222 protein-coding genes, 1 tRNA gene, 4 pseudogenes and 2 riboswitches (2 of these 229 cut by a window edge) are annotated in these 222535 nt (G+C 66.7%); of the genes and pseudogenes, 110 read left to right on the top strand and 117 right to left on the bottom strand.

Annotated features, from left to right (window positions below; all coding sequences use genetic code 11):
* On the bottom strand, positions 1–149 hold the 5' end (the start) of the coding sequence (locus NIBR502771_RS05130) for a DUF3662 and FHA domain-containing protein (protein WP_141158779.1). It extends 592 nt beyond the left edge of the window; 149 of the gene's 741 nt are visible here — the first part of the coding sequence; the start codon lies at positions 147–149; the stop codon falls past the left edge of the window.
* A 395-nt stretch (positions 150–544) separates the two neighbouring features.
* Here NIBR502771_RS05130 and NIBR502771_RS05125 point away from each other — a divergent pair.
* Positions 545–627: transfer RNA gene (locus NIBR502771_RS05125), tRNA-Leu, on the top strand.
* A 107-nt stretch (positions 628–734) separates the two neighbouring features.
* Here the strand turns inward: NIBR502771_RS05125 and NIBR502771_RS05120 are convergent.
* The 4 genes from NIBR502771_RS05120 to NIBR502771_RS05105 form a co-directional block, all read right to left on the bottom strand.
* Entirely contained in the window at positions 735–1466 is a 732-nt protein-coding gene (locus NIBR502771_RS05120) for a FadR/GntR family transcriptional regulator (RefSeq protein WP_141158778.1), read from the bottom strand.
* A 23-nt stretch (positions 1467–1489) separates the two neighbouring features.
* Entirely contained in the window at positions 1490–2617 is a 1128-nt protein-coding gene (locus NIBR502771_RS05115; RefSeq protein ID WP_141158777.1) for a mandelate racemase/muconate lactonizing enzyme family protein, read from the bottom strand.
* Between the two features lie 93 nt (positions 2618–2710).
* On the bottom strand, positions 2711–3934 hold the full coding sequence (locus NIBR502771_RS05110; RefSeq protein WP_246839817.1) for an MFS transporter: 1224 nt from the start codon (positions 3932–3934) through the stop codon (positions 2711–2713).
* A gap of 111 nt (positions 3935–4045) precedes the next feature.
* Positions 4046–4774: a TetR/AcrR family transcriptional regulator gene (locus tag NIBR502771_RS05105; protein WP_246839816.1), complete on the bottom strand. Its 729-nt coding sequence runs from the start codon at positions 4772–4774 to the stop codon at positions 4046–4048.
* Between the two features lie 137 nt (positions 4775–4911).
* Between NIBR502771_RS05105 and NIBR502771_RS05100 the strand changes: the two genes are divergently transcribed.
* Positions 4912–6303 carry an NAD(P)/FAD-dependent oxidoreductase gene (locus tag NIBR502771_RS05100; RefSeq protein WP_141161421.1) on the top strand — a complete coding sequence of 464 codons (1392 nt, stop codon included), beginning with the start codon at positions 4912–4914 and terminating at the stop codon, positions 6301–6303.
* 66 nt (positions 6304–6369) lie between these two features.
* Positions 6370–6852, top strand: a complete 483-nt coding sequence (locus tag NIBR502771_RS05095; protein ID WP_141158775.1) for a pyridoxamine 5'-phosphate oxidase family protein — start codon at positions 6370–6372, stop codon at positions 6850–6852.
* A gap of 21 nt (positions 6853–6873) precedes the next feature.
* Here NIBR502771_RS05095 and NIBR502771_RS05090 read toward each other — a convergent pair whose 3' ends face one another.
* Positions 6874–7482, bottom strand: coding sequence for a hypothetical protein (locus tag NIBR502771_RS05090; RefSeq protein WP_141158774.1), 609 nt, complete (start codon positions 7480–7482; stop codon positions 6874–6876).
* A gap of 60 nt (positions 7483–7542) precedes the next feature.
* Positions 7543–8169, bottom strand: a complete 627-nt coding sequence (locus NIBR502771_RS05085; RefSeq protein WP_141158773.1) for a hypothetical protein — start codon at positions 8167–8169, stop codon at positions 7543–7545.
* A 161-nt stretch (positions 8170–8330) separates the two neighbouring features.
* On the opposite strand from NIBR502771_RS05085, the gene NIBR502771_RS05080 reads away from it, so the two are divergent.
* Complete coding sequence (locus NIBR502771_RS05080) at positions 8331–8711, top strand: VOC family protein (protein WP_141158772.1); 381 nt, start codon at positions 8331–8333, stop codon at positions 8709–8711.
* 11 nt (positions 8712–8722) lie between these two features.
* Here the strand turns inward: NIBR502771_RS05080 and NIBR502771_RS05075 are convergent, their stop codons facing one another.
* A complete protein-coding gene (locus NIBR502771_RS05075; RefSeq protein WP_141158771.1) occupies positions 8723–9124 on the bottom strand; it encodes a DUF5997 family protein in 402 nt (133 codons plus the stop codon).
* On the opposite strand from NIBR502771_RS05075, the gene NIBR502771_RS05070 reads away from it, so the two are divergent.
* Entirely contained in the window at positions 9087–9908 is an 822-nt protein-coding gene (locus NIBR502771_RS05070; protein ID WP_246839815.1) for a LysR family substrate-binding domain-containing protein, read from the top strand. The genes NIBR502771_RS05075 and NIBR502771_RS05070 overlap by 38 nt on opposite strands.
* Before the next feature lie 106 nt (positions 9909–10014).
* Here the strand turns inward: NIBR502771_RS05070 and NIBR502771_RS05065 are convergent, their stop codons facing one another.
* Genes NIBR502771_RS05065 through NIBR502771_RS05055 form a run of 3 tightly spaced genes read right to left on the bottom strand, consistent with a single transcriptional unit; the run spans position 10015 to position 12004 of the window.
* Complete coding sequence (locus NIBR502771_RS05065) at positions 10015–10677, bottom strand: DUF3618 domain-containing protein (RefSeq protein WP_141158770.1); 663 nt, start codon at positions 10675–10677, stop codon at positions 10015–10017.
* Positions 10674–11105 carry a phage holin family protein gene (locus NIBR502771_RS05060; protein WP_141158388.1) on the bottom strand — a complete coding sequence of 144 codons (432 nt, stop codon included), beginning with the start codon at positions 11103–11105 and terminating at the stop codon, positions 10674–10676. The genes NIBR502771_RS05065 and NIBR502771_RS05060 overlap by 4 nt, the downstream gene beginning before the upstream one ends.
* On the bottom strand, positions 11105–12004 hold the full coding sequence (locus NIBR502771_RS05055) for a hypothetical protein (RefSeq protein ID WP_141158769.1): 900 nt from the start codon (positions 12002–12004) through the stop codon (positions 11105–11107). The genes NIBR502771_RS05060 and NIBR502771_RS05055 overlap by 1 nt, the downstream gene beginning before the upstream one ends.
* A gap of 273 nt (positions 12005–12277) precedes the next feature.
* Between NIBR502771_RS05055 and NIBR502771_RS05050 the strand changes: the two genes are divergently transcribed.
* Positions 12278–12811, top strand: a complete 534-nt coding sequence (locus tag NIBR502771_RS05050) for a MarR family winged helix-turn-helix transcriptional regulator (protein ID WP_141158768.1) — start codon at positions 12278–12280, stop codon at positions 12809–12811.
* 33 nt (positions 12812–12844) lie between these two features.
* Here NIBR502771_RS05050 and NIBR502771_RS05045 read toward each other — a convergent pair whose 3' ends face one another.
* The 7 genes from NIBR502771_RS05045 to rsgA form a co-directional block, all read right to left on the bottom strand.
* On the bottom strand, positions 12845–13186 hold the full coding sequence (locus NIBR502771_RS05045; protein ID WP_141158767.1) for a hypothetical protein: 342 nt from the start codon (positions 13184–13186) through the stop codon (positions 12845–12847).
* A gap of 22 nt (positions 13187–13208) precedes the next feature.
* Entirely contained in the window at positions 13209–14459 is a 1251-nt protein-coding gene (locus tag NIBR502771_RS05040; RefSeq protein WP_141161419.1) for a D-arabinono-1,4-lactone oxidase, read from the bottom strand.
* A 101-nt stretch (positions 14460–14560) separates the two neighbouring features.
* Positions 14561–15394, bottom strand: coding sequence for a pentapeptide repeat-containing protein (locus tag NIBR502771_RS05035; RefSeq protein WP_141158766.1), 834 nt, complete (start codon positions 15392–15394; stop codon positions 14561–14563).
* 32 nt (positions 15395–15426) lie between these two features.
* On the bottom strand, positions 15427–17193 hold the full coding sequence (locus NIBR502771_RS05030; RefSeq protein ID WP_141158765.1) for an amidase: 1767 nt from the start codon (positions 17191–17193) through the stop codon (positions 15427–15429).
* A complete protein-coding gene (locus NIBR502771_RS05025; protein WP_141158764.1) occupies positions 17190–18290 on the bottom strand; it encodes an agmatine/peptidylarginine deiminase in 1101 nt (366 codons plus the stop codon). The genes NIBR502771_RS05030 and NIBR502771_RS05025 overlap by 4 nt, the downstream gene beginning before the upstream one ends.
* A gap of 42 nt (positions 18291–18332) precedes the next feature.
* On the bottom strand, positions 18333–19049 hold the full coding sequence (locus NIBR502771_RS05020; RefSeq protein ID WP_141158763.1) for an alpha/beta fold hydrolase: 717 nt from the start codon (positions 19047–19049) through the stop codon (positions 18333–18335).
* Between the two features lie 44 nt (positions 19050–19093).
* On the bottom strand, positions 19094–20257 hold the full coding sequence (rsgA, locus tag NIBR502771_RS05015) for a ribosome small subunit-dependent GTPase A (RefSeq protein ID WP_141158762.1): 1164 nt from the start codon (positions 20255–20257) through the stop codon (positions 19094–19096).
* A 372-nt stretch (positions 20258–20629) separates the two neighbouring features.
* On the opposite strand from rsgA, the gene NIBR502771_RS05010 reads away from it, so the two are divergent.
* A complete protein-coding gene (locus NIBR502771_RS05010; protein WP_141158761.1) occupies positions 20630–21781 on the top strand; it encodes a diguanylate cyclase in 1152 nt (383 codons plus the stop codon).
* 36 nt (positions 21782–21817) lie between these two features.
* Here NIBR502771_RS05010 and NIBR502771_RS05005 read toward each other — a convergent pair whose 3' ends face one another.
* The 7 genes from NIBR502771_RS05005 to NIBR502771_RS04975 are packed head-to-tail and all read right to left on the bottom strand — an operon-like array spanning position 21818 to position 29058.
* Complete coding sequence (locus NIBR502771_RS05005; protein WP_210411328.1) at positions 21818–22933, bottom strand: Gfo/Idh/MocA family protein; 1116 nt, start codon at positions 22931–22933, stop codon at positions 21818–21820.
* Positions 22918–23616 (bottom strand): ThuA domain-containing protein, encoded by a 699-nt coding sequence (locus NIBR502771_RS05000; protein WP_141158759.1) that lies wholly within the window; start codon positions 23614–23616, stop codon positions 22918–22920. The genes NIBR502771_RS05005 and NIBR502771_RS05000 overlap by 16 nt, the downstream gene beginning before the upstream one ends.
* A 48-nt stretch (positions 23617–23664) precedes the next feature.
* A complete protein-coding gene (locus NIBR502771_RS04995) occupies positions 23665–24669 on the bottom strand; it encodes a sugar phosphate isomerase/epimerase (protein ID WP_141158758.1) in 1005 nt (334 codons plus the stop codon).
* 51 nt (positions 24670–24720) lie between these two features.
* On the bottom strand, positions 24721–25911 hold the full coding sequence (locus tag NIBR502771_RS04990) for a Gfo/Idh/MocA family protein (protein WP_141158757.1): 1191 nt from the start codon (positions 25909–25911) through the stop codon (positions 24721–24723).
* Between the two features lie 13 nt (positions 25912–25924).
* Complete coding sequence (locus NIBR502771_RS04985; protein WP_141158756.1) at positions 25925–26830, bottom strand: carbohydrate ABC transporter permease; 906 nt, start codon at positions 26828–26830, stop codon at positions 25925–25927.
* Positions 26830–27732, bottom strand: a complete 903-nt coding sequence (locus NIBR502771_RS04980) for a carbohydrate ABC transporter permease (RefSeq protein ID WP_141158755.1) — start codon at positions 27730–27732, stop codon at positions 26830–26832. Before NIBR502771_RS04980 ends, NIBR502771_RS04985 begins: the two co-directional genes overlap by 1 nt.
* A 6-nt stretch (positions 27733–27738) precedes the next feature.
* Positions 27739–29058 (bottom strand): ABC transporter substrate-binding protein, encoded by a 1320-nt coding sequence (locus NIBR502771_RS04975; protein WP_141158754.1) that lies wholly within the window; start codon positions 29056–29058, stop codon positions 27739–27741.
* A 296-nt stretch (positions 29059–29354) separates the two neighbouring features.
* On the opposite strand from NIBR502771_RS04975, the gene NIBR502771_RS04970 reads away from it, so the two are divergent.
* Entirely contained in the window at positions 29355–30395 is a 1041-nt protein-coding gene (locus tag NIBR502771_RS04970; RefSeq protein WP_141158753.1) for a LacI family DNA-binding transcriptional regulator, read from the top strand.
* A 12-nt stretch (positions 30396–30407) separates the two neighbouring features.
* Here the strand turns inward: NIBR502771_RS04970 and NIBR502771_RS04965 are convergent, their stop codons facing one another.
* Positions 30408–30812, bottom strand: a complete 405-nt coding sequence (locus NIBR502771_RS04965) for a DUF1003 domain-containing protein (protein ID WP_141158752.1) — start codon at positions 30810–30812, stop codon at positions 30408–30410.
* Positions 30813–30860: 48 nt separating this feature from the next.
* Positions 30861–32360, bottom strand: coding sequence for a SulP family inorganic anion transporter (locus NIBR502771_RS04960; RefSeq protein WP_141158751.1), 1500 nt, complete (start codon positions 32358–32360; stop codon positions 30861–30863).
* Positions 32361–32619: 259 nt separating this feature from the next.
* Between NIBR502771_RS04960 and mptB the strand changes: the two genes are divergently transcribed.
* Positions 32620–34245, top strand: coding sequence for a polyprenol phosphomannose-dependent alpha 1,6 mannosyltransferase MptB (gene mptB / locus NIBR502771_RS04955; protein ID WP_141158750.1), 1626 nt, complete (start codon positions 32620–32622; stop codon positions 34243–34245).
* Positions 34246–34269: 24 nt separating this feature from the next.
* On the opposite strand, the gene NIBR502771_RS04950 is transcribed toward mptB, so the two are convergent.
* Positions 34270–35526 carry a glycosyltransferase 87 family protein gene (locus NIBR502771_RS04950; RefSeq protein WP_141158749.1) on the bottom strand — a complete coding sequence of 419 codons (1257 nt, stop codon included), beginning with the start codon at positions 35524–35526 and terminating at the stop codon, positions 34270–34272.
* 28 nt (positions 35527–35554) lie between these two features.
* Positions 35555–36808, bottom strand: coding sequence for a glycosyltransferase family 87 protein (locus NIBR502771_RS04945; RefSeq protein WP_246839814.1), 1254 nt, complete (start codon positions 36806–36808; stop codon positions 35555–35557).
* 398 nt (positions 36809–37206) lie between these two features.
* Here NIBR502771_RS04945 and NIBR502771_RS04940 point away from each other — a divergent pair, with 398 nt between their 5' ends.
* Positions 37207–37407 carry a hypothetical protein gene (locus NIBR502771_RS04940; protein ID WP_141158747.1) on the top strand — a complete coding sequence of 67 codons (201 nt, stop codon included), beginning with the start codon at positions 37207–37209 and terminating at the stop codon, positions 37405–37407.
* Positions 37408–37502: 95 nt separating this feature from the next.
* On the opposite strand, the gene NIBR502771_RS04935 is transcribed toward NIBR502771_RS04940, so the two are convergent.
* The gene (locus NIBR502771_RS04935; RefSeq protein ID WP_141158746.1) at positions 37503–37763 is read right to left on the bottom strand and encodes a DUF3072 domain-containing protein; all 261 of its coding nucleotides are present in this window, start codon (positions 37761–37763) and stop codon (positions 37503–37505) included.
* A gap of 137 nt (positions 37764–37900) precedes the next feature.
* On the opposite strand from NIBR502771_RS04935, the gene NIBR502771_RS04930 reads away from it, so the two are divergent.
* The 4 genes from NIBR502771_RS04930 (at position 37901) to NIBR502771_RS04915 (ending at position 42312) form a co-directional block, all read left to right on the top strand.
* A complete protein-coding gene (locus NIBR502771_RS04930; RefSeq protein WP_141158745.1) occupies positions 37901–38773 on the top strand; it encodes an NAD(P)-dependent oxidoreductase in 873 nt (290 codons plus the stop codon).
* 198 nt (positions 38774–38971) lie between these two features.
* The gene (locus NIBR502771_RS04925; protein WP_141158744.1) at positions 38972–40348 is read left to right on the top strand and encodes an MFS transporter; all 1377 of its coding nucleotides are present in this window, start codon (positions 38972–38974) and stop codon (positions 40346–40348) included.
* Between the two features lie 129 nt (positions 40349–40477).
* Positions 40478–41143 (top strand): GntR family transcriptional regulator, encoded by a 666-nt coding sequence (locus tag NIBR502771_RS04920; RefSeq protein WP_141158743.1) that lies wholly within the window; start codon positions 40478–40480, stop codon positions 41141–41143.
* Positions 41140–42312 carry an MFS transporter gene (locus NIBR502771_RS04915; protein ID WP_141158742.1) on the top strand — a complete coding sequence of 391 codons (1173 nt, stop codon included), beginning with the start codon at positions 41140–41142 and terminating at the stop codon, positions 42310–42312. The genes NIBR502771_RS04920 and NIBR502771_RS04915 overlap by 4 nt, the downstream gene beginning before the upstream one ends.
* A gap of 148 nt (positions 42313–42460) precedes the next feature.
* On the opposite strand, the gene NIBR502771_RS04910 is transcribed toward NIBR502771_RS04915, so the two are convergent.
* A complete protein-coding gene (locus tag NIBR502771_RS04910) occupies positions 42461–43261 on the bottom strand; it encodes an IclR family transcriptional regulator (RefSeq protein WP_141158741.1) in 801 nt (266 codons plus the stop codon).
* A 120-nt stretch (positions 43262–43381) separates the two neighbouring features.
* Between NIBR502771_RS04910 and NIBR502771_RS04905 the strand changes: the two genes are divergently transcribed.
* From NIBR502771_RS04905 to NIBR502771_RS04870, 8 genes are all read left to right on the top strand, one after another.
* Positions 43382–43885 carry a tripartite tricarboxylate transporter TctB family protein gene (locus NIBR502771_RS04905; protein ID WP_141158740.1) on the top strand — a complete coding sequence of 168 codons (504 nt, stop codon included), beginning with the start codon at positions 43382–43384 and terminating at the stop codon, positions 43883–43885.
* A gap of 2 nt (positions 43886–43887) precedes the next feature.
* Positions 43888–45390: a tripartite tricarboxylate transporter permease gene (locus NIBR502771_RS04900; protein WP_141158739.1), complete on the top strand. Its 1503-nt coding sequence runs from the start codon at positions 43888–43890 to the stop codon at positions 45388–45390.
* Between the two features lie 51 nt (positions 45391–45441).
* Positions 45442–46449 (top strand): tripartite tricarboxylate transporter substrate binding protein, encoded by a 1008-nt coding sequence (locus NIBR502771_RS04895; RefSeq protein ID WP_141158738.1) that lies wholly within the window; start codon positions 45442–45444, stop codon positions 46447–46449.
* A gap of 25 nt (positions 46450–46474) precedes the next feature.
* On the top strand, positions 46475–47101 hold the full coding sequence (locus NIBR502771_RS04890; RefSeq protein ID WP_141158737.1) for a methyltransferase: 627 nt from the start codon (positions 46475–46477) through the stop codon (positions 47099–47101).
* A 44-nt stretch (positions 47102–47145) separates the two neighbouring features.
* Positions 47146–47925: an NAD(P)-dependent oxidoreductase gene (locus NIBR502771_RS04885; protein WP_141158736.1), complete on the top strand. Its 780-nt coding sequence runs from the start codon at positions 47146–47148 to the stop codon at positions 47923–47925.
* A gap of 79 nt (positions 47926–48004) precedes the next feature.
* Positions 48005–49342: a TRAP transporter large permease subunit gene (locus NIBR502771_RS04880; RefSeq protein ID WP_141158735.1), complete on the top strand. Its 1338-nt coding sequence runs from the start codon at positions 48005–48007 to the stop codon at positions 49340–49342.
* 9 nt (positions 49343–49351) lie between these two features.
* The gene (locus NIBR502771_RS04875) at positions 49352–49609 is read left to right on the top strand and encodes a hypothetical protein (RefSeq protein WP_141158734.1); all 258 of its coding nucleotides are present in this window, start codon (positions 49352–49354) and stop codon (positions 49607–49609) included.
* Entirely contained in the window at positions 49606–50586 is a 981-nt protein-coding gene (locus NIBR502771_RS04870; protein ID WP_141158733.1) for a cyclase family protein, read from the top strand. The genes NIBR502771_RS04875 and NIBR502771_RS04870 overlap by 4 nt, the downstream gene beginning before the upstream one ends.
* Positions 50587–50751: 165 nt before the next feature.
* On the opposite strand, the gene NIBR502771_RS04865 is transcribed toward NIBR502771_RS04870, so the two are convergent.
* Positions 50752–51324: an MOSC domain-containing protein gene (locus tag NIBR502771_RS04865; protein WP_141161418.1), complete on the bottom strand. Its 573-nt coding sequence runs from the start codon at positions 51322–51324 to the stop codon at positions 50752–50754.
* Positions 51325–51385: 61 nt separating this feature from the next.
* On the opposite strand from NIBR502771_RS04865, the gene NIBR502771_RS04860 reads away from it, so the two are divergent.
* Positions 51386–52360: an alpha/beta hydrolase gene (locus NIBR502771_RS04860; protein WP_141158732.1), complete on the top strand. Its 975-nt coding sequence runs from the start codon at positions 51386–51388 to the stop codon at positions 52358–52360.
* Between the two features lie 19 nt (positions 52361–52379).
* Here the strand turns inward: NIBR502771_RS04860 and NIBR502771_RS04855 are convergent, their stop codons facing one another.
* The 3 genes from NIBR502771_RS04855 to NIBR502771_RS04845 form a co-directional block, all read right to left on the bottom strand.
* Positions 52380–54749 (bottom strand): excinuclease ABC subunit UvrA, encoded by a 2370-nt coding sequence (locus tag NIBR502771_RS04855; RefSeq protein WP_141161417.1) that lies wholly within the window; start codon positions 54747–54749, stop codon positions 52380–52382.
* A gap of 111 nt (positions 54750–54860) precedes the next feature.
* Positions 54861–55280, bottom strand: a complete 420-nt coding sequence (locus NIBR502771_RS04850) for a VOC family protein (protein ID WP_141158731.1) — start codon at positions 55278–55280, stop codon at positions 54861–54863.
* Entirely contained in the window at positions 55277–55726 is a 450-nt protein-coding gene (locus tag NIBR502771_RS04845; RefSeq protein ID WP_141158730.1) for a helix-turn-helix transcriptional regulator, read from the bottom strand. The genes NIBR502771_RS04850 and NIBR502771_RS04845 overlap by 4 nt, the downstream gene beginning before the upstream one ends.
* A gap of 221 nt (positions 55727–55947) precedes the next feature.
* Between NIBR502771_RS04845 and NIBR502771_RS04840 the strand changes: the two genes are divergently transcribed.
* Positions 55948–56337 (top strand): YgjV family protein, encoded by a 390-nt coding sequence (locus tag NIBR502771_RS04840; protein WP_141161416.1) that lies wholly within the window; start codon positions 55948–55950, stop codon positions 56335–56337.
* 123 nt (positions 56338–56460) lie between these two features.
* Here the strand turns inward: NIBR502771_RS04840 and NIBR502771_RS20935 are convergent.
* The 6 genes and pseudogenes from NIBR502771_RS20935 to NIBR502771_RS04810 all read right to left on the bottom strand — a co-directional run.
* Positions 56461–56808: pseudogene (locus NIBR502771_RS20935) on the bottom strand (ANTAR domain-containing protein); the annotation flags it as partial.
* Between the two features lie 245 nt (positions 56809–57053).
* Entirely contained in the window at positions 57054–57926 is an 873-nt protein-coding gene (locus tag NIBR502771_RS04830) for an NAD(P)-dependent oxidoreductase (protein WP_210411390.1), read from the bottom strand.
* Between the two features lie 65 nt (positions 57927–57991).
* Entirely contained in the window at positions 57992–59341 is a 1350-nt protein-coding gene (locus tag NIBR502771_RS04825) for an MFS transporter (RefSeq protein WP_141158728.1), read from the bottom strand.
* A 158-nt stretch (positions 59342–59499) separates the two neighbouring features.
* Positions 59500–60297: an IclR family transcriptional regulator gene (locus NIBR502771_RS04820; RefSeq protein ID WP_141158727.1), complete on the bottom strand. Its 798-nt coding sequence runs from the start codon at positions 60295–60297 to the stop codon at positions 59500–59502.
* Positions 60298–60388: 91 nt separating this feature from the next.
* Entirely contained in the window at positions 60389–61126 is a 738-nt protein-coding gene (locus NIBR502771_RS04815) for a fumarylacetoacetate hydrolase family protein (protein WP_141158726.1), read from the bottom strand.
* A gap of 14 nt (positions 61127–61140) precedes the next feature.
* Entirely contained in the window at positions 61141–62193 is a 1053-nt protein-coding gene (locus NIBR502771_RS04810) for a D-2-hydroxyacid dehydrogenase (protein ID WP_141158725.1), read from the bottom strand.
* Between the two features lie 478 nt (positions 62194–62671).
* On the opposite strand from NIBR502771_RS04810, the gene NIBR502771_RS04805 reads away from it, so the two are divergent.
* Entirely contained in the window at positions 62672–62893 is a 222-nt protein-coding gene (locus NIBR502771_RS04805) for a DUF3188 domain-containing protein (protein ID WP_141158724.1), read from the top strand.
* 747 nt (positions 62894–63640) lie between these two features.
* Here the strand turns inward: NIBR502771_RS04805 and NIBR502771_RS20665 are convergent.
* From NIBR502771_RS20665 to NIBR502771_RS04795, 3 genes are all read right to left on the bottom strand, one after another.
* Positions 63641–63811, bottom strand: a complete 171-nt coding sequence (locus NIBR502771_RS20665) for a hypothetical protein (RefSeq protein WP_168225716.1) — start codon at positions 63809–63811, stop codon at positions 63641–63643.
* A 184-nt stretch (positions 63812–63995) separates the two neighbouring features.
* Positions 63996–64559, bottom strand: coding sequence for a TlpA disulfide reductase family protein (locus NIBR502771_RS04800; protein ID WP_141161415.1), 564 nt, complete (start codon positions 64557–64559; stop codon positions 63996–63998).
* Positions 64560–64651: 92 nt separating this feature from the next.
* The gene (locus NIBR502771_RS04795; protein ID WP_141158723.1) at positions 64652–65401 is read right to left on the bottom strand and encodes a cytochrome c biogenesis CcdA family protein; all 750 of its coding nucleotides are present in this window, start codon (positions 65399–65401) and stop codon (positions 64652–64654) included.
* A 155-nt stretch (positions 65402–65556) separates the two neighbouring features.
* Here NIBR502771_RS04795 and NIBR502771_RS04790 point away from each other — a divergent pair, with 155 nt between their 5' ends.
* From NIBR502771_RS04790 to NIBR502771_RS04770, 5 genes are all read left to right on the top strand, one after another.
* Positions 65557–65943 (top strand): helix-turn-helix transcriptional regulator, encoded by a 387-nt coding sequence (locus tag NIBR502771_RS04790; protein WP_141158722.1) that lies wholly within the window; start codon positions 65557–65559, stop codon positions 65941–65943.
* Positions 65940–67895: a cation-translocating P-type ATPase gene (locus NIBR502771_RS04785; RefSeq protein WP_141158721.1), complete on the top strand. Its 1956-nt coding sequence runs from the start codon at positions 65940–65942 to the stop codon at positions 67893–67895. Before NIBR502771_RS04790 ends, NIBR502771_RS04785 begins: the two co-directional genes overlap by 4 nt.
* Positions 67892–68401, top strand: coding sequence for a signal peptidase II (gene lspA / locus NIBR502771_RS04780; protein ID WP_141158720.1), 510 nt, complete (start codon positions 67892–67894; stop codon positions 68399–68401). The genes NIBR502771_RS04785 and lspA overlap by 4 nt, the downstream gene beginning before the upstream one ends.
* Positions 68402–68659: 258 nt before the next feature.
* Positions 68660–68855: riboswitch (cyclic di-AMP (ydaO/yuaA leader) on the top strand.
* A 3-nt stretch (positions 68856–68858) separates the two neighbouring features.
* On the top strand, positions 68859–69629 hold the full coding sequence (locus NIBR502771_RS04775; protein WP_141158719.1) for an NlpC/P60 family protein: 771 nt from the start codon (positions 68859–68861) through the stop codon (positions 69627–69629).
* Positions 69630–69862: 233 nt separating this feature from the next.
* Positions 69863–70333, top strand: coding sequence for a hypothetical protein (locus NIBR502771_RS04770; RefSeq protein WP_141158718.1), 471 nt, complete (start codon positions 69863–69865; stop codon positions 70331–70333).
* A gap of 73 nt (positions 70334–70406) precedes the next feature.
* Here the strand turns inward: NIBR502771_RS04770 and NIBR502771_RS04765 are convergent, their stop codons facing one another.
* The 7 genes from NIBR502771_RS04765 to NIBR502771_RS21200 all read right to left on the bottom strand — a co-directional run bounded on the left by NIBR502771_RS04765 (position 70407) and on the right by NIBR502771_RS21200 (position 75914).
* The gene (locus NIBR502771_RS04765; RefSeq protein WP_141158717.1) at positions 70407–71033 is read right to left on the bottom strand and encodes a copper resistance CopC family protein; all 627 of its coding nucleotides are present in this window, start codon (positions 71031–71033) and stop codon (positions 70407–70409) included.
* Between the two features lie 80 nt (positions 71034–71113).
* Complete coding sequence (locus NIBR502771_RS04760) at positions 71114–71707, bottom strand: hypothetical protein (protein WP_141158716.1); 594 nt, start codon at positions 71705–71707, stop codon at positions 71114–71116.
* A 78-nt stretch (positions 71708–71785) separates the two neighbouring features.
* Positions 71786–72478 (bottom strand): thioredoxin domain-containing protein, encoded by a 693-nt coding sequence (locus tag NIBR502771_RS04755; protein WP_141158715.1) that lies wholly within the window; start codon positions 72476–72478, stop codon positions 71786–71788.
* On the bottom strand, positions 72479–73399 hold the full coding sequence (locus tag NIBR502771_RS04750; protein WP_141158714.1) for a cation diffusion facilitator family transporter: 921 nt from the start codon (positions 73397–73399) through the stop codon (positions 72479–72481). It lies immediately after the preceding gene.
* Entirely contained in the window at positions 73396–73773 is a 378-nt protein-coding gene (locus NIBR502771_RS04745; RefSeq protein ID WP_141161414.1) for a helix-turn-helix transcriptional regulator, read from the bottom strand. Before NIBR502771_RS04745 ends, NIBR502771_RS04750 begins: the two co-directional genes overlap by 4 nt.
* A 54-nt stretch (positions 73774–73827) precedes the next feature.
* A complete protein-coding gene (locus NIBR502771_RS21205; protein ID WP_371706622.1) occupies positions 73828–74715 on the bottom strand; it encodes a cytochrome c oxidase assembly protein in 888 nt (295 codons plus the stop codon).
* A gap of 77 nt (positions 74716–74792) precedes the next feature.
* On the bottom strand, positions 74793–75914 hold the full coding sequence (locus tag NIBR502771_RS21200) for a copper resistance D family protein (protein ID WP_371706621.1): 1122 nt from the start codon (positions 75912–75914) through the stop codon (positions 74793–74795).
* Between the two features lie 217 nt (positions 75915–76131).
* On the opposite strand from NIBR502771_RS21200, the pseudogene NIBR502771_RS04735 reads away from it, so the two are divergent.
* The 7 genes and pseudogenes from NIBR502771_RS04735 to NIBR502771_RS04705 all read left to right on the top strand — a co-directional run bounded on the left by NIBR502771_RS04735 (position 76132) and on the right by NIBR502771_RS04705 (position 81858).
* A pseudogene (locus tag NIBR502771_RS04735) lies at positions 76132–76552 on the top strand (ArsR/SmtB family transcription factor).
* Positions 76553–76594: 42 nt separating this feature from the next.
* The gene (locus NIBR502771_RS04730) at positions 76595–77563 is read left to right on the top strand and encodes a cytochrome c oxidase assembly protein (RefSeq protein WP_141158713.1); all 969 of its coding nucleotides are present in this window, start codon (positions 76595–76597) and stop codon (positions 77561–77563) included.
* Positions 77564–77744: 181 nt separating this feature from the next.
* Positions 77745–77917: riboswitch (cyclic di-AMP (ydaO/yuaA leader) on the top strand.
* 4 nt (positions 77918–77921) lie between these two features.
* Positions 77922–78746 carry a peptidoglycan DD-metalloendopeptidase family protein gene (locus NIBR502771_RS04725; protein WP_246839813.1) on the top strand — a complete coding sequence of 275 codons (825 nt, stop codon included), beginning with the start codon at positions 77922–77924 and terminating at the stop codon, positions 78744–78746.
* Between the two features lie 5 nt (positions 78747–78751).
* Positions 78752–79423: a DUF305 domain-containing protein gene (locus NIBR502771_RS04720; RefSeq protein ID WP_141161412.1), complete on the top strand. Its 672-nt coding sequence runs from the start codon at positions 78752–78754 to the stop codon at positions 79421–79423.
* Positions 79424–79449: 26 nt separating this feature from the next.
* Positions 79450–80085 carry a DUF3105 domain-containing protein gene (locus tag NIBR502771_RS04715; RefSeq protein ID WP_141158712.1) on the top strand — a complete coding sequence of 212 codons (636 nt, stop codon included), beginning with the start codon at positions 79450–79452 and terminating at the stop codon, positions 80083–80085.
* A 28-nt stretch (positions 80086–80113) separates the two neighbouring features.
* Positions 80114–80962, top strand: coding sequence for an SURF1 family protein (locus NIBR502771_RS04710; RefSeq protein WP_141158711.1), 849 nt, complete (start codon positions 80114–80116; stop codon positions 80960–80962).
* A gap of 209 nt (positions 80963–81171) precedes the next feature.
* A complete protein-coding gene (locus NIBR502771_RS04705) occupies positions 81172–81858 on the top strand; it encodes a metal-dependent transcriptional regulator (protein ID WP_141158710.1) in 687 nt (228 codons plus the stop codon).
* Positions 81859–81889: 31 nt separating this feature from the next.
* Here the strand turns inward: NIBR502771_RS04705 and NIBR502771_RS04700 are convergent.
* Positions 81890–82138: pseudogene (locus NIBR502771_RS04700) on the bottom strand (divalent metal cation transporter); the annotation flags it as partial.
* A gap of 192 nt (positions 82139–82330) precedes the next feature.
* On the opposite strand from NIBR502771_RS04700, the gene istA (NIBR502771_RS04695) reads away from it, so the two are divergent.
* The 4 genes from istA (NIBR502771_RS04695) to istB (NIBR502771_RS04680) all read left to right on the top strand — a co-directional run bounded on the left by istA (NIBR502771_RS04695) (position 82331) and on the right by istB (NIBR502771_RS04680) (position 87441).
* A complete protein-coding gene (istA, locus tag NIBR502771_RS04695; protein WP_246839715.1) occupies positions 82331–83863 on the top strand; it encodes an IS21 family transposase in 1533 nt (510 codons plus the stop codon).
* A complete protein-coding gene (gene istB, locus NIBR502771_RS04690) occupies positions 83860–84648 on the top strand; it encodes an IS21-like element helper ATPase IstB (RefSeq protein ID WP_141157922.1) in 789 nt (262 codons plus the stop codon). Before istA (NIBR502771_RS04695) ends, istB (NIBR502771_RS04690) begins: the two co-directional genes overlap by 4 nt.
* A gap of 292 nt (positions 84649–84940) precedes the next feature.
* Positions 84941–86626, top strand: a complete 1686-nt coding sequence (gene istA, locus NIBR502771_RS04685) for an IS21 family transposase (RefSeq protein WP_141161411.1) — start codon at positions 84941–84943, stop codon at positions 86624–86626.
* On the top strand, positions 86623–87441 hold the full coding sequence (istB, locus tag NIBR502771_RS04680) for an IS21-like element helper ATPase IstB (RefSeq protein ID WP_141158709.1): 819 nt from the start codon (positions 86623–86625) through the stop codon (positions 87439–87441). Before istA (NIBR502771_RS04685) ends, istB (NIBR502771_RS04680) begins: the two co-directional genes overlap by 4 nt.
* A gap of 55 nt (positions 87442–87496) precedes the next feature.
* Here istB (NIBR502771_RS04680) and NIBR502771_RS04675 read toward each other — a convergent pair whose 3' ends face one another.
* Both NIBR502771_RS04675 and NIBR502771_RS04670 read right to left on the bottom strand, forming a co-directional pair.
* The gene (locus NIBR502771_RS04675) at positions 87497–87982 is read right to left on the bottom strand and encodes a GNAT family N-acetyltransferase (RefSeq protein WP_141161410.1); all 486 of its coding nucleotides are present in this window, start codon (positions 87980–87982) and stop codon (positions 87497–87499) included.
* Between the two features lie 23 nt (positions 87983–88005).
* A complete protein-coding gene (locus NIBR502771_RS04670; RefSeq protein WP_141158708.1) occupies positions 88006–88356 on the bottom strand; it encodes a metalloregulator ArsR/SmtB family transcription factor in 351 nt (116 codons plus the stop codon).
* Positions 88357–88557: 201 nt separating this feature from the next.
* Between NIBR502771_RS04670 and arsB the strand changes: the two genes are divergently transcribed.
* From arsB to NIBR502771_RS21195, 8 genes are all read left to right on the top strand, one after another.
* Entirely contained in the window at positions 88558–89553 is a 996-nt protein-coding gene (gene arsB, locus NIBR502771_RS04665) for an ACR3 family arsenite efflux transporter (protein ID WP_246839884.1), read from the top strand.
* 57 nt (positions 89554–89610) lie between these two features.
* On the top strand, positions 89611–90285 hold the full coding sequence (locus NIBR502771_RS04660; RefSeq protein WP_141158706.1) for a helix-turn-helix domain-containing protein: 675 nt from the start codon (positions 89611–89613) through the stop codon (positions 90283–90285).
* 125 nt (positions 90286–90410) lie between these two features.
* Entirely contained in the window at positions 90411–90833 is a 423-nt protein-coding gene (locus NIBR502771_RS04655; protein WP_141158705.1) for an arsenate reductase ArsC, read from the top strand.
* A 34-nt stretch (positions 90834–90867) separates the two neighbouring features.
* Entirely contained in the window at positions 90868–91857 is a 990-nt protein-coding gene (trxB, locus tag NIBR502771_RS04650; RefSeq protein WP_141158704.1) for a thioredoxin-disulfide reductase, read from the top strand.
* 180 nt (positions 91858–92037) lie between these two features.
* Entirely contained in the window at positions 92038–93429 is a 1392-nt protein-coding gene (locus tag NIBR502771_RS04645) for an FAD-dependent oxidoreductase (protein ID WP_141158703.1), read from the top strand.
* A gap of 61 nt (positions 93430–93490) precedes the next feature.
* Positions 93491–94147: an arsenate reductase ArsC gene (locus NIBR502771_RS04640; RefSeq protein WP_141158702.1), complete on the top strand. Its 657-nt coding sequence runs from the start codon at positions 93491–93493 to the stop codon at positions 94145–94147.
* Positions 94147–94563 carry a low molecular weight phosphatase family protein gene (locus tag NIBR502771_RS04635; protein WP_141158701.1) on the top strand — a complete coding sequence of 139 codons (417 nt, stop codon included), beginning with the start codon at positions 94147–94149 and terminating at the stop codon, positions 94561–94563. Before NIBR502771_RS04640 ends, NIBR502771_RS04635 begins: the two co-directional genes overlap by 1 nt.
* A 238-nt stretch (positions 94564–94801) precedes the next feature.
* The gene (locus NIBR502771_RS21195; protein ID WP_371706620.1) at positions 94802–95032 is read left to right on the top strand and encodes a helix-turn-helix domain-containing protein; all 231 of its coding nucleotides are present in this window, start codon (positions 94802–94804) and stop codon (positions 95030–95032) included.
* Between the two features lie 173 nt (positions 95033–95205).
* On the opposite strand, the gene NIBR502771_RS04625 is transcribed toward NIBR502771_RS21195, so the two are convergent.
* The 3 genes from NIBR502771_RS04625 to NIBR502771_RS04615 form a co-directional block, all read right to left on the bottom strand.
* Positions 95206–96444: an IS256 family transposase gene (locus NIBR502771_RS04625; RefSeq protein WP_371706652.1), complete on the bottom strand. Its 1239-nt coding sequence runs from the start codon at positions 96442–96444 to the stop codon at positions 95206–95208.
* 155 nt (positions 96445–96599) lie between these two features.
* Complete coding sequence (locus NIBR502771_RS04620; RefSeq protein WP_141158698.1) at positions 96600–97256, bottom strand: flavin reductase family protein; 657 nt, start codon at positions 97254–97256, stop codon at positions 96600–96602.
* Positions 97253–98695, bottom strand: a complete 1443-nt coding sequence (locus tag NIBR502771_RS04615) for a cytosine permease (RefSeq protein ID WP_141158697.1) — start codon at positions 98693–98695, stop codon at positions 97253–97255. The genes NIBR502771_RS04620 and NIBR502771_RS04615 overlap by 4 nt, the downstream gene beginning before the upstream one ends.
* A gap of 104 nt (positions 98696–98799) precedes the next feature.
* On the opposite strand from NIBR502771_RS04615, the gene NIBR502771_RS04610 reads away from it, so the two are divergent.
* The gene (locus NIBR502771_RS04610) at positions 98800–99453 is read left to right on the top strand and encodes a GntR family transcriptional regulator (RefSeq protein ID WP_141158696.1); all 654 of its coding nucleotides are present in this window, start codon (positions 98800–98802) and stop codon (positions 99451–99453) included.
* Here the strand turns inward: NIBR502771_RS04610 and NIBR502771_RS21190 are convergent.
* The 4 genes from NIBR502771_RS21190 to NIBR502771_RS04590 all read right to left on the bottom strand — a co-directional run bounded on the left by NIBR502771_RS21190 (position 99392) and on the right by NIBR502771_RS04590 (position 103102).
* Entirely contained in the window at positions 99392–99853 is a 462-nt protein-coding gene (locus tag NIBR502771_RS21190; RefSeq protein WP_371706651.1) for a hypothetical protein, read from the bottom strand. The genes NIBR502771_RS04610 and NIBR502771_RS21190 overlap by 62 nt on opposite strands.
* Positions 99854–99986: 133 nt before the next feature.
* Positions 99987–100964: a hypothetical protein gene (locus NIBR502771_RS04600; protein WP_246839883.1), complete on the bottom strand. Its 978-nt coding sequence runs from the start codon at positions 100962–100964 to the stop codon at positions 99987–99989.
* 7 nt (positions 100965–100971) lie between these two features.
* Positions 100972–102078 (bottom strand): GTP pyrophosphokinase family protein, encoded by a 1107-nt coding sequence (locus NIBR502771_RS04595; RefSeq protein WP_141158694.1) that lies wholly within the window; start codon positions 102076–102078, stop codon positions 100972–100974.
* A gap of 34 nt (positions 102079–102112) precedes the next feature.
* Positions 102113–103102, bottom strand: a complete 990-nt coding sequence (locus tag NIBR502771_RS04590) for a LacI family DNA-binding transcriptional regulator (RefSeq protein WP_371706650.1) — start codon at positions 103100–103102, stop codon at positions 102113–102115.
* Between the two features lie 269 nt (positions 103103–103371).
* Here NIBR502771_RS04590 and NIBR502771_RS04585 point away from each other — a divergent pair, with 269 nt between their 5' ends.
* From NIBR502771_RS04585 to NIBR502771_RS04575, 3 genes are read left to right on the top strand one after another with little or no spacing between them, the layout of a single operon-like run.
* Positions 103372–104493, top strand: coding sequence for a nucleoside hydrolase (locus tag NIBR502771_RS04585; RefSeq protein ID WP_210411326.1), 1122 nt, complete (start codon positions 103372–103374; stop codon positions 104491–104493).
* A gap of 15 nt (positions 104494–104508) precedes the next feature.
* Positions 104509–105924: an MFS transporter gene (locus NIBR502771_RS04580; protein ID WP_210411324.1), complete on the top strand. Its 1416-nt coding sequence runs from the start codon at positions 104509–104511 to the stop codon at positions 105922–105924.
* The gene (locus NIBR502771_RS04575; RefSeq protein ID WP_141158691.1) at positions 105921–106892 is read left to right on the top strand and encodes a ribokinase; all 972 of its coding nucleotides are present in this window, start codon (positions 105921–105923) and stop codon (positions 106890–106892) included. Before NIBR502771_RS04580 ends, NIBR502771_RS04575 begins: the two co-directional genes overlap by 4 nt.
* A gap of 60 nt (positions 106893–106952) precedes the next feature.
* Here NIBR502771_RS04575 and NIBR502771_RS04570 read toward each other — a convergent pair whose 3' ends face one another.
* The 5 genes from NIBR502771_RS04570 to NIBR502771_RS04550 form a co-directional block, all read right to left on the bottom strand.
* Positions 106953–108035, bottom strand: coding sequence for a LacI family DNA-binding transcriptional regulator (locus NIBR502771_RS04570; RefSeq protein WP_141158690.1), 1083 nt, complete (start codon positions 108033–108035; stop codon positions 106953–106955).
* Entirely contained in the window at positions 108032–108769 is a 738-nt protein-coding gene (locus NIBR502771_RS04565) for an SDR family NAD(P)-dependent oxidoreductase (protein ID WP_141158689.1), read from the bottom strand. Before NIBR502771_RS04565 ends, NIBR502771_RS04570 begins: the two co-directional genes overlap by 4 nt.
* A gap of 48 nt (positions 108770–108817) precedes the next feature.
* Positions 108818–109129 (bottom strand): hypothetical protein, encoded by a 312-nt coding sequence (locus tag NIBR502771_RS04560; protein WP_141158688.1) that lies wholly within the window; start codon positions 109127–109129, stop codon positions 108818–108820.
* An 82-nt stretch (positions 109130–109211) separates the two neighbouring features.
* Positions 109212–110150 carry a hypothetical protein gene (locus tag NIBR502771_RS04555; protein WP_141158687.1) on the bottom strand — a complete coding sequence of 313 codons (939 nt, stop codon included), beginning with the start codon at positions 110148–110150 and terminating at the stop codon, positions 109212–109214.
* 112 nt (positions 110151–110262) lie between these two features.
* Positions 110263–110916: a cyclodeaminase/cyclohydrolase family protein gene (locus tag NIBR502771_RS04550; RefSeq protein ID WP_141158686.1), complete on the bottom strand. Its 654-nt coding sequence runs from the start codon at positions 110914–110916 to the stop codon at positions 110263–110265.
* A 135-nt stretch (positions 110917–111051) separates the two neighbouring features.
* Here NIBR502771_RS04550 and NIBR502771_RS04545 point away from each other — a divergent pair, with 135 nt between their 5' ends.
* Positions 111052–111843, top strand: a complete 792-nt coding sequence (locus NIBR502771_RS04545; RefSeq protein ID WP_141158685.1) for an alpha/beta hydrolase — start codon at positions 111052–111054, stop codon at positions 111841–111843.
* Positions 111844–111885: 42 nt separating this feature from the next.
* The gene (locus NIBR502771_RS04540) at positions 111886–112827 is read left to right on the top strand and encodes a carbohydrate kinase (protein WP_141158684.1); all 942 of its coding nucleotides are present in this window, start codon (positions 111886–111888) and stop codon (positions 112825–112827) included.
* A 25-nt stretch (positions 112828–112852) separates the two neighbouring features.
* Here NIBR502771_RS04540 and NIBR502771_RS04535 read toward each other — a convergent pair whose 3' ends face one another.
* Positions 112853–113683: a ThuA domain-containing protein gene (locus NIBR502771_RS04535; RefSeq protein ID WP_246839812.1), complete on the bottom strand. Its 831-nt coding sequence runs from the start codon at positions 113681–113683 to the stop codon at positions 112853–112855.
* Between the two features lie 150 nt (positions 113684–113833).
* On the opposite strand from NIBR502771_RS04535, the gene NIBR502771_RS04530 reads away from it, so the two are divergent.
* From NIBR502771_RS04530 to NIBR502771_RS04455, 16 genes are all read left to right on the top strand, one after another.
* A complete protein-coding gene (locus NIBR502771_RS04530; protein ID WP_141158682.1) occupies positions 113834–115126 on the top strand; it encodes a DUF6379 domain-containing protein in 1293 nt (430 codons plus the stop codon).
* A gap of 30 nt (positions 115127–115156) precedes the next feature.
* Positions 115157–116656 carry a DUF6379 domain-containing protein gene (locus NIBR502771_RS04525; protein ID WP_141158681.1) on the top strand — a complete coding sequence of 500 codons (1500 nt, stop codon included), beginning with the start codon at positions 115157–115159 and terminating at the stop codon, positions 116654–116656.
* 141 nt (positions 116657–116797) lie between these two features.
* On the top strand, positions 116798–118012 hold the full coding sequence (locus tag NIBR502771_RS04520) for an ATP-binding protein (protein ID WP_141158680.1): 1215 nt from the start codon (positions 116798–116800) through the stop codon (positions 118010–118012).
* 226 nt (positions 118013–118238) lie between these two features.
* Positions 118239–119537, top strand: a complete 1299-nt coding sequence (locus NIBR502771_RS04515) for an ABC transporter substrate-binding protein (RefSeq protein ID WP_141158679.1) — start codon at positions 118239–118241, stop codon at positions 119535–119537.
* A gap of 54 nt (positions 119538–119591) precedes the next feature.
* Positions 119592–120551: a carbohydrate ABC transporter permease gene (locus tag NIBR502771_RS04510; protein WP_141158678.1), complete on the top strand. Its 960-nt coding sequence runs from the start codon at positions 119592–119594 to the stop codon at positions 120549–120551.
* A gap of 3 nt (positions 120552–120554) precedes the next feature.
* On the top strand, positions 120555–121391 hold the full coding sequence (locus NIBR502771_RS04505; RefSeq protein ID WP_141158677.1) for a carbohydrate ABC transporter permease: 837 nt from the start codon (positions 120555–120557) through the stop codon (positions 121389–121391).
* Positions 121392–121396: 5 nt separating this feature from the next.
* Complete coding sequence (locus tag NIBR502771_RS04500) at positions 121397–121768, top strand: nuclear transport factor 2 family protein (RefSeq protein WP_141158676.1); 372 nt, start codon at positions 121397–121399, stop codon at positions 121766–121768.
* A 33-nt stretch (positions 121769–121801) separates the two neighbouring features.
* Positions 121802–122578: a TIM barrel protein gene (locus tag NIBR502771_RS04495; protein WP_141158675.1), complete on the top strand. Its 777-nt coding sequence runs from the start codon at positions 121802–121804 to the stop codon at positions 122576–122578.
* Positions 122575–124134, top strand: coding sequence for a GMC oxidoreductase (locus tag NIBR502771_RS04490; RefSeq protein ID WP_141158674.1), 1560 nt, complete (start codon positions 122575–122577; stop codon positions 124132–124134). Before NIBR502771_RS04495 ends, NIBR502771_RS04490 begins: the two co-directional genes overlap by 4 nt.
* Positions 124135–124198: 64 nt before the next feature.
* Positions 124199–124594 carry a DUF6379 domain-containing protein gene (locus NIBR502771_RS04485; protein WP_109044134.1) on the top strand — a complete coding sequence of 132 codons (396 nt, stop codon included), beginning with the start codon at positions 124199–124201 and terminating at the stop codon, positions 124592–124594.
* Positions 124591–125694, top strand: coding sequence for a sugar phosphate isomerase/epimerase (locus NIBR502771_RS04480; protein WP_141158673.1), 1104 nt, complete (start codon positions 124591–124593; stop codon positions 125692–125694). The genes NIBR502771_RS04485 and NIBR502771_RS04480 overlap by 4 nt, the downstream gene beginning before the upstream one ends.
* A 20-nt stretch (positions 125695–125714) precedes the next feature.
* A complete protein-coding gene (locus NIBR502771_RS04475) occupies positions 125715–126740 on the top strand; it encodes a sugar phosphate isomerase/epimerase (RefSeq protein ID WP_141158672.1) in 1026 nt (341 codons plus the stop codon).
* A 10-nt stretch (positions 126741–126750) separates the two neighbouring features.
* Positions 126751–127521: a nuclear transport factor 2 family protein gene (locus NIBR502771_RS04470; RefSeq protein WP_141158671.1), complete on the top strand. Its 771-nt coding sequence runs from the start codon at positions 126751–126753 to the stop codon at positions 127519–127521.
* A gap of 9 nt (positions 127522–127530) precedes the next feature.
* Entirely contained in the window at positions 127531–127929 is a 399-nt protein-coding gene (locus NIBR502771_RS04465; RefSeq protein WP_141158670.1) for a DUF6379 domain-containing protein, read from the top strand.
* Complete coding sequence (locus NIBR502771_RS04460) at positions 127926–129113, top strand: Gfo/Idh/MocA family protein (protein WP_210411323.1); 1188 nt, start codon at positions 127926–127928, stop codon at positions 129111–129113. The genes NIBR502771_RS04465 and NIBR502771_RS04460 overlap by 4 nt, the downstream gene beginning before the upstream one ends.
* Positions 129114–129126: 13 nt before the next feature.
* Positions 129127–130131 (top strand): sugar phosphate isomerase/epimerase, encoded by a 1005-nt coding sequence (locus tag NIBR502771_RS04455; RefSeq protein WP_109044129.1) that lies wholly within the window; start codon positions 129127–129129, stop codon positions 130129–130131.
* A 63-nt stretch (positions 130132–130194) separates the two neighbouring features.
* Here the strand turns inward: NIBR502771_RS04455 and NIBR502771_RS04450 are convergent, their stop codons facing one another.
* Entirely contained in the window at positions 130195–131184 is a 990-nt protein-coding gene (locus NIBR502771_RS04450; RefSeq protein WP_141158669.1) for a restriction endonuclease subunit R, read from the bottom strand.
* A gap of 154 nt (positions 131185–131338) precedes the next feature.
* Between NIBR502771_RS04450 and NIBR502771_RS04445 the strand changes: the two genes are divergently transcribed.
* Positions 131339–131668 carry a hypothetical protein gene (locus tag NIBR502771_RS04445; RefSeq protein ID WP_246839811.1) on the top strand — a complete coding sequence of 110 codons (330 nt, stop codon included), beginning with the start codon at positions 131339–131341 and terminating at the stop codon, positions 131666–131668.
* Positions 131669–131695: 27 nt separating this feature from the next.
* Here NIBR502771_RS04445 and NIBR502771_RS04440 read toward each other — a convergent pair whose 3' ends face one another.
* Positions 131696–132958, bottom strand: coding sequence for an ROK family protein (locus NIBR502771_RS04440; RefSeq protein ID WP_141158667.1), 1263 nt, complete (start codon positions 132956–132958; stop codon positions 131696–131698).
* 106 nt (positions 132959–133064) lie between these two features.
* Here NIBR502771_RS04440 and NIBR502771_RS04435 point away from each other — a divergent pair, with 106 nt between their 5' ends.
* The 6 genes from NIBR502771_RS04435 to NIBR502771_RS04410 all read left to right on the top strand — a co-directional run bounded on the left by NIBR502771_RS04435 (position 133065) and on the right by NIBR502771_RS04410 (position 140031).
* Entirely contained in the window at positions 133065–134105 is a 1041-nt protein-coding gene (locus NIBR502771_RS04435) for a Gfo/Idh/MocA family protein (RefSeq protein ID WP_141158666.1), read from the top strand.
* Positions 134105–134911 carry a hypothetical protein gene (locus NIBR502771_RS04430; RefSeq protein WP_141158665.1) on the top strand — a complete coding sequence of 269 codons (807 nt, stop codon included), beginning with the start codon at positions 134105–134107 and terminating at the stop codon, positions 134909–134911. Before NIBR502771_RS04435 ends, NIBR502771_RS04430 begins: the two co-directional genes overlap by 1 nt.
* Before the next feature lie 158 nt (positions 134912–135069).
* Positions 135070–136563, top strand: coding sequence for an MFS transporter (locus NIBR502771_RS04425; protein WP_141158664.1), 1494 nt, complete (start codon positions 135070–135072; stop codon positions 136561–136563).
* Between the two features lie 16 nt (positions 136564–136579).
* A complete protein-coding gene (locus NIBR502771_RS04420; RefSeq protein WP_141158663.1) occupies positions 136580–138145 on the top strand; it encodes a GMC oxidoreductase in 1566 nt (521 codons plus the stop codon).
* A gap of 73 nt (positions 138146–138218) precedes the next feature.
* On the top strand, positions 138219–139175 hold the full coding sequence (locus NIBR502771_RS04415; protein WP_141158662.1) for a LysR family transcriptional regulator: 957 nt from the start codon (positions 138219–138221) through the stop codon (positions 139173–139175).
* 73 nt (positions 139176–139248) lie between these two features.
* The gene (locus tag NIBR502771_RS04410) at positions 139249–140031 is read left to right on the top strand and encodes an SDR family NAD(P)-dependent oxidoreductase (RefSeq protein ID WP_141158661.1); all 783 of its coding nucleotides are present in this window, start codon (positions 139249–139251) and stop codon (positions 140029–140031) included.
* A 63-nt stretch (positions 140032–140094) separates the two neighbouring features.
* Here NIBR502771_RS04410 and NIBR502771_RS04405 read toward each other — a convergent pair whose 3' ends face one another.
* From NIBR502771_RS04405 to NIBR502771_RS04365, 9 genes are all read right to left on the bottom strand, one after another.
* Positions 140095–141090: a Gfo/Idh/MocA family protein gene (locus NIBR502771_RS04405; protein ID WP_141158660.1), complete on the bottom strand. Its 996-nt coding sequence runs from the start codon at positions 141088–141090 to the stop codon at positions 140095–140097.
* Between the two features lie 13 nt (positions 141091–141103).
* Positions 141104–142105: a fumarylacetoacetate hydrolase family protein gene (locus NIBR502771_RS04400; protein WP_141158659.1), complete on the bottom strand. Its 1002-nt coding sequence runs from the start codon at positions 142103–142105 to the stop codon at positions 141104–141106.
* 11 nt (positions 142106–142116) lie between these two features.
* Positions 142117–143190, bottom strand: coding sequence for an amidohydrolase family protein (locus NIBR502771_RS04395; RefSeq protein ID WP_141158658.1), 1074 nt, complete (start codon positions 143188–143190; stop codon positions 142117–142119).
* Positions 143187–144311: an FAD-dependent oxidoreductase gene (locus tag NIBR502771_RS04390; RefSeq protein ID WP_141158657.1), complete on the bottom strand. Its 1125-nt coding sequence runs from the start codon at positions 144309–144311 to the stop codon at positions 143187–143189. The genes NIBR502771_RS04395 and NIBR502771_RS04390 overlap by 4 nt, the downstream gene beginning before the upstream one ends.
* A gap of 54 nt (positions 144312–144365) precedes the next feature.
* Positions 144366–145397 (bottom strand): cyclase family protein, encoded by a 1032-nt coding sequence (locus tag NIBR502771_RS04385; RefSeq protein ID WP_141158656.1) that lies wholly within the window; start codon positions 145395–145397, stop codon positions 144366–144368.
* Entirely contained in the window at positions 145394–146356 is a 963-nt protein-coding gene (locus NIBR502771_RS04380) for a fumarylacetoacetate hydrolase family protein (RefSeq protein WP_141158655.1), read from the bottom strand. The genes NIBR502771_RS04385 and NIBR502771_RS04380 overlap by 4 nt, the downstream gene beginning before the upstream one ends.
* A 4-nt stretch (positions 146357–146360) precedes the next feature.
* Positions 146361–147380 carry a VOC family protein gene (locus NIBR502771_RS04375; protein ID WP_141158654.1) on the bottom strand — a complete coding sequence of 340 codons (1020 nt, stop codon included), beginning with the start codon at positions 147378–147380 and terminating at the stop codon, positions 146361–146363.
* A 132-nt stretch (positions 147381–147512) separates the two neighbouring features.
* Entirely contained in the window at positions 147513–148295 is a 783-nt protein-coding gene (locus NIBR502771_RS04370) for a matrixin family metalloprotease (protein WP_246839810.1), read from the bottom strand.
* Between the two features lie 389 nt (positions 148296–148684).
* A complete protein-coding gene (locus NIBR502771_RS04365; RefSeq protein ID WP_141158653.1) occupies positions 148685–149863 on the bottom strand; it encodes an ABC transporter substrate-binding protein in 1179 nt (392 codons plus the stop codon).
* Between the two features lie 385 nt (positions 149864–150248).
* Between NIBR502771_RS04365 and NIBR502771_RS04360 the strand changes: the two genes are divergently transcribed.
* Complete coding sequence (locus NIBR502771_RS04360) at positions 150249–150395, top strand: lmo0937 family membrane protein (RefSeq protein ID WP_141158652.1); 147 nt, start codon at positions 150249–150251, stop codon at positions 150393–150395.
* A gap of 51 nt (positions 150396–150446) precedes the next feature.
* Here NIBR502771_RS04360 and NIBR502771_RS04355 read toward each other — a convergent pair.
* A pseudogene (locus tag NIBR502771_RS04355) lies at positions 150447–151726 on the bottom strand (Y-family DNA polymerase).
* A 26-nt stretch (positions 151727–151752) separates the two neighbouring features.
* Positions 151753–152184 (bottom strand): LexA family transcriptional regulator, encoded by a 432-nt coding sequence (locus NIBR502771_RS04350; RefSeq protein WP_141158651.1) that lies wholly within the window; start codon positions 152182–152184, stop codon positions 151753–151755.
* Between the two features lie 153 nt (positions 152185–152337).
* Here NIBR502771_RS04350 and NIBR502771_RS04345 point away from each other — a divergent pair, with 153 nt between their 5' ends.
* The 4 genes from NIBR502771_RS04345 (at position 152338) to NIBR502771_RS04330 (ending at position 154803) form a co-directional block, all read left to right on the top strand.
* Positions 152338–153156, top strand: a complete 819-nt coding sequence (locus NIBR502771_RS04345; protein ID WP_141158650.1) for an HAD family hydrolase — start codon at positions 152338–152340, stop codon at positions 153154–153156.
* A gap of 122 nt (positions 153157–153278) precedes the next feature.
* Positions 153279–153542, top strand: a complete 264-nt coding sequence (locus NIBR502771_RS04340; RefSeq protein ID WP_141158649.1) for a hypothetical protein — start codon at positions 153279–153281, stop codon at positions 153540–153542.
* A gap of 41 nt (positions 153543–153583) precedes the next feature.
* Positions 153584–154420 (top strand): glycerophosphodiester phosphodiesterase, encoded by an 837-nt coding sequence (locus tag NIBR502771_RS04335; RefSeq protein ID WP_371706619.1) that lies wholly within the window; start codon positions 153584–153586, stop codon positions 154418–154420.
* A 146-nt stretch (positions 154421–154566) separates the two neighbouring features.
* Complete coding sequence (locus tag NIBR502771_RS04330) at positions 154567–154803, top strand: DUF6480 family protein (RefSeq protein WP_141158648.1); 237 nt, start codon at positions 154567–154569, stop codon at positions 154801–154803.
* A gap of 63 nt (positions 154804–154866) precedes the next feature.
* Here NIBR502771_RS04330 and NIBR502771_RS04325 read toward each other — a convergent pair whose 3' ends face one another.
* From NIBR502771_RS04325 to NIBR502771_RS04315, 3 genes are all read right to left on the bottom strand, one after another.
* Positions 154867–155931 carry an EAL domain-containing protein gene (locus NIBR502771_RS04325; protein WP_246839809.1) on the bottom strand — a complete coding sequence of 355 codons (1065 nt, stop codon included), beginning with the start codon at positions 155929–155931 and terminating at the stop codon, positions 154867–154869.
* A gap of 170 nt (positions 155932–156101) precedes the next feature.
* Positions 156102–157652, bottom strand: coding sequence for a bifunctional diguanylate cyclase/phosphodiesterase (locus tag NIBR502771_RS04320; RefSeq protein WP_141158647.1), 1551 nt, complete (start codon positions 157650–157652; stop codon positions 156102–156104).
* 20 nt (positions 157653–157672) lie between these two features.
* On the bottom strand, positions 157673–159316 hold the full coding sequence (locus NIBR502771_RS04315; RefSeq protein WP_141158646.1) for an ATP-binding protein: 1644 nt from the start codon (positions 159314–159316) through the stop codon (positions 157673–157675).
* Between the two features lie 217 nt (positions 159317–159533).
* Between NIBR502771_RS04315 and NIBR502771_RS04310 the strand changes: the two genes are divergently transcribed.
* The 4 genes from NIBR502771_RS04310 to NIBR502771_RS04295 all read left to right on the top strand — a co-directional run bounded on the left by NIBR502771_RS04310 (position 159534) and on the right by NIBR502771_RS04295 (position 163164).
* The gene (locus tag NIBR502771_RS04310; protein ID WP_141161404.1) at positions 159534–160310 is read left to right on the top strand and encodes a class I SAM-dependent methyltransferase; all 777 of its coding nucleotides are present in this window, start codon (positions 159534–159536) and stop codon (positions 160308–160310) included.
* A 370-nt stretch (positions 160311–160680) separates the two neighbouring features.
* On the top strand, positions 160681–161133 hold the full coding sequence (locus NIBR502771_RS04305) for a hypothetical protein (protein WP_141158645.1): 453 nt from the start codon (positions 160681–160683) through the stop codon (positions 161131–161133).
* A gap of 19 nt (positions 161134–161152) precedes the next feature.
* On the top strand, positions 161153–161962 hold the full coding sequence (locus tag NIBR502771_RS04300; protein WP_141158644.1) for an SDR family oxidoreductase: 810 nt from the start codon (positions 161153–161155) through the stop codon (positions 161960–161962).
* Positions 161963–162039: 77 nt separating this feature from the next.
* Positions 162040–163164 carry a glycerate kinase gene (locus NIBR502771_RS04295; protein WP_141158643.1) on the top strand — a complete coding sequence of 375 codons (1125 nt, stop codon included), beginning with the start codon at positions 162040–162042 and terminating at the stop codon, positions 163162–163164.
* A gap of 21 nt (positions 163165–163185) precedes the next feature.
* Here NIBR502771_RS04295 and NIBR502771_RS04290 read toward each other — a convergent pair whose 3' ends face one another.
* Both NIBR502771_RS04290 and NIBR502771_RS04285 read right to left on the bottom strand, forming a co-directional pair.
* Positions 163186–163848, bottom strand: a complete 663-nt coding sequence (locus tag NIBR502771_RS04290) for a DUF6766 family protein (protein WP_141158642.1) — start codon at positions 163846–163848, stop codon at positions 163186–163188.
* Positions 163849–163851: 3 nt separating this feature from the next.
* Positions 163852–164373, bottom strand: a complete 522-nt coding sequence (locus NIBR502771_RS04285; protein WP_141158641.1) for a DUF6328 family protein — start codon at positions 164371–164373, stop codon at positions 163852–163854.
* A gap of 150 nt (positions 164374–164523) precedes the next feature.
* Here NIBR502771_RS04285 and NIBR502771_RS04280 point away from each other — a divergent pair, with 150 nt between their 5' ends.
* Together NIBR502771_RS04280 and NIBR502771_RS04275 are read left to right on the top strand one after the other, a co-directional pair.
* The gene (locus tag NIBR502771_RS04280; protein WP_141158640.1) at positions 164524–164901 is read left to right on the top strand and encodes a hypothetical protein; all 378 of its coding nucleotides are present in this window, start codon (positions 164524–164526) and stop codon (positions 164899–164901) included.
* Between the two features lie 172 nt (positions 164902–165073).
* Positions 165074–165952, top strand: a complete 879-nt coding sequence (locus tag NIBR502771_RS04275; protein WP_141158639.1) for a glycosyltransferase family 2 protein — start codon at positions 165074–165076, stop codon at positions 165950–165952.
* Here NIBR502771_RS04275 and NIBR502771_RS04270 read toward each other — a convergent pair.
* From NIBR502771_RS04270 to NIBR502771_RS04225, 10 genes are all read right to left on the bottom strand, one after another.
* Entirely contained in the window at positions 165949–166827 is an 879-nt protein-coding gene (locus NIBR502771_RS04270) for a biopolymer transporter Tol (RefSeq protein ID WP_246839808.1), read from the bottom strand. The two genes, NIBR502771_RS04275 and NIBR502771_RS04270, sit on opposite strands and share 4 nt — an antisense overlap.
* 37 nt (positions 166828–166864) lie before the next feature.
* Positions 166865–167866, bottom strand: coding sequence for a sugar phosphate isomerase/epimerase (locus NIBR502771_RS04265; RefSeq protein WP_141158637.1), 1002 nt, complete (start codon positions 167864–167866; stop codon positions 166865–166867).
* A 41-nt stretch (positions 167867–167907) separates the two neighbouring features.
* Positions 167908–169074 (bottom strand): Gfo/Idh/MocA family protein, encoded by a 1167-nt coding sequence (locus NIBR502771_RS04260; protein ID WP_141158636.1) that lies wholly within the window; start codon positions 169072–169074, stop codon positions 167908–167910.
* A gap of 19 nt (positions 169075–169093) precedes the next feature.
* Complete coding sequence (locus tag NIBR502771_RS04255; RefSeq protein WP_141158635.1) at positions 169094–170221, bottom strand: Gfo/Idh/MocA family protein; 1128 nt, start codon at positions 170219–170221, stop codon at positions 169094–169096.
* Positions 170218–170970, bottom strand: coding sequence for a sugar phosphate isomerase/epimerase (locus tag NIBR502771_RS04250; RefSeq protein ID WP_141158634.1), 753 nt, complete (start codon positions 170968–170970; stop codon positions 170218–170220). The genes NIBR502771_RS04255 and NIBR502771_RS04250 overlap by 4 nt, the downstream gene beginning before the upstream one ends.
* Positions 170971–171011: 41 nt before the next feature.
* On the bottom strand, positions 171012–171905 hold the full coding sequence (locus NIBR502771_RS04245; RefSeq protein ID WP_018762699.1) for a carbohydrate ABC transporter permease: 894 nt from the start codon (positions 171903–171905) through the stop codon (positions 171012–171014).
* Positions 171905–172867, bottom strand: a complete 963-nt coding sequence (locus NIBR502771_RS04240) for a carbohydrate ABC transporter permease (protein ID WP_141158633.1) — start codon at positions 172865–172867, stop codon at positions 171905–171907. The genes NIBR502771_RS04245 and NIBR502771_RS04240 overlap by 1 nt, the downstream gene beginning before the upstream one ends.
* 9 nt (positions 172868–172876) lie before the next feature.
* The gene (locus NIBR502771_RS04235; RefSeq protein WP_141158632.1) at positions 172877–174205 is read right to left on the bottom strand and encodes an ABC transporter substrate-binding protein; all 1329 of its coding nucleotides are present in this window, start codon (positions 174203–174205) and stop codon (positions 172877–172879) included.
* A 113-nt stretch (positions 174206–174318) separates the two neighbouring features.
* Positions 174319–175140, bottom strand: coding sequence for a hypothetical protein (locus NIBR502771_RS04230; protein WP_141158631.1), 822 nt, complete (start codon positions 175138–175140; stop codon positions 174319–174321).
* Positions 175137–176225 carry a Gfo/Idh/MocA family protein gene (locus NIBR502771_RS04225; protein WP_371706618.1) on the bottom strand — a complete coding sequence of 363 codons (1089 nt, stop codon included), beginning with the start codon at positions 176223–176225 and terminating at the stop codon, positions 175137–175139. Before NIBR502771_RS04225 ends, NIBR502771_RS04230 begins: the two co-directional genes overlap by 4 nt.
* 196 nt (positions 176226–176421) lie before the next feature.
* On the opposite strand from NIBR502771_RS04225, the gene NIBR502771_RS04220 reads away from it, so the two are divergent.
* Positions 176422–177639, top strand: a complete 1218-nt coding sequence (locus tag NIBR502771_RS04220; RefSeq protein ID WP_141158630.1) for an ROK family transcriptional regulator — start codon at positions 176422–176424, stop codon at positions 177637–177639.
* A 35-nt stretch (positions 177640–177674) separates the two neighbouring features.
* Here NIBR502771_RS04220 and treS read toward each other — a convergent pair whose 3' ends face one another.
* The 5 genes from treS to NIBR502771_RS04195 form a co-directional block, all read right to left on the bottom strand.
* Positions 177675–179954 (bottom strand): maltose alpha-D-glucosyltransferase, encoded by a 2280-nt coding sequence (treS, locus tag NIBR502771_RS04215; protein ID WP_141158629.1) that lies wholly within the window; start codon positions 179952–179954, stop codon positions 177675–177677.
* A 112-nt stretch (positions 179955–180066) separates the two neighbouring features.
* The gene (locus tag NIBR502771_RS04210; RefSeq protein ID WP_141158628.1) at positions 180067–181266 is read right to left on the bottom strand and encodes a glycerate kinase; all 1200 of its coding nucleotides are present in this window, start codon (positions 181264–181266) and stop codon (positions 180067–180069) included.
* Between the two features lies 1 nt (position 181267).
* The gene (gene dctA, locus NIBR502771_RS04205; protein WP_246839807.1) at positions 181268–182716 is read right to left on the bottom strand and encodes a C4-dicarboxylate transporter DctA; all 1449 of its coding nucleotides are present in this window, start codon (positions 182714–182716) and stop codon (positions 181268–181270) included.
* Positions 182717–182854: 138 nt separating this feature from the next.
* Positions 182855–183952, bottom strand: a complete 1098-nt coding sequence (locus NIBR502771_RS04200) for a tartrate dehydrogenase (protein WP_141158627.1) — start codon at positions 183950–183952, stop codon at positions 182855–182857.
* 154 nt (positions 183953–184106) lie between these two features.
* Positions 184107–184991: a LysR family transcriptional regulator gene (locus NIBR502771_RS04195; protein ID WP_141158626.1), complete on the bottom strand. Its 885-nt coding sequence runs from the start codon at positions 184989–184991 to the stop codon at positions 184107–184109.
* Positions 184992–185177: 186 nt separating this feature from the next.
* Between NIBR502771_RS04195 and NIBR502771_RS04190 the strand changes: the two genes are divergently transcribed.
* A complete protein-coding gene (locus tag NIBR502771_RS04190; RefSeq protein ID WP_141158625.1) occupies positions 185178–186065 on the top strand; it encodes a GAF domain-containing protein in 888 nt (295 codons plus the stop codon).
* Entirely contained in the window at positions 186062–186967 is a 906-nt protein-coding gene (locus NIBR502771_RS04185; protein WP_141158624.1) for an SGNH/GDSL hydrolase family protein, read from the top strand. The genes NIBR502771_RS04190 and NIBR502771_RS04185 overlap by 4 nt, the downstream gene beginning before the upstream one ends.
* Here the strand turns inward: NIBR502771_RS04185 and NIBR502771_RS04180 are convergent.
* Both NIBR502771_RS04180 and NIBR502771_RS04175 read right to left on the bottom strand, forming a co-directional pair.
* Positions 186964–187452, bottom strand: coding sequence for a hypothetical protein (locus tag NIBR502771_RS04180; RefSeq protein ID WP_246839806.1), 489 nt, complete (start codon positions 187450–187452; stop codon positions 186964–186966). The genes NIBR502771_RS04185 and NIBR502771_RS04180 overlap by 4 nt on opposite strands.
* Before the next feature lie 74 nt (positions 187453–187526).
* Entirely contained in the window at positions 187527–188879 is a 1353-nt protein-coding gene (locus tag NIBR502771_RS04175) for a uracil-xanthine permease family protein (RefSeq protein ID WP_141158623.1), read from the bottom strand.
* Between the two features lie 202 nt (positions 188880–189081).
* Here NIBR502771_RS04175 and NIBR502771_RS04170 point away from each other — a divergent pair, with 202 nt between their 5' ends.
* Positions 189082–189687: a malonic semialdehyde reductase gene (locus tag NIBR502771_RS04170; protein ID WP_141158622.1), complete on the top strand. Its 606-nt coding sequence runs from the start codon at positions 189082–189084 to the stop codon at positions 189685–189687.
* A 121-nt stretch (positions 189688–189808) separates the two neighbouring features.
* Positions 189809–190324, top strand: coding sequence for a 2'-5' RNA ligase family protein (locus tag NIBR502771_RS04165; protein ID WP_141158621.1), 516 nt, complete (start codon positions 189809–189811; stop codon positions 190322–190324).
* Here the strand turns inward: NIBR502771_RS04165 and pgm are convergent.
* Positions 190321–191973, bottom strand: coding sequence for a phosphoglucomutase (alpha-D-glucose-1,6-bisphosphate-dependent) (gene pgm, locus NIBR502771_RS04160; protein WP_141158620.1), 1653 nt, complete (start codon positions 191971–191973; stop codon positions 190321–190323). The two genes, NIBR502771_RS04165 and pgm, sit on opposite strands and share 4 nt — an antisense overlap.
* 232 nt (positions 191974–192205) lie before the next feature.
* Here pgm and NIBR502771_RS04155 point away from each other — a divergent pair, with 232 nt between their 5' ends.
* Positions 192206–193123 (top strand): nuclease-related domain-containing protein, encoded by a 918-nt coding sequence (locus tag NIBR502771_RS04155; RefSeq protein WP_141158619.1) that lies wholly within the window; start codon positions 192206–192208, stop codon positions 193121–193123.
* Here NIBR502771_RS04155 and NIBR502771_RS04150 read toward each other — a convergent pair.
* Positions 193083–194009, bottom strand: a complete 927-nt coding sequence (locus NIBR502771_RS04150; protein ID WP_141158618.1) for a LysR family transcriptional regulator ArgP — start codon at positions 194007–194009, stop codon at positions 193083–193085. The two genes, NIBR502771_RS04155 and NIBR502771_RS04150, sit on opposite strands and share 41 nt — an antisense overlap.
* Positions 194010–194078: 69 nt before the next feature.
* On the opposite strand from NIBR502771_RS04150, the gene NIBR502771_RS04145 reads away from it, so the two are divergent.
* Together NIBR502771_RS04145 and NIBR502771_RS04140 are read left to right on the top strand one after the other, a co-directional pair.
* Entirely contained in the window at positions 194079–194675 is a 597-nt protein-coding gene (locus NIBR502771_RS04145) for a LysE/ArgO family amino acid transporter (RefSeq protein ID WP_246839805.1), read from the top strand.
* A 34-nt stretch (positions 194676–194709) separates the two neighbouring features.
* The gene (locus NIBR502771_RS04140; RefSeq protein WP_141158617.1) at positions 194710–195219 is read left to right on the top strand and encodes a DUF4190 domain-containing protein; all 510 of its coding nucleotides are present in this window, start codon (positions 194710–194712) and stop codon (positions 195217–195219) included.
* A 92-nt stretch (positions 195220–195311) separates the two neighbouring features.
* Here the strand turns inward: NIBR502771_RS04140 and NIBR502771_RS04135 are convergent, their stop codons facing one another.
* On the bottom strand, positions 195312–196715 hold the full coding sequence (locus NIBR502771_RS04135; protein ID WP_141158616.1) for a cytosine permease: 1404 nt from the start codon (positions 196713–196715) through the stop codon (positions 195312–195314).
* Between the two features lie 48 nt (positions 196716–196763).
* The gene (locus NIBR502771_RS04130; protein ID WP_141158615.1) at positions 196764–197462 is read right to left on the bottom strand and encodes a FadR/GntR family transcriptional regulator; all 699 of its coding nucleotides are present in this window, start codon (positions 197460–197462) and stop codon (positions 196764–196766) included.
* A gap of 131 nt (positions 197463–197593) precedes the next feature.
* Here NIBR502771_RS04130 and NIBR502771_RS04125 point away from each other — a divergent pair, with 131 nt between their 5' ends.
* Genes NIBR502771_RS04125 through NIBR502771_RS04115 form a run of 3 tightly spaced genes read left to right on the top strand, consistent with a single transcriptional unit; the run spans position 197594 to position 201735 of the window.
* Entirely contained in the window at positions 197594–198964 is a 1371-nt protein-coding gene (locus NIBR502771_RS04125; protein WP_141158614.1) for an SLC13 family permease, read from the top strand.
* Between the two features lie 46 nt (positions 198965–199010).
* Positions 199011–200219 (top strand): CaiB/BaiF CoA-transferase family protein, encoded by a 1209-nt coding sequence (locus NIBR502771_RS04120; RefSeq protein ID WP_141158613.1) that lies wholly within the window; start codon positions 199011–199013, stop codon positions 200217–200219.
* A 1-nt stretch (position 200220) separates the two neighbouring features.
* Entirely contained in the window at positions 200221–201735 is a 1515-nt protein-coding gene (locus NIBR502771_RS04115; protein ID WP_141158612.1) for a carboxyl transferase domain-containing protein, read from the top strand.
* A 94-nt stretch (positions 201736–201829) separates the two neighbouring features.
* On the opposite strand, the gene NIBR502771_RS04110 is transcribed toward NIBR502771_RS04115, so the two are convergent.
* From NIBR502771_RS04110 to NIBR502771_RS04095, 4 genes are all read right to left on the bottom strand, one after another.
* On the bottom strand, positions 201830–202288 hold the full coding sequence (locus NIBR502771_RS04110; protein WP_141158611.1) for a lipopolysaccharide assembly LapA domain-containing protein: 459 nt from the start codon (positions 202286–202288) through the stop codon (positions 201830–201832).
* A 198-nt stretch (positions 202289–202486) separates the two neighbouring features.
* On the bottom strand, positions 202487–202696 hold the full coding sequence (locus NIBR502771_RS04105) for a hypothetical protein (protein ID WP_141158610.1): 210 nt from the start codon (positions 202694–202696) through the stop codon (positions 202487–202489).
* 127 nt (positions 202697–202823) lie between these two features.
* Positions 202824–203048 carry a hypothetical protein gene (locus NIBR502771_RS04100; protein ID WP_141158609.1) on the bottom strand — a complete coding sequence of 75 codons (225 nt, stop codon included), beginning with the start codon at positions 203046–203048 and terminating at the stop codon, positions 202824–202826.
* A gap of 128 nt (positions 203049–203176) precedes the next feature.
* Positions 203177–204583, bottom strand: a complete 1407-nt coding sequence (locus NIBR502771_RS04095) for an amidase (RefSeq protein WP_141158608.1) — start codon at positions 204581–204583, stop codon at positions 203177–203179.
* 206 nt (positions 204584–204789) lie between these two features.
* On the opposite strand from NIBR502771_RS04095, the gene NIBR502771_RS04090 reads away from it, so the two are divergent.
* The 3 genes from NIBR502771_RS04090 (at position 204790) to NIBR502771_RS04080 (ending at position 206407) form a co-directional block, all read left to right on the top strand.
* Positions 204790–205116: a rhodanese-like domain-containing protein gene (locus NIBR502771_RS04090; protein WP_141158607.1), complete on the top strand. Its 327-nt coding sequence runs from the start codon at positions 204790–204792 to the stop codon at positions 205114–205116.
* Positions 205116–206087 (top strand): prephenate dehydratase, encoded by a 972-nt coding sequence (gene pheA, locus NIBR502771_RS04085; RefSeq protein ID WP_246839804.1) that lies wholly within the window; start codon positions 205116–205118, stop codon positions 206085–206087. The genes NIBR502771_RS04090 and pheA overlap by 1 nt, the downstream gene beginning before the upstream one ends.
* A gap of 95 nt (positions 206088–206182) precedes the next feature.
* Positions 206183–206407 carry a hypothetical protein gene (locus NIBR502771_RS04080; RefSeq protein ID WP_141158605.1) on the top strand — a complete coding sequence of 75 codons (225 nt, stop codon included), beginning with the start codon at positions 206183–206185 and terminating at the stop codon, positions 206405–206407.
* A gap of 52 nt (positions 206408–206459) precedes the next feature.
* Here the strand turns inward: NIBR502771_RS04080 and NIBR502771_RS04075 are convergent, their stop codons facing one another.
* Positions 206460–207557, bottom strand: a complete 1098-nt coding sequence (locus NIBR502771_RS04075; RefSeq protein WP_141158604.1) for a diacylglycerol kinase family protein — start codon at positions 207555–207557, stop codon at positions 206460–206462.
* An 88-nt stretch (positions 207558–207645) separates the two neighbouring features.
* Here NIBR502771_RS04075 and serS point away from each other — a divergent pair, with 88 nt between their 5' ends.
* The 3 genes from serS (at position 207646) to NIBR502771_RS04060 (ending at position 210684) form a co-directional block, all read left to right on the top strand.
* Complete coding sequence (gene serS / locus NIBR502771_RS04070; protein WP_141158603.1) at positions 207646–208926, top strand: serine--tRNA ligase; 1281 nt, start codon at positions 207646–207648, stop codon at positions 208924–208926.
* Between the two features lie 224 nt (positions 208927–209150).
* Positions 209151–210038 (top strand): HAD family hydrolase, encoded by an 888-nt coding sequence (locus NIBR502771_RS04065; RefSeq protein WP_141158602.1) that lies wholly within the window; start codon positions 209151–209153, stop codon positions 210036–210038.
* Positions 210039–210099: 61 nt separating this feature from the next.
* Positions 210100–210684 carry a histidine phosphatase family protein gene (locus tag NIBR502771_RS04060; RefSeq protein WP_141158601.1) on the top strand — a complete coding sequence of 195 codons (585 nt, stop codon included), beginning with the start codon at positions 210100–210102 and terminating at the stop codon, positions 210682–210684.
* Between the two features lie 44 nt (positions 210685–210728).
* Here the strand turns inward: NIBR502771_RS04060 and NIBR502771_RS04055 are convergent, their stop codons facing one another.
* A complete protein-coding gene (locus tag NIBR502771_RS04055; protein WP_141158600.1) occupies positions 210729–211349 on the bottom strand; it encodes a MarR family transcriptional regulator in 621 nt (206 codons plus the stop codon).
* 152 nt (positions 211350–211501) lie between these two features.
* Complete coding sequence (locus tag NIBR502771_RS04050; RefSeq protein WP_141158599.1) at positions 211502–213730, bottom strand: catalase; 2229 nt, start codon at positions 213728–213730, stop codon at positions 211502–211504.
* A gap of 187 nt (positions 213731–213917) precedes the next feature.
* Here NIBR502771_RS04050 and NIBR502771_RS04045 point away from each other — a divergent pair, with 187 nt between their 5' ends.
* Positions 213918–216356, top strand: a complete 2439-nt coding sequence (locus NIBR502771_RS04045) for a phosphoketolase (RefSeq protein ID WP_141158598.1) — start codon at positions 213918–213920, stop codon at positions 216354–216356.
* 4 nt (positions 216357–216360) lie between these two features.
* On the opposite strand, the gene NIBR502771_RS04040 is transcribed toward NIBR502771_RS04045, so the two are convergent.
* The 3 genes from NIBR502771_RS04040 to NIBR502771_RS04030 form a co-directional block, all read right to left on the bottom strand.
* Entirely contained in the window at positions 216361–217113 is a 753-nt protein-coding gene (locus tag NIBR502771_RS04040; RefSeq protein WP_141158597.1) for a DUF429 domain-containing protein, read from the bottom strand.
* Positions 217114–217119: 6 nt separating this feature from the next.
* The gene (locus NIBR502771_RS04035) at positions 217120–218463 is read right to left on the bottom strand and encodes a carboxylesterase family protein (RefSeq protein WP_141158596.1); all 1344 of its coding nucleotides are present in this window, start codon (positions 218461–218463) and stop codon (positions 217120–217122) included.
* Between the two features lie 113 nt (positions 218464–218576).
* Positions 218577–219065, bottom strand: coding sequence for an inorganic diphosphatase (locus NIBR502771_RS04030; protein ID WP_018762663.1), 489 nt, complete (start codon positions 219063–219065; stop codon positions 218577–218579).
* 156 nt (positions 219066–219221) lie between these two features.
* Between NIBR502771_RS04030 and NIBR502771_RS04025 the strand changes: the two genes are divergently transcribed.
* A complete protein-coding gene (locus tag NIBR502771_RS04025) occupies positions 219222–220718 on the top strand; it encodes a D-alanyl-D-alanine carboxypeptidase/D-alanyl-D-alanine-endopeptidase (protein WP_210411321.1) in 1497 nt (498 codons plus the stop codon).
* A gap of 7 nt (positions 220719–220725) precedes the next feature.
* On the opposite strand, the gene NIBR502771_RS04020 is transcribed toward NIBR502771_RS04025, so the two are convergent.
* Entirely contained in the window at positions 220726–220929 is a 204-nt protein-coding gene (locus NIBR502771_RS04020; protein WP_141158595.1) for a hypothetical protein, read from the bottom strand.
* Between the two features lie 173 nt (positions 220930–221102).
* On the opposite strand from NIBR502771_RS04020, the gene NIBR502771_RS04015 reads away from it, so the two are divergent.
* A complete protein-coding gene (locus NIBR502771_RS04015) occupies positions 221103–222284 on the top strand; it encodes a zinc-dependent metalloprotease (protein ID WP_141158594.1) in 1182 nt (393 codons plus the stop codon).
* Between the two features lie 108 nt (positions 222285–222392).
* Positions 222393–222535 carry the 5' end (the start) of a tRNA lysidine(34) synthetase TilS gene (gene tilS / locus NIBR502771_RS04010; RefSeq protein WP_210411389.1) on the top strand. The gene runs 931 nt beyond the window's last position, so only the first 143 of its 1074 coding nucleotides appear in the window; the start codon lies at positions 222393–222395; its stop codon lies off the right edge, out of view.

Genomic DNA, 222535 nt, shown 5'->3' with positions numbered 1-222535 from the left:
CCGGCGGCCACGGTGAGGGCCTTGTGGTCCACCTCGCGGCGGAGCCGGCTGGCGATCTCCACCGGCTCGACCTGGGCTTTGGAACCGGTGGAGAAGACGCCGCGGACGGCCTTTTCAATGCCACGTTCAACCTTGTCCAGCAGGCCCATGGTGCTTCTCCTTTCCCCCCGGCTCCGGGGCAGTAGTTGTTGCCGGCCATCATCTGCGGGGCAGTCCACCGCTGCACGGGGATGCCCGCCGGAAGTGGCCACTCCTACATCCGATACTAATGGCCAGCCCTGCGAATGACCTTAATCAACAACGGCCGGGCGCCGGCAAAAGTTCGGAAGGGTGGTTGTCCTTGGCGGCTGTGAGGCGGCCATCCCGGTGCGGTTGCCGTCCGGAAATTACCTGCTTCCACGCGTATTAATTGCGGCCCAGGTGGCTTATGGGAGGGCGCCGTTCGGCCGATTGGTAATTTGCGGCATCTGTCCGTTATGCTTGATCTCGCTGCTTTTACGAGGCGCGGAACGGGAAACCGAAACGGCCGAGTGGAGGAAATTGCGCGCGAGTGGCGGAACGGCAGACGCGCTGGCTTCAGGTGCCAGTGTCCGAAAGGGCGTGGGGGTTCAAATCCCCCCTCGCGCACGCAACAGAAGAGCCCCGGTCTTAGGACCGGGGCTCTTCTGCGTTCCTGGCCAATCATGGGCTGGTTCGCGGATCCGTCCCTATATAGACCGGATGCGCGAACAACCCTAGGAATCCGACGGCGAAGCGTCCTGCCGTGTGGACAGGCGTGCCGAAGCCTTGAACCGGCGTCGTGAGTTGGCCAGGTGGCTGCGCATCGCTGCCGCCGCGGCAGCTTCGTCGCCATCGGTGATCGCCTCAAGGATGGACCGGTGCTCCTGGACCACCTGGTCGAAATGGTCCCGGGCGTAATGCTCGACGCCGGTCATCAGGCGGGTCCGCGGCATGGCAATCATTGTTTGCCCCAGCGCAGCCAGGCAATCGGAGTAATAGGGGTTGCCGGAGGCTGCCGCCACCGCCCGGTGGAATTCGAAATCCGATTTCATGGCATGGGCGGGGTGGCCTGCGCTTTCGGTGAAGGCCTCCAGTGCCGTGCCGACCGCCCGCAGCTGCCTGTCCGTACGGTTCCGGGCAGCCAGGGCGGCCGCTTCGGTCTCAACACCCATACGGAAAGCCAGCAGGTGCAGCCTGTCCTCCGTGGTGGCCACAGGCCGGACACCCGGCACTGCCAGCGGGCCGTCCGACGGCGGCGTGAGCGCGAAGCTGCCCCGTCCCCGTTCGGTTTCCACGAGACCTTCGGCCTGGAGGCGCGTCAGGGCTGCGCGGACTACCGTCCGGCTAACGCCGAACTCACTGATCAGGGTGTTTTCACTGGGCAGCTTCCCACCCGGCTGGATCACGCCGTCAACGATGCGGGTGCGAAGGTCAGCGGCGAGGTCCGCGGTGAGGTTCCGGCTCATGGCTCAAGGTTACGGCGTCGGGGTTAGGCGCCGAATTCCACGCTCTCAGTGGTCCAGGCACGGGCCTGCCCGCTGAGGGTGACGCCGAGGCCGGGGCGGTCCGGGACGATCATGCGCCCGTCCTTGGTTTCGAGGCGCTCGTTGAACAGCGGATCCAACCAGTCGAAGTGCTCCACCCACGGCTCGCGCGGATAGGCAGCAGCAAGGTGCAAATGGATTTCCATGGCGAAGTGCGGGGCCAGCCCCAGGCCGCGCTCATCCGCCAGGGCAGCAAGGCGGAGGAACTGGGTGATGCCGCCGACGCGGGGGGCATCCGGCTGGATGATGTCACAGCCGTCGGCGGCAATGAGGCCCTTGTGTTCGGCCACGGACGCGAGCATCTCGCCGGTGGCGATGGGAGTGTCCAGCACCTGTGCCAGGTGGGCATGGCCCTCAAAGTCGTAGGCGTCCAGGGGCTCCTCGATCCAGATGAGGTTGAACTCCTCGAGCCTGCGGCCCATGCGCAGGGCCGTGGCGCGGTCCCACTGCTGGTTGGCGTCCACCATCAGCGGGACATCCCAGCCGATGTGTTCCCGGATGCCGGCCACGCGGCGGAGGTCCTCGGCAGAATCGGGCAGGCCCACCTTGATTTTGATGCCGCCGATGCCTTCCTCGATGGACTGCGTGGCGCGTGCTTTGACCTCGTCCAGGGTGGCGTTCAGGAAACCGCCCGAGGTGTTGTAGGTCCGCACGGAGTCCCGGTAGGAGCCGAGGAACTTTGCCAGCGGCAGGCCGGCGCGCCTCGCTTTGAGATCGTACAAAGCGATGTCGACGGCGGCGAGGGCCTGGGTGGCGACGCCTGAGCGTCCCACGGATGCGCCTGCCCAAAGCAGCTTGGTATAGATCCTGGCGATGTCATTCGGGTCTTCCCCGATGAGGCCTTCGGCAACTTCCTTGGCATGCGCATACTGGGCCGGTCCGCCGGCCCGCTTGGAGTAGCTGAAGCCAATCCCTGAATGGCCCAGTTCGCTGGTGATCTCGGCGAACAGGAAGACCACCTCAGTCATGGGCTTCTGCCGGCCGGTGAAGACCTTGGCGTCACTGATGGGAACGGCGAGGGGGAGTCGGGCGGTGGACAGCTTCACGTGCCGGATCAGGTCGACAGTGCTCATGGATTCTCCTAGTGGCGGCGCGGGGCTCCTTCGCCCACCAACAAAGGATACAAGTACAAAACTTGTATTACAAGAAGTGCCGAATGGGCCAGGTCAGGCCTTCGGAGCCGTCCCACGCGACAGTCCAATGAGGATGAGCGCCGCGAAAGCCGCGACGGCGCAGATGCCGAACACGCCCTGGTATCCAAGGCCGAGGCCCGGGCCGGCCGCGATGATCACACCGGAGACAATCGCTCCGATGCGCCTGGTGTTGGTGAACAAACCGGACGCGAGCCCGGGCCCAGGGATAAGGTCCTGGAACAAGGTCAGTCCAATGCCTGCAACGGTTCCAAAGAACCAAGCGTTGAGCGGTTGGACGGCGATCAGCAGCACGGGTCCCGTCAATACGGTCATGGCAGCGTAATAGGCCACGCCGGCGACGCAGCCGGTCGCGAGGATTGCCTGGCTTGAGAACCGGCGGCTCAGCCTTCCGATAATAAGCAGTGCAGGAATCTCCAGCAGGGCGGAGATTCCCAGCGCGACGCCTGACCATATCAGCGGGAGCCCGAGGCGTTCGGTGACGAAGAGGCTCATGACCGATACCGCAGCACTGTTGGTCGCCTGGAGTGCCACGAAGCCGCTGACAATGAGGACAACGGCCGTGCGGCTGACCGGTTGCCCGGTGGCGTGGAGCGTGGGATCCGGGTCCGGATCCATACTCTTTGCTGCGCGTCGCTTGGCGATCATGCCCGCGGTGGTGGCCATGTTGAGGAAGGCGATGACAGCCAGCACCGGAAGGATCGCACGGTTTCCCAGGGCGGCCATGATGAAGGTGGCCAGCGGCGGCCCCGCTACCCAGGCGAAGGACACGATGGCGCGCGTGTTGATCACCTCGGAAGGGGCAGCCTTGGCATGCTTCATATCGGCGAACAGGAGGGACACTCCGACGCCCGCGGGACCGCCGAGGACGACGAGGGCTACCACCGCAACCGGGAGGGCTGTGGTTATGGCGAGGGTTCCGGCGAGGGCCAGGGTAAGGGCTCCACACACCAGGAGGGGCCGGAGGTAGTCCTTCCTCCTGTCGGCCCACGACGGTATGCCCAGCGCCGCGACGAACCCACTGGCGTTGTACACGCCGAGGACCCATCCGACATCGGCCGGGCCGGCGTCGTACAAACCGACGAGCAACAGTGCGAGGACGGGGTTCAGCAGAGCGAATTGCAGGCCCCAGCACAGCGCGGCGGACGACGTCAGCAGCGGAGTGGCGGCGGCAGGCGCAGTGGATGCCACGCCCCGCTGCGCATGGGGCCCGGCCGGTTGGTCTTGTCCTGTCCGCACGTCTTCTCCTATTTTGGCGAAACGTTCCTTCGCCCCACGCCATAGTAGGAAGGTGCGGCCCCACGAGGGAGGGAATGCTGATACCTGCCTCGGCGCGCCAAATCGTGCATCTCAGCGGCGCAGCGCGGCCAGACCGGAGACCAGTGCGTCCAAGCCCAGTTGAAAGGCGGTATCCGCCTGCCGGCCATGGTCGCGGTGGCCGGCTTCGGGGTGGCTGGAGGACTCCCGGGGCGCCCCCGACGAGCTTTGGACGGCGGCAGTGAAGTACGGCGTGGAACCGGCCATGGACCCGGAATCGAAGATGTCCTCCGGGGCCGTAACGTCGTACGCAGAGCCGAAAATAAAGGACTCCAGCGCCACTATGGCAGGAATGATGCGCTCCTGCGGGAATCCGGCGTCCGAAAAACCCTTGCTGACGGTCTCGTACATGGCGAGGGTCTGCGGGGCGTCTGTTACCGGCAGCACTGCAATGACCGGAATGAGCGGAGTGTGTTCGGCGAAGACGTCCCGATAGCTCCATGCCCAGGTATGAACGGCATCTTCCCAGCTGCCGCCCTCAAAGCCTGAGACGTCCACCAGCGACATCAGGTGATCCTCCACCAACAGCAGCACGTCCTGTTTGGATGCCACGTGGTTGTAGAGGGCGGAGGGTGCCACATCCAGCACCCTGGCGAGGGCGGCCATGGTCAGTCCGTCGTATCCCTTGCGTCCGACCAGCTCCAGCGCGGCCGTTGTGATCCCTGCCTTGTCCAGCACTGCCGCCGAGGGCCGGCCCGCCCGCCTCCTCGGCGCTCCGCCATTGCTGGTGGAGCGCCCCTGTGCGGCTGATACTGCCGGCATTCCTGCCCTTTCCGTCGTCGTCCCCTGCATTATTCCATTCAGCACTTCCCCTGCCGGCAGGCACGGGCTATAGTTCCTACTAAATGAATGGCATTCATTTAATGGTCCCCGTCACCTGGGGCCGCAGAGAGGACATCATGCTGAACCTGAACCGCGACGTTGTGGTCGTTGGAGCCGGGCCGTCCGGACTCACCGCCGCCCGCGAACTGAAGAAGGCCGGACTCACGGTCGCCGTGCTTGAGGCCCGCGACAGGGTGGGCGGCCGCACCTGGACCGACACCGTGAACGGAGCCATGCTCGAGATCGGCGGCCAGTGGGTCTCCCCGGACCAGACCGCCCTCCTGGAACTGCTCCAGGAACTGGGCCTGGAGACCTACCCGCGCTACCGCGAAGGCGAATCCATCTACATCGGCGCGGACGGCACACCCGTGCGCTACACGGGTGACACCTTTCCCGTGGACCCGGACACCGCCGTCGAAATGGACCAGCTGGTGGCACTGCTGGATGGCCTCGCCGCGGAGGTTGGACCCACGCAACCATGGGCCCACCCCAAGGCGCGTGAACTGGACACGATCTCCTTCCATCACTGGCTCCGCCAGAACTCGGCCAACGAGGAAGCCTGCAGGAACATTGGCCTGTTCATCGCCGGCGGAATGCTCACCAAGCCGGCACACTCCTTCTCTGCCCTGCAGGCGGTCCTGATGGCCGCTTCGGCCGGATCCTTCACCCACCTGACTGACGAGGATTTCATCCTGGACCGCCGCGTGGTTGGCGGGATGCAGCAGGTGTCCCTGCTGCAGGCGCAGGAACTGGGTGACGACGTCGTACTCAGTTCGCCGGTCCGCACCATCAATTGGGAGCCGGATGCGGACGGCGGCCACCGCGTCACCGTCGAATCGGACCGTGCCACGGTCAACGCCCGCTTCGTCATCATGGCCGTGCCGCCCAACCTTTACTCCCGCGTCTCCTTCAACCCGCCGCTGCCGCGCCGGCAGCACCAAATGCACCAGCACCAGTCCCTGGGCCTGGTCATCAAGGTGCACGCCGTCTACAGCACTCCGTTCTGGCGGGAAAAGGGACTCTCCGGCACCGGCTTCGGCGCGGATGCCCTGGTCCAGGAGGTGTACGACAATACGAACTTCGATGACCAGCGGGGCACCCTGGTGGGCTTCGTGTCCGATGAAAAGGCCGATGCCGTTTTCGAGTTGAGCGCAGAGGACCGCAGGAAGGCCATCCTGGAATCCATTGCGGGCTACCTGGGCGAGGAGGCCCTCACTCCTGACGTCTACTACGAGTCCGACTGGGGCTCCGAGGAATGGACCCGTGGCGCCTACGCCGCCAGCTATGACCTTGGAGGGCTCCACCGCTACGGCAGGGATCAGCATGCCCCGGTCGGCCCGATCTACTGGTCCTCGTCGGACCTTGCGGCGGAAGGCTACCAGCACGTGGACGGCGCCATCCGCATGGGCCGCATCACGGCCGCGCGCATCGCCGAGGTGGCCAAAGTTCCGGTGGCATCCGGCTGGTAAATAAGCATGCTTACTAATAGGCTGGCGGCGGGGACTTTCCCCTACTTTCGACGAACGAGGTGAGGCATGACTGACGCGCAGAGCATCAGCAAGGTTACTGAGATCATCAACGATTCCAAGATCGGTATGGTCACCACCATCAACGAAGAAGGCGCCCTCGTCAGCCGCCCGCTGGCCGTCCAGGAGGTTAAGGACGACGGCGACATGTGGTTCTTCACCGGGCTCGGCACCTCGCAGGTTGCCCATGTCCGGGCTGATCCCCGCGTCAACGTCGCCTTCGGCAAGAACACCGAATGGGTTTCCGTTGCAGGGACCGCCGAGGTGGTCACCGACCGCGCCAAGATCCACGAGATGTGGAACCAGGTTGTCGAAGCATGGTTCCCGGACGGTCCGGACACCCCCGAGGTCTGCCTCCTCCGGGTGGACTCGGATTCGGCGGAGTACTGGACCAGTCCGGGCGGCACTGCCGCAACGGTCCTGCAGTGGGTCAAGTCCAAGGTGACGAACAGCCGCATGAGCGTTGGCGAAAGCGGCACCGTGGAGCTGTAACGCCGGCTTTGGGCGGGGCGGCTACTGCTGCTCCGCCCTTTTCAATGCCTTTAGGACGGCCGGCAGCAGCACGTCATTGCGTCCCCACACGGGATCCAGGATCTCCACGTACCAGGAATCAGCGAGCAGGAGGGCCAGCGAATCGTTGGTCTCCCCGGCCCAATCCTGGATCTGCCCGTCCGTCACGGGATTCTCGCTGGAGCCCAGCACCGTGGCGATCTCCGTTCCCGCAACGGTCACCGCAATGGCGGCGCTGCTTGCTTCGCCAGGGGCGTGGGCAACGGTGACCAGTTCAGTCCGGGTGGACAGCGCCAGCAAGCCGCGCGCGGTTTCGGCGCCGCAGAATCCGGTCACGTACTGGCGCTGCGCGGCACCATCGCCAAGGATGCCCGGCTGGGACTCCTTGGTGAACAGCCCGTTGCGGTTCAGCTCCGCCAGCGCGGCGGCGATGGGTTTGGTCTCTGCGTCAAAGACTGCGGCGAAATGTCCAGGCTGGTATGAACTTCCACCTTCCAGCCACCGGGCCGTCAGCTCACCGGCAGCCGCCAGCGTGGTGGCTTGGCGCCAGACTCCCCGGTCCTCCAGGAGCCGGCCGTACTGGTCATGGGCAGGCAGTTCCTCAGGCTTCATCCTGGGATGCTATCGCCGGGCCTCGGAAGCAATCCAACCCCTTCGACACAGCAGTTAACGTCAGCCGGCCCGCTCGGCCGGCCGGGCTGCAGGAATTCCGGCCGCCTGCTCGGCCGCTGCCAGCGAGGCGGCCAGGCTTCCGACGGCGGCCGGGTAGCCCGTGTGCGAGGCTGTCCGCAGCTGGTCCGCGGTCCGCATGGCCTTGATCAGTGCGGACGTTTCCGGCAGCCGTACGTCGGTCAGGGCCGGATAGTCGATGCTAAAGCCGGGATCCAGTTCGTAACGCTGCCACCGGTGCATCAGCTCCTCATGCTGGATCCGGGCCGCTTGATGGGCGGAGAGCCGCTCCCTTTGCTCCCTTCGGCCCGCGCGCCACGCCAGGATCCGGGGGCTGCCCCGGTATGCGGCGATGCCGGAGGCGCCCGCTGCCGCGGCCAGCACCAATCCCGCCCATGGCGACACCAGGGCCGGGATCACGAGCGCAGGAAGGGCAACGGAGGACCCGAGGAAAAGGTCCCAAAACTGCTGGTCGGGCACCTGCGCTGCGTCGCTTGCAGGCGCCAGGGACCGGCGTCGTACAACGAACACGGTGGCTGCGACGGTGGCAACCAGCACCGGACCGCACAGCAGGACCGCCCATGCACCGTGAAGCAGCCCCTGGTTCAGGGACTCCGCCAAGATCGACATCCTGTACCTCCCGCGCCCGCCATTCCCCACTAAGCCATGGCCCCGGCCGGAAAGCCCGGGCTGGTCTTTCCATTGGACCGTCTTCCGGGCACAGCGTCAATGGCTGCGAAAGGGGGGGCGCACAGCCTGGGAGTCACGGCGATGGGCGGTACCGTGGGACCATGCGACTCAAAATGTGCAGCATCCACGTCCAGGACCCCGCGGCCGCCCATGCCTTTTACACCGGCACACTCGGCTTCGACACCCTGATGGCCATGCCGGAGTACAACCTGTACATCATTAAGGATCCGGGGGCGGGGGACAGCTCGGTGGGACTGCTCCTGGAACCCAGCGACAACCCCATCGGCGCCAGTTACATGAACGCCGTCCGCGAGGCCGGCCTTCCGGCCATCGTGTTCGGCGTCCCCGATGTCCAGGCGGAGTATGACCGGCTGATGGCCGCCGGGGTGAGTTTCAAGACGCCGCCCACCACTGATTCATTCGGGACCAGCGCCGTGTTCGACGACGGCTGCGGCAACTACGTCCAAATCCACCAGGACTAAGGCGCTGGCAATCAGGCCTGGGCGCGGTCCTTCTTGGCCTGCTTCTTCGCGGCCTCGTCCTTGACCCGCTGGGCCTCGGCGCGGACGGCCGCGTGCGTGGCGCGTTCGGTGACGAGCCACTGCGGGGGCGCCTGCAGCAGCGCGGTGATCTCCGCCGTCGTGAGCGCTTCCTCCACGCCGCCGCGGGCCAGGCCGCTGATGGAAACGTTCAGCTTCTGCGCCACCACCGGGCGGGGGTGCGGCCCGTTGCGGCGGAGTTCGGCAAGCCATTCCGGCGGGTTGGCCTGGAGTTCGGCAAATTCCTCGCGGGTAATCGATGAATCCTGGAACTCCTGCGGGGTGGCCGGCAGGTAGATGCCAAGTTTCTTGGCAACGGTGGCCGGCTTCATGGACTGGGAGTTTGCAGAGGTCATGCTTCAAGGGTATCCGGGCGGCGGGTACTGTGAAGACGTGCCCGCCGACAATACCCCCACGCCCGATGGCCAGCCCACCCCTGACGATGCGGCCCAGCGCGTGTTGCGCATCGCGTACGTGGCAGGGGTGACGCCGGGCAAGTGGATCCGCCGCTGGGAAGAGCGGATGCCGGATATTCCCCTTGAAGCATTCATGGTTGACGACGGCGTGCAGCGTGACGTGCTGGACGACGGCAGGGCGCACATGGCCTTCGTCCGTCTTCCCATTGAGCGCGAAGGCCTCAGCGTTATCCCGCTGTACGAGGAGCAGCCCGTGGTGGTTGCCCCGAAAGGCCATGAGATCTCGGTGTTCGAGGAAGTGGCGCTTGCCGACCTCGCACAGGAATCCTTCCTTGATCCTGCAACCCTGGGCGGACCGGATCCGGCCCTCCAGGTGGTGGCCTCCGGAGCCGGCCTGGTGATCCTTCCGATGTCAGTGGCACGGCACTTCAACGTCAAAGACACGGTGGCGCGCAGGCTTACAGGGGCGGGGGGGACCGAAATCGCCCTGGCCTGGCCTGCGGAGGCCACGGACGACGTGCTGGAGGAGTTCATCGGCGTGGTCCGCGGCCGCACCGCGCAGAGCTCCCGCCAGCCCTCCGCGCAGCCGCAGAAGGTCAAGAAGGAACCCAAGCCGGACCGCCGTGGCACCGGCACCAAGAAAGCGCCCAAGGTGGCACAGCGCTATGCCCCCAACCCGGATAAGGGCCGCGGCAAGGGGTCCCGCAAGAAGGGCAAGCGCTAGCCTCCCCTAAGAGCCCCCGGGCCGTTGGTGATGGCCCGAACGGCGGCAAAGCCGGCCCCGCATCATGCAGAACCGGCTTCGCTGTAGTCCGTTTTACGCTGGCGGACTAGGTGTTTTGGATGTTGTCTTTGGCGTCTGTGGCGCGGTCTTTGACGTCGGTGGCGGCGTTTTGGCCTTCGGTTTTGACGTTGTAGGCGGCGTCGGTGGCGGTGGCTTTGACGTTGTCCATGGCTTCCTGGGCGGGTTCCTTGAGGTCCTGGGCCATGGTTTTGGCGGCGTCGGTGACCTGGGTTGCCAGGGGCTGGGCGGCGGTTTTGAGTTGGTCCGCGGCTTCGCGTTCCTTCTCGCTGGCGGGGATCAGGGAGGACAGGAGCATACCGGCGCCGAACGCGATGAGCCCGGCGGCCAGGGGGTTCCCGGCGGTTTTGGCTTTGACCTGGTCCGGGGCGTTGGAGACGGCCTGGCCGGCGTCGGAGAGTTTCGCGGAGACCGCGTCTCCTGCCTGGTGGAGGTTGTCGCCGGCGGTGTTTAGGGCGTTGGTGGTGTGTCCGGTCCCGGTGGCGGTGGTGTCGTGGACCTTGGTGGTGGCGTGGTCTGCTGCGCCCATGATTTTCTCCTTCACCCCGGTCACGGCGTCGCGGACCTTGTCGGTTTGGCGGTGGACGATGTTGGACGGGGTGACTTTGTCGGCCACGGCGTCGACGTTGGTGCCCAGGCGGGCCCGGGTGGCTTCTATGTCTGCGCGGATGGCATCGGGGTTTTCGCTCATCGGTTTACCTCACCTGGTTTTAGGGTTGGGGGTATTTCTGCGAGGGTTTCCCCGGTTTGGGGCAGGCCCTTGATCTGTTTGAGTTCCTTCCGGCCAATGGAGGCCAGGACGGCGGCGATGATGGCCCAGAGCACGGCGACGATCAGCGCCGCCCAGCCCAGTGCCATGACGGCGCCGAGGGCGAACATCAGGGCCAGGGAGAGGAAGACCAGGACGAAGTGGCCGCCCACGCCGGCGCCGGCGAGCATGCCGGCGCCTTTGCCCGCGCGGGAGGTGGATTGTTTGAGTTCGGCCTTGGCCAGTTCCACTTCCTGGCGCATCAGGGTGGACAGGTCACGGGTCACGTCCCCGAGGAGTTCACCGATCGAGGCGTTATCCGCTTTCACATGCGCCGCGCTGGGCGGCGGCTCCGGTATCTGGCTGCTCATCACAGACCACCCGTGCCATGGCGGCCACTGCCGTAGGTACCGTCGGTTCCAGGTGCTTCTTCACCGGTGTACACACCGTCTTCGGCCCGGAAGGGGTCGTCTTCGAAGCGCAGGGGAGTCTCCTCGGCAGTCCCCGACGGCAGGGTGCTGGTGGACACAGGTGCGGAGCCGCGGACGGTGGGCTCATCGAAGAGGTCGTCGGTGCCCGCGGCGTAGACGGTCTCCTGGTGCAGGGGTGCTGCCGGCGGTGACTGCGCGGCGCGGTGCTGGGCTGGACCTTGTGCAGGGCTGGAATACCGCGCCTGCCCCTGCGCTTCGGGCGGGCCTGCGGTGAGGCCGCGGGTGAGGCGGCCGGCCAGGACGCCGGCGCCGGCGGCCAGGAGCAGGAAGGTCCCGGGCTTGTTCCGGGCGAAGCGTTGGACCTCGTTCAGGAGGTCACCCGGTTCCCGGTTTTCCAGCCAGGTGGCCATCGAGGAGGTGCGCTCCGCTGCCTGGCGGACCAGGTCACTGGCCATGCCCTGCTGGTCCGGGGCGCTGGCCATGCTGTGCAGCTGGGTGGAGATGTTGCGGATGCCCTCGGCAGCCTTCTGCTGCTGCGTGCCTGCCTGGCTGGTCAGGCCTGACTTCGCCTGTCCCAGCAGGTCCTGCGCATTGGCCTTCGCCTCATGCGCAACGTTCGCAGCCTCGTCCTTCGCCGTCTGGGCCACCCCCTGGGCGGCGGACGCCGCTTCACCGGCGACGTTGGAGGCCTCTTCCTTCGCTGCCTGCGACTTGGAGTTGCCATCCGGAGTGGATGGGTAGGAGGCGTGCTGGGGAGCTGGCTCGGTTCCGCCGTAGTGATCGGCGATGGCCGGATCGTTGGCAGTGTGCGGGGTCTGGGGCCATTGGTTCTCTGTCATCTTCGCTCTCTTTCGGAAAGGGTTAGCTGGCGATCAGGAACCAGCAATGCTGGCGACTTAGTAAGCAAGGTTACTAATTAGATACTAAGCACACTTCCCATTTCGATTGCAAGGGGCGGGCCGTCCGGCTTTCTATTCACCAGGCCTTTCCAAGGGCCCGGAGATGGGCGGATAGTAAGCCTACTTGCGAATATGTTGCTAAGCATGCTTATTGTAGGGGTGTAGCGACGCAGGGTGACCAGCAATTCGCCACCAATAGGAAGGCCGCGGCCGATGACCAGCAATCTCGATCCGGACGCCCGGAGCAGCTACCGCCTGATCACTTTGGCGGCGCGGCTGATCCAGCGGCGCCAGGACGATGCACTGGCCCCCCTTGGCCTCACCCGTGCGGCCGTGATCGCACTGGAAGGCCTCACCGGGGGCCCACTGAACCAGGAACAGCTTGCCGACGCCATCAGGGTCCAGAGCCAGACGCTGGGCCGGGTCCTCACGCGCCTGGAAACTACAGGACTCATCACCAGGACCCGCCGGACCTCGGACCGCCGCCAGCTGAAGGTGGAGCTGACGGATGCCGGTGTGGCGGCTGTCGAAGCGGCGCGGCAAGCGGAGGCTAACGCCTATCCCGATGATCCGGACATTGGCTGGAACGTACTCCGGAAGGAACTCACCAAGTTTGTCCGCGCCGTCCCGCCCGGCCGGGACACCGGCGTGGTCCCGTTCGCACCGCAGGGACACCGTACGGGGCACCGCCCCCAGGCCGGCCGGGCAGCCGGCATGCGGGGCTGGGAACAGCCGCGCCAAAACTGACCCGGGTTACCAGAGCTGGCCCGGCTTGCGCGCTCATGCCCGGCAGGCGTCCTGCAGTGCCCGGAGGGAGTCTGCGGGCACCTGGTCTCCGGACTCCGCAACCTGGCCCAGCGGCGTCGTAATCTCTGCGGGCACCCCTGCTGATTTGGCGGCCGAGACCAAGCCGGCCAGCGCCTTGCGGTCCTCGGGGCTGACCAGGCCGTCCTTGACGACGGCGCAGATTTGCCTGTTGACCTCCTGCGCGGCGGCCGAGGCAGCTTTTGAAGCGGCATCGCTGGCAGTGCTACCCGCTGCGTCCCCCACTGCGCCGCATCCCGTCAGCAGGAGGGTGGCGGCCAGGGCGGTGGCTGGTACGACGGCGGGGCGGAAAGTCATGCCCCCAGCGTACCGGCGTTCCCTACCGCCGGGCCGGGACACCCAGGATGCTGTCCAGCAGCCTGTTCCGGAATTTGCCTTCGGGATCATGCCCGGCGGCAAACGCACGGAAATCTGCGAAGCGGGGGTACAGGGCCTCCCAGTCATGGCCGTCCGGCGTGAACAGCTTGCCCCAGTGCGGCCTCGCGCCAAAGGGGCGCAGGGCCTCCTCAAGGACTGGAAGGAAGGCCTCCACCTCAGGTTGCAGCGGCTTCCAGGTGAAATGGAGCGCGACGCTCTGCTGGCGGTGGAACGGGCTGAGCCAGAACTCGTCCGCGGCGCCGGTGCGGATCTCCGAGACGAACAGCAGGGGCGTGAGGCCTTCTGCCAGCGCGCGGACGGCCTGGAGGGCGGCTGGGGCGTGTTCGATGGGAAGGATGAACTCACTCTGGAGTTCGTCTCCGTTGCTCGGCGTGAACTCGTGCCGGAAGTGCGGCAGCCGGTCCAGCCACAGGCCGGGTTCGTCCAGCTGCGCCGTGCAGTTTTCCGCCGACATTTCCGGTAGGGGGTGCCGCGGCTGCAGGGCGGCGGTGGCCCCGAACAGGCTGGGAAGCGGCAGCTCCCCGTCCAGCGCCTTGAGCCATACCTGGTTGACCGCGAAGCCCGCGTAGTCCGTAAACAGGCTCACGCTGTAGGCGGCCGACACGATAGTGCTGAAATCGGCCAGGGCGTTGTCCCACGGCAGGTCTTCGAGGACCCGCTGGCGCATCCTGAAGCTGGGCTGCACTGCCAGTTCCAGACCGGTGACGATGCCAACGGCTCCGACGCCCACCACGCTGGCCAGGAACTCGTCCCCGTCCGCCCGGGTCAGCGTTACCTGCTCGCCGGACGCCCGCACCAGGTCGATCGATTCCACGGCCCCGGCGAGGGACTGGTTGTTCACGCCCGAGCCGTGGGTGCCGGTCTGCACAGCACCTGCCACCGAGATGTGCGGCAGCGAGGCCAGGTTGTGGATTGCCACGCCGGACTCCTCAAGGGTCCGGCACAGTGCCCCGTAACTGACGCCACCGCTGACGCGCACCGTGCCACGGCTGGGGTCCAGGTCCACCCGCTGCGGCAGCGCATCAAGCAGCACGTGGACCCCGTCAGTGTCACCCACGCGGTTGAACGAGTGCCGGGACCCCAGGGCCTTGACCCGTGGCGAAGCGGCCACGATGGCCGCCAGCTCCGCAACGGACTCCGGCCGCCTGACATCAGCCGAGGAGTATTCGAGGTTTCCTGCCCAGTTCTTCATCGAGTGGCTTTCGCTTGGCATCGGTTTCCTCCCACTGTCAGCGCTCACAATAACGGCTGTCAAGGCGCATCCGCTGGGTGGGCGGGAGGCCCCGGTGCGGGTTAGGGGACCCAGTGGGCAGGCTGTTCCAGCCCTGCGGGGAGCCGGGTGGACGCGCTGCCGCGGGCGGCGGCAACCTGCGCCTGGGTGAGGAATAGGGCATGACTGAGGTCTGCGCCGTCGAGCCTTGCATCCCGCAGGTCTGCGCCCAGCAGGTCCACTGCGGTCAGGTCTGCTCCGCGGAGGTCGGCGGCGATCAGGCAGGCGCCGCGAAGATCTGCGCCGCACAGCGCCAACCCGCTCAGGCGTGCTCCGGCAAGGTCCGAGCCTGGTGCCAGGCGGGCAGGCTGTGGGGCATCGTCGATATACCCGGCGCGGACCTCCTCACTGACCCAGCGCAGAGTTTCGCCCACTTGCCGGTGGAGGGTCGCGACATCGGCAGCCAGGACCTCGCCAAGCCCGCCTTCGGCGACCTTCCGGACGCTCCACTCCACCTGGCGCACCTCGATTGCGGTATCCGCGCTGTAGGCCGCCGTCGCCGCCTGGGCCAGGTGCCACAGCATTTCGTGGAGTTGGCGCAGGATCCGGAAGGCCGTGAACATGTCCGTTGCCGATTCCGGGTCTTCCCGCCACGAGGTTCCGTTGAACAGCCGCCTGCTGACGGCCTGCCCTGCGCCGAAGCAGTCGAAAACCGTGCAGCCGGCAAAACCGCGTGCCCGGAGCCTGTCATGGATGGTGCAGGAAAAGTCTGCGGCGAGGTTGGAGCACGGCGTGGCTGGCGGCTTGTCGACGGCAAAGTCTGCGGAGCGGGCAAAACCGAAGGCCGTGCAGCACAGTGCAAAGCAGTGTGAGCAGTCAGGCCGAAGGGCGGCTGGGTTGGCAGGGGGCCGTGCCATGTGTCCAGACTACCCACGAGGGCTGGCTTCGTTCAGTCACTTTCTCCTGCAGGCGTGGTGCGGGGAGGTGGCATGCGCCGGTTCCCGGTGGCTTCGAAGGCCGCGGCCAGCCGGAGCAGGTCCGTGTCGCTGTAGGCTTTGCCGGCGATGGTCAGGCCCACCGGCATGGCGATGTCAGCTGCCAGGCCCATCGGGACGGTGGCCGTGGGGATGCCGAGGTGCCGGGGGACAAGGTTGCCGTTGGATACCCAGACGCCGTTGCGCCAGGCCGTGTCCGCCGAAGCGGGGTTCGTGTCAGCGTCCGCCGGGGCCACATCCGCAGCGGCGGGAAACACCACCGCGTCCAGGCCCAGCCGGTCCATCCATGCCTCCAGGTCCACCCGGCGCGTCTCTTCGAGTCCGGCCAGGCCCGCGGGCAGGTGCGGAATGTGGGCGAGGTCCGGAACGCCGTGCTCCCGGATCCATGCGGGATAGTCAGCGATGTCGTCATCGAAGCCGTCGTAGCGGTCCGGCAGTGCACCGTCCGGGGCGGGGAAGATCGCGGAGCCGTCCACGTCTGCGAGGCGGTTCAGCTGCGGATCATCGTTGGCCTCCAGGAAGTCATTCCACGCCCAGGCTGGCAGGTCCACGATTTCCCGGCGCAAATATGCCGGGGACACCAGGCCTCGGGTGGCGATGGTGGGTGCGCCCGGCCGGTCCCCTTCGTAGTTGGACACCACGGGGAAGTCCACCTCGATGACCTCGGCACCAGCCGCTTCCAGGTCGAGGCGGGCCGCCTTCCACAGCGCAATGATGGACGCTCGGGTTTCGATCCGCTGCCCTGTGGGACCACCAATGCCCGGGGCGTCGGCGGTGCCGGCCTGCGGGTCCGCGTTGATGTACATCCGGGGTACGCCCAAACGCTTCCCTGCCAGTACGCCTGCCGCAGCGGCTGCGTCAGGGACGCCCAGGGAAACGTACGACGGCGGGCGGACACTTGATGCCTTGGGTACCGGGATCCACGGCTGGACGCGCCAGAAGTCGCCGCGGGGGTTGGTGTCGTCGGCTACCACCACGTCCAGGACCTCCAGCATGTCCGCCACGGTGCGGGTGTGCGGAACCACCACGTCCATGGTGGGAACGAGCGGCCAGTTCCCGCGGACGGAGATCACGCCGCGGGACGGTGTGTAGGCGCAGAGGGCGTTGTTCGACGCCGGGGCGCGGCCGGAGGACCAGGTCTCTTCCGCGAGGCCGAACGCCGCGAAGCTGGCGGCGGTGGCGGTCCCGGAGCCGTTGGATGAACCCGACGCGAATGCGGCCGTGAGGAAGTCCGCGTTGTAGGGGCTTTCCGCCCGGCCGTAGACCCCGCGCTGCATCCCGCCGTTGGCCATGGGAGGCATGTTGGTAAGACCGATCAGGATTGCGCCGCCGGCCCGGAGCCGTTCAATGGTGAACGCGTCGCGCTGCGCCACCAGGTCCTTGAACGCAGGGGAACCAGCGGCCACGGTGAGGCCGCGGACCTGGTAGCTGTCCTTCGCCGTGTAGGGGATGCCGTCCAGCGGGCCCAGCGTGAAGCCGGCGGCCCGGCGCCGGTCGGACGCCTGCGCTCCAGCGACGGCCTCCGGGTTCATGACCACCATGGCATTTAGGCATATGCCTGATGAGTCATATTTTCGGATTCGCTCCAGGTACAGCTCCACCAGCTCCTCGCTGGTGACCTGGCCCGACTCGAGCGCGGAACGCAGCCGGCTGATGCCGGCCTCGACGACGTTGAATGAGCGGACTGCGGGCACGGGCTTCTGCTCCTCAACCAGGTTCACGCGGCCTCCTCCTTCGGGGCCGGCTGCTGCTGGGTGATGCAGTGGATGCCACCGCCAAAGGCGAAGATGTCCCGGGCGTCCACCAGTTCCACGGTTCGTCCGGGGTAGGTACGTTCCAGGATGCCGGCGGCGATGGCGTCGTTGGGGTCATCGAAGGCGCAGAGCACCACCACGTCGTTGGCCACGTAGTGGTTGATGTAGGACCAGTCCACCCACCCTTCGCCGTCCTTGAGCGTGGTGGGGGCCGGAACGTCGATAATCCGCAGGGGCCGCCCCTGGGCATCCAGCTGGCCTCCGAGGACGGCTTTCAGCTGAAGATAGACCGCGTGGTCGGGATGGGCAGGATCGTCCTGCCGGTGCAACAGGATGGTGCCGGGCCCGCCAAAGGCGGCGACAATGTCCACGTGGCCGCGGGTGCCGAATTCGTCGTAGTCCCGGGTGAGGCCGCGCGGAAGCCAGATGGCCTTGGTGGTGCCCAGGGCCGCGTGGACTTCCGCCTCGACCGATTCCTTGGTGGCGCCAGGGTTGCGGCCGGGATCGAGCTGGACCGTCTCGGTCAACAGCACGGTGCCTTCGCCGTCCACGTGGAATCCGCCGCCCTCGTTCACCAGGGAGCTCGGCCGCACCGGCACATCGATGCCGGCTGCCACGCTTCGGGCAACGTTTTGGTCCTTGGACCAGGCGGCCCAGTGCTGCGCGCCCCAGCCGTTGAAGATCCAGTCGACGGCGGCCAGCGAGCCGTCCGCCGAGTGAACGAAGGTGGGGCCGCTGTCACGCAGCCAGGCGTCGTCCAGCGGAATCTCCAGGACGTCGATGCCCTGGCCGAGCCATTCCCGCGCGGGAGTGGCATCCCGTGGATGGGCGATGACAGTGACGGGCTCATAGCGGGCGATGACCCGGGCCACCTTGCTCCACGCGGCCCGCGCCCGGTCCAAAGTGGAGCTTCCCACAGGGCCGAAGGTGTCGTTGGGCGGCGGGAAAGCCATCCACGTCCGCTGGTGGGGCTCCCACTCTGCGGGCATGCGGCCCGCGGGCCCGGTATGGACATGGCCGGGGGCAGCACTGCCCTCGGTTGCGGTCGAATAAATGAATGCCATTCATTTATTATGGGGACCATGCCGGCCCTGCGCAAGGGTAATTCAGACCCGGGAGGTGTTGGTGCGGTCAACGGCCGCCAGGATGGCCTGCGCCAGTTGCTCCGGCTTGGTGAATTGGGGCCAGTGCCCTGTGGGCAGGTCGATGTACTCCACGTCATGGACCTTGGCCAGCTCGGAGACGAACGGGTGCCCGGCCGCGACCCATTCACGGATCATGGCGGACGGAAACTCGCACGCGATCACGGTGGCGGGTACGTCGTAGCGGCCTTCATCATGCAGTTGCTGCTTGCCGTACGCCACGCCCCGGGGCTCCGGAATGGCACGGGCACGGAAGGCCTGGCGAAGCCCGTCGTCCAGGTCCACCAGGTCGGCGTCGTCGAAGCTTTCCCAGGGCGGAAGGGGAATGTCGTCACCCTCGGCGGGCAGTTCGTCATTGATCACACCCCCTTCGCCCAGTGGGCCGCTGTCCACATAGATGGCGCGCTGCACCTTGTCCGGCCGTGCGTCGACGGCCCCGTGGATGATTGCGCCACCTCCCGAATGCCCCACCAGGACCACCCTGCCGCCCATGGCGTCGACGGCCTGGACCACGGCATCAATGTGGTCCTGCAGCCCTATTCCGGCCCGGCTGGAGTCCACGGATTCCAGTCCGGGCAGGGTCAGGGGGTGGGGCCGGTGGCCCGCTGCCTCCAGAGCAGGTGTTACCTCCGCCCATGATGAAGCGTCCAACCAGAAGCCGGGTACCAGGATGATGTCCATGACCGCACCCTACCCCCCACCCCCTGCGCAGGAACAAGGGGCCGCTACCGCTTCCGGTTCCGGCCTTTCCCGGCGTTCCGGCTGCCGCGTTCGAAGGCCTCGCGCTCAGCGGAGCGCTGAGACTTTCCCGCAGACACCACCTTCTGCTGCCACTCCCGGTGGTATGCGCGCTGGGCAGCAACGTCGGAGCGGCGGGCCAGGGCTGCGAGTTCACGCTGCATCTTCAGGTACGAATTCCAGCGCCGCTCCTCCAGGACGCCCCTGTCAATTGCGTCCCGGACCGCGCACCCTGGCTCAGTTCCGTGCGAGCAGTCCGCAAACCGGCAGCCGGCAGCCAGCTCCTCCACATCGCCGAACATGCTGCCCAGGCCTTCGCCGGCGTCGAACAGCCCGAAACCGCGGACCCCTGGGGTGTCCATCAGCACCGTACCGTTGGACAGCGGCACCAGTTCGCGGGCGGTGGTGGTGTGCTTGCCCTTGAAGTCGCCGGACCGCACCTCCCCGGTCTGCTGGACCTCGCGGCCCACCAGGGGATTGATCAAGGTGGATTTGCCCGCGCCGGACGGGCCCAGGAGCACGATGGTGCCACGGGCGGGGATGCGGGACATCAGTTCGTCGATCCCGCTGCCGTTCCCGGCTGAGGTGGTCACCACGTCCACGCCGGCCGCCTGCAGGATGACCTTCCCGACGACGTCGTCCGCCACCTGCGCAAGGTCGGCCTTGGTGATGATCACCAGGGGAGTGGCACCCGAGTCCCATACCGCCACCAGGGTCCGTTCCAGCCGGTTGTGGGTGAGCGGCCGGTCCACGGGCACCACCACGCCAACCGTGTCCATGTTGGCGGCAAGGACCTGCTCGGCCGACGAGTCCTCGAAGGCACGTTTGCGGCTGAGCTCGGACCGGCGGGGCAGGACGGCCAGGATCTGCCGTGCGCCGGCGCGGTTGGGGCCGATCCAGACCCAGTCGCCGGTAACGGGCTGGTCGCCGGTGAGCGGGTAGGGCAGGTGGAGCAGACCGTCAGCGACGGCCACCAGCAGCAGCGTTCGGTCCACGCGCACCACCCGGCCGGTGCCGGTGGCCTCGGGGTTGGGGTGCGCGGCGAAATGGCGGGCGACGGCGGGCGTGTAGCCGTAGGCGAAGGGGCCCTCGGCTGTTGAAGGGGTGTTGATGCCAGGGTTGTCCAGGGCGTTGCCTGAAGGAATATGCACGTTGGTTTCCTCGGAAAGGTTCCCGGTGCAGGCGCGGGGTGTCCGGCAGGTTTCTCAGGAAAGGCGCGTGCAACGGGAAAGGATGGTTGATGGTGTTAGTGCGGGGCGCTCACGGCGCGCGGCAGTTGCAGTCATCAAAGCCACCTCCTCTCCCTCGTGCGGGTCCCCTCAGCCTGCCGGGAACAGCAGGATGGGGCCGGGACCCACTTTAGTGGCCGCCGGCGTCGGGCACCAGAGCCAGGAGCGCAGGGGGCGGACACCCTCCGCCCGCTAGGCAGGCTCCCGGGTTGGGCAGGACCTTCTGCGATGTCAGGGTGGAATGCAATACTGTCGTGAGCAGCATTCGCCGCGTTTGGGGGGGACTTCTGGCACATGGTTCTGGATACGGCAACCCTGCGCATCGCTTTCGGCCTGATGGCCCTGGTGCTGGTGGTCCTGTTCTATTTTTCCGCCTACCGGGTGACGCGCTCGCCGTACAGCGCCTGGTGGTGCGCAGCCCTGCTGTTCTTCCTGTCCGGATCGGGTTGCTTCCTCCTGGACGGCACCCCCCACCAGGTGTGGGCCAACCCGGTGGGAAACACCCTGCTGGTCCACGGCGGTGTTGCTGTGTGGGCCGGCGCGCGGTCGCTGCGGACGGTGCGGCCGCCCAAATGGGCCTTTACCGGTATCCCCCTGGCCACCCTGGTTGCCTCCCTGCTGGACCATCCCGCCACCAATACCTGGTCCGGCGGCCCGGTGTTCCTTGCCGCGATGAGCCTGACCATCGGCATGGCATCGCGCGAGCTGTGGCGGCTGGAACCGGGCTACTCACGGGTACGCATCCCCATGGCCGTGGCCGCCGGCGGGCTGTCCGTTTTCTACTTCTTCCGCTGGCTGGCGTTCCTGCTTGAAGGTCCCGACGGTCCCGTTTTCGTCACCGTCTTTGGATCGGCAGTCACCACCATGGTCACCATGGTGCTGCTGGTGGTGGTGTCCTTCAGCATGGCGGCGTTGAGCAGCGAGCAGCAGACCCGCGCCCTGCGGGTGGTGGCTTCCCGGGACGACCTCACCGGGCTGTTGAACCGGAAGGCCTTCATGGACCTTGCGGCGGAACAGTTGGCCGATCGGAGCATCACGGGCGGCTCCGGGGCCCTTATCCTTGCCGACCTGGACCATTTCAAGGCGGTCAACGATACACACGGCCATGCCGCCGGCGACTTGGCGCTGCAGGCCTTCGCCGGAGCCTGCGTTGCCACGGTCCGGTCCACCGACCTGATCGGCAGGTACGGCGGGGAAGAGTTTGTCATCCTGGTCCCGGGGGCTAGCGCCGAACGCGCGGAAACCATCGCGGAGGAGATCAGCAGGCGGCTGGCCGTCGCCCAAACCCTGAACGGAATGGAGATGCCCACCGCCAGTTACGGGATTTCCACGTACGGCGCCGGGACCTCCGACGTTGACGACCTCGTGGCCTCCGCAGATGCTGCCTTGTACAGGGCCAAGTCCCTGGGCCGGAACCGTGCCGCCCGCAGCGACGAGCTGTACTAGCCGGGCTGCGCCGGCGGCACGGTTCCGCCAACCTGCCTACTTGGGCTGGAGTGCGTCCGCCCGATCCGCCAGGACCGTCAGCTCCACGCGGTCAGGGCGGTCGACGGTGCTGTGGATCGCCACCGAAGTGCCCTTGTGGGCGGACTCCAGCAGGGATTCCATGACCTCCAGGGCGTGGTAGGCAAGGGCGCCGCCGGCCCGGGGCTCCTTGCCCCGCGGGGTGGCGGCCAGGTCCGCGATGCCGAACCCGCGGCCGGAATCAACATACCCGGCGGACACCGGAAGGGTTTCCCAATCCGTGGCACCGAGCGGGAACAGTTCGACGTCCCCGTCGAAGTGGTTGGGGTCCGGTACCACCAGGGAGCCGCGCTCACCGTGGATCTCGATGTTTGGCGACTTGGATTTTACGGCGTCGAAGCTCATGAAGAGCGTAGACAGTGCCCCGGAGGCGTGGACCAGGACGCCGGTGACGTGGGAGTCGATGGTCACGGGGACTTTTTCGCCCTGCCGCGCCCCCGAGCCGATGGTCCGCTCGTCCCGGGTGTGGCTGGCGGCACCCAGTACCGACGTCACGGGACCCAGCAGTGTCACGAGAGCGGTGACGTAGTAGGGGCCCATATCGAGGAGGGGGCCGCCGCCGGGCTGGTAGTAGAAGTCCGGGTTGGGATGCCAGCGTTCGTGGCCCGGGGTGGCCATGGTGGCAGACGCCGAGATGGGTGCGCCGATCAGTCCGTCGTCGATCGCCTTGCGGGCGGTCTGGATCCCGGTGCCCAGCACGGTGTCAGGTGCACAGCCGACGACGACGCCCGCCTCCCGTGCAGCATCCAGCACCCGGCGGGCTTCTTCGGTGGTGGCAGCGAGGGGCTTTTCACCATAGACGCTTTTGCCGGCAGCGATCGCCTTCAGTGCCACGTCGGCGTGTGCGGCCGGGATGGTGAGGTTCAGCACCAGGTCGACGTCGGCTGCGGAGAGCAGGCCCTCCACGGACAGGGCGCGGACGCCGTCGTAATCATCCGCAACTGCCTGCGCACGTGCCGGGTCCAGGTCCGCGACGGCCACCAGCCGGACCTGGTCCAGCCGGCGGAAGTTGGCGAGGTACTGCGCGATGATGGCTCCGCAGCCAATGATTCCGACGTTCAACGGCTTGCCCACAGCAGGCCCCTTTCGATGATGGTGCGTACGTTCTGGTCCTGGAGGATTTCCACGCGGTGCCCTGGGGTGGACACGAAGATCCGGCCCTTGCCCCATTGGCGGGTCCAGATGGCGGGAGACGTCACTTCGCGGTTCCAGGGGTCCCACTCGCGGACTTTTTGCGTGGTGGTGGCCAGGATGTCCACGTAGTCGTCCGAGAGGACCCAGTACTGTTCGGTGACCAGGTCAAAGTCCTTGATGCCCTTCGTGATGGGGTGGTCTGCTGCGGCCGGCAGCATGTTGACGGTATAGGGCACGTAGTTGTCCGACTGCTCGCCGCTGCACTCGTCCGGGTGCTTGCCGGGGTGGCAGGCGAACTGGCCGCCGATCAGGTGCAGGTAGTCCGAGGTGTTCCGGTAGGAATCGGCGATCCCGCCGTGCCAGCCGGCCAGGCCGGTGCCGTTCTCCACGGCCGCCCGCAGCCCGGCAAACTCGTCTTTTTCGATCGTGCTCATGGTCATGCACTGCATGATCAGGTCCACGCCTGCCATGTATTCGGCGTCGGCGTAGACCTTGGGGGATTCCTCCACCCGGACGTCGTAGCCGTTGTCCTTGAGGTAGGGAATGAAGAGCTCCGTGGCCTCGTACGGCTGGTGGCCGTCCCAGCCGCCGCGGACGACCAGCGCATTCTTGCGATCTGTCATTGAGGTTTCCTTTGTCTGGCTGCCGGCTCGTGCCGGCAAGGCTTGGGGTCAGTGGCTGGCGAACGCGGCGTCGAAGGCCGCTGCGGGCGGGGCAATCCGGCCCAGTTCCTGGACCATGGCCAGTGCCTGGGGAGCGCCGATGAGCCGGTCCATGCCGGCATCCTCCCATTCGATGCTGGTGGGACCTTCGTAGCCGATGGCGTTCAGGGTCCGGAAGATCCTGTTCCACTGGACATCCCCGTGCCCTGCGGTGACGAAGTCCCAGCCGCGGCGGGGGTCCGCCCAGGCCAGGTGGGAGCCGAGACGGCCGTTGCGTCCGTCCAGTTGGCGCACGGATTCCTTGACGTGGACGTGGAAAATCTTGTCCGCGAAGTCCTGCAGGAACATCACCGGGTCCAGGTCCTGCCAGATGAAGTGCGAGGGATCGAAGTTCAGGCCGAAATTCTCCCGGTGCCCCACGGCTTCAAGGGTGCGCTTGGCTGTCCAGTAGTCGTAGGCGATTTCGGACGGATGGACCTCCAGTGCGAACCGGACACCCTCATTGTCGAACACATCGAGGATGGGGTTCCAGCGGTCCGCGAAGTCCTGGTATCCGGCGTCGATCATGGCCTGGGAGGCCGGCGGGAACATGGCGACGGCCTTCCAGATGGACGAACCGGTGAACCCCGTCACGGTCTTGACGCCAAGCCGGGCGGCCGCACGCGCGGTGTCCTTCATGGCTTCCGCCGCCCGGCGGCGTACGCCTTCGGGCTCGCCGTCGCCCCAGATGTCCGCTGACAGGATGCCTTGGTGGCGCTCGTCGATGGGGTCGTCACACACTGCCTGTCCGGTTAGGTGGTTGGCGATGGCGAACACCTTCAGGTTGTTCTTTTCGAGGATGTCCAGCCGGCCCTGGAGGTAGTTGTCGTCCTCGGCCGCGCGGCGCGGGTCCAGGTGGTCGCCCCAGCAGGCGATCTCCAGCCCGTCGAAGCCCCACTCGCCCGCGAGCCGCGCCACTTCCTCGAAGGGTAGGTCGGCCCACTGGCCGGTAAACAGCGTGATTGGTCGTGTCATGTCTATTCCTTGGATCGCTTGAAGCTGGTCGTTGCCCTGCCGAACCGCTGCTCAGACCTTTTGCCACTGGCTGGAATTTGCGGCACTGGACTCCACGGCGGCCAGGACCCGCTGCACCTGCAGGGCGTCCGCGAAGGACGGTTCCGGTTGGCGGGCTTCGCCGATGGCCGTGACGAGGTCCACCACCTGGTGGGTGAAGCCGTGTTCATACCCCAGGCCGTGGCCGGTGGGCCACCAGTTTCCGACGTAGGGGTGCTCGGGCTCGGTGACGAAGATCTTCCGGAACCCCGCGTCGGGGGAATCGGCCGCGTCGTAGAAGGAGAGGGCGTTCATGTCTTCGAAATCGAAGGCGAGGGAACCCTTGGTGCCGTTGACCTCCAGCCGCATGGCGTTCTTCCGGCCCAGCGCGTAGCGCGTGGCTTCAAAGACGCCCACGGCACCTGCCGAGGTGCCGCCGTCGAACCTTGCGCTGAAGATGGCCGCATCATCTACGGTGACCTTCCCGCGCGGGGCGTCGCTGCTGAGGTCGCCGTGGCCGCCGAGGCCCACCAGGTCGCCGGCCAGCGGGCGTTCCTGCACGAAGGTCTCCAGCAGTGCCGAAACCCCGCTGATGTTCAGGCCCGTAACCCACTGGGCGGCGTCGATGCTGTGCGCTCCGATGTCACCCAGGGAGCCGGAGCCGGACTGCTCCTTGTCCAGCCGCCACGTCATGGGGGCGTTGGCGTCGGTGAGCCAGTCCTGCAGGTACTGGGCCCTGACATGGCGGATCTCGCCCAGCCGTCCCTGGTCCACGAACCGCCGGGCCAGCGCCAGGGCCGGCGTGCGGCGGTAGCTGAAGCCGCACATCGAGAGGACACCGTTCTTGGCGGCGGTCTCCGCTGCCAGTGTCATCCGCTCGGCTTCCTCCACGGAGTTGGCCAGCGGCTTTTCGCACAGCACGTGCTTACCGGCTTCGAGGGCCGCGATGGCAATCTCGGCATGGGTGTTGCCGGGCGTGCAGATATCGATGAGGTCGATGTCGTCGCGCTCGATCAGGCGCCGCCAGTCGCTCTCCACCGACTCCCAGCCCAGCTTGTCAGCGGCCGCTCGGACGCCGTCGGCATTCCTGCCCGCCACCGCGGTGAGCTGTGGCTGCAGCGGCAGGTCGAAGAACCGTGGCGCGGTGCGCCAGGCGTGGGAGTGGGCGGCACCCATGAAGGCGTAGCCCACCATGCCGACCCGCAGGGGTTTGGCGGTGGTCATGGAGGAGTCCTTTCTACTTGCTGAAGCCGGCGGTGAGGCCGCTCAGCAGTTGACGGCGGGCGACGACGTACACCACCAGCAGGGGAAGGGTCGCCAGGACGACGGAGGCGAGAATGGCAGGGATGTTCACGCTGAACTCGCCCTGGAAGGTCCACAGTGACAGCGGCAGGACCCTGGTTGCCGGGCTCTGCGTCAGGATCAGCGGGAAAAGGAAACCGTTCCAGACGTGCAGGGCGTTGTAGATGCCGACCGTGATGACCGCCGGCTTGGTCATGGGGAGCGCGAGGCGCCACATCATGGCCCAGTCGGAACAACCGTCCAGTCGCATCGATTCGAAAAGCTCATTGGGGACATCGCGCATGAAGTTGGACAGGATGAGCACGCTGACCGGGATGGCAAAGGCCACGGACGGAAGGATCAGGGCCAGCAGGGTGTCATACATGTGCGCCCGGGTGATCATCCAGTAGATAGGGATGATGGTGGCGTGCAGGGGGATGGCAAGGCCAAGGAGGAACAGGTTGTTCGTCAGGCCCAGGAACCGGCCCTTGCCGCGGACAATGGCGTATGCGGCCATGAAGGACACCAGCAGGGCAGGCAGGACTGTGCCCAGGGTGACGATCAGGCTGTTCGTGAAGTACCTGACGAAGTTGTTCTCCAGGACCAGCTTGTAGTTGTCCAGCGTCGGGTCCGTTGCCGGGAGCATGGGGTTGGAGGTGAAGAAGCCAGCCTGGTTCTTGAAGCTGGTGATCACCACGTAATAGATGGGGACGATGATGATGGCCAGCCAAAGCCAGCCGCCCAGGCCGCCAAGGAAGTTTGGCCGGAGCCGTCCGGGGCCTTTGGTGCGGGTAACCGGTGAAGCGGTGATGCCGCCGGCGGTGGGGGCCGGTGGGACGGGAAGTTGGGTTGTGGACGCCATCAGGCACCTTCCAATTGGCTTGCGTTGCGGTTTTTGCCGCCCAACCGCTGGAGGATGAGCGCAAGGCCCAGTCCGATGACGACGAGAATGACTCCCAGGGCGCTCGCGGCGCCCATGTCGTTGGCCTTGAAGCCCGTCAGGTACATATGCAGCGGAAGCAGCCGGGTGCTGTAGCCGGGGCCACCCCCGGTGAGCACGAAGATAAGGTCGAAGTACGCGAGGCTGCCCACCACCATCAGGGTGGAGGACGTGATGACCGTGTACTTCAGCTGGGGCAGGGTGATGTTCCAGAACTGGCGGAAGCGTCCCGCGCCGTCGATCTCAGCAGCCTCGTAAAGCGACGTGGGGATTTGGCGTACGCCGCCCTGGTAGATCAGCGTGTGGAATGGAACGAACTGCCAGGCAATGACGAAGACCACCACAAACAGGACCAGATCCGAGTTGCCAAGCCAGTCCTGGGCAAGGACGGGCAGGTTGAATCCGGGCCCCAGGCCGAAGTTGGGATCGAGCAGGGCCTTGAAGGCGATGGCAACTGCCGCGGACGACAGCAGCAACGGCAGGAAGTAGAGCACGGCGAGGGCGGCGCGGTACTTTTGGCCGCCGGCCGTGAAGACGCCCAGCAGCAGGCTGATGGGCGCCTGGACGATGAACGAGAAGAACATGATCTTCGCGGTGACCACCAACGCGTTGCCGGTGACCGGATCCGTAAGGACCGTGGTCCAGCTGGACAGGCCGTCGAGCTTGATCTCGCCCAACCCGTTCCAGCTGGTGAAGCTGAGGAAGACGACGCCGATCAGCGGGACAACAGCGAACGCCAGGAAGAAGACCAGGGCCGGGACTGCGAGCCACCCCGAGGGGCCCGCGTCGCGGACCCCCCGGTTGGCGGAACCAAGAGCCGTCATGGTCCCTTACTTTCCGATTGTGGCGTTCATGGTGCTGATGAACTGGTCAGGGCTGATCTTCTTGAGGAAGATCTGGTCCAGGTTGGACAGCATGGCGTCACCCTGCGCGGGGCTGAGGGCCTGGTCCCAGGAGAGGGTGAAGCTGGGGGCGTTCTTGGCCAGTCCGTAGACGAAGGTCAGGAAGTCCTTGTCGGGTGAGGCGGCCAGTTTGTCTTCGATTCCCTTGACCACCGGCACAGCTCCGGAGCTGATCAAGGCGTCGGTGTTGGCGCCGGTGAACATGCCGTCCTTGACGTAGTCCAGGGCGGCCTTCTTCTGGGCATCCGTGGCCTTGGCGGAGATGGACCAGAAGTTGGAGGGGTTGCCCACCACGTTCGCAGGGTCACCCTTGCCGCCTGGGACGGTGGGGAAGGTGGTGTACCCCAGCTTTCCACTCTTGACGAAGTCGGCGGCATCCTTCTTCATGCCCTGGTAGATCCAGCCACCCTGCAGGATCATGGCGGCCTTGCCGGTGTACATCAGTGCCTGGTCTGCGTTGCTGTCTGCCGCGACTGAAGAGAAGCCGTTGATGAACCCGCCGGCGTCGGCCAGGTCCTGGATCTTGGTCAGCGCCTCCTTGACGGCGGGGTCGGACCAGGCTCCGGGCTTGTTGGCTGCGATGTTGGCAAAGACTTCGGGGCCGCCGATGCGCTCGACGAGGTACTCAAGCCACATCAGGTCCGGCCACTTGGACTGGCCGCCCAGGGAGAACGGGGCAATACCGGCTTCCTTGAACTTGGGCACCAGGGCCATCAGCTCATCCCAGGTCTTCGGGGGCTGGGCTCCCACCTTGTCGAAGACGTCCTTGTTGAAGTAGAGGACTACCGGCTGGACGTTGTTGTTCGGCAGTGCGTAGGTCTTGCCGTTCACTTCACCGTTTTTTAGGACTGAGGGAAGGTAGCGGTCCTTGACCTGTGGATTGTCCTTGATGAAGGTGGTCAGGTCGTCAACCTGGTTGGCGTCGACGTACGACTTCAGGACTCCGCCGCCCCAGCCGTAAATGAAGGTGGGGCCTTCGCCGGCGCCGACGGCGGTGCGGACTTTGGTCTTGTAGGCGTCATTGGCGAAGAAATCCAGTTTGATGGACTTGTCCGGGTTGGCCTGGTTCCAGTCATCCACCGACTTTTGGAGCACCGGCTGGTTGCCGCCGGTGAGTCCCCACATGGTGGCCGAATCACTGCTGACGTTTGAGCCGGCAGGACCTGACGAACCGCAGGCCGCGAGGCTGACTGCCAGACCTGCTGCGGAAATTGCCAACGCTGCCGAGCGCAACTTTCGAATCTTCATTTCGTTTCCGTTCATCCTCCGGGCTCAACGCTGGGTCCCGGTAACGTGTGAAGCAGGCGTTTGCCTCGGCTCCGAGGCGGATAGCCCGCATCAATTCGGTCGGTGGTCGTACCGCACAGCTTTCGAAAGTTTTCGAAACTTTGCGAGCGATGGTGCCAATCTAGCCGTGAGTTGAGTCACAGTCAAGGGGTAACGCCATTGGCTAGGACCCATACCTGGCTGTATCCGGTTGACGCCTTGACGGAACGCGGGCAAGATAACCATAAGCGAAATGTTTCGAAAGAGTGGATAACCCAGTGGCGAAGACTGCACGGCCGGCGAAGGCAACCCTGGCAGCTGTTGCCTTGCAGGCGGGGGTTTCAACCCCCACGGTGTCCAAGGTGGTCAACGGCCGCGAAGATGTTGCGCCGGAGACCCGCGCCCGCATCCTGACCGCTTTGGAGCAGGCGGGCTATCAATCCCCCGTGCAGCGCCGTTCCGTGGCGAGGACCAGCACCGTGATCGAGGTGGTGGTGGACGTCCTGACCTCGGCCTACACCACCGAGGTCCTGGACGGGATCCTGCAGTTCGCCGCTGCCGAGGATGTCGAGGTCCTGGTAAGCGTCGCCGGTCCGTCGACCCCCACGGTGCACACCGCCGAGCGCCGCGCCCAGCGGATGGTCGACGAAGGCCGGGCGGGAATGATCGTGGTGACCTCGGCATTCAGCGAGGCCCAGATGCACGCCTTCCGGCGGCGCCGGATTCCCGTGGTGGTGATCGATCCGCTCAACCCGCCCCCCGCGGACGTTGTCAGCGTAGGCGCCACCAACTGGGCCGGCGGCAAGGCGGCCACTGAACACCTGCTGGAACTGGGCCACCGGCGCATTGCCTACATCGGCGGGATCGAGCGGGCCGAGTGCAACCAGGCGCGGCTCCACGGCTACATGGCGGCCCTCGCTGCCCATGGCATCTCCGTGGATCCGCAGTACATCATTTCCGGCGGCAGGTTCCGCCGGGACAGTGGGGTGTCCGGGATGAAGGCGCTGCTTGGCCTCAAGAAGCCCCCCACGGCCATTTTCGCAGGAAGCGACAGCATCGCCCTGGGCGTGCTCAGCGAGGCGGCGCACTGCGGCCTGAAGGTTCCCGGGGACATCAGCCTGGTCGGTTTCGATGGCACCATCCAGGGCGAGGAATGCGTACCGGCGCTCACGTCGGTGGCGCAGCCCCTCGAGGAGATGGGGCGGGCTGCCCTCAGATCACTCCTGCGCCAAGCGCGCGGCGAGGTCCTGGATTCCCACCGTGTGGAACTGGCCACGCATGTGATTGTCCGCGAATCCACGGCAGCTCCCGCGGACTGAAGGGGGCGGGGCCTAGGGGGATGCCGCCTTCTTCAGCTCCTGCAGGATTTCCAGCTGGACCCGGTTCATGGAGATCAGGAGCTCGATCTCCTTTTTCGCTTCGATATTGGTGTCGTAGTCGTGTTGGGCCATGGCCGCGGCAATGGCGTCCTGCCGCTTGGCGGCGATGAGCAAAATGGCGCCCTGCAGTCCGGCGAGCATTGAAAGCAGGAGGTTCAGCAGGATGTAGGGGTACGGGTCCCAGGCGTTGGCGGCCAGTGCCACCGTATTGATGGCAGCCCAGATGAGCATGAAGCCGATAAAGCTGGCAACGAAGGGCCAGCTTCCCATTCCGTTGCGCATGATGTCAGCGGCCCGCTGTCCCGTGCTCAGGGAAGCTTTGTGTTTCTCGTGCCAGGTCTTCTGTTGGAAGCTCATGGCTCAGGGTAGACCGAGGAAGCCATTCCTCAGGCAGGCCCCAGCTGGTCAGGCGCCCAGATGCCCAGTGAGGCGGCGGTGGAAACCGGTGCTGCGCTCATCGAGGCCTTCGATGGCCACCGTCGCGCCGTGGTCCGCGTATTTGGTTTCGATGGAGTCCAAGGCGGCCACCGTTGACGCGTCCCAAATCTGGGCGCGGCTAAGGTCAATGGTCACCGAGGCGGGATCGTCGCCGTACGCGAAATGCTCCACCAGGTCGTTGCTGCTGCCGAAGAACAGCGGCCCCACCACCTCATAACGCACGCTCCCGCCGTCGTCCGCCAGGGTCCGCTCGACGGTGATGACGTGGGCCACCCGGCGGGCGAAGAGCACCATCGCCAGGATGACGCCCACCAGCACGCCGTAGGCGAGGTTGCCGGTGAAGACCACCACGGCGACAGTGGCACCCATGACGAGCGTCTCGGGGACCGGCATCCGCTTCAGCGTGGACGGTTTGACGCTGTGCCAGTCCACCGTGGTAACGGCCACGACCATCATGACCGCGGCAAGGGCCACCATGGGAATCTGCGCCATGATCGAGCTAAGCCCCGTCACCAGGGCCAGCAGGAACACCCCGGCCACAACCGTCGAGATGCGGGTACGCGCCTGACCGGTCTTCACGTTGAGGACCGTCTGGCCGATCATGGCGCAGCCCGCGATGCCGCCATAGAAGCCGGCGAGGATGTTCGAGACGCCCAGGCCCCACGACTCGCGGCCCTTGTGCGAGGGGGTTTCAGTGATGTCATCGACCAGTTTCGCCGTGAGGAGGGTTTCCATGAGGCCGACGAACGCCACGCTCAGGGCCGTGGGCAGCACCAGCCGGAACGTCTCAACGTCAACCGGAACCAGGAACGGGGTAATTCCCGGCATCCGGCCGGTGAGGGGCCCTTCGTCGGCGACGGTCGGAACAGCAAGGCCCGCAAGGATGGCAATCGCCGTGACGACGACGATGGCCACCAGCGGCGACGGGACCACCTTGGTGAAGCGCGGGAGGACGAAAATGATGGCCAGCGTTACGGCGAACAGGATGTAGGCGAGCCAGGGAACATTGAGGACGTGCGGCACCTGCGCCATGAAGATCAGCACACCCAAGGCGTTAACGAACCCGATCATCACCGAGCGCGGGATGAACCGCATCAGCCGGGCAAGGCCTGCCAGGCCAAAGACCACCTGGATGGCGCCGGCGAGGAGCACCGTGGGCAGGACGTACTGGACGCCGTGCGCGTGGACAAGTGGGGCGATGACCAGGGCCACCGAGCCCGCGGCGGCCGTCACGACGCCGGGCCGTCCGCCGAGGATGGACATCGCCAGGGCGAGCACGATGGAGGCGACCAGGCTGACCATCGGATCCACCCCGGCCACGATCGAGAACGAAATGACCTCCGGGACCAGGGCGAGCGTGGTGACCATGCCGGCGAGGACCTCACGGGTCAGCTGCCGGGGAGAGCGGAGCGCGGCCAGGACATTATCCGGTTGCCGGGCGGGGCGGGGGCGGTCGGCAACGGCCAAGGAGCGGCTCCAAGGACTTGGCTCTTGGGCAAGAGCGGGGTGGGCAATGTATTGCGCGCCACGATGCGCACGGTCCAACCCTGTCATGGACGACAATTGGGTGGAGAAGAAAGGAGCCGGGTGACTCTCGGCTGCGTATGCAACACTACCCCGCGCTCCCAGAGGAGCAGTAAGCGTGGCTGATAAAATGACCGGGTTGCAGGGCGGCCCATAGAGCCGGTGCAACCAACGCCGTAACAAAGTAGGGGACCACACAATCATGACGGCAGGCGGGTCACACCTTGAGACGTCGGAGAGCAGGCCGGGCAAACCGGTCGACGCCTCCGCGCCTGCCAGGGGCCGCGCCTACCTCGCCACCATCGAAGGCTTCATCGGCGCCCTCATGATGTTTGTCGGCTCCATCGGCACCGGCTGGATCGCCAACGGCTCACCCATGATCCGCCAGCCGGTGGTGATCGCGCTCCGCACCGAAGGGTGGGGTGTGGCGGTGTCCACCGTGCTGCTGACGGCCGGAGCCATGCTGCTGATGCGCTCCTGGTTGAGGCTTGGCCAGCGGTTGGGGGACTGGGGGAAGTCGTCGCTGCGGTCCGTTGTCATCGCCATTTCGGCCTGGTCGCTGCCCCTGCTGTTCTGCGTCCCCGTCTTTTCCCGCGACGTCTACGCCTACACAGGGCAGGGACGCCTGGTCCAGGAGGGCCAGAACCCTTACGAAGTGGGCATCTCCACGCTCAACAACTGGTTTGCCCTGGGCGCCGACCCCGCCTGGGCCGAGAACCGGACCCCCTACGGACCGTACTTCCTCTGGCTCGCGCGGGCTGTGGTGGGGCTGACCGGCGCCCAGCCCGACGCGTCAGTCCTGCTCTTCAGGCTCCTGGCCGGCGTCGGCGTCCTGCTCTGCGTCATCTACGTACCCAAGCTGGCAGAACTGCACGGCATCAACGGTGCACGGGCCCTCTGGATCTCCGTGGCCAACCCGTTGTTCCTCATCAGCTTTATCGCCAGCGCCCACAACGACGCACTCATGGTGGGGCTCGCCGTCGCCGGCGTCTATCTGGCCGCCACCCGCCGCTACCTGCTGGGCATCCTCCTGGTCACCGCGTCCGTGGGCATCAAGCCCATCACCGTGCTGCTGCTGCCGTTCATCGGTGTCATGTGGGCAGGACCGTCTGCCTCCTGGCCACGCAAATTCCTGATGTGGGGAGCAACGGCCGGCATCAGCTTCGGCGTGCTGGCCCTCAGCGGCATCCCCTACAACCTGGGCATCGGCTGGACCTGGGCCATTATGGATCCCACCCCCGGCTACACCGGCTACTCGCCGTCCGGTTTCATCGGCCAGCAGGTGGAGATGCTCGCCAACGCCCTGGGCCTGCCCGGCGGAACGCTGGCCACCTGGCTGCGGACCGCCATGAAGTGGGCCGCCATCGCCTTGGTCCTGCTGCTCATGTTCCGCGGCGACTACTCCCGTGCGGTGCGCCGGATGGCCTTGGCGTTCACCGCCGTCGTGATGCTCTCACCCATCATCCAGCCCTGGTACATCCTGTGGTTCCTGCCGTTCCTGGCCGTCACCGGCATCCGGGACGACTGGCAGATCCGCTCGCTGTACGTCGGCGTGACGTTCTTCGTGGTGTTCGGGGCGCAGGATCAACTCTCGGTCTGGTCCTTCGTGGAACTGCCCATCGACGCGTCGTCCCTGGCATTCTTCACCGCCCTGGCCTTCACGTTCTACCTGCTGGTGCTGGACGTCCATACCCGGAAACTGCTCATCGAGGGCAGGCCGCTGGACCTGGGCCGCCGCGGCTGGCAGTGGGCGGTGGAGCGCAGGGCGGCACACCGCCGTAGCGCACCCCAGGCCCCCGCCGCCGTCGACCGGTCCAAAAGCCGATAGCCGGACGAAGCGCGCCCGAAACGGCTACGCGCCCGCGGGTACCCGGGAGGACGTCCTGCGCCCCAGCTCGGCCGTCCGCTTCACCGACCACCACAGCAGCACCACCAGGAGCACGTTGCGGGTGGTGAGGATGGCCGCCATGACTGGATGGGCGTGGATCAGGGGCGTGTAGAACAGCGGGTAGATCACGAACGTGGTCATGGCGATGCCCATCAGCAGGGCCGCGGGCACCTTCCAGCGCTCCCAGTCGTGGGTCAGGCCGGCGATGACCACCGGTGCCAGCCAGATGATGAACTGCGGCGAGCCCACCTTGTTGAACACAATGAACGCCGTGACCATCATGAGGGAGCCCTCGAGGAACAGCTCCTCACGTTCGGCGCCCCGCCGCATGGCGCGCACCAGCAGGATGGCTGCAATCACGGCGGCCAGGACCAGCAACGGCTGCATCAGGAAAGCTGCGGTACTGGCTCCCGGACCGTAAACCTCGGTGGAGTTGATGGCCGTGTTGTCCGCCATCTTCGAGCCGGCAATGTGGAACACGCTCAGCCAGACCCACGGTGTGGAGAACGTGGCCTCAAGCTGCATGCCGCGCTCGCCCTGGTTCAACAGGAAGTCCATGATGTGCGGCAGGCCGCCGGTCAGCCAGGTCCCCAGGCCCACGACGGCGGTCACGGCGGCGCCGGCGAGCACCACTTGGACGCGCTTGTGGCTGGCGATGGCGATGGGTACCAGCACCGCTGCCGGCCACACCTTGATCCACGTGGCGATGCTGAGCAGGACGCCCGCCACCACGGGCCGCTCCGCGGCGTAGATCAGCGCGATCAGCACGATCGGTGCGGTGATGCCTTCCACCCTGGCGAAGCTCAGGTAGCCCATGAAGACGGTGAAGAACAGCCACCACCACGCCGGGGCCACGCCCGTCACCCTCCGCTGGCCGCGGGTCAGGTAGAGCAGGCCGACGGCATTGAGTGCCGCGATAATCAGGAACCACACCAGCAGGTAGAGGCTGGGCCCGGCGATGTTGGCGACGAAAATGGGGATCTGCGCCAGCACCGGGTAAACCCACGGGCTGATCTTCCCGGTGAGGTCCGCCGGGTTGTACCCGGCGGCGGCCCACTGCCGGTACTGCTCGGTGTCGCTGAACGTTTCGCCGTTCAGGAAGAAGGACGCCATCCAGCCCAGGAAGTACAGATGGACGACGGCGAAGCCCCACCACACGCTGGACGGGCGGCCGAACCAATCCACTGCTTTGGCCGGCAGGACCTTGCTGCGGACCGTCACCAAACGGTCAAAGAACCTTGTGGAAATCTCAGGTCTCCTTGAGCGCGGGGGCGGGTGCGGCGGTTTTCCTGCCCAGCGAATACAGGCGCCGGACGCTCCACAGGAACAGGACCACCACCAGGATGTTGCGGATGGTCAGCACCAGCGCCATCCACGGGTTGTTGTGGCTGAGTGCGTCGTAGAAGAGCGGGTAGATGAAGTAGGTGGCCACAGCGATGGCGATCAGCATCAATGCCGGGACGCGCCATTCGCGCCAGCTGTGCGCGAGGCCGACGGCGACGGCAGGGCCCAGCCACACCATGAACTGGGGCGAACCCACCTTGTTGAACACCACGAAGGCGGCTGCCAGGGCGAGGGCGCCGGCCAGAAGCAATTCAGTCCGGTCCACGCCGCCGGCCACCTTGTGCTGCTTGCCGTTGTGGAGCGCCCAGAAAGCCAGGCCAGCCACCAGCAGGGCGGCCAGGACCAGGAGCGGCTGCATCAGCACGGACATGGTGGCGGTGCCCGGACCGTCCACCTGCATGGAGTTGATGTCCGTGTTCATGTACATCCGGGAGCCGCCCACGTTCAGGACGGAAAGCCACAGCCACGGGGTGGTGAAGGTGGCTTCGAGCTGCATGCCGCGGTCGCCCTGCTGGGTGAGGAAGTTCAGGAGCTTGGGGACGCTGCCCAGGGCTGCCGCCACCGCAATGACGCCCGCCGTCGTCGCCATTCCAGCCAGTACCACCAGCAGACGGTTCTTGACGACGGCGAAGAGGGCCAGCATGATGGCCGCCGGCCACACCTTCACCCAGGTGCCGATGGCCAGCAGGACCGAGGCAATGAACGGGCGCTGGACGCCGTATGCCAGCGCCACGAGGACCAGGGGGGCGGTGAGGCCGTCAACGCGGGCGAATCCCAGCCAGCCCATAAGGAACGTAAAGGCCAGCCACCACCAGCCCGCGGGGATGGCGTTGGCGTTGCGGCCCCGTGCGGTGAGTTTCAGCAGCGCCCAGCCGTTGAGCAGTGTTGTCATGAGGACCCAGAGGAAGAAGAACGGTCCAGGACCTGCGAGGCCCGCAATGGCCATGGGGAACAAGGCCAGGATGGGGTATACCCAGGGGCTGGGCCCGCCCCTCAAGTTCGCGTCGTTGAAGCCGGCCATGGCCCAGTCACGGTAGATGAACGTGTCGCTGAAGGCTTCCCCGCGCAGGGAGAGGGAGGCGGCGAAGACCAGGAAGACAAGGTGCACCACGATGAAGCCGCCCAGCAGTCCGCGCCCGGAATTCAGTGCGCTGCGCACGGGGGTGGGGAGGATGACGTTGCGGATCCTGGTCAGGTTGCCGAAGAGGGCGTCGGTGGAAATGGCGGATCCTTGTCAGGTCGTGGCACACGTGTGGTGTCGTGCTGGTGGCTGGGTTCTGCCGCAGGGCTGGGTCAGGGCAGCGGAGCCGTTCGGAAACAGCTTCCACTCCTGTCCAACTCTAATTCACGGTGCTTTGGCGCCCGTAATTGCCGAGGCAGGCTCCAGCCGTCACGCCTTGACCTGCGGCGACTTATTACTTGATTTTTCAAGTTGCTGGTGATCCATCACTCGGGCATCATGAGCTGGGCACAAAGGTTCCCAACTTCGCCTGCGGCCTTGGGGAGCGCAGGCGTTGCATATCACCCCCTAACCCCCAACACACAAAGGCTAGACCCATGAACTTCCCGCTGACCCTCACCGTGTCCGACCGCCAGAGCATGGACACCGAGCTCGACGCCGCCGTCGCAGCCGCCAAGGCACATGCACTCATCGGCCGGCGCGGCATTTTGGTGACCCGCCATGGCGTGGATAAGTTCACGGTGGACCTCAGCGACGCCGTCCCCTTCGGCCTCACCCGCGAACACCAGGTCTGGTAAGCCATCGGCTGGCGCCTGATCCAGCCGGCCCAACGCAGCCACTGACGGGGCTCCTTTGGAACCGCCGTCACTTCCGGCGTCGACCGTCAATGTGCCTAACTGCCGGCGTTGTTGTCCCCATCGCCGCCCACGCGGTTGCTGCGCTGCTGCAGCCGGTCGATGTGCTTTGACGCGTCCGCCTTGCTCAGGTCCGCGGGAAGTTCCTCGCCCGCCTCGCGTGCAAGGGTATCGAGATAGCTTCGCTGCGCCGCCGTCATGGGCTCATCCCCCGTCACCCAGTCTTCCGGGTCCCTGTTGAGTCCTGCATTCGGTTCCGGTTCGGGGCTGCCGATTGTTTCCTGGTTGCTGTCGCTCATGGGCACGAGTCTAGGCCTGGGCACCGACATTCTGCCGGAACGTGCGTGCCGAAAAGCATTGGCATGAATAAGTCGGGAAATCATGGAGACCTTGAATAGGTAGACGCAGACCCCAACGCAGCCAGGAGAAGGACTCGATGGATACCAAGCTCAAAGTCGCAGTGCTCGGGACGGGAATCATGGGAGCAGCCATGGCACGGAACCTCCTGCGGGCCGGCCATGAAGTCTCGGTGTGGAACCGGGACGGGGCCAAAACGGAACCCCTGGCTGCTGACGGCGCCCGTCGTGCCGCCAGCCCTTCCGACGCCGTCAAGGCGGCCGACGTGGTCCTGACCATGCTCTACGACGCGGCCGCGGTGGAAGATGTCATGCGGGCTGCGGCCCCCGGCGTCCGGCCCGGCATGGCCTGGGTGCAGTCCACCACGGTGGGCGTCCAGGACGTTCCCGTTTTGGCCAAACTGGCCGCGGAGCTCGGCCTGGACCTGGTGGAGGCGCCCGTTTCCGGCACCCGGGCCCCGGCCGAAGCCGGCCAGCTCCTGGTGCTTGCCGCCGGACCCGATTCGGTGCGCCGGCGGGTGGCGCCGGTGCTGGATGCCATCGGGGCCCGGACCATCTGGACGGGGCAGGACCCTGCCGACGGCTCCGCAACCCGGCTCAAACTCGTGGTGAACAGCTGGGTCATTGCTGCCTCCAATGCCGCCGGTGAGGTGGTTGCCCTGGCGGAGGCGCTGGGCGTCGATCCGCAGCAGTTCCTCAACGTGATCGACGGCGGCGGCCTGGACCTTCCCTACCTGCGGACCAAGATGGGGCTCATCCTGGACGGGGGACTCGAGCCGGCGTCCTTCGCCGTGGACACCGCCTGCAAGGACGCCCACCTGATTGTGGACGCCGCAGCTGACCAGGGCTTGAAGCTTGACGGTGCCGAAGCGTTCGCCGCAAGGCTGGACCGGGCAGCCGGGCAGGGCCGCAGCAAGCAGGACATGGCCGCGGCTTACTACTCCAGCCGGTAGCAGTGGTGTCCCGGTTCCGCAGCAGGCCGGATAGCGCTTGCCCATTGACGTAACGAACGTCACCTTCTATATTGGGTGAATCGATTCAAGAGTTGCGCGCCATCCTCTGTCCGGGGGATGCGGCCCAGCCACCGCCCAAGCCCCAACTGCGGCCAGCGGTCCGGTTCCTTGCCAATGAAGACGAAGGACAAAAGCATCATGAGCACCACCCCAACCCGCGTCGTCCATGCAGGACAGGAAGGCGCAACCGGTCCCCGGGACCCCCGGAAAGCGGCGATGAGCGGCTGGATTGGAAGTGCCCTTGAGTACTACGACTTCGCGCTGTACTCGCTGGCCGCCACGCTTATCTTCCCCACCATCTTCTTCCCGGCAGAAAACCCGACCGTGGGGATCATTGCTTCCCTGGCAACCTATGCGGTGGGCTACGTCTCCCGCCCGGTAGGCGCCGTCGTCCTGGGGGCCTACGGGGACCGGCACGGTCGCAAGAAGGTGCTCGTCTTCGCCATGCTGCTCATGGGCTTCGCGACCTTCGCCGTCGGGCTCCTGCCCACGTACGGGCAGGTGGGCCTCCTCGCCCCCGCCCTGCTGGTGATCCTCCGGCTGATCCAGGGCTTCGCGGTGGCCGGAGAACTGGGCGGCGCCAGCGCCATGATCGTCGAACACGCGCCGGACGCCCGGCGCGGATTCTTCGCCAGCTTCAGCCTGCAGGGCACGCAGGTGGGATCAATCCTTGCCACCGCCGTCCTGCTGCCGCTCGCCGCCCTCCTCCCGGCTGACCAGTTCGGTGCCTGGGGCTGGCGCATCCCATTCCTGCTCAGCGCCGTCGTCATTTTCGCCGGCTACCTCATCCGCCGCCGGGCGACCGAACCCCCTGCGTACGCCGCGCAGTCCGGGCCGGCCCAGGCGCGGCAGCGCTTTCCGCTGGCCGAGCTCCTGCGCACCCGGCCGGGCGCACTGCTCCGCTGCATCCTGATGACCTTCACCAACGTCATCGGCATGGCCACCCTGATCTTCGGCGTCTCCTTTGCCACCCAGAAGGGCTACGGCAACGGCTTCTCCAGCAGCGAGTTCCTGTGGGTGACGCTGGTGGCCAATATCGCGGCAGTGGCCACCATTCCGGTGTTCGGCGCACTGTCCGACAGGATTGGCCGGCGGATGCTGATGGCGGCCGGAGGCGTTATCGGTGGCGTGCTGGTGACCGGATACCTCTGGGCCATCGAGCAGGGGAGCCTGCCGCTGGTCTTCGTCTGCGTGGTGATCGTGCAGGGCATCTTTTTCCAGATGTGGAACGCAACCTTCGCCACGTTCTTCCAGGAGCAGTTCCCCATGCGGATCAGGGTCACCGGCTTCGCGGTGTCGCAGAACATCGGACTCATGATTGCGTCGTTCTTCCCGAGCATCTTCACGGCGATCGCCCCTCCTGGCTCCGCCAACATCCCGCTGACCATCGGGCTGGCCACGCTCGGCATCTGCCTGGTCTCGGCCGTGGCCACCCTGATGTCCTCCGATACCCGGGGCACCACCCTGGAGGACCTCGAGGGACGGAAGGCCGGGCGGACCGCGGAGCCCGCTTAGTCCCGACAGGAAACGAAGAAGGGGCAGCGCTTGCTGCCCCTTCTTCCTGTGCCTGCACGCGGCCCCGCTAGCCGGGGAGGTCATGTGTATAGATGTATACAAGTATGATGGCTGCTGGAGGTCTAAACGATGCCAGAGTCACCCACCCGGAACACCGGGGCCCATCTTGTCTACGCCGAGCTGAAACGCCGCATCCTGAGGCTTGAGCTGAAGCCAGGGGAACGCATCTACGAACCGGCGATGGCGTCGGCGCTGCAGGTGAGCCGAACGCCGCTGCGCGAGGCCATCCGGCGCCTCATCTCCGAGGGCCTCCTGGAGCAGCAGCCCACCGGCGGGGTGCTGGTGCCGGCGCTGGACGAAGGCGCCATCTCGGAACTGTACGAGGTCCGCGCGGCAATGGAATCACTGATGGCACGCAACGCCTGCCTGAAAGCAACGCCGGGCGACGTCGAAGACCTCAAGGGCATCCTGGAACGCAACGCAGCCATGGTGACGTTCGCCGACGACGCCATGCGGCAGGGCATGGCGCTGCACGCCAAAATCGCCGCGATCGCCGGCAACTCCTGGGCCCGCCGCTTCCACGGCCAGATCTCGAGCCACATGGAACGGTACCGGCACTTCACCAACAGCACGCAGGAGCGCCGCCACCAGGCCCTCGCCCAGCACCGGATCCTGGTGGATGCAGTGGCCAGTGGCGATCCGGAGAAGGCCGCCGCCATCGCGTTCGAGCACGTGATGGGCGCCCGGGACGCTGCGGTGCGGGCCATCTCCGGCGCCACCGGCGCCGGCGCATGATCGGCGAACTGGGGCGGCGCACGTCCACCGCCCTGCTGGTCCATTCGGCGCTGATCCAGGCCGTCACCTTCCTGGTCCGCCCGGCAGCCACCTACCGTGCGCTTGAGCTCGATGTCCCCGGGTTCGCCCTGGGACTGCTGGCCGCCAGCTACGCCGTCTTTCCGCTGCTGCTCGCCGTGCCCACGGGCGGCCTGGTGGACCGACTGGGTGAGCGCCGGCTCATGGCGATCGGGTCCGCCGTCGTCCTCTCCTGCTCTGCCTTCCTGCTGCTGTGGGGCTCCTCGATCGTGGCCCTGGTCATCGGAACCGCGCTGCTGGGGGCCGGGCAACTGGCGTGCGTCGTGGGGCAGCAGGCGGTGGTGGCCAACAATGCCGTTTCGTCCCGGATGGACTCCGCGCTCGGATACCTGACCTTTGCCGCGTCCCTGGGGCAGGCCCTGGGGCCGTTGGCGATTTCCCTGGTGGGAGGCGCTTCCATCCGTCCCGACACCCAGGCGATCTTCCTTCTTTCGGTCGTCATGGGCCTGGTGCTGTTCGCCACCACCTTTGTTGTCCCGGCCCATGTCAGCGCCGGGAGGAAGAAGGCCAGCGGCCCTGTACCCGGCGGCAATGCGGTGTCCCTCCTGAAAGCTCCCGGCGTGGCCCGTGCCCTCGCCACCAGCGCCACCGTCCTGGCCGTGGTGGACCTGACCATGGTCTACCTGCCGGCCCTCGGCGCCGACCGGGGACTCACCGCGGCCACCGTGGGCGCCATGCTGACCGTCCGCGCCGTCTTCTCCATGGTGTCGCGGCTCCTGCTGGGCACGGTGTCCCGGAGGATTGGCCGGATGCGGCTGCTGGTGGTGAGCCTGGCTTTGTCCACCGCGGCGCTGGCAGCCGCAGCCGTTCCCATGCCGGCGTGGCTGCTCTTTGGTGTGATGGCCGTGCTGGGGCTGGGCCTGGGCATCGGCCAGCCGCTGACCATGTCGTGGCTTTCGGCGCAGGCGCCGACTGGGCAGCGGGGGCGGGCACTGGCCCTGCGGCTCGCCGGCAACCGGGTGGGGCAGGTGGTCCTGCCCAGTGCCATCGGCGTCGTTGCCGCCGGGCTGGGCGCGGGCGGCGTGTTCCTGGCGTCGGCCGTCGTGGTGGGCGGGACGCTCCTGCTGCTCCGCGGGGTGCAGCTGGATTAGCGGTCCTCGCGTCACGCCGGGCAGGCTTTCAGGCGGCGGACGACGGCGGGTCCCCGGGTTTCCGGGGCTCTCCCGCCCCGTGTGGGCCGAAAGCGTGCCGTGCGTGACGCCGTCGTCCGCCTTGTTGTTGGGGTAGGCGGTCAGGGGCTCAGTAAACGGAGCCCTCGAGCAGCTCGGAGAGCCGGCTGGCGGCACGGCGCAGTTCCGGAACGTTGGCTTTGATTTTCTCCTCTGTCGTCGCTTCCGCAGGGCAGTTCAACGCCATTGATTCGTTGGCGCGGCCGGCTCTGTTCGTCAATGCCACCCCTACGGAGAGCACGCCAAGCACGCGCTCATTCGCTGAATAGGCGTAGTCACAGCCGGGCTCGGGCAGCCGCGACTTCAGTTCCTCTATCGTGAATCCCTGCTCCTCGTGACCGGAGGCAATTGCGGCCGCTACCACCTGTTTGAGCTCAGCGTCGGTGGCACCCGCGATCAGGATCTTTCCCGCCGCGCCGCGCGTCAGCGGGAGGCGCTTACCCAGCGGCAGGTCATACTGCATGGGCGCTTCACCTTGGACCCTTGCCACCAGAATCCGCTCAAACCCGAGCCGGGTGTGCAGGGAAACAGACATTCCCGTCTGGGTCGCGAGTTGCTGCAGAACCGGGCGGCCCGCGACCGCCAGGGGATCGTTCTCCAGAAAGCTCTTTGCCGCCGGGAGTACGGCCGGGCCGATCCGGTAGGACTTGTCCTTCTGGCTCACCATGCCGAAATCCTGCAGCACCCGCAGGATCCGCAGCGTGGTGGGCAGGCTCATGCCGCAGTTCCGGGCCAGGTCACTGAGCCGCTGCGGCCGCTCGGCCCGCTGCAACTCGGCAAAGACCTCCATGGCCCTCGAAAGGGAGCGCATGTTCGAGGACTTGGGGCCCTCTTCTGCCGTGCCGGCCGTGGTGGAAGTCGTCGTCGCCATTCTTTCATTCTATGTAAGTTCTTTGCGCTTGACAGTCCCTGTGTCTCCTGTCACTATTTCTCAGTACGCAATATAGTTTCATTCTGTGAAACGCAATGACGCGCAGTGAAAAGGAAACTCATGACAACGGAGTCAGTCACGACGAAAGCAGGGAGCACCATTCGGGTTGCCCCCGGTGTGCTGGCGGGGATCGGCGCCTTCGCCGCCGTCGGCATCTATGTCCTGGTCAGCTCGGTGAGCCTTGGCCTGTGGACGTCCCTCGGGCCGGGTGCCGGCCTGTTCCCCTTTGCGATGGGGGCTCTCCTGGTGGCGATGTCGGCAGTCTGGCTCCTCCAGGAACTCCGCCGGCCCAGCGCCAAGGGCGAGGGCGTGGATAAGGGGGTGGTCATCTCCGTCGTGGCCAGCCTGGTCATCCTGGCAGCGGTCATGGACCTGTTGGGCTTCCAGCTGAGCATGTTCGCGTTCCTGCTCTACCACCTGAAAATCCGCGGACGCCGGGCATGGGTGCCCTCACTGATCATCGCCCTGGCGGGGAGCGTCGGCGCCTTTTACGCCTTCAACTACGGCCTCAACGTGGCCCTTCCCGTCTCGGCATTTACTCCGCTGAACCTGATCGGACTCTAGGCATGGAAACCCTCAATGAACTGCTTGGCGGCTTTGCCACCGCCATGACCTGGCAGAACCTGCTGTTTGCCTTCCTCGGCTGCCTGCTCGGCACCATCATCGGCGTCCTGCCCGGCGTCGGACCCGTCGCGGGCGTGGCCCTGCTCATCCCGCTGACGCTCAACCTGGACCCCGCAGGGTCCATCATCATGCTGTGTGCCATCTTCTACGGCACCCAGTACGGCGGCACCATCACCAGCGTCCTGCTGAACACCCCCGGCGAAGCCTCCTCGGCCATCACCACCATCGACGGCCATGCCATGACAAAAATGGGGAGGGCCGGAGCGGCACTGACGCTGGCCGCCGTCGGTTCCTTCATTGGCGGCACCATTGCGACCGTCGGCCTGGTGGCCGCCGCCAAGCCGCTTGGTGAGATGGGCCTGCTGGTGGGGCCGCCCGAATTCTTCGCGCTCATGGTGGTGGGCATCTCGCTGCTGGTCGCCCTGGCCGGAAAGTCCATGGTCAAGGCACTGATCTCCGGCGCCCTGGGCCTGCTGATCTCCATGGTGGGCATCGATCCCGTGGCCGGAGCACCGCGCTTCACCTTCGGGATCGACAACCTGATGGACGGGGTCAGCTTCGTTGCCGTCATCGTCGGCGTCTTCGGGCTCTCCGAAATCCTCTCCTTCCGCCGGAACGAGCCCACCCCGGTGGTGCATGCCCCCGGTTTCCGGCAGCTGTTCCCGTCACGGACGGAATGGCGCCGCAGTGCACCCGCCATGGCCCGCGGCACCGGCGTCGGCTTCGGCCTGGGCCTCATTCCCGGCATGACCGGGTCTGTGTCCTCGCTCCTTTCCTACGCCACGGAGAAAAGGTTCTCCCGGTTCCGCCACGAGCTCGGCAAGGGGGCCGTCGAAGGCGTCGCCGGTCCGGAGACCGCCAACAACGCCCACGCCAATGCTGCCCTCATCCCGCTGTTCACCCTTGGCATTCCCGCCTCGCCCACCATCGCCGTGCTGATGGGCGCATTCCTGCAGCAGGGCCTCACCCCCGGACCCAGCCTTTTCACGGAGCACTCGGAGATCGCCTGGGCCATCATCGCCAGCCTCTTCATCGGCAACGTCCTCCTGCTGCTGCTGAACGTCCCGCTCGTGGGGCTCTGGACGTCCATCCTCCGCGTGCCCACCCCGATCCTGACGGCAGTGATCCTCGTGTTCATGGTCATCGGGGCCTACACCATCAACTTCAGCGTCTTTGATGTCTACGTCATGATCGGCTTCGGCCTCCTTGGCCTGGCACTGCGGAACCTCGACGTCCCCCTGGCTCCGATGGTGCTCACCCTGGTGCTCGGGCCGCTGATGGAACGCTCCCTGCGCGAATCGCTGGAAATCTCCCAGGGCGACTTCACCGTCTTCACCAGCCGTCCCATCTCCGCCGTCCTGATCGGCATCGGCCTGCTCATCATCTGCAGTCCGCTGCTCAAACTCCGCAAGCCGAAGGCCCTCATGGAGGACCCGGAGGCCTGACTCCCAACCCCGTAACCCCCTACACCCGCACCCCTTCAAAGGAGAAGAACCATGTCACGCAAGAAGATCTTCGCAGCGGTCGCAGCCGCGTCCCTGCTCGCCCTCACCGGCTGCGGCGCCAACGCCGGAGCCAGCAATTCCGGTGCGGCCGCCGGCGACTTCCCCAAGAAAGGCAAGTCCATCGACCTGATCGTGGCCTTCTCGTCGGGCGGCGCCGTGGACACCGCCGCCCGGCTCATCCAGCCGGTCCTCGAAAAGGAACTCGGCACCAACGTCGAGGTCATCAACAAGCCCGGTGCCGGCGGCCAGATCGGCTATACAGCCCTGACCGGTGCCAAGCCGGACGGCTACACCATCGGTGCCACCGGATCACCCTCGGTGGTGGTCTCACCCCTGGACCCGGCCCGCGGCGCGAAGTACACCAGGGACAGTTTCCAGCCGCTGGGCCGGCAGGTGATCGACCCCACCGTCATCGCCGTCCAGCCGGACAGCCCGTACCAGACCCTGAAAGAGCTGCTGGACGCGGTCAAGGCCAAGCCGAAGTCACTCACCGCCAGCACCACGGGCATCCAGACCGGCGAACACTTTGCCCTGGCCCAGATCCAGGAAAGTACCGGCTCGGAGTTCGCGCCGGTCCACTTCTCCGAGGGCGCCTCGCAGGCCACCACCGCGTTCCTGGGCAAGCATGTTGACGTCCTGGTGGCCAACGTCAGCGACGTAAACGACCTCAGCAAGCAGGGCAAGGCACGCGTGCTGGGCGTCATGTCCGGGGACCGCGCCCCCTCACTGCCGGAGATCCCCACGTTCAAGGAGTCCGGCTACGACCTGACTGCGGGGACTGCCCGCGGCTACTCCGCTCCCGCCGGGCTCCCGGCTGACGTGGCCAAAAAGCTCGAAGCCGCCATCGAGAAGGCCATCGAAGACCCTGCTGTGGTGCAGAAGATGAAGGACCTGGGCCTGCAGACCAGCTACCTCAACGGCACCGACTACCAGAAGTTCTGGGCAGGCCAGGAAGACGACTTCAAGAAGGTCCTTCCCCTGGTCCAGAAAAAAGACTGATCCACACCCCCTAAGGAACCCCACCATGACAACTCCAGCCATCGACACCAGCGCCGACTTTGCCCGCCCCGACCAGGGCATCGTGGACCGGCTCGCCAAGCTGCCCGCCGCCAATATCGGCGACGCCATGGACCGGCTCGGGGTCGCGGACTCCGCCATCCAGGCGGTGTGGCCCGGTGCGAAGCTTGCCGGACCGGCGTTCACCGTGTGGACCCGTCCCGGCGACAACAAGGGCATCCACGCCGCCCTGCAGCTGGCCCATCCAGGTGACGTCATTGTGGTCGCCGGCGGTGCCGATGAATCCCGCGCCCTCCTTGGTGAACTGATCGGGGAGCGCGCCATCAACCTCGGCGTCGCGGGCTTCGCGCTGGACGGAGCAGCGCGCGACGCCGAGGCGCTGGGCGAGATCGGCATGCCCGTCTTCGCCCGGGCTACTTCGCCCGCCGGTCCCTACAAGGACGGCCCCTTCAGGCTGGGAACCGCCGTCGCCTTCGGCGGCGTCCCCGTCCTGCCCGGCGATGTCATCGTCGGTGACTCCGACGGCGTGGTGGTCATCCCCCGGGACCAGGCCGCCGCCGTCGCCGAAGCCGCCGAAGCAGTGTTCGCGGACGAGACCGGCCGACGCCAGGCAATCGTCGCCGGCCGCAACTGAACCGCCCCGCCACCAGAACGTCACCAGAAGGAACAGAGCAAACCATGACAGCGTGCACCGTCATTGGCCTCGGCGAAGCCGGAGCCACCTACGCCGCAGCGCTCGCAGCTGCGGGCCACCAGGTCACCGGGTTCGACCCCGTGGCCCCCACCACGCCGGAGGGCGTCACCCGGAGGGCCACCGCGGCCGAAGCATGTACCGGGGCTGAGATCGTCCTGGTGATGACCGGAGCCGCCGCCGCACGCAGTGTGGCACAGGAATGCCTGCCGGTCCTTGGCGACGGCAGCGTCTACGCCGACTTCACATCATCCTCCCCTGGCGTCATGCAGGAACTCGGACAGCTGCCCGGCAAAGCCCGCTTTGCCGACGTCGCCATCCTTGGACCCGTCTCCGCGCTGGGGGAAAAGACCCCGCTCATGGTGAGCGGTCCAGGCGCCCAGGCCGTTGCGGAACTGCTGCGACCGCTCGCCGTGCAGGTGGAAATCGCTGACGGCGAGCCAGGTGCAGCGATGGCCCACAAACTGCTTCGCAGCGTGCTCATGAAGGGCATGGCGTCCGTCGTGGTCGAAGCGGTCACGGCCGGCCAGGCGGCCGGCCTGGAGGATTGGATCCGCGGCCAGATCGCGAACCAGCTGGCGGGGGATGGCCAGGCTGTCATTGACAGGTTCCTCACCGGAACCGCCAAACACGCCGTCCGCCGCTCCAAGGAGATGCAGGACACCGCCAGCTATCTTTCGGACCTCGGCGTCCCGGCCGAGATGACCACCGCCTCCGCCGCCGCCCTCGCCCGGATGGCGCAGGCCACGGAACCGGCCTTGCGCTGACCGCACAGCAGGGCACAATCAGGAACGGGAAAAACGTGATTTCAACATCAACCGGCATTCCGCCGACAGGAGCAGCAGCATGATTGGCATCTGGGCACTGGGCGCCTACCTTGCCGTCATCCTGCTCTGGACGACAGCAATCAAGCGCAGCGTGGGGGAGGCCATGATCCTGGGCTTCCTGGTGGTCCTGCCGTTTACCGGGGCCGCCGCGGCACAGGTGGGTTGGTCGGCACTCTCTTCGGCAGCGACCGACGAGATCGTCTACGCCACCATGGCCTTCGTCTTCATGGGCTACCTGCTGGACAAGGGCGGCGTCCTGGACCGGCTGATCGACCTGCTGAACTCGCTCATCGGCGGGGTCAAGGGCGGCCCGGCCTGGGTCTCCACGGTAGCCTCCGCAGGCCTGGGCGGAGTGGTCCACAACCAGGCTGCCATCGCCGCGACGGTAGGCTCGGTGACCATTCCCTGGATGGAAAAGTCCAAGCTCGACAAGCCTGCCGCAGCAACCCTCGTGGCCGGGAACGCGGGAATGGGAATCACCTTCCCGTTCAGCGCCTCCATGTTCGTCCTGGTCGGCTCCGCCACGGTAGGGCCCCTGCTGAACATCAACGCCCTCGTCCTTCCCCTGCTGTTCGGCGGCCTGTGGTGTTTCCTCCACCGGCTCATCGTCACCTGGATGCTCATCAGGAAAAGCGGGATGGCACCTCTCGACGCCGCCCACCGCCTGTCCGTCCGGACCGCGTTCGGCCAGGGCTGGGCCACGCTCCTGCTGTTCGTCGTCGTCGCCATCCCCCTTGCCATCACTTCCGGGTTCCTCACCTCGGCCCTCTCCGACTGGACCGGCGGCGATGTCAGCAAGTCTGTCAGCGTGATCGTCTGGATCCCGGTGGTGCTCCTCATCACTGGTGCGCTGCTGGGCAGGAAGCGGCTGCCCCGCACCGGCCGGGACTGGGGAACCTTGCTGCAGGGCTCGGCCCCGCGGTTCGGCATCGTCGGCGTCACGGTGCTCTTCGCTTTCGCCGGCGCCAACGCGCTCGCCGCCACCGGCCTGCCCAAGCAAATGACCGCCCTGCTGAACGGGCTGAACCTTCCCCTCTGGCTGCTCGCCATCCTGATCGGGCTGATCGTCATCGCGGTCGCGGCCCCGCTTTCCGCCACCGCCACGATGGCCGCCGTGGGAACGGTGGGCGTTGCCGCCCTCGTGGCTGCCGGGGTGCCCGCCACCACTGCCGCCGTCGCCGTCCTTGTTTTCTCCTCCTGCGAGGCCGCGGTCCCGCCCGGTGGTGCACCGCTCTATGTGGCCTGCGGCATCGCGGACGTCAATCCCATCAAGACCTTCGCCCGCCTGCTCACCCACTATGCGCTGCCCCTGCTGGTCATCGGCGTGCTGATCATCCTCGGCATCCTGCCCATCTAAGGAACCACCATGAACACACCCCGAAGGTTCATCCAGACCGTCTTCACCCTCACCCTTGGTGCCCTCCTCGTAGGCGGCGTCCTGTTCGTTGCCGGGCAGGCAGCGGGCCTCGTGGCCGGGCAGAACGCCTGGCTCGAGTTCTTCAACACCTACGTCAAACCGCCCGTGTGCATTGCCGCATCGGTGTGCGCCGTGGCCGGGTTCCTGCTCAGCTACCAGCGCCCCCGGAAACACGCCACGCAACAGCAGGAAGCCACCACGCGATGACCGTACCCGGAACATTTCCCACCTTCGCGGAGCTCCTGGCGAGGGAGGGCAACCTGGCGGGTACATCGTGGGGGCTGTTCCCGGAACCGGGCAGGGGCACGCCGTCCTTCATCACGCCGGCTGCCCTCCTTGAGGCCAGGAACAGCATCCGGTCCGGGACCGTGTTCGGGCTGGACTATCCCGCAGATGCCTTTGACCCGGGGATGTCGCTCAAACGCAGCGCGCCCCGGCACACCATCTACTCCTCCCACCCTGCCCACCGGGATGACTACCTGGACGGGTATTACCTCCAGGGGTCGACGCAGATTGACGGGCTCCGGCACCGCCGTGCCGATGATGTTGGCTTCTACGACGGCGTCCCGGACCACCGGATCACCGAGGGCACGCCGGACCTTGGCATCCAGGAATGGGCTGAACACCCCATCGCCGGGCGGGGAGTCCTGGTGGACCTCGACGGCTTCCGGAACAGCGTGGGGGAGCCCATCGACCATGCAGGCGGGGAACCCCTGGACCTGGACCTGCTCCAGGCGGCCATGGAGTCCCAGTCCCTGACCACCCGCCCCGGCGACATCCTCCTGCTCCACACCGGGTGGTGCGAATGGTTCCTCGCGCTGGACCCGGAAGAGAAACAGCGCCTCCGTGAGAGCCGGAAGGCAACAGGCGTGGCGCAGTCGCAGGAGTTCGTCGCCTGGGCCTGGGACAGCCGGTTTGCCGTCATCGCCGCCGACACCTTCGCCGTCGAATGCCTCCCCGCCGTCCCGGACAGCCCCTACCGGGAGTCCGCCTTCAACGATCACGGCATGATGCACCAGCAGCTCCTGGCCAAGCTCGGCATGCTGCTCGGGGAGCTGTGGCGGCTCGGCCCCCTGGCCCGGCACATGCGGTGCACGGGCACGTGGGATGCATTCATCAGCATCAAGCCGCTGAACATCACCGGCGGCACCGGCTCCCCGGCCAACGCCACCGCCGTCATGTGAGCTGAGGCTGCACCCGCGTCACGCGGGGCACGCTTTCAGGCAACGCACGACGGCGGTACCCCGGGTTTCCGGGGCTTCCCCACCTATGGTGGGGCGAAAGCGTGCCGTGCCTGACACCGTCGTCCGTCCTAGTCCTGCCGGGGCGTCCCACCAGGGCAGGGGCTGCTACGGCAGCCGCGACGGCCGCAGGACGCTCGCCCCGCCCGCCTGGGCAGGGTCCAGCGGCACCGGGCTGACCAGCACGGCAGGACCCCGGTGCAGGAAGCCGCCGGACACCGCACGGCAGCGGATGCCGCCCCTGCCGCGCATGGCCGGATGCGCACCGGGGGCGAGCACCTCGTTCATCCACGCGCAGGGCTGGGCGTGCCGGCCGCCGTGCAGCGTCACCGGGGAGCCGCCGGAGTCCAGTACGAAGTCCTGCCCCAGCAGTGGCGCGAGCTGGGCTCCGCGCAGCACCACATTCCGGCGGGTCAGCAGCGGATCGAACGGCGCCGCGCCCAGTTCGGCGGCGATGGCTTCGAGGGATTCGACGGCGAACAGGGTCACCGCAGCATCCATGTGTGCGGCCTTGCCGAAGAAGCGGTCGCCCACGATGCCCTTGCCGGCCACCACCTCAGCCTGCAAAGCATCAGAAGTAGGAACGTCGGCGGCGCCGTCACGGGCACGGCCAAAATACGCGTGCGCGGGGGAGACCAGCAGGTGCAGGATCTCGACGTCGTACCGGAACATTTCGGGCATACGGCCAGCGTAGGCCAGCCCGGCATTGAAATCCTGCCGCCGGATGGAAGGATCAGGAACCATGGAGACCTCACCTGCCGGCCAAGCCAGCGCCCTGCCCAGGAAACGGACTGCCCTTTTCTGGGCATCCGTGGCATGTGCTGCCAGCTTGATCGGTGTGGCGCTGTGGATGCTGGCCGGGAATCCCGCTGTGCCGGGCGGCCACCCGCTGCTGCCGGGCATCCTGCTGTGCGCGGTTGCCGCCGGTGCCGCCTGGGCAGTCCTGATCTGGCGACGCCGCGATGTCCCGCGGCCCCGGTCCCGTGTCCGCGCCATCGGAGCGTGGGCCGGCAGGCTGGCCGTCCTGGCGCTCGCCGCCGGGCTCGCCTGGCTCACCCCCTTCGCCTACCAGCCGGGACCGACCGCGGAGGCCGGGCCGGCGTCGGACCTCACCGTCACCGAAACCAGCACCGCCATCACCATGTCGCCCGACGGAGCCAGGACCACCCGGGGGCTGGTCTTCTACCCGGGCGCGCGGGTGGACGCCCGGGCCTACCAGGACATCCTGGGCCCCGTGGTGGGCGCCGGGTACCGGGTGGTCATCCTGAAGGAGCCGCTCGGGCTCAGCCTCCTGGACGGCAACCAGGCCCGCAGTGCCATCCAGGACAACCCGGACATCACCAGCTGGGCGGTGGGAGGCCACTCCCTGGGCGGGGTGGCGGCCTCATCGTTCGCCCTCCACAACACAGATATCTCGGGGCTGGTCCTGTTCGCCTCCTATCCCGTGGAATCACTGCGGGGAAGGACCCGACTGGCAGTCCTTTCCGTCTCCGGGACCAAGGATGGCCTCAGCACGCCGGAGAAGATCCAGGCTTCCAGGGAACTCCTGCCGGCGGATACCGAGTTCATCGCCGTACAGGGCGGAGTGCACGCTTTCTTCGGTGACTACGGCGCACAACCGGGCGACGGCGAGCCCGGCATCGGCCGCGGCGCCGCACAACAGCAGATTGGCACCGCCACCGTCAGCTTCCTGGGTCAGCTGCCGGGCGGACGCTAAAGCAGGGTTTCCAGCGGCTTCACGCCCCCACGTACGCCGCCAGGTGCTGGCCGGTGAGCGTGGCCCGCCCGGCCACCAGGTCAGCCGGGGTGCCCTCGAAGACAATCCTGCCGCCGTCGTGCCCTGCTCCCGGGCCGATGTCGATGATCCAGTCGCCGTGCGCCATCACAGCCTGGTGGTGCTCGATGACGATAACGGACTTTCCGGAGTCGACCAGCCGGTCCAGCAGCCCCAGCAGCTGTTCAACGTCCGCCAGGTGCAGCCCCACCGTGGGCTCATCCAGGATGTAGACGTCCCCGGACTCCGCCATCTGGGTGGCCAGCTTGAGCCGCTGGCGCTCGCCGCCGGACAGGGTGGTCAGCGGCTGGCCCAGTGAAATGTAGCCCAGGCCCACGTCCGCCAGGCGTTCCAGGACCTTGTGCGCGGCGGGTGTCTTAGCCTCGCCCTCGGCAAAATACGCCAGCGCCGCCTCCACGGACATGTCCAGGACGTCCGCAATGTTCTGTCCGCCCAGGGTGTATTCGAGGACGGCGGGCTGGAAGCGGCGGCCTTCGCAGTCCTCACAGGTGGATTCCACGGTGGCCATGACGCCGAGCTCGGTGAAGATCACGCCGGCGCCGTTGCAGGTGGGGCAGGCGCCCTCGGAGTTTGAGCTGAAGAGCGCCGGTTTGACGCCGTTGGCCTTGGCGAACGCCTTCCGGATGGGCTCCAGCAGCCCGGTGTAGGTGGCCGGGTTGCTGCGCCGGGAGCCCTTGATGGCCCCTTGGTCGATGACGATCACGCCCTCGCGCTTCGCCAGCGAGCCGTGGATCAGCGAGCTCTTTCCGGAGCCGGCCACGCCTGTCACCACGCAGAGAACGCCGAGCGGCACATCGACGTCGACGTCCTGCAGGTTGTTGGTTGCGGCGCCGCGGACCTCAAGCGCGCCGGCAGCCTTCCGGACGGAGTCCTTCAGGCGGGCACGGTCGTCCAGGTGGCGCCCGGTGATGGTGCCGCTGGAACGCAGCCCGTCCACGTCGCCCTCGTACACGATCTCACCGCCGCCTGTGCCGGCCTTGGGACCGAGGTCGACGACGTGGTCGGCGATGGCGATCATCTCCGGTTTGTGCTCCACCACCAGGACCGTGTTGCCTTTGTCCCGCAGCTGCAGCAGGAGCGTGTTCATCCGCTCGATGTCGTGCGGGTGCAGGCCGATGCTGGGCTCATCGAAAACGTAGGTGACGTCCGTAAGGGAGGAGCCCAGGTGCCGGATCATCTTGGTCCGCTGCGCCTCGCCACCGGAGAGTGTGCCGGCGGGACGGTCCAGGGAGAGGTAGCCCAGACCGATCTCGGCGAAGGAATCCAGCAGGTCCCGCAGCCCGATGAGCAGCGGCCGCACGGAGGGCTCGTCCAGCCCGCGGATCCACTGCGCGAGGTCGCTGATCTGCATGGTGCACAGCTCGGCGATGTTCTTGCCGTTGATCCGGGAGTTGAGCACCTCCGGGGTAAGGCGGGTGCCGCCGCAGTCCGGGCAGGTGGCGAACGTCACGGCGCGCTCAACGAACCGCTTCACGTGCGGCTGCATGGCCTCCACGTCCTTGGAGAGCATGGACTTCTGGATCCTGGGGATGACCCCTTCGAACGTCAGGTTCACGCCTTCCACCTTGATCTTGGTGGGCTCGGCGTACAGCATCGTGTCCAGCTGCTTCGCCGTGAACTTGGCGATCGGTTTGTCCATGGGCAGGCCCATGCCCTCGAACAGGCGGCCGTACCAGCCCTCCATGGAGTAGCCCGGAACGGTGAGCGCGCCTTCGGAAAGGGACTTTGTCTCGTCGTAGAGGGCGGTCCGGTCGATGTCGCTGATGTTGCCCATGCCTTCACAGCGCGGGCACATGCCGCCCAGGTAGGTCACCTGGCGCACCACGTTCTTTTCCACCCGGCCGCCCTTCTCGGTGCTCATGATGCCGCTGGCCTTGCGGGTGGGCACGTTGAAGGAGAAGGCCGTGGGGGGCCCGACATAGGGCTTCCCCAGGCGGCTGAACAGGATCCGCAGCATGGCATTGGCGTCGGTGGCCGTGCCCACGGTGGAGCGCGGGTTGGCACCCATCCGCTCCTGGTCCACGATAATGGCAGTGGTCAGGCCTTCCAGCCGGTCCACGTCCGGCCGGGCCAGGCTGGGCATGAACCCCTGGACAAAGGCGCTGTAGGTTTCGTTGATCATCCGCTGCGATTCGGCGGCGATGGTGGCGAACACCAGCGAGCTCTTGCCGGACCCGGAAACACCCGTGAACGCGGTCAACCGGCGCTTGGGCAGCTCAAGGCTCACGTCCTTCAGGTTGTTCTCCCGTGCGCCCTGGACCCGGATCAGGTCGTGGCTGTCGGCAACATGCGCGCCCTGCCTGGTATCCATCTCTGCTTCCGTGCTCAAGGTGTCCCCCTTCGTCCTGGAGCGGCGCCGAAGCGGAGCTGCGCTGGCAGCCCGTTCCGGCGTCGTCCGTTATATACGTGCCTGTTTATATGCCTAAGGCTGCTGGTTGATGCGCACCGTGTTGCCGGCGGGGTCGCGGAAGGCGCAGTCCCGGATGCCGTAGGGCTGGTCAATGGGTTCCTGGACGACGTCCGCGCCGGTTGCCTCCACCTTGGCGAACGCGGCGTCCACGTTGGGGGAGGACAGGACGATGGTGGCGTAGGTCCCCTTGGCCATCATCTCGGTGATGGTGCGGCGCTCGTCCTCGGTGATGCCCGGGTCCACTGCCGGTGGGTGCAGGACGATGGAGACGTCCTTCTGGCCGGCAGGGCCTACGGTGATCCAACGCATGGTGCCGCGGCCCACGTCGTTGCGGATTTCGAAGCCGAGCGCGTCCCGGTAGAAGGCGAGGGAAGCGTCCGGATCGGTGGCGGGAAGGAAGGTGGAAGAGATGTTGATGTCCATGTCAGTCATGCTAGTGACGGCTCACGGGCCGGCGCTTCTCGATTCCTGACCGGTCTGGTGACCTGTTTCGCCACGCAGGCCGGGATCCCCGCCGTCGATTCCGCCGCCTCCTGTTTGTAGACGCTCGGCGGCATGCCCACCAGTTCGCTGAAGCGGGTGCTGAATGTGCCCAGCGAGGAACAGCCGACGGCGAAGCACACCTCGGTGACGCTGAGGTCGCCTTTGCGGAGCAGCGCCATGGCCCGTTCGATCCGGCGGGTCATGAGGTAGCTGTACGGGGATTCACCGTAGGCCAGCTTGAAGCGGCGGCTGAAGTGGCCTGCCGACATATGGACATCTTTGGCGAGGGATTCGACGTCCAGCGGCTGCGCATATTCGCGGTCCATCCGGTCCTTGACGCGCCTCAGCTCGGTGAGTTCGCGCAGGTAGGGATCGGAGCCGGAACTGTTGGTCACAGCTTGATCGTGCTACGCCGCGCGGGCCTTGTCCAGACGTGGGGAGAATCACGTTTCGGGGGTAAAGGCGGTGTCCGGACGCGGGATATGATTATGCCGCCGGCCAGCATGCGGTCCTCGCCCGAACAGGGCTCGAGTAACCAGGCACCGGCAAAACCAACCCCGTTCTACCCCTCCTGAACCCTGCCCGAATACTGCTCGGGAACCCTTGAAAGGACGCCATGAATCTGCTGTGGGAACTCGCCGGCTGGGCTGGCGCTGTTGCGATCCTCAGTGCGTACCTCGCCGTGTCCATGGGGTGGCTGAAGGCTGGCAAAGGCTTCCAGACCGCCAACCTGCTCGGCTCCGTGGCCTTCATCATCAACGGCACGCTGCACGGCGCGTGGCCGTCCGTGGTCACCAACGTGGCCTGGTTCCTCATCTCCGCGGTGGCGCTGGTCCGGATGCGGTCGGTGGAAACTCCGGCTGAGCCGGTGGAGGCGGCCCATCTCCAGTACCCGGGCGTTCCCGACTCCACCGGCCAAATGGCCGTCGTCGAGGCCTTCAACGATGCGCTCCCTGCGGTCGGTTCGGGACCCGTCCTGTCGGACGGCCCGCGCTTGGCGCTCTAGGCGGCAGTTACAGCAGGGGTGGTCCTGGTTCTCCGGATCTCCGGCGTGGACGGTGGCGCGGTCCACGATGTCCTGGGCAATTGCGTAGACCTTGCGGTTCGTATCCTGGCTCAGCTGGTTGATGAGCCCGTAGGCCTGGTCGGCGGTGACTCCGGTGCGGCCCATCAGGACGCCCTTGGCCTGTTCGATGACCGCCCGGTTGAGCGCCGACGCCGCCACCGCCTCGGTGGCGAGCGGGTGCCGGTCCGTGTGGATTGACGTCGTGAGGTCCACCACCACGCCCCAAACGCCGATCGGGGTGTCCCCGTCCATGATGTAGTCGGCGGAGTAGAGCAGCTTGTGCTGGTGGTCCTTGCGGTCCCGGATGGACAGGTAGATGGATGACGGTCCGCCCTGGGTGGACACATGGTCCCAGTAGGCCTGCACCCTTGGCCGGTCTTCGGGCTCGACGTGGGGAAGAACCATCTCCATGGTCGGGACCACCTCGCCCCGTTCGTACCCGTAGATGCGGTACAGTCCGTCCGACCAGCGGAAGACGCCGTCCGCGAAGTAGTACTCAACGAATCCGGTGGGGCAGTTGAGGAAATCGGTGTGCTGGACGTTACCCTGCGCGGAGTCTGTGTGCCTGCTGCTTGGTTTCAATAAAGGGCCGTTCGACGTTCCGTGGCCCGGCTCCCCTGCGCCGGACCTGAAAGCACCAGAATATAGCAGAGGACTTATCGCCCCGGGTTCCCGGAGGGGGCGCCCAGGTTGGCGATCGCCTGCCGGACCACGGCCAGGTCCTGGTCGCCCAGGCCCTGCGCCACCAGTTCCGCGTACAGGTCGACGCCGGCGGAGGCCATGGGCGTGGCGGCCCGGGCGGTGGTGGCGCTTTCCAGCACGAAGGACAGGTCCTTGTGCATGAACTTCGCCGGCCCCGTCGGGGTGTAATCCTTTGCCACGAGCCGGGGGCCCACCAGCTCCAGCACCCTGCTGGCAGCCAGGCCGCCGGCCAGGACTTCGAAGAGGGCGCTGACGTCCAGCCCGGAGCGTTCCGCAAGCTCGGCAGCTTCGGCGAGTGCCGCCGTCGTGGTTCCCACGATCAGCTGGTTGCATGCCTTGGCCAGCGAGCCGGCACCCAGGTCACCCAGCCGGCGGACGGATGTCCCCATTGCCTCCAAAGCCGGTAGGGCGCGGCTGAAGTCCTCGGGAGATCCGCCGGCCATGATGGCCAGGGTTCCCCGTTGCGCTCCGTCCGTTCCGCCGCTGACCGGGGCGTCGAGCACCGAGGCGTTCCCGCCGCTCGCGCCGGCCACAGTGAGCCCGAAGGCCCGCACCGCGACCGGGGACACGCTGCTCATCACTACGACGAGTGTTCCCGGTGCGGGCGGCACGGCCTGCCACGTTTCCAGGAGGCCCGCCGCAGCGTCCTCGATGAAGGGGAGATCGGGGAGCATGAAGATGATGACGGGCTCGTCCCGAAGGTCCGCAACGTCGCTGGCGCCGTTTCCGCCCAGCGCCTCCAGGTCGCGGACCGCGGCGGCTGAGCGGTTCCATCCCGTGACCTGCCACCCTGCCTTGAGCAGGTTGGCGGCCATTGGCGCTCCCATCAGCCCCAGCCCGACGAACCCCGCGCGTTTGGGCGCGGGGTCCGCGGGGGTGGGGTTGCCGATGGTCACCTGGCGTCCTCCACGAGGACCAGGTCGCGGCCGTTGGTTTCCGGGGTGAAGAAGGTGGTGGCGAACGAGATTGCTGCCAGGACCAGCGAGTACAGGGCGGGTACGAGCCACGAGTGGTTGGTGGCGGCCAGCAGGGCCACGCCGATCATCGGGGCGAAGCCGCCGGCGAGTACCGCGGAAAGTTCACGGCTGAGGGCCACGCCGGTGAAGCGGTGCTGCGAGCCGAAGAGTTCCGGGAGCAGGGCGCACTGCGGGCCAAGCATGGACTGCACGCCCAGGGCGATGCCCACCACCATGACCACCCAGACCAGGGCCACATTGCCGAGCGTCACCAGGTAGAAGGCCGGCAGGGCGATGACGGCCTGGAACAGCGCGCCGTAGCGGTACACGGGAACCCGGCCAAAACGGTCGGACAGGGCGCCGAAGGCAACAACCAGGACCGCTGCGAAGCCGGCGGCAATCAGCAGGCCGGTGGGGCCGATGAATTTGTCGCCGGGGAAGACGCCGGCCGGCATGCTGATGAAGGACACCAGCAGCGCGGAGAAGATGGACGAGTTGCCGTTTTCGCCCATGCGGAGGCCGATGCCCACCAGCACGTTCTTCTTCGAGTGCTTCCAGATCTGGCCCACCGGGTTCTTGACTACGGCCTTGTGCTTCTCCAGTTCCTGGAAGACCGGGGTCTCCTTGAGGCGGAGGCGGATGAAGACGGCAATCGCGATCAGGATGATGCTGGCCAGGAACGGAACGCGCCACAGCCAGCCCTGCAGGACCTGCTTGTCCGCCAGTGCCATCAGGGCAAAGGTTCCGGCGCCCAGGAGGGTTCCCAGCTGGATGCCTACGAACGGCAGCGAGGCAAAGAATCCACGACGACGGCGCGGGGCCACCTCTGAGATGAGGGTGGTGGCGCCTGCCTGCTCGGCGCCGGCGCCCAGGCCCTGCAGGATGCGCAGCGTCACCAGCAGCACCGCTCCCAGCATCCCCGCCTGGTCGAAGGTGGGCAGGAGGCCGATGGCGCAGCTGGACAGGCCCATCAGGCCAATGGTCAGGATCAGCACCATCTTGCGGCCGAAGCGGTCTCCGATGTGGCCGAAGACAACCCCGCCGAAGGGCCGTGCTGCGAAACCGACGCCGTAGGTGGCGAAGGAGGCGATGACGGCTCCGCTCTCGCCGAGCGGGGCGAAGAACAGCGGGCCGAAGATCAGGGCCGAGGCCAGGCCGTAGATGTAGAAGTCGTAGTACTCCAGGGCGGACCCAACGGAGCTGGCAAGTGTTGCCCTTCGCAGCTGGTCCGGATCGACGACGGCGCCGTCCGTAGTGGCCTGCGGTGAGTTAGTACGAGTTGTCACGAAAACTCCCTCTAATGCACTCCAGGCCCCCGTTGGCCTGGTGGGATAGCGGCAACACCTGTTGTGTCGATCACTATGCTGAACACAATACAGCAAGCTGAACAACGAGCAACAGTTTTGTTTTTGTTTTTCGGACGACACCGTGGACGGCGCGGACCCTAGCCCATCGGATTGCCCAGGGAGTGGGCGAGTTCCTGCAGTTCCTTGACCATCTGGGAGCCCTGCTCCGGCGTGTAGGTGGCCTTAAGGGCTGTCACGGACAGACCGAGGCTGGGGCCGTGGGCGCCACGGGTGGGGACGGAGACGGCGAGGCACACCACGCCGGTGGTGGATTCCTCATCCTCGAAGGCGAAGCCCTGCGCGCGGATCTCCTTCAGCTGTGCCTTGAGCTCCGCGCCGGTGCGCAAAGATTTGGGCGTGAGGACCGGCAGTTCGGCGTCGTCCGGAAACATTTCCTCCAGGTCATGGTCACGCAGCCGCGCGATCAGGGCCTTGCCCACGGCGCACAGGGACACCGGCATCTTGTCGCCGATGTTGGACGTGAGCCGCACGGCAGGGTGCCCTTCATACCGCGCCAGGTAAATAACGTTGGTACCGTCCAGCATGGCGATCCGCACCGTTTCGCGGGAAAGGACGGATGCCTGCTCGCAGTAACGGTAAAACTCCTGCACCTCGTCCATCCGGCCCAGGTAGGCGGCGCCCAGTTCCACCAGCTTGCGGCCCAGGGTGAACTCCGAGCCCTGCCGGCTGATCAGCCGGGCCTCCTCCAGTGCCAGCAGGAGGTTGGAGGTGGAGGACTTGGGAATTCCCACTTCGCGGGAGAGGTCGCTCAAGGTAAGACGGCCGGTGGCAGAGGCGGCGAGGGCGTCCAGGACCGCTGCTGCCCGGGTAACCGCCGGCGCCGGCGAGGTGGCTCCCGACTTGTCGGAGGACGCGGGGGTGTGGGAATCGGCCATGATTCTCCTTAGGTCGCCAAGGCAGAGTGCGGTTGCGTTCAGTCAACTGAACGCAATCCATCATAAGTGCCGCGTTGACACACCGCTGCCGTCAGACCACGAGGCTGCTCAAGGTGCCGATGCCCTCCACCCTGATGTCCACCCGGTCCCCGGGCTCGACGGGAACCACTGTGGCGGGCGCTCCGGTCATCACCACGTCGCCGGGTTCCAGGGTCAGCCATGAAGTGACATAGATGAGGCAGTCCACCACCGAGGAGGGGAGGTTGAAGGTCCCGGACGTGGCCTTTGCTGCCCCATTGACGTAGACGTCGATGGCCACCCTTTCGGGATCCGGGAGTCGGGTTTCTATCCACGGGCCCATGGGTGTGTAGTTGACGCCGGCCTTGCCCTGGAAGTTCCGCTCGTCCACCGCGTTCTGGTCCACGTTGGTGACATCGTTGACGCAGGTGTAGCCGAGGACGTGCTCCAGGGCGTTGTCCGCGGTCAGGTTGGCGGCGGTCCTGCCCATCACGACGGCGAGTTCACCCTCGGCATTGACCGTGCCTTGTCCACGGACCGCGGTGATGGCGTCGCCCGGGCCGGCGATGGTGTGGACGGACTTGTGCCACGCCTGGATGGGCAAGGGATGGTCATTCAAAGTACGGTTATGGCCAATGCCCAGGACGACGGCGGCCCTCACCGGGGCGAGGAATACTGCCTCGCTGTGGGTGGTGGCACCGCCGGTGTAGCGGAGGCTTTCCTCAAACGGGTCGACGATGTGGTCCCAGCCGCCGTCGCCCCCAACGGCGTATTGCGGACCAGCTGCTGTCTGTAGTCTTGCGATGCGCACTTCCCTGCCCCGTCCTAGTAGAAGTGGACCGTATCCACGAGGTGGGGGAGGTCCCCGCCGTCGAGGAACGTCCGGAGATTGCTGCAGAACCGTTCCGTGATGAGCCGGTTCTCGGCCGCGCTGAGGGCTGAGGTGTGCGGCGAGACCATGACCTTGGGGTGCTGCCACAGGGGGCTCTCCTGCGGCAGCGGCTCCACGGCGAAGACGTCCAGGCACGCGTAGCCCACCTGGCCGTTGTCCAGGGCCTCCAGCAGCGCATCCTCGTCCACCACGGTCCCGCGGCCCACGTTGACGAAGGTGGTCCCGGGCTTCATTGCGGCGAACATCCCGCGGTTGAACAGCTTTTCCGTGTAGGCAGTGCCGGGCAGGGTGTTGACGACGGCGTCTGCCGTGGCCAGGAGGGCAGGAAGGCCGGCGTTGTCCGCAACCTGGTCGATCCCGTCGATGGGCTCCACGGTCCGCTTGGTGCCGCTGACCCTCATTCCCAGCGCCCGGGCGATGCGGGCGGTTTCCAGCCCGATTTCACCGAGGCCGCTGATGACCAGGTTTGATCCGTTGACCAGACGGGTGGGGACACGGAGGCTGGGCCAGGCCTTCGCGGCCTGGTCCTGGGCAAGTTCGGCGCTGCGCTTGAAGCCGTTCAGGATTCCCATCGCTGCGAACTCGGCCAGAGGCAGGGCGTGGACTCCGGCGGACGTGGTGATCTTGAACTTCTGCAGGCGATCCCGGCTCAGGCCCGATGCCTTGACGGCTCCGCCCGCCCCGGCCGCCATCGCGTGGACCCACTCCAGCCTGGGATTTTCGCTGGCAACGCGTGCCAGCCCGGCAGGGCTCTCGTTGGGGAAGCCATACAGGACCTCTGCACTGTTGAGCATCGCCCAATAGCGCTCTTCCTGTTCATCCGTCCGTTGGAAGGCCGGATCGCCGGCGTGGTCGGCCGGGAAGCGCTCCGGGGGCAGGAGGTCAGGCTCGTAAAGGACGGTGACGGAGGGGTCGACGGCACGGATGTGGTCCACAAGCTCTGCTTCAAGCGGGACGGCAATGGCCACGGTCTTGATGGAAGTCATGCGTACAGCATACTGGTCACAGTCCTGCATATTGAACTTTTTTGTTTTCCTTGCACTCTCGAGCGACCACCGTAAGCGGCTACGGAGTCGTTGCCTCTGGGCGCTTTCCGACTCCGACGGGCCCCTTTTACACATGTGTCCAGTTGAGGTCCAAGACATTCAACTGGACGTGTCAGGAAAGCTGCCTCGGGGCTTTATTCTGACGTGATTCTTGCGAGAATCTGACGTCAGGTTTGGGTGTGCCCTAAATTGAGGGGCTTGCTGAGAAGCGCCCTACCCGGCAGACCAGGGGTGCGGTACAGCAGCACCCACTTCGGGATGCTGCTGGCGCCCGAGTCTGCGCGGCGGGCGAAGCATGACCTGCCCCCGGCATTAGGAGCAAGCGGTTTGGCAACGCGCCTAGTGGGGTGGCTCGCTGACTAGGTGATAGGAAGCGCCCTGCACCTTCATGGCCTGTACCTGCCGGTACACTTCTTTCGTGCTGAATGAGTTCTGGAATGTTGCCCCGAAGTTCTACAAAGCCCTGGTCTTTGGTGCGATGGGGCTTATCGCTGTCGGTGTCGTACTGAGCATTGTGGGCACGACAACAGAGAACCAGGGCTTGGTTCTCGCATCCTTGCCGGTGATCGGGGTTGGTTTGATAGCGCACGCGGGGGGAGTGGTCTTCCGCGGGCACCAGGTTCGGAAACTGCTCAGGTAACAACTAACGGCCATCGCGTCGGGACGGTGGCGAGTCTGTGCTGTTCCGGTGCGTTAGCTCCACCAACGGGTGGTGCCAGGCATCTGTCTCGCCGTTGTCCGTGAAGTCCCTTTGGTAGGCTGGTTGGGCTGATCTACGGGTGGCCTGCCACGGAATCCTTGTTCCTCGTTTCTTCTGCTGCGCTTTTGCGATGGGCAGACCTGCGTCTTGGTTTGGGCCTATCGAACAGGATAAGCGTGGCGCGCATGCCCGTTTGTAACCCGAGATCTTGTCCACCAATGCCCTTTTGTCCCGGAACCTTGCCGCCCGGGGCAGATTATGCGAGGAAAATATGAAGCTATTGTCTGTTGATGCCATTGCTCAGGGGTTGGTTTTCTTCGGGGCCACTCCGTCTCCAAGCCCTGGCGATAACGGGTTGCGGCCAGGTCTCACCGCGGATCAAGTGACGCCGGGTCTTCTCGGATTCGTCATGACAGCATTCATGGTGATAGCCGTTGTCGCCCTTATGGTGTCAATGACTCGTCGCATCCGCCGTGTTCGCTACCGGGCACAGGTCCTTGAAGGCAGCGAAGGGGGCCCCGCTGCATCTGGCGACTCCGACCGTCGCGTGCCGGGGGCCGATGGACCGGCCCAGCAAGGCTGACACCTGCGGGGACTTCTCCTAATGCAGCTATAGGTGCTCCTAATGCAGCTATAGGTGCGCTTTTGGGCGTGGCATCACGCGCCGGCTAGCAACGGACTTCGTCCTCAGTTGTCCGGTGCTTTCCGGGCAGACACCACGGCTGCGACAGCGCCAATGATCCCGGTGAGTGCGAACAGGGCTCCCGCCACCCGGTCAGTGTTGTCGGTGGCTGCCGCGATAAGCATCACGCCCAGCAAGCCTATGAGTGCCGTGGCCACGAAACTGAAACGCCTCATTGATCTTCCTCCGGGGTTCAAAACATCCTGATGGCCGTGGCTTTTGACTTTGGGTGGTGCTGACAGTTCTTTATGCCTGGGCATATCGTATGGCGGCAAGAGGTTCCGGGCCTGACGTCCTCGGTGGAGCACGGGGCCGACGCCGGAGCTCAGTGAGTGCTGCAGCTGTCCGTGGGTTCGTAGGTCACAGTGCTGGTTCTTTCAGTGCGCTGCTGATGAGTGCTTTGAGGGTGCCTTTCTCGGCGAGGCCCAGCACGCGGGCGCTGACTCTGCCTTGCCGGTCCAGAACGAGGGTTGTGGGCACTGCCCTCGGGGGGACGTAGTCGGCCAAAGCGAGCAGGATGGCCCCGTCGGCGTCGTTGAAGCTGGGATACGTTGTGCCGAAAGTTCGTTCGAATGCGGCGGCTGTGGCAGCGGTGTCACGCAAGTTGATGCCGTAGAACAGGACGCCGTCATTTTTGTTCTCTTGGTACAGGGTTTCCAGCGTCGGGGCTTCGGTGCGGCAGGGGGCGCACGCGGCGTACCAGACATTCAGGACGGTCACCCGTCCTCGCCAGTCTGCTGAGTTTACGACCGTCCCGTCGTATAGCGGACCCTTCATCTCCACCGGGGCGCTTCTTTCTCCGGGAGCGAATTCTGAGACCGAGCCGTCCCCGGCGATGTAGTTCTTGTTGTCCCCGGCGCGGGCCTGGGCGGCAAGGGAGTCCGGTGCGGCGCAGCCGGTCAGGAGCAGCGCCGCTGACGCCATCCCAAGCAGGAGGTTGCGGCGGCCGGGCAGCTTCGTGGCGGACACGGGTGGGAGTGCGGGGGGAGGGACGTTCACGGGCTGGTCCTTTAGTTCTATATGGGGGTGGTGATGGTTCCGGCGAGATTCTGCAGCTGGTAGATCCAGAGCATCCAGACCCCGGATACCATCAGGATTCCGACGAGGATCAGCAGCGAACCGCCGATGATGTTGAATGTGCGGATATGCCGGCGGATGAATCCCAGGCTCCGTGTGACCCAGTTCAGGCCCAGCGCGACCAGAACGAAGGGGATTCCGAGTCCCAAGCAGTAGATGAATCCCAGCAGGGCGCCGCGCCAGGGGTCCCCTGTGGTGGTGCTTAGCGCCAGGACGGCACTGAGTGTTGGGCCCATGCAGGGGGTCCATCCGAGACCGAAGACGACACCGAGCACAGGCGCCCCAGCGACGCCTGTCCTGGGCCTGAAGGAGAGTTTCTTGGTGGTCTGGAGAAAGGAGAAGCTACCGACCAGGACCAGGCCCATCAGGACGACAAACACGCCCAGGGCACGGATCAGGGTGTCCTGCCACAGTACGAGCCAGCCGCCGATGATGCCGAAGGCCGCCCCGTACAGCGTAAAGACCGCCGCGAAGCCAAGAATGAACAGCCCGACGCCGGCCAACACCCGACGCCGGTTATCGGGTCGGGACGGATCGGTGAGTCCGGAGACGTAGCCCAGGTACCCGGGCACCAGCGGAAGGATGCACGGCGAGATGAATGACACGGTCCCGGCGGTCATGGCCAGTGGCATCGCTACCAGGAGGGCGCCGGACTGCACCATCTCGGCGAAAAAGCCGCCAATGCTCATCAGTCATTCTCCGGTCAGTCTTGAGGTCGCGCTGAACTGGCAGCTGACTGCCGGGCCTGTTCGAAAGGCCATGAGCGCCAGGGAAGCCGTCGTGGTTCATTTCGACGTTACAGTACCCTGCCGATAACATCACAAACCTGCGCTATCATCGCCGTATGACGATTCAATCTACGGGGTCTGCGGATCCGTGCGGTCAGCTTAGTCCAGCGGCGGCGCTGTTTCATTCACTGAGCGATCCGACCCGTTTGAGCATCGTGCAGCGGATGGCCCGCGGTGAGGTCCGGGTCGGTGACCTGACAGGTGACCTGGGCTTGGCGCAGTCCACCGTGTCGGCACATGTGGCATGCCTTCGTGATTGCGGCCTGGTGGAGGGCCGGGTGCAGGGCCGCAGCGTGTATTACTCGCTGTCCCGCCCGGAATTGATGGACATGCTTGCCCAGGCGGAGATTCTTCTTGCCGCCACCGGCAATGCGGTCAGTCTCTGCCCGAACTACGGTGTTGGCAGTTCGGACCCCACCCTGATGAAAGAGGATGCACGATGAGTGACGCTTGTTGCGGTAGTGATGAGAAGGCAGCAACCGGGGAGTCCGAGGAGGCGGAGGAAGCCGTAGGTTTCTGGCAGGTCAGCGAGGTCCGGGCAGCGGCCGTCGCCGGCGCCCTGCTCCTGGTGGCATGGATCGCATCCCTTGCCGACGGACCGCAATGGCTGACACTTCCCCTGGAGATTGCGGCGCTGCTGGTGGCAGCCTGGACGTTTGTCCCCTCCACCATGCGGCGACTGGTGAAGGGCAAAATCGGCGTCGGTACTCTGATGACAATCGCTGCCGCCGGCGCCGTTGCCCTTGGGGAGTTCGAGGAGGCGGCCATGCTTGCCTTCCTCTACGCCATCTCTGAGGGCCTGGAGGAGTATTCCCTGGCGAAAACCCGGCGGGGCCTTCGTGCCCTGCTGGATCTTGTCCCGGCCGAGGCCACCGTCCTGCGCGGCGGCGCCGAGGTCTCCATCGCCCCGGCCGAACTCGTGCCCGGAGACCGGATGGTGGTCCGGCCAGGGGAGCGCCTGGCCACTGACGGCAGGGTCATTACCGGCCGCACTTCCCTTGACACCTCGGCGCTCACCGGAGAATCCCTTCCGGTCGAGGCCGGTCCGGGAAGCGGGGTTTATGCCGGGTCAATCAACGGCACCGGCCCGCTCGAGGTCGAAGTGACCAGCACCGCCCAGAACAACTCGCTGGCCCGGATCGTGCACATCGTGGAGGCCGAGCAGTCCCGGAAAGGCCCGGGCCAGCGCCTGGCCGACTCCATCGCCAGACGACTCGTCCCCGGCATTCTCATCGTCGCAGCGCTGATCGTCACCTTCGGCTTCATCGTCGGAGAACCGCTGCTGTGGTTCGAACGCGCCCTCGTCGTCATCGTCGCGGCCTCACCCTGCGCATTAGCCATCTCCGTACCCGTCACCGTCGTCGCCTCCGTCGGCGCGGCAAGCCGCATCGGCGTACTCATCAAAGGCGGAGGCGCCCTTGAGACGCTCGGCAGGATCCGCACCATCGCCCTGGATAAGACCGGAACACTCACCCGTAACAAGCCAGCGGTGATCGATGTCGCCGCTACCGGCACGGCCACACGGGAACAGGTCCTGGCCCTCGCCGCCGGACTGGAAGCCCGCAGCGAACACCCGCTCGCCCGTGCCATCCTCGCAGCCACCACCGAACGCGCGGCTGTTACCGACGTTGACACCGTCCCCGGCGCCGGCCTCGAGGGTCGGTTTGACGGCAGGGTCGTTCGTCTCGGCCGCCCCGGGTGGATCAACGCCGGGCCCCTCACCCCCGACGTCGAGCGGATGCAGCACGCCGGCGCGACGGCCGTCCTGATCGAGGATGGCGGCCAGGTCATCGGCGCCGTCGCCGTACGGGACGAACTGAGGCCCGAGGCCCGGGAAGTCATCGCCAGACTCAGCGCCTCCGGCTACAAAACCGCCATGCTCACCGGTGACAACCTCATCACCGCCACAGCCCTGGCCCAGGAAGCGGGCATCACAGAGGTTCACGCGGACCTCCGCCCCGAGGATAAGGCCGAGATCATCCGCACGCTCAAAGGCCGCGCCCCCACCGCCATGGTCGGCGACGGCGTCAACGACGCCCCAGCCCTCGCGACCGCCGACACCGGCATCGCCATGGGCGCCATGGGCACGGACGTCGCGATTGAAACAGCAGACATCGCCCTGATGGGAGAGGACCTGAACCACCTGCCCCAGGTCCTCACTCACGCCCGCCGGACCCGGAGCATCATGCTCCAGAACGTTGGCTTGTCCCTGCTGCTGATCGCTGTGCTGATCCCGCTGGCACTGTTCGGACTGCTCGGCCTGGCCGCCGTGGTCCTCATCCACGAACTGGCCGAAATAGCCGTGATCGCCAACGGAGTCCGCGCCGGACGGATCAGCCGCAAGACCACACTTCGTGCGCCCGAACCCGCCCCCACGCTGGAACCGGCAGCGTGAGCGCCCAAACCATAGGGCGTCAGGACTCACCCGCCGCCACAGCGCGACGGTCCAGGGCGGTGGTGCTGCTTGGCGCCGCCGTCCTGGCGGCGGCCGACCTGGCCCTCAAGGCGCTGGCAGAGGCCATACTCTCCAACGGCACGGCGACTGACCTCGGCCCCATCAACATCAAGCTGCTCTATAACCGCGGCGTCGCCTTCAGCTTCGGGGCTGATCTGTCCCCGTGGGTTGTTATCACCGTCACCGGCGTGATCATCGCTGCCCTACTCTGGTACGCCGTAACCTCCGCCCCTTCCATGACCGGCCTCACCCGGGCCGGGGCCGCGGCGCTGCTCGGAGGAGCCGTCGGAAACTTCGTTGACAGGCTCGACGGACAGGGAGTTGTCGATTACTTCCACAGCGGCTGGTTCCCCACCTTCAACCTTGCCGACGTGTTCGTCACCGCCGGGGCGGCGCTCCTGGTCCTGGGCAACGTCATCACCCGACCGCCCCGGACCGGCCACTAGTCCTTCAGCCGGGCCTTCGCCTCCAGGCGGCGGTGGCCAGGTCGCGCCAGCTCCGACAAGGTCTTTACTCTGGAGTGCACGGGCGGAAAGGGAACCTCGGACGGCACCCCAAGGGGTCGAGTCCGAGCACTGGCTGCAGCGCTGATTGGGGGGCTGCCTGAGACCCGCAGCAGCCGTGCGCACGTTATGCAAATGTGACAATAGCCCAGGTTCTCCGGTACGGTCGGAGGCGTGCCGGTCTCAGAATGCGGCACTCCTGAGCAGATTGCCTAACTCTGCCGCTGCCTTGGGATCCGTTCGCAAAATTCGTCCGGCAGAGACGGGGAACCCAAACGTGGCCCGCTTAGTGCAGGCCTTGGGGTGAAGCCGCGCCTCCAGCATTGCGCTGGAACAGCGGCCGGGTGTCTCCCATCCGAATCCGACAGCTAACCTCGCAGGCAGTGGGAGAGGCCCTTTCATGTCGATTCGCCGTGCTCACGGCCGCCACCGCGCGGCCCCTGTCCAGACCAGTGCCCTTGCGGTCCTGTCCAAATCCGTTGCCGAGAACGCCGGTGGCGTAGGCCGCCAGGCAGCGGTCATCGCAGCAGCCTCCGGCCTGATCCTGACCAGCGGGATCGCCGCGCAGGCAGCAGAGGCCCCGGCCCAGCGCGAGGCCGAGCCGGCCTCAAATGTTGAGCTCGCCAGCCAGGTACAGGCCCCGCTCAGTGCAGATGCGTCAATCCAGATCTCCTTTGAGCGTCCTGCCGTGAAGACGACCCCGGCACCGGTCGTCGAAGCGCCTAAACCCGTCCCCGCAGAGACCCCCCGCGCTGCCGTGCCCGCCGCGGGTGCGACCGCTGCTGCGGCTCCGGCCAAGGCCCAGGTCACTGTCACGCCGGCCGCCGCGCCCGTGGCCGCTCCGGCAGGCGGAGTCAACGCCACCATGCTTTCCTCGGCCTACGCCCAAATCGGCATGATTCAGGACTGCACACGCCTGGTGGAAAACGCGCTTAACGCTGCCGGGATCCCCGTCGGAGACCTCGGCCCCATGCAGTTCATGAACTACGGCACCGTCGTCAGCGATCCCCAGCCCGGCGACATGGTCATGCAGCCCGGTCACGTCGGGATCTATGTCGGCAACGGCCAGGTCCTCAGCTCCGGGCTGAACGGGAAGAACGAAACCGCCGTGCACCCCCTGACCTGGATGACGTCCAAGGGAGCTGTGACGTTCGTCCGCGCAGGAGCCTAAGAACCAACTGAAAGGCCGGTGGTTTCGGTGCCTTGGGGGCTCCGAAACCGCCGGCCTTCAGTGTGCCGGTGGGGAAGCGGCAGCTTCCGCTGGCCTCATCGGTTCCCGCCCTTTTCGATCCAGCGCATGCTGTATCGTCAGGGAAGGCAATCCGCTGCCGCAGCATCGTCTAGGCATGAGGCCCGCGACGTGCGCCGGAGAGCCCATTTGAAGAGGAAGTTTAGGATTCGACCATGCCAGATGAAACGATGAGCGACAGTACCCGGTCGGACGCGAACCGGGGAGGTATGCCCCTCGCTGCCAAGCGGCTTGTGCTCCTGGGTGGCCTGGGTATCCCCGTCGGATTGGTGGCCGGGCCGTATCTGCTGGGGCTGCAGCTCCTGGCAGTCGCCGGGGTCGTGGCGATAGCCGTCGCCTTGTCTTACCGGCAGGGCAGCGCATGGTTTTCCGGATGGTCATGGGTGACAGCTTGTGCGGGCCTGGCGTGGACGGGGGCCACCGTCGCCTACTGGCTGACTATTATCGCGGCCGCCGACGCGTCAGCACCGGCACCGCCGGTATCCTCCGTGTTGTTCTCCGTGGGTGTGACAGCATGCCTGGTGATGGCCGGGGCCGTTTTGGCTGCTGCGGTCTGCAGGTACCGGGACCGCAGGCGGTCGGCGAGGGCCGAGCATCAGCGGCCAGGCACCATTTCCACGTCCTAAAGGAGATGCCGGCCCCGGATGGCACTCTTGTGAAGAGGCGGCCGGGGCCGGCATCTGGAGAACTCCTTGCGGGTCAGTTTCCCCCGGTACCGGTCGGCTCCCGGCGACGCCGGGCAAGGTAAAGGATGCCGCCCAGGATGGCGAGGATGACTGCGCCGATGCCTACGACGAGCAAAGCGTTGCTGTCATCCGGGCGCGGAGCCATCGGAACGGTGGTTGCCGCCGCGCTCTGGGTTGCCGACGGCGCGGCCGAGGGCGGCACCGATGCTGTTGTGGCCGGCGCCGCCGCCGGTGTTTCTGCCCCGGGGTCCTGGACCGTGAAAGAGTACTTTCCCTCGATGGGGTGGCCGTCTGAGGAAACCGTCCGCCACAGCACGGTGTAGGGACCGTTGCTTCCCGGGGCGACCTTTGTCGAGATGGTCGGTCCCGTCACGGTGACTTGGCCGTCGCTGAGGGTCTTTCCCGTTGAGTCAGTCACGGTGATGACACTGAGGTTCAAGCTCTGTGAGTCCGTGGGCGGCTCCGACAAGGTCAAAGACACGCTGGCAGGGGCGGCTGTCACTGTCGCGTCCCGCTCGGGGGACGTGGACTGAAGAGCGTCGTGGGCGTGCGCTGGTCCCGCCCCGATGGCTGCGAGCAGCAGCGCGCCGGCGAGAGCCAGGCCTGCCCGGGAGCGAGTGGTTATTTTACGTGTTGTCATGGGGTCGTCGATTCTGTTCATATCCGGTTGCCGGGCACGCCTCTTCGTACCGGGCCGCCCTGCCGCCGGCGGCGAAGGGCTTATGATCTGCAGAATCTAAGTGGTGGTCCGCGGACAACGACCTGGACGGGGGTTCTGCAGCCCCTGTCCACGGATCGCCCCGGACGCGGGGGGTGGCGGAAGTCCGCCGGAAGGACGGCGGGAACGAGGGCGCCGCACAACGGGCGCAGCCACGCGGCAAGCGCCCAAAGGGCAGCCTCGCCGCGGGCAATGAGGACTGCTGTACCCAGCGTCGCGGCGAGGTGGACGAACGTCATGTAAGTGCCCGGGTCGGCCACCAAGTGCTGATGGGACGCGGCACCTTCAAGGTTCAGCAAGGACGGCCCGTGGTGGGCAGGGCCGGGGCGGCCCGCCGCGGGCGTTGAAAGCGTTGAAAACCCCAGGTGCAGGGCGAGTTGGGATCCGCAGAGGTAGAAGGAAAGCCGCGGTGCCGTCAGTTTCGCCCCCGCGACCAAGACCGCGGAGAGTCCTACGACAGCGGCAAGCGCCGCCATGATCGGCAGCGCTGGAAGCTGCCCGCCGGCGGCCAGGTGTGCCCCGGCCGCCAGCAGGAGCACCACCAAGGCGACGGCGCCGGCCCGGGGCAGTCGCAGGGGTATGCGCTGAGCGATCACCTGGGAACTCCTTCCGGGCAAAGTCCTGCTCATGGCCTTGATCGGCAGCGGGTCCGCAGGGCCCGCTGCCGATGCCGGTTACTTGACGGCGTCCTCGAGTTTTTGGCGGAATTCGCCTTCGCTGTTCAGGACCAGTTTTTCGCCGTTGAGGAAGAACGTCGGGGTCCCGGTCACGCCGAGGGCCTTGCCGTCGGCGATGTCTTTGCGGATCCGCTCCTTGGTCTCCTCGGCGGCCATCGCGGCGTCGTACTGGGCCATGTCCAGGCCGAGCTCTTCGGCGAAGGTCCGGAACAGTGCGTTCTGGAAGTCCTGCTTCTCGCCCCACTGCGGCTGGGTTTCGAACATCTTGGCCGCCATCTGTTCGTACTTGCCCTGCTGGGCGGCAGCCTCAACGGCCAGGGCGGCCTGGCCGGAGTTCTTGTGCGATGGCAGGGGGAAGTACCGGTTCACGAAGGTGATCTGGTCCCCGTATTCCTTCTTCAATTCCTCCACCAGCGGCGCGGCCGCCCGGCAGGACTCACACTCAAAGTCCAGGAACTCCACGAGCTGGGCTTTTTCCGTGGCCGGGGTGGTGAGGCGGTGGCTGTCGTCCCGGACCAGCTGCGCGTCCGAGACCGGCTGCGCGGCGACGGGCTCTGGCTTGTTCGCGGTGAAGATCGCGTACCAGATGAGGCCGGCGCCGACGATGGCGGCGAGGAGGATCCAGAGGACGATGCGGATCTTCCGCGCCGGGTCTGTGGTCGTGGCGGTGGAGGGTCGTGCCTGTGTCATTTAGTGGGGGATGCTTTCCTGATCGCGGTGGGCGGCGGGTTCTATCTGAAAAGTGGAGTGTTCGACGCTGACCTCGAAGTGCTCGGCAACGCAGCGCTGCAGGTCCGCCAGGATGGTCGCGGCGTGCCCGTCGCGCATGCAGCCGTCCTCGACCGTGACGTGCGCGGACAGGACCGGGGTGCCGGAGGCGACGAGGGAGGCGTGCAGGTCATGGACGTCGATGACGTGCGGCAGGGCAAGGATGTGCTCGCGGACCTCAGCGAGGTCCAGGCCGGCCGGGGCGTTCTCCATCAGGACATTGAGGGTTTCGCTCAGCAGCTTCAGGGTCCGGGGAATGATCAGCGCGCCGATCAGCAAGGACACGACGGCGTCGGCCTGCACCCAGCCGGTGACGGCGATGATGATCGCGGCGGCAATGACCGCGACCGATCCCAGGGCGTCATTGAGGACTTCCAGGAACGCGGCGCGCATGTTGAAGTTGTTCTTCCGGCCCGAGGCGAGCACGATCAGGCCGACGGCGTTCCCGGCCAGGCCAATGATGCCGAACCACAGCATCGTGGACCCGCCAACCTCAGGGGGTTCGAAGAGCCGGCGGATGCCCTCGATGATGACGAACCCGCCCACGCCCAGGAGCAGGGCCGCCTGCCCCGCGGCCGCGACAATCTCGGCCCGTTTATAGCCCCAGGTCCGCTTCAGCGTCGCGGGCTTGAGGGCCAGCGAGGCGGCGATCAGGGCAATCAGCAGACCGGCTGAGTCTGTGAACATGTGCCCGGCGTCGGCCAGCAGCGCCAGACTCCCGGTCAGCAGGGAACCGATGATCTCGGCGACCATTACCGCGAAGGTGATGGAGAACACGATGATCAGTTTTCCGCGCTGGCCCGCCCCGTCACCGGCGCCGTGGGAGTGGTCGTGTCCGCTCATGAATGGTTCTCCAGGTTCAACCGGCCGGACCTTGAGTATCCGGAGTTCTCTTGGGCACAGTCAGGGTCATCACACTGGCACATGGGGTCGACAGCGAGGATGGTGCCGAGCAGATCCGCCAGCGCGTGCGCCAGGCGTGGATCCGACAGTTCGTACCTGACCCGTCGCCCCACGGGCTCCGCCAGGACCAGTCCGCAGTCACGCAGACATGCCAGATGGTTTGACAGGATCTGACGGCTGACTCCGATGTCCTCGGCCAGATCAGAGGGAAAGGCCGGGCCGTTCCGCAGTCGGAGCAGGACCGCGGCGCGGGTCGGGTCCGCCAGGGCCTTGCCGAACCGGGCCAGCACCTCAGTGCTTGAAAGGATGCGCATGCCCTCTACAGTACAGTTTTCCATGGATTCAGGACATCCTGTATAGCCCGCGGTTCAGCGGTGGTCCCGCTGCGGGTCGATTCGTTGGTCCCGCTCCCGCATCCGGGCGAGCATGTCGTTGTAGGCGTCCAGGTCCGCGTCGTTGTTCCGGTCTGCCGCGCGGTCGGTGCGCCGCATTTCCCTGGTGTCGGAGCGGGACCACATGATGGCGACGCCGATGGCGATGAGCAGGGTGGGGACTTCGCCGATGCCCCAGGTGATCGCTCCGCCCATCTGTTGATCGGCAAGGGGTGACAGTCCCCAGTCCCGGCCCAGGCCGGTGAACCAGTCCGGTTGCAGAAGGGTGGGCGAGCCCATCAGCGTCACGCCGAAGAAGGCATGGAAGGCCATGGTTGCCAGCAGCAGCAGGAGCCGCAGCGGGTAGGGGGCGCGGCGTGGCAGCGGGTCGGTGCCGATCATCGAGAGGATGAACAGGTAGCCGGTCATCAGGAAGTGGGCGGTCATGAGCTCGTGGCCGGCGTGTTCACGCAGTGCGAACCCGAAGGCGTCCGAGTAGTAGAACAGGACGATGGAGCCGGCGAAATTGGCCGCGACGAACAAGGGGTGGGTCAGGATGGCTGCAAGCCGGGAATGGACCAGGGTCATGATCCATTCCCTGGGTCCGCGGGAGCCGTCCCGCCGGGGGGCCAGGGCGCGCAGGGCCAGGGTGACCGGGGCGCCGAGGACGAGGAAGACGGGGACGATCATGGTCAGGGCCATGTGGTCGACCATGTGGGCGCTGAAGAGGACCCTGCCGTAGACGGAAGGGCCGCCGGATGTGAAGAAGACCAGCGCCGCGAGCCCGGTGAGCCAGAGTGCTGTCCGGATCCACGGCCACTTGTCTCCGCGCTGCCGCAGTCGGTGTGCGCCCAGGAGGTACAGGGCGGCGGCGGTGGCGGCCACGGCAATCCACAGCCAGTCCGGCCGCCAGACGGTGAACCAGCGCGCCGGGGTCAGCTCAGGGGGCAGAAGGTAACCGGTCAGGACCTCCGCCGGGGTGAGAGCGGCGCGGATTTCTTCCCCACCGGGGGAGGGGTGCGGCTGAGTGCTGCGGCGAGGCCACTGACCGCGCCCATGATCAGCAGTTCGGCGAGAATGAAACGCCACAGCAGCCGGCCTGTTCCCGGCCCGTCATTCCGGTCCAGGGCGGGAATCAGACGCGTGCGGTGCAGATATCCGATGATTCCCAGGACGATGACCGCCGCGGTCTTGGCCAGGACCAGGACGCCGTACGCGGAGGCGAGCCCTTCGGGGAGGGGAATCCGGATCGAGGCGTTGATGACACCGGAGGCTGAGACCAGGATGAAGGCGAACAGGGCCAGGGACGAAAACCGGCGCAGGACAGCGGCGGTGTCCTTGCCCAGGGTTGTGCCTGCGGCGGTAAGGGCGATCAGTCCGCCGAACCAGAGGCACACCCCGACCAGGTGGAGTCCCAGGGAATTGGTGGCCTGTTCGTGGTCGGTGCCGCTGGAGGCGTGGCCGATGAGGATGACGGGCACCAGCCCTCCAATGGCCAGCAGTGCCGCGGCCGCCAAGGGACCGGGGGAGCGGGCGCCGAAGACCACGGTCGAGACCACCGCGGCGATGATCACGACCGACAGCCACGCGCTTCCGCTGGGCAGTTCGGTCATGTAGGCCACAAGGCCGGCGGAAAATTCTGGGCTGCCGGAAACCGGCACGCCCGCGATGTCGGCGAACCCCAGGACCAGGACTGCCAGGGCGGAAAAGGTCCAGGTGATACTGGCGGCCGAAACCAGGGTCATGATCCGGGTAAAGGCCGGGTGCTCATCGGCCGGGTCCTGCAGAGCATCGCGGGTTCGCGAAGCGCGTCCGCCACCTTTGAGGGTGGGCGGAATGATAAAAGCGGCAAAGACGAGTCCGCCAATCGTTGCCGCCGCCGCGACATTATGCACACTCTGCGCCACTCCGTATCCCCACTGAACCAGCGCTCCCGGGTCCCGGGTCTCGGCCGGAAGAGTTCCCCTGCCGTAAGCGGTCGCGGCGAGAACCACCGCCAGGGCGATTACGAGGGTGGCTGCCAGCCAGACCGGCCCGGGTGAGACAGCCGGCCTCTCCTGTGATGCGGAGGCTTTGAGCGCCACAATAATTCCTAACCTGGGGTCCTGGTCCCGGTCCGAACGGGCGGGGAGGGAGCGCGTAACGAAGCACAGCCGCGCGACACCAGATTATCTGTAGAGTCGTTCACACGTTAATCGCCGTGGCCGGGACGGGAACACACGCTCGGCCAGCCCCCTGGTCCACATGCCGCAAAACCATGACAACCGCCGGGCTTCAGCAACGCAAAGGTAGCCTAGATGGATGACGCAGATTCCACCCCGAGCCTCCTCCTCCGGCCCGGAGTGTTCCGTCCGGCTCGTCAACGCAGACAAAGTCGAAGCGGTCAGATCCCGGATGCCGGGGGATGCGGATGTGGCCGACCTGGCGGTGATCTTCGGACTGCTCTCGGACCCTGGACGGGTCCGGATCCTCATCGCCCTCCTCGAAGGGGAAATGTGCGTCTGCGACCTGGCAGCAACCACGGGGCTGCGAGTCCGGTGTCTCCCACGCCCTGCGCCTGCTGCGCGGCCCGCGGGTGGTGCAGGTGCGCCGTTCAGGCAGAATGGCCTACTACTCACTGGCCGATGCGCACGTTCGCATGCTCCTCGATCTCGGCCTGACGCACGTCGGGCATACAGGGCAGGACCGGTTGCGCGTGATCGAAGGCGGCCAGGAGCCCTGACCAGGACAGGCACAACCGAGCAGCGGGAGAGCCGGTGCTGCGATGTCTGAGCCTGAGATTACCGGTCCGGTCTGGCTTCCATCGCTGCCGCCGTCCCTTCCCGAATACCTGGCCCCCAACCTGCAGCCTGTCCCGCTGATCCCTGCCCTGACGCTTCTGGCCGCGGTGCTTTATCTGGCAGGGGCGATCCGGTTATGGCGGCAGGGCCGGCGCTGGTCCGTGGTGCGGACCTGTTCCTTCATGGCCGGCTGCCTGGCCGTCATCGTGGTCATGGGAGCCGGCATCGAAGGGTACGGGCTGCGGATGTTCTCCATCTTCATGTTCCAGCAACTGACACTGATGATGGCCGTTCCACCGCTGCTGGTGGTTGGCTCACCAGGAACACTGCTGCTGCGGGCGACACCGCACAGCAGGCTGGGCCGCCGCGTCCTCAGAACAGCGCTCTGGGGTTTGCGTTCCCGCTGGGGACGCGTGGCGATTCACCCGGGCTTTATGGTCCCGTTGTTCCTGCTCAGCTTTTACGGTGTGTACTTCTCCGGCCTGGCGGACCTGCTGCTGCCCAACTGGTACGGCCATATCGGCCTGGAACTGATGTTCCTGATCTCCGGGATCCTCTTCACCGTGCCGTTGATTTCCGCTGACCCGCTGCCGAGCCGCCAAACCCACTTCGGACGGATGATCGATATCTTCGCCGAAATGCCGCTCCATGCCTTCTTCGGGGTGGTCATCATGATGGCCACCGCACCCATGGTGAAATTCTTCGCCACCCCGCCGCCGGGCTGGAACGTCAACCCGATGACTGACCAAGGCATAGCAGGTGGGCTGGCCTGGTCCTACGGCGAGTTGCCCGGAGTGCTCCTGCTGATGTTCATTCTGGTCCGCTGGCAACGGGAAGAAACCAGGTCCAATGCCAGCATTGCGCGGGCAGAGCTGACAGAAGGAACCCCCGAGCTGGACGCCTACAACAGCTACCTGCAGCAGCTGGCGGGCAGGGAGGACCCCCGCCGCTGATCCGGGCTTGCCCCCGCCGGCCCGGACGGGTGGAGATACCAGTGGAAAAGTTTTACAAAGCGTAGAAGTCAACCAACCTTTTCGTTGTTATCGGTTTGTGATATCTGCGCCGGACCCCGTAACGTTGATTCAGGCTTTTCTGTAATAAGCCTTGGCTCCGCATGCTCAGCCCCGCCGGCGGTGCCAGACTACGAACCCACCCGGCGGGGGCGGAGGACCCACTAACGGCAGCGTGCTGCCTTGGGGTGAAGACGCAACAGCGGACAGCGGCCATGAGGGCCGGTGCCCCAACTGCGTCCGGGCTTTTCCTTGGCCCGAACCCGACAGCTAACTTCGCAGGCGCCGAAAGGACTCCGCTGTGCCCCGCTCCAGCCATGGCCGACGCCGTGCCCTGCCCCGTGACCACTCCCGACCCCGCACTGGCACAACCAGTTCTTCGCGCCGGGCCGCCCGGCCGGCAGCACCGTCCCCGCGCCCTGCCTGGCTGCCCGGGGCCTCGGCTTTTGCCGCTGTCGTGATGCTGGCGGCCGGCGTTCCCGCCGCCCATGCGGGACTTATCGCCGCCGGAGCCGTCACCGCCTCCGCCCAGCAGGGCGCCGTGGAGGCCGCTCCGGCGGTAGCGGCGCAGGCACAGGCAGTTATCACCTATCCCCGAAGTGATGTCGGCACCCGGCCGGCCGATCGACCGGCAGTGCCAGCACCCGCCGCGTCAGGATCCACTGCCGGAAGCCCCGCGGTGGTTCCGCCCGCTGGTGCGGCTTCACCTCCGCCGGCCGCATCTGCGGATCCAGCCCTGGGTGCGCCGCTGGCCGGCATGTCCATATCCTCCCCGTTCGGTTTCCGGACGAGCCCGATCACGGGCGGGTCCGGTGAATTGCACACGGGGTTGGATCTGGTGGCTTCCTGCCAGACCGCTGTGTTCAGCGCCGGCACGGGGACTGTCGTGGAATCCGGGTGGTCCCCGAACGGTGGCGGGAACCGTATCGTGGTGGATCATGGCAATGGAATGAAAACCACGTACAACCATCTGTCCTCGATAGATGTCCCGGCCGGATCCACGGTGGCCAAGGGCCAGCGGCTTGGCGGGGCCGGAACGACCGGAAACTCCACCGGCTGCCATCTGCACTTCGAAGTCGTCCGCAACGGCGCGACCGTGGATCCCCAGGGCTGGCTCCGGTCGTGACCCTGATGGAGCCTGGCGAACAGGGGAGAGAAGCGTTGCCACTGCACCGGCACCGGAAGCGGCTGTGGATTGTTTTCGTCACAGTCGTTGCCCTCACTGCCCTGGGGTTCTTCGCCCTCGGCCGGCTTTCCGCGGCCCCCGCCCTCGTCCCTGACACCGGCGCCGACGCCGGTTTTGCCCGGGACATGCAAACCCATCACACCCAGGCGGTGGAGATGGCCCTGCTGATCCGGGACAAGTCCGATAACCCGGAGCTCATGGCGGTCGCCTACGACATTGCCACCGCCCAGCAGCACCAGAACGGGCAGATGTTCGCCTGGCTCCAGGACTGGGGCCTGACCCAGGCCGGCTCGGCACCGCCCATGTCATGGATGACGGCCGGGGGTGCACATCCAGGAACCGGTGCCCCGCACGGCAGCCAAGGGCCGGTCACCGAAGGTGACATGGAAGGGATGGCCACCCCAGAACAGATGCAGGCGCTGCGCGAATCCTCAGGTGTTGATGCGGACCGGTTGTTTACGGACCTGATGATCCGCCATCATCAAGGAGGTGTGGCCATGGCCTCGGCTGCTGCCCGCTTGGCGGAAACGCCGAAGGTCCGTGACTTCGCTGCCCGAATCGTCGAGGCTCAGACAGCTGAAATCACGGCCCTCGAAGAGCTCCGTAGCCGACTTTGACCCCGCCACAGAAAGAGGGACCGCCGATGCCCGGAAAACCTAATGCCTACGAGGAGCGAAAAGCTCTCCTGGCCGCGGTACAGGCCAAGCAGCGGGCCGCCCGGAGACGTCGGGCTTGGCTGCTTTACGGCACCGGCACGGCCGTGGTGCTGGCGATCCTTGCGGCGGTGACCTTCGTCGTGGTCGGCGAGGTGCGGCAGCGCGACCAGCTCAACGCCGCGGCGTCCCGTCCCATCGACGGGGAGCAGGACTACCCCGGTGAGTCCAGGAACCACACCAGTGATCCTGTCAGTTATCCCCGGACTCCTGCCACCGGCGGAGACCATGCGCCGGTCTGGACGAACTGCGGGATCTACACCACGCCCGTTGAGCAGACCCGGGCAGTGCATTCCTTGGAACACGGGGCGGTCTGGCTTACCTACCGCCCGGATCTGGCCCCGGACCAGCTCGCGGCACTAACGGACCTGGCGGGTCAACAGGACTACCTCCTGCTCAGCCCGGTCGCCGGACAATCCTCCCCGGTGGTCGCCACAGCGTGGGGGAAACAGCTTGCCGTGGACAGCGGCAGCGATGAGCGCTTGGCACCGTTCATCAAGAAATACCGGCAAGGCCCGCAGACACCCGAACCGGGGGCCGTCTGTTCCGGCGGCATGCAGGGCTGAGATGCTGCGCGAGAAGGACCGGACCCCAATGGCCTACGGATTCCTGCTGTCCTGGCGGTGGCTGGGAATCCTGGGGATGGCCTTGCTGTTTGCCGCTGCCTGCGTAGGGCTTGGCAACTGGCAGATGGACCGGCGCAACCAGGCGGTCACAGAGATCCGCCGCGTCCAGCAGAACTATGACAAACCTCCCGTGCCGTACGAAGAAGCCAGCCGCTACTTCACCACCGCGGACCCGGACGCGAAATGGACGACCGTATCCATCAGGGGTCACTACATCCCCGAGGACCAGCGGATCGTGCGGAACCGGCCGAACTACTCGGCCGCCGGGTACGAGGTTCTCGTGCCGTTCCGCCTGGTCTCCGGTGAAACGATCATCATCAACCGCGGGTGGGTTCCGATCGGAAACAACAGGCCCGGCTACCCGGATACGGTTCCTGCACCGCCGACCGGAACTGTCGGCGCAGTGGTACGGATCAAACCCTCGGAGGCCGAACTCGACCGCGATGCTCCGGAGGGTCAACTCGCCAGCATCGACCTGACCACCTACGCGGCCCAGCTGGGATACCCCGTCAAGACCGGCAGCTATGGGCTCATGGCCACCGAAACCCCCCAGCCCCAAATCACTCCTCAGCAACTCGCTCCACCCAAGGTGCAGGAAGGATCAAACCTCTCCTATGCAATGCAGTGGATAACTTTCGGGGTGCTGGCCTTTGTCGCGTTCGGCTACATGGCCCGGCAACAGGCCCGCATCGGCAGGGAGGAACGTGACGATGCGGAACCGTCCGACACCGGAGCACACCGGATCCAACAAGGCAAACCACGCCGCCCCCGCTCCGATGACGAGGAAGATGCTCTTCTGGATGCCATGGGACTTTGACCGGCAAAGCCCGGCCGGCGTCCGCGGCACCAGCCTGAGGGAGGCTGCCCGGTTCGGGGCAGGGCTGGCTGCAGGGGCGGCGGCCGGCCCGCGAACTGTCACTTGCGGTGCACCGCGTGAAGCTGGGTCTACGCCCGTGGACCCGACCGTGATCACCATTCCTCCAATGTGGCGGCTCACTGGTTGCCGACACGATGGGCGGGGCGGCAATGGTTAAGGCCGCCGCCTCGGACCTGAGCGTTGCTGCCCAGGACTATTTGAAACTCGTCTACACCGCGGGTGAATGGTCCGATGCGCCGGTGACCATCGGGATGCTGGCGGATCGCCTGGGCCTGAGCATGTCCACGGTCTCAGAGGGCGTCGCAAAGCTCGTGCGGCAGGGCCTTCTCTCGCACGCCAAGTACAGTAACGTCAGCCTCACCCCGACCGGGCGGGCCTGCGCGCTGGTCATGGTGCGGCGGCACCGCATCTTGGAAACCTTCCTGGTCAAGACCCTGGGTTATGCCTGGGATGAGGTCCACGATGAAGCCGAGTCCCTGGAGCACGCCGTGTCCGATGAGCTGATCACCCGGATTGACCAGGTCCTGGGGCACCCCGCGGTGGACCCGCATGGTGATCCGATTCCCACCGCAGAAGGCCGCATCGACTACCCTGCTGCCGACCGGCTCACCGCGGCCGGCCCCGGTGAGCCGGTCATGATTCTCCGGGTCAGTGATGCCGACCCCGAGCTGCTGCGGTACTTCACCGGCCTGGGTTTGTTCCCTGGCACGATACTGACCGCGGATCAGCCCAAACCCTTCACCGCAGGGCTGACCTTTCATGTCACCGGCGGGAAGAACATCGTTCTCACGACCCAGGCCACGGACGCACTCTGGGTTTGCCCTGCCACAGCCTGACCGCCACCCTTCCAGTGCGGAAGGGAAAGGATTAGGCCTGGCCGGTGATGGTCAGAATGATCAGGACACAGTTCAGTCCCACAATCAGCGTCGCGCTGGTCCAGCCTGCGATTTTCAGCGGTGTCGAGTCGGTGTGGATACCCATCACCTCGCGTTTTCCGGTGAGCCGGATCAGCGGTATCAGGGCGAACGGGATGCCGAAGCTGAGCAGCACCTGGCTCAGGACCAGGGCCAGGGTCGGTTCGATCCCGGCGCCCAGGATCAGCAGGGCCGGGTGTAAGCGGCCATGAAAAACTGCCCATAGGCGGCCACGTAATTGCCCACTGACGGCCAGTAGAACTGCCCAGCGGTGGCCATGAGATCTGCCCACTTCCTTACTGAACCTGCCGCGTCTTAAGCGGCAGGGGCCTCTCCCCGGGATTTGATGACGGTGTCTAGTCGCACCAAATGTCGTCCCAGGAAGAGGCCCTGTATGAAGCATGACGGAGAAATCATGGAAATTCTTGCTGCCTACGATCTGACCGGATCGTTGCGCGCCACCGCGGAGCTCACAGGCTGCTCGCACCACACTGTTGCCAGACACGTCGCAGCCCGTGACGCCGGCCGGCCAATCGCAGAACCAGCGCCCCGGCCCAGGGTCACGGACGCCTACCTGCCCAAGATCGAGGAATGGATCGAGGCGTCCAAGGGCCGGATTCGCGCCGACAAGGCCCACGAGAAGCTCCTCGCCCTGGGCTATGAAGGGTCGGAGCGGTCCACCCGCCGCGCGATCGCTCAGGTCAAAGCCGCCTGGCGGCTCGGACACACCCGCGTCCACCGGCCGTGGATCACCGAGCCCGGGATGTGGCTGCAGTACGACTTCGGCGACGGGCCACGAATCGGCGGCGTGAACACCATCCTGTTCGTTGCGTGGCTGGCGTTCTCCCGCTTCCGGATCGTGATACCGCTCAGGGACCGCACCGCGCCGAGCGTGTTCGCAGCCCTCGACCGGTGCTTCCGGATCCTGGGCGGAGCACCGACGTATGTTCTGACCGATAACGAGAAGACCGTCACCACCGCCCACGTCGCAGGGGTCCCGGTGCGGAACCAGCAGACCCTGGACTTCGCCCGCCACTACGGGGTCACCGTGCTGACCTGCCAACCCGCAGACCCCGCCACCAAAGGCGGAGTCGAAGCGTCGGTGAAACTGGCCAAAGCCGACCTCGTGCCCACAGACACTAACCTGAGGCCCAGCTACGCCTCCTTCGCCGAGCTCGAGGCCGCCTGCCAGGTCTTCATGGACGAGGTCAACAACCGGGAACATCGGGCGACCCGCCGCAAACCCGCAGTAGTTTTGGCGGAGGAAGCGCCCCGGCTGCACCGGGTCCCGGAGACCGCGCATACGGTCGCGTTCGGGCTGGCCCGTATAGTCCCGGAGAACACCCCGATGGTCTCCTTCGAGAACGCCCAATACTCCGTGCCGTCTCATCTGCTCGGCGCGAGGGTGTTCGTCCGCTCCCACGGCACCGGGCCTGATGAACAGGTCATCATCGTCCACCACGGCCCGACCGGCCCGGTCGAAGTCGCCCGCCATGGCCGGGCAAGGCCCGGCAGCCCCGCGATCATCGATGAGCACTTCCCCGAAACCAGGACCAGGATCCCGGGCGACTACGCCGTGAAAGCACGCACCGCCGGAGAAGCCGAGTTCCTTGCCATCGGCGCAGGCGCCAAGACCTGGCTCGTGGAAGCCGCCGCGGCAGGAACAGGCCGGATCAACGTGAAAATGGCCGAGGCCGTGACCCTGGCCAAAATCGCCGGGACCGAGTCCGTGGACCGTGCCCTGGGTGATGCTGCGCTCCATGGCCGCTTCGCCCACGGCGACCTGCCGTCCATCCTGAACGCGAACATCCGCCGCACCACCACCCACATTGCGGACGAAACCAGGTCCCTCACCCAAGGCACCAGCGCCTGGGCAGGCCTCGGCGCCGGTCCGTCCAGCACCCCAGCGAAGGAGCAGAGCCGATGACCCCAGTCACAACCACGAACACCACCGCCCCGGCCCTGCCAGCCGAGCTGGAAGCGCTAATGCGGCAACTGAAGATGCCCCACGCCCGGGCACTGGCCCCGGAGCTGATCGCTACCGCACGAGCCCAGCGCTGGGAACCGACCGAGATCATCAAGGCCCTGTTCACCGAGGAAGCCGCAGGACGGGCGCGGTCGATGCTCGCCACCCGGCGCAAAGCGGCCGGCTTCCCGACCGGAAAGACCTTCGACGTCTGGGACCCGGCCGTCTCCTCGATTCCGGCGCCGACCCAGCAGGCCCTGCGCACCCTGGAATGGATCACCCGCAGGGAGAACCTGGTCGTCTGTGGGCCCTCCGGCACCGGGAAAACGTTCTTCCTCGAAGCCCTCGGCCAGCAAGCCGTCGAAGCCGGGATGCGCGTTGCCTGGTTCAGACTCGAGGACCTCGGCGCGCTCATCCGCGCGCATCGCACCGACGACAGCGTCACCAAGGCCGTCGCCAGAATCCTCCGCGCCGAACTCGTCGTGATCGATGACATCGGCCTGCTGCCCGTGGCGACCGACGCCGCCGAAGGACTCTACAGAGTCGTGGACGCCGCCTACGAAAAACGCTCCGTCGCGATCTCCTCGAACCTGCACCCAGCCGGCTTCGACGAACTCATGCCCAAAACCCTGGCCACAGCCACAGTTGATCGGCTCCTACATCACGCCCACGTCTGCCAAACCAGCGGCGATTCCATCCGACTCACCCAAGCCCTCGCGGGAAAAGGAGTCACCCAACTGAAATAACAGACCCACGATGGCCAACCCCACCGACAACCCTCAGTGGGCAGATCTGTTGGCCATCACCGGGCAGTTTTACTGGCCACCAGCGGGCCGATTAACTGGCCGCCCGTGGGCAGAAACAAATGGCCATTGACAGCCGGGATCAGGGTTGACTGTGACAGGTTTGGATGGCCCCGGTAGGACGGTTATTTCTGGCCCCATTTTGTGACTCACCGGGCACGTGTGACGGGTATATATGGCCCCACCCTCATCGTTGGATTCGTCAGTGGATGGACGCGGCGGAGGGTTGGTCCGGATGGAGTCAAGGGTGGAGTTGTTCGCGCGGATTCGACGGGATGCTCGGGTGGAGGGGTTGTCGGTCCGCGCCTTGGCGGTCCGCCACCGGGTGCACCGAAGAACGGTTCGTCAGGCCCTGGAGGCGGCTATTCCCCCGGAACGCAAACCCAGACGGGGTGTTGCGTGGCGGCTAGAGCCGTTTAAGACAGCGATCGACGAAATGCTTATCAGTGACACGACTGCCCCGCGGAAGCAGCGCCACACTGCGCGGCGGATTCTTGCGCGGTTGGTCGAAGAGCACGACGCGCAGGAGTTGTCGTACTCAACGGTGCGGGATTACGTGCGTGTCCGGCGGGCACAGATCGATCTCGAAGCCGGCCGGAGGGTTGAGGTGTTTGTGCCCCAGGAGCACGCTCCGGGTGCTGAGGCCGAGGTCGATTTCGGCGAAGTGTGGGTCGTTCTGAATGGCGCCAAGATCAAGTGCCACATGTTTGTTTTCCGGTTGTCCCATTCTGGTAAATCCATTCACCGCGTGTATCCGACGCAGGCCCAGGAGGCTTTTCTCGAGGGCCACATCGAGGCATTCAATGAGGTCGGCGGGGTGCCCGTGAAGCACATCCGCTATGACAACCTCACCAGCGCCGTGACGTCGGTGGTGTTTGGCAAGGGCAGGCGCCGGCAGGAGAACGACCGTTGGGTGCTGTTCCGTTCGCATTATGGTTTTGATGCCTTTTACTGCCAGCCAGGTATTGCCGGCGCACATGAAAAGGGTGGGGTTGAGGGTGAAGTTGGGTGGTTCCGCCGGAACCGACTCACTCCTATGCCGGTGGTCTCCTCGTTGGATGAGCTCAACGACAGGATCAAGGGATGGGAGTCGCAAGACGAGGGCCGCCGGATCAACGACAGGATCCGGACCATCGGACAGGACTTCGCTGCCGAGCGGTCCTGTTTGTCCGCCTTGCCGGTTGAGGTGTTTGATCCTGGTTTGGTGTTGAGTCCGAGGGTTGACCGGTCATCGATGGTGACCGTTCGGATGGTGAAGTATTCGGTTCCGGCGCGGTTCATTGGGCGCCGCGTCAGGGTGTCTTTGCGTGCCTCCGAGGTCGTGGTTTTCGACGGTCGTGTGGTGGTGGCCAGGCATCAGAGGATCGCTGCAAGGTCCGGGTGTTCTGTCCAGTTGGATCACTATCTGGAGGTTTTGAAGACCAAGCCCGGTGCTTTCCCGGGTTCCACGGCTCTGGCCCGTGCCCGTGAGTCCGGTGCGTTCACCAGCGCACACGAGGCGTTTTGGGCTGCCTCCCGGAGAGTCAATGGCGATGCCGACGGGACCCGTGAACTGATTGATGTTCTGTTGCTGCATCGCTGCATGGACGCCGGGGACGTCGAAGCGGGCATTATCGCGGCTCTTGGCGTGGGAGCGGTCAGTGCCGATGTCGTCGCGGTCGAAGCCCGCCGACATGCCGCCACGGCTGCTTTGGCCGGTGGGGCCACCGCGGTTCGTCACCCTGGTGCACGTGCGGGCGGGAAAGTTCAACGGGTTGTCAGTTTGACCCAACGCCGTCTGATGGATCCCGCCGCCGTCATCGCGGGGCTGCCGCGGGATACTCGGCCGCTGCCGACATTGAACGCTTATGACGAGTTGCTTGCAAAGCGCAGCTCGCACGCCACTGGACAGGAAACAGCGTCGAAGGAGAACATCTCATGAGCCCTACAGCCCCCGCCGTTTCCGTCACCCCGACGTTGCGACGAAGGCGCGGTATGACAGAACAGGCAGCCATCGCGGCCGTGGATCTGGCCTGTCGGCGTCTCCGCCTGCCCACCGTCCGTGCGGTGTTGAATGAAGCACTTACCGTTGCCGGAAAGGAACAGCTCACGTATCAGGGGTTTCTGGCGGAACTGTTGCTGGCAGAATGCGATGACCGGGACAGGCGTTCCTCGATCCGCCGTGTCAAGGCTGCGAACTTTCCACGGAACAAATGGTTGGGCGACTTCGACTTTGACGCGAACCCGAACATCAATCCGGCAACCATCCATACGCTGGCAACCGGGGACTGGATCCGCAAGGGCTCCCCACTTTGCCTGATCGGAGATTCGGGGACCGGTAAGTCCCATTTGCTGATCGGTTTGGGAACGGCGGCAGCTGAACAGGGATACCGGGTCAAGTACACCCTTGCCACGAGGCTCGTGAACGAACTCGTGGAAGCCGCCGATGAGAAGATCCTGGCCAAGACCATCGCCCGTTACGGCAGGGTCGATCTGCTCTGCATCGATGAGCTTGGCTACATGGAACTGGATCGCCGCGGGGCCGAACTGTTGTTCCAGGTCCTGACCGAACGGGAAGAGAAGAATTCGATTGCTATTGCTTCGAATGAGTCGTTTTCAGGCTGGACGAAGACGTTCACGGACCCGAGGCTCTGCGCGGCGATCGTGGACCGGCTGACGTTCAACGGCACGATCATCGAAACCGGAAGCGATTCTTACCGGCTTGCCCAGACGATTGCCCAGCAGTCCGCCGGCTGAGGGCGGCTGGAACTACCCGTGGCGACCGCTTGACTGCGGTGGCGAGGCGTTGTTCTCAGGTGGTGGGTGAACGGCGTTCGATGAGGATTGTGTCGCGCCAGTGCCCGGCGAGGGGGCCGTGAGGCATGCGGGCGATCCGGTGCCGGCGGCCGACGACGGTGAATCCGGCGCCCTGGTGCAGCCGGAGGCTGGCGGTGTTTTCGGGGAAAACGCTGGATTGGATGGTCCAGATCCCCGAGGCCTCGGTAGAAGCTACGAGGGCTTGGAGAAGTGCTTTTCCGATGCCGAGCCCGTGGGCGTGGAAAGCGACGTAGACGGAGTGCTCGACCACACCGGCGTAGGCCGGCCGGGATGATACCGGGGTTACCGCCGCCCAGCCCAGGACCTCACCGGTGTCTGCGGTGGCGAGGTGACGGTGGGCACGCAGCCGGGATGCGTCGAATGCGGGCCAGCCCGGGGCGGTGGACTCGAAGGTGGCGTGGCCGGCGTCGATGCCGTCCTGGTAGATCCGGGCAACGGCGGGCCAGTCCGCTGCCTGCATGTCCCGCAGACGGATCGTGCCTGTCACAGGCCGGCCAGGATCCCGGAGACATCTTCGATGACTCCCGGGACGAGGGAGTAGTAGGCCCACGTGCCGCGCTTTTCGCGGTGCAGCAGTCCGGCGTCGACGAGGATTTTCAGGTGGTGGGAGACGGTCGGCTGGCTCAGGTCGAGCGGCTCGGTGAGGTCGCAGACGCAGGATTCACCGGAGGCTTCGGCCTTGACGATGGAGAGCAGCCGCAGCCGGTTCGGGTCGGCCAGGGCCTTGAAAACGAGGGCTTTCTGCTGTGCTTCTTCAGCGCTCAGTGCGGCCTTGTCGGCCGGCACGCAGCATGAGGCGTCGGCGCTGGGCTCAAGAGTTTGCAGAGAGTTCATGTGTCCCATTATGCACACAGATTGACATTCATCGATATAGGCCGGAATACTCGCATATCGATCCCGTCAATTTATTGCCAGCTGCACAGGAGACCCGTGAGTAACCGGACCGATACACCACCCCTCCGCCGGGGAGAGACTGCCGTCGTCGGCAAACTCTCCACCCTTGACCGTTTCCTGCCTGTGTGGATCATCGCCGCCATGGCGCTTGGCCTGCTGCTCGGTAGCCTGATCCCCGGCCTGAACACGGCACTGGAGGCCGTGAAAGTCGGCGAGGTGTCCCTGCCGATCGCCGTCGGTCTTCTCGTCATGATGTATCCGGTCCTCGCCAAGGTCCGCTATGACCAGGCGCACCGGGTGTTGGCCGACCGGAAGCTGATGATCACTTCGCTGGTGATCAACTGGATCCTGGCTCCGGCGTTCATGTTTGCCCTCGCATGGATCTTCATCCCGGATCTTCCCGAGTACCGCACGGGGCTGATCATTGTCGGACTCGCCCGGTGCATCGCCATGGTCATGATCTGGAATGACCTTGCCTGTGGTGACCGCGAATCCGCGGCCGTGCTCGTGTTCATCAACTCCGTCTTCCAGGTGTTCGCGTTCGGCGCCCTTGGCTGGTTCTACCTCCAGTGGCTGCCGTCCCTCCTGGGCCTGCCGACCACCAGCGCGGACTTCTCGTTCTGGGCCATCACCCTCTCGGTGCTGATCTTCCTGGGCATCCCGCTGCTGGCCGGGTTCCTGACCCGCACCATTGGCGAGAAGGCCAAGGGGCGGGACTGGTACGAAACCAAGCTGCTGCCCAAGCTCGGACCCTGGGCTCTCTACGGCCTCCTGTTCACCATCACGCTCCTGTTTGCGCTGCAGGGCGGCACGATAACGTCCAGGCCGTTGGACGTGGTCCGCATCGCAGTACCCTTGCTGGTCTACTTCCTCGTCGTCTTCGGAGTGGGCATGGTCCTTGGCCGGCTGCTCAACCTTGGTTATGCCAAGACCACGACACTGGCATTCACCGCGGCCGGGAACAACTTCGAGCTCGCCATTGCCGTCGCGATTGGCACCTTCGGCGTCACCTCCGGACAGGCCCTCGCCGGCGTCGTCGGGCCACTGATCGAGGTTCCCGTCCTCGTTGCACTCGTTTACGCAGCCCTCTGGGCCCGCAAGCGCTACTTCACCAGCAGCATTGGAACGGACGCATAACCTCCGCCAGGGACTACCGGATTGACCGACCCACTTAGTTCAGTCAAAATTGAATCAATGAATATTGACCAAGGAGTGACATTTCAGGCCAGGGTGGCCAAGCATGCCGCACTGGCCGACCCTGCGCGGCTGCGCATCGTGGACCTGCTGACCCTGGGCGACCTGTCACCCAAGGAGCTGCAGTCCGAATTGGGAATGCCGTCCAACCTGCTCTCCCATCACCTGCGGACGCTGGAAGAGGCCGGGCTGGCGGTACGGCTGCGCTCCGAAGCCGACAGGCGTCGCAGCTACTTCAAGCTGGCGCCCGCGGCCCTGGAGGGCCTGGTCCCGGGCCGGGAGCATGATGCGCGCAGGGTCCTGTTCGTCTGCACCCGTAACAGCGCCCGTTCTCAGCTGGCCGCTGCACTCTGGGCCAATATCAGCAGCGTTCCCTCGGCGTCGGCGGGAACGCATCCCGCGGAGCACGTGGCCCAGGGCGCCATTGAAGTAGCGCGCCGCAATGGCCTCAACCTGCGTGATGCCCTGCCTCGCCGGATCGACGAGGTGGCCCTCGACGAAGACCTGATAGTCACCGTCTGCGACAACGCCCACGAGGAGCTCCCGGGCCTGCACGGGATTCACTGGTCGGTTCCGGATCCACTGCGGCTGAACAATGACCCCGCGTTCGAGGACGCCTTCGCCGACATTTCACGCCGAGTCCACGACCTGGCCCTCCGCGTGCGGGCAGCCTGACTGGAATATTGACAAACGTCAATTTATGCGCCGATACTCAATATATCGATGAACATCAATGTAACTTGTTGGGTATTGGCTCGGCACGACCATCCAGACCAAGCAACTGATTCAGGAGAAACACCGTGAGCACCGAAACCACCAAGAAGCCTTCCGTCCTGTTCGTCTGCGTTCACAACGCCGGACGGTCACAGATGGCCGCCGCATTCCTGACCACCCTTGGCAAGGGTGAGATCGAGGTCCGCTCCGCCGGGTCCCAGCCCGCGGACAAGGTCAACCCAGCCGCCGTGGAGGCCATGGCCGAGCTTGGCATCGATATGTCCGCCGAAATCCCGAAGGTCCTGACCACCGAGGCCGTGAAGGAATCCGACGTCGTGATCACCATGGGCTGCGGCGATGAATGCCCGTACTTCCCCGGCAAGCGCTACGAAGACTGGGTCCTTGAAGACCCCGCCGGCCAGGGCGTGGACGCCGTCCGTCCGATCCGCGACGAGATCAAAACCCGCATCGAGGCCCTGATCGCCTCGCTGACGCCCGCCGCCAAGTAACCCCCACCCCTTTCTTGAGTATCAGGAGATTCTTGTGAGCACCGACGTCCACGCCGAACAGCTGATCATCATCGGCTCCGGCCCGGCCGGATACACGGCGGCGATTTATGCCGCCCGGGCCGGGTTGACCCCTTTGGTCCTGGCCGGTTCGGTCACCGCCGGCGGCGCGTTGATGAACACCACCGAGGTGGAGAACTTCCCCGGCTTCCCGGGCGGCGTCCAGGGCCCGGAACTGATGGATGGGCTCCAGGAGCAGGCCGAAAAGTTCGGTGCCCGGATCGTGTTCGACGACGTCACCGAGGTCGATCTGAAGGGTCACCTCAAGCGCGTCGTCACCGGAGCCGGTAACACGCACGAAGCCCCTGCCGTTATCCTCGCCACCGGCTCGGCCTATAAGGAACTTGGCCTGCCGGAAGAGAAGAAGCTCAGCGGCCACGGAGTGTCCTGGTGTGCGACCTGCGATGGGTTCTTCTTCCGCGAACAGGACATCATCGTCGTCGGCGGCGGCGACTCAGCCATGGAGGAAGCGACCTTCCTGACCCGCTTCGCCAGGACCGTCACCGTCGTCGTCCGCAAAGACGAACTCCGCGCCTCCCGGATCATGGCCCAGCGCGCCAAGGACAACCCCAAGATCACCTTCGCCTGGAACTCCGCCATCACCAAGATCCACGGCGATACCAAGGTCACCGGTGTCACCCTGACGGACACCCGCACCGGAGAAACCCGCGAACAGGCCGCCACCGGCATCTTCATCGCCATCGGCCACCTGCCCCGCACCGAACTGGTCACCGGACAGGTCGATCTGGACGCTGAGGGCTACATCAAGGTCGACTCACCCACCACGGTCACCAACCTCTCGGGTGTCTTCGCCTGCGGTGACGCCGTGGATCACCGCTACCGGCAGGCCATTACCGCCGCGGGCACCGGCTGCGCCGCCGCATTGGACGCCGAACGGTTCCTCGCAGCGCTGGAGGACGCCGACAGCATCGCCACCGCCCTGGTCGAAGAACCAACCCACGCCTAACCACTCGAAACGGGAGGGGGTGAACTGGATGGACACCGGATGCTGCACCGACACGGGCTGCTGCGACGAAGACGACCCGGACTGCTGCTGAACAGCACCGCCTCGGCCTGCCGGCCCCACAAGGACCGGCAGGCACCCACCCCGAAACCGCCACACCAACGGAAAAGAACAGAGGACAGCATGGATTCAGTGAAGAACCTTCCCGTCGCCGTGATCGGCGCAGGACCCATCGGCCTGGCCACCGCCGCACATTTGCTCGAACGCGGAATCGAACCGGTCATCTTCGAAGCCGGACCCACCGCCGGTGCCGCCATCGAACAATGGCGCCACATCCGGCTGTTCTCCCCATGGCGGTTCAACCTCGACGACGCCGCCGTGCGCCTGCTCGAACCCACCGGCTGGGAATCACCCCGCCCCACAGCGCTTCCGTATGGCGGCGAACTCATCGACCACTACCTCACCCCGCTGGCCGCCACCGCCCAGATCGCTTCCCGGCTGCAGACCGGCGCGCGCGTTGTCGCCGTCACCCGTCAAGGTATGGATAAGACCCACGTCCGGGACCGGGACACTACCCCGTTCGTTGTCCGCGTCGAGCACGACGGCGGCGAGGTCCGGGACCACACCGTCGCCGCCGTCATCGACGCCTCCGGGACCTGGTCCACCCGCAATCCGCTCGGCACCTCGGGCATGCCGGCCATCGGCGAGAACACCGCCGCGGACCGGATCTCCTCACCCCTGCCCGACGTAGCCGGCCGGGACCGCGCCGCGTTCGCTGGCCGCCGTGTTCTCGTCGTCGGTGCCGGTCACTCAGCAGCGAACACCCTGATCAACCTCGCCGACCTCGCCAAGGGCGAACCCGGCACCAGCATCCTCTGGGCCGTCCGTGGCACATCCGCCGAAAAGGTCTACGGCGGAGGTGACGCCGACGGTCTACCCGCCCGCGGCCAGCTCGGATCCCGGCTCCGCCGCCTCGTCGAGGCCGGAACCATCGAATTGCACACCGGCTTCGGCATCGCCACCCTGAAAACCCACGACACAAACGTAAGCGTCGAATCGGTAGACGGGCGGACCATCGACGCCGACGTCATCGTGCCCTGCACCGGGTTCCGCCCAGACCTGGACATCCTGCGTGAACTGCGCCTGAACCTCGACCCGGCCGTCGAAGCACCCACCGAACTCGGCCCGCTGATCGACCCCGAATTCCACTCCTGCGGCACCGTCCCGCCACACGGCGCCAAACTGCTCGCCCACCCCGAGAAGGACTTCTACATTGTCGGCATGAAGTCCTACGGACGGGCCCCGACGTTCCTGCTGGCCACCGGGTACGAGCAGGTCCGCTCCGTCGCCGCCGCCCTCGCCGGCGACCAGGCAGCGGCGGACACCGTGCACCTCGAACTGCCCGAAACCGGCGTCTGCTCCTCCGACGCCGGCACCAGCTGCGACGTCCCCGCCACGACCACCGCATCGGCAGCGCAGGACCCCGAGCCCCAGGGCAGCTGCTGCGCCGCACCGGAACCGGCATTCGTCGGCTTCCCGACCGGCCTCGCCCACGGCCGCTCCAGTGACAACTAGACCAGCCCATCCACCAGCGCCAGTCAACAAAGAGCCGGACCCACCAAGAGGGAGTACTGCCATGACCGACCACCAGGAAACAACGCTGGGACTCCAGGACAACACCGAACTCCTCCACCGGATCAGTAACCGCCTCGCCGACCGCTACGCCGGAACGTTCGCCACGGAAACCGTCGAACGCTACGTGTTCGAGTCCTACACGGCCCTGGCCAGGACCGCGAAGATCAGCGCCTACCTGCCCGCCACCACCGAACACTTCGCCAACGACAGGCTCCACGCCCTGGCCAAATCCAAAGGCGCCATCGTCTCCGACGTGCCCGAAGTACTGTTCGTCTGCGTCCAGAACGCCGGCCGCTCCCAAATGGCTGCCGCGTTGCTCAATGTCGAAGCCAAAGGCAGGATCCGGGTCCGCTCCGCCGGGTCCCTCCCGGCCGCCGAACTCGATGAAACCGTCGTGACCGTGATGGCCGAGATGGGTCTGGACCTGGGCAAGGAATACCCCAAACCCCTCACCGATGACGTCGTGCGGGCCTCCGATGTGGTCATCACCATGGGCTGCGGCGACTCCTGCCCGATCTACCCCGGAAAACGCTACGAAGACTGGGACCTCACCGACCCAGCCGGACAGTCCCTGGACACCGTCCGGGACATCCGCGACCAGATCCACGACCGGGTCAAGCACCTGGTCGCCTCCCTCACGAAAGAAGCAGCACTCTAATGACCACCGAACACCCCGCGGTCCTCTTCGTCTGCAGCAAGAACGGCGGCAAATCCCAACTCGCTGCCGGTCTCATGCGCGACCTCGCCGGTGACAACGTCACCGTCTACTCCGCCGGCACCAAACCCGCCAAGTCATTGAACAGCCAAGCCGTTGAATCCCTCACCGAGCTGGGCATCGACACCACCGGCGAATACCCCAAACCCGTCACCGACGACATCCTGAACGCCGTGGACACCGTCATCGTCCTCGGCACAGAAGCCAAACTCGACCCACCCGCAGGAAAACGCTTCGAAATCTGGGAAACCGACGAACCCTCAACCCGCGGCATCGAAGGCATCGAACGCATGCGTCTGGTCCGAGACGACATCAAAACCCGCGTCCAGGCCCTCTACAACGAAATCACGACAAACTAAGCCGTTAGTCGCCCTCGTCGGCTCTCCCTGAACCACACCCATAACCAGGAAAGTGGCCCCTACCTCCCACGAGGAAGGGGCCACAGTCATTTGCAACCGGGGCCGAATATAACCGTCCGCCCGGGGCCAGAAATACTTGACACAACCACCAGGGGGTAACTACAGCATCGACGCTCTGTCTTCTCTCATTGGGCTTGGTCCCCGGCAGGTGTCGAGGCTTTTTGTTGCTGAGTTACACATGTCACCAACACGATTTGTCGAACACATCCGCCTAGACCATGCCAAGGCCCTGCTGGCAGCTGGGCAGACGGTCTCCGTGGCCGCGAAGGCATCGGGGTTCGGAAGCACAGAGTCAATGCGGAGAATCTTCCACCAGCGCCTGCAGATTTCTCCAAGAGACTACCGTGAACGCTTTTGCTCAGCAGTTCATTCCGTACCCAGGGGCCCGGCGAACCACTCAGTGACCTGAATCTGAGCGTGTGACCTGAAATTCGCGTCGTTCCTGCCATTTCGAGGCCCGCGGCCGACTCAAACGCCGATAATGGATATTCTGTAAATCTGTACCGGCTGGGCCGAGCCGGGAGTAGTTTGTCCGATTGGGTGACGGGACTGTCCGATATTCGGTGGATCCACGGTTGGCATTTAGTTGATTCTTCCGTCGAAAGTGATGGCGAAGGCGTTGAGCGCCGGCTTCCATCGTGTGGCCCATCGTGCCCTGCCTTTGCCTGTGGGGTCTAGTGCCCGGGTGGCGAGGTAGAGGCATTTCAGGGCCGCCTGCTCGGTGGGGAAATGGCCCCTGGCCCTGACCGCGCGCCGGTAGCGGGCGTTGACGGATTCGATGGCGTTGGTGCTGCAGATGACCCGCCGGATTTCGACGTCGTAGTCCAGGAACGGCACAAACTCGCTCCAGGCGTTCTCCCACAGCCGGGTGATCGCGGGGTACTGGCGGCCCCACTTGCCCGAGAACTCGACGAAGCGGTCCTTAGCCGCAGCCTCGGACGGGGCCGTGTAGACCGGGCGCAGGTCGCGTGACATTTCGTCCCAGTACTGCCGGGCGGCATAGCGGAAGGTGTTGCGGATCAGGTGCACGATGCAGGTCTGAACGACGGCCCGCTCCCAGACCGTGTTGATGGCCTCGGGCAGGCCCTTGAGCCCGTCGCAGACTGTGATGCAGACATCCTCGACGCCGCGGTTCTTGATCTCGATCAGCACGGAGAGCCAGAACTTAGCCCCTTCGCCGCCGTCCCCGGCCCACAACCCGAGAATGTCGCGTTCGCCGCTGACGCTGACACCGATGGCGACGTAGACTGGCCGGTTCGTGACCTGCCCGTCGCGGACCTTGACGTGAATCGCGTCGATGAACATCACCGGGTAGACCGGGTCCAGGGGCCGGTTCTGCCACTCGGTCATCTCCCCGATGACCTTTTCCGTGATGCGCGAGATGGTGTCTTTGGAGACCCTAGCGCCGAACACCTCTGCGAAGTGGGCCGCGATTTCCCCGGTTGTGAGCCCCTTAGCGCTCAACGACAACACGATCTCGTCAACACCGGTCAGCCGGCGTTGCCGCTTGCGCACGATCTGCGGATCGAAGGTCGAGCCGGTGTCCCGCGGCACATCGATCTCCACAGGCCCGATCTCGGTCAGCACGGTTTTGATGCGGGTGCCGTTGCGGGAGTTCCCGCTCCCGCGTCCGGACACGTCGTGTTTTTCGTATCCGAGGTGTTCGTCCATTTCCGCTTCTAGCGCGGTCTCCAGGACGTTCTTTGTGAGCCGGTTCAACAGGCCGCCCGGGCCGACGAGGTCGATGCCCTGTTCCTTGGCCTGGGCCAGGAGCTGCTGCGCTAACTCTTGCTGATCCACATCAGTCGCCATGGGATCCATGGTGTCGCTCATGATCAGTCCTCCCCGCCAGGCAACGCCCGGCGTGTCAGGCCAACTGTGGATCCACCGTTATTCAGACAGTCCCTGGGTGACTTCCGCTGTGTAGCCGAAGACCCTGCAGGGGGAGTGCAGGGTCTTCGGGATCGCGGGGTTTGTTAGGCGGGTTGGCCGGCGAGGCCGTATGCCTCGTCGTCGGACGCTTGGGGGATTTTCATCTCGAAGGTCTCTGTGATGGAGGTGTAGTCGTGGTATCCCATTCGGGCCAGGGGCCGGATTTTCGGGATGTCGAGTCGGCCGTCGGGGGTGAGGACTTCGTCGTTGATGTGGATCCGTTCGACCTGTGCGAAGACGATGTCGATGGTCCCGACGTTGGAGTTGCCAGTCATTCTGTGTGTTGAGAGGTACTTGCATTCGAAATGAACGGGGCTCTCGGCAACCATGGGTGTGGGGGAGAGCTCGGCGTATCGCTTGCTGATGCCGGCGCGGTCGAACTCGTTTTCCTCGAAAGGCAGTGCCATGGCACTGATGTTGACGGCCTCACGGAGGTCGTAGGTGGCCATGTTCCAGACGAACCAGCCGGTCTGCTCCGCGTTGAGGACGGTGTCTTTCCGCCGCCCGTCCGGGTATTGGTTGGCGGAGAACATGACCATGGGCGGGTCGAAGGTCAGGTTCTGCCACTGGCTGTAAGGGGCCAGGTTTTCCACGCCGTCCGGGCTGATGCTGGAGAGCCAGCCGATGGGTCGGGGAACGGTGCAGCTCTTGAAGGGCGAGTAGGGGAGGGGGCTGCGCTCGAGCGCGGGGTCGTATTTCACAAGGTCTCCTCAGAGGTGATGGTTGCCGTTGCGGGGACAGCGGTCCCATGCGGCTTTCCTGAAATTGATTCAAAGGTCCTGGCGCGGTTTCGGACGGCGCGGGAGGTGGCGTAGTACAGGCCGCCTGCGACGACGAGGCCAATGAGCCAGGCTACTTCTGCGCCTCCGAGCAGGTTGGCGATGGGGCCGACGTAGAGCGAGCTGTTCATGAACGGGATTTGGATGAGCACTCCGACGGCGTATGCCAGGAAGGCGCCTTTGTTGAAACGGCCGTATTCGCCGTTTCGGAGGAAGAGTTGGGCGATGCTGTAGCGCTCCTTGCGGACCCAGTAGTAGTCGACGAGATTGATGGCCGACCAGGGGGTCATGAAGTAGAGCAGGAACAACAGAAAGTTAGTGAAGTTGGTCAGGAAGTTGTTGGTGGCCGCCAACGCGATGGCCAGTGAAACGACCGAGATCGCTATGACGTAGAGCGAGCGTTGACGGGGGCTGACCCGGTCTTGGCCGGTGAGGCTGGTGATGATCGTGGCGAGTGACATGTAGCCGCCGTAGGAGCTGAGGGTGTTGCCGGTGAGCTTGCCCAGGATCACGGCGAGCAGGACCAGCGGCCAGATGGCGCCGCCGAGCCCGGCGAGGTAGCCGACCTGGTCGTGACCGAAGGCTTTGCCGCCCAGGGCCGCGGCGAGAGCGCCCAGGGTCATGGCCAGGGAGCCGCCCAGGACGCTGCCCAGGAAGGTCCAGCCGATCGTGGCGCGCTTGGGGGTGTCCTCGGGTAGATACCTCGAGTAGTCCGCAATATACGGTCCGAAGGTCAGCTGCCATGAGGCCGAGAGGGAGATGCCCAGGACGAACGCGGCCCCATCGAACGCGTTGGTCTCCACGACTGGGCCGATGTTCCCGTCGGCGATGATGCGGACGAGGAGGATGACGAACACGACGGCACTCAGGACGGCGGCAATGTGCGAAAACTTGTGGATGTAGCGGTAGCCGATGATGGCCAGTGTCGCCGACATGAGTGCGAAGACCATGGCGCCCACCTGCGGCGGGACGTGGAGCAGGGTGCCGATCGCCTGGCCGCCAAGGACCAGGCCCGTGGCGTAGAAGCCGACGTAAATCATCAGGGCCAGGACCAGCGGCAGGATCGCCCCGAAGTAGCCGAATTGCGCCCGGCTCTGGATCATCTGTGGCACACCGAGTTTGGGGCCCTGGGCGGAGTGCAGGGCGGTGAAAAACCCGCCTACCGCGTTGCCCAGGATGATGGCCGGGATCGACCAGAGAGCGCTGTTGCCCAAGATGACAAACAGGGCACCTGTTACGACTGCGGTGATGGATGTGTTGGCAGCGAACCATACGAAGAGCAGGCTCCTGGGCTTGCCGTGGCGCTCTTCAGGTGGGATGTAGTCGATGGAACGCCGTTCGACGGTAAGGGTCTTCGCCATTGCAGACCTCAATTCTGTTGAAAGTGGGAAGGGGAGGTGAAGCCAGTCACACCAGTATGCGACCGATATACCGGTTGTGCAAGGGGTTCGGCTAGAGTGGGAGCATGATGCAGCAGGGAAAAGCCGCCCAAGCCTACGAGGAGATTGAACGCCTCATCGTCTTCCAGGAACTTACTCCCGGCTCACTTGTCTCCGAGGCGGTCCTGATGGAGAAGACCGGCCTGGGCCGGACCCCGGTGCGGGAGGCCCTGCAGCAGTTGGCCCGGAACCGGCTCGTGGAGATCCACCCCAACAAAGGCGTACTCGTCCCACCCGCCTCAGTAGAAGCCCAGTTAAGGATGCTCGAACTCCGGCGGGTACTCGAAGCCCTGGCGGTGCGTCTGGCCTGTGAAGCCGCAACCAACCTTGAGCGCAACGCAATGCAGGAAATGGTTCAGCTGCTCGAGGCAGACCGCTTCACGCTCAGGCAGTACCTGGACACAGTCAAGGAAACCCACCAGATGATCGTCGCCGCGAGCCATAACGAATACCTCGCCGACGCCATGGCCCCCCTCCAAGGACTCTCGCGCCGATTCTGGATCACCCACGTCCGGGACGAACAAGCCGAAATCAGCCAGGGATCACGCCTACACGCCCAAATCCTCCGCGCCATCCTCAACCGCGAAACAGAGGACGCCGAAAAAGCAAGCCATGCCCTCAACGACTACCTCGTAGAGTTCGCCTACCGAACTGTGCGCGCACGCGTGGAAAGCCGCTAGCCAGCACCAGCCAGTTCGGGAGCCAGAGGAAAACGCCCACTACCGACACTGGGAAAACAACCCCTTTTGCTGTCACTCCCTCGACTCTTTTAGAGAGCCGATAATTGACGTTTCGTAAAGCTGCGGAACTAGTCGGACTTCCGCAGCGCCGCCCAGGCCTGGAAGCCGCCGATGAGGTCTGTCGCCGGGTCAGGCCCAGCCGTTGCAGGGTGGGCGCAGCGAGGCTGGAACTGTAGCCCTCTTTGCACACCACCACGATCCGACGGTCAGGGTCGCCTGCGATTGGGAGCCGGTGGGGACTTGACGGATCCAGCCGCCATTCAAGAACGTTTCGGTCAATGACCACTGCTCCCTGAAGGTCACCGTCGCGCTCCCGCTGATCGACCGGCCTAGTTTCCATAACAAGGGCACCGTCGGCCATCTCCCGCCCCAGATCAGAAGCGTGGACACGGTCAAGCCCGACGCGGCTCTCCGCCAGCATCCGGTCAATGGCAGGCATCTCGTTCATGTCGTTCCCTTCCAACAGATGCCCTTCACTGAAACCCGACGCCACTTAGCCCAAGCAGGTTAAGTACATCTTTCAGCATCGCCAGTGCGGCCCCGGCAGGGCTGGAGCGGCCGCCCTGCACCGTGAGGTCGCCAGCCTCGGGGCAGCTGAAGACCATTGCCTTCTCCGGGCCGGCGACGTGGAAAAGCGGATCCGTGGGCGCCACGGCTTCCAAGCGAACGGTAACTACCATCGGCCGCTCAAGGGACGCGCGCGCCACGGCGCGGAGGCGGAGTCCCTGCCGGGCGGCGGCCAGAGCCAGGGCCGGCGCCCGCTGATCGATCGGTTCCGCCTCTACCGCAATCCGGGCAACGTCCCAGTCCCACAGCAGCCCAGCAATAAGCCGAACCTTCGTGGCCGCGTCCTTCCCGGACAGATCCGCGGACGGGTCCGCCTCTGCAATACCGCGCCGCTGGGCCTCCAGCACCGCAGCGTCAAGCCCAATACCTGCGGCCAGCTGGTCCAAAACGAACATTGACGTCCCGTTCGGGCAGGCCCGCACCGCAGTGCAGCCCATCCCGTTCAGCGCCACGCGGGCAAGGTCCGCCGTGGGCAGCGCCGCCCCGGTTGCTCCCGAAATCCGGATCCGGCTGTCGCCTTCAGCAGCGGCCTGCTCAAGCTCGCGCCAGTTGCTGAGGACGTGGCTCTTCGTCGCCGTGACCACATCCACGCCGCTCCGCAGGGCAGCCAGCGTCTCCTGCAACGCCCGGCCGTGAGCTTCGGGCGAAGACGGCAGAGCTTGGACCAGAACAGCGGCACCAGTGCTGGCCAGCGTCTCCCCAAGAGGACGGAGAGGCCCCCAGGAAGAACGTTCGGGCACCCCGGAGCCGGGCGAAAGGACCACCTGAGAAGCATGCCCCCTGATGGCAGCGATCCGCAGCCCGGAATCCTGGCCCAAAACGGCATCCCCGAAGGCACGGCCCACGGCACCGAAGCCGGACAGTACCAGCCGCACGCGTTCCACCAACGCCCTACTTCTTCGTCATCCTGTACCGCTCAATCTGCCGCAACCGCCGCAGGAGGCTGTCGCGCCGCGGGTGCGGGACGGCGTCGGGCTCTTCCGCCGTGAGGTCGATGTGCTTGGTGCCGTACTGCCAGAGGAGGAGGTCGTCCAGGAGCCGGTCCGGGCCGGGGGAGTAGCGGTGGTCCAGGGCCCTGCGGACCTCCGTGATCTGGTTGGCGCTGAGCAGCCCGGCCAGCTGCATGGTCTGGTTGAGCCCGTGCGCGGCGAGGAGCTCGGCCGCCCAGCCCCAGTCATCGTCCACCTTGCGGTCCACGTGCGGGAGCAGGGTCCGCCATACATCCCGGATACGGTTCGGCGTAAGCGGGGCCGCGCCCTCACCGTCCATGTCCCAGTAACCGCGGACCTCCTCGTAATTTTCGTGAAGGTCAGAGAAGGCGGTTTCAACGGTTTCCAGCATGGCGGCGGTGGCGGTGAACTGCCGGTCGAAGTGCGGCGTCCAGGCGCGGGGGTCCTCGGCCTTGAACCGGATATCGTGCTCAATCTCGCTCCACGCGTGCGCGAAGATGGTGCGGATCTGGCACTCGAAGAAGTAGCTGCCGTTGGGCTGCAGATCCGGGTTGAAGACCTGCTGGTACTCCTTGACGGCTTCATTCTGGATGGTGCGCAGTATCAGGTGCCGGCTGGAGTACCCATAGGTTCCTGACTCGATGGAACCGATGTCCTTTTCCCGGTCGCCGCGGCAGTCGAAAAGCTGCCGCTGGCGCTTGATGATGTTGGCCACCGCGGCATTCTCCGCCGGCAGCTTGGTGATCACACGGATGCCCACCATGTCATTCAGCGTCCGGAAGGGGTCCGGAAACTTCAGGAGCCTCCGCCCACCCGGTTCCAGCGGCTCCTCGGTGCGCGAGATCTTCTCCTTGAAGGACTCCACGGTCTTGGTGCGGCCGGTAACGAACAGCGGCGTGACCTCGCTGCCCTTCAGCATGTCACGCAAAACCAGCAGGACATCGCGGGTAACCAGCTTCAGGGCAGGCCGGACGCGCTCATAGATCTCCACGTTGTGCTGCACCGACTCACGCAGCGGTGCGTCCAGACTTTCCCAGTTACTCGGCATGGTCCCAGCTTACGGCCGGGGTATGACAGGAAGCCTACGTTGCGGCGGCCGACGTGGAGCCGCGCACCACCAGCGAGGTCTCCAGCGTGACGCCGCCGTGGCCCAGCGACTTTCCCTCCATGAGGCTGCGCAGCTGCTCCCCGGCCTTCTGGCCCAGGGCGGTGGCCGGCAGGTGCACACTGGTCAGGCCCGGATTGCTGGTGGCCGAATAGGGCAGGTCGTCGAACCCGGCCACGGCCAGCTCCTCCGGTATCCGGATCCCCGCCACGCGCGCTTCCTGCAGCACCCCGTACGCGTGGGTGTCGGTGGCGCAGGCGACGGCGGTAACCCCCGCGCGCTGCCAGTCCGGCCACGCTTCGGCGAACGCGCCCGCCGCCGCGCCGACGTCGATGGTGGTGCTGATAATGCGTTCCGGGCTGACGCTGATGCCGCGCGAGGCGGCCTCCTCCAGGAACGCCGCGCGCCGGACGGCGAACGTCTCGGTGCCGGTCACGCTGTCCACATAGGCAGCTTCCCTGTGCCCGGCGTCGGCCAGGTGCGCCGCCAGCTGGCGTGCCCCGCTGGCCACATCCAGGTTCACGGAGGGTGCGTAGGACTCGAGGCCCGGCGCATCAAGCAGGACAAGGGGCGACGGCGACGCGAGGTCTTCGAGGAACCCGGCGTTGGGTGCGTCCACGAGCAGCCCCGCCGGCCGCAGGGACATCAGCCGCCGGACATCGGCGGCCGCCGGAAACTCGCCGGCCTCGGTAACGGACAGCAGCAGCTGGTACTGCGGCCCCAGCGATTCGCGCACCCCGGCAATCACTTTGGCGAAGAACGGGTTGGAGATGTCCGGCGCCACCAGGATCACAATCGAGCTGACCCCCTTGGCCAGGGAACTGCCGATCCCGTCCACCACGTACCCCAGCTCCGCAATGGCCTCCCGCACCCGGGAAATGTTGTCCTCGGCCACGCGGCCGGCCGTCTTGCCGTTGGCCACCAGCGACACCGTGGCCACCGAAACGCCGGCCCGCGCGGCGACCATCGCCGCCGTCACGCGCCGCGGCCGTGGCCGTTGCTGCTGCACCTGTTCCCCGGAATCCATACTTTGATCGTAGTAGGCGCGGCCGGGCACCGGTCACGCCTTAAAAGGCTGGGCGCGGTGGGAGTGCTGGCCTTCCATGCCCCACAAGGCATCAAGCGTTTGACGTGCGCCAATGCTGCCACCCACGTTAAGCGCTTGACGTGAACCAGGAATCCCTGTCATGATCACTCCCGGAATACTCAAGACCCCTGCCCGCAAGGCAGGCCCCAATGACGTGGAGCACCATCGTGGAACCAAATCCCCAAGCGAGCCAGCACCTGACGGGTTCAACAGAACCCCGGAAGATCATCCTGGACTGCGATCCCGGCCACGATGACGCCGTGGCCCTGCTGCTGGCACACGGCAACCCCAACATCGAACTGCTGGCCGTCACCACGGTGGTAGGCAACCAGACCCTCGAAAAGGTCACCCGCAACGCCCTGGCCGTCGGCACCATCGCAGGCATCACCGGCGTCCCCTTCGCCGCCGGCTGCCCCCGCCCGCTGGTACGCAGCATCGAAACCGCACCGGACATCCACGGCGAATCCGGCATGGACGGCCCCGCCCTGCCGGAGTCCACCATCGAGCTCGACCCGCGCCACGCCGTCGACCTCATCATCGACACCGTCATGGCGCACGAACCCGGCACCGTCACCCTGGTCCCCACCGCCGGCCTGACCAACATCGCCATGGCTGCCCGCAAGGAACCGCGGATCGTGGAACGCGTCAAAGAGGTGGTCCTGATGGGCGGCGGCTACCACGTGGGCAACTGGAGCGCCGTGGCCGAGTTCAACATCATCATCGACCCCGAGGCCGCCCACATCGTCTTCAACGAAAAGTGGCCCGTGGTGATGGTGGGCCTGGACCTCACCCACCAGGCGCTGGCAACCCCGGACGTCGTGGAAAAGATCGCCGCCATTGGCACCACCCCGGCAAGGTTCGTCACCGAGCTGATGGACTTCTTCGCGCACACCTACAAGGACGCGCAGGGCTTTGACTACCCGCCGGTCCACGATCCCTGCGCCGTCGCGTACGTGATCGACCCCAGCATCGTCAGCACCCGCAAGGTCCCCGTGAACATCGAACTTCAGGGCAGCCTCACGCTCGGCATGACCGTGGCGGACTTCCGCGCCCCGGCCCCCAATGACTGCCACACCAGCGTGGCCGTGGACCTGGACCACGCACGGTTCTGGGACCTGGTCACCGACGCGCTGGTCCGCATCGGCGAGCCGGGCGCCAATGCCAAAGCGGACGACGGCGGCAGGCACCAAGGTGCAGACCGCACCCAAGGCAGCACGGCCGACGTCGTACGCCCGGAAACTGCCCAGCTCACCGCCGGAGGCGTCAAGTAGATGGCCACCGCAACCATGACTGAAACAAAGACCGGCCGCGGCAACATCGCCGCCCTCATGACCGCCCTGCTGGCCGCCTGCGTGGCGTTCCAGCTCAACGCCTCCATGCTCAGCCCCGCCCTGGTGACCATGGGCCAGGAACTCAAGGCGGACCAGGCCCTGATCGGGCTCTCCCAGACCTGGTTCTTCACCGCCGCCGCCCTGTTCTCCCTGTTCCTGCCGCGCCTGAGCGACATCGTCGGCCGCAAGAAGGTCCTGGTGGGCATGATGCTGCTCATGGCCGTGGGCTCCGTCATTGCGGCGCTCGCCCCGGACATCACCTGGCTCTTCGTGGGCCGCATCATCCAGGGCGTCAGCGGCCCCACCGTCCCGCTCTGCCTCATCATGCTGCGCTCCGCCGTCAGCAACCCCCGCAAGTACGGCACCCTCATGGGCCTGATCACCGCGGTCAACGGCGGCGTGGCCGGCGTGGACTCCTTCGTGGGCGGCTACTTCGCCGAGCACTTCGGCTTCCGCAGCATATTCTGGCTGATGGTGGTCCTGGCCCTCGCGGCCACCGCCCTCATCGTGTTCCTCGCCAACGAGAGCAAGCCCGGCGCCGGCACCCGGATGGACTGGCTCGGCGTGTTCTTCATTGTGGTGGCCGTCGGCGCCCTGCTCACCGCGCTCAACGAAGCAGCCAAGCTCGTGGGCGGCTTCAACTCCGGCACGCTGCTGCTGAGCCTGGCGCTGGTGCTGGTGTCCGCCGCCGCCTTCTTCGCCTTCTGGCGCACCGAACAGCGCGCCGCCCAGCCCATGGTGGAAACGGTGCACCTGCGCCAGCGCGCCACCTGGGCACCGCTGCTCACCACCACCCTGACCATGACCGGCATCTTCGCCGTCATCAACGGCATCGTGCCCGCCTACGTCCAGGCCGCCAGCCCGGGCTTTGGTGTGGGCCCCACCGAAATGTCACTGATGATCCTCACCCCGTACGCCCTGCTGGGCTGGCTGGTGGGCCCGCTCAGCGGCAAGCTCGCCCCTGTCCTTGGCTACACCAAGGTGCTGCGGATCGGGCTCCTGGGCAGCATCGCCGCGCTCGCCGTCATCGCCTTCCTGGGCCTGCACAGCCTGCCCATGATGATTGCCGGAACGGTCTTGCTGGGCATCATGTACGCCGGTACGGTCAACATCATGCTCAACGGACTCGGCGTTGTCCTCTCGCCCGCCGGCAACCCCGGCTTCCTCCCCGGCATGAACGCCGGCGCCTTCAACCTGGGCGCGGGCCTGAGCTTCCTCATCCTGCCCGCCGTGCTGGTGGCGACCTCCGCGCTCGGGGATGCGGCCACGTCGTACCTGACCGTCGTCGTGGTTGGCCTGGCCCTGACCATTGCCGCCTTCGCTGCTTCACTGCTGATTCCCAAGCCGGTTGAGGCCGAGGTGGCCGCATGACCAGCGCGGGCGTTGGGCACCCGGGCCGGATCGTCGTTGTCGGCTCGCTGAACGCCGACCTCACCATCTACTGCGAGCGGCTCCCGCAGCCCGGCGAAACGGTCCAAGGCAACGGCTTCGCCGTGAACCCGGGCGGCAAGAGCGCCAACCAGGCCGTGGCCGCAGCCCGGCTGGGCGGCCATGTCAGCCTGGTAGGCGCCGTGGGGGAGGACGCCAACGGCAACATGCTCGAGGCCTCGGTGGCGGGGGCAGGCGTGGACGTCAGCCACGTGCGCAACTCCAGCGAGCCCACGGGTGTCGCCGTCATTGCCGTTGACGCCCGCGGCGAAAACAACATCATCATCTCCGCCGGCGCCAACGGCACCTTGTCCCCGGCGGACGTGGCCGGCGCCGCGGACGTCCTGGACGGTGCCGCCGTCGTCAGCCTCTGCCTGGAGGTGGCCATGCCCACCGTGCTGGCCGCAGCCCAGGCAGGGCACGACGCCGGCGCAACAGTTCTGCTGAATCTCTCGCCGTACGCGGACATTCCGGCGGAGCTGGCGGAACTGACAGACGTCCTGCTGGTCAACGCGCACGAGGCGGCGCTGTTCCTTGGCCCCGGCGCCTCCGTTCCGGGGGCGGACGCCCACGCGTCGCAATGGGATACGGTCCGGGAGCGGTTTGCCGGGCGCGGGATCCGGCAGGTCCTGGTGACCCTCGGCGCGCACGGATCCGTGGTGCTGGATTCGGAGGCGGCTCCCGGCGCCCAGGTGACCTTCGTGGCGCCCACCCGCGTGGCCGCCGTGGACACCACCGGAGCCGGGGACGCCTTCACCGGAGCGGTGGCGGTGCGGCTGGCCGCGGGCGATGCGCTCGCCGATGCCGCAACTTTCGCCTCCGTGGCCGCCGCCCTGGCAACCACCCGGAAGGGGACGCAGGCGGCGTATCCGGAAGCGGCCGACGTCGAACGCCGCCTCGGTACCGCCTAAACCGGTCGTCTGCTGTCGTTTACGCGCCCCAAAAACGACCGGGACGGAGCAATCGATGGGCTATGCGTGGGCCTGGACCTGCACCGACGCGCGTTCCACGGCAGGGCAGTGGATCTTTGCCGGCCCGCCCGGGGCGGGGTCGATTCCCAGCAGCACCCGGACCCCGGCGGCGCCAAGTTCATAGTGCGGCAGGGCCACGGTGGACAGCGGCGGCCGGAGGTGCGCGGCGATGACTTCCTGGTTGTCGAAGCCCACCACGGCGACGTCCCCAGGGATGGCCAGGCCGTGTTCCCGCAGGCCGTCGTAGAGGCCCATGGCCATGCGGTCGTTGTAGCAGAACACGGCAGGGGCGCCTCGCTGAAGCAGCCCGGACGTGGCCCGGTAGCCGCCTTCCTGGTCCGGATAGGCCTCCATCACGAGGTCCGGATCGAACGGAATTCCGGCGTTCCCCAGGGCCTGGCGGTAACCTGCCAGCCGCCCGTCCTTGGCCGGTGCCGGAATGGTGGCGTTGATGAACGCAATCCGCCGGTGGCCGTGCGCCAACAGGAGTTCCGTCGCGGAGCGGCCGCCCTGGACCTCGTCCGGAACTACGGCGCGGGCGCCCTGTTCGTTGGAGAAGCAGTTCACCAGGACGAAGTCCGCTTCCCGCAGCGGCGGCGGGATATCCGTCTGGCGGTGGAACCAGGTGGAGTAGAGGATGCCGCGCACCTTGTACTCCAGCATCATGGCGATGGCGTCCTGCTCCAGCTCGCCGTTGCCCTCGGTATTGGCGATGAGCAGCGCGTAGCCGTGCTTCCAGGCCTCATCCTGCGCCCCGTGGATGATCTGGCCGGCAAATGGCGTGGTGGCTACGCCGTCGGCCACCAGCCCAATGAACTTGGACGTCCCGCTGACGAGTGTTTTGGCCATGGCGTTGGGCCGGTAGCCCAGGGTGCGGATGGCGTCCGTGACGCGCCTGCGGGTTTCCTCGGCAATGCGGGCGTCCTTTTTCTTATTGACCACCAGCGATACCGTGGCGGTGGAAACGCCGGCCGCTTCTGCCACCTCGCGAAGGGTCACGGGATGCGGCCGCTCAGGCACCTTTGGCGAGGGGCGCCCTGTTTCCCGCGCGGATGCCTCCGCGCCATTCTCCGTTGAACTCATCTGCCCTCCAGGGTGACGCCTGTGTGTTCCGCGAGCCGGGCCAGCAGGCGGTCCTGGAATTGCGGATCATTGGCGGCCGGGTGCGGGGCCTGCCGGTGCTGGTGGTACCAATAGCCGCCGCTGGACAAGGCTGCCGGGTCGTCACTGGTAGCGAGCCATTCCTGGGTGCGGTGGCCCAGTTCCAGGCTGTCCGGTGCTGAGCGGCCGCCCATCCGGGTGGGCACCCAGCCGGGATCCACCGCGTTGCTGGCGATGTCCGGCGCCAGCCTGGCCACTGCTGCCGACAGTGCCGTGACGTGCAGCTTGGTGGTGGAGTAGGAGGCCGTCGTCGTGCGTCCTGCCCAGTCCAGGCCGTCCAGTCCGGTGTCGCCGCCGCGGTGCATGCCGCTGCTCAGGTAGATAAGGCGGCGGGGTCCGGGGATCAGCGCCGTCAGGAGGTACGGGGCCACAACGTTCACCGGCAGCAGCGCCGCGCCGCTGAGGACGCCGGCGTTGTGGATGACGGCGTCCAGCCGGCCGATTCGGTTGGCGTCGGCCGCGATCTGCCGGACCTCGGCCTGGGCCGCGAGGTCCCCGACAATGCACTGTGCCCCGCGGTCCAGCAGGTGCTGTACCGCGGGGATCCGCTGCGGGGACCGCGCGTGCACGATCACTTCGTGTCCGTCCCGCAGCAGCGTGTCCGCTGTTGCCAGGCCGAGCCCTTCGGTGGATCCGGTAATGAAGACGCGTGCCATGCGGGGCCTTCCTGATAGATGGTGGTTCCCTACGCTACCCGCGCCGGGTCAGCCGCGCTTTCGGCCCAGGATCAGGGCCAGCACGCCGCCAAAGACCACAAGCACCACGCCCACGCCCAGCAGTCCGGCGTTGACGCCAGTGTTCGGCGCGGTTCCCGGTTCTGGGGCGCGGGGTGCTGCGTTGGCAGCTGCCTCCCCAACGTGCGCGCGGCCCGTTGGGGGTGCGGCGTGGTCAATGGAAAGGGAGATCGGTGCTGCCACCGGGGTGGCGGCGGCGTTGGCGGCTGCGCCGTTGGCGCCCAGCAGGCCGCCTGCGATTACGGCGCGGAGCAGGCATCCTCGGATAGTGCGGTGCATCATTTGGGGTTCTCCTGAAAGTTGGATCGGGCCTACTGCCTAGCCCGGGACTGGCTCGTTAGCGCTGGGACGCTGAAGGCCTCAACTAGTCAGGGGATGATCCGGGATCGAAGGACACCGGTGGCATGGCCAGCGGCGAACCGCCTTGGACGCTGGACAGGCCGGCCTCGGGGATCTGCAGGGTATGGGGCGCGAGCCATGCGGGCAGGCCCGAACCATTGCCGCTGGTTGAACCGCTTCCGCCGGCAGCGGTGCCGGGCGGCGCGTCAAAGGGTGCGTGGGACGGCGCGCTGTGCGGATCCGGTTCCGACAGCTGGAGCATGCCGGCGGCATGCATGGCCTGCTGGGGGTGCGGCAGGCCGCTGCCGGGCAGCCGTTCGTGGAATGGCGGGAGTCCGGGGGCGGCCAGGGCGGAACCCGGGGCCATGCCGGCGGGGGCAGCCACCGATGCGGCTGCCGCCGCGGGTGCTCCGTCTCCGGCCTGCGGCGCCTCGGCGACCGGCGGGAGGGCCGCCGCCGGCTCTCCCGCAGCGGGCAGGGGCACGGCGGTGGGAAGCGGGTCGAGGACCGGGGCAAGTGGTTCGAGGACCACGCCGGCCACGGGAGACATACTCCCCACCGTTCCCCCAACAACGCTGTCCACGGTGCCCAGGGCCGGATCCACTACCGCGGCTGTGGATCCTTCCGGCGCGACAGTGTCGACCACCGGAACAGCATCTGCCACCTGGTCGGCCAAGGCGGTGGCGTCCTTGGCGGCCGCATGAAGGGATGGCACTGTTTCAGGCGCTGGGGCAGGCTTGCTGGCAGCCCCGGCCGGTATGGGTTCCAGGGCATCCCGGGCCTGCTGGCTAACTGCGGTAGCGACCCCTCCAGCGGCAGGCGGGGCAGCAGCCAGGAGTGGCTCATTGTGAGCGGCGGAATCAGCGGAGGCGCCCGCAGCGGACAGTGCGATCCATGCAGCTGCTGCCGCCATGGCGAGCAAAAGGGGGCGGAGGAAGGTCCACGCAGCGAGTTTTGGCTCCATGCCGTACGCCTCCCCCCGGACTCACCTGCAAACAATGCTGCCCACAATAAGCACAGCCGTGCAGCAGAGTCCAACCACCCTGGGAACGCAATAAGTCACATGTTTGCGCTGGTCAGGCTGAGTCCGTCGGGGCCGCGCGGTGGTCGATGCGTGCGGTTACGGCGTCGATGCGGTCCATGGCTCCGTTGAGTTTCTGGACCGCGGCCCACAGCTCCGGCTGCTGTTGACGCACCGTATGCAGGCTGTCTCCCGTGGAGCGGAGGGAGCCAAGGTCGAAGCTGACATTCGTGCGGGCGCCTGCCACCGCGGCCCGGAGGGCGCCGAACGCAACAACAACGTCAGCAACCAATGAACGGTTGCCCTTGGTCGCCAGCCAGGCGAGATCGTCGATGGCTTCGATGGCCCGCTCGCCAAGGACAGCCGACGAGGCTGCAGCTTCCAGCGACGCACGGCGGACTGCCCCGTCCCGTTCCGGCCCCGGTTCCAGCCGGAAGGCAGCACCGAAGGCTTTGGAGGCGGACGCGTCGTCATCAGCCAGCTGCAGGGCTTCCCGGCGAAGCGCCTGTGCGCGGGTCCGTATCTCCGCCGGCTTCCCGCCGTCGTCCTCGCCAGCGCTGTAGCCGGCCACCATCGACGTCAGTGATGCTGCCACCGCCAGCATCAGGCCGGTACCCGCGCCCCCACCCGGTGAACCCGTGGACTCCGCCAGTGCGCGCGTCCAGTCCTCGACAGTGGATCCCCGGGTTGTTGCTTCAGCCTCTTCCATGCCAGGAATGGTGCCCATAAATGTGGCTGGCTAAACGGAAACCCGGCAGGACGCCCGGACTGGCCCAGTTTTCGAGGCCCGGGCGGCCAGTGTGACAGGAGGCCGCTTCCCAAGGACGGATGTAGTCTCGGCAGGGTGCAACGCCACCGCTATGACTACGGCCAGGACCCCAGCCAGTGGGGCGAGCTTTTCCTGCCGGATCTTCCTGCGGGCAGAAAGCACCGGGGCGTTGTGGTGGTGATCCACGGCGGCTACTGGCGCTCCACGTACGGCGCCGAACTGGGGGAGCCGCTGGCGAGGGACCTGGCGGAGCATGGCATGGCCGCCTGGAACCTGGAGTACCGCCGTGCCGGGAACGGCGGAGGCTGGCCGGGGACCTTCCGGGACATCCTCGCGGGCATCGACAAGCTTGCCGCGCTCGCAGAACCGCACTCGCTGGACCTGGGCAAAGTGGTGGCTCTGGGCCATTCCGCCGGCGGCCACTTGGCAGTGTGGGCGGCGGGCAGGGACCGGCTGGAGGGGCTCGGGGCGGACGCCCGCCAAGTGGAGGACACGAACAACGGCGTCCGCCTCACCGGGGTGGTCAGCCAGTCCGGCGTGCTGAACCTTGCCGAAGCCGAGAGGCTGGGCCTGAGCAACGGCGCCGTGGGCAACCTGCTGGGCGGACCGTCGTCGGACTTCCCCGGGCGCCACCGCATGGCCGACCCCATGACAGCGCTGCCGCTGGACGTTCCCGTCTTCGCCGCCCACGCGGCGGAAGACGATGATGTTCCCCTGGTCATGTCCACAACGTACGTGGACGCCAGCCGTTCCGGACCCGTCCCGGCACGGCTGATCACGGTGCCGGGGGACCACTTCGCGCTCATCGATCCCGCCGCGGAGGCCTATGTGACGTGCCGCGAACTGGTTGGAAAGCTGCTCGGCTGACACGAACTGCTGACGCCGGCCTCTTTCTGGCAGAGTATGACCATGCTCACAGTGATCGGCGAAGGCCTTGTTGACGTTGTCCAGCGCGCTTCCGGAATCGAGGCCCACGTGGGCGGAAGCCCCCTGAATGTCGCGGTGGGCCTGGCCCGGCTGGACCACCCGGTGCAGTTCATCGGCCGTTACGGCCGGGACGCGTACGGCGACTCGGTGGCGGCGCACCTGCGCGCCAGCTCCGTCATGCTGCCGATGCCCCCGGACGAGCTGCCCACCAGCGTGGCCACCGCACTGATTGACGACGACGGCGCTGCCACCTACACCTTCGACCTCGCCTGGGAGCTGCCGCACCTGGCAGACCGGCTTGGCTTCATGCTGCAGGGAACCACCCTGCTGCACACCGGCTCCATTGCCACCATGCTGGCGCCCGGTGCCACCGAGGTGCTCGCCGCCGTCGAATACGCACACCCGTCCGCCACCATCAGTTTCGATCCCAACTGCCGCCCCAGCATCATCACGGACGTGGACTTTGCCCGGCGCCAGGCGGAAAAGTTCGTCACGTTGTCCGACGTCGTTAAGGCCTCGGACGAGGACCTGGCCTGGCTTTACCCGGGACAGGATGTGCTGGATTCGGCCCGCAAGTGGCTGGCGCTGGGCGGGGAGGAAGGTCCGGCGATGGTGGTGGTCACCCGCGGTGCGGACGGCCCGTGGGGCGTGTGCCGTGCCGGCGAAGCCGCCATTCCTGCGCCCAGGGTGGAGGTGGCGGACACCGTGGGGGCTGGGGATTCCTTCATGGCGGCGCTGCTGTCCGGCCTGGTGGACCGGGAGCTGGACGGCGCCCAGAACCGGCAGGACCTGCGTGACCTTCCCGTCGAGGGACTCTCCGAACTCCTGCAACATGCCGCCCGTGCCGCGGCAGTCACGGTGTCCCGTCCGGGCGCCAACCCGCCGACCCGGGAGGAGCTGCACGCGGCAGGAATGGAGGCCTGACGCAGCATCCGGAGCGGGCCGGTGCCTACCCCTCGTGGTTGTAGTAGGGCCACGGCAGGAAGCGGCGCTCACCACGCCGGTCCGGCCCTTCCAGGGTGACTTTCCCGGTGGCGGCCCACTCCACGCCGCGCGGGAACATGCGGATGAACTCGATGCGCCGGAACGTGTCGATGTCGTGGCCTATGGTGATCGTGAAGCTGCGGCCGTTGCCATAGTTGTTGATCCAGGCAAGAGGCTGCTGCGTATTGATCCCGGGAAGGTTGGCGAGGTTTTCCTCCGGAATGTCCACCGGGTAATGCGGCATGGGCCACATGGGAGCACTCTCGTAGGACTCCAGGTCATCGAAGACTGACAGCAGCACTTCCGCGCCGCCGTAAAGTTGCACGCCGGTCAAGATGTCGTCACCTGTGACAGTCCAAGTCCCGCTGATGCCCTCCGTGATGGGGTGGCGGGGCTCGGCGGTTTGCAGCCGGGCCTCACCCCACGGCCGCGGCCGCAGCCCGGTGGGCACACTGAGCTTCGCGCCCCGCATGGTGTTGTACTCCTCCGGATAACCCCAGTCATCCTCCTGGACGGCCGAGCCGTGGAACCACACGATTCCCTTCCCGTCCTCGCGGACAAACTTCAGCAGCGCAGCATCGGTTTCGGCACCGAAGCCCGCCGCCTTTTCGTGGTAGCCGTCGCGTCCCTCAAACACCACCAGGACCACGTCGTACTTGTCGATGACGCTTGCTCCCAGCCCCCGCGGGTCCTCGACGACGCGGACGTGGAACCGGCCCGTGTCCTCCAGGACGGTGGTAAGCCACTGGTTATGCGCCCGGAAGCTGCGGAATTCATTGTCATGCTCCCGGGTCATGTGCCCGGACAGGATAAGTGCCCTCAACTTCTCGGCCACTGCGCCCACTCCCTCGTTCAGCGATAGTTTTGATGGAACTCTACATACTTTAGTTTGAAAAAGACATAATGGTTGCTACGATCGGCATGCCCCTACAGAGAGTGAGCAACGATGCTTCTCGAAAGAGACCTCATCCAGTCCGCAGGCTTCCGCAACGTTAAGGAAGGAGGGCGGGTAACCGGCTTCCAGTTCCGCGTCCGGATGCCCTCCTACCGGGGCATGGCGGCTTCCCTGGTCGATGGTGTCGCCGTGCGCGTCGGCAACCTGGTGGACGTCGGTCCGGACATTCCGTTGTGGACCTTCGGCGGCCGGACCTTCACCCTGCCGGAGCTGTGGGGCAGCGAGGGGGTCCGCTGGCCGCTTGAGGAGGCGGCGGTGATAACGGTTCCGTTCGACGGCGGCCTTCCGCAAGGTGTCCACGAACTGAGCATCGAGCTGCGGTTACGGATGTCCTACATTCCTGAGGAGCACCAGCCCACCATCCACCGGGTCAGCCGCAAGGTCACGCTGGCACCCGAAGGCGGTGACGGGACGTTCCGCTACGGAGTTTCCCTCTACAGCTACATGGGCGATTACGGCACGGTCCTGGACCTCGAAAGTGCCCTGGCCCATGTAGCCGACGTGGGCGCAACAGGGGTCGAGATCCTCGGTGAGGGGCACGTTCCCGGCTATCCGGAACCCTCACCGGCCTGGATCGACACCTGGTTCAACCTGCTGGAAAAGTACTCCCTGGAGCCCACCAACTACGGTTCCTGGATTGATACCAGGCTCCACCCGGGCCGGTCGATGACGGCCACCGAAGGCGCGCAGGCCCTGCAACGGGACCTGAAACTGGCCCACCGGCTGGGCTTCAGCTTTGTCCGGCCAAAAATCGGTGTGGTCTCCAGCGACCTCGTGCCGGACCCCATCTGGACTGAATCGGTGGAACGCTCCCTTGACCTGGCCCACGAGCTGGGAATGGTCATCTGCCCCGAGATCCACTCGCCCACCCCCATCAAGCACCCAGTAGTGGATGACTACATCGGGCTCATTGAGCGGACCGGAACCAAGAACTTCGGCCTGCTCATCGACACCGGCATTTTCCAGGACCGGCCCATTCCGCTGCGTGAAGGCGAGACCCGGGACACCCGTCCGGCGTTCCTTGACGGCATTGCCGTTAACCCCGCGGACTTCAAGGACATCGCCCAATACGTGGTGTTCATCCAGGCGAAATTCCACGACATCAACGAGCAGCTGGAAGACCAGCAGATTCCCTGGCGTCCCGTGCTCCAGGCGCTGAAGGACTCCGGTTACACCGGCTACCTCTCCAGCGAATACGAAGGCGAACGCACTGCCTGGCGTGCCATCGAGCAGGTGCGCCGCCAACATGCCCTGATCCGCAGCATCACCTCCGAACTCGACTGACCATCCCCAATCACGGTAAAGAGAACCATCATGCCCAACGGACTTCTTGACGAATCCAGCCTTCGCACCCACCCGGACGGACTTGCCCTTTCCCTTACCCTGCCGTGGTACCGGAGCCTCTGGCTCTCCTCGGTCACCAGCCTCCGGCTCACCATCGACGGCCGGGACGTCCCCCAAGAGGAGCTGTCCCTGGAGCTCGGGGGCGCCCGATATGCGCTGACCGACATTCCGGTGCAGAGTGAAACCCTCTGGTACCTGCAGGAACACCCGCTGCTCATTGTCCGCCGTGACCAGCCCGCAGTTCCCGGGGACCACCACACCGTCCAGCTCATCGGCGAGCTCCGGCTGCCGTACATGCAGATTGCCCCGGGGCAGGATGGGGGCCCGGGCATGTACGTCCCCAACTTCGTGAACCAGACACTGGAGCTGGCCGTCACGGATGGGCCTGCCCCCGCACCCCTACTCAAGGCGGCGGCGGCACCCCCTCCGCCCGCAACCGGGGACGACCCCTTCTCCCTCGGGCTGACGCTGTACTCGGCAAGCGCCGAGTTCCGCGCCGGCTGGTACGACTTCGACGGGCTGCTGGACCGGGTTGCCGATCTTGGCATTGGCCCTGGGATCGAGATCGTGGCCTCCCAGGTGCTCCCCACCTACCCCCACGTATCGGATGGCTTCGCCCGGGCGTGGCAAACTGCATTCGACAAGCATGGCTTCACCGCCAGCTCGTTCGGTGCGAACCTGGACATGGGCCGGCGCCGTGACCGCGACATGACGCCGGACGAGGAATACGAGTTCACGGAGACCCTGTTCCATGGTGCAAAGAAACTGGGCTTCCCCCTGGTCCGTATCCAGAGCGCCAAGCCCGCCCTCCTTCGCCGCCTCCTGCCGCTGGCCGAGAAGCTGGAACTCAATTTGGCCTACGAAATCCACGCTCCGATGGGACCCAACTCGCCGGAAATCATGAAGGTCCGGGATGTGTACGCAGAGCTCGATTCGCCGCTGCTGGGGTTCGTGGCGGATTTTTCCTCCACCATGCACAGCATGTCACCCACGCTCCTCCGTGCCGTGCGGCGGGCAGGCCTGGACGACGACTCGGTGGCCAGGCTGCAGGCCATCTGGGCCACCGACGCGCCGATGCGGGCGCGCCAGGAGGAGTTCATTGGCTACCTCAAGGGCCGGGCCTTCGATCCAGCCCGGCTTGGCTCCTTCGCCCATCTCGCCTTCAACATGCACGGCCATGTCAGTCCGCGGGAATGGGCAGACATCATGCCCCAGATCCTGCACGTCCACGCCAAGTTCTACGACATCGACGACGACGGCAACGAGCCTGCAATCGACTATCCGGAGCTGGTGCGCGTCTTCGTCGAAGGCGGCTACCACGGCTACTGGTCAAGTGAATGGGAGGGCCATGCCTTCGCCGAACTGGGGGAGGTGGACCCCTTGCTGTTGGTGCGCAGGCAACATGACCTGGTTCGGAAGAGCATGCGTTCCGTGCCGAAGGCGGAATCGAGGGCCGGCTCCTCGATGTGAGCAAGCCCCTCCGTGTTCTCCCTGCGCGGCGGCGCCTGTATGGGATGCTGGATCGGTGGACGATCCCGGCATGGAAGGCTTGGCCACCGCACGTGCGGATGGCCGGTGGTTTCAGCGCGCTGATGGCAAGGGCCACAGGCCATGACGGTGAACGAGATGGTCCGCGACGCGGTCCTCGCCGGAACCGGACTGCCCATTCCAGGTCCGGACGGACACGTTGAAGTTCCGGCTGCGTCGGAACGCTTGCAGAATCTTGTTGAACTGGCCCGCACGGTCTGTGGCCAGCCGGTAACAGCCATCAACATCATTACCGAAGACCTCCAGTACCAGGCAGCCACGGCGGGCATGGAACAGTATCTGTGCACCAGGGAAGACTCGATGTGCGCGGTGGGGTTCCTCAGCGGTGAACCCACCGTCCTCGAGGATGCTTCCCTGGATTCCCGGTACCGCGACAACCCCTACGTGGACGGCCGGCGCAGCAGTGTCAGGTTCTACGCCTCCATTCCGCTGGTGACCGACGACGGGTTTGTCCTTGGCACCCTTTGTGCCGGCGCCCGGGAGACCGGCCGGCTCAGCGGCGAACAACTCCGAGGCCTTGAAATCCTCGCCGCCCAAATCGTCGACGTCCTGCAGCTGGAACACCGCGCACGCCGCCTGGCTGACGCGCTGGCCGAAGCCGAGCGGAGCAACAGCCATCTGGCGGAGTTTGCCGGCAGGATCAGCCATGACCTCCGCAACCCGCTGACCTCGATCCTCGGATTCGTGGAACTGGGCGAAATGGACGCAGAAGCAGGGGACGACGCCCGGCTTCCGGAGTACCTGGGCATTGTGGGCAGGACCGGGCGGCGCATGCTGGCGATGGTCGAGGACGTCCTGGCTTTCGCCACCATCGGAGGCGACCTGCAGCCGGCCGCGGTTTCCCTGGCGGAACTGGTAAGGGACGTCATCGCGGACCTCGCCACCGCCGTGGAGGAGACGGGAGCGTCCGTGGACTCGGGGGAGCTGGTATTTACCGCGGACCCGGTCCAGACCCGGGTGCTCCTGCAAAATCTCATTCACAACGCCCTTAACTACCGCCGGCCGGGCGTTCCGCCGGTCATCCACGTCACCGGTCACCGCGGCGAAGATGGGGCGGTCCTGCGCGTAATCGACAACGGCAAGGGCATCGCCTCGGGCGACCGGGAACGCGTGCTCGATCCGCTGGTGCGCCTTGACCGCCAGGGTGACCCGCCCGGATCCGGCCTGGGCCTGGCAACCTGTTCCCGGATTGCCGCCGCGGCCGGTGGACGACTTGACCTCGGTTCCGCGCCCGGGTCCGGGACTGTCGTCACCGTTCACCTGGGACCGGGCAGCTAAGCAGCCGCCGCGCGCCTGCCGTGGACGTGGCATCGAGCGGCAGCCCGCGCGTGCGGGGGCGGCCCCGCCATCACGGCTCTTTATGCAATCCTTCTGCGAACCTTCGTGAAACTTATGTCTGTCATACGCGATACTTATGTGCTTTTTCTACACATCTCCCGCATACTTGTGAGTGACCGGGGTCACGACTCCGGATTCCTCGACAACGAAGTCTGAAAGGCTGGACATGACACAGCACCGTCGCTCCGCGGGATTGAAGGTGGTCGGCGCCCTCGCCGTTCCCACCATTGCGGCCCTCGCCCTCTCTGGCTGCTCCACCTCCGCCAGCAGCACCTCTTCCTCCGGTGGATCCCAGGAATTTTCCCTCTCCTTCGCCACCTCCAACAACATCGAGAGCCCCTTCCAGACGCTGGCGGAGGACTACATGAAGTCCCACTCGAACGTGAAAATCACGTTCAACCCACAGCCCAATGATTCCTACGACCAGACCCTGCGGACCCAACTCCAGGCCGGCAACGCCTCGGATGTCGTGGTCACGACGCCGGGTTCCGGCCAGGGGCGCAGCATCCTTCCCCTCGCACAGGCAGGCTTCCTTGAGCCGCTGGACGATGCCGCCAAGAAACTGGTTCCTTCCGGCAGCGATGCCCTCTTCGGCGCGGACAGCAAAGTCTACGGGCAGGCCATGGAGATCACCGTCGTCGGCCTGGTGGCCAACGAAACGGCGGCCAAGGCCTCCGGCATCACTGACTTCCCCGCAGACTTCGCCGCCTTGGAGAAGCAGTGCAAGAACCTTCAGTCTTCCGGTAAGTCCCTCTTCGCCCTTGCCGGCGCGGCTGCCCCCAACACCGGGCTGATGGCCATGTCCCTTGCTGCCAGCAGGGTCTATGCAGGCGATCCTGACTGGAACACCAAGCGGACCGCAAACCAGGTAACGTTTGCCGGCTCGGACGGGTGGAAGTCTGCCCTCGACGCCGTGAAGAAGCTCAATGATGCGGGGTGCTTCCAGCAAGGTGCGGCCGGCGCAGGATTTGATGCCATCACCCAGGGCCTTGCCAGTGGGACATCCGTTGCCGGTTTCATCCCCGCCCCAAGCTGGAAGCAGCTGAAGACCGCGGCCGCCGGTTCTGAATTCGATGTGCGTGCCCTCCCGGCGGAGCAGGCCTCGGACAAGGCCTACACGTTCGCCAGTGCCAACTACGCGTTCTCCATCAACGCCGCTTCCAAGAACAAGGATGCTGCCAAGGCATTCCTCGACTGGGCGGCTGAGCCGGAACAGACCAAGGCCTTTGCCGAAATTGACGGCGCCCTTCCCGTCAGCGGACTGGACAGCTATGACTTCAACGGCAGCGCCTACAAGAACGTGGCCGACCTGATCAAGGGCGGAAAGTACGGGCCCCTGCCCAACAGCCAGTGGCCCAACTCGTCCGTCTACGACGCCCTGGCCACCGGCGTCCAGGGCTTGATCACCGGGCAGAAGACCACTGACCAGGTCCTCCAGGCCATGGATGCCGCCTGGGGACAGTAAGTCTTCCACTCCACTACCGTTCCAACGACTCAACGGGACAAGCAAGGAATTATCATGACTGCGACGATGCAACCCAAGAGCGAAGCAGCAGAAGCACCCCGGCGAGGCAAGCGCGCTCCGGGGATGGGCCGCCCAGCCCGTCCCCGGGGCCGCTCCCTGGAATTTGGACACTGGTGGTGGGCGCTCCCCGGGATCGCCCTCGTCATCGCCATCCACTATGTGGCGACCGGCATCGGCGGGTTCTTCGCCTTTACCAACTGGACGGGAATCGGTTCCTTCAAGATCACCGGTTTGAACAACTTCGAGGCAATCTTCAAGGACCCCACCAAGGTCGGCGCCCTCTCCAACACACTGTTCCTCGCGTTCGGATCGGTACTGCTGGGCAACATTGCCGGTCTGATCATTGCGCTGGGACTCAACCGTGTGGTGAAGACGCGCTACATCCTCCGCACGCTGTTCTTCATGCCGGTGGTCCTCAGCCCCCTCGCCACCGCCTATATCTGGAAGTACATCTTCGATTTCAACGGTCCCATCAATGTCCTGCTGAAGGCGGCGGGGCTCGGTCAACTGGCAAAACCCTGGCTCGCCGATCCGCAATGGGCCATCTGGACAGTCCTGGTGGTCCTCGTGTGGTCCTCCACCGGGTTCGCCATGGTGATCTTCATGGCCGGACTCACCGGTGTTGCGGTGGAGGTCGAAGAAGCCGCGGCAATCGACGGCGCCAACTTGTGGCAGCGCTTCCGGAACGTCACCCTGCCGGCGATCCGTCCCGCCGTCGCAATCGCCACAACACTGGGCATTGTCCAGGGCCTCCGGGTCTTCGACCCCATCATGGCACTTACCGGCGGCGGCCCGGCAGGGGCCACGGAAACGCTGGCCACCCAGGTGTACAAGCAGGCATTCGCGCTGGGCAACTTCGGCGGCGGCGCTGCCCTGGCCCTGGTGCTCGCCTTCATCATCCTGATCTTCGCCGTGATCCAGCAGCGGCTGACGCGATCGAATCCTGAGGACTAATCCATGTTCCGCTACACGAAATTCACCCTGATCCGCGAAATCGGGCTGTGGGCCCTCGCCCTGGTCTTCCTCGCCCCGTTCTACTTCCTGGTGACCACGGCGCTGAAGCCGGACAGCGAAATGTACACCACCTCCGCCCTGGCGCTTCCCGGCAATCCGGACTTTGGCAACTTCGTGAAGGTCCTTACGGCAACAGGCAATTCCAACGTCATGGCCGGACTGGTCAACAGCCTCATCATCACCACCGGGAGCATCCTGGGGTTGATCGCACTGGGGTCCATTACCGGCTACGTTATTTCCCGCAGCACCCGCAGGTGGAGCAAGGCGGCGTACTACCTCTTCCTGGTAGCCATCATCCTACCGGGCCAGCTGGGCGCGGTGCCGCTGTACATGGGCGCCCGTGGCCTGGGTCTCACCGGATCGGCCTGGGGCCTGATCGTCCTGTATACCGGGATGCTGCTGCCGCTCTCGATCTTCCTGTACTCGAACTTCTTCCGGGGCCTCGGAACGGACTACGAGGAAGCCGCCACGATCGACGGCGCCAGCAAGACCCAGGTCTTCTCCAAGGTGGTGTTTCCCATGATGGCCCCCGCCACCGGAACGGTCACCATCTTCGCCGGACTGATCGTGTGGAACGATTTCTTCACCTCGCTGATCTTCCTCGGCGGATCAGCCAACCAGACGCTCCCGGTAGCCATGTACTACTTCATCGGTTCGCTGGTCTCGAAGTGGAATTCCATCTTCGCGATCGTCATCGTGTCCATGATTCCCATCCTGGCGTTGTTCCTGTTCGCGCAAAAGCGCTTCATCCAGGGCTTCTCCGGCGGACTCAAAGGCTGATCCGCATGGCCGGCAACCGCGAGGCGTTTGAACGCTTCGTGGAGATCTTCTACACCCAAAAACGGGTACGGGAAGCCTTCGGGTTCCTTGTTGCCGATGAATACAAGCAACACAATCCGACCATCCCGGACGGTCCGGAGGCCGCCATCCGGATGCTCACGCCCAAGTTCGACGGCTCACCGGACTCGCGCTTCGAGGTCCAGCGGATCCTCGTTGACGGAGACCTGGCCATGGTGCACGTCCGGGCATCAGGACCCGGGCGTCCCGACGCCGCCGTCGCAGATATCTACCGCTTCGAAGCCGGGCGCATCGTGGAGCACTGGGACGTGCTCCAGCCCGTCCCGGACCACCCGGTGCACGACCACCCCATGTTTTAGCCACCCCCTTTCCAAGAATTCCAGGAGACAGCCATGTTCCAGCTCGCACCCAATATCGACCTCTTGTTCTCCGAAGCAGGCGACAGCGCCGCAGACCGCGTCCGCGCTGCCGCCGCGGCAGGCTTCGATGCCGTGGAAATGTGGGGTCCCACCGGTAAGGACATTCCCGCCCTCAAGGAGGCGCTGCAGGAAACCGGCGTCCAGCTCACCGCCCAGCTGGCCGAGCCCCGGATGCAGTTCATGATTCCGCCAAAGAACCACGAGCCCTTCTACGAGGGCCTCGATGCCGGCGTAAAGGTGGCACAGGAACTGGGCTGCCCGCGGATCGTGGTGGGCAGCGGCACCGGCTTCGGCGGCCGCAAGCGGCAGGACCAGCTCGATGAACTCATTGAGATCTTCACCAAGGGCGTTGCCCACATCGAAGGCTCCGGGATCACCCTTGTCCTGGAGCCGGTCAACATCCGGGTGGACCACCCCGGGGCGTTGCTGGACCGGACCTCCGAGGCCGTGTATGTCGCCAGGGGAGTGGACTCGCCCAACTTCGGCGTCCTCTACGACCTCTACCACTCAACAGTGGAAGGGGAGGACGTGGTGGCAGAGCTCGCCAACGCGGGCCGGCTGGTCAAGTACGTCCAGATTGCCGACGCGCCGGGCCGCGGCGAACCGGGATCGGGTTCCATCGACTGGGCTGCCAGGCTCGCCGACCTGCAGGACAGCGGATACGCCGGCCCCATCGGGCTTGAGTACTACCCCACGATTGAGTCCGCCAAGTCTGTCCGGCGCATCCAGGAACTGGCGGCAGGACGGTGAGCAGCAGCCGCTACCCCGCCGCCGTCGATGTAGCCATCGTGGGCAGCGGGCCCACCGCATCCGCGTACGCCCGCATCCTCAGTGAGCGGGCCCCTGGAGCCAGCATCGCCATGTTCGAGGTGGGGCCCACGGTCAGTTCTCCACCGGGCGCCCACGTCAAGAACATCGAGGATGAGGCCCGCCGTGCAGCCGCCCAACAGGCTTCGGAAGGCCCCGGCGCCGGGGCCGAGACGGTCAACTCGCCCGGCGCCGTGAAGAGCGGCGAACGGCGCGCCCGCCCCGGAACGTACCTGCTGCAGGACGGCTACGCCTTCCCGGGCGAGGACGGCATGCCCGTCGCGGCAATGTCCAGCAACGTGGGCGGCATGGCCGCCCACTGGACCGCCGCGTGCCCGCGCCCCGGCGGAAAGGAGCGCATCGCTTTCCTGCCTGACCTGGACCAGCTGCTGGACGAGGCCGACCGCCTCCTCGGCGTCACCACTTCGGCCTTTGAAGCGGCACCGTTCTCCGGCCTCGTCCACGATCGGCTCGCGGCCGCCGTCGACGACGGCCGCAGCCCGGCCTTCCGCGTCCAGCCCATGCCCCTCGCCGTGCACCGGCGAGGCGACGGCCGCCTCGTGTGGTCCGGATCCGACGTCGTAATGGGTCCTGCCACCCGGGAAAACCAGCGGTTCGACCTGTTCGACGAGTCCCTGGTCCGTCGTGTCCTGGTGGAGGGCGGCCGCGCCGCCGGAGTCGAGGTGGAAGACCGCCGCGGTGGCGGAACGCACCGCATTGCCGCGCGCTATGTGGTGGTGGGCGGTGACGCCCTGCGCACTCCCCAACTGTTGTGGGCTTCCGGGATCCGGCCCGAGGCCTTGGGCCGGTACCTCAATGACCAGGCCCAAGTGGTGTTCGCCACCCGGCTGCGCGGCGTCAGTGCCGAGGAGGGGCAGTCCAGCGCGGACGGAGCCCTCAGTGAGCAAAGCGGAGTGACCTGGGTGCCGTACACGGATGAGATGCCCTTCCATGGCCAGATCATGCAGTTGGATGCTTCACCCATCCCCCTGGCCGACGACGACCCGGTCGTTCCCGGATCGATTGTGGGGCTGGGGCTGTTCTGCGCCAAGGACCTCCAGCGGGACGACAGGGTCGCCTTCGACGACACCGCCGTGGACAGCTATGGGATGCCTGCCCTGCGCATCCACTACAGCCTGACCGACAAGGACCGGGAGGTGCTTGAGCGGGCAAAGGAGGAGATTGTGCGGCTCGGCAGGGCCGTGGGAGAGCCGATTGATGAGCGGCCGTTCGTCCTCCCGCCGGGTGCCTCGCTGCACTACCAGGGCACCACGCGGATGGGACAGTACGACGACGGCGGAAGCGTGTGTTCTCCGGACAGCGAGGTCTGGCAGGTCCCCGGCCTCTTTGTGGCCGGCAACGGCGTGATTCCCACCGCCACAGCGTGCAACCCCACCCTGACATCGGTGGCGCTCGCTGTCCGCGGCGCAGGGAAAATTGCGGCGGAACTCGCCGATGCTTTACTTATGTCTGATTCAGACAATAGAATGACTAAATAATGAATAAGCGCACGTTGCCGCTATTCCGATGCCGGCAAGGCATGCCGCAGACAAGGAGGTCTCGATGATCGCCGACCGCATAATCGAGCAAGGAACACTTACCAGCCAGGACGGCCGCGCCGCCGTCGAGGTCCGCATTCCCTGGTACCGGGCCCTCCCCGGTTCATGCATCGCCGGGGCCGCCCTCACCATTGACGGTGTTGCCGCACCGGAGGAATCGCTGCGCTGGACCATGAACAACCGCACGTTCAGCTTCGGGGAGCTCGTGGACCAGACCGGCGAATGGTGGTTCCCGCTGGACTCCGCCGTCCTGTCCGGGGACCTTCCCGTCGATCCTTCCAAGGCAGGGCACGAGGTGCGGGTGGACCTGAAGCTCTACATTCCGTACATCATCACCGACCACGGCGTGCTGCACATCGAAGAGCACGACACCAAGACCATGAAGGTGGCACAACGATGACCAGCCTTGGCACGCCCATCCAGGGCGTCACCCTCTACAGCTTCACCCGCGCCTTCCACGGCCGGCAGTACGATCTCGACGGCCTGATCCGCAAAGTGGCGGCCGAGGGCTTTGGACCCGGGCTCGAAGTCATTGGCTTCTCCAGCCTGCGCGGCTTCCCCGACCACGTCGATGACAATTTCGTGGGGCAGTTCCGGGACCTTGTGGCGGAGGTGGACCTGGTGCCCACCTCGCTCGCCGTCAACGTTGACACCGGAATCCGCCGCGACCGGCTCATGAACCACGATGAACTGGTCGAATACATGCGCAAGCAGATCGAAGTGGCAGCCCGGCTCGGCTTCCCGATCGCCCGGGTTCAAATCTCCCTGACACCCGATGCCATGGAGAGCCTCCTTCCCGTCGCAGAAAAGTACGGCGTCACGCTGGCGCTGGAGGTCCACGCCGACCAGCACGGGGCACACGAACGCGTCCTTGCGCTGCGCGACCGCTACGAGAAGCTCGACTCCCCGCTCCTGGGGTTCACCGCAGACTGGGGCGCCACCGTCACCGGCTTCGCCCCTTCGCTGTTGGAGGCCTACCGCCGCCGCGGAGCGTCCGAGGACCTGCTCCAGCAGGTGGTGGACCTGTGGAACGGTTTCTACGCGGAAGGACCGCCCAACACCCAGAAAGTCCACGGCGAGCGGTTCGGCGCCTTTATCGGCCTGGCCGCACGCAACGGCCGCCCGGACCTTGGCATCGACTTCGCCATCAATGGAACCGGCCTCTTCGGCCCCGCGCCGCTGGACACCTGGCTGGAAATCATGCCGTGGGTCCGGCACGTCCACGGAAAGTTCTTCGGCATCGACGAGAACGGCGAAGAGCCGTCCGTTCCGGTACGCGGGCTGGTCCGCCAGCTGGTGGAGAACGGCTACTCCGGTGCGATCTCCAGCGAATACGAAGGCTGGCACTGGAACAACTGGCAGGACCCGTTCGACATCATCCGCGGAGAGCAGGCCGTCCAGCGCTCCGCCGCTGCCGACGCCGGCTCGGCCATGGTCACCGACGCCGCCGAAGCGCGACGCATCCTCAACAGCCACCTCGCCCAGCCCGTCCGCGGCTGACACCGAAGGGATCACAGAACATGTCAGAAGGAATCGCAGGCTCCGGCATCGAGCTTGGCATCACCCTTTACTCACTCACCTCCGAATTCGCGGCCGGGCTGTACACCCCCGAAACCCTGATCAAGGCCGTCGCCGACGAAGGCCTCGGTCCCGGCGTCGAATTCAACATCGCGCAAATGCTGCGCACCTATCCCGACGTGGATGACGACTTCGTGAAACTGTGGCGCGACAGCATGGACCGCTACGGCCTCACCCCGAGCGCCGTCGGCACGAACCTGGACATGGGCCGGCGCAAGGACCGGGACATGACGCCGGACGAGGAATTCGACTTTTTCGCCAGGCAGCTCAAGACCGCCAACACGCTCGGCTTCAACAAGATCGTGATCCGGTCCGCCGGCAAGGAACTGCTGCGGCGGCTTCTTCCCCTGGCCGAAAAGTACGACCAGAAGCTGGGCTACGAGATCCACGCCCCGCAGGGCCCCAACGATCCGAAGATCCTGCAGATCCGGGAGATGTACGCCGAGCTGGACAGCGACCGGCTGGGTTTCACCGCTGACTTCAGCTCCACCATGCACAGCCTCTCTCCCACCCTGTTCCGCACGCTGACCCAGATGGGCCTGCCGCAGGAACACTTCGCCGTCATGCAGGACATCTGGCGCAAGCCACTGCCCATGCAGGAACGCAACCAGGAGTTTGAGGACTACCTGCGGGAGAACAACTTCGATCCGGCGCAGCTCGGTCCCTTCACCCGGCTGGCCTTCAACATGCACGGCCTGGTTCCGCCGGAGGAATGGCTGGACATCATGCCGCAGATGTTCCACGTCCATGCCAAGTTCTATGACATTGACGAGAACGGCAACGAGCCCGCCATGGACATTCCGAGGATTGTGCGCCAGTTCGTCAAGGGCGGCTACCAGGGCTTCCTGTCCAGCGAGTGGGAGGGCCACGCCTTTGCCGACCTCGGCGAATCCGACCCCATCGAGCTCGTCAAGAAGCAGCACGCCCTCATGCGCAAGGCCATCGAAGAATCAGTGGTTCCCGCCTAAGGAGAAATCGATGCCTGCGATCGACACCGACCTCACCGCCGAGGTGGAGCGGCTCCGCGCCGAGCTTGGCGAAGCGCTCCGGTTGGCGCGCCGGGCCAACGACCGGGGGGACATCGAGAACCTGTTCAACCGCTACATGTACCTTCACAACGCGTTTGAGGATGAGCAAATCATCCCGCTCTGGGTCAAGCCGGGCACGCCGGGGGTGCGTGCCCGGTACACGAACGCCGGGCAGTACACGGACTACGACAGCGTGATCCGGTACCACCAGGGCCGCCCCAAACCCGTCGGCAAGCTGATCCTGCACTACACCACCACTCCGGTCATCGAGGTGGCGGCCGACGGCAAGACCGCCAAGGGCGTCTGGATCATGACCGGCAACGAGTCCGGCCTGACCGACCCGGACGTGGCCAAGGAGAGCCCCGACTACATGTACTCGCCGGGCGAAGTCCAGGGCAAGAAAGTCTGGGCCCACTGGGTCTGGTGCAAATACGCGGTGGACTTCCTGCGCCAGGACGGTGAATGGAAGATCTGGAAGTTCCGCTGCTACGAGTTGCTGCGGGCACCCTTCGAGGAAAACTGGATCAGCTTTGCCGAGAAGAACCAGCACGCTTTCGCCCTGGACCTCATGTACTTCGGTGACGACGGAAAGCCCGTCTTCATGCCGCCCGCGGACCAGCCGGTCCCGAGCGAATACCACCCCTACAATCCGTCGGCCCGGCAGACGCTGGAACCGCAGCCGCCTGCACCCCACCAGACTTTCGTCGAGACCTTTGAGTAAGGACTAATCATGGCAACCCATAACTCCCTTTTCCAGGACGCCGACGTCCGCCGGCACCCGGAAGGCATCTCCGTTGCGGTGCAACTCCCGTGGTACCGGAGCCTGTGGCTGTCCGCCGTAGACGACGTCGCGGCAACCGTCAACCGCGTGGAAATCCCCAAGGAATCCCTCCGCTTCGAACTGCAGGGCCGGTCGTACTCCATCGCGGAGCTTCCGGAGCAGTGGGACACCCTGTGGTTCGTGGCTGACAAGCCGGACATCATCATCCCGCTGGACCGTGTTCCCGACGCCGGCGAGGAAATCGACGTCGAGGTCATCCTGACCCTCCGCCTCCTCTACATGCAGATCGCTCCAATGCGGTACGTGGGGAACCGGGTGGCCGTGGACCGAAAGGTTGTGCTGGCATGACCACCCTGCGCGTGGCCATGATCGGGTACGGGTTCATGGGCGCCGCGCATTCCCAGGGCTGGCGCACGGCTCCGCGGGTGTTCGACCTTCCCGCCGAGCCGGACATGGCGGTCATTGTCGGCCGGAACGCCCAAGCGGTGAATGAGGCGGCGCGGAAGTGGGGGTGGGCTGAGGCGGCCACCGACTGGCGCGACGTGATCGCGCGGGAAGACATCGACGTCGTCGACATTGTCACCCCGGGCGACTCCCACGCCGAGATCGCCATTGCTGCACTGGAGACGGGAAAGCACGTCCTGTGCGAGAAGCCGCTGGCCAACACCGTGGCCGAAGCCGAAGCAATGGCCGAAGCTGCGGAAAGGGCCGCCGCCCGCGGCCTTCGTGCGATGGTGGGGTTCACCTACCGCCGCGTCCCCGCGGTAACCCTCATGCGCAATCTCATTGCCGAAGGTGCGGTGGGAACAGTCCGCCAGGTCCGGGCCTCCTACCGGCAGGACTGGCTGGTTGACCCGGACATGCCGCTCGCGTGGCGCCTGCAGAAGGAACACGCCGGATCCGGTGCGCTGGGCGACATCGGAGCCCACGCCATCGACCTCGCCCAGTTCGTCACGGGCCTCACCCTCCGCACGGTCTCCGGCGTGATCGAGACCATCGTGAAGGAACGGCCGCTGCTCGAATCGGGCGCGGGGCTGTCCGGAACCGCGGGTGCGGGATTCGGCAAGGTAACGGTGGATGACATCGCCATTTTCACCGGCCGCTTCGAATCCGGCGCCCTGGCCTCCTTCGAGGCATCCAGGTTCGCGACCGGCAGGAAGAACGCGCTTCAGATCGAGGTTTCCGGGGACAAGGGGGCCCTCGCCTTCGACCTCGAAGACCTCAACAGCGTCCAGTTCTACGACCGGACTGCTTCCCCGGACCGCCAAGGGTTCCGGAAGATCCTGGTCACCGAGCCGGAGCACCCGTACCTGTCCGGGTGGTGGCCCGCCGGCCACATGCTCGGCTACGAGCACGGGTTCTCGCACCAGGTGAAGGACCTGGTGGAGGGCATCGCCAACGGTGCCCACCCGCAACCGACCTTCGCCGACGGGCTGCAGGTGCAGCAGGTACTGGAGGCAGTTGAACGCAGTTCCGACAATGATTCCGCCTGGACACGGGTCGCCGCCGGCGTACCCGCCCCGGCAGTATAGGGAGGAGACATCCGTGGCACGACCGATCACTTTGTTCACCGGCCAGTGGGCCGACCTGCCCTTCGAAGAAGTGGCCCGCCTCGCCGGCGAGTGGGGCTACGACGGACTGGAGATCGCCTGCTGGGGTGACCACCTGGATCCGTGGCGCTGGGATGACGACGCCTACGTGCAGGGCAAGCTGGACATCCTCGAACGCAACGGCCTGAAGGTGTGGACCATTTCCAACCATCTCAAGGGCCAGGCAGTGTGCGATGACCCGATCGACGAACGGCACCGGGGCATCCTTCCGGACGTGGTGTGGGGCGACGGCGATCCGGAGGGCGTCCGCCGGCGCGCCGCGGAGGAATTGAAGAACACCGCAAGGCTGGCTGCGAAGCTAGGCGTGAAGACGGTGACGGGCTTTACGGGATCGTCCATCTGGAAGTACGTTGCCATGTTCCCGCCGGCCACGGAGAAGATGGTCGACGCCGGCTACCAGGACTTTGCCGACCGGTGGAACCCGATCCTCGACGTCTTTGACGAGGTGGGCGTCCGGTTTGCCCATGAGGTGCACCCGTCGGAGATTGCCTACGACTATTGGACAACCCGGCGCACCCTGGAGGCGATCGGCCACCGGGAAGCCTTCGGGTTGAACTGGGACCCGAGCCACATGGTCTGGCAGGACATTGATCCCGTGGGATTCCTGTGGGACTTCCAGGACCGCATTTACCACGTGCACTGCAAGGACACGAAGAAGCGGCTGGTCAACGGACGCAACGGCCGGCTGTCGTCCCACCTGCCGTGGGCCGACCCGCGCCGCGGCTGGGATTTCATCTCCACCGGCCACGGCGATGTGCCCTGGGAGGACGCGTTCCGGATGCTCAATTCGATCGGCTACCGCGGACCGCTCTCAGTGGAATGGGAGGACGCAGGCATGGACCGGTTGGACGGCGCTCCCGAAGCGCTTGAGTTTGTCCGCAGGCTTTCCGGCTACGAGCCATCTGCGGCCGCGTTCGACGCCGCCTTCAGCACCAAATAGCACCGCCAACACAACGGCCGGCCCGGAAGCTTCCGGGCCGGCCGTTGTGTTGTGTTCCCAGGCTCAACCACCCGTGGAAAGGGCTGCCTCCGCCAGGGCCAGGTGACGCTGCGTCATCTCGGTGGGATCGTCCTGCAGCCACTCGTGGCCGCCCCACTCGCTGGTCAGCGTGCCGGTGAAGCTGCTCCGGCTGAGCAGGCCGGCAAGGTCCCGCAGCGGCTGCGATACCCGCCCGCCGTCGTCGTGCAGGTCCCAGAACTTCAGGTGGAAGGCCCCCACCAGGGGCATGATGCCCTGCAGGTCTCCTGCTTGGCTGCGGCCGAAACGGATCAACAGGTTCATGTAGAGGGTGTGGATCCGCGGCGGCACCTGCCCCGACCGGAGCAGGGCCGTGACGGCGTCGAGGGTGGCGGGATCCAGCCAGTCGTGTTCCAGGCGTGCCAGGAGGTCCGCGGGAATGCCGCCTTGGCGAAGTTCCCTGAGGTAGGTGGGGGGAAGGGCGGGCATGAGCATGCTGATGTCCACGAGCACCCGCACGTGGTCATCCGCCAGCGTGGCGATCGCCTCAAGTGCAGGGTCGACGCCGGGGCTCCCCGGGGCCTGCCGCCCTTGGATTTCCTCGTACAACACCAGGTCCAGCCGGTGCAGCAGCGGTTGCAGCAGGGTGAGCAGTCCTGGCCCCGCCTGGCCGATCGGCAGGCGCACTCCGTGGGCTCCCACCCGATGCGCAGCGTGGAGTTGGGGCACCAGGAAGTCCAGCCGCTCCTTCTGGGACCGTCTGGTGCCGGGGGAGGTGAAGTCGTCCAGGCTCGCCCCGACAATGGTGATGCTGGCCCCTTTCGCGGCCAGGGATTCCCGGAGGGCGTCCACCTCATCGTCCTGCGGAGCGGGAAAGGACCGCCACACGAGCCCCGGTTCGAGCTCCACCGTCCGCACCGAGTCCGCAATGCCGGAAACGATGTCCCTGGCCGTCCGCCGGGCGGCCACGATGTCGGGCACCCAGTTGAATGAGCTGGCGCAGAGGGTCCAGCCGCCGGCAATTTCGGTGTCCATGGCTCCCTTTCCTTTTATGCACTTAACTGACAAACTTATGTCAGTTTTAGGATAAAGGAAGGGTGTTGGATTGGAAACCGCTTTGCGTGACGATGCGCTGACCGCCGTTCCTGCTGGTTTCGAGCTCCGGCTCGGTTTGCCGTGGATCCGTTCTATGCCGCTCTCCAGTGTGGCGGGCCTGGCTGTGGAGGTGGATGGAGTGCCGGTGGCGGCGGGCCGGGTGTCGGTGGTGCTCGGTGCCAGGCGCGTGCCTGCCGACGCCTTGCAAGCAGAGTCCGGCTGGTGGTTCATCCAGGACAGGCTTGTCCTGGCGGTCCCGCAGGAAATCTCCGCCGGCGCGCACGCCGTCGCTGTCGATTTCACCCTGATGATGCCGTACCTCCAGGCACCATCAGGGTCTGCGCTGGTACTCCCGTTCCACGTTGAGGCCCGGCTGGCTGTACGTCCGGCCGTGGTGCCGGGCATCTCCCGCGACGTGGCGTGAGCGGCGCTGCCGGACGGGAATGCCAGGTCAGGCCGGCACTGCCGTGCGTTCGGGGGATGGCCGGCCTTCGGCAAACCAGCGCGGGAAGGTGACATCGAACAACTGCTCGCGTGCAAGCTCGGCTCCGCCGCGCAGTGGTTCGCGCTCGTCGTTCACGGACAACGTGATGGTGAGGTCGCGGGTGGCGAGGGGCAGTGACAGCTCATACACGCGTTGCCGAACCTCGGCCAGGAACACCTCGCCCGCAGAGGCAATGGCACCGCCGATGACAATGACTCCGGGGTTGAACATGTTGACCAGGGCTGAAATGGTCTCGCCGGCTACATGGGCGGACTTCTGGACGAGCGAGATGGCGAGCGAATCGCCGGCCTGTGCCGCGAGCGTGATGTCCTCCAGCGTCAGCGCCCGCTCTTTTGCCCGGCCGGCCAGGGAAGTGGTGGCGCCTTCCTTGATGGCGTGCTCTGCGTCCCGCACCAGGGCCCATCCGCCGGCCACAGCTTCGAGGCATCCGACCTTGCCGCAGCGGCACTGCTCGTTGGAGTCGGAGACCCGGACGTGGCCGATGTCCCCGGCAGCGCCGTTGGCACCACGATGTATACGGCCCTTGGACAGCAGGCCGGAGCCGACGCCCGAGCCGATCTTGCAGTAGATCAGGTCCGTGAGCATGTCGCGACGGCGGGCCCGCTCACCAAGCGCCAGCAGGTTGGAGTCGTTATCCACCCATACCGGCGCGTTGAAGCGTTCCTCGAAGGGCGTCCGGACGTCGTAGCCGTTCCACCCGGGCATGATCGGCGGAGCGACGGGCTGTCCCGTGGCGAAGTCCACCGGTCCCGGCAGGCCAACCACGACGCCCCATACCGGCACGGGAGGGTGATCTTTGAGCACGTCCTCAACAAGGGACATGACGGCATCGATCGTCTTCTCCGGTCCCTGGGCGATGTCCCAGCTGCGGTGTGCGTGGTCAATGATGTCGCCGTCGAGCGCCGCGAAGCCCACCCTGATGTGTGCTGCGCCGAGGGCGCAGATGACAATCCGCCCCTGTTCCGAGCGAAAGCGGAGGGTCCGCGGCGCGCGGCCTCCGGACGAGGCCCCGAAATCGCCGTCACCCAGGAATCCGATCGCGATGGCCTGGTCCACCCGCTGGCTCACGACGCCCCGGCCCAGCCCGGTAACCTTGCCGATTTCCGGCCGGGTGGTCGCCTCGCCTGTCCGCACCAGGTTGACGATCCGCAGCAGGCTGGTCACTTCGTCCGTTTGTGCTCCGAAACGGAGGGTGGAGTCTGTCGTCATGGCACCAATTCTCACACATGGCACGCGACTAAGGCGCGAAATCAGATCAACTATGGCTAAAACTTCGCCGACTTATGAATAATAGAGACATAAGAAGGAGGCGACGATGCCTTGGAGAATAGGGATACTCGGAGCCGGGCCCGGCGTTGCGGCCCTTCATTTGCCGGTGTTGCGCGGGCTCCCGGACCTGTTTGATGTGGTGCATATCGCCGATGCCGGAAGTGGCCGTTCGAGGGACCTTGCTGAACCGTGCGGTGCGCGCTGGTCCAGCGGGGATCGGGAGCTGCTGGCAGACCCGGAGGTGCAGGTGGTGGCGGTCTGCAGCCCGCCGTCAGAACACGCCCGGCATATCCTGGCGGCAGTGGCGGCCGGCAAGCGGGCCATCTTCTGCGAAAAGCCCCTGGCCACCACCAGGCAAGATGCCAGCCGCGCCATCGATGCCTGCCGCGCGGCCGGCGCCATCCTCCTGGTGGGCACAAACCACGTGTTTGATGCCGCCTGGGACCGCGCCAGGCGCCACCTTGCTTCGCTCGACGGCGGGGTGCGGGCCGTATCGGTCACGTTGGCGCTTCCGCCCAACGACAGGTACCACCGGCTCGTGGCGGAAGGCGCCCCGTTCCAGGCTGCGGCCCACGGCCGCCCGGACCTGGGCCGCCCGGAGATTGCGGCAGGAGTCCTGCGGCAGCTGCTGATCGGGCTGGCCATCCATGACCTGCCTGCAGTCAGGGGCATCGCGCCGGGCATTGACGAGGTTGTCTATGCACAGCTCGCCGCGCCCATCGGCTACCTGGTGGGGTACCGGGCAGGCAGTGTCCTGGTCCAGCTCGCCCTCACCATGCTTCCGGAAGGCCCCGACGCCCTCTGGCGCATGGCCATTGCCACCTCCCATGACCGGATCGAGGTCAACTTCCCGCCGGCCTTCGTCCACGCGGGAAGCGCCGTCATCAGCGTACGCGCGGACGATGGGCAGCGGACCGAGTACAGGAGGGATCCCGTGGACGGCTATGTGGCTGAGTGGCGCGCCCTGGCATCGTGCCTTGAGGCCAAGGTCCCGGTGGAGTACGACGAACTGCTGGCTGACGCGCACTACGCAATCGACCTGGCTGGTGCTGCCGCCGCAAAGATTCTCGAAGCGGGGCGGCAGTGATGCCCCAAGGGCCCCACGCCGGCGTCTTTACCCGGTTGCCCGCCTATGTGGCGGCCGCGGCCGGGCTTCCCGCCAGTGCCAGGCTGGCGGATGACATGTGCGGTGCCGTTGCCGTCATCCCCGGCTCCGGCAACTGGTGGGCCGGACTGCTGGATGCCCGGGACGGGGGAGCGGCGGCGGTGGTGATCGCGGATCCCGGGGCCCTGCCCCGGGAGGTCTTCGCTGCGGGCACCTGGTCCGGAGGTATTCCGGTGGTCGTCGAACGCCCCGGCCTCCGCGCCGACATGGTGGCGGACGCGGTCCGGGCGCGGCGCGGGACCCTGCCGAGGGTGGTCACCGTGGAGTGCGCAGCCTCCGCCGCCCTCCTGGGTGCCGTGATCCGCGACGGGCTCGGCTGGGCCCGCTCCCTGGCAGGTTCTTCGCTGACCCTCCGGGCGGGGGTGGCGGCCGCGCGGGGCACCATGGCACTGCTGGATTCGCCGGTGGCCGGCGGAAGCCGCCTTCCGTCCAGCATGGTGGGCACCGTCCTCGAAGGACCTGCCGCAGGCGGCCTGCTCCAGGTCCTGGCCTTGGGCGAGGTCAGGACGGAGGTTGCCATCGATCATGCTGCCGGCTGGGCCAAGCTGGAGACCTCGACGGCGGAGGGGGCGCTTACGGCGCCGGAGCGCTACGAGGCTCCGGCGCGGCTGGCCTTGCGCCGGGCCATCGAAGCCGCCTCGAGCGGCAGGGAGGTGGCTGACCTACAGGAATTGCTGGAAGACCAACGGCTGGCGCACGACGTGGCGAGCGCGCGGGCCGCCCAGTGACTCCGTCGATTCCGTGCAATCTTTTGTTGTTTTTAGACTTAAGTGGTTGTAGGGTGGGGATTGGCGCCGGGGTCCCATCCGGACCCGTTCCCCGTCGTGTTGGTGCGCCGGGGGCACACCACGTCGCGTCGACGGTCCGATCGTTCGGACAGACCACTATGCAACTATCACCTGTAAAACTTCGCCTCCTCACCACCTCCCTGCTCACTGTCTCGTTCCTCGGGGCACTGGACCACACAGTTGTCTCCACATCCCTTGCCACCATTTCCGGAGAGCTGGGTGCCCTGCAGCTGATGAGCTGGGTGGTGGTGGGCTACACCCTGGCCAGCACGGTGCTGCTGCCCGTGCTCGGCAGGCTCGGCGATGTCCTCGGCGCCCGGCGGATCTTCCTTGTTTCCCTGGTGATGTTCCTGGCCGCATCCCTGGCCTGCGGTTTTGCCACGGACATCGCGTGGCTCATTGCCGCCCGTGTCCTCCAGGGCATGAGCTCGGCGGGCCTGCAGCTCATGTCGCAGACCATCATCGCCCGCGTGACCACGCAGCGGGAGCGGCCCCGCTACATGGCAATCATCGGGGCGGCTTTTCCCATCGCCATCCTGGTAGGCCCGGTGGTGGGCGGTGCCATCACCGATTACTGGGGCTGGCAGTGGGTCTTCTGGATCAACATCCCGGTGGGCGCCGCTGCGTTCGCCCTGGCACTGGTGGCCGTTCCCCACCTGGAACCGGGCCCGGCGCCCCGGCACTTCGACATCGCCGGCTCCGCCGTCTTTACCTCCGCGCTGGTGGCGCTCGTCCTTGCCGCCTCCTGGGCCGCGGAAAGGGACGGCGGTCCTGCGGCCGGAAGCGCGCTCGCGGCCAGCATCGCGGGCTTTATCGCCTTTTTCCTGATCGAGCGGCGGGCACCTGAGCCCATCATTCCGCTGCACTTCTTCGCCAACCGCACCATTGCTGCCGGTACGGCACTCTCGGCGATCATCGGCGTCGGCTTCTTCTCCATCACCGCCTACCTGCCCACCTACTTCCAGATGGCCTACCGGACCTCGGCTACGGTGTCCGGGCTGGTTCCCATCGCCACCGTCTTCGGCATGCTGATCAGCAACCTCCTCACGGGCTGGCTGGCCAGCCGCACCGGGCGTTACCGGATCTTCCCGGTCGGCGGAACGGTGCTGGGAGCCGTGGCCCTGCTGGTGATGGCGCTGCTCCCGGCCGGCCTCCCGCTGTGGGCGCCCATGATCGTGATGGGTGCCGTGGGCCTGGGCACCGGGGCGTTCATGAGCCTCATCGTGGCCGTGGTCCAAGGCGCCGTCCCCGCAGGCCAGACCGGCACCATCACCGCAACCATCAACCTGGTCCGGCAGGTGGGATCAACCGTGGCGACGGCGGTCATCGGCGGCGTCATCGGCTCCGGGGTCGCGGCCCTCCTGCCGGCGGGGCTGGACGCCTCCACCCTCACCCCGCAGCAGGTACACCAAGCGTCACCGGCGGTCCAAGCCGACGTCGCCCAGATCTACTCATCCGTCTTCACACCCATCTTCATCGCCCTTGCCTGCGCCTACGCCCTGGGCATCCTGGCGGCAGTCCTGCTCCCGCACGGCCGCCTGTCCGACGAACCCGTCCCCGCACACGCACCTTCCGAAACCCTCCCGGCCTGATCTCAAAGGAGACATCATGTCCAACCCCACCATTGCCGTCGTCGGCAGCGGACCCATTGGTTCCACCTACGCCCGCCTGCTGCTGGAGCAAGTCCCCACCGCCCGGGTGGTGATGTTCGAAGCCGGGCCGCAACTGACAGCCGTTCCCGGCGAGAGCGTCCGGAACATCCCGGACCCGGCCGAGAAAGCACGCGCCCGGGAAATGTCGCAGGGACCGCAGGCCGGGGCGTTCCGGGAGTCCCTCGGCATCCCGGCAGCAACAGTGGCCGAGGGCATGTTCACCGCGCGCCAGGGCACCCACCTGCTGGACTTCGGCGGAACAGGCTCAGCCCATGCGCCGTCCTTCCCGGCGGCGGCTGCCGCCACCAACGTTGGCGGCCAGGGCGCGCACTGGACCTGCGCGACGCCGTCGCCCGCGTTCAGCGAAAAGATCCCCTTCATTGCCGACGACGAGTGGGACGGCCTGATTGAAGCGGCCAAGGGCCTCCTGCACGTCCACAGTGCAGCCTTCGCGGACTCCAAGGTCGGCGAAGCCATCCTCTCCCTCCTCGACGAAGAGTTCGGCGCCGAGCTGCCCGACGGCTACGGGGTGGGCACCCTTCCGGTGGCCGGTGACCCGCAACCCGACGGGTCCGTGCGCTGGGCGGGGGCCGACGTCGTCCTCGGGCCGTTGATCGACCCCGGCAACGCGCTCTCACAGCGGTTCGAACTCCGCGACCTCACCCTGGTCCGCCGGGTTGAACTCGACGGAAACCGGGCCACCGGGGTCACCGTGCAGGATCTGCGCACGGGGGCGGAGTCCTTTGTTCCGGCGGACGTGGTGGTGGTAGCGGCCGACGCCTTCCGCTCCCCGCAGCTCCTGTGGGCCTCCGGCGTCAGGCCCAGGGCCCTGGGCCACTACCTGACCGAACACCCCGTGGTGATCTCCACTGTCGCCCTGGACGCCGACAAAATGAAGCAGTTTGCCACCGAGGAAGACCTCGACGCCGAACTGGCCCGGCGTGCCCAGAACCCGGCGGACCCGGTGGCGGCCGTGAACCGCATCCCGTTCTCCGAACCGGAGCACCCATTCTCCGTCCAGGTGATGTACTCCGAGTCGACACCCTTCCCCATGGAGCCGGGCACCCCGTACTCCGACAACCGGTGGGGCTACGTGAACATGGGCTACGGCATGCGCAAGCATCCCCGCTACGAGGATGCGGTCACCTTCGATGAGGACGAGCAGGACTACCGCGGCTTCCCGAACATGACCATCGAGTACGCCCTCACCGAGCGGGAGGAAAAGGAAATCGCGGAGGCCACCGAGCGGCTCCGCCGTGCCGGAAAGGCGCTGGGCGTCTTTGTGGCGGAACCCCGGCTCATGCCCAACGGCTCCAGCCTGCACTACCAAGGCACCATGCGGATGGGGGAGACCGACGACGGTACCTCGGTGGCTGATCCATGGTCCAGGGTGTGGGGCTACGAGAACCTGGTGGTGGGCGGGAACGCGCTCATCCCGACGGCCACGGCCATGAACCCCACGCTGATGAGCGTGGCCATCGCCGTCCGCGGGGCACGGAAGATCGCGAAGGAGCTTTCATAGACCAGGAGCATCCACGGTGCGGCGGCGCCCGGCCTGCGCCGCCGCACCGGCAGGGCATGGATAACCTGTGGGTATGAAGAACCTGGACCTGAACCTGCTGCCCCACCTCCAGGTCCTGCTGGAGTTGCGGAACATCACCAGGGCCGCGGAGCGGCTCCAGCTCAGCCAACCCGCCACGAGTGCCGCGATGGCCAGGCTGAGACGCCATTTCGACGACGAGCTCCTGGTCCGCAACGGCCGCACCTACGACCTCACGCCCTTCGCGCAGTCCCTGGTGCCCTTGGTTGACGAGGCAATGCTGCACATCCAGCGCGCCACCCGGATCCGGTCCGGCTTTGATCCTGCCACCAGCGAGCGTGAGTTCGTCATCGCGGCGTCCGACTACGCCGCAGCGCTGATTGTGGGTCCGCTGCGCGGGATCCTTCGGGATGAGGCCCCGGGTGTGTCCGTCGATTTCGTTCCCACCACGGGCTTCCAGGGCCAGTTGGCGGACTATGCAAAGATCGACCTGCTCGTGGGACCCACCGGCTACCGGATGCAGGGCCTGAGCAAGCAGGTGTTCCGGGACAGCTTCGTGGCGGTCGTCGACGCCGGCAACCCGCTGCTGCAGCAGCCCAGCCTGGCCCTCGACGACCTCGCCACGGTGCCTCACGCCGTCGGCTACTTTGGCGAGGGGATCAGCACGCCGGCGGACAGGCTGTTCGAGGCACGCGGCATACAACGCCGGGTGGCCGCAGTGGTGGCGGGGTTCCTGTCCCTCCCGCTGCTGGTGGAGGGAACAGACCTGGTGGCCCTGGTGCCCGGGATGCTCGCGGCACGGGCCCAGCGGGGAGCCAACATCGCTGTCCTCCGGCTTGACGGCGACGCGGAGGCATCGCTGGTGGAAGCCATGTACTGGCACCCGTCGCAGGCCGAAGACCCCGCCAGCGTGTGGCTGCGCTCGGTGGTCCAGCGTTCCTGCTCCCGGCTGGAAGAGCTGTTTCCAGCCACCACGCATCCGCTCATTATCCACACGGCAGATACCACCTAGACCCGGAACGCCGTTCCCGGCACGGACCTTCCCTGCAAGAGTCTTAAAGAAAGACCCTTCGGAAGGACTCCTTATGCCCGTTTCCACCCAACGCCTGGCCGGCAAGACCGCCGTCATCACCGGAACGGCCAGCGGCCAGGGGAGGGCCGCCGCGCTGGCCTTCGCCGAGGCAGGAGCGTACGTGGTGGGCTGCGACATGGATGACGACGGCGCCGCGGCCACGGTTGCGGCGGTCACCGCCGGCGGCGGGCATATGAGCAGTGCGCGGGTGGACCTGCCCGACGAGGCAGCGGTGGCTGCCTGGGCATCAGGCGTCGCAGCGCAGCACGGCCAGGTCCACATCCTGTACGCCAACGCCGCCGTCACCCGGTTCGCCCCCGTCGAGGAGCTCACGTACGCCGACTGGAAGTGGAACGTTGAACACGAAATGGACGTGGTGTTCCTGCCCGTAAAGTACTTCTGGCCGCAGCTGGTCCAGGCACACAACGCGGCCATCGTGTTGGTGGGTTCCACGGCAGGCGTCACCGGGTCCATGACCAACGGCCGGCTGGCACACACCGCCACCAAGGGCGCAGTGGTGGCCATGACCAAGCAGTTGGCTGCCGAAGGGGCGCCGCATGGGCTGCGCGTGAACGCCGTCAGCCCTGGAATGATCCGCACCGCTGCCACAGAGGGCAACCTCCTCGCTGCCGACCACCCCATGCGGACCATCGCCGGCAGCATCCCGCTGGGGCGGATCGGCGCACCGGAGGAAGTGGCCGCCTGCGCGCTGTTCCTGGCGTCCGATGAAGCGTCCTACGTGACGGGAGCGAACCTGATGGTGGACGGCGGCTGGTCGGCTGTGCTGCCGGGCTGACAGATGGGCTGCAGGGGCACGGCATGACCGTGGCGACGGTGGGGTGCAAGTTTGGGCGGCACCTCAGCGGGGCTGCAGCCCCGCTGCGCGGTAGACGTCGTCGACGAGGGCCATCGTGGCCGTGGCGTGCGCTGCCGTGAGGGGTGACGGGCCATCGCTGGCGAGCACGTCCACGAGGTGCTCAAGCTGGGCGACGTAACTCGATTCACCCTCCATGGCCTTTTCGTCGATGAGTAGGTTCTCGCCGGCGGTGACGCGCAGCGTGGCTCCCCACTGCGGAACGATGACGCTGGTCGCGTGCAGGGTGGCTGCGGAGCCGACGATGGTCAGCGACATTTGGCCTTTGTCATCGCCCAAGAACGAGGCCCGGACCCGTGCTCTGATGCCCGTATCGAACGCCAGCACGAAATCGGTCTGCATGTCAACGCGGGGATCGCCGTCGTACAGCCGGGCCGACGACGATACGACGTGCGCCTCGCCCCATGCCGCCCGCAGGAGGTCGATGGCGTAGCAGCCGACGTCCATCACGGCCCCGCCGCCCAGGTCGCCGTTCAGCCTGATGTTGCCGGGCTTCACCACAAAGTGGGGGATGCTGAAGTCGATCGAGGCGTCGTCGATGTCGCCGAGCACACCCGATCCGATCACGTCGAGCAGCCGCTGGGTGAACGAGTGAAGCCGGTAATGGAATCCGACGAACGCCGAGCGACCTGTGGCCTCGGCAGCGTCGGCAATGGCCCGCGCGTCGGTTCCGTTGGCGGAGAGCGGCTTTTCGCAAAGAATGTGTTTGCCTGCGCGCAGCGCGGCGACCGCCCACTGCGCATGGGCCGTCGGCGGGATTGCCACATATACGAGGTCGACGTCGGGATTCGCCATCACGCTGGCGTAGTCACCGGCCGCCTCAATCCCGAACCGGTCGGCAAAGGCCCGGGCGCGCTCAGGGTCGCGGGAGCCGACCGCGATGACCTGCACACTGTCGACGAGGGTGGAGGGTTCCACCATGGCCCGTTCGGCGATGCCGCCGGTTCCAAAGATGCCGACCCTCAACGGTTGACCTGTCATTCTCAGTTCTCCTTTAGGGGGAGGCCACGGGGGCCGGCTGGATGCTGCGGTTCCGCGGCCAGGTGCGGGCCCGGACCAATGTCACGGCCTCGCGCCGGTCACCGACAGTGTTTTCGATGGTGCCGATGCCCTCCACGGTCATCCGGACCACGTCGCCGGTCTTGAGCGGCGGGGGAGTCTGGGCGCCGTTGCGCCCCCACAGCTCGGCCAGGCAGCCGCTCCCGCAGGTGCCTGAGCCCAGCACGTCGCCAGGGCGCACCACAGAGTCCTGGGAGGCGTAGGCCACCAGCTCGGCGAATGGCCAGCCCATGTTGGAGAGCAGGTCCTGGCCTATCTGTTCTCCGTTGACGTGCACGGACATGGAGATGGGCAGGAACCCCTCGGCATCGTGCCCGTCCTCGAATTCGTCGGCGGTGACAATCCAGGGCCCCAGGGTGTTGGCGAAGTCCTTGCCCTTGCAGGGGCCCAGGCTGACCTTCATTTCCCGGCGCTGGAGGTCCCGGGCGGACCAGTCGTTGAGTACGGTGTAGCCAAAGATGTGCCGGTGCGCTTCTTCTGCGGTCAGGTTCCGCCCGTCGCTGCCGGGAACGCGGCCGACGACGGCTGCCACCTCTGTTTCGAAGTCCAGGTCCGTGCAGCCGGCCGGAATGCCAATCACCTCGCCGGTCCCGGTCACCGTGTGCGGGTTGGTGAAGTAGAACGTGGGCGCCTCATACCACTCGGGAACCACCCCGGCCACGCCGTCGATGCTCTTCCGGACGCCTTCCACGTGCTCCTCAAACGCCACGAAGTCGCGGATGGTGGCAGGCGCCAGCGGGGCGAGCAGCCGCACGTCCGCCAAGGGAACGGCAGGACCGTACCCAATGGTGTGCCGGGCAACATCCAGCGCCTTGTCCAGTCCGGCGTCGAGCAGCGTCTGCACGTCCTGGCCCTGGGGCAGGACGTAGCAGGTACCGCCGTCAACAAAGCCGGACTGCGTCCCGCCGTCGTGGTTCCAACGGGCGATCTTGACCATGAATCTGTTCCTTAGGCTGGGTGGCTGGCGGTGCGGACTGAAGCGGGCGTAATGCCCAGCGCTGCGGCGTTTCCGGCCAGTACGCTGGCCCGGTGGTCCGACGGGAGCTGTGCTTCAACGACCTCCGCCACGGGCTGGTCCGAGCCCATGTCGAACGGGTAGTCGGAGCCGAGCAGCACCTGCCCGGGGCCTGCCGCGGCCACAAGCGCCCGCAGTTCGGCCGCGCTGTGCACCAGCGAGTCGAAGTAGAGCCTCTTCAGGTAGGACGACGGCGGCTCGGCGCACCCATGCGCCTCGGGCCGGACCCGCCAGGCATGATCGGAGCGGCCCAGGGTGGTGGGCAGGTAGCCGCCCCCGTGCGCCGCCAGGACCTTGAGGCCAGGGTGGCGGTCCAGGACGCCGCTGAAGACCAGGTGGGACAGGGCCACGGCGTTTTCGGCGGGCTGGGAGACGGTGTTGGCCAGGTAGAACCGGTCCAGCCGCTCATCCAGGGAGCAGCCGAACGGGTGCAGGAACACCAGCGCGCCCAGCTCCTCCGCCCGGGACCAGAAGGCCTCCAGCCGTGGGTCCGAGAGCTCAACCGTGCCGCGCTCCGGGTCCGCGGGGGTGGCGGCGAAGGAGCCGATCTCGACGCCCAGCAGGCCGCACTCCAGCACAGCGTGGTCCAGGGCTTCGACCATTAGGCCGGGGTGCTGGAGCGGGACCAGGCCCAGCCCGTTGAGCCGTTCCGGGGCCCGGTCCACGAAGTCACGGACTGCCTGGTTGGCCTGCTTTGCCAGCTCCAGCGCCAGTTCCTCGCCCGCGAAGTAGTAAAAGTGCGACGGCGACGGCGAGACCAGCTGCACGTCCACGCCCTGGGCGTCCATATCGGCAAGCCGGCGGTCCAGGTCCGTCAGCTGCGGCCACCGTTCCTTGATCATCCTGCCTGATGCCGCCATCGACTCAGGTCCGTTGCGCCGCACCTCCAGGGACTGCTGGGCGCCGAAGCCGTCGGGGTCGGCTTCTGCCACCAGTTGCTGGAGGGCAGGAAGCAGGATGTGGGCGTGGACGTCCACCGTGGGATTACCGTCGGAGCCGGTGCTCATGCCGGCTCCTTCAGCATCACCGAGAGGCCGTGCATCAGGCCCGTTACGTCGGCGTCCCGGACGCCGTCAAGCATCCACTGGCCCAGCTGGACGGAGGCGTTGACTACTGCCGTGGCCCGCTCCAGCCGGCGGTCGGTGAACTCCTTGAACAGGGTTTCGGTGACGTGGTCGGCGTCGATCAGCAGTTCGGCCAGGACGGCGGCGTCCTCCAGCGCCATGGCCGCGCCCTGCGCCACCGTGGGCGGGCAGCTGTGCGCGGCATCGCCAATGATGACGGTGCGGCCGCGGTTCCACGGACCGTCGACGAGGTGGGTGGTGAACCACGTGTAGTTGATGCGGGCGCTGTGGTCCAGGTTGGCGCGGATTTCGTTCCACGGCCCGCCGTAGGCTGCGGCGAGTTCAGCCATGATGCGGGGGCCGTCCTCGTGCTTGCGTTCCTGGGCCTTCTCCACCAGGTAGGCGTAGATGGTGTCCGGGCCGGTGGGGCAGTAGCCGGCGATGAAGCAGGGGCCGCCGTAGGTCAGGTCGGTGCGGACCACCTCCTCCGGCCGCGGCACGAAGGCGCGCCAGATGCCCATGCCGGTGGACTTGGGCTCGACGTCGATGCCGATGGCCTTGCGGACCGCGGAGTGCAGGCCGTCGGCGCCAATCAGGAGGTCGTAGGACGCGGTGCCGCCGTCGGCGGTGCTGACGGTGACGGACGCGCCGTCGTCCGCTATTCCCGTGACTGTCTTCCCGTAGCTGATCCGGGCGCCCGCCCGTTCCGCCCGTTCACGGAGGATGGCCGTCAGGTCCGGACGGTACATGCCCATGGTGGCGGGGAGGTCGTCGCCGCCGGTGCGGATGTCTTCGAGGACCGCAAGGACGGTGCCTGCCGGGTCCGGGGCGCGCAGGCCCAGGGTGCTGAAGCCGTAACCCTTGGCCTCCACCTGGTCCCAGACGCCGAGCCGGCGGAGGATCCGGAGGGCGTTTCCCTGCAGCGTGATGCCGGATCCCAGGGTCTGCGGGGCGTCTGCCCTTTCCAGGACTTCCACCTGGATTCCGGCGTCAGCCAGGAGGATGGCGGTAGCCAGCCCGGCTGCACCTGCCCCCACGATTCCGACGTTCTGTACTGCTGCCATCGCTGACTCCTTTGTATTGACGGCGATCCTGCTGGTGGTTTGTTGTAGTGAAAGCTACCTGACGGCGATCGGGTTGACCGGCGATCCCACGGCCCCGGTAATGGGGAGTGGTGCTGCGGTCAGCAGGAAGTCGTACCTGCCGTCCGCCGCGCATGCCTCCGCCAATGCGTCCGGGTCCCACATCTCGCCCAGGAACAGGCCCAGGTTGGGGATGGCGATCTGGTGGAGTGGCTGGAATGCGCCGTCGAACTCGTTCGGCCGGACCTCGAAACCCCAGGTGTCCGTGGCGATCCCGGCGATCTCGCTGCGGTGCAGCCAGGGCGCCGTGCTGAAGGACAGCCCGGGGGCCGAGCCGCCGGCATAGTCGCCCCAGCCGTCGCGGCGCACCCGGGTGTATTGCCCGGTACGGATCACCACGATGTCTCCGCGCCGCACCTCGGAGCTGGGCCCCTGGAGTTCGATGGTCCGCTCGAGGTGCTCGGGGGTGATGGCGAAGCCGTCGGGCAGTTCGCCGTCGTTCCGTCCCAGTCCGGGTCCGAGCGCGCGCCCGACGTCGAGCAGGACACCGCGGGTGACGATCTTCGCCGCGGCGGTCTCGATGCCGGTCACCAGGTCGCCTTCAGAGGTGACCACGTCGCCGGCGGCCCGGCCGTTCCAGGCCTTGCCCCGGTCGAAGATGTGGCCCAGTCCGTCCCACTGCGTGGAGCACTGGAGCGGCATGGCGATCACGTCGTCGGCGCCGCCGAAGCCGTGCGGGAAGCCCTGGTTGCCGCGCTCGGCATCCACCCCTGTGTCCGTCATGGTGTGGACGGGATTCGTGCGGCGGCGCCAGCCTTTTTGCGGTCCGTTGGTATCGAACGGTTGGGAGAGTGAGAATGCCTCCCCCGTCTTCACCAGCGCCGCAGCCTCGAGGCGCTTGGCGGCGTCGATGAAGTTCAGGGTGCCCAGGACGTCATCCTGGCCCCAGCGGCCCCAGTTGTTGTGGGCAGCTGCCATGGCGCGGATGCTGCCGAGCGGATCTTCACGCCGGATAACCGGGGAATCGGTTGATTCCCCGGTGCCGGTTGCTGTGTCCTGGGTGGTCACTGCTTGCTGCTTTCGGTGGCGGGTTCGTCCTTGCAGAGGATGCGCTGGGTGCCCAGTCCGGTGATGGTGCCTTCCATGACGTCGCCCTCCTGGAGGAGCCGGCCCCAGTGCTGGCCGTTGCCGGCGGGGCTGCCGGTGAGCACCAGGTCCCCGGGGCGCAGCGGCATGATCTGGGAGGCTTCGCTGACCAGCTTGGCCACGCCGAAGATCATGTCGGACGTGGATTCGTCCTGCATGGCCTTGCCGTTGAGCTTGAGCGTCACCTGGACGTCCTGGGGGTCGCCGAAGAATTTGGCGGGCACCAGCAGCGGGCCGGTGGGCAGGAAGCCGGGGGCGTTCTTGGCGCGGTACCAGTCCGAGCCGATGGCGGGCATGTCCTTCCGGAAGACGTACTCGCGGGTGGTGATGTCGTTGACCATGGTGTAGCCAAAGACATGGTCCAGCGCTTCTTCGGGGGTGACCCGGAACGCCGTCTTCCCGATCACGGCCGCCAGTTCCAGCTCCCAGTCGTGGGACTTGGAATAGGACGGGAGGGTGAGGTCGTCCGTGGCGGAGGCGACCGCCGTCGGAAGTCCGATGAAGAAGTACGGCGTGCCCTGGCCCGCGCGCTTGTCCATCATGGCTGCCGTCGCGGCACGCACCTCTTCCGCGTCTTCGCCCGGTTCGCGGTGCGCCACGGCGAGGTCGACCACGTGCTTGCGGTAGTTCGCCCCGGTCTGGAGGATCTGGGCGGGCTCCACGGGAGCAAGGATCTCGACGTCGGCGGCTGCGAAGCCGGTGCCACCGCCCGCGGAGGCGGCGAGGGCATCCAGTTGGGCTTCGGTGGTGTCCCAGTGCTCGATCAGGGAGTTGATGTCCCCGTCCAGCGGCAGGACACGGTCAGCGACCAGCAGGCCCGCGCGGGCCTTGCTGTCCCCGGCTTCCTGGAAGCGGACGAGTGCGTACTGTGCGTCTGCCATGGTGTCAGCCCCGGCCGTGCTTGGCGTAGGGGTTCAGGAGGGCTTCCTTCATTTCGGGAGAGGCGCCTTCCTCGGTGGCGGTGAAGCCTTCGGCCGGCGGGAAGGACTCGGTCATCGAATGCGGCATGGCGCCGTTCTTGTAGAAGTTGTTGGAGCCTTCGGACGGCTTCCAGGTGTTGGCCTCCCAGTCCGGGACGTAGTTCCGGTAGCCGCCGGAGTTCAGCTCGACGCGCAGCCCTGACGGCTCACGGAAGTACAGGAAATTCTGCTCGCCCACGCCGTGGATGGAGGGGCCGTACTCCATCGGGGTGCCGTGCTCCATCATGACGTCCGCGGTGCGGAGCAGGTCCTCGGTGGTGTCCACCCAGAAGGCGATGTGGTTGACGCGGCCGGGGCGGCCGGAGGTGTCAGCCACCACGCCCAGGTCGTGGGACTTTTCATTGGTGGTGAGGACGGAGAAGACCGTGATGGGGGCTTCGTCCAGGTCCACGAAGGCCATGACGCGGAATCCGAGGGCTTCGTTGTACCACTTGGCGAAGCCGCGCACATCGGAGCAGGCCACCGTGACGTGGTCCAGGAAACGGGGGGCTGCCGCGTGGTTGCTGCGGCGCTCCGGGCGGTCCGGGTAGGTCGACTCGAACCCCGCCTCGGCCACGAACTTGTCCACCTCGTAAAAGAGGCGCATGTGGTGGCCATAGGGGCCGGTGAACTCGTAGGCCTTGCCGAAGCCATGGCCACCGGCGGTCCAGGTGCCCTGCACCCCGGTCGCTTCGATGCGCTGGGCCGCGGATTCGAGCGCTTCCTGCGAGTTGGTACGCCATGCCATCTGGCCCAGCGAGGCTTCGGGGCCTTCGGTGATAACCAGGCTGTAGCGGTAGTAATCGCCCCAGCAGCGGAGGTAGACGTTGCCGTCCGCGCGGTCGATGATGCGCATGCCGAACTTGTCCTCGTAGAACCGGGCCGAGGCTTCAACGTCCGGGCTGGTGATCTCGAGGTGGGCAAGATGGGAGAGGGGAGTTTCCACGGTGAAGTCCTTTGGTTACTGGCTGCGGGTCGGTCGGTGCAGGTCCTGTAACCACTGTGAAGTACTTCATATATTTGGGGAAGACAAGCTTTTCGATATCAACTATTTGCCGCACTTATAGGCAGTGAGACGCTAGAGCTGCGGGACGCACGGTCCGCTGCCCAGCAGGGCAAGCCCCGCGCGGTCACCGGCAGCGAAGTCCCTGACGCCCATGTTCTCGGCGTACATCAGTTGGGTCGCATCATTGACGTGGTCCAGGCCCAGCACGTGTCCGAGCTCGTGCATGATGATGGCGCGCACCTCGGCCGCCCCGTCCGGCCTGCCGGCGATGATGCCGGCAAGGTCAGGGGCATCAAGGCGCACCTGCCCTGCTTCGAGGACCAGCGGCTGGCCGGCGACCTCCACGTAGGCGCTCCCGCCGAGGCCGGCCACATTCCCTGCAAGGCCGGGGGTCTCAGCAGGCGTCGACCAGGCAATGAGAAGCGGCACCCACCGCTTTCCGTAGCGGTCCGGCTGGAAGGCCGAACGGTCATCCGACGGCGCTTCCGTCGTCGGTCCGTCGTCGACAAACTGGAGCGCCGAGGCCTGGGAGACTGCTGCCACAGCCTCCCGGATCAGGACGTCGCCACCTGGCAGCGCGTTGTCCGGACGGACAACGTAATGAACCGGGCGGCACGGGTCGTAGGCGATGACGGGCTGGGTTGCTCTCGGCGACTCCTGCAGCACAAAGGCCGTGGAACCTGTGCTTGCCGGCGGCGTGCCCAAAGGCGCCGAAGCGGCTTCGTATCCCGGCGGCGGCATTTTCGCCCCCGGCAAATAGGGGGCCACGACCGGAAGAACCAAGCGGTCGAAGAGCGCCGGTGAAAAGTACAAGCAGACAACCAGGACGATCCCCAGCACGGTCTTGAACTGCATCGACCGTTGTGGCCGCCCTCGCTTCCTTGACCAGGCCCAGGACGTCTTCCGTCGAGGCCGGGGAGGCCCGGCGCGCCATGGAGGAGGTGTTTCCGCCTTGCCGAATGCCTCATCGATGGCCCATTGCGGGATCCGTCCACTGGGGGAACGCCGAACATTGGGTGGGGCAAGTTCGCCAGGGATGTCCGGCCTTGACCTGCTGCTCTTCCCGTAACCATGCATTGGCATCCCCCCGGCTCCCGCGGCCCGCCACGGGCCAACCTCCATAGCCTAGTGGCGTGCTCCCGAGCCTCAGCGCCGGAAATGCACAGGATTTCCGCAGGAATCGATTGCTCCGTGCCTGCCGTTCTGACGGCCCAAAACGGCAGGTACGGAGCAGTCGACGATGCCTATTCCTTGCCGAGCCCGGCGGCGGAGGTCTTCCCGTCCGAGACGCTGTTGAGGGCCCGCAGGTCGAAGATGCCGTTGATGTCCGCCTGCTTGGTGGTTCCGGCAGTCACGCCGTCGGCCAGGAGCTTCTGGTAGGTTCCGGCGAGCGGGTCCACGGTGAACACGATGTTCTTCAGTGAACGGTCGATGACGTCGGCCTTCAGTTCGGCGCCGGCGGCTTCCTTCAGTGCTGCATTGATGACGGTGGCCTTGTCGGAGGCTGAAGCGCTGTTCAGCCAATCGACCGACTTCACATGCCCCTTCAGGAGAGCCTTGACGGTGTCCGGGTGGTCGGCGGCGAACTTCTGGTTCACGATCAGGATGGTGGTGGGGAACTGGCCCGGCTTGCCGGACAGCTTGCCATCCCACAGGTCCTTTTCATCGACCAGGACCTTCGCTCCGGCGGTCAGCACCAGCCGTGAGGCCCATGGTTCAGGCAACCACGCGCCGTCGAGCTTGCCGTCCTGGAACAGCTTCAGAGTCTGGGCGTTCTCGGTGGGGTTGATGGCCACGTCCCCGCTGCCGTCCACGTTGGTCTTGTAGCCCTGGGTGGCAAGCCACGCACGCAGGGCCACGTCCTGCGTCCCGCCGAGCTGCGGCGACGCGAGGGTCTTGCCCAACAGGTCTGCGGCAGAGGTGATTTCCGGCTTGACCACCAGCTGTGCTCCACCGGCGGCGGCGCCGGCGATGATGTTGACGGATTCGCCCTGGCTCTTCACGAAGGAGTTGATGGCCGGGTTCGGCCCGATGTAGGTGGCGTCGATGGCGCCGGCGTTCAGCGCTTCGATGGCGGCGGGTCCGGCGTTGAACACCTGGGTGCTGAGCTTGGTGCTGCCCAGTTCATCGGCGATGAATCCCTTGCTGACCCCCACCAGGGCCGGGGCGTGGGTGACATTGCCAAAGTAGCCAAGCTTCAGCTCGGCCGCCGGGTTGCCTGTGGGCGCCACGTCGGCTGCTGGTGCAGTGCTGCCGTTGTTGACGGCGGACGCGACGGCGGCACCCCCGCCGATCAGGGCCAGGGCGGCTGCGGCGATGCCGATTTTCAGGCCGAGCGGGCGTGTGGATCCCGCTGCCTGCCCGGCAACGATGCGGGTTGTACTTTGCTGGTTCTGCGAATTCTTGTCCTGCTGGTCGGCCATGGGAACTCCTCTGCTGGGGCGGATGCTGAGTCGAGATTACGAATGGCCCGGCCGTCCCACAATCAATCCCGTAGCGGGGGTTCACGGGGCGACCCGGATATGTAATACGGCGTCGCGGAGGGTCAAGAAACGTCCCGGAACGTCTTATCCGCCGCCCCTCGGATGCGAGGTGATGAGACACGTTCCCATTTCCATTTGGTATGCCGTTTCCAGTTGGCCCTTCCTGAAATATGGTGATAATCATCACGTCATATGGGCGTGAAGAACAGATGTGGCATGGGGGCCCGGAGCGAGAGGCAGGGGTGGATTCCTTACGGCCGGCTTTTGGTGCAGCGCCGGCTTGAACAATCAGCAATTCGAACGAAAAACAATGTAGGAGATTCTCATGTTGCTTTGGATCGCTATTATCATCGCCGTTCTCTGGCTTCTCGGCCTGCTCGCAAATATTGGCGGCGGCCTCATCCACATCCTTTTGGTCATCGCAGTGGTCGTCCTCATCTTCCACTTCATTCAAAACAGGTCCCGGGCCTAGCGCGCGAACAGGTTCCGCCGCCAGCCCCGGCCGGCGGCGGAAAACCGGTCCTCATGCCGCCTTGACTACGGGGAGCTCGTCCCAATGCGTGGTGTACCGGGGCGAGCGCATGCCACGCTTCATGGACCAGTCCAGGCCCGATTTGATTCCCGCATGTCCCAGCCCGATTGAGCCGCGCCCGAAGCGATGGCTCACATGTTCCAGCAGGGGTCCGATGCCGCGCTCCTCGTGCCGGTTCTCGAACGGCTCCAGCGGTGGCTGGTTGCCGGTGGGCCGAAGGTCGGTGAGCATCAGGCCCGCCTTGGCGTACTTCAGCCCTTCCCTGATGTTTGGCAGCAGTGCGTGCGCCGCCCGGGTGAGCAGGAGCGGGTCCGCGGTGGGCATGGGCAGCGGGACGCACACCGACGGATAGGCCTGCTCGTTGTCCCGGAAGGGCGAGGTGGCAGCGAAGGCCGTCAGGACCTTTGCCTGCAGGCCGTGCTTGGACAGCCTGGCGCTGGCCTGCTGCCCGTAACGCTGAACACCTCCCGTAGCCCGGCGGCTGTTGTTACCGGAGTGGCGAAGGAGCGGGAGAAAATCAGCTGGTCCCGGCCGATGCGCTCTTCCTCCATGGGGATGCAGGGTGTGCCCCGCAGTTCCAGGACGGTGCGCATCAGCACCACCGAGAACTTGTCCCTGATCATGACCGGATCCGCACTGACAAGGTCCTGGACCGTGAAGATTCCCAGCACGTTGAGCCGTCTGGTCAACCGGCCGGCAATGCCCCAGATCTCGTCCACAGGCAACCGGGTCATCAGGAGTTCCCGGACGTCAGCCGGTACCGCCGCCCAGAGGCAGACGCCCCCGAAAGCGGGATTGTTCTTGGCCCATTTGTTGCAGAGCTTGGCCAGGGTCTTGGTGGGGGCGATGCCCACGCAGACCGGCACCCCGACATGCCGCCGCACCGCTTCTTTCATCCGGCGGCCCAGGACCAGGAGGTCGTCTGGGCCGCCCTTCACGCCCAGGAAGGCCTCGTCGATGCTGTATACCTCCAACCATGCCGAATACCTGCCCAGCAGTTCCATGACCCGTGAGCTGATGTCCCCGTACAGCTCGTAATTGCTGGACTTGGCCACCAGGCCCCACTCCTTGGCCCTCGGTGCGAGCTTGAACCACGGTTCGCCGGTGGCGATGTTAAGGGCCTTCGCCTCGGGGGAGCGTGTCACCGCACAGCCGTCGTTGTTGGACAGCACCACCAGGGGTCGGCCTTCCAGCGAGGGGTCGAAGGCGCGCTCGGCGGAGGCGTAGAAGCAGTTGACGTCCACGTGCGCGATCTGCGGCATCTGCCGCATGGGGACTGGCTTAGGCACCGCTCCCCCTAGACATGATGCAGGCACCTGGTGGCAACGCCCCAGATGGTGAGCTCGGACAGTGCGGGTACGCGGATGTCCGGGTACTTTGGGTTCTCCGCCTGCAGCACCACGCCGGTGCCGGTGATGCGCAGGCGTTTGACCGTCAGTTCCCCGTCCAGCACCGCGATCACCACGGACCCGTCCTTGGGTTCAAGAGCGCGGTTGACGATCAGCTCGTCGCCATCGCTGATGCCTGCTCCTTCCATGGAATCCCCGGTCACGCGGACCACGAAGGTGCTGGTGATGTCCTTGATCAGGTGGGCATTCAGGTCGATCCGCCCGTCGAAATAGTCCTGGGCGGGCGACGGAAAACCGGCTGCGACCGCCACTGGCGAGATCAGCACCGAGAACAACGAGGCACCCGCATCTACCACGCGGGGACCGACAATAACGCCCACAACACACCTTTATTCGAAAATATGTTCGATAGTTCCAGTGTAGCCCCGGCGACTGACATCGGGCACCCGGCGGAGTCGTCTGAACCAGGGGGCGCACCAGCCTGGGGGCCGCCGGCCGGACGACGCCGGCCAATCCCCACGTAGACTTGCAGGATGCGGTTGGTTGCAAGCGATATTGACGGAACGATCCTCGGACACGACGGAAAGATCAGCGACCGCACCGTCCGGGCCTTCCACGCCTGCCGTGACGCCGGCGTCGAACTGGTGTTTGTCACCGGCCGCCCGCCCCGCTGGCTGCACCCGCTCGAAGAGCAGCTGGGCCACACCGGCCGCGTGATCTGCTCCAACGGTGCCGTGGTCTGGGACCTTGAGGCGGACCGCCTGGTCTCCGCGCGCACCCTCGCGATCGACACCGTCATGGAAGCCCGGCGCATCATCAAGGCGCTCCGCCCGGCCGCGCTGTTTGCCGCGGAAACACTCGCCGGCTTCCACCTGGAGCCGGGCTTCATCGAAAACGAATCCAGCGAACTCCTCGCCGAGTTCACCCCCGCCCCGCTGCGGGACACACTCACCGACAAGGACGCCGTGGTCAAATTCCTCGCCATCGTCCGCGAAGGCACCCCGGACGACTTCCTCGCCGAGGTGGCGCCCGCCGTCGGACACCTGGCCGCCACCACCCACTCCTCACCGGGCGTTGCCATGCTGGAACTGTCCCTGCCGGGCGTTAACAAGGCCGTCACCCTTGCTGAATACGCCGCCGCACTGGGCATCGGCGCCGCCGACGTCGTGGCCTTCGGCGACATGCCCAACGACATTGAGATGCTCCGCTGGGCCGGCCACGGCTACGCGATGGCCAGCGGCCATCCGGAGGCCATCCGCGCGGCGGGGCAGCAGGCGCCGCATTTTGACGACGACGGCGTGGCCCAGGTCCTGGAGGCGCGGCTCGCCGCCCTGGGGGTCCAGTTTTCCTGACCCGCGGTGCGGGCCCCGCACCCCCAACTTCACAGCTCGCGCTCACCTGGCGTTTACCTTCCCGCCGTAGCGTGAAGCGTGGAGAGCAGGCACCCTCCCGCCGGCTCGATAAGGGGGCAACCATGGCAAGAAACGTCAGTCAGCACGCAGCCGACGCGCCGCTGCGCAAAGCAACGCCCGCTCCGCACTGGAAGCAGCTGCGCCAGGGGGACCGGGTCCGGGTCCAGTTCGCGCCCGGGTTTGAGGCGGGTGGCGTGGTGGACACCATCACGGCGGACCACACCGCGGTCTGGGTCCACCTGGACGCCGGCCGCGGGCGGACCCTGCTGCACTGCGGCGATGGCGTGGACATCGTTCCCTGCGGCGAGACGGACTGCCTGGACTGACGGCGGGTTCCACCCGTGAACGCTGGAGGTAGGCTCGCAGTGTGAGCCTGCCTTTCTTTGAGCACCCTGACGACGCCGGGCGGCAGCTTCCCATCGGGATGGCACACCGGGGATTCTCGGCTGAGGGCCTGGAAAACTCGATGGCCGCGTTCCGCGCCGGCGTCGAACTCGGTTTCCGGTACCTCGAAACGGACGTGCACACCACCGCGGACGGCGTGCTGCTGCTGTTCCATGATGAAACCCTGGACCGCGTCACCGACGGCAAGGGCAGGGTGGCTGAACTCCCCGCTGCGGACGTGGCCAAGGCCCGGATCAACGGCCGGGAACCCATCCCCACATTCGAGGAACTGGTTTCCCAGCTTCCTGACGCGCGGCTGAACCTGGACGTGAAGGACTGGAGTTCAGTCCGGAGCACTGCTGCCGCGATCGAGCGGCACCAGGTACACCACCGCGTGCTGGTCACAAGTTTCTCGGACCGGCGGAGGCGGGCGGTACTCAAGCTGCTCAGCCAGCCGGTGGCCTCCTCCGCCGGGGTGGCCTCGAATGCCTTGTTCACACTGCTGGGTCCCATACTTCCCCGGCCGGTATTCAACCGGCTGATGCGCAGGGTCCTCCGGGACGTGCACGCCTTGCAGGTGCCCGTCCGCTACGGGCGGGTTCCCGTTGTCACCCCGGGCTTCATCCGGCGCGCGCATGACCTGGACCTGGTGGTGCACGTGTGGACCATCAACGATGCGGGCGAAATGCACCGCCTTCTCCAGCTGGGCGTGGACGGCATTGTGACGGACCGGGCGGACCTGCTCCGCGACGTGCTGCGCGCCCGCGGCCAGTGGCCCACCGGGCCCGGGGATGATGGGCCGCCGGCGTCCGCCGGCTAGGCCCGGTCCTGTTCGGTGGGTGCCTTGTGCTGCCCGGCCTCAATCGCATTTGCGGCGTTCCGGCCCTAGTCCTCCAGAATTGTCAGCATGCTTACAATTAGTCCAGTGCTGGGGAAACGAACCGCAGCCGGAGAGGAAGGACAGCAATGAGCACTTACCATCCGGAAAATGACCCCGCCAACCCCGACCGTCCGGGGAAGGGCGAGGTGGGAGCCGCGCAGCCCCGCCTGGCGGAGCAACGCAGCAGGGAATCTGCCGGCTCACCCAACCCGGATCCGCTGGACGGCAACGTCACCGGCCTGGAGCCCGGCGGGGGAGTGCCGCCGGGAGAGACGCCGCCGGCGGAGGGCCAGATGAGCAGGGACCAGGGCCACTCCGAATAAGGCCCGGACCGTCAGTGGGGCGGTGGGCCTAACGCCCGCTGCCCCACCTGCCCTGAAGTGGTTTCAGGAAGACTCAGCGCGCCGGGGAACGGCCCGTGGTTCCGACTGGCCCGCCAGCTGGCGCTCCAGTCCGTCCACGTCGAGGCGCGTATTCCAGCTGGCCCAGTCCTTTGGCCGCACCGACGGCCGGCCCAGCAGGTACCCCTGCCCGGCACTGATGCCCAGCTCGGTGAGGACCTTGAGCTCACCCACGGTTTCGATGCCCTCGGCCACCAGGGTGATGCCGATCTGGTCCGTGAAGTCCACCAGGCAGGCAGCCAGTGCCCGCTGCAGTCCGTCCTTGTCGACGTCGCCGATCACGTTCCGGCCCACCTTGAGGAAGTCGGGCTTCAGGTGGATCATGCGGCTCAGCGCGCCAGCTCCCGTGTGGGTGTCATCGACCGCGATGCGCAGCCCTTTTTCCCGCAGCGGATTGATGGCGGACAGGAACTGCAGGTACTCCTCTTCCGGAATGTCCTCGGTCAGTTCCAGGACCACCCGGTGGATGGGAAGATCGATGTGGTCGAACAGTTCCGGCAGCCGCGGATCCATGCAGGACGTGGGCGAAATGTTGAGGGACACGTACAGGTTCCCGGGCAGGTCCCGGGCGGCCGCCGCAGCGGATCCCAGGGCCGAGAACTCCAGGTTGGCACCCAGGCCCACGGCGGCGGCCTCGGCAAACCATAATTCGGCGGCCGCGCCGTCATCGCTGACGAACCGGGAGAGCGCTTCGGCGCCCACCACCGCTTTTCCTGCCAGCCCGTAGATCGGCTGGAAGGCGGTCATCAGCATCTGGTTTTCGAGCAGCGCGCTGATCCGGGAGGTACTGCGGATCGCGTCAAGCTGTTCCGCGAAATGAGGCGGAAGCGCCGGCGGCGTGAGGCGCATCTCCCTTGCAGTATCCAGGGTTTCCACCATGTTGGCGTCGCTGCGCCGGGTCTCGAGGAGATACTCCAGCAGGGCCCGCTCGGGCACGCCGGGATTCTCATCGAGGCTGTTGCTCAGCCGCTGCCGGACCGCGGCTCCCGCAGGATCCGTATCCGCCAGCACGGCGGCGATAATTCCCCATGCCTGTACCCGAACCGACATTAGCAACGCCCCCAGTTGACGAAGTAATGACCCGATGGCCCAAAAATTTTCAAATGTCCAAACGCCTTATAAAAGAACGGTGCTGCCAACCTGATTTTCGAGGCGGCGAAAAAGCAGACACCGCACGCTGATCGTATAACGGCGGCCGGAAAAGCGCAGTAGTTTTTGCGTTACTGGTTAGCGCTTTCCTGCTGGTCAGCCAGCAGTTCCGGAATCTGTTCCGGGGGAACGGGGCGGCTGAAGTAGTAACCCTGGGCGCTGCGGCAGCCCAGGCCGCGCAGTATCTCGGCCTGCTCCGCCGTTTCCACGCCCTCCCACACAGCTTCGAGCCCGCATGCCCGCACCAGTTGCAGGACGGCCGCCACCAGGGCGGGCTGGTTGGGATCGCTCTCGAGCCCGGTGATCAGCGACCGGTCCACCTTGACCCGGTCCACCGGCAGCCGGCGAAGGTAGCTGATGGAAGAGTAGCCGGTCCCGAAGTCGTCGATTTCGATGCCCACGCCCAGGCCGCGGAGCCCTCCCAGCGAATACCGGTCCAGCTCATTGCCTTTGACGATTGCCACTTCGGTCAGCTCCAGGACAACCTGTTCGGGCCTGACGCCGGTCTCCTTGAGGGTGTTGCGCACGTCCTCGATGAACTGAAGGCTCTGCAAGTCGGTGGCGGAGATGTTGATGCGAACGGAGAACCTGCTGTCCACCAGGGAGGCATCAATCCAGGCCCGCAGCTGCCTGACGGCGGCCTTGAGGACCCAGAGGCCCAGTTCCGAGATCAGGCCTGCCTCCTCGGCGAGGGGGATGAATTCGTCCGGCATGATGAAGCCCCGGGTGGGGTGGTTCCACCGGACCAGCGCCTCCACGCCCTCGATCCGGCCGGTGCCAAGCTCCACCACAGGCTGGTAGTGGAGCGTCAGGGCATCGTTCTTGATGGCGGCCCGCAGGTCATCCACCAGCTGGCTGCGGAGCCTGCGCATCAGCAGCAGCGCCGGCTCGAACCGGTGCAGCTTGTTTTGGCCTTCGGCTTTGGAGGCGTACATGGCGACGTCCGCCTCCATCAGCATGTCCTCCGGGCTTTGGCCCTCGCTGCCGACGCTGAGGCCGATGCTGGCACCGCAGCGCACGCTCCGGCCGGGGAGCTCAATGGGATCGTTCAGGGACGCCAGGATGCGGTGCGCCACGATGGCTGCCTGGTCTGCCGACGCCGACGGCATGACAATGGCGAATTCGTCACCGCCCAGGCGGGCGACGACGTCGGACGCCCGCACCGCGTTCCGCAGCCTTTCGCCCACGGTCATCAGGACCTGGTCGCCGGCGGTGTGCCCCAGGCTGTCGTTGATGGACTTGAACGCGTCCAAGTCCATCAGCAGGATGGCCGGCCCCTCCTGCACGCGCTCGGCGTCCGCCGTGGCCGGAGCTTCCAGTGCGGTGCGGAGGGACTCAAGGAGGGCAGACCTGTTGGCCAGTCCGGTCAGCGGGTCCTGCATGGCCATCTTCTGCATCTCGAGGTGCGCCTCGTGCAGGAGCTGGGTCCGGACCTGGACCCGCTGCTCGAGTTCCTCGTAGATGACCTGCAGGTCCTCGGCCAGCAGGTTGGTGCCCATGATGATCGCATCGAGTTCGTCCCGGGCCGCTGAGACCTCTATCCGGGACGTGAGGTCGCCTGAGGCAAGCTTGACGATGCCTTCGAGCAGCTGGGAGAGCCGGGGGTCGTCATTGGCAAACATGGCCAGTCCTCCTTTGACGCCTAATTGGCCTGGGCGCGGTCAGTGCCGAGGGGGAGGCTGACGGTGACGGTGGTCCCGATGCCCAGCGTGGAGGCGACGTCGATCCGGCCGCCGTGGCGGTCCACGATGTCCTTGGAGATTGCAAGGCCCAGCCCTGTTCCAGGGATGGCGCCGTTCATCGCGTTCGAAGCCCGGTAGAACCTGGTGAACACATGGTCGATTTCGTCACCCGAGATGCCTATGCCGGTATCGGCAATCCGCACGGTGGCCCACTTGGAGCCGTCCGCCGCGGCGAGGGATTCGCTGCCCACCTCGATCCGGCCGCCGCTGGGCGTGAATTTGATGGCATTGGACACGAGGTTGGTGAATACCTGCTGCAGCTGCACCTCGTCGGCCAGGATCTCCGGGTCCTCCGGAACCGGGTCCACGTCGATGGTGACGTTCTGGAGTGTCGCCAGCGGCCGGAGCGCCGCGGCCACCAGGTCCAGGGTGCGTCCCAGGCGCACCGGCGCCAGGTGCATTTCGGTGGTGTCCAGGCCGCCGCGGGAGACGCTGAGCATGTCCTCGATGAGTGTCCGGAGCCGTTCGGTGTTGCGGACCACGATGTCCAGCATTTGGTGGACTTCCCTGGACACCGGGTGCTCGGTGCTCTCCTGGATCATGTCCAGGTACGCCATGATCGATGTCAGCGGGGTACGCAGCTCGTGGTTCACCGTGGCCAGGAAATCCGTCTTCGCTTTGTCGAGGTCCCGCAGCTGCTTGACCACCTGCTGCTGGCTGCTGATCAGGTGGCTTTGGATGAGCCCGTAGGCGGCGTTGCCGGCCACGTGCTGGATCAGCCCCAGCTCGGCGCTGGACCAGGTCCGGGGCCGGTCCATCATGGCGATCCAGATGATGCCCAGGGAAGAGTTGCCTTCTCCGATGGGCACCGCCAGCGTCGAGGCTGCTCCGGCGATGGCCCGGGCGGGCTTTTCCGCGGCACGGGACTCGGGTTCCGTTCCATCCGCAGAGAGTGTTTCTGCGCCGGCCCACAGGGCATCTGCCGCGGCCCGCGCCTCGTCCTCGCCGGGAAGTGCGCCCTCGGGCAGCTCCACCAGTCCCTGCCGGTGCCACCTGGCCGTGATTACCGGGACGCGGGGGTCCTCGAAGGTGGAAAGGACCACATGGTCGGCCTTGAAGGTCCGGCCGAAGCCGGAGACCACGTGGTTGGCGATCTCCTGCGGATCGTTGGTGGCACGTACTGCGGCAGAAACCTCACGCAGCTGCTCGCGGAGGCCCTCGGCCACCTGCCGGGAGGAACGCCGCCGGGTGACCTGCTCGATGAGGACGGAGGCGCGGTGGACCAGCTCTTTGGGCTCCGGCGGTTTGGTGATGCAGTCGTGGATGCCGGCCCGGGTGGCCGCCGCGATCTCCTGCGGATTGTCCAGATCCACCATGACCAGGACGGGCGCCGCGGACTGGACAGAGGCCAGGAGCGCATCGGCCACGACGACGGAGGGCTGGCCCGCGTCCAGCAGGGCGGCCAGGCCGGCGGCGTCGGAGGCCTCCAGGACGCCATACCCGGCATCACGCAGCGCCTGGGCATTGCGGGCCAGCCGGCGGGCGTTGGGATCAGCGACGACGGCGGTACGGGCCAGGTGCACGCCACTCGGCACAGCCGTCACAGTGATCCCTTCCTCCCAGTTGAGTACATTCTAGGGGGACGCGGGCCGCGCCGGTCCAGAGCGCGAGGCCCCGGCGTTGCACGCCGCATACCGTGCCGCGTCGGGAAAGGCGCGCCGTAATGTGGCTGAAGCAACGCCGGCTCCCGGGCAGGGAACATATATTTGAGCCGTGTCCTCCCCAACGAAGTCGCCGCGGTCCGTCCTGCAGAAGTACCTGATGATCCCCAAGCTGGTCAGGTTGTCCAGGGGCGCGCCGAAGGACAGGCATAAAGCGTGGGACGCATATTGGGCACGCATCACGGCGACCGGACCGGGCGGCGAGGTCCTGTGGGATTCGGGGAGCGACCACGAGTTCCTGGGCTACAAGGACAGTCTCCTGCAGTACCTGGACCCCGCCCTTCCCGTTGTGGACACCGGCTGCGGCCATGGCAGCTTTACCCGTGCGCTGGCGGAGGTCTTTCCGCGCGTGGTGGGGGTGGATGTCTCCCCGCACGCCGTTGCCAGGGCCCGGGCGGAGTCCGCCGGACACTGCAACACGGCCTTTGAAGCACGCGACATGACGGCGGAAGGGGCCGGGGCGGCCCTGGCGGAGTCCATCAACGCGGGCGGTGACGGCGCCAACGCCTTCATCCGCGGCGTCCTGCACGTCCTGGCCCCGGCCCATCAGGTGGCCCTCGTCGAGAACCTCCGGCTCCTGGCGGGCCGCCGCGGCACCGTCTTCATGGCGGAGACCAACTTCCAGGGGAACCCGGTGGAGTATGTGTCCCACCTTGGGGCAACCACCCGGGGCATCCCTGCGCCGCTGGAACTGGCCATCCGGGGACTGCCCATGCCAGGGCACTTTGGTCCCGAAGAGCGGGAACGTGCGTTCCCGGCGTCGGCCTGGGAACTCCTGGAAGACGGCCATACGTCGATCGAAACCAACCCCGTGACCGGCGTACCCGGCCAGGACCGGGTGCCGGGGTACTACGCAGTGGTCCGCCCCCGCCGGTAGCCCGGCCACCCACGTCCCCGGGCCGTCGGGTACGGAAATGCCGCAATGCCCGCAGCCGGCACGCAAAGATCCCTCCCCTCCCCTTGACAGGGACGCGAACCGGAGGCTTGCTGGTAAGTAGACTTACTAGTTGTCCGGGGGAAAGGATGGCCACGCCGGCTGGGAGGAATGGTTGGACACCTTCGGCTCCCGGAAATGAATTTCATCAACCAGGAACAGCGCAGCGACGGCGCCCCTTCAACTTCTTCCGGGCTGGAAGACCCCAGCCCGGAAGAGCGCCCGAGCCGCAACCGCGCCCCAGCGTTCGGGCGGCGCCGGACACCCCCCGGCGCCCCGGCCGGCCGCCGGCGCAAGACCCACAGGAACGATCATGAGCAACCTCATCCCATCCGGAGACCTTCGCCGGATGCTGCTGCCTCCCACCTACGGGCGGCACGTCACGTCAGCCACCGAATTCACCGTCCTGTCCGTGGAAGTCTGGGCCTCGGGCCTGGTGGTAAACATCCACCTTCCCTCAGGGGACTCGCCGGAACCCCGGCTGATGCTCCAGGACCACTTCGGTACCAAATACGCGCTGCAGGACTCCGCCACGGTTGGCACGCGCAACCTGCAGGTTTTCGCGCCCTCCGTGCCGCCCGGCACCAGGAGCCTGACCATCAGGGCGGCTGACGACGCCGACAGCCGGCCCGTGGTGACCTTCGCGGTGCCCCTCATGGCCGTGCGGGAAGAACGGCCGGACCTGGCGCCCCCACCCCAGGAGGCCGAAGCCTCCACCGACGGTGACGACGAGTCCTACCAGCCCGACCTCCGCCGCCCTGCCTGACCCACCGAGAGGCCCCGCCATGCCGGATACCAGCAACTTCACACCCACCACCGCAATCGTCACCGCTTCCGACTCTGGCATCGGCAAGGCCACAGCCGTGGCGCTGGCCCGGGACGGGATGGACGTGGGCGTCACCTGGCATACGGACAAGGCGGGTGCCGAGGAAACCGCCGAGGAAATCCGCGGCCTGGGGCGCAAGGCCGTGGTGCGGCAACTGGACACAAGGGAATTCCGTGCCGCGGCGGCCGTCGTTGATGATCTCGCCGGGGAACTGGGGGGCCTGGACGTCTTCGTGAACAACGCGGGCACGGGTGCGAACACCAGGTTCCTGGACATGGGAATCGACGAGTGGATGCGGATCCTGGACACGAACCTCAACGGGGCCTTTGCCTGCCTGCAGTCCGCGGCGCGCCGAATGGTCACGGCGGGAAAGGGAGGGCGGCTGGTGGCCGTGTCCAGCGTCCATGAGTTCCAGCCCCGCGTTGGCTCCTCCGCCTACGACGCGTCCAAGCATGGCCTGGGCGGCCTCATGAAGACCCTGGCCCTGGAGCTGGGGCAGTATGGCATTACTGCCAACACGGTGGCCCCGGGCGAGATCGCCACCCCCATGACGGGGCAGGAGGACCAGGATCCGACGACGACGGAGCGCCCGGGGGTGCCACTCGGCCGGCCGGGCCACGCGAGGGAGATCGCCGACGTTATCGCCTTCCTCGCCTCGCCGGCCTCAAGCTATGTAACGGGTGCTGCCTGGGTGGTCGATGGCGGAATGCTGCAGATGGGTCCGCAGGCGGGTTCGCACCTCACGGGCAACGAATGGCGTGAGGGGTAGGCGGCTCCGGCACACTGGAAGTCCGCATCCTGAATCAGGCAAGCGCTTTCCCAGCGCTTGCTGGCATGATGGAGCGCATGCGCATTCTCATTGCTCCGGATAAGTTCAAGGGGTCCCTGACGGCAGCCGAGGCGGCCGCATTTATCGCCGAGGGAGCTCTCCGGGTGTACCCGGACGCCGTCGCCACCCAGTTCCCCATTGCCGACGGCGGCGAGGGCACCCTGGAGGCTGCGGTGGCGGCTGGCTACGAGGAGCGGCTGAACGCCGTGGTGGGCCCCATCCTCGCTCCGCTCGGGGCTGCGTGGGCCATCCATAAGGGCGGTGACGGCACGGTCACCGCCGTGATCGAGACCGCCCAGGCATCCGGCTTGGCAGAGATGGAACCAATCCCGGCGAATGCGTTGCGTGCCCACAGCTACGGTTGCGGACAGCTCATTGCCGCGGCCCTCGACGCCGGTGCCACCGAGATCGTCCTGGGCCTGGGCGGATCCGCCATGACGGACGGCGGCAGCGGCGCCCTCCGCGCCCTGGGCCTGAAACCCCTGGACGCGGCCGGCAATGTGGTGCCCCTGGGCGGCGGTTCGCTGGGCGACGTCGCAACCCTGGACACGACGGGACTGGACCCGCGCCTGACCGCCACCACCTTTCGCATCGCCGTCGACGTCCGCAATCCGCTGTATGGGCCGTCCGGGGCTGCGCACGTCTTCGCCCCGCAAAAGGGTGCGGACCAGGATGCAGTGGAAATGCTCGACGCCGGGCTGCGCAACTGGGCGTCGGTGCTGCGCGAAGCTACGGGCCGGGACGTGAACGTCCCCGGCGCGGGCGCCGCCGGCGGCTTCCCGGCGTCGTTCCTTGCCTTCACTGATGCCTCGCTGGAAGGCGGTTTTGCGCTGGTGGCCGGGCTGACCGGCCTGGCCGGCCAGTTGGACCAGGCGGACCTGGTGATTACCGGCGAGGGGTCCATGGACTCCCAGTCCCTGACCGGCAAGGCGCCGATCGCGCTCGCGGACGCGGCCCGGGAGCGTGGCATTCCCGTCATTGTGGTGGCCGGCAGGATCCTGGTGACGTTCGAGGACCTGGCCGGGCACGGAGTGGTCGCCGCGGCGCAGCTGCTGGACGTGGCATCCAGCCCCGAAGACGCCGTGGCAAACGCCGGCAAGTACCTGGCCTGGGCAACAAGCCAGGTGCTCGAGGGCGCCTGACCGGCGGCGTGGAGGGGCGCCTCAGGCGCCGGTTTCAGAATTTGGTTCGGCAACCGGCTTTGATTCCGGGGACCCTCTTTCCCGGAGGTACACCGACGCCCCCACCAGGACCCCGACGGCCAGGAACTCGCTTTGCCAGTTCTGGAAGGATTCGAACCAGAACCGGCTGGTTCCCAGATACTGCAGGAAGGTGATGGCGGGCTGGCCGTGGCTTTGCTGGTCCTGGTTGTACTCGTCCACGCCGCCGCCGGCGTGCAGGAGGAATGAGGCAAGGAACAGGACGAAAAACAGGATCGACAAGGAGTGCTCATACAGCTTGAGCACCACCCCGCCGCGCCGGATCGGCCACGGCGTGGCACTGCTGATCTGCGCGTCCCGCGGGTCCTGGTCCTGCGGTGCCCGCTTGCCCATGGGCTTGGACTCGGATGAGCCCTTCTGGAACAGGAACACCGTGAGGACCACGTACATGCCCATCTGCAGGAACTCCGATTCCCAGTTCTCGAAGGTGGCCTCGACGAACGCGCCCGTGCCCAGGAACTGGAGCACGGACACGGCGGGCTCGCCGTGGGCCTGCTGGTCTTCGCTGTAGGACGCCGCGCCGGAGAGGACCATTCCCACGAAAAACACGAGGAACAGGCCAAGGTTGGCCATCAGCAGTCCATGCTCTTTAGCCCACTTGCGCATTCATCACTCCTTGCTTCCTGCCGGCGGAAGGATCCTCCCGGTGGCCCGCTTGTTCAGGCGAAGGGGAACGAACACCAGCATCACTACCATGACGCCCAGCAGTGCACCGCCGGCCGTGACGCCGGCAGACCTTCCTGCCGCGACATCGAAGACCAGGGCGGCGGTTCCGGCGCTCAACAGGGCAATGCCGCCGAGTGCGATCTTGGTGATGGTGTCGGCGCTGGAAACCAGCGTCTCCTTGAGCCGCTTCCGGAAGAGCCGCCGGTGCACGCTGACCGGGAGGAGGATGAAGGCCGTGGTCAGGGCGGCAATCACCACGTTGGCGAGGTAGAGGCCAACCTCCCAGTCGTCCAGCTTTTCGAACCGCTGCTGGAATGGCAGTGTCAGCAGGAAGCCGGCAAGGATCTGCACGCCGGTCTGGAGTACGCGCAACTCCTGGAGGAGTTCGGCCCAGTTGCGGTCCAGCTGCTCCTCGCGGGTCTCGTTCCGGCCCGTGCGGCCGGTGTAGTCCTCAACATCGGACATCGGCGCTCCTTCCTCTGCGGCGGGGACCCACGTCTTCTTTCTACTCCTCCCGTACCCAGAAAGGCGGCTGCCCGTTGCGCCTGTGCCAACGTTTGATAAGTTTACTGATTATTACCCGTGCACCATCGGCAACGCACAACAGGAGGAAGCATGACGCAGGAAAACCAGCAGGCTGAACCCGAGTCGGCCCCGGGCGGCTACGGCACCCCCACCGCCGAGCAGGAAGCGGCGGGCACTCAGGGCGGCCAGCAGTCCAGCAGCGGCGCCCAGCAGTCCGGCGGTGCTTCGCCGGCGGGCGCGGACACCAACGAACCGCAGTCCGGGACGGGCCAGGACCCGGTCCCGCACGACATGGACCTCCCGTCCAGTGCCGCGGAGATCGATGAGTCCAACGACGATTCCCAGGGGTCGGCGCCGAACTCCTCGGAGTCCGGCCAGGAAGCCACGGGCATCCCGGACGGCAGCGGCAACGACCTTCCGCAAGAAGAATCGCCCAATGACGACGACGAAAGCTTCGACGCCGGATAAGCCAGCTTTCCACGCAGGCCCCGGTTCCCGCTGCCCCGCCGGCAGCCGTAACCGGGGCCTTTCCGTGCCCGCATACATCGGGTCCGGCTGGGTACGGAACACGCGAAACCACGCCGGCAGGAGCGGGGGGCGCCCCGTGCCGGACCCGATATCGATGCCAGGAAGGTGGACCATGGGCAGGAGATCTTCAGGGCAGTGGGCGCGGCCCACGGACCAGCAGGATGGGGCGGCAGTGGATGTCCTGGTGCCTACCTGCAACCGGCCGGCCGAGCTCGCCGTCACCCTCGCCGGACTTGCCGGCCAGGAGGACCCGGCGTTCGCCGTCGTGGTGAGCGACCAGTCAGCGGGCCAACCCGCCTGGGAACACCCGGCCGCCGCAGCCATGGTGCGGGTACTCGAGGCGCAGGGCCGCCCCGTCACGCTGCTGCGCCACCTTCCGCGGCGTGGGCTCGCCGAACACCGGCAGTACCTGCTGGAGCAGTCCACCGCCGGCCAGTGCCTCTTCCTGGACGACGACGTCTGGCTGGAACCCGGCGCACTGGACGTGCTGAGCCGGGCCCTGGAAGAGCTTGGCTGCGGTTTCGTGGGCATGGCGCCGCAGGGTCTATCCTTCCTGGCTGACCGCAGGCCCGATCAGACGGCACCCTTCGAGGCATGGGACGGGCCGGTGACTCCCGAACGGATCCGCCCGGAAGGTCCGGGGTTCGATCGCTGGCCGCTGCACAACGCGGCGAACCTCAGCCACCTCGGCGCTGACCTTTCCCTGGAACCGGGCGAGTGGGTGCCGTACCACGTGGCGTGGCTGGGTGGCTGCGTGCTCTACCGCAGGCAGTTGCTGGTCGACGCCGGTGGGTTCCGTTTTTGGAGCAGCCTTCCGGCCGGGCACGCCGGGGAGGACGTGGTGGCGCAATGGCAGGTGATGGAGCGGTATGGCGGCGCGGGCATCCTGCCCTCCGGGGCAGTGCATCTGGAATCGCCTACGACGGTAACGGACCGCCGGGTGGAAGCGTACGACGTTGTCCTGGACCGCGGGTCCGCCCAGGCGCCTTAGTGGCCCGGGTGGCGGCGGGCTTCAGGCTCCGCTGCCGGCTGCTCCCGACCCGGGTATGCCACGCAGGCGAAGCGGTCGGAGGCAGGCGACCAGCTGTTGACGTTGAGGGTGCCCTGGCCGCCGGAGACCGGCCAGGTCTGCAGCGGGGTGGCCCAGTCGTCCGTGGCGACAAGGACGACGTCGACCGGCAGGTCCGCGGGGTGGCCTTGCGTTCCGGCGGGGAAGCGGACGTAGCTGGCCAGGCTGCCGTCCGGGGAGAGATGCGGGAACCAGTCCACCGTGCCGCTCGCCAGGAGCTGTTCGAATTGGCTGCCGTCCGGTCGGACGCGGGCCAGCTGGGCGTGGCCGGGAACGGTGCTGAAGGATTCCGTGTTCAGGTACAGCCATTTCCCGTCGGGCGAGTACTCGGGACCGTCGCAGTGGCCCGGCCCGACGTCGACGGCGGCAGCGGCACCGCCGTCGGACGGCATGGTCACCAGCCGGCCGGGCCGGGTAAAGTCTCCCGCCTCGATTCCGACATAAGCGAGCTCACTGCCGTCCGGGCTGACGCCGTGCAGGAAGTGGAAGGACCCGTCGTCGCCGGTCACCCTGGTGGCCGGCCCGCCCGCAAGGGGCGCCCGGTAGATGTGCCCGTCATCCGCGGACACGTAGATTGTTTTCCCGTCCGGGGCCAGGACGTGGTCGTTGTTCAGGGCAGGAACGCCGGTCACCGGGACCTCGGCGAGGGACCCGTCCGCCAGGCCCAGGCGCCACAGTTTGCCGTCCCCGTTGAGGATCAGCGATGATCCGTCGAGGGACCAGTTGGGCGCCTCGAGAAGCATATTCCCCGTGGAGTATGCAAGGTCCAACGCTCCCGTGGCTGAGGCGATCCACACCTGGCACTGCTGCCCCGGCGACAGCCCGCGCACCGGGTCAGTCGTTGCTGCTGAAGGCGGCGTCGAAGCTGGTTTGGGAGGCGGGGAAGTCGTACTTCTTCAGGGCGGCGAGGGCTTCGGGGGCTCCGTGGAGGCGGTCCATGCCGGCGTCTTCCCATTCGATGCTGATGGGTCCGTTGTAGCCGATCGCGGACAGGGCGCGGAAGGAGGCTTCCCACGGGACGTCGCCGCGGCCGGCGGAGACGAAGTCCCAGCCGCGGCGGGGGTCGCCCCAGGGCAGGTGGGAGCCCATCACGGTGTTGCGTCCGGTCTGGCGGATCTTGGTGTCTTTGCAGTCCACGTGGTAGATCCGGTCCTTGAAGTCCCAGATGAAGGAGACGGGGTCGATGCCCTGCCACATCATGTGCGAGGGGTCCCAGTTCAGGCCGAACGCTTCGCGGTGGCCGATCGCTTCGAGGGTGCGGACGGTGGTCCAGTAGTCGTAGGCGATCTCGGAGGGGTGGACTTCGTGGGCGAACCGGACGCCTTGTTCGTCGAAGACGTCCAGGATGGGGTTCCAGCGGTCGGCGAAGTCCTGGTAGCCGGCGTCGATGACTTTTTCCGGGACGGGCGGGAACATGGCCACGTACTGCCAGATGGCGGAGCCGGTGAACCCGACCACGGTGTCCACCCCGAGTGCCTTGGCCAGCCGGGCGGTGTGTTTCATTTCCTCGGCGGCGCGTTGGCGGACGCCTTCGGGGTCGCCGTCGCCCCAGACTTTGGAGCCGACGATGGCCTGGTGGCGGAAGTCGATGGGGTCATCGCAGACGGCCTGGCCTTTGAGGTGGTTGGAGATGGCCCAGACCTTGAGGTTGTACTTGTCCAGGATCTCGAGTTTGGACTCGACGTAGCCGGGTTCGTCCCAGCGCCAGGCGTCCAGGTGGTCGCCGGAGACGGCGATTTCCAGGCCGTCGTAGCCCCAGCCGGAAGCCAGTTTCGCGACTTCTTCGAAGGGCAGGTCGGCCCACTGGCCGGTAAACAGGGTGAACGGGCGGGACATGGATCTCCTTGGCTGGTGGCTGGCTGGCGCGCGGTGGCGCCCTAGCGGCGGACGACGGTGAGCGTGCTCTTGTTGGCTGCGGATTCCTCCACGGCACTGAGGATGTGCTGGACGTTGAGGCCTTCCTCGAACGACGGCGAGGGCTGGGTTCCGTCCCGGACCGCCAGCAGGAAGTCGCGGACCTGGTGGGTGAAGGTGTGTTCCCAGCCGATGATGTGGCCCTGGGGCCACCAGGCTTCGATGTACGGGTGCTCGGGTTCGTTGACCAGGATGCGGCGGAAGCCCTGCTCACGGACGGGGAGGGTGGCGTCCAGGAAGCCCAGTTCGTTGAGGTTTTCGAGGTCGAACAGCAGGCTGCCCTTGTCGCCGTAGACCTCGATCTGGAGGCTGTTCTTCCGTCCTGTGGCCACCCGGGAAACCTCGACAGAGGCGATGGCCCCCGAGGCGAGGGACAGCGTGGCCCAGGCGGCGTCGTCGACCGTGACGTCCTCCAGGCCGTTCTCGCCGGGGCGCCGGTCCACGAAGGTGTTGAGCCGGCCGGTGACCTCGTTGACCTCGCCGCCCAGGAGGAACAGGACCTGGTCGATGGCATGGGAGGCGATGTCCCCGAGCGCGCCTGACCCGGCAGTTTCCTTCCGCAGCCGCCACGTCATGGGCGCCTCGGCATCGGCGAGCCAGTCCTGCAGGTACGCCGCGCGGACGTGCCGGACCGTGCCCAGCCGGCCTTCCGCGATCAGCTCCCTGGCCAGGGCCAGGGCCGGGACCCGGCGGTAGTTGAAGCCGATCATCGACTGCACGCCCCTGGCCCGGGCCTTGGCTGCCGCGGCGGTCATGAGCTCGGCCTCGGCCAGGGTGTTGGCCAGGGGCTTTTCCACCAGGACGTGCTTGCCCGCCGCCAGGGCGGCGACCGCGATTTCTGCGTGCATCCAGCCGGGGGCGCAGATGTCTACGATGTCGATGTCGTCCCGTTCGATCACGGTGCGCCAGTCCGTTGCCGATTCGGCCCACCCGTACTTGGCGGCGGCCTCGGCCACGGCGTCCGCGTCCCGGCCCACGAGGACCTTCTGCTCGAAGGCCGGGACGTCGAAGAAGCTGGCCACATTCCGCCATGCGTTGGAATGCGCCTTGCCCATGAAGGCGTAACCGATCGCGGCCACCCCCAGGGGGCGGGAGGGCGTGGATTCGGAGGGGTGTGCGGGTGTGCTCATGATGCGTTCCTGCTGCCTGTCAGAGGGTTGCGGATTCCGGTGCCCAGTCCTCGGGGAGGGCGGCGGATGCCGGGGCGGAGCTTTCGACGTCGATGAACGTGCCGGAGTCGATGGACTCACTGATGGAAACCATGGTGTCCAGCACGTGGTACGCCAGGTCACCGGTGGCGCGGTGCGGGACGCCGGCGCGGAGGGACCGTGCCATGTCCAGGACGCCCATGCCGCGGCCGTTGGCGGGCCCGGCGGCCGGAACGGTGGTCCAGTCCTCGTCGCCGGCACGCCAGAGCTTGATGTCGCCGGTGAAGTAGTTGGGATCCGGCAGCGACAGGGTTGCTTCGGTGCCCGTGATCTCCACGAAGCCCATCCGGGTCCGGGGGGACTCGAAGGAGAAGACGCTGTGCGAGGAGGCGCCGGACTCGAACTGCGCCATGGCCGAGACGTGGGTGGGCACCTCGACGGTGAACTCCTCGCCCGCCTTGGGGCCGGAACCGATCACGCGGACATCCTTGGCCTTGGACCCGACGGCGGCCACCTTGCGGATGGAGCCGAAGGCCTGGACCAGGGTGGTGAGGTAGTACGGGCCCATGTCGAACAGCGGGCCGGCGCCGTGCTGGAAGAGGAAGGCCGGGTTGGGGTGCCAGGACTCCGGGCCGGGGGTCTGGAAGGTGGTCATCGCCGTCAGCGGGGTGCCGATGTCGCCGCGCTGGATCAGGCGCAGGGCGGTCTGGATGCCGGCGCCGAGGAAGGTGTCCGGGGCACAGCCCAGGCGGATACCGGCGGTGTCCGCCGTCTTGAGCAGGCCGAGCCCGGACTCGCGGTCCAGGGAGAAGGGCTTCTCGGTCCAGACGTGCTTTCCTGCGTTGACGGCGGCGGTGGCCACCTCCACGTGTGCTGCCGGGATGGTGAGGTTGACGATGATTTCGACGTCGGGATGGTTCAGGGCCTTCTCCACCCCGCCCCACTCGGGGACGCCGTACTCCTTGGCCCGTGCCTCGGCAGCTTCCTCGAAGAGGTCCGCGATGACGTGGACCTTCAGGTCCGGGAACGCCGTGAGGTTGTCCAGGTACTGCTTGCTGATCACGCCGGCGCCGATGACGCCGACGCCCACCGGGCCCTTGCGGGGAGATTGTGCTGCGGGGGTGCTCATGCGGTGGCCCCCTCGGCTGCGGTGTTGCTGTTCAGGAAGGCGAGGCTTTCGGCGATGCCTTCGAAGATGTCACCGGCGTAGTCGTCGAATTCCACGACTCCCACTTCAAGCGACGTGGCCGCGGCGATCACGTCCATGACCGGCACTTTGCCCTGGCCTGCCGGCTGCTGGGCCTTGTTGTCCCTGGTGAGGGGGCCGTCCTTGATGTGGATGAACTTCACCCGGTCACCCAACTTTGCCAGGATGTCCACCGGGTCCTGGCCGCCAACCGCTACCCAGTACGTGTCCACTTCGAGGACGAGTTCCGGGTCCAGCAGGGATTCGAAGTATTCCAGCGCGGTGCGGCCGTCAATGATGGACTCCAGCTCCCAGGCGTGGTTGTGGTAGCCCACCCGGATGCCGTACCCGGCCCCCTTCCTGGCAGCCTGGTTGAGCTTTTCGGCGGTGGCCTGGATGTCTTCGGCCTTCTGCCAGTGCTCGGCGGGCAGGAACGGGTCAATGACCGTGCTGATGCCCAGTTCCTTGGCCGCGGTGAAGATCTCGTCCTGGTCCTGGCTCATCAGCGGGGCGTGGCCGGACGGCGCGGTGAGGCCGTTCTCTTTCAGGGCTGCGCCGAGTTCCTTGGCCGTGGCCACGAAGTTGTAGGGCTCCACCTGGGTGTAGCCAATAGCGGCAACCTTCTTGATCGTGCCGGGCAGGTCCTCGGAGATGGCGTTGCGGAGTGTATAAAGCTGCAGTGAGTAGGACATGGGTTTCCTTAGCGGTTTTGTAGAGGTCGTTGGGGTTGGGGTCAGCGGCCCGCGAGGGAGCCGCCGATGCCACCGACGCTGAAGTATTTGTTCAGGGCGGCGAACACGATGACGGGCGGGAGCATCATGACCACGGCCAAGGCCATGACTGAGGTCCAGTCTGTCGCGTTTTGCTGGAAGAACGACTGCACGCCCATGGGAAGGGTGAAGATTTCGTTGGAGCGGAGGAAGACGATGGCCACGAGGTAGTCGTTCCAGGCCAGGAGGAAGGCGAAGATGGCGGTGGAGAGGACGCCGGGGAGGGAGTTCCGGAGGACCACTTTGGTGAAGGATCCGAAGACGGAGCAACCGTCGATCCAGGACGCTTCCTCGAGGCTGATGGGGATGGAGTCGAAGTACGCGGCCATCATCCAGGTGGCCACCGTCATGGTGGAACCGACGTAGATGATGGTCAGGCCCAGGAGGTTGTCCACCAGGCCCATCCCGGCGAACAGGATGAACAGCGGCACCACCGAGGTGATGATGGGCAGTGACTGCATGACGAACAGGAGCAGGGAGTAGCCGGAGACGGCCTTGGACCGGCCGCGGGAGAGGACGTAGCCGGCGGGTGCGGCCACCGCCACCGACACCACCACGGTGGAGAGAGTGGTGACCAGGCTGTTCTTCAGCCACGTGGCGGCAAGGGTCTTGGAGAAGACGTTGCTGAGGTTCTCGAAGGTCAGGCCGGTCGCGGTGCTGTTGGGGCCAGGGGTGAAGGCGAGCACGATGGTGACCATGATGGGCACCAGCACGATCGCGGTGATGATGAGGATGGCGATGAACCGCCACCAGCGGCCGCGTTGGCCGGCTTCGGAGAGTACCCGGCGGGTGTTGCCTGCCTGGCCGACGCCGAGGGCCGGGCCGGACTGGGGATGGGCGTGGACTGCTGCGCTCATTATTCGACACTCGACTTTCGGATCTGGCGGTACAGGATGACCGAGATGACCACCAGGGTCATGGTCATGAGGAAGGCGATGGCCACGCCGGGGCCGGTGGCGAAGTCCTGGAACACGGTGCGGTAGGCCAGGACCACCAGGGAGGTGGTGGCGTTGACCGGGCCGCCGCCGGTGAGCAGGTAGATGGTGGGGAAGTCGTTGACGCAGAAGATGGTCATCAGGATCCAGCTGATGTAGGTGGAGCGGGCGATCAGCGGCAGGGTGATCTGGGTGAATTGCTGCCAGCGGCTGGCGCCGTCCATGCTGGCCGCTTCGTAGACGGTGGTGTCCACGGACGCCAGGGCGGCCGAGATCATCATCATCATGAACGGGAAGCTGACCCAGACTTTGAAGACCATCACGGTGATGGAGGCCAGGGTGGGGTCGGCCAGGAAGAGCGGGGTGCCCAGGCCGAGGTTCCGGAACAGCGACGGGATCAGGCTGTCCGGGGTGGCCACCAGCCAGTTCCAGGCGGTGGAGGACACCACGATCGGCACCACCCAGGGCAGGAGCAGCAGGACCTTGAACGTATTGCCGGCGGGGATCTTGGTGCGCAGGAGCAGGGCGAGGCCCAGGCCCACGAGCCAGGATCCGAACACGCCGACGATGGTGAACCAGAGGGTGAACTGGGCGGCTTTCCAGAACGCCGGCGAGGTCAGGACGGTGGTGAAGTTCTGGACGCCGACGAAGTTGCCGGTCTGGAGCAGGTCGCCGTCGTGCGTCGCCTGGACCGCGGCATAGATCAGCGGGTAGCCGTGGATCAGGACAAGGAGGACCACGGAGGGGAGCAGGAGCCAGAAGAAGGTCCTGGTGGCCTGGGCCGAGAGTTTGCTCTTGCGTTTGCCGGGGGCGGCCCCGGACCCGCCGGGGGCAAGCCCGCGGCGGGCCCGGGCGAGGCCGGATTGTGCAGTGGTGGAGGACATGGCGGGCGCTTACTTCTTCAGGACGGACTCGAGGCCGGACTGGAAGGTCTGCAGGGCGGTCTTGGCGTCGGCCTTGCCGGTGATGATGGTCTGGCTGAACTGGTTCAGGGCCTGGCCGCCGTCGAGTGCGGCGAGGTTGGCGTTGAGCCTGCTGCCCTGGGCGGCGAAGGTCTTGGCGATGGGCTGCCAGTCCTTGACGATCTTGACGTTGTTGGGGTCGTTGGCGAATTCCGGAATCTCGGTGATGGACTTGAAGACCGGGAGGGCGGACATCAGCTTCTTCTGCCACAGCTGCTTGAGCTGGCCCAGGTAGTACACCAGGAACTCCTCCGAGGCGTCCTGCGACGGTGTGTTGGTGTACATCATGATGTTGTTCGGGAAGACGATGGTGGCCTTGTCGCCGTGCGGGCCCTTGATGGGGTCAGCCACCAGCAGGTCGCCGGAGGTGTCGCCCACGCGCTGCGGGACGTTCACCTGGAACAGGCCGTAGCCGGCCTTGCCGTCCTTCCACTGGGCGGACATGTTGTCCGTGGTGTAGCTAACGGCGGCGGGGTCGACGATGCCGTTGGACACGAGTTCCAGGACAAACTCCATGGCCTCGACGTTGCGGTCGTTCAGCAGGTCCAGCTCGCCATCCTTGTTCCAGACACCGCCGCCGTTGTTGACCATCATCATGATCATGGAGTGGTTGGCGTAGTTGTTGCCTGCGCCTGCGCCGGTGGTGAAGCCGAACGCGCCGATCTTCTTCAGCGCCTTGCCGGCCTCCAGCAGCGACGGCCAGTCGGTGGGCAGCGCAACATTGGCTTTCTCAAACAGGGACTTGCGGTACCAGAAGACGCGCATGTCCAGCTGCCACGGGACCGCCACGTAGCCCTTGTCCGACTTGAAGGGGTCCAGCACGCCGGGCAGGAAGTCATCGAACTGGCCGTTGGCCTTCAGCTTCTCGATCACCTTGTCCGCGTAGGCGATCTGGCCCTGCTGCTCGAACTGGAAGGCCTGGAAGCCGCCGCCCGTGGACACAGCCGGGCCCGTCTTGGAGGCAATCGCGGAGGAGAAGGTCTGGTAGAAGTTGTTCCACTGGATGATCTGGTAGCTCGCCTTGGCGCCATTGGCACCGGAGAAACCTTCCGCGATGCCCTTGGCGGCATCGTTGTAGGCCGGTGTTGCCCAGGGCATGTCCCAGAACTTCACGGTGCCGCCGGCCCCGCCCCCGCCGCCTCCCTGCGATGCCGAGCCGCCGCCGCAGGCAGCGAGCAGGGGTACGGAGGCTGCGGCAGCCGTCAGGCCCAGGAAGCCGCGCCGTGAGAAGGAGCGGCGCTGTTCGGGAGTTGCGTTCATGATGTGTGTCCTTTCGGGACCGTCTTGCGCTGTGCGCCGTTGGTGCGGTCCTGCTCATCGTTGAGAGTGGAGGTGGGACTGGACTGCTGTTCGGTTGCGTATCGGTGGGCTGGTTACGTGGCAGCGAGGGTTGCGTAGAGGTCGGTCAGCCGGGCGAACCCGGGCAGGTCGGCCGGGAGGGTGCCGGCGCTGAGATGGGTCTTCAGCCGCCGCCACGCCGCACGGTGGGCGGATTCGTACAGGGTTGGAAGCAAAAGTTCGCCGTGGGCCCCGGTGGCCCTGACTTCGGCGGGCCACGCGGCGTCCGGTTCCGGCACCCGGACGGCCACCCCGCCGTCGGCCGTGTAGAGGTGGATGTCGACGCCGGCCGGGCGGGCGCCGGTGAGTACGCCCTGCGCGGTGAACGGTGCGCCGTTGGCCAGGCGTGCGCTGACCGTGTAGCCGCTGGCATCGCTGCGGAGGACTTCGGCGCCGTACAGCGGTCCGCTGACGGCCAGCACGGCGGCAAAGTGCCGCGCCAGGAGGCGCTGGATGTCCGTGCCCGGAGCCGCCGTCGCCACGCTGTCCATCAGGGACGCCGTGCCCAGGCCGCCGCGTACGGCATCACGGGCGTCGGGATTGCCGCTTTCGTTGATCAGCGCAGGGTTGGAGGCCCAGTGGAGATCGAGGACGACGGCGGCACCGGCGGCCCGGGCGGCGTCCGCCAGCTGCTTGGTGCCCTCCGGGACGGGATCCACCACAAGGATGCCGCGCGACCCGGACCTGATGGCCCGGACGGCCTCCGTGGTCCAGCCCGCTTCGCCGGCGATCACCGCAACGTCAGCCGCCCGGTCCTGCGCCGCAGGGCCGAAGGTTGCCGGGAGGGACGCAACCGCCGAAGCTACTGCCCCTGCTTCCCCGGCCCGGGGCGTTGCTGCCACTGTGTAGGCGCTCATGCGTTGGCTCCTGCCTTTTCGGCGGCCGCTTGTCCCGCGGCAACGTTCTGCACGGTGGCCCCGGAGATGGCAAGCGCAAACGTGAGGTCATCGATCAAAGTTTGGGCGGAGGGAGCCTGGCGGGTTCCGCGGGCCAGTTCGGCAAGGTGGCGCCACTCGCCTTCGTAGCCGTTGTGGCCGTAAGGGCCGTAGCTGGTGGCCTGCCCGTCGCGGGAGAAGGTGGCCACAGCGGACCCGGCCTGGACGTAGGACGGCGTGAAGTCGATGTGGAGCGCAGAGTCGTCGGCGATGGCCTCGAAGGTCCACTCCGGCTTCCAGGTGCTGTTCATGACGGCGCGCAGTTCAATCACGCGGGTGGGGGTCCGGAGCGAAACCGCGTAGCCGGAGGGCCGCACGTGCCGCGCCTGGAGCACCTCGATGTCGCCGAAGTCCGGGGTGAACCGGCGCACCAGGGGGAGGTCGTGGATGGCCAGGCCCATGATCCCGCCCTGCATCAAGGCCTTGATGACCCCGATGTCCGAGTAATCGGGGTTGCCCGCGGCGGGGCGGGTGATGATTTCGGTGGCAAAGTCTTCGAAGCGGGCATTCGGCGGCAGGACGATCGAGGAGCGAAGGGTGTGGACGCGCTCCGGGAGGTCACCCCAGTTCTGTTCCGCCGCCAGCCAGCCGGGATCGAAGGTGTGCATGGCTCCCACCACGATCGGCACGCCCGTCGCGGCGCTGGCGTCCGCGATCCTGGCTGCCTCCTCGCCGTTCATGGCGAAAGGCTTCTCGCAGAGGACCGCCTTCTTGCCGGCGCGGCACGCCGCGATGACCTGGTCCGCGTGGAACTGGTGGGGGCTGCAGATGGCGACGATGTCCACGCCGGGGTCGCCCAGCAGTTCGTCCATGCCGGAGCTGGAGACCGCACCGACGCGCGCTGCCACCGAGGAGGCAACCGCAGGGTCCACGTCCATGATGTGCCGTACTTCCAGGATGTCCTGGAGCCGGGCCAGCGCCGGAAGGTGGATGGCCTGGGTGACCGGCCCGGCGCCGAGGATGCCGACGCCCAGGGGCCGTTCTGCTGGCGCTTCGATGTGGGACAAGTTCTATTACCTCTTTGTAAGGCGGACTCTGGAGTACCGGAGGGATCAGCGCGGCGGATGGTTGCCATCGAAACCGCGAATGTGCCCTGAATCACAACGTAGATGTACTTTTGACGCGCGTCAAGCAAAAGTTGTTTGTTTCGCGTCATTCTTCTGCTGTGGTGACAGCACTAAGTAACAGTGTTATGACTTAGACATGACTTCAACGACGGGCAGGCAGGCCGGAAAAGACTCCGACGTCGGCAGCCTGTCGCGTGCCGGGGACCTGTTCCAACTGCTCCGCGACGGCAGGGCCCGCACCCGCGCCGAGCTTGCCCTGAGCACAGGGCTGGCCCGCTCCACGGTGGCCTCCCGGATCGATGCGCTTATGCTGTCCGGCCTGGTTGGCCCGGCAGGGGAAGCCCTCTCCAGCGGCGGCAGGCCGCCGTCGCGCTTTGCCTTCAACCCGTCTGCCCGCCTGGTGCTGGCCGTGGACGTGGGCGCTACGCACGTCATCGTTGCCCTGACGGATCTTGGCGGAAACATCCTGGCCGAACACCGGCTGGCGCAGCAGGTGGCCGACGGGCCGGAAGCCGTGCTGGACCAGGTGGTGGCGCAGGGCAAGGAGCTGCTGGCGTCCACCGGACGGACCGTTTCGGAACTGGCCGGGATCGGCATCGGGCTGCCCGGGCCGGTGGAACATGACACCGGCAAGCCCGTCAAGCCGCCCATCATGCCGGGCTGGGACGGGTTCGACGTGGTCAGCTACGTCCAGCAGTCCCTGCCCGTCCACGTTCTGGTGGACAACGACGTGAACATCATGGCGCTCGGGGAGCAGTCCGCGCACTGGCCCGAACACAGCAACTTCTTCTTCGTGAAGGTTGCCACCGGCATCGGTTCCGGCATTATCAGCAACGGCCAACTCCAGCGCGGGGCCAATGGCACGGCGGGGGACCTTGGCCACGTCCAGGTGGGACGGGGCGCGGATGTCCTCTGCGCCTGTGGAAACTATGGGTGCCTGGAGGCGCTGGCGTCCGGTCCCGCCGTCGTGCGTTCCCTGAAGGAGCAGGGACTGGACGTGGCCAGGGGCGCGGACGTGCTCCGGCTCGCCGCAGACGGCAACCTGCAGGCCATCCAGGCCCTGCGCCAGGCCGGCCGGGACATCGGCGAGGTACTGGCCACGGTGGTCAACCTGCTCAATCCGTCCGTCATCGTGGTGGGCGGCAGCGTGGGCGAAACAGGAGAGCACCTGGTGGCCGGCATCCGCGAGGTGGTGTACCGGCGCTCGCCGCCACTGGCCACCTCCCACCTGCGCATCAATGTCTCCCGCGCCGGAAGCCAGGCCGCCGTGCTCGGGGCAAGCCAGCTGGTCACCCAGTACGTGCTCTCGCCTGCCATCATTGAAGCCACGCTGTCAGGCGCCATCGCCGGGTAGCGCCGGGGCGGTGCCCGGCGCCATCCGGCGGCTTCTTACGCCTCCGCCTCCGGTTCGGGCGCCTCGGTCAACAGCAGGGCCGTTCCGCCGTAGGCAGGCAGCTCGAGGAAGAAGCTGTGCAGGTCGTCCACCTGCGCCACGGTCTCCCCACTGAACAGGTCCTGGACGTTGGCGCCGGACGGCAGTTCGTTGGACTGGATGCTGCCGGTGATGTCCTGGCCGGAGAAGTTCAGGGCGGTGACCTGCAGGTCCCCGTCCTTCAGCCGGTTGACCAGCACCAGCGCGGCGCGGTTGGAGACGTCGGGCACGTCCAGGAGGGTGCCGGTGGCGATCCCGTTTTCCTCGCGCACGGCGAGGATCCGCTGCAGCCGCCGTGCGAATGAGTCCTGGTCCCGCAGCTGGTCCGGCAGTGAACCGTACAGGCTGCGGGCCCTCGGCATTCCCGCCGATGAGTTGGTAGCGTCCGGGCTGGTTCCCATGAGGTCGTGGGCGCCGCGGTTGATCCAGCGCGTGTCACCCTGTGAAGTGAGCTCGCCCACGCTGCTGCGGTCCAGTGCCAGGATGCCGGTGAGGTCCCAGCCGGACAGGGCAAAGACGCCGGGCTGCAGGGCGTTGTACATGGCCAGGAGCAGGTGCACATCCCGGATCTGCGCCTCCTGCTCCGGGGTGACGGCGGCCGGGTCCTTGATCCCCAGGGCGGCCATGATGAAGCTGACCGTGGTGCAGGCGATGCCGTTGGTGGTGAACACGGCGTTGTAGGGCGCATTCTCGCCGGTGAGCCGGTCCCGCAGGGTCTGCTGCACATTCTCGGCCAGCTGGGCGCCCGTGAGTTCCTCGCCGTTAAGCTCGAACATCTCCTCCCGGTGGCCGGCGGCGAAGTGCAGCAGCTCGTAGGTGAGTTCGTCATGGTTCTGCAAAGCGTGCACCAGTGAGGCCTGGTCCACCCCGATTTCCATTGACAGGCGGAGGGTCAGCCGCAGGAACTCGGTATCGGCGGTGACCAGCGCGTAGTGGTACGCCGGCCGGGTGATGAAGTCGTAGGAGAGGTCCGGGCCCGCCTCCGAGGTTGCCTTGATGTCATCGATGGTCAGGTTCAGCTCCTGGAAGGAGAATCCGCCCACCTTGCGGATCATGGAGCCGATGAGCTGGTTGGCGGCCTCGGACAACGGGTGGCCTTCGGACCAGCCGGGCTGCTCTTCGGCGCTCTTCTCCACGCCCAGGAAGCCGTTGGCGTCGAGGCGCAGCGCCCCCGTGCCAAGGTCCACCAGCGAGTGCAGGGCGTCGCCCACCACCAGGCGCATCCCGGCGAACGTTGGGTCAAGCCAGTTAATGGAGGGCTGGCCGGCCTTGAAGTAGTGCAGGTAGACCCAGCGGCGGGTCTTGCCGGTGGTGTCCACGATGGGCCGCGTGGCACTCCAGTTGGTTTCCTTGACGCCGGGCTCGTAGAAGATGACCCGCTGCAGCCGGCCGATGATGTAGCCGGCCTTCTGCAGCGCCTGCTCCGAGTCGGGGCTGAGGTTGACCGAGTCTGCGCCTTCCGGGACGTCCGGGAGCAGGTTCCAGTCCTCCTCGGGAATGTCCACCATGTGGTAGATCCCCGGGTAATCGCGGAAGTTCATCTCGGCCAGGCGGAAGTCCGCGCCCTTTCCGGTGTGGCCGGGGACGATGTCGTCAATGACGGTGCCGTCGTGCTCCGCGGCCACCTCGCACATGCTGCGGAACTCTTCTTCGGTGCCGAAGACGGGGTCGATCGCCATGCTGATGCGGTCAAAGTGCCCGTCCACGCTGGGCGTGTGGGACCAGCCGCTGATGCCGCCGGCGAGCTTCACGGGCCCGGTGTGGATCCCGCGGATCCCGATCTCGCGGAACGCCTTCCACATTTCGGGGTCGCCAAGGGCGGACAGGAATGACTGGCCGGTCCGGGTGATGAAGGACAGCGGGTAGGCGGTGAACCATACGGAGGCGCGTTCGACGGCGGCCCGCGGGTTGGGGTGCGCGTACGAGTTCTGCCACATGCTGGCCTGGCCGGACAGCTGCCGTGCCAGCGTGTTCGCGTCACCGAGCATGGCCTGGTTCCGCAGCCACTCCACGTATGCCGCGTTACGCCCGTCGAATTCGAAGGATGGCCGGCTGCCCACGAACTGCCGCCGGCGCGCGATGGGACGCAGGGCCTTGGGGCGGGCCGCGAAGAACTGCTCGTCGAACGTGACCTCAAGGTCCGGTGACGGCTCCGCCGCGTCCTCTTCCACTTCCACGCTGGCCTGCGCGGAATCATCCGCTTCCGAAGTACGCTCGCTGGTGCCCGGCTCCCGCATAAGCTCCTCTTTCCGTTGCTCGTTTCCGTGCTGGCATGGATGCTCCAAGACCCCTTGCCCAAGGTCAGGTACCCAAGCGAGCAGGGAGTATTCGGTGTTCCCTCTCCCGATGCTACTGCCCGGCGGAGCCGGCGGAAGGGACAAACGTGCCGGGCTGGCGGATGCCTTGCCCGATCTGCCGGCCGATGTCGCGGCCGATCCGGGTGAGCAGGGCTGCGGACAGTAGAGGGTCCTTGGCGGAATCCCGGCTGGTGTAGTCAGCCAGGGCGTAGACCTGCGCCAGGGACAGGTCCGCCCAGCGTTCCCGGGGGAGCAGGGAGCGGCCGGCCACGGCGATGAGGGTGCGGGTGCCGGAGCGGCGGGCCACCGCGGCGGGCAGTTTGCCGGCGAGGGTCTGCGCATCGATGCTGCCTTCGCCCGTGATGACGACGTCGCAGCCGGCCTTGCGGGCATCGAAGTCCAGCAGGTCCAGGAAGAAGTCCGCTCCGGAGACCTGGCGCGCGCCCAGGAGCAGGCAGGCGAATCCGATTCCCCCGGCGCTGCCGGCTCCGTCATGCCGTGCCAGGCTGGCCGCGGCCCCAAACCCTGCGTCCGCCATCCTGCCAACGAAGTGTTCCAGCCCGGCGTCGAGGGCCGCGACATCCGCCGGGCCGGCGCCTTTTTGCGGCCCGAAGACGGCCGCTGCCCCGGCTGGCCCGGTCAGGGGGTTGGAGACGTCGCTGGCGACCACCAGTTCCGTCCCTGCCAGGCCTGGCAGGAGGGAACCGCGGACGGCGTGGATGCTGCCGAGTGCATGGCCGGTCCCCGGCAGTACCGTGCCGTCGGCTGCGAGGAAGGCGTATCCCAGGGCGGACAGCATTCCCATGCCGCCGTCCGTGCTGGCGCTCCCGCCCAGAGCCAGCACGATCCGCGCGGGCGACAGGCCCAGGGCGAACCGGACTGCCTCACCGAAACCGCGGCTGGATGCATTGAGGGCATCCAGGGAGCCGTCCGCCAGGAGCGCGATCCCGCAGGTGTTGGCGACTTCCACGACGGCTGTGACGCCGTCGAAGGCGATGGACGACTGGACCCTTTGCCCTGTGGGGCCCGTGACGGAGCAGGTGTGCCGGGCGAAGCCGGCTGAGACAGCGGCGTCCACGCTGCCGTCCCCGCCGTCGGCCAGCGGCAGCAGCTCGCATTCGATGGCCCCGGCGGCCCCGGCGGTGGACCGGAGCCCGGCCGCCAGGGCTTGTGCCACCTCGCCTGCGGTGAGGCTGCCCTTGAATTTGTCGGGTGCGATCAGGGCACGGACCGTGGTGGTGTTGACGGGCATGTCAGGCCGTTTCGGAGTAGGCGGGGTGGCGGGCAGGCAGGGAAGGCTCGACGCCGGTCGCGCCTTCCTGGAGGGCAGGCTCCTTGTGGGGGTGGGCGCCTGAACCGTCGGTGGCCTCGAGGTGGCCCGGCGCCGTGACGGGAAGCGGGTCCACGGCTTCGCCGGCGAAGACGCGGCGCACACGGTCGGCGTCGAGGGTGCGGTCCCACCAGGCGATGAACAGGGTGGCCACGGCGTTGCCCGTGAAGTTGACCAGGGCCCGGCATTCGGACATGAACTTGTCAATGCCGAAGATCAGCATGATTCCGGCGGCGGGGATGGTGCCGATGGTGGCCAGGGTGGCGGTGAGGGCGATGAAGCCGCCGCCGGCGACTCCTGCCGCACCCTTGGAGGTGAGCAGCATGACCGCGAGCAGGCCCAGCTGCTGGCCAATGCTCAGGTGGGTGTTGGTGGCCTGGGCAATGTAGAGGGCGGCCAAAGACAGGTAGATGGCGGCGCCGTCCAGGTTGAAGCTGTAGCCGGTGGGGACCACCAGGCCGACCGTTTCCTTCTTGACACCGGCATTCTCAAGCTTGCGCATCAGGCCGGGAAGGGCGGGCTCGGCGGTGGAGGTGCCGAGGATGAGCATGTACTCCTCCTTGAGGTGCCGGATCATGCTGAAGATGTTCAGCTTCAGGAACGCCATGACCGAGCCGAGCACCACCACGACGAACAGGATGGATGTGGCGTAGAACAGGGCGATCAGGCCGCCCATGCTGGTGAGCGATGAGACGCCGTACTTGCCCACGGCAAAGGCCATGGCGCCGAAGGCTCCCAGGGGCGCGGCCTTCATGATGAAGCCGAGGATCTTGAACATGACCCCGGTCAGTCGCTGCACCCCGTCCAGGACCGGGGCGCCCACCTTGCCCATGGCGTTCAGGGCGATCCCGAAGACCACCGCAATGAAGATGATTTGCAGGATGTCGCCAACCACGAAGGGCTGGACCACGCTGGTGGGGATGATGTTGGTGATGAACTGCCACCATTCCTGGTGCTGCCCCGCATCGATCAGCTTGGCGGCCGAGTCCGAGGTCTTGATGGCACCGGGATCGGCGTTCACGCCTTCGCCGAGCCGGAAGACGTTGATGGCCACCAGGCCGAATGCCAGGGCGCAGATGGTGCCGACCTGGAAGTAGGTCAGCGCCTTCAGCCCGGTCATGCCCACCTTCTTCAGGTCCGCCACGCTGGCGATGCCGCCGACGATCGTGAGGAACACGATGGGCCCGATGAGCATCTTCATCGCGTTCACGAAAGTGGTGCCGATCGGTTCCATGGCGATACCGGTTGCCGGGGCAAGCCAGCCGACCAGGATGCCGATGACGATCGCCGTCAGTACCCAAAAGTAGAGCTGGCGGTACCACCGGGTTTTCGGGGCCGCTGTTGTAGCCGCGGCGGTGCTGGTGTGGTCCATGATTCCTACCTCATTGTGGAATGTCGCTGGAGGATGTTCTGAAGAAAGTTGATACGGGGCGGCCGGCGGTACTGCTTCACCGGCCGCCCCGTGCCTGGAATCGGCAACCGGATGGCGGCGCCGGAGGTTGCTGCGCGCCTAGACCGCTGCCGGAGTGAGCGTCAGGGCCTTGATGATGGCTTCGGTGACGTCCTCGGTGTTTGCCTTGCCCCCCACATCGCGGGTCAGGTGGCCAGCGCCGGTGGCCGCTTCGATGGCGGCTTCCACCTGGCGGGCTTCCGCGTGCAGGCCGAAGTGGTCCAGCATCAGGGCGGCGCTGGCGATCGCGCCGATCGGGTTGCTGATGCCCTGGCCGGCGATGTCCGGTGCGGAGCCGTGGACGGGTTCGAACATTGACGGGAAGCGGCGCTCCGGGTTCAGGTTGGCGCTGGCCGCCAGGCCCAGGCTGCCGGCCAGCGCCGAGCCGAGGTCGGAGAGGATGTCGGCGTTCAGGTTGGAGGCGACGACGACGGAGAGGTCCTCGGGCTTGAGGATGAACTTGGCGCTCATGGCATCCACCAGGACGCTTTCGGTCCGGACATCCGGGTAGTCCAGGGCGACGCGGTGGAAGACCTCGTCCCACAGGACCATCCCGTACTGCTGCGCGTTGGACTTGGTGACCGAGGAAACCTTCTTGACGGTCCGGGTCCGGGCCAGGTCGAAGGCGAACCGCATGATGCGCTCGCAGCCCTTCTCGGTGAACAGCGCGGTCTGCAGCGCCACCTCGTTGCCGGGGCCGCGCCCGCTGAGGTTCCGGCCGCCGAGGCCGGCGTATTCACCCTCGCTGTTCTCGCGGACCACCACCCAGTCCAGTTCGGTGGTGTCGGCCTTGCGGAGCGGGGACTGCACGCCGGGGAGGAACTTCACCGGGCGGATGTTGGCCCACTGGTCGAAGTTCTGGGTGATGTTCAGGCGCAGGCCCCAGAGGCTGATGTGGTCCGGGACGTTTTCCCAGCCGACGGCGCCGAAGTAGATGGCGTCGAAGTCCTTCAGGGCGTCCAGGCCCTTGGGGTCCATCATCTGGCCGGTCCTGGCGTAGTACTCGCTGCCCCAAGGGAACTCGGTCCAGTCGAACGCAAATTTTCCATTCGAGTTTCCAGCCAGGGCGTCCAGGACGCGGCGTCCGGCGGATACCACTTCCTTGCCCACGCCGTCGGCCGGGATTGAAGCGATGCTGAATGTCTGGTTGGCGCTCATTTGCCTACCTCCTCGTTGAGTGCGGGCAGTGTGCGGGTGTCGCCCCGGTCACACTGTTTTCTTCCTCCTCAAGTAGACGGGCGCGGCGGGGTGGGCGTCCAAGACCAAGATTCGATCCGCCAGATAGGTTGCGCCTATCAATCGCCGCCGGTGCTTACTGGGCGTGGTCCTTGGCCACCTGCAGGAAGGCCCGCGCCGCGGGCGTGAGATCGTCCTTGCGGCTCAGGATGGCCACCTCCAGGTGGGAAACCGGCTCAATGAGGAGCGTGCGCAGCCCGGCCTTCCCGGCGGTGGGGGCCCACGAGGAAGGCATCACCGCGTGCCCCACCCCTGCCAGCACGAGGGGCAGGACCGAGGTACGGTGGGCCACTTCCACGACGATCTCGGCATTGACTCCGCGCGCCAGGGCATCATCCACCAGCCAGCGCATCAGGGATCCCCGCTGGCTGGCGATGAGCCGGTGCCCGTTCAGGTCCTCCCGCGCGATGGCCTCTCCCGGGCCGAAGGTGTCTGCCTGCGGATTGACGATCAGGATCAGCGGCTGGCGCTCCAGCGCAAGCACTTCCACCCCGGGCACCCGGATGGCGGTGGCAGCACCGGCCAGTCCGATCTCGGTGCTGCCGTTACGCACCGATTCGATGACCTCCTCCGGCGTGAAGGCTGCCTCCACGTTCAATCTGACTGACGGGTAGGACCGGGTAAACGCGGCGATCATCGAGGTCAGGGGTTCGATTCCGGGCGAGGGCATGGTGACAATGTCCAGCTGCCCACTGCGGACGCCGCGCAATGCCTGAACCGCGGATTGCGCGGCGTCCAGGTCCCGCATCACCAGCCGCGCCGGCCCTACCAGCTCCTTGCCTGCGTCGCTGAGGACGGCGCGGCGGCCTATCCGGTGGAACAACGGAACTCCCAGCTCCTTTTCCAGGCCTGCAATGGTCTGCGACAGCGAGGGCTGGGCGATCAACAGGTGTTCGGCCGCGCGGTTGAACCCGCCTTGGTCCACCACCGCCAGGAAATGCTTCAGCTTCCGGGTGTCCAAACGGGGCTCCTCTCCGGCCGGGCCTGTGCTGCGGTGCAGCTGTTGCCGTACAGGGGGACCATATCAGCGAACCATTTCCCCCTCTTTAGGCTTATTTCTGCCGCCACTCCCGCCAGGCCCCGGTTCGGACGTATTCTTGGAACCAGGTTTTGTAGTAGGCCGAAGCGCTTCGAACAGGGCTGGAACATGGCGGCTGAACCTTCGGGGCAGGTTGGCTGGGGGCTGCTTCCAGTTACCCCGGAGCCGGTCTTCGACAGCAAGGATGTCGAAACCTTCCTCCGGGAAGTCACCCATGACTTCATGAGCGATATCAAGGGTGAACGCCGCGGTATTGGCTGGGCCGCCACGCTCTTCCGCCTGGGCCAGGGACACACGCTTGCGGCCAGCGCGGAGCGGGCGCGGGAGGCGGACCGGGAACAGTGCTCGTTCGCCGACGGGCCCGTCATGGAGGCCATGCGCACCGAGGCATTCGTCCTGGTATCGGATCTGAGCCGTGACCGGCGGTGGCCCGGTTACGCGAGTGCGGCGTCGGGCCACGGGGTGAAGTCGATGCTTTCCGTGCCCATCATGGCCGAAGGCGGGACGAGCGCCGCCGTCACCTTTTACGCGGGCGTGCCGCACGCGTTTACCAGCGACGACCTGGTCAGGGTTCGGGGCTATGCGCGCCACATGGCCCGGGCCCTTCGCCTCGTGTTCCGCATGGCCGAGAGGGCGGAAGCGACAGCCGGCCTCGCCGTCGTCCAAAGCTCCCTGGTCCTGGTGGACCTGGCCGTGCGCAGCCTCACCAGCGAATACGGACTCAGCAGGGAGGCCGCGCTGCTTTTCCTGCAGACGCAGGCACTGCACCATGAGCTTGACCTCCGGGACGCGGCCCTGAATGTCGTGGCCCCGGGGGCCGGCCGGGACCGGAACGGCGCACCGCCGTCCGCGTTGCGGCAGGAAGCGTACGACGGCGTCGCGGAGCTTCCGCGTCCGTCGGCGGCGGGGCGGGGCTTTCCAACCGGAAAGCAACCCCGCAGGAACGCTGCGGCGAAGACGGAAACCCCGCCTCCCGCAGAAGGGAGGACAGCATGACCATCCAGAAGCAGGAGCTGCGTTTCATCGCGGACGGGCCGGACAGCCACCCCTGGCGCCGGTTCGTTGCCCTGGGAGACTCCTACACCGAAGGAATCGGCGACCCGGAACCGCTCAGCCTGGGCGGGCTCCGGGGTTGGGCGGACCGCGTGGCCGAGGAGCTGGCGTCCGGCCGTGCCGACTTTGCGTACGCCAACCTGGCCATCCGGGGACTGCTGCTGCGGCAGATCCTCGACGGGCAACTGGCCGCGGCGCTGTCCCTGAAGCCGGACCTTGTCGCCATTGCCGCCGGTGGCAACGACATCATCTTCAGGCACGGCGATCCCGACAAGCTTGCCGGGAAGCTGGACCAGGCCATCGGCACGCTCGCAGCCACCGGTGCCACCGTGCTCCTGTTTGCGGGCCCGGACTGGGGCAACACGCCGGTATTCGGCAAAATCCGCGGCCGCGTGGCCATCTACAACGAGCACCTGCACACCATCGGGGCCCGGCACCACGCCATCATGGTTGACCTGTGGTGCCTGCCGGAGCTTCAGCACGCGTCAATGTGGGACCCGGACCGGCTGCATCTTTCGCCGCTGGGCCACCACGCCGTGGCCGTGGCAACCCTGAATGCGCTGGGCGTGGAGCATGCGCTCAAGCCGTTGCAGCCCAGGCCGCTGCCGGCGCACGGGTGGACGCAGGCCCGGGCCGAGGACCTGGTGTGGGCGCGGCAGTACTTCATGCCGTGGGTGCTCAAGCAGCTGCGGCCGCATCAGGCCGACGCGCTGGCGGCGAAGCGGCCGCAGCCCGGCCCGGTCTTCGGCCAAGGCCGTCCGGGGCCATTCCCGCCGGGCCACCCCGCGGCCGGCCTGAACCCCGGTATGGCGGGTGGACCGGCGCCTCAGGGGCAGGCCGCCTAGTTCCTGGTACCGGCAGCGCGGTGCCTGCGGTGGTCCCCCACCAGGGCGACGAGCGCAGGCACTCCAGCCAACAGGCCCGGAACGGCCAGCAACAGGCCGTATTCGGGGAGCAGCGCAGAAGCTGCCGCTGCGGTGACGGCTGCAACCAGGGCCGCGATGAGGGCGCCGGACAAACGCCTTCGGACGTCTCTGGCGTTGAAGAAGCGGAAACCGCCGAGGCCCGCGGTGACCGCGGCGAAGGTAATAATGCTCCCGGTCAGGAAGCCGGCGCCCGGGCCGGGAGCATCCTTGAGCCGGTCAATCAGGGCAATTGGCACGGCCAGCATCCAGGCGCTGAGCAGGACCGCGAGGACGCATCCTGCCACGCGGCTCCGAGGTACCGGACCCAGGGTGTAGATCTGCTCTGCTGGCAGGTCGGCCTGCTGGACGTGGCGGTGGTTTGCAGGCGGCGGCGATTTCGGCAGGCGCATGAAACTCTCAAGCATTGATCCCCCAGACGTAGTGCTTGACGTCTTTTCAACCTACACGGGATGCCGGGAGGGGCAATCTGAACAGGGGGTCAGCGCTTCTTGGGGCCGCGCTTCGAGGCTGCGTTCAGCGCCGACTTCACCGCCGGCGGCAGTCCGCCCTGCTCCGTTTCGGGTTCGGCCACTGTTCCGCGCGCCTTCGCGATGGCCTTCATGCCGTGGTAGATCACCAGCGCGGCAGCGGAACCGAGGGCGATGCCGGTGAACTTCAGGTCCCCAATGGTCCAGGTGTAGTCAGCGATGCCGATGATCAGGGCGACGGCGGCGGTGGTCAGGTTGATGGGGTTCGAAAAGTTGACCTTGTTCTGGACCCAGATCTTCACGCCGAGGATGCCGATCATGCCGTACAGCATGGTGGCTGCGCCGCCCAGCACGCCCGCCGGGACCGTGGCGATCAGTTCGCCGAACTTCGGCGAGAAGCTGAGCAGGATGGCGAACATCCCCGCCACCCAATAGGCCGCCGTCGAATACACCTTGGTGGCCGCCATGACGCCGATGTTTTCCGCGTAGGTGGTGGTGCCCGAACCGCCGCCAAAGCCGGCCAGGACGGTAGCGGCACCGTCGGCCATCAGCGCCCGTCCGGAGACGCCGTCTAGGTTCTGCCCCGTCATGGCGGCCACAGACTTCACATGGCCAATGTTCTCCGCCACCAGCACCAGGACCACCGGGACGAACAGCCCCAAAACGCCGAGGTGGAACTCGGGAGTCTGGAAGTGCGGCAGGCCGACCCAGGCTGCGGCGTCCATCTTGTCGTACTTCACCTCGCCTCGGAGCATGGCCACCAGGTAACCGACCACCACGCCCACCAGGATGCTGAGCCGGCCGAGGATTCCGCGGAACAGGACGCTGACAAGGATGATGGTGACAAGCGTGACCAGCGCGGTGATGGGGGCGGCGTCGAAGTTCTGTTTGGCCGCTGGAGCCAGGTTCAGGCCGATCAACGCAACGATGGCCCCAGTGACGATCGGCGGCATCAGCCGGTTGATCCAGCCGGCGCCGAACTTCTGCACCACGGCACCCACCAGGGCCAGTGTGGTTCCCGCCAGCACTACGCCGCCCAGCGCGCCAGGGATGCCGAACTGCGCCTGCGAGGCCGTGATGGGCGCGATGAACGCAAAGCTGGAGCCAAGGTAGCTGGGCACCCGGCCCTTGGTGACCACCAGGAACAGCAGCGTGCCGATGCCCGAGAAGAACAGCGTGGTGGCGGGCGGCATCCCGGTGATGATGGGAACCAGGAAGGTGGCGCCGAACATGGCCACCACGTGCTGCATGCCCACGCCGATGGTCAGGGGCCACGCCAGGCGCTCATCGGGGGCCACCACCTGGCCGGGCTTGATGGTTTTGCCGGTGCCGTGCAGCTTCCATTTGATTCCGAGCATGCTCATGGGAAGGAATGCCTTTCAGGGGGTGCCGCGAGGGGGCGAAGATCAACTCGGTCCAGAATACCGCCAAGTTTCCGCGCGCACCCGCTGTGGCCAAGGTCACCCCTGATGCGGGAAGAGCCAACGGTCAGTTGAAGTTGCAACTATGGAAAGCAACCAGGGGCCACCGCGGCAAGGCGGGTGACCTGCAGCGAAAGGTACGCCAATGACCATTGCCCATGAAGAAGCGGTTATCGATTCGGCAGCCGTGGACGCCATTTTCGCCCGGGCCCGCACCGCCAACTCCTTCACCGGCGAGGTGACCGAGGAGCAGGCCCAGGCCATCTACGAACTCACCAAGTTCGGCCCCACCGCCTTCAACTCCCAGCCGCTGCGCGTCACCTACGTCCGCTCGGCCGAGGCCCGCGCCACCCTGGTTAACGCCCTGTCCCGTGGCAACCAGGCCAAGACCGCCTCCGCACCGCTCGTGGCCATCCTCAGCTACGACACCGACTGGGCCGGCAAGTGGGACAACTTCCTCCCCGGCTACAACGCCCCCAAGGCCATGTACGACGCGGACCCCGCACTCGCGGCCGCCACGGGCAACAACAACGCCCACCTGCAGGCCGGCTACTTCATCCTGGCCGTCCGCTCGCTTGGCTTCGCCGCAGGTCCCATGACCGGCGCCGACTTCGCCGCGATTGACGCCGCCTTCTTCCCGGCCGGCGGCCAGAAGAGCTTCCTGGTGGTCAACATCGGCCAGCCCGGTGAGGAAGCCTGGGGCGACGCAAAGCCCAAGTACTCCTACGGTGAGGCCGTCCGCACCGTCTGACGCCCCATCACTTCCTGCGTGTTTTCTCCAAACGCCCCATCACCTGGTGATGGGGCGTTTGGGTTTTAAGGGCGGGAGGTGATGGTGCGTCTGGACGCGGCCGTGGTGGGAGACTGGGGCCATGCCGACGCGGAACCTGATCTTTGTGGCCTTCGTGGAGCCCGTGGCCGAAGGCCAGGTCTTCCCACGCACCGACTGGCCGCTGCACATCACGCTGGTGCGGTTTGACGTGGGGTTCGACGCCGCCGCAACAGGCAGCGCGGACGTCGCCGAACGCATCGCCGGGCTCGCTGATGCACCGGCAGCCGCAGCGCTGGGCGCCGCGCTCACCGTGGGGGAGGACGCCGCCTTCGGCCGCAACGGATCCGTTCCCGTCAACCTCATCCAGCCCCAGCCTGACCTGCAGGCCCTGCACGGGCAGCTGGTTGACGTCGTCGTGGGCGTGGGAGGCAGGATCCTGACGCCGGCCCACACCCTCGCCGGATACCGCCCCCACGTCTCACACCATGGTGGCAAGCGCCTCCACCCCGGCGACGCCGTCGTGCTTGACCGCGTCGCCCTGGTGGACATGGCTCCCGACGGCGACCACACCACCAGGCGCGTCCTCCGGCTGTGGTGCCGCGAGGGTGGAAGCTAGGCGATGACGCTGTCCACCAGTGCCTTGGCCTCGGCCTGGACCTGCTTCAGGTGCTCCTCGCCCTTGAAGGACTCGGCGTAGATCTTGTAGACGTCTTCGGTGCCGGACGGCCGGGCCGCGAACCAGGCGTTCTCGGTGACCACCTTCAGGCCGCCGATGGGTGCGCCGTTGCCGGGTGCCTCGGTGAGTTTGGCGGTGATCTCCTCGCCCGCCAGCGACGTGGCAGTCACGTCAGCGGCGGACAGCTTGCCCAGCTTTGCCTTCTGCTCACGCGTCGCGGCGGCGTCGATCCGGGCGTAGACAGGGGCGCCGAACTGGTCGGTCAGGCCCTTGTACAGCTGCGACGGGGACTTGCCCGTGACCGCGGTGATCTCGGACGCCAGCAGGGCCAGCAGGATGCCGTCCTTGTCCGTGGTCCACACGCTGCCGTCCAGCTTGTTGAAGGAAGCGCCTGCGGATTCCTCCCCGCCGAACGCGCCTTCACCCGAGAGCAGGCCGGGCACGAACCATTTGAAGCCCACCGGGACCTCCACGAGCTTGCGGCCCAGGCTCTGCGCCACGCGGTCGATGATGGAGGATGACACCAGGGTCTTGCCCACTACCGAGGCCGGGTTCCAGCCGCTGCGGTTGCGGTACAGGTAGTCGATGGCCACTGCGAGGTAGTGGTTCGGGTTCATCAGCCCGCCGTCAGGGGTGACGATGCCGTGGCGGTCTGCGTCGGCGTCGTTGCCGGTGGCGATATCGAAGGAGGATCCGCCTGCCGACATCCGCTGGATCAGCGAGGCCATGGCGGACGGCGAGGAGCAGTCCATGCGGATTTTTTCGTCCCAGTCCAGCGTCATGAACGCCCACTGCGGGTCGACGGTGGGGTTCACCACGGTGAGGTCCAGGTGGTGGCGCTCGGCGATCTCGCCCCAGTAGTCAACGGAGGCGCCGCCCATGGGGTCGGCACCGATCCGGACGCCGGCCTCGCGGATGGCATCCAGGTTCAGGACGGACGGAAGGTCGTCCACGTAGCTGGAGAGGAAGTCGAACTTGCCGGTAGTGTCGGCCGATTGTGCGTCGGCCAGCGGAATCCGCTTCACGCCCCGCAGGCCGTTTTCCAGGAGCTCGTTGGCGCGGTTGGCGATCCAGCCTGTGGCGTCTGAGTCGGCCGGACCGCCGTGCGGGGGGTTGTACTTGAAGCCGCCGTCGCCGGGCGGGTTGTGGCTGGGCGTTACCACGATGCCGTCAGCCTGCGGGGCGCCGGGCGCCGCCTTCCGGTTGTAGGTGAGGATGGCGTGGCTCAGGGCCGGGGTGGGGGTGTAGCCGTGCCGGGCATCCACCAGGACCTGGACGCCGTTGGCGGCGAGGACCTCGAGGGCAGAGTTCTGTGCCGGCTCGCTCAGCGCGTGGGTGTCCTTGGCCAGGAACAGCGGACCGGTGACGCCCTGGGCCGCCCGGTACTCCACGATTGCCTGGGTGATGGCCACGATGTGCTGCTCGTTGAAGGAGGCCTTCAAACTGGACCCTCGGTGCCCGGACGTTCCGAACACCACGCGCTGGCCGGGATCACCCAGGTCCGGCGCGATGTCGTAATACGCGTCGAGGAGCGCAGTGATGTCAACAAGGTCCTGGGGTTGGGCAACTGTACCCGCGCGGCTAGCCATGGCTCCAGCATGCCAGAAGCTGGCAGGAGTCAAAACGACCCGCCCAAAATCCGGACGCTGTGACCTGCCATGACGTACGCCAACCAAGTAGTCCAACTGAGTACACAGCCGCGAAAGTACCTATATACCGCCCCTTCCGCCCACTGCTACTTTCAAGGAAATTCCACCGAAAGGAACGGACGACGGCGGGTCGCCGCCTTAGTCGGTTCCTGCAAGGAAACGGGGACGTCCAATGGGGGCAGGAGACGGGGCAGCGGAGCAGTCCAGGCTTGCTGCCGAGCGCGTGGCGCGGCTGAAGCGCAGGCTGGATGAGGCCGATCAATCCACCAAGGCATGGGATACCGGCGCGGTGGGGGAGCGGACGGTGGCCGACAAGCTCAGCGAGCTGGTTCCCCGCGGCTGGTACGTGCTCCACGATGTCCATTGGCCGGGCAGGCCCAAGGCCACCCTGGACCACGTCCTGGTGGGACCGGGCGGCGTGGTGGTGGTGGATTCCAAGAACTGGACCGGCGAGGTGCAGGTGGCGTCCGGCGTGCTCTGGCAGGGCCGCTATGCGCGCACCCAGGCCGTCGAAGGTGCCCTGGCCCAATGCGCTGCCGTTGCCTCGGTGCTGGCTCCGCCGCACCGCAGGCTGGTCCGTCCACTTATCTGCATGGCTGCCCAGCCCGACCTTTTTGGTATCACCGACTCGGACGTGGCCGTGGCCGGTTCGCAGCGGGTGGTCCCGGCCATCGAGTCGCTGCCGGCGGTACTGGACCAGCAGGCCGTGGTGGGCCTGTACGAGGACCTGGGCCGGCAGCTCACGCACGAGCAGGAGCCCGGCATCACTGCCCTGCGCAACGTGCGTCCGGGAACCGTGGTGCGCCCGGCGGGAGCCCTGCCCCCGGGCGGTCCCGCCGCAAGCCCGGGAGGCAAAACCGGAGCCAAGGACGCAGCCAGGGCCCGCAGCGCATCCCGCCACCCCGCAGGCCGGGCCCTGCCGCCACGGGACGTCCAGGCAGGGCAGCATGCGGCCGCGCCGGCCGGGCATTGGCGCCACGGCCGGAGCACCAGGGCGCAGCACCACGGCGGGACCAGCGCAGGCAAGCTGGCGCTGCTGGCGGCCTTCGTTATTTTTGCCGTCTATTTCCTGCCCTACTTGGCCCGCTAGGCTCCTGCCGGGTCCCGGGCCGCAGTTTGTCAATGGCGGCCTCGCGGACCGCTGCGCCGATCCGCGCGAGCCGGTTTGAATCGAGGGACCAGGCCTGCCAGTAGAGGGCAACGTCCTGGTGGGCGGCCTCTTCCAACCGGACCAGGGCGCCGTCCGCCAGTTCGCCCGAGAGCTGGAGCTCCGGAATCATTCCCCAGCCCAGGCCTGCCCTGACCGCTGCAAGGAACCCCTGGGATGAGGGCACGGTATGCGTGGGCGGAGCCTGCTGCACGCTCTTCGCGGCCAGCAGCTGCTGCTGCAGGGTGTCCTTCGCATTGAATTTCATAACCGGCATTGCCGCCCAGTCCATCCCGCCTGGGCTGGAAAAGCGCCGGCGCAGCCCTGGAGCGGCCACCGGGATATAGCGCATGGATCCCAGCAACTCCACGCGGCATCCGCTCACCGGGACAGGGTCGGAGGTCACCGCGGCCATCACTGCGCCGTCGCGGAGCAGTTGGCTGCTGTAGCCCTGGTCCTCAACATGAAGGTCCAGTGCAGAGTCCTCCCAGCCTGCGGCCTGGTGCAGGACCGGAAGGAACCACGTGGCCAGCGAATCGGCGTTCACGGCCACTGGCAGAGGGGCCCGCAAGGTCGAACCCGTTCCCAGTGCTGCCGAGGTCTCGGCCTCGAGTAACTGCACCTGGCGGCCCATCCGCAGCAGCAGCGCACCCGCGTCCGTGGCGGTACAGGGAACCCGGCGGCGTACCAGGACCTGCCCCACGGAGGTTTCCAGCGCCTTGATGCGCTGGCTCACGGCCGACGGAGTGACGCGGAGCAGGTCTGCCGCGGCCTCGAACGTTCCTTCGTCGACAACCGCGACGAAGGCCTTCAGGTGTTCAAGGTTCATGAAGATATTCTAAGGATAACCGACAATCTATTATTTGTCTACAGTAGGTTGCGATCCTATGGTCATGGAATGTGGACCGCGGGAATAACTGGAATGCTGACCGGGCTGGCGCTGATCGTGGCGATCGGCGCCCAGAACGCCTTTGTGCTGCGCCAGGGCATCCGCCGGGAGCACATTGGCGCAGTGGTGCTCGTCTGCATGGCCGGTGACGCGCTGCTGATCGTGGGCGGAACAGCGGGGATCGGAGCGCTTGTCACCCATTTCCCCGGGGTGCTGGAAGTCCTGCGCTGGGCCGGAGCCGCCTATTTGCTGTGGTTCGCGGTGCGGTCCTTCCTGGCAGCGGCGAGGCCTTCCGCGCTGACGGAGCAGTCGCCCAGGTCCAGGAACTCGGTCATCGCCACCACGGCCGCCCTGACCTTCCTCAACCCACATGTCTACCTGGACACCGTGGTGCTGCTGGGCAGCCTCGCCAACCAGCAGGGCCCCGGGCTGCGCTGGACCTTTGCCGCCGGCGCCGTGGCCGGAAGCGTCCTGTGGTTCACGGCCCTCGGGTACGGGGCGCGGGCGCTGGCCCGGGTGCTCTCCAGCCCCCGGACCTGGCGGTGGATCGACGCCGCCATCGGCGTCCTGATGGTGGTCCTGGCCGTCCGGCTGGTCCTGCACTGACGTAGGCTGTAACCAGATTCGCAGGGGAGAAACCATGAGCAACCAGCCATCCCAGGGGCCCGATTACCAGCGACCCGAAAACCAGTCCGGCGGCCCGCCGTGGTCCGGGTACCAGCCACCGGGCCAGTATGGGCAGGGAGCCGGTCACGGCCAGTCCCAGTATGGCCAGGCCCAGTACAACCAGCCCCAGTACAACCAGCCGCAGTACGGCCAAGGACCCTACAACCAGGCCCAATACAACCAGCCCCAGTACTTCGGCCAGGCGTCCTACTACGGCCAGCAGGTGGAACCCAAAACGCTGAGCATCGCCAGCATGGTCTGCGGCATCGCCTCGGTGATCATGGGCTGGCTGTTGCTGCCCCAGTTCGCCGCCATCATCACCGGCCATTTGGCCCTGCGCCGTGAACCCTCGGGCAAGGGGATGTCCATCACCGGCCTGGTGCTGGGTTACCTTTGCCTGCTGGGCTACGGAGCGCTCTGGCTGTTGTTCATTATTGGCGTGGCCGTCGCCGGCACTGCCGGGTCAAACACCGGCACGTTCTAACCGGCGGGTGCCGGCCGCCCCCGGCTCGGCGCAAACCGCGGTCCTGGCACCTAATGCCCGGGCCGCCGTCGTAAATTCCCCCTGCTGCCTGCCTACCCCTCTATTGCCACGGCCGCCGGCTCCCCAACCCTGCCCGCCGGGTAGATCGATTCCGCCGGGGCCCGGTTGGTGGCCTTGGCCCACGGGTAGTAGATGGCGAGGGTGGCCACGATCCCCACGAGCCAGGAGATGTCCGCCCCGCCCAGCAGCTTGGTGACCGGGCCGGTATACAGGGCCTGCGCCAGGAACGGGACCTGGATGACGACGCCGATTCCATAGGAGACCAGGGCCGCGGCGTTCCAGCGGCCGTAGCGGCCGTCCGGGTTGTACAGGGCCGGGATGTCCAGCCGGTCGCGGGAGATCTTGTAGTAGTCCACGAGGTTGATCACGGACCATGGCGTGAACACCATCAGCAGCAGGAGCACGAAGTTCTTGAATAGGTTCAGGAAGTCCTTGCTGGCGAACAGCGCGATGAGGACGCTGGCACCGATGACCGCCGCGATGAAAGCGATCCGAACGGTTTTGGAGACAGTGTCCCGGCGGTTGACCGCGGTGCTGATGGTCACGCCGCACATGAAGGCCCCATAGGCGTTCAGGCAGTTCACTGTCAGCTTGCCGGTGACGATCATCAGGTAGATGAAGACGGCGATCAGGCCGCCGCCGGCGAGGTCGCCCATGTACCCCACCTGGTTCTTCAGGAAATCCCCGCCCAGCTTGGCGGCCGACAGCCCTCCGGCGAGGGCGCCCAGGGTCATGGCCCACTGGGCGCCGCCCACCGAGCCGGCGAAGGTGTACCAGAACGTCTTGCGCTCGGAGGTGTGGGCCGGGAGGTAGCGGGAGTAGTCGGCGACGTACGGGCCGAACGTCAGCTGCCAGCCTGCGCCGAGGGCGACGGCGGTGAGGAACGTGGGCCACTCGAAGCCCTTGACCATCAGCACCTGGGTGACGTCGAACCTGGTGACGACGGCGACCGTCAGGTAGAGGAAGCCGGCGAGGCCCAGCACGGTGGCGATGCGGCCCAGCGCGTGGATGTACTTATAGCCCAGGATGGCCAGCAGGGCGGTGGCCGCACCGAAGATGAGGATTCCGACGGCGGGCGTCTCCACTCCCAGCATGAGGTTGATGGCCTGCCCCGAAAGGACGGTGCCGGTGGAGGCGAATCCGACGTACATCAGGATGACCAGTGCCAGCGGGATCACGGCCCCGTACACGCCGAACTGCGCCCGGCTGGAAATCATCTGGGGCAGCCCCAGCTTGGGGCCCTGGGCAGAGTGGAGGGCCATGACGGCGCCGCCCAGCACATTCCCCACCAACAGTCCCACGATGGCCCAGAAAGCATCCGCCCCGAAAACCACGGCCAGGGCGCCGTCCACGATGGCGGTGATCTGCGCGTTGGCGCCGAACCACAGGGTGAACTGGCCCCGCGGGTGGCCGTGGCGCTCACCCGGCGGGATCATGTCAATCGAACGTGCCTCTACGGCGGTACTGCCCGGTGCGTGCGGCTGCTAGCGGAGCAGCTCCACGTCGGAGACGAGCTCGATGTGCGCCAGCATAGCGTCGGCCGCTGCCGCAGCGTCCTGCGCACGCACGGCGTCGGCGATTCTCCGGTGTGATGCCAGTGACTGTTCCGGCCGGCCGGGCTGGCCCAGCGACTCCATCCTTGTTTCCAGGATCATCTCCGCGATGAAGGCCATCAGCTGTGCCAGGACCGAGGAGTGCGCCGCGCCGGTGATTGCCTGGTGGAAGAGTTCGTCACCGTGGGTGCCGCGGTCGCCGTCGCTGATTTCCTGTGCCATGACGTCCAGGGCGTTGTCGATCGCGGCGAGGTCCTGGTCCGTCCGGCGTTCCGCGGCAAGGGCGGCAAGCTTCACCTCCAGGGTGCTGCGGGCTTCCACGATTTCCGGCAGCCGGCTCTGGTGCTCACGCAGGCCCTTGACCACCGAGGCGACGCTGGGCCTCCGGGCCAGCACGGCTCCGGTGCCGTGCTGCACGTCAATGACGCCCAGGACCTCAAGGGCCACCAGAGCCTGGGCGAGAGTGGCGCGGGAGACGCCCAGCCGCTCGGCGAGGTCGCGCTCGGCCGGCAGCAGGTCGCCGGGCTTCAGCTGGGCGGACTCGATGTAGGCAAGGATCTGTTCCACCAGCTGCTCGTACAGCCGTGGCCGCGCAACGCGTTCCAGCCCCAGCCGTGCCGTCTTCTCCACAAAGCCCTCCCTTGGGTCTACCGGTCCAGAATACCGCCTTCATCTATTGACAGATAGACTCACTGTCTAAGAGGCTAGTCCAGTGAGCCAGTAACTCACGTCACATTCTTCCCCTCAATGGAGGACCAACGATGTCCGCTCCTGTCCTATCCATCATCATCCTCGCGGCGATGTTCCTGCTCGCCACCGTTCTGCCCCTCAACATGGGTGCGCTCGCCTTCGTCGGCGCCTTCCTGCTCGGCGCCGTGGTGCTGGGCATGTCCACCAATGAGATCCTGGCCAACTTCCCCGGCGGCCTCTTCCTCACCATCGTGGGCGTCACCTACCTCTTCGCCATCGCGCAGAACAACGGCACCATCGACCTCCTGGTCCGGGGAGCCGTCAAGCTCGTGGGCAGCCGCGTTGCCCTCATCCCCTGGGTCATGTTCGCCATCACCGCGGTGATCACGGCCGTGGGCGCCCTGTCTCCCGCCGCCGTCGCCATCATTGCCCCCATCGCCCTGAGCTTTGCCGGCAAGTACAAGATCAGCCCGCTCCTGATGGGCATGATGGTGATCCACGGCGCACAGGCCGGCGGCTTCTCGCCCATCGCCGTCTACGGCGTCACCGTCAACGGCATCCTGGCCAAGACCGACCTCGCGTTCAGCCCCACCGCCCTGTTCCTGTCCAGCTTCATCTTCAACCTGGTCATCGCGCTGGTCCTCTTCGTGGTCCTGGGCGGCAAGAACCTCCTGTCCTCCAAGGTGGGACACTTCGTGGAGCAGGCGGCCGAGGCGCGCATGGCAGTCAGCGTCGGCGCCAAGGCGGCCGGGGGCGACGTTCCTTTCAAGGGCTTCGGCTCGGGCATGTACGGCCCCCGCGACCCAGCAGGCGACGGCATTGCCGCCACCAAGGAACGTTCCGAACGGATCCCCCAGCTTGTCACCATTGCCGGACTGATCGTGCTGGCCGTGGTGGCCCTCGGCTTCAAGATGGATGTCGGCTTCGTGTCCATCACCATCGCCATCGTGCTGGCCCTGGTCTCGCCGGCCGCGCAGAAGGGCGCCATCAACAAGATCAGCTGGTCCACCGTGCTGCTCATTTGCGGCATGCTGACCTTCGTCGGCGTGCTTGAGGAGGCCGGCACCATCAAATTCGTCTCCAGCGGCGTCGCCGGAATGGGAATGCCGCTGCTGGCGGCCCTCATCATCTGCTTCATCGGCGCGGTGGTGTCCGCCTTCGCCTCCTCCACCGCGATCCTGGCGGCGCTCATCCCGCTCGCCGTCCCGTTCCTGTCAACCGGTGAAATCGGGGCCGTGGGCGTCATCTGCGCCCTGGCGGTCTCCGCCACGATCGTTGACGTCTCGCCGTTTTCCACCAACGGCGCACTGGTGCTGGCCAACGCCCCGGAGGGCGTGGACAAGGACCAGTTCTACAAGCGGATCCTCGGCTACAGCGGAATCGTCATCGTGGCCGGACCCGTCCTGGCATGGCTGGCACTGGTGGTCCCCGGCTGGCTCTAACTGCCACCGTCCCCGTCCAGCCTGTTTTTAGAAAGGAAACCAGAACATGAGCACCGAGAACCGCCAAGGCCCCCTGGCCGGGCACACCGTCGTCGACCTCAGCCGGGCACTTGCCGGACCGCACGCCGGCATGATGCTGGCGGACCTCGGTGCCCGTGTCATCAAGGTGGAGAACCCCGGCACGGGGGACGACACCCGGGGCTGGGGCCCGCCCTTCGTCGGCCCGGAGGATGACCTGCAGTCCACCTACTTCATGTCCTGCAACCGCAACAAGGAATCCATCAGTTTGGACCTGAAGAGCGAAGACGGGCAGGTGGTGCTGCGCGGACTGCTGGAGCGGGCCGATGTGGTGATCGAGAACTTCCGGCCCGGCGTCATGGACCGGCTGGGCTTCTCAGCGGCTGCGATGCATGAGCTCAACCCGCGCCTGGTGATCCTGTCCATCACCGGCTTTGGCCACGACGGCCCCGAATCCCAGCGCAGCGGTTACGACCAGATCCTGCAGGGCGAAGCCGGACTCATGTCACTCACCGGCTCCGGACCGGATGATCCGCAGCGCGTGGGGGTTCCCATCGCCGACCTGCTCTCCGGCATGAACGGGGCGTTCGGCGTCCTGGCGGCATTGGTGGAGCGGAACCGGACCGGCCGGGGCCAAGTGGTGCGCACGTCGCTGCTCGCTTCCCTGATCGGAGTCCACGCCTTCCAGGGAACCCGGACCACCGTTGCCGGCGAAGTTCCGCAGGCCCAGGGGAACCACCACCCGTCCATCGCACCCTACGGCCTGTTCAACTGCAAGGACGGCAGCGTCCAGATCAGTGTCGGCAGTGAGAAACTGTGGCAGTCCTTCGCGGCAGCCTTCGGCCTGGACGCTGCCGCCCCCGGTTTCGCCAGCAACGCCGAAAGGGTGCGGAACCGCGGCGAGGTGATTGCCGCCGTCGAACGCGCCTTCTCGGGGTACGGGGCGGTGGAACTGCTGCAGAAGCTGAACGACGCCGGGATCCCGGCCGGCAAGGTCCGCTCACTGGATGAGGTGTACGCCTGGGAGCAGGTGGCGTCCCAGGGCCTGGTGGTGGAGGTGGACCATCCGCTGCTGGGAAAGGTGAGCCTGCCGGGGCCGCCGCTGCGTTTCTTCGCACCCGGCGACGCCGCGGAAACCACCCCGACGGGGCACGACGCACCGCCGCTGCTGAATGAGGACGGCGCCGCCATCCGGGAATGGCTGGGCATGGCCCCCGCGGCTCCGGCGGCCAAGTAGCGTGGCGACGGCAGAGAAGGTGCGGCACATGAACGCCACCGAGTTGCTCGAAGCCGTGGTGGACCCCGGTTCGTTCGTTTCCTGGGACGCGGAACCGGAGCAGCCCGGGCTGTCCGAAGAGTACGCCCGGGACCTGGCCAAGGCGCGGGAGCGCAGCGGCGCCGACGAATCAGTGATCACCGGCGCCGGGCTGATCCGCGGCCGGAGGGTCGCACTCATCGTCAGCGAATTTTCGTTCCTTGCCGGGTCGATCGGCCACGCGGCAGCGCAAAGGATTGTTGCCGCCGTCGAACGCGCCACTGCTGAAGGGCTCCCGCTGCTGGCCGGTCCGGCGTCAGGCGGCACGCGGATGCAGGAAGGGACGCTCGCGTTCCTGTCCATGGTGAAGATCACCGGCGCAGTCCGCGCGCACCGCCAGGCCGGCCTTCCCTACCTGGTCTACCTGCGCCACCCCACCACCGGAGGCGTGATGGCGTCCTGGGGATCCCTGGGGCACATCAACGTGGCCGAACCCGGGGCCCTGCTGGGATTCCTTGGCCCACGCGTCTACGAGGCGCTGTACGGCGAAGCGTTCCCGGAGAACGTCCAGGTGGCGGAAAACCTCTTCAACAAGGGGTTGATCGACGGCGTGGTGGAACCCCGCGACCTCGCCGATCTGGTGGGCCGGGCGCTGGACATCCTCGCTCCCGCGGCCCCGCTGCCGCCGCGCCCCGCGGCTCCCGACACCGTGAACGTCCGGCCATCGTCCGTGGACGCCTGGACGTCCATCGGGCTCTCCCGGCGGCCGCGGCGGCCGGACCTGCGCCAGTTGCTGAAATTCGGCGCCGGCGATGCCCTTCCCTTGAACGGAACCGGGCAGGGCGAGAAGGACCCCGGGTTGTTGCTGGCTCTTGCACGCTTCGGCACCCAGTCCTGCATCGTGCTGGGGCACGCACGCCCGCTGCGGAAAGACGCCGCCGGCATGGGTCCCGGGTCATTGCGGGAAGCGCGGCGGGGGATGAAGCTGGCGGAGGAACTGCGGCTTCCCCTGCTGACTGTCATCGATACCGCCGGTGCCGCCCTTTCGCAGGAAGCGGAAGAGGGCGGGCTTGCCGGCGAGATTGCGCGCTCGCTGCATGAACTGATCGGACTCGAGTCACCGTCGGTTTCCGTGCTGCTTGGCCAGGGCGCCGGGGGAGGGGCGCTGGCGCTGCTGCCTGCGGACAGGACCATCGCCGCGCAGCACAGCTGGCTGTCGCCGCTGCCGCCGGAGGGAGCCAGCGCCATCGTCCACCGGACCACCGAATTCGCGCCCGCCATGGCCCAGGCGCAGGGTGTGAACGTCGCGGCGCTGTACGCGAACGGGCTGGTGGACCACATCGTTGACGAGCGCGGTGATGCTTCCCTGGAGCCGCGCGAATTCTGTGTCCGGATGGCACAGGCGATTGAGTATGAGCTGGCGACTGTGGCGGGAGTTCCCGTGCCGGAACTGGTGGCTGCCCGCGCTGGAAAGTTCGCGACGCTGGGCGCCCGTTAGGGGAGCCGGCGTAAAGCTGGGACGTCGGTACCCACCTCGACGGCGGCAGCCACCTCGACGGCGGCAGCCACGCGGGCGGCTCGGCGACCGGCCGCTACTTTCGTTGCCGGACCCGTGCCCTGTGGGCGTTGGAGCGGAGCTGGAGGATACGCGCGCCGCCCGCAACGGCCACCAGCACGCCGCCCGTCACAGCTGCGATGAACAGAGCCATGCCAAGCGGGACTGAGCCCTCGAAGCCCAGGAATTTCACCAAGGCCTGTTCCTGGTTCTGCAGGATGAAAACGATCAGCAGGATCAGGAGCGCCAAGGCAGCCACTACCGCTGCCCAAATGACTCCGGCGCGGGTGACCTTGCGCTCCGGGGTGGCGCCGCCCGGGGCGGTCGTGGCCGAGGTTCCTGTGGCCGGCGTTCCGGGCTCCCGGGTTGGGTAGGACGGGGCGCCGCCGAGGGATGCGGCCCGGTCCCCGGACGGCTGGGCCGGATTTGCTGGCGGCGTGGTGGCGTCGCGTTCCGGCAGGCGGTCCGGTCCTGGCGTGTACTGTCCTGCGCTCATGCCCGTTTCCTTTCGCAGAATAATAAGCATGCTTATTGTGCAACCATAGACGCCAGTGTTGCGTTAGCACAACGCGCGTAACGGGGTGTGCGGCCAAGGGTCGCAGGCGGAGGAGGTCCCGGGGTGTTTTGTCGAAGGAGGGGCACCCGCCCGGGAACCCCTCCTTCGACTCCGGCCCGGGTGATTACAGCCCGGGCGTCAGACCCTCTCCTTGTTCCGCTCGGCGGAGGGGGTGCGCGGCGCAGGGGACCTGCGCCAGTTGGGGAACGCCCAGAAGGTGAAATCCGGTGCCTTGACCGGCTCCTTTGGAGTTTCCGCAGGTGTTTCGGGTTTTGTTTCGGCTTCGGGCCGGCGCGTCGTTTCCTTCCTGGCGCCCCATCCGAAGTCCTTGTTTGATGCGTAGCACATACAGGCCTCCTCATGGTGACTGCCCTTTAATCGTCCTCCTGATTGGCGCGGGAGTCGATACGCCGGCGAAGTCCACATGGGCACCGCGGCATCGGTATGCAACCCGCGGGGCAGGCCACGCGGGGAGTCAGCCGCCGTTAACGATGTCCTGTGCCTCCTGCGGGCGGTGGAACTCGCAGGGCCCTTGATGGCGGAGGGGGAGCAGGCAAGTCCGGCCCGTCGGCAGGTGGACCAGGGCGCACCGGCCGGCCATGGCGAGGTCCTCCCTGACGTTGGTGTTGCTCAGGTCTGGCCGGCCATCGGGGGCCGCCGCGTAAGTTTCGGCGCCGGTTGCGCTGGGTTCAGCATTCATGCAGGACAACTCCTCGTGGAGCTTGGTGGGTGGAGGAAACGTAATGGCGCTTTACCAGTTTGGGTAGCCCAGGTTACGGCTGGGTTAAGCCGCCGTTAGGTTAAGGTCAACAGCAAAAAGCCCTGCCCCTAGAAGCCCAGTTGGCGCGCGACCTGCAGCAGGAGGGCCTCAGAACCCGGAGGGCCCACCAGCTGGATTCCCATGGGCAGTCCGCTCCCGGGGGCACCGCCGGTCCAATGCACCGGAACCGTGATGGCCGGCAGTCCGCACACATTGACCATCGAGGACCAGGGCGCGTATTCGCACTGCTTCCGGTAGTCGCCATCGGCGTCCCCGGGCCACTGCACCGACGGCCAGCGGCCGCTGCCGTGCGCCGTGCCGGTGAACCAGCCCACCGGCCGGGGCGTCTGCGCCAGCGCGGGCATCAACATCAGGTCCCACTGCCGGTACTGGGCCTCCGTGTCGTGCTGGAACTGCCGCAGGAACGCCAGCGCCTCGGCAAGTTTGGCAGGGCTGCGCTGCTGCGCGCGCCGGCGGAAGGTCCGGGTCAGGGGCGCGAGCTGCGCTTCCTTGGATGGGCTGATCCGGGCGGCGCCCACTCCGGCGGTCCAGGCTGTGGTGAAGGCATCCGGGTACCGGTTGTCATAACGGACGCCGGCGTCGCCAAGGGTATGGCCGGCATGTTCCAGGAGGGCTTCGCCGGCCCGGAGCGCGTCCAGGGCCTCCCGGTCCGGCGTGAACGGAAAGGTGCCGGACCAGGGACTGTCCAGCGTGATGCCGATCCTCAGCCGCGGCGGCTCCTGCCGGACTGCCTCGAGGTACTGGTTCCCTGGGGCCAGGACGTCCATCATCAGCGCGGCATCCTCTGCGCTCCGGGCAATGGGTCCCGGTGTCACCAGCCGGGCAGGGTCGCCGGCGCTTTCCCCGGCGGCCACCAGCCCCCGCCCGGGTTTGAGTCCCACCAGGCCACAGGCGGCAGCGGGTATGCGGACTGATCCGCCGCCGTCGGTCCCGGGGGCAAAAGGCAGCAACCCTGCCGCCACGGCGGCTGCACTGCCGCCGGAGGACCCTCCCGAACTTCTGCCGGGCGCGTGCGGGTTGCGCGACGGCGGCGCGATGCGGTTTTCGCTGTAGGCCGTCAGTCCGAATTCGGGCACTTGGGTCTTGCCCAGCGAAACCACGCCGGCATCCTTGAAAAGGGACACCAGGGGAGCGTCGGCAGGGGCGGGTTTGTGGTCCAGGGCGGCGCTGCCGTGCGTGGTCACCACACCGGCCACGTCCGCGAGGTCCTTGAACGCCAGCGGCATGCCGTGCAGCAGGGGCAGGTCATCGGCGGCGGAATGGGCGCTGCGGGTATCCGCAGCCCGCGCCTGCTCCAGGGCCTGGTCCGCCGTCACGGTGATGAAGGCGCCCAGCAGTGGGTTTTGCTGCCCGATCCGCTCCAGGAAGTGTCCGGTGGATTCAGTGGCGGACACCGATCCGCTGCGCAGGAGGTCGCGGAGCGCCAGTGCCGAAAGTTCGTGGAGTTCAGGCACGGGGACCTGCCGGCCGGGGCCGGGCTTTCCGGCAGGCACAAGCCGGTAGCGCGGAGAGGGCGGTCAGCTGCTGGGACATGGAAACCTCCTGGGCCTTCACCAGCCTAACCCGCGCCTTTCCCCGGACCCGTTCCGGCTGCGGGGAGGCGGAAGGGCTAGGCTTAAACCTGACTTTGATCCGACAGAGCTGCCAAGACAGGACTCCGATGAGCGATTTCGATACCGTCCCCGTCCATGACGTCCCGGCCGACGCCGTGATCCTGGACGTCCGGGAGGACTACGAGTGGGTTGCCGGCCATGCCGAGGGCGCAGTCCACATCCCCATGGATCAGGTCCCGGCCCGGCTGGAAGAACTCGACCCGGACGAGGACGTCTACGTCATTTGCCGCACCGGCGGCCGCTCCTTCCGCGTGGCCCAATGGCTCACAGGCCAGGGGTACACAGCCATCAACGTGTCCGGCGGCATGGACCAGTGGCTGGAATCCGGCAAGCCCCTGGTCTCGGACAACGGACTCAAGCCCCTGGTGCTTTAGTGCCCTGCACCTATACCTTCCTCGGTCCGGAGGGCACATTCACTGAGGCTGCCCTGCTGCAGGTCCCTGGCGCCGCCCAGGCGGTCCGGTTGCCGGCGTCCAACGTCAACGCTGCCCTCGACAAGGTCCGCGACAGCTCGGCAGACGCCGCCATGGTCCCCATCGAAAACTCGGTGGAGGGCGGCGTGACGGCCACGCTGGACGCAATTGCCGCGGGCCCGGAACTGCGGATCATCCGCGAAGTCCTGGTTCCCATCAACTTTGTCCTGGCTGCCCGGCCAGGCGTGCGGCTGGAGGATGTACGGCGGGTGTCCACGCACGGCCATGCCTGGGCGCAGTGCCGGCTATGGATGGACCAGCATATACCCGGTGCGGAATACGTTCCCGCATCGTCAACAGCCGCTGCCGCGCTGGGGCTGCTGGACGCGGACTGCAAGTACGACGCGGCAATCTGCGCCCCGCTCGTGGCCAGGGACCATGCGGGGCTGTCGGTCCTGGCCGAAGACATCGGGGACAACCCCGGCGCGGTGACACGCTTCATCCTGGTCAGCCGGCCGGCTCCACTGCCGGAACGGACCGGAGCGGACAAGACCACCGTTGTGGTCCCGCTGCCGGAGGACCGGCCCGGCGCCCTCATGGAGATCCTTGACCAGTTCGCCAGCCGCGGCGTCAACCTCAGCAGGATCGAATCGCGCCCTACCGGACAGTACCTGGGCCACTATTTCTTCAGCATCGACGCCGACGGCCACGCCCGCGAGGCCAGGGTGGCTGACGCACTGGCAGGGCTGCACCGCATCAGTCCAGGCACCCGCTTCCTGGGCTCCTACGCCAGGGCCGACAGGCACGCCACGCCCGTTCCCGCCCATACCTCCGATGCGGCTTTCGCGGCCGCCCGGACGTGGGTGGAATCCGTCCTCGCCGAGGAATCCGCCGCAGGTGAAAGCGGTTCCGGGGCTTCGCCCAAAGCGTAGGCAAATGCCCCCGGAAAATACTTCCGCGGACTGTGGACTGTGCGTATGCTTGCTTGATCCACACGGGGTATGGCCCCTGACGAAGGGAGCGGGTCATGACCAGCAGCACTGACAATGACGGCCAGGGGATGATCGTCAACCCCAAGCCGACGGGAGACAACCAGGACTGGGACGGGGACGACGCCGACCGCGCAGACCGCCTCCGCTTCGAAGAGGAGCAGGCGATGATCCGCGAGCAGTCCGAAGCCCACGCTGCTGCCAAACAAGCCCACGCGGACGCGAAAGCTGCTGCGGAGGCTGGGAAAAAGTCCGGGTCCTGACGGCGCCGACTACTGGGGCGGCGCCGCGTCGCGGCGCCGCTTCAGCTCGGCGTTACCGCACGGTGCGTGGGCTGCCCTGCGCCGGGCCGCCGCTGTGTCCCTGCCCCCTGACCCTGACCAGGAGTGACCGGGGCTCCACCCCGACCGTAAGCTGAGTGGCTTCCCCCGCCGTGTCGCCGTCGAGCTGCGTGGGCATCGGCTCGGGGCACTTGATGACCACCTTGACTGACCGGTACACGGTCATGATGGGCAGCTTTCCACTGTGCTTGAACATGATTTTCACGTACATCAGCAGCCACCCCAGGGCGCTGCGGGGGCTCATCACCACGACGTCCAGCATGCCGTCGTCGATCATGGCCTGCGGGATGAAGTCAATGCCGCCGGGAACCAGGCCGCAATTGGCGAACAGTACGCTGCGGATGTTCCTTACCTGCTCCGGGCTGTCATCCAGGGCGATCGAGACCTTTTTCCGCCGGCCCGGCAGGTGGCGCACCCCGGCCTCCGTGTAGGCAAGCCAGCCCACGGCTTTCTTCAGCCCGGCGTTGGTGTCGGCGAGGACTTCGGCATCCATTCCGATTCCGGCGATCACCAGGAAGACGTGCTCCGAATAGTGGCCCGTGCGGGAGTTCTCAATGGCCATCCGGGCAGTGTCAATGTACCGTTGCCGCCCAAAAAGCGCTGTCTGGACATTGCCGTGGAGATCGTTCACGTCCAGGTCCACATTCCGGGCCAGGAGATTTCCCGTGCCCAGCGGAATCAGGCCCATGGCTACATCGGTGTTCGCGAGGGCCTCAGCAACCACCCGGACGGTGCCGTCGCCGCCGCCCACCAGGACGACGTCGGGCTTTGCCGCCAAGGCGGCCTGCATCTGCGAAAAGCCGGGGTCCTCCGCCGTCGTCTCGAAAAAGACGGGCTCCTCCCACCCCGCCGCCAGGCATGCCCGGTGGATCATTCCCCTGGCTTCGTCCGCCCGCGCCTTGATGGGGTTCAGGACCACGGCCACCCGCTGCTGGGCCAGCCCTGAGTCGTAGGCTTCCCCGGCGACGGCGCTGCGCATATGCAGGGCCTTGAGGCGGCGCACCCCCCACCAGCTGGAGGTGGCGAAGGCAAGCGCCACGGCAATCAGCAGGTAGAGAATCCAGTCGCTCATGGTGGTTCAACAGTAGCCCGGCGCGCGGCGGCCCGCGGCACGGAGCTGCCCGCCCGCCGTCGTGCAGTGAATTGGATACCCTTGTCTGGTGATCGACGTAAAAGACCTCAGCGAAAACCCGGACAAGTTCCGTGCCAGCCAGCGCGCCCGCGGCGCGGACGAATCAGTGGTGGACGCGATCATCTCCGCGGACTCCGCCCGCCGTGCCGCCCTGCTCCGCTTCGAGAACCTCCGGGCGGAGCAGAACGTGTTCGGCAAGAAGGTGGCAAAGGCCAAGGGCGACGAGAAGCAGGCCCTGCTGGCCGAGGTCAAGGAACTCGCCAATTCGGTAAAGGCCGCTTCCGCGGAGGCTGATGCCGCCCAGACTAAGCAGGAAGAACTGCTGCGCACCATCCCCAACCTGGTGGAGGACGGCGTTCCCGAAGGCGGCGAGGACGACTACGTGGTGGTCAAGACCGTGGGCGCCCCGCGCGAATTCCCCGACTTCGAGCCCAGGGACCACCTGGAAATCGGCGAGTTGATCGGCGCGATCGACATGGAACGCGGCGCCAAGGTCTCCGGTGCGCGGTTCTACTTCCTGCGGGGCGTGGGGGCCCGGCTGGAGATGGCACTGCTGCAGATGGCCATGGACCAGGCCATTGAAGCCGGCTTCGTCCCTATGATCACCCCCACCCTGGTGCGTCCCGAGACCATGCAGGGCACCGGCTTCGACGTCAAGCACGACGCCGAGATCTACCGTCTCGCCGAAGACGACCTTTACCTCGTGGGCACCTCAGAGGTGGCCCTGGCCGGGTACCACGCCGACGAGATCCTGGACTTCTCCGCCGGTCCCATCCGCTACGCGGGACAGAGCTCCTGCTACCGCCGCGAAGCCGGATCACACGGCAAGGACACCCGCGGCATCATCCGCGTGCACCAGTTCAACAAAGTGGAGATGTTCATTTACACCACGGTTGAAGAAGCTGCCGCCGAGCACCAGCGCCTCCTGGCCTGGGAAGAGGAGATGCTGGCCAAGTGCGAACTGCCGTACCGGGTCATCGACACTGCCGCCGGCGACCTCGGTACCTCCGCGGCCCGCAAGTACGACTGCGAAGCCTGGGTCCCCACGCAAAACGCCTACCGCGAGCTGACCTCCACCTCCAACTGCACCACGTTCCAGGCCCGCCGCCTGAACATCCGGGAGCGGGTGGTGAATTCTGAGGGTGCTGCCAAGGGCACGCGCGCCGTGGCCACGCTGAACGGCACCTTGGCCACCACACGGTGGATCGTGGCCCTCCTCGAGCACCACCAGAACGCGGACGGCTCCGTGAACGTGCCGAAGGCCCTGCAGAAGTACCTGGGCGGCCTGGAGGTCCTCCCGGTCCTCTAGGGGAATCCTCCATCAGTGTGTTCGCGGATCGGCACTTTAGCGGATCGGCACTTTAGCGGATCGGCACTTCAATTGTTCCGATCCGCGAACAAGCCTGGGATTTGCCCGCGCTTGTCCATGTACGGCCTCCCGCAAATGTGGAAATCCGCCGTGTTAACCAACAGTTCAATAAACCTGTGGTCCGCGTCCTAGCGCGTGTCAGTTACGTCTGCTTCACTGTGTGAATGACAACGCTGACTGAAACCTCAGTCGCCGGCAACGATGACCGGCGAGACAACCTTCGAGACTACAACCGCAACAGCATCGGCTTCCCCGCGGTGGACCAGAAGTTCATGGTCGCCCTGGACGTGGACGGCACGCTGGTGAACCACGACGGCCACATGTCCGCTGGCGTACGGGAAGCTGCGCAGGCCGTGGTGGCCGCCGGGCACGAGGTTATGATCGCCACCGGCCGCTCCCTGAACGCCACACTTCCCATCATCGAAAAGATCGGCATCGAGCACGGGTACGCCGTGTGCTGCAACGGCGGGGTGACCCTCCGGCTGCACCCCGAACTGGAAAACGGCTACGAGGTGATCCACAAGGCCACGTTTGATCCGGGACCGGCCCTGCGTGCCCTCCGCAAACGTCTTCCGTCCGCCAAGTACGCGCTTGAGGACGCCGACGGAAGGTTCCTCTCCACCGAGCGGTTCCAGGATGCCAGCTTCGGCGTCGAGGCGGTGGGGGTTGACTTCCAGACCATGCTGGAGGCTACTGCCGTCCGCGTGGTGGTGTTCAGCACCGAGAACACGCCCGAAGAGTTCAACGAGGCCATCAACCACGTGGGCCTGGCGGGCGTGACCTATTCGGTGGGCTGGACCGCGTGGCTGGACATCGCCGCCGCGGGCGTCACCAAGGCCAGCGCCCTGGAAAACCTCAGGCTCCGGCTTGGCTTTGAAGAGCACCTGACGGTTGCTGTGGGCGACGGCCGGAACGACATCGAAATGCTCACGTGGGCCGGCCGCGGCGTCGCCATGGGGCAGGCTCCGGCGGAAGTGGTCGCTGCGGCGGACGAAGTCACGCACTCAGTGCACGACGACGGCGCCGCCCATGTGCTGCGCAGCCTCCTCTAGGCAGGACCCGGCAGCAAGGAGGAATTCAGGGCACGCCGCCAGTCCAAGGCAGAATAGGGATATGACCCTTACGACGTTCGCCCTCGTCCGCCATGGCCAGACCGACTGGAACGCCGAGCGCCGGCTGCAGGGATCAACCGACATCCCCCTGAACGACGTCGGACGCGGCCAGGCGCGGGACGCCGTCGCCATCCTTGCACCGTATGAATGGGACGCCATCGTCTCCTCGCCGCTGAGCCGGGCCGCGGAGACCGCGGACCTGATCGCCGAAGGGCTCGGGCTGACGGTGGCTAGGCGGGTCCCGGAGCTCACCGAGCGCAGCTTCGGCCCGGCCGAGGGGATGCAGGCCGGCCCCGAGCTGGAAGCGCTGCGTATTCCCGGCGGATTCAAAGGCGCGGAGAGTGAAGACGAAGCCGCGGACCGCGGCCTCGCAGCCTTGGAAGCCCTGGCGGATGATTACCGCGGCCAGCGGGTCCTGGTGGTCACCCACGGCACCCTGCTGCGGGTCAGCCTCAGCCGTGCCATCGGCCAGGCCCTGGGCAGTGTGGACAACGCCGCCCTCAACCTGGCGCACCACCACGCGGTCGACGGCTGGAAGCTGGAATACTTCAACGGCGAGCCGGTCCTGGCAGCAACGGGCAGCTAAGGGGCACGGAAGCCCCGGCAGTCATTACGACGGCGGGACGCGGCTCAAGTGGTCAACCCGCCGGCGGTCATGCCCGTTAGGACCAGCGCCAGCAAACGGGCAGCTGCGGGCCGGGCGGCATGTTCTTCGTTCCACTGCGCCCGCGCGACGGCTTTGCTGACCGCCTGGGTGGTGATCCCGAGTTCCTGCGCCACGGCCTTCTGCTGGCCGCGGACTCCCGGGGTCAGCAGGTCCAGCACCCGCCATTCCGCGCCGGACCGCTCCCGCACGATATGGCCGAGCAGCCGCAGGATCGCTTCGGCGTCATGGGCAACATCCGCCAGCGGACCCTCCACGGCAACCGGCACCCGCTCCTTGCTGCTGCGGAGCCGGTCCACCGCCCGGCGGGCATAGACCAGACCGTGGCCGGAGGCGTCCTTGATCTGGTTGGGCAATGGCTCGTTTACGGTCCCTGCGCCGATTCCCACGTACCAATACCCGCTCCGCAAGGCGATCAGCGCGGCCTCCACGGCCTGGTGCGGGCAGTCGACAATGCCCTGGACTTCGTCTTCCACTGACCGGTCGAAATCCAGGCGCGCGGGGATGTGCCGCAGCGCCTTTAGCAGCTGCGGCACCTGGTCGCCGTCGCGCCGGCTGTCCGTCTGGTTGATGGTGAGGGTGAACATTCTGGGTCCACACTACCCGGAAGTAGTAATTGCGAAACGGGAGGTTTCGCGCCCGTACCGCCTGCCGGGCCCCGGCCATGCGCACGGCTGGGGGCCCGCATCGGGTGGATGCGGGGCCCCAGCGGCGGACCTGAAGGCTGGAGAGGCCGCGGTCAGTTTTCCCGTTTCGCAGCGTCGCTGGCCGGGAAGCGGTCCCAAGCGCGGTGCGCGGCAATGAGCGACGAAAGTTCGGCGGTCACCGAGTCCGCATCGCTGCCTCCCACCACACCTACGGCCCCCTCCGGGATGCCGGCCTCTTCCAGGACGGCCGAACCGGAACCCCAGGCGGCGATCGCCTTGGAATGGCGGTAGGCCTCGGACAGCATCAGTGCGGCGCGCGGATCCAGCCCGTTGACAGGTTGCCCGGCCTTCGCGTCGCGCCCCGCGGACGCATCGGGCGCGGGCTGCTTGCCTCCGGCCACTATCAGCGCGTCAAACTCCGTGGACCGTGCCGTGAGGAAGGTCCGCTGCACTGTCACCGACAGCCCGTTGGAGGAAAGCGTGCCCCCGGTTGGTGCGATGACCAGCGGCACCATGCTTTCGCCGTCGAGCGCCTTGCGGGCCGCCTCCACCTCCAAAAGGTCGCCGGAGGAATCGGCAATAATGCCCACCACGCGCCCGGCAACCGGCCAGTTTTCGCCCACCTGGGACACGGAAGGGCTGGGATCCCGGTCCGGAACCTGCTCGGTGGCCTCCGGAGCGGGCATGCCCAAGCCTGCGGCGACCGCGGCGCACAGCCCGGCGTCAATATTGGCCAAGGCCTTGAGCTGGCGTTCCCGGACGGCAGTTTCGTAGCACTTGCCCAGCTCAAACGTGTACGCCTGGATCACATGGTCTTGCTCCACGGCACTCAAGCTGCGGAAGAACAGCCGGGCCTGGCTGTAGTGGTCATCAAAGGATGCAGGATTGTGCCGTTCTTTGATTGACTCCGCAACCGCCTCGGGCACGTCCACGAATGCCCCCATGTCCTGCCCCGCCAGGAACGGGCAGCCGCCGTCCAGCGAATTGGGCCGGTAGGGCGCAGCACCTCCATGGACCGCCGTCTGGTGCATGCCGTCGCGGAGCATGTCGTTGACCGGAGCGTGCGGCCGGTTGATGGGGATCTGCGCGAAGTTGGGCCCGCCCAGGCGGGAAATCTGGGTGTCCAGATAGGAGAACAGGCGCACCTGCAGCAGGGGGTCGTTGGTGACGTCGATGCCCGGAACCAGGTGCCCTGGGTGGAAGGCCACCTGCTCGGTCTCAGCGAAGTAGTTGGTGGGGTTCGCGTTGAGGGTCATGAGACCAACGGGCTGCACCGGGGCCAGCTCCTCGGGGACGAACTTGGTGGGATCCAGCAGGTCGATGCCCTGGAACATCTGGTCCTCCGTGTCCGGGAACGTCTGGATTCCCAGTTCCCATTCCGGGTAGGCGCCGGCCTCAATGGCGTCCGCCAAATCGCGCCGGTGGAAGTCCGGATCCATGCCGTTGATGATCTGGGCCTCCTCCCAGACCAGCGAGTGCACGCCCTGCTTGGGCTTCCAGTGGAACTTGACCAGGGTAGTGTCGCCGGCGGCGTTGATGAGCCGGAACGTGTGGACGCCGAAGCCTTCCATGGTCCGGTATGACCTCGGGATGCCGCGGTCCGACATGTTCCACATGGTGTGCGCCTGCGCCTCGGTGTGCAGCGAGACGAAGTCCCAGAACGTGTCGTGGGCGCTCTGGGCTTGGGGGATTTCGCGGTCCGGGTGGGGCTTGGCGGCGTGCACCGCATCCGGGAACTTTAGGCCGTCCTGGATGAAGAACACTGGAATGTTGTTTCCCACGAGGTCGTAGGTGCCCTCGTCGGTGTAGAACTTTGTCGAAAACCCGCGGGTGTCCCGCACTGCGTCCGCGGACCCGCGGGAGCCCAGAACGGTGGAGAAACGCACAAACACGGGCGTTTCGACGTCCGCGGCCAGGAAACCGGCGCGCGTGACCTTCGAGGCCGTCCCGTAGGACCGGAACACCCCGTGCGCTCCGGCGCCGCGTGCGTGGACAACGCGCTCCGGGATCCGCTCGTGGTCAAAGTGGGTGATCTTTTCGCGCAGGTGGTGGTCCTGCAGCAGGATGGGGCCCCGCGCGCCGGCCTTCAGGGAATGGTCCGTATCCTGCAGCCGCAGGCCCTGGGCCGTGGTCAGGTACTGGCCGGACTGGGCGCGGGCGGTGGCCGGTGCGCCGGTAGGGCTGCCGGTGGGGGACACCGCCTCGGGGCCGCGCTGGTCCGGCTTTGGCGGCAGCGGCTCCCGCGGGCTGGTGGGCTCCTCGAGGGCAGGCGGTTCGCTGGACGGAACCCCGGGAATTACAACGTCGTCTTCGGCTGGCATGTCTCGATCTCCCCACAATTGATGTTCCCAGCTTCCGCCGCAGCGAAAACTAAGCTTGCTTAGTACCCTACAGGGGGCCCATGTCCCCAAGGCAAGGTCCGACGGCGGGGGGTTGCCTCGCTGCCCCTCCATCTGTTGCGATGGGGAAACGGCCGCCTGCAGCGGCACTCCCGAGGTGAGGATGGTTATGGCCGGCAGGACTGGGCACCATGGAATGCAGGACACGATGCGGGAGGACGACGTGCGGCAGGAAGGCATCGGGCAGGGGGAACTGGAACTCGTGGACCGCTGGTGGCGTGCCGCTAACTACCTTTCGGTGGGCCAGATCTACCTCCGCTCCAACCCGCTGCTGCGTGAGCCGCTGCAGGCTGAGGACACCAAGTCACGCCTGCTGGGGCACTGGGGCACCACGCCCGGGCTCAACTTCATCTACGCGCACCTGAACCGCGTGATCCGCCGGGACAACCTTGAGATGCTCTTTGTGGCCGGTCCAGGCCATGGCGGCCCCGCCGTCGTCGCGAACGCCTGGCTGGAGGGCACCTACTCGGAAATCTACGCCCACGTGGGCAACGACGAGGCCGGCATCGCCGAACTGTTCCGGCAGTTCTCCTACCCCGGCGGCATTCCCAGCCACGCGGCCCCCGAAAGCCCCGGTTCCATCAGCGAGGGCGGTGAGCTCGGGTACTCCCTGGCGCACGCCTACGGATCCGTGTTTGATAATCCCCAGCTGGTGACCGCCGTCGTCATCGGTGACGGCGAGGCGGAGACCGGTCCGCTGGCCGCCAGCTGGCACTCGCACAACTTCCTGGACCCCGCCGCGGACGGCGCCGTGCTGCCCATCCTGCACCTGAACGGCTACAAGATCGCCAACCCCACCATCCTGGCCCGGATGCCGGAGGACCAGCTGGAGCAGCTGCTGCGTGGCTACGGCCACCAGCCCTACTTCGTCACCGTGCAGGATCCGGACAACACCGAGCAGGCGCACCGCGACTTCGCCGCCGTGCTGGACCGCTGCCTGGGGGAAATCAAGGCCATCCAGGATGCCCACCGGCAGGATCCGGAGGCTGAGAAGGTGGGGGAAGGCGGGCACCGCTGGCCCATGATCGTCCTGCGCTCGCCCAAGGGCTGGACCGGCCCGCGCACCGTGGACGGGCTCCAGGTGGAAGGGACGTGGCGGGCGCACCAGGTGCCCCTGTCCGAGGTCCGCACCAACGGGGATCACCTGAAGCAGCTGGAGGAGTGGCTGCAGTCCTACCGTGCGGACGAACTGTTCGACGCCGAGGGAAGGCTTCGGCCCGACGTCGCCCGGGGCGCGCCCGCCGGTGACTTCCGCATGAGTGCCACGCCGCACGCCAACGGCGGACTGCTCCGGCGCGCACTGAAACTGCCCGCGTACCAGGACCACGCCGTCGAGGTCCCGAACCCGGGCACGGACCGCGTGAGCCCCATGATCACGCTCGGGTCCTGGATGCGGGACGTCATCGCGCAGAACATGGATAACTTCCGCCTGTTCGGTCCGGATGAGACGGCGTCCAACCGGCTTCAGAACGTCTACGAGGTCACCGACAAGGTGTGGCAGTACCGGATTGACGACGTCGACGAGCACCTGGCCCGGTCCGGCCGGGTGATGGAGGTGCTGAGCGAGCACCTGTGCCAGGGCTGGCTGGAGGGCTACCTCCTCACGGGCCGCCATGGGGTGTTCAACTGCTACGAGGCCTTCGTCCACATTGTCGATTCGATGTTCAACCAGCATGCCAAGTGGCTCAAGGTGCACCGCAAACTCCAGTGGCGCCAGCCGGTCCCGTCTCTGAACTACCTGCTGTCCTCGCATGTGTGGCAGCAGGACCACAATGGGTTCTCCCACCAGGACCCTGGGTTCATCGACCACGCGGTGAACAAGAAAGCCGAAGTCATCCGGGTGTACCTGCCGCCGGACGCCAACACCCTGCTGTCCGTCATGGAGCACTGCCTGGCGTCCACGGACTACGTGAACATCGTGGTCAGCGGCAAACAGCCCTCGCCCACGTGGCTGGGCCCGGCAGATGCCGCCAACCACTGCCGGCGCGGCCTGGGGATCTGGACGTTTGCCGGCTCCGAAGTACCCGGCGAGGAGCCCGACGTCGTGCTGGCCTGCGCTGGCGACGTCCCGACGGTGGAGACGGTGGCGGCCGCCGAACTGCTCCGCGAAGGCGCCCCCGGGCTTAAAGTCCGCGTGGTGAACGTGGTGGACCTGATGCGGCTGCAGGACGACAGCGAGCATCCGCACGGCCTGCCGGCCCACGATTTCGACGGGATCTTCACCCCTGACAAGCCGGTCATCTTCGCCTACCACGGCTACCCGGCGCTGATCCACCGGCTGGCGTACCGGCGCACCAACCAGCAGGGCCTGCACGTGCACGGCTACAAGGAAGAGGGGACCACCACCACCCCGTTCGACATGGCCATGCTTAACGGGATCGACCGCTTCACCCTGGCCATCGACGCGATCGACCGGGTGCCGGGCCTCGCCGGCACGCACGCGCTCCTGCGCCAGGACCTGCAGGACCGGCGGAACCGCGCCCGGGAGCATACCAGGACCCACGGCGAGGACCCGGAGGAGATCCGCAACTGGAAGCTGGGCGGCTGAGCTCCTAGCCCGGGAGCACGTCCAGGCCGCAGGAGGGCAAATGGATCCAGCCCTCGCTGCGGGCGGCTGCAGCGTGGGCATCATCGGGCAGGAGCGTTCGACGGCGGGCGGCGGCCCGGGCGGTCAGCGAGGCGATGACGGCGTCGAAGAGGTCGTCCGAAGCGGTGATCCGGTCCCGGTGCCCGCTGAGGTCCAGCCAGGGGGCCTGCTCCTCGAGGGCCGCCAGCAGGATGCCCAGGCGTTCGGCTTCGGGGACGCCGCGGCCCTTGTAACCCCGGCCGTTGAGGCCCCAGATTTTCAGTGACGCCGCCGGGTACACCTCGGCAAGCCGCCCCGACCCGTCCCGGAGCTGTGGGCCATGTACCGCCGCGATCTTTGCCTGGATCACTGCGCAGCGCATTGCAGGGTGGGCCAGCCGGTCAGCCGAAACGCTCAGCGGAATCAGGCCGGTTTGGGCGGTGCAGAACCGGTCCGTGTCCCGGTACGCAAGCACCCGCCGGCCCGCAATGCCGTCATGCGCCAGGACGGGTCCGGCGTCGAAGTTGAGGTGGCCGGTGAGGAACGGGACCAGGGCGTCCGGCCAGCCCACGGGGCAGTCGACGCCGGTCATGTCGCAGCTGCCGAATAAGTCCACGATCTCCTGGTCGTCCACGTCCAGCGACAGGTGTGCCAGCCGGGCCCGGTCATCGCTCCACTCGATGACGGCCACCGCGGTTTTCTTGGTGGCCGCCGCCAGGTCCACGCCGAGGGTCCTCAAGGGCTGTCACACCCGCCGATAATGCAGGGCGTGGTCGACTCCGCCGGCCTCGCCCAGGTCATCGCCCCGCGCGAAACCGGCCCACAATGACCTCACCGCCCTGCCGGTCGCGTCCACATCCTCCCAGCGGGCGCCGGCGATCAGGCCCACGCCGTCCCAGGTTTCCCGGTTGCCCAGGAGCAGCGGCAGGTCGATCGTGTGGGCGGCGCCGAAGATGTTCCCGGGGGCGTGCCAGTCCATGACGTACCGGTGGACCCGCCCGCCCGCCTTGGCATGCCGGCGCGCGAACCTGCGGGTGGCCCGGCCGTACACGGTTTCGGTCACCACCCAGTCGATGGCGCGCACGGCGGCCTTGCCCACAAACGGAACCTTGGCCAGGCGCATCAGGCGCGGGCTGCGGGGAAGGAACAGCCGGGCCTCCTCTGAGGTGTGGCCGATCAGCACGTCGATGGCCGGGGCGGTCCGGTTCCAGGCAGCCTCGATGCCGGACTCCCCGGGGAGCGGATCGTGGCCGTACTGGGTGCCAAACGGCATGGCAGCCAACATCCCGAACTTTCGGGCCACCTGGGTCACCTGTGCTTCGAGGGCCACCACGTCCATGGCAGGGGTTTGGTCCGTGACGCCGTCCGAGGCGATGCCCATGGCGTGGTTCATCTTCGCCCGGCCGCGGGTGATGCCCAGTGGGGCGCTTTGGATGATGGCACGCCGGAAAAGGTTTGGAGCCTCGGGGGTGGCCATCAGGTGGGCGATCGCGTCCCCGCCGGCGGACTGCCCGAACGCGGTGACCCGGCCTGGATCACCCCCGAAAGCGGCGATGTTCCGCTGCACCCACCGGAGGGCCTCGAGTTGGTCCAGGAGCCCCAGGTTGCCGGGCCGTCCTGCAGGTGTGGCCAGGAAGCCGAACAGTCCAAGCCGGTACGTCACCGAGACCACGATGATCCGGTTCTCGGCCACCAGCCGTGCGGCGTCGAAGATGGCAAGGTCCCCGGAGCCCGTGGTGTAGGAGCCGCCGTGGATCCACACCATGACGGGCAGCTTCTCATCCGGTGCCAGGTCACCGGGCAGGGTGATGGAAAGGTTCTGGCAGTCCTCGCTGCCCGGGAGCTCGCCGTACTTCGTGCCCAGGACGTCGTCCAGGAACGGCACTGGCGCCTGTGGGCAAGCGGGAGCGGGAGACGTGGCGGCATATTCGCTGGTCCAGTCCGGTACCGGTACCGGGGCCTGGAAACGTGGGGCACGGGCGTAGGGGATGCCGGAGGCGCGCACAACCTCGCCGTCGCACCAACCGCTGACGGGCCCGCACGGGGGATGGAACAGAAGCTGGGACGTCACGGCTGGCTCGGAATTCACAGCCCCACCATGCCACAACTTCCTGGAGCAACGACGGCGGGTGCCCGGCTTCGAAAAGCCGGGCACCCGCCGTCGGACCCTAAGGGAGTTGCCGGGCAAGCCCAGCCTGGGGACTAGTGTCCGGTGGGGACGTAGCGCTTGATGGAGGCTTCCAGCTCGGCTTCGGCGGCGGCGCGGTCGCCCCAGCCTTCGGCCTTGACCCACTTGCCCGGTTCCAGGTCCTTGTAGCGGGTGAAGAAGTGCTCGATCTCCTTGATCAGGAACTCGTTGACGTCGCTGACTTCCTGGATGTGGTCGAAGCGGGCGTCTACGGGCACGCACAGGATCTTGGCGTCTCCGCCGCCGTCATCGGTCATGTTGAACACGCCGATGGGGCGGGATTCGACGATGACGCCGGGGTGCAGGTCGAAGTCCTGCAGGAGCACCAGTGCGTCCAGCGGGTCGCCGTCCTCGCCGAGGGTGTTTTCGAAGTACCCGTAGTGCGTGGGGTACTGCATGGAGGTGAAGAGGACGCGGTCCAGGCGGACTCGGCCGGTCTCGTGGTCAACTTCGTACTTGACGCGTGATCCCTTGGGGATCTCGATGGTCACGTCGTGCTTCATGGGAATGCTCCTCGGCAATTGCAGGGGGTGCGCGGCACACAGGACGGGCCCATCAAAAAGCGTGTCGGTGCCGCCGACTACAATTGAGGATATAGCGAGAGGCCCTGGAATCAGGAACTTGTGGGGAAATTTCAGGACTTGAGGACCGGCACCAGCATGACCACACCAACCGGCGGGGAACGTTTGCGGGACCGGCGTTCCCAACGCTCCGGCAGCATGGCCCGGGAGGCAAGGAAGCCTTGGCACCTGGTCCTGGCCGCCCTGGTGCTGATCGCGCTAGCCATCCCCGCGGCCCTGCTGGTGGCCCCCGGCTTCCGCGGACCCGAGGCCCCGGCGCCCGCCGTCTCTGCGCCCGCCTGGCAGCAGGCTCCCGCCACGCTGTCCGTCCCACAGGTGCTGGCACCCCTCCAGCCTTCGGCGCCGGTGCCCGCACTGCCTGCCGTGGCGGCGCAGGTGGAACCGGTATTGACGGCCGACGGCGGGGGTACTTTCACGGGCATGGTGCAGGATGCGCTCACGGGCCAGGTCCTCTTTGACCGGGGCGGCTCGGAAAGCCGGGTGCCGGCGTCGAACCTCAAGCTGCTGACTGCCGTGGCCGCGCTTCGCACGTTGGGACCGGACCACCGGTTCACCACGAAGGTGGTGCGGGGCCCAGCTCCCGGGCAGGTGGTCCTGGTGGGCGGCGGGGACGTCCTCCTGGGGGCAGGGGAATCGCAGCCCGGACAGACCCTGGGCCACGCCGGCCTGGCCACGCTTGCCGCACTGACAGTGCAGTACCTGCAGGCCACGGGCACCACTGGCGAGATCAAGGTACTGGTGGACGACTCCCTCTTCACCGGCCCGGCGCTGAATCCCAACTGGTTGTCCGGCGACGTGGAAGCCGGCGAAATCGCGCCGCTCTACCCGCTGGCCCTCAACTCCGCGCGCTTCGACCCCGCCGTCACCACCGGTCCGCGGCCCCAGGACGCTGCGATGTCCGCAGCGCAGGAATTCGCGGCCCGGCTCCGGGCCGCCGGTGCCGGGGCGGCACTGACCGTGGCGGCCGGCGTCGACCGTTCACCCGGCGCGGCCAGTTCCGGGGCTGCTGTCCTGGCCGGTGTCGACTCGGCCACCGTGGCGGAGCAGGTGGACCTGATGCTGCAGGTCTCGGACAACTACCTGGCCGAGACCATGGGCCGGATGGCGGCCGTGGCCACGGGCCGGCCCGGCAGCAATGACGGCGCCACGGCCGCAGTCACCGCCGAACTGGCGGCAGCGGCGGTCACCCCGGACGCCGTAAAACTGGTGGATGTGTGCGGGCTGGCCATGGGCAACCAGGTCACGGCCCGCCAGTTCACGGACGTGGTGCGCGCGATGACCGCCGGCACTGATACCAGGCTTCGCTCTGCCCTGGACGGGTTCCCGGTCGGCGGCCTGTCGGGGACCTTGGACACCCGCTATGGGGACTCCACCACCTCCGGGGGTGCCGGGCTGGTCCACGCCAAGACCGGGACCCTGAACACCGTGCTGGCGCTCAGCGGTTACGTGGTTGACGCAGACGGCCGGCTCCTGGTGTTCTCCTTCATCGGCAACGGACTGACGCCCGGAGCTGCCGGCAACAAAGTGGCGCTGGACCGGGCAGCCACCGCCCTGGCAGGCTGCGGCTGCCGCTAGGGGTTGCCTACTCCGTGGGGCGCTGCGTTGCGGGGGTGGTTCCGGGCTGTGCTGTCTCCGTGGCTGACGCGGCGGCGGGCGCCGGCCCTGCAGCCATGGCGGACGGTGCGGTGGTGCCAAGCAGTGAGGCCATGACGACGGCGGCCAGCACCGACTTCCAGCCCTTGCGGGGACCGACGGTCAGGGGAGCGATGGGACGGTAGGGGATCACGGTGTCCTCCTGCGGGGTAGGGCCGCTCCGGTGCGGGCGGGATGTTTTCGTGGTTCCCACTTTGCGGGTCCGGACTGGGACAGCGCTTTCGCCTCCCTGTGCGGGGGCTGTGGAAGTTTCGCCGGTCAGCGAACTTAAGGACGTTGTCCGGTGCGCTGTGTTCTGATGGGACCATGGAGTCCACTGCACGCGAGTCCGCACCGGCGTTGTCCCCGGCAACCCAGTCCAACCAGGCAGCCCAGCCCAACCAGTCAGGCCAGTCCAACCCGGCGCAGGCCCTGATCAACTGGGACCTCGCTGCCTCTGCCGCGGCGCGGTTGGCCCCGGCCGGACCCGTGCTTGACGGAAAAGCCATCGGCGATGCGGTGGACAGCCTGCGCCGGCTCGCGGACGCATCCGTTCCCCATGTCCACGAAATCACCGGGCTGGAAGCCGCGCGGGACCTTCGCGACTCCTCCGTGCTGGTGGTGGACCGGGCGTCCTGGGCCAAAGCCAACACCCAAAGCTTCGCAGTAATGCTCAAGTCCGCCATGCAGAAGATGCTGGACACCCGCCGCGGCAACCTCAGCCCCGCTGCCGCCCAGGTCAGTGGCGCCATTACCGGCAGCCAGTTGGGCGCCGTCCTGGCTTTCCTGTCCAGCAAGGTCCTGGGCCAGTACGATCCCTTTGCGGCCCTGGCCGAGAACTCCACGGCCCCTGCCGCAGGCCGGCTCCTGCTCGTGGCGCCAAACATCATCTCGGTGGAGCGCGAACTCAACGTCGCCCCGGAGGACTTCCGGCTCTGGGTGTGCCTGCACGAACAGACGCACCGGGTGCAGTTCGCGGCAGCGCCGTGGCTGCGCCACCACATGCTGGAGCAAATCGACGAACTCAGCGGGCACCTCCTGGGCAACGTCGACTCCCTCATGGAGCGCGCCTCGGCTGCCGCCCGTTCGCTCAAGGACCGCTCTGCCAGCGGAAACACGCCGGGGCGCGGCGCCATCCTGGACCTGCTGCAGGACCCCGAGGAAAAGGCTGCCATCTCGCACCTCACTGCTGTGATGAGCCTCCTTGAGGGTCACGCGAACGTGGTGATGGATGCCGTGGATGCCAGCATCGTGCCTTCCGTCAAAACCATCCGGCAGCGCTTCAACGACCGCGGCAAGGACCGCGGCGTGATCGAGAAGTTCATCCGCAGCCTCCTGGGCCTGGACGCCAAGATGCGCCAATACTCAGACGGCGCCCGCTTTGTCCGCGCCGTGGTGGACGTGGCCGGCATGGAGGGCTTCAACAAGGTGTGGGACTCGGTGGACCACCTTCCCACCGAACCCGAGATCCACGACGCCAAGCTGTGGCTCGACCGGATGGGCCTCTAGTTGCCCTCAGAGGTACCGGCGGGCGCCCCGGCAGCTGAAGGACAGGGCGCGCGGAGGGGTCGACGACGGCCCGGCAGGTTGGCGCCCGTCGTTGGCACTGCGCGCAAACTGCTGCAGAACGCCCTGGCCGGCGCCGGCTATCCGCGCCACGTCCTTGTAGCCTGCAGCGGCGGACCGGACTCGTTGGCGCTCGCCGCCGTCGCCGCCTACTTCGCCCGCCGCGGCCACGTGGACGGCCACCCGCTGACCGT

The sequence above is a fragment of the Pseudarthrobacter sp. NIBRBAC000502771 genome, assembly GCF_006517215.1.
Taxonomy (GTDB): domain Bacteria; phylum Actinomycetota; class Actinomycetes; order Actinomycetales; family Micrococcaceae; genus Arthrobacter; species Arthrobacter niigatensis.
The sequence above is the reverse complement of the archived record's forward strand: the minus strand, read 5'-3'. Positions and strand labels throughout refer to the sequence as shown.

Bases quoted from the DNA above. Each gene is read 5' to 3' on its own strand.
- NIBR502771_RS05120 (WP_141158778.1), bottom strand. From the start codon at position 1,466: ATGAGCCGGAACCTCACCGCGGACCTCGCCGCTGACCTTCGCACCCGC.
- NIBR502771_RS05115 (WP_141158777.1), bottom strand. From the start codon at position 2,617: ATGAGCACTGTCGACCTGATCCGGCACGTGAAGCTGTCCACCGCCCGA.
- NIBR502771_RS05105 (WP_246839816.1), bottom strand. From the start codon at position 4,774: ATGCCGGCAGTATCAGCCGCACAGGGGCGCTCCACCAGCAATGGCGGA.
- NIBR502771_RS05100 (WP_141161421.1), top strand. From the start codon at position 4,912: ATGCTGAACCTGAACCGCGACGTTGTGGTCGTTGGAGCCGGGCCGTCC.
- NIBR502771_RS05095 (WP_141158775.1), top strand. From the start codon at position 6,370: ATGACTGACGCGCAGAGCATCAGCAAGGTTACTGAGATCATCAACGAT.
- NIBR502771_RS05090 (WP_141158774.1), bottom strand. From the start codon at position 7,482: ATGAAGCCTGAGGAACTGCCTGCCCATGACCAGTACGGCCGGCTCCTG.
- NIBR502771_RS05085 (WP_141158773.1), bottom strand. From the start codon at position 8,169: ATGTCGATCTTGGCGGAGTCCCTGAACCAGGGGCTGCTTCACGGTGCA.
- NIBR502771_RS05080 (WP_141158772.1), top strand. From the start codon at position 8,331: ATGCGACTCAAAATGTGCAGCATCCACGTCCAGGACCCCGCGGCCGCC.
- NIBR502771_RS05075 (WP_141158771.1), bottom strand. From the start codon at position 9,124: ATGACCTCTGCAAACTCCCAGTCCATGAAGCCGGCCACCGTTGCCAAG.
- NIBR502771_RS05065 (WP_141158770.1), bottom strand. From the start codon at position 10,677: ATGAGCGAAAACCCCGATGCCATCCGCGCAGACATAGAAGCCACCCGG.
- NIBR502771_RS05060 (WP_141158388.1), bottom strand. From the start codon at position 11,105: ATGAGCAGCCAGATACCGGAGCCGCCGCCCAGCGCGGCGCATGTGAAA.
- NIBR502771_RS05055 (WP_141158769.1), bottom strand. From the start codon at position 12,004: ATGACAGAGAACCAATGGCCCCAGACCCCGCACACTGCCAACGATCCG.
- NIBR502771_RS05050 (WP_141158768.1), top strand. From the start codon at position 12,278: ATGACCAGCAATCTCGATCCGGACGCCCGGAGCAGCTACCGCCTGATC.
- NIBR502771_RS05045 (WP_141158767.1), bottom strand. From the start codon at position 13,186: ATGACTTTCCGCCCCGCCGTCGTACCAGCCACCGCCCTGGCCGCCACC.
- NIBR502771_RS05040 (WP_141161419.1), bottom strand. From the start codon at position 14,459: ATGAAGAACTGGGCAGGAAACCTCGAATACTCCTCGGCTGATGTCAGG.
- NIBR502771_RS05035 (WP_141158766.1), bottom strand. From the start codon at position 15,394: ATGGCACGGCCCCCTGCCAACCCAGCCGCCCTTCGGCCTGACTGCTCA.
- NIBR502771_RS05025 (WP_141158764.1), bottom strand. From the start codon at position 18,290: ATGGCATTCATTTATTCGACCGCAACCGAGGGCAGTGCTGCCCCCGGC.
- NIBR502771_RS05020 (WP_141158763.1), bottom strand. From the start codon at position 19,049: ATGGACATCATCCTGGTACCCGGCTTCTGGTTGGACGCTTCATCATGG.
- NIBR502771_RS05010 (WP_141158761.1), top strand. From the start codon at position 20,630: ATGGTTCTGGATACGGCAACCCTGCGCATCGCTTTCGGCCTGATGGCC.
- NIBR502771_RS05000 (WP_141158759.1), bottom strand. From the start codon at position 23,616: ATGACAGATCGCAAGAATGCGCTGGTCGTCCGCGGCGGCTGGGACGGC.
- NIBR502771_RS04995 (WP_141158758.1), bottom strand. From the start codon at position 24,669: ATGACACGACCAATCACGCTGTTTACCGGCCAGTGGGCCGACCTACCC.
- NIBR502771_RS04990 (WP_141158757.1), bottom strand. From the start codon at position 25,911: ATGACCACCGCCAAACCCCTGCGGGTCGGCATGGTGGGCTACGCCTTC.
- NIBR502771_RS04985 (WP_141158756.1), bottom strand. From the start codon at position 26,830: ATGGCGTCCACAACCCAACTTCCCGTCCCACCGGCCCCCACCGCCGGC.
- NIBR502771_RS04980 (WP_141158755.1), bottom strand. From the start codon at position 27,732: ATGACGGCTCTTGGTTCCGCCAACCGGGGGGTCCGCGACGCGGGCCCC.
- NIBR502771_RS04975 (WP_141158754.1), bottom strand. From the start codon at position 29,058: ATGAAGATTCGAAAGTTGCGCTCGGCAGCGTTGGCAATTTCCGCAGCA.
- NIBR502771_RS04965 (WP_141158752.1), bottom strand. From the start codon at position 30,812: ATGAGCTTCCAACAGAAGACCTGGCACGAGAAACACAAAGCTTCCCTG.
- mptB (WP_141158750.1), top strand. From the start codon at position 32,620: ATGACGGCAGGCGGGTCACACCTTGAGACGTCGGAGAGCAGGCCGGGC.
- NIBR502771_RS04940 (WP_141158747.1), top strand. From the start codon at position 37,207: ATGAACTTCCCGCTGACCCTCACCGTGTCCGACCGCCAGAGCATGGAC.
- NIBR502771_RS04935 (WP_141158746.1), bottom strand. From the start codon at position 37,763: ATGAGCGACAGCAACCAGGAAACAATCGGCAGCCCCGAACCGGAACCG.
- NIBR502771_RS04930 (WP_141158745.1), top strand. From the start codon at position 37,901: ATGGATACCAAGCTCAAAGTCGCAGTGCTCGGGACGGGAATCATGGGA.
- NIBR502771_RS04925 (WP_141158744.1), top strand. From the start codon at position 38,972: ATGAGCACCACCCCAACCCGCGTCGTCCATGCAGGACAGGAAGGCGCA.
- NIBR502771_RS04920 (WP_141158743.1), top strand. From the start codon at position 40,478: ATGCCAGAGTCACCCACCCGGAACACCGGGGCCCATCTTGTCTACGCC.
- NIBR502771_RS04915 (WP_141158742.1), top strand. From the start codon at position 41,140: ATGATCGGCGAACTGGGGCGGCGCACGTCCACCGCCCTGCTGGTCCAT.
- NIBR502771_RS04910 (WP_141158741.1), bottom strand. From the start codon at position 43,261: ATGGCGACGACGACTTCCACCACGGCCGGCACGGCAGAAGAGGGCCCC.
- NIBR502771_RS04905 (WP_141158740.1), top strand. From the start codon at position 43,382: ATGACAACGGAGTCAGTCACGACGAAAGCAGGGAGCACCATTCGGGTT.
- NIBR502771_RS04900 (WP_141158739.1), top strand. From the start codon at position 43,888: ATGGAAACCCTCAATGAACTGCTTGGCGGCTTTGCCACCGCCATGACC.
- NIBR502771_RS04895 (WP_141158738.1), top strand. From the start codon at position 45,442: ATGTCACGCAAGAAGATCTTCGCAGCGGTCGCAGCCGCGTCCCTGCTC.
- NIBR502771_RS04890 (WP_141158737.1), top strand. From the start codon at position 46,475: ATGACAACTCCAGCCATCGACACCAGCGCCGACTTTGCCCGCCCCGAC.
- NIBR502771_RS04885 (WP_141158736.1), top strand. From the start codon at position 47,146: ATGACAGCGTGCACCGTCATTGGCCTCGGCGAAGCCGGAGCCACCTAC.
- NIBR502771_RS04880 (WP_141158735.1), top strand. From the start codon at position 48,005: ATGATTGGCATCTGGGCACTGGGCGCCTACCTTGCCGTCATCCTGCTC.
- NIBR502771_RS04875 (WP_141158734.1), top strand. From the start codon at position 49,352: ATGAACACACCCCGAAGGTTCATCCAGACCGTCTTCACCCTCACCCTT.
- NIBR502771_RS04870 (WP_141158733.1), top strand. From the start codon at position 49,606: ATGACCGTACCCGGAACATTTCCCACCTTCGCGGAGCTCCTGGCGAGG.
- NIBR502771_RS04865 (WP_141161418.1), bottom strand. From the start codon at position 51,324: ATGCCCGAAATGTTCCGGTACGACGTCGAGATCCTGCACCTGCTGGTC.
- NIBR502771_RS04860 (WP_141158732.1), top strand. From the start codon at position 51,386: ATGGAGACCTCACCTGCCGGCCAAGCCAGCGCCCTGCCCAGGAAACGG.
- NIBR502771_RS04855 (WP_141161417.1), bottom strand. From the start codon at position 54,749: ATGGATACCAGGCAGGGCGCGCATGTTGCCGACAGCCACGACCTGATC.
- NIBR502771_RS04850 (WP_141158731.1), bottom strand. From the start codon at position 55,280: ATGACTGACATGGACATCAACATCTCTTCCACCTTCCTTCCCGCCACC.
- NIBR502771_RS04840 (WP_141161416.1), top strand. From the start codon at position 55,948: ATGAATCTGCTGTGGGAACTCGCCGGCTGGGCTGGCGCTGTTGCGATC.
- NIBR502771_RS04830 (WP_210411390.1), bottom strand. From the start codon at position 57,926: ATGGGAGCGCCAATGGCCGCCAACCTGCTCAAGGCAGGGTGGCAGGTC.
- NIBR502771_RS04820 (WP_141158727.1), bottom strand. From the start codon at position 60,297: ATGGCCGATTCCCACACCCCCGCGTCCTCCGACAAGTCGGGAGCCACC.
- NIBR502771_RS04810 (WP_141158725.1), bottom strand. From the start codon at position 62,193: ATGACTTCCATCAAGACCGTGGCCATTGCCGTCCCGCTTGAAGCAGAG.
- NIBR502771_RS20665 (WP_168225716.1), bottom strand. From the start codon at position 63,811: ATGAGGCGTTTCAGTTTCGTGGCCACGGCACTCATAGGCTTGCTGGGC.
- NIBR502771_RS04800 (WP_141161415.1), bottom strand. From the start codon at position 64,559: ATGGCGTCAGCGGCGCTGCTCCTGACCGGCTGCGCCGCACCGGACTCC.
- NIBR502771_RS04795 (WP_141158723.1), bottom strand. From the start codon at position 65,401: ATGAGCATTGGCGGCTTTTTCGCCGAGATGGTGCAGTCCGGCGCCCTC.
- NIBR502771_RS04790 (WP_141158722.1), top strand. From the start codon at position 65,557: ATGACGATTCAATCTACGGGGTCTGCGGATCCGTGCGGTCAGCTTAGT.
- NIBR502771_RS04785 (WP_141158721.1), top strand. From the start codon at position 65,940: ATGAGTGACGCTTGTTGCGGTAGTGATGAGAAGGCAGCAACCGGGGAG.
- NIBR502771_RS04775 (WP_141158719.1), top strand. From the start codon at position 68,859: ATGTCGATTCGCCGTGCTCACGGCCGCCACCGCGCGGCCCCTGTCCAG.
- NIBR502771_RS04770 (WP_141158718.1), top strand. From the start codon at position 69,863: ATGCCAGATGAAACGATGAGCGACAGTACCCGGTCGGACGCGAACCGG.
- NIBR502771_RS04765 (WP_141158717.1), bottom strand. From the start codon at position 71,033: ATGACAACACGTAAAATAACCACTCGCTCCCGGGCAGGCCTGGCTCTC.
- NIBR502771_RS04755 (WP_141158715.1), bottom strand. From the start codon at position 72,478: ATGACACAGGCACGACCCTCCACCGCCACGACCACAGACCCGGCGCGG.
- NIBR502771_RS04750 (WP_141158714.1), bottom strand. From the start codon at position 73,399: ATGAGCGGACACGACCACTCCCACGGCGCCGGTGACGGGGCGGGCCAG.
- NIBR502771_RS04745 (WP_141161414.1), bottom strand. From the start codon at position 73,773: ATGCGCATCCTTTCAAGCACTGAGGTGCTGGCCCGGTTCGGCAAGGCC.
- NIBR502771_RS04730 (WP_141158713.1), top strand. From the start codon at position 76,595: ATGTCTGAGCCTGAGATTACCGGTCCGGTCTGGCTTCCATCGCTGCCG.
- NIBR502771_RS04720 (WP_141161412.1), top strand. From the start codon at position 78,752: ATGGAGCCTGGCGAACAGGGGAGAGAAGCGTTGCCACTGCACCGGCAC.
- NIBR502771_RS04715 (WP_141158712.1), top strand. From the start codon at position 79,450: ATGCCCGGAAAACCTAATGCCTACGAGGAGCGAAAAGCTCTCCTGGCC.
- NIBR502771_RS04710 (WP_141158711.1), top strand. From the start codon at position 80,114: ATGGCCTACGGATTCCTGCTGTCCTGGCGGTGGCTGGGAATCCTGGGG.
- NIBR502771_RS04705 (WP_141158710.1), top strand. From the start codon at position 81,172: ATGGTTAAGGCCGCCGCCTCGGACCTGAGCGTTGCTGCCCAGGACTAT.
- istA (WP_246839715.1), top strand. From the start codon at position 82,331: ATGAAGCATGACGGAGAAATCATGGAAATTCTTGCTGCCTACGATCTG.
- istB (WP_141157922.1), top strand. From the start codon at position 83,860: ATGACCCCAGTCACAACCACGAACACCACCGCCCCGGCCCTGCCAGCC.
- istA (WP_141161411.1), top strand. From the start codon at position 84,941: ATGGAGTCAAGGGTGGAGTTGTTCGCGCGGATTCGACGGGATGCTCGG.
- istB (WP_141158709.1), top strand. From the start codon at position 86,623: ATGAGCCCTACAGCCCCCGCCGTTTCCGTCACCCCGACGTTGCGACGA.
- NIBR502771_RS04675 (WP_141161410.1), bottom strand. From the start codon at position 87,982: ATGCAGGCAGCGGACTGGCCCGCCGTTGCCCGGATCTACCAGGACGGC.
- NIBR502771_RS04670 (WP_141158708.1), bottom strand. From the start codon at position 88,356: ATGAACTCTCTGCAAACTCTTGAGCCCAGCGCCGACGCCTCATGCTGC.
- arsB (WP_246839884.1), top strand. From the start codon at position 88,558: ATGGCGCTTGGCCTGCTGCTCGGTAGCCTGATCCCCGGCCTGAACACG.
- NIBR502771_RS04660 (WP_141158706.1), top strand. From the start codon at position 89,611: ATGAATATTGACCAAGGAGTGACATTTCAGGCCAGGGTGGCCAAGCAT.
- NIBR502771_RS04645 (WP_141158703.1), top strand. From the start codon at position 92,038: ATGGATTCAGTGAAGAACCTTCCCGTCGCCGTGATCGGCGCAGGACCC.
- NIBR502771_RS04640 (WP_141158702.1), top strand. From the start codon at position 93,491: ATGACCGACCACCAGGAAACAACGCTGGGACTCCAGGACAACACCGAA.
- NIBR502771_RS04635 (WP_141158701.1), top strand. From the start codon at position 94,147: ATGACCACCGAACACCCCGCGGTCCTCTTCGTCTGCAGCAAGAACGGC.
- NIBR502771_RS21195 (WP_371706620.1), top strand. From the start codon at position 94,802: ATGTCACCAACACGATTTGTCGAACACATCCGCCTAGACCATGCCAAG.
- NIBR502771_RS04625 (WP_371706652.1), bottom strand. From the start codon at position 96,444: ATGGATCCCATGGCGACTGATGTGGATCAGCAAGAGTTAGCGCAGCAG.
- NIBR502771_RS04615 (WP_141158697.1), bottom strand. From the start codon at position 98,695: ATGGCGAAGACCCTTACCGTCGAACGGCGTTCCATCGACTACATCCCA.
- NIBR502771_RS04610 (WP_141158696.1), top strand. From the start codon at position 98,800: ATGATGCAGCAGGGAAAAGCCGCCCAAGCCTACGAGGAGATTGAACGC.
- NIBR502771_RS21190 (WP_371706651.1), bottom strand. From the start codon at position 99,853: ATGGAAACTAGGCCGGTCGATCAGCGGGAGCGCGACGGTGACCTTCAG.
- NIBR502771_RS04595 (WP_141158694.1), bottom strand. From the start codon at position 102,078: ATGCCGAGTAACTGGGAAAGTCTGGACGCACCGCTGCGTGAGTCGGTG.
- NIBR502771_RS04590 (WP_371706650.1), bottom strand. From the start codon at position 103,102: ATGGTCGCCGCGCGGGCCGGCGTTTCGGTGGCCACGGTGTCGCTGGTG.
- NIBR502771_RS04585 (WP_210411326.1), top strand. From the start codon at position 103,372: ATGACGTGGAGCACCATCGTGGAACCAAATCCCCAAGCGAGCCAGCAC.
- NIBR502771_RS04580 (WP_210411324.1), top strand. From the start codon at position 104,509: ATGACTGAAACAAAGACCGGCCGCGGCAACATCGCCGCCCTCATGACC.
- NIBR502771_RS04575 (WP_141158691.1), top strand. From the start codon at position 105,921: ATGACCAGCGCGGGCGTTGGGCACCCGGGCCGGATCGTCGTTGTCGGC.
- NIBR502771_RS04570 (WP_141158690.1), bottom strand. From the start codon at position 108,035: ATGAGTTCAACGGAGAATGGCGCGGAGGCATCCGCGCGGGAAACAGGG.
- NIBR502771_RS04565 (WP_141158689.1), bottom strand. From the start codon at position 108,769: ATGGCACGCGTCTTCATTACCGGATCCACCGAAGGGCTCGGCCTGGCA.
- NIBR502771_RS04560 (WP_141158688.1), bottom strand. From the start codon at position 109,129: ATGATGCACCGCACTATCCGAGGATGCCTGCTCCGCGCCGTAATCGCA.
- NIBR502771_RS04555 (WP_141158687.1), bottom strand. From the start codon at position 110,150: ATGGAGCCAAAACTCGCTGCGTGGACCTTCCTCCGCCCCCTTTTGCTC.
- NIBR502771_RS04550 (WP_141158686.1), bottom strand. From the start codon at position 110,916: ATGGAAGAGGCTGAAGCAACAACCCGGGGATCCACTGTCGAGGACTGG.
- NIBR502771_RS04540 (WP_141158684.1), top strand. From the start codon at position 111,886: ATGCTCACAGTGATCGGCGAAGGCCTTGTTGACGTTGTCCAGCGCGCT.
- NIBR502771_RS04535 (WP_246839812.1), bottom strand. From the start codon at position 113,683: ATGACCCGGGAGCATGACAATGAATTCCGCAGCTTCCGGGCGCATAAC.
- NIBR502771_RS04530 (WP_141158682.1), top strand. From the start codon at position 113,834: ATGCTTCTCGAAAGAGACCTCATCCAGTCCGCAGGCTTCCGCAACGTT.
- NIBR502771_RS04525 (WP_141158681.1), top strand. From the start codon at position 115,157: ATGCCCAACGGACTTCTTGACGAATCCAGCCTTCGCACCCACCCGGAC.
- NIBR502771_RS04520 (WP_141158680.1), top strand. From the start codon at position 116,798: ATGACGGTGAACGAGATGGTCCGCGACGCGGTCCTCGCCGGAACCGGA.
- NIBR502771_RS04515 (WP_141158679.1), top strand. From the start codon at position 118,239: ATGACACAGCACCGTCGCTCCGCGGGATTGAAGGTGGTCGGCGCCCTC.
- NIBR502771_RS04510 (WP_141158678.1), top strand. From the start codon at position 119,592: ATGACTGCGACGATGCAACCCAAGAGCGAAGCAGCAGAAGCACCCCGG.
- NIBR502771_RS04505 (WP_141158677.1), top strand. From the start codon at position 120,555: ATGTTCCGCTACACGAAATTCACCCTGATCCGCGAAATCGGGCTGTGG.
- NIBR502771_RS04500 (WP_141158676.1), top strand. From the start codon at position 121,397: ATGGCCGGCAACCGCGAGGCGTTTGAACGCTTCGTGGAGATCTTCTAC.
- NIBR502771_RS04495 (WP_141158675.1), top strand. From the start codon at position 121,802: ATGTTCCAGCTCGCACCCAATATCGACCTCTTGTTCTCCGAAGCAGGC.
- NIBR502771_RS04485 (WP_109044134.1), top strand. From the start codon at position 124,199: ATGATCGCCGACCGCATAATCGAGCAAGGAACACTTACCAGCCAGGAC.
- NIBR502771_RS04480 (WP_141158673.1), top strand. From the start codon at position 124,591: ATGACCAGCCTTGGCACGCCCATCCAGGGCGTCACCCTCTACAGCTTC.
- NIBR502771_RS04475 (WP_141158672.1), top strand. From the start codon at position 125,715: ATGTCAGAAGGAATCGCAGGCTCCGGCATCGAGCTTGGCATCACCCTT.
- NIBR502771_RS04470 (WP_141158671.1), top strand. From the start codon at position 126,751: ATGCCTGCGATCGACACCGACCTCACCGCCGAGGTGGAGCGGCTCCGC.
- NIBR502771_RS04465 (WP_141158670.1), top strand. From the start codon at position 127,531: ATGGCAACCCATAACTCCCTTTTCCAGGACGCCGACGTCCGCCGGCAC.
- NIBR502771_RS04460 (WP_210411323.1), top strand. From the start codon at position 127,926: ATGACCACCCTGCGCGTGGCCATGATCGGGTACGGGTTCATGGGCGCC.
- NIBR502771_RS04450 (WP_141158669.1), bottom strand. From the start codon at position 131,184: ATGGACACCGAAATTGCCGGCGGCTGGACCCTCTGCGCCAGCTCATTC.
- NIBR502771_RS04445 (WP_246839811.1), top strand. From the start codon at position 131,339: ATGCCGCTCTCCAGTGTGGCGGGCCTGGCTGTGGAGGTGGATGGAGTG.
- NIBR502771_RS04440 (WP_141158667.1), bottom strand. From the start codon at position 132,958: ATGACGACAGACTCCACCCTCCGTTTCGGAGCACAAACGGACGAAGTG.
- NIBR502771_RS04435 (WP_141158666.1), top strand. From the start codon at position 133,065: ATGCCTTGGAGAATAGGGATACTCGGAGCCGGGCCCGGCGTTGCGGCC.
- NIBR502771_RS04430 (WP_141158665.1), top strand. From the start codon at position 134,105: ATGCCCCAAGGGCCCCACGCCGGCGTCTTTACCCGGTTGCCCGCCTAT.
- NIBR502771_RS04425 (WP_141158664.1), top strand. From the start codon at position 135,070: ATGCAACTATCACCTGTAAAACTTCGCCTCCTCACCACCTCCCTGCTC.
- NIBR502771_RS04420 (WP_141158663.1), top strand. From the start codon at position 136,580: ATGTCCAACCCCACCATTGCCGTCGTCGGCAGCGGACCCATTGGTTCC.
- NIBR502771_RS04415 (WP_141158662.1), top strand. From the start codon at position 138,219: ATGAAGAACCTGGACCTGAACCTGCTGCCCCACCTCCAGGTCCTGCTG.
- NIBR502771_RS04410 (WP_141158661.1), top strand. From the start codon at position 139,249: ATGCCCGTTTCCACCCAACGCCTGGCCGGCAAGACCGCCGTCATCACC.
- NIBR502771_RS04405 (WP_141158660.1), bottom strand. From the start codon at position 141,090: ATGACAGGTCAACCGTTGAGGGTCGGCATCTTTGGAACCGGCGGCATC.
- NIBR502771_RS04400 (WP_141158659.1), bottom strand. From the start codon at position 142,105: ATGGTCAAGATCGCCCGTTGGAACCACGACGGCGGGACGCAGTCCGGC.
- NIBR502771_RS04395 (WP_141158658.1), bottom strand. From the start codon at position 143,190: ATGAGCACCGGCTCCGACGGTAATCCCACGGTGGACGTCCACGCCCAC.
- NIBR502771_RS04390 (WP_141158657.1), bottom strand. From the start codon at position 144,311: ATGGCAGCAGTACAGAACGTCGGAATCGTGGGGGCAGGTGCAGCCGGG.
- NIBR502771_RS04380 (WP_141158655.1), bottom strand. From the start codon at position 146,356: ATGGCAGACGCACAGTACGCACTCGTCCGCTTCCAGGAAGCCGGGGAC.
- NIBR502771_RS04370 (WP_246839810.1), bottom strand. From the start codon at position 148,295: ATGCAGTTCAAGACCGTGCTGGGGATCGTCCTGGTTGTCTGCTTGTAC.
- NIBR502771_RS04365 (WP_141158653.1), bottom strand. From the start codon at position 149,863: ATGGCCGACCAGCAGGACAAGAATTCGCAGAACCAGCAAAGTACAACC.
- NIBR502771_RS04360 (WP_141158652.1), top strand. From the start codon at position 150,249: ATGTTGCTTTGGATCGCTATTATCATCGCCGTTCTCTGGCTTCTCGGC.
- NIBR502771_RS04345 (WP_141158650.1), top strand. From the start codon at position 152,338: ATGCGGTTGGTTGCAAGCGATATTGACGGAACGATCCTCGGACACGAC.
- NIBR502771_RS04340 (WP_141158649.1), top strand. From the start codon at position 153,279: ATGGCAAGAAACGTCAGTCAGCACGCAGCCGACGCGCCGCTGCGCAAA.
- NIBR502771_RS04330 (WP_141158648.1), top strand. From the start codon at position 154,567: ATGAGCACTTACCATCCGGAAAATGACCCCGCCAACCCCGACCGTCCG.
- NIBR502771_RS04325 (WP_246839809.1), bottom strand. From the start codon at position 155,931: ATGTCGGTTCGGGTACAGGCATGGGGAATTATCGCCGCCGTGCTGGCG.
- NIBR502771_RS04320 (WP_141158647.1), bottom strand. From the start codon at position 157,652: ATGTTTGCCAATGACGACCCCCGGCTCTCCCAGCTGCTCGAAGGCATC.
- NIBR502771_RS04310 (WP_141161404.1), top strand. From the start codon at position 159,534: ATGATCCCCAAGCTGGTCAGGTTGTCCAGGGGCGCGCCGAAGGACAGG.
- NIBR502771_RS04305 (WP_141158645.1), top strand. From the start codon at position 160,681: ATGAGCAACCTCATCCCATCCGGAGACCTTCGCCGGATGCTGCTGCCT.
- NIBR502771_RS04300 (WP_141158644.1), top strand. From the start codon at position 161,153: ATGCCGGATACCAGCAACTTCACACCCACCACCGCAATCGTCACCGCT.
- NIBR502771_RS04295 (WP_141158643.1), top strand. From the start codon at position 162,040: ATGCGCATTCTCATTGCTCCGGATAAGTTCAAGGGGTCCCTGACGGCA.
- NIBR502771_RS04290 (WP_141158642.1), bottom strand. From the start codon at position 163,848: ATGCGCAAGTGGGCTAAAGAGCATGGACTGCTGATGGCCAACCTTGGC.
- NIBR502771_RS04285 (WP_141158641.1), bottom strand. From the start codon at position 164,373: ATGTCCGATGTTGAGGACTACACCGGCCGCACGGGCCGGAACGAGACC.
- NIBR502771_RS04280 (WP_141158640.1), top strand. From the start codon at position 164,524: ATGACGCAGGAAAACCAGCAGGCTGAACCCGAGTCGGCCCCGGGCGGC.
- NIBR502771_RS04275 (WP_141158639.1), top strand. From the start codon at position 165,074: ATGGGCAGGAGATCTTCAGGGCAGTGGGCGCGGCCCACGGACCAGCAG.
- NIBR502771_RS04265 (WP_141158637.1), bottom strand. From the start codon at position 167,866: ATGTCCCGCCCGTTCACCCTGTTTACCGGCCAGTGGGCCGACCTGCCC.
- NIBR502771_RS04260 (WP_141158636.1), bottom strand. From the start codon at position 169,074: ATGAGCACACCCGCACACCCCTCCGAATCCACGCCCTCCCGCCCCCTG.
- NIBR502771_RS04255 (WP_141158635.1), bottom strand. From the start codon at position 170,221: ATGAGCACCCCCGCAGCACAATCTCCCCGCAAGGGCCCGGTGGGCGTC.
- NIBR502771_RS04250 (WP_141158634.1), bottom strand. From the start codon at position 170,970: ATGTCCTACTCACTGCAGCTTTATACACTCCGCAACGCCATCTCCGAG.
- NIBR502771_RS04245 (WP_018762699.1), bottom strand. From the start codon at position 171,905: ATGAGCGCAGCAGTCCACGCCCATCCCCAGTCCGGCCCGGCCCTCGGC.
- NIBR502771_RS04240 (WP_141158633.1), bottom strand. From the start codon at position 172,867: ATGTCCTCCACCACTGCACAATCCGGCCTCGCCCGGGCCCGCCGCGGG.
- NIBR502771_RS04235 (WP_141158632.1), bottom strand. From the start codon at position 174,205: ATGAACGCAACTCCCGAACAGCGCCGCTCCTTCTCACGGCGCGGCTTC.
- NIBR502771_RS04230 (WP_141158631.1), bottom strand. From the start codon at position 175,140: ATGAGCGCCTACACAGTGGCAGCAACGCCCCGGGCCGGGGAAGCAGGG.
- NIBR502771_RS04220 (WP_141158630.1), top strand. From the start codon at position 176,422: ATGACTTCAACGACGGGCAGGCAGGCCGGAAAAGACTCCGACGTCGGC.
- treS (WP_141158629.1), bottom strand. From the start codon at position 179,954: ATGCGGGAGCCGGGCACCAGCGAGCGTACTTCGGAAGCGGATGATTCC.
- NIBR502771_RS04210 (WP_141158628.1), bottom strand. From the start codon at position 181,266: ATGCCCGTCAACACCACCACGGTCCGTGCCCTGATCGCACCCGACAAA.
- dctA (WP_246839807.1), bottom strand. From the start codon at position 182,716: ATGGACCACACCAGCACCGCCGCGGCTACAACAGCGGCCCCGAAAACC.
- NIBR502771_RS04200 (WP_141158627.1), bottom strand. From the start codon at position 183,952: ATGAGCGCCAACCAGACATTCAGCATCGCTTCAATCCCGGCCGACGGC.
- NIBR502771_RS04190 (WP_141158625.1), top strand. From the start codon at position 185,178: ATGGCGGCTGAACCTTCGGGGCAGGTTGGCTGGGGGCTGCTTCCAGTT.
- NIBR502771_RS04185 (WP_141158624.1), top strand. From the start codon at position 186,062: ATGACCATCCAGAAGCAGGAGCTGCGTTTCATCGCGGACGGGCCGGAC.
- NIBR502771_RS04180 (WP_246839806.1), bottom strand. From the start codon at position 187,452: ATGCTTGAGAGTTTCATGCGCCTGCCGAAATCGCCGCCGCCTGCAAAC.
- NIBR502771_RS04175 (WP_141158623.1), bottom strand. From the start codon at position 188,879: ATGAGCATGCTCGGAATCAAATGGAAGCTGCACGGCACCGGCAAAACC.
- NIBR502771_RS04170 (WP_141158622.1), top strand. From the start codon at position 189,082: ATGACCATTGCCCATGAAGAAGCGGTTATCGATTCGGCAGCCGTGGAC.
- NIBR502771_RS04165 (WP_141158621.1), top strand. From the start codon at position 189,809: ATGCCGACGCGGAACCTGATCTTTGTGGCCTTCGTGGAGCCCGTGGCC.
- pgm (WP_141158620.1), bottom strand. From the start codon at position 191,973: ATGGCTAGCCGCGCGGGTACAGTTGCCCAACCCCAGGACCTTGTTGAC.
- NIBR502771_RS04155 (WP_141158619.1), top strand. From the start codon at position 192,206: ATGGGGGCAGGAGACGGGGCAGCGGAGCAGTCCAGGCTTGCTGCCGAG.
- NIBR502771_RS04150 (WP_141158618.1), bottom strand. From the start codon at position 194,009: ATGAACCTTGAACACCTGAAGGCCTTCGTCGCGGTTGTCGACGAAGGA.
- NIBR502771_RS04145 (WP_246839805.1), top strand. From the start codon at position 194,079: ATGTGGACCGCGGGAATAACTGGAATGCTGACCGGGCTGGCGCTGATC.
- NIBR502771_RS04140 (WP_141158617.1), top strand. From the start codon at position 194,710: ATGAGCAACCAGCCATCCCAGGGGCCCGATTACCAGCGACCCGAAAAC.
- NIBR502771_RS04135 (WP_141158616.1), bottom strand. From the start codon at position 196,715: ATGATCCCGCCGGGTGAGCGCCACGGCCACCCGCGGGGCCAGTTCACC.
- NIBR502771_RS04125 (WP_141158614.1), top strand. From the start codon at position 197,594: ATGTCCGCTCCTGTCCTATCCATCATCATCCTCGCGGCGATGTTCCTG.
- NIBR502771_RS04120 (WP_141158613.1), top strand. From the start codon at position 199,011: ATGAGCACCGAGAACCGCCAAGGCCCCCTGGCCGGGCACACCGTCGTC.
- NIBR502771_RS04110 (WP_141158611.1), bottom strand. From the start codon at position 202,288: ATGAGCGCAGGACAGTACACGCCAGGACCGGACCGCCTGCCGGAACGC.
- NIBR502771_RS04105 (WP_141158610.1), bottom strand. From the start codon at position 202,696: ATGTGCTACGCATCAAACAAGGACTTCGGATGGGGCGCCAGGAAGGAA.
- NIBR502771_RS04100 (WP_141158609.1), bottom strand. From the start codon at position 203,048: ATGAATGCTGAACCCAGCGCAACCGGCGCCGAAACTTACGCGGCGGCC.
- NIBR502771_RS04090 (WP_141158607.1), top strand. From the start codon at position 204,790: ATGAGCGATTTCGATACCGTCCCCGTCCATGACGTCCCGGCCGACGCC.
- NIBR502771_RS04080 (WP_141158605.1), top strand. From the start codon at position 206,183: ATGACCAGCAGCACTGACAATGACGGCCAGGGGATGATCGTCAACCCC.
- NIBR502771_RS04075 (WP_141158604.1), bottom strand. From the start codon at position 207,557: ATGAGCGACTGGATTCTCTACCTGCTGATTGCCGTGGCGCTTGCCTTC.
- NIBR502771_RS04065 (WP_141158602.1), top strand. From the start codon at position 209,151: ATGACAACGCTGACTGAAACCTCAGTCGCCGGCAACGATGACCGGCGA.
- NIBR502771_RS04060 (WP_141158601.1), top strand. From the start codon at position 210,100: ATGACCCTTACGACGTTCGCCCTCGTCCGCCATGGCCAGACCGACTGG.
- NIBR502771_RS04055 (WP_141158600.1), bottom strand. From the start codon at position 211,349: ATGTTCACCCTCACCATCAACCAGACGGACAGCCGGCGCGACGGCGAC.
- NIBR502771_RS04050 (WP_141158599.1), bottom strand. From the start codon at position 213,730: ATGCCAGCCGAAGACGACGTTGTAATTCCCGGGGTTCCGTCCAGCGAA.
- NIBR502771_RS04045 (WP_141158598.1), top strand. From the start codon at position 213,918: ATGGCCGGCAGGACTGGGCACCATGGAATGCAGGACACGATGCGGGAG.
- NIBR502771_RS04030 (WP_018762663.1), bottom strand. From the start codon at position 219,065: ATGAAGCACGACGTGACCATCGAGATCCCCAAGGGATCACGCGTCAAG.
- NIBR502771_RS04025 (WP_210411321.1), top strand. From the start codon at position 219,222: ATGACCACACCAACCGGCGGGGAACGTTTGCGGGACCGGCGTTCCCAA.
- NIBR502771_RS04015 (WP_141158594.1), top strand. From the start codon at position 221,103: ATGGAGTCCACTGCACGCGAGTCCGCACCGGCGTTGTCCCCGGCAACC.